This window comes from Chitinophaga polysaccharea, from assembly GCF_902150045.1.
Classification (GTDB): domain Bacteria; phylum Bacteroidota; class Bacteroidia; order Chitinophagales; family Chitinophagaceae; genus Chitinophaga; species Chitinophaga polysaccharea_A.
In genome coordinates this window covers 1-230,686 of the sequence record NZ_CABFVU010000001.1, presented here as the reverse complement: position 1 = coordinate 230,686, position 230,686 = coordinate 1, and the positions used below count along the sequence as shown (strand labels likewise).

Here is a 230,686-nt window from a genome sequence, read left to right as displayed (position 1 = left end):
GTTGATGATGCCGGCAATTGCGCCACCACCGTAGAGTGTGGAAACAGATCCCTTGATTATTTCTATTTGTTTGAGGTCCAGCGGCGGGATGGATAGAACCCCGAAATTACCGCTGAGCCCTTCGTATACTGGCACTCCGTCGCGCAGCAGCTGGGTATATTTCCCATCAAGCCCCTGCATGCGGATGGCGTTGTTGCCACTCACGGCCGAGGTGTTCTGAATATGGATCACTGAAAGGTCGCCCAGGATGCTGGCTACATTCCCTGGTTTGATGCCGCTTTCTTCTATCATGTCTTCTTTTCCCAGTACTTCTACTTTCATGGGCAGGTCTTCAATGCGGCTGTTATTCCGTGTAGAGGAAATAACTACTTCCCCCAGATCCGACACCCTGCCGATGGTATCCTTAACGGGAACGGGCACACGATTTTGTGCATTCATTGTGCCGGTTGCGCTGAGGAGAATTGCCGGTACCATGTATTTTATATGCTTGTTCATAGCACAAATAAAAACATCGAATCTGGAGCAAATCTGATCGTGAGCGCGGAGTTTGTCTGACTCAGGATTAAACTGATTTCGCTGATTTTATTTTTTAGATTTTATAAATGATGAGTCGTCCTAAAATAGGTTGACACTTTTTAGGACGACTCATCCAAAGTAATCCAATCAGCGTAATCAGCGAAATCATCAAAATCCTGAATCAGACAAACTCCGCGTAACCCGGAAAGTGTGTTCTCCATTCATATAAGCGTAGTCAACGCTGAAGCCATAGGAGTCGGCCATTTTTTTGATGATAGCCAGTCCAAGCCCATTGGAGTTAGTGTAGTTGCTGTTATGCTTTTTAAACCGCTGGAATAGCACGTTGCCGGGTATTTCAGGCAGTTGGCTGGTGTTTGAAACGGTAAATGTATCCGTTGTAATGCGGATGGTAATATTGCCCCGCGTATAATTGTATTTAATGGCGTTCCCCAACAGGTTACTGACCAGTATATCGGCGAGGGCAGGGTGCAAAGGCCAGGGAGATGTGGCAGCCATTTCCTTGCGGATCTGCAGTTCTTTTTCTTTAATCAGCTCTTCAAAAAGCTGCAGGTATTTTTCAACAACCGCGCAAAGATCCGGTTGTGCTGTTACGGGGTATTGCTGGTTTTCTATTTTAGCCAGCAGCAGGAGGTTGTGATTGAGGCGCGACAGGCGTTGCAGTTCTTCATAGCTGGCAAGGATACTGTTCTGTTGTGTTTCAGAAAGCGTATCGTCCTGTAGTAATAATTCCAGTTTGCTTTGTACGATGGCGAGGGGCGTTTGCATTTCATGGGCCGCATCTTCCGTTAATTCCTTCATACTGGTATAATCGCTGTGAATGCGGGTGGTCATGCTGCTCAAAGCAGCATTCAGCTGGTTAAATTCATGGGTGGTGGTGCGTTCAAAAACAATGGTTTCCAGTTTGTTCAGCTGCAGCTTTTGTATTTTGCCGAGCGACTGGTAAAACGGTTTCCATACACTTTTGCTGATGAGCCAGTTGGAAAGCAGCACAAATAACAGCAGGCCCCCAAATGCTGCCAGCATTACATGGATGATGTTATTTACCAGGTCATCTTTTTCAATGATCGATTTACGCAGTACCAGTTCATAATTTTTATCATTTACATGGATCACCTGTGTAAGCTGCCGGAAAGGAGCGTAGGTGTTTTCCGGTTCCTGGTAAATGTCTACACTTTTCAATTGATGTTTGCTTTGTGCAGCATTTTCCGTAGGGCGCAGGATAAATTCCGGTGTATTGATACGGAAAATGGGGTTATCCACACGGGCCGTATCGAGATAGCGCATCCACTGCAGCTTGTCGTTCACAAGTTCTTCATCTGTTTCATGTTTTATCTCTTTATTGAATTTTGAATACAGGTAAAAGGCGCCTGCTGTAAAAACAGGTAGCATGATCAGCAGAAAATACAGTGTTGTTTTAGTTAGCAGTTTCATGTACACAATCTGTTTTTAATAGTGTTACCCAAAACGGTAACCGGTTCCATACACTGTTTTGATATAATCGTCCCCACCGGCTTCCAGCATTTTTTTCCGCAGGTTTTTAATGTGGGTATAAATGAAATCGTAAGAGCCGGCCTGGTCGTATTCATCGCCCCACAGATGCCCTGCCAGCGCCGATTTGGTAACAACCCGGTGCTGGTTGGCAATGAAATACAGTAACAATTGGTATTCTTTTCCAGTGAGGGTAATGGATTGGTTGTGCACCAGCACCGTTTTGGAGGCGGGCTTGATAGTGATTTCATGAAAAGTGACCGTGGTATTGCCGTCGAAGTTTTTCCGGCGTAAAATAGCATTTACCCGGGCATTGAGCTCCGACAGGTGGAAGGGTTTGGTGAGGTAGTCGTCCGCTCCGAGCTCAAGCCCGCTGAGCTTATCTTCCAGGGAATCCCTGGCTGAAATAATGATAATGCCCGCTTTGGATTCCAGTAACTTCAACTCTTTTACTATATCCAGGCCATTGCCCTTGGGAAGACCTATATCTGCCACTATACAATCGTAATCAAATTCATTGACCTTGTCAATGGCCTGCGGGAAATCTGCCGCCAGCTCGCAAATATATCCCTGGCGTTCCAGGTAATCCTGTATGCTGGCCCTGAGCGCAGGCTCATCTTCTATAATCAGCACTTTCATGCACTAAAAGTAGGTATAATTCCTAAAGGAATTCTGTAGTGGAGACAGGTGCTCCGGATGGCAGCGGTGGCCTGCTTTCAAAGGCCCTATGAGTAGGCCTCCATATGATGGAATGCGTATCAGGAGGATTTTGGGGAGAAACATCCCCGGTCCGGTTTTTCATCATTTTTGCGTTATATGAAAACTGTACAGGCCCTGTGTATCGTAAATACATTACCGATATCATACCTTATCATATGGGCATTCTATGAGTAGTTATTTTAAAATGATGACAGATAGGCTACTGCCGAGGAAGATACCCCAACCGGCTGTTTCCGGGCGGAAAGCGACAGATGATGATACAAGGGAATTGTGCGCATTGATGGATAATATACCCAATGCAAAATCAGTAGCGGCCATGTACAGGCATCTGATGAGCAAGGGCCGGCTAACGGAACACTATACCAGCGGGGATCCAGGCAGAAGATGGCTGGAAGTGGAGCAGCTGGTGCTGGACAGGAATATGAGGCGTAAAGAGAACCGGCGCAGGTTAATATGGATGGTGTTGATCTTTATGGCTGCGGGCATTGTTTCCTATTTCAGTGGCGCTTACCTGCTGACCAAGAAAAAAGCCCCGGCCAACGCAGGCATTACAACAAGTATGTTTTATACTTTTTTGTAAGATAAAAAGTAATGAAAAAACAACGTCCCGGTAACCATTGGCTACCGGGACGTTGTTTTTATTACCTCGTAATATTATTTTCTTTCCGGCATTTTCGTGGTCAGTGGTTTTTCATTGCGCAGCATCTTTGCGGCTTCCCCGGTTAGCCACAGGTAATGATCTGATGGTTTCCCGTCTAAATTTATAAATGGGGTGGTGCTGCTCACCGGTGGCTGGTCGCTTGCTTTAAAGATGGCTGTGGCTTCGTTTACTTCATCAAACATGGCTACATACAACATGGTGGCGCCGGCTGTTAAGGCAGTGGAAATCTGCTGCCAGTAAAAGCGCCCGCCCTGGCGGGGGATAGAGCCTACGGGTTTCACATCATCCGGGAATTCATAGCGGCTTAAGTTATGCCAGCTGAAGCCGGGATATACACAAGGCACATATTCGATATGATTGGCGCGGCACCAGGCCAGGTCATCGATAAGGTTATCACGGAACCGGTCCATATCGTTATGCAGCAGCGGGGAGTAGCGTTGCACCGTCCACGGCAACACTATATCCGCCTGTTTGATGATGGTATGCAGGTAAGGATCCGGCAAACAATCCGCGTTCAGGTTGCGCCATGCAGTAGGCACGCCCAGCATAATGGCGCAACCGCCATACACCGGGTCATTTTTCAGGAAATCGATGAGCCGTTCCAGGCCGATATTGCGGAGGTTATAAGGGCGATCGGGAAAACCAATGCCCCAGATGGCTACTACCGGTTTACCATTTTGTTGCAGGTAAGTTTTAGCGCCCGGCTGATTGGTTACCTTCAGCTGATCCACCAGGTACTTCCAGTCTTCAATAATAGCGGAACAATCTTCCCCATGGGCGCTTAACCCGGAAAGATCATACATTACGGCAATAGCTCTTTTGTATTTTGAAGCAGCAGCGAAGGCATTTTTCAGGATAACGGAAGAGATACTGTCGCGGTGTTTGGCATTATTAAAAAAACGTTGCATGAATACGCCGTCTACCCCATATTGCTGCATCCATTTAAAATGGATATCCACGGTGCTTTTATCGTAAGAACTGAAGAAACGTGCAGCCTGCCCGTTGGCCAGCCTGAAAGGAGTGGCATATGTTTTTTCATACTCGCTCACATCCGGCCACATATCTATACCACTGCGGGTTTCATCGCCATAGGAAAAGCGGCGTGCGCCGGAGCCATCGCCTTCGGCCCGGAACCATCCCTGGTAACCGGCCATCACCAGGCCATGATAAGTAGGGTACTGCGATTCCCTGCTGTGTTTCAATTGTGCCAGGGCGGTTATGCTCAGCAGGGAGAGAAAAGCTGTTAAAATACGCTTCATATGTATACTGTTTGTTATTAACGTGGAAACGGTTGCTAAAAAGAGGAGAACCCGGCTTGCCCGGATTCTCCAAAGGTTTTGCATTCACCTTAGTTGTGTACCCGGCATCAGTGCCGGAACAAGGTGCAAGTAAAGCGGGAAGGACTAACAGGAGCGTTAACAAAGCATTAATTGCAGTAATTAATAGCCTGTTAACGCTATTAATTTCAGGAAAAGGCCTATTCTGTTACTTTTAAAAGAAAATCAAAGAGATTTACGGTGGTTTCCAGTTGTAATTTTTTGCGGAGCCGGTACCGGCTGATCTCTACGCCTTTTACAGAGATATTCATGAGCTGCGCAATTTCCTTGGAGCTTAAATTCAGTTTGAGGTAGGCGCACAGCTTCAGATCCGTGGATGTGAGAGCAGGATATTTCTTTTTGATGATGCTGAGAAAATTATGGTGTACTTCATCAAAATGCGCAGCAAATTGTTCCCAGTCGCTGTCGCCTTTCTCCGCGTCTTCCAGCAGCCGCATAACCGGTTTGAAATCGCCTGCGGCGCCGGGTAAGGTGTTTTTTTTCAGCAACAGCAGCAACTCCTCGCGGATGCGCGCTACCAGCTTGCCGCGGTTCACCATATGCATAGTAATGGTGGCCAGCTCTTTATTCTTCAGGTTTACCTCGGATGCCAGTTTATCATGTTGAAGAGTGATAAGCTCTTTCTCATTTTTATAAAGCTCCAGCTGGTGGAGGTAGTGGAGTTGTTTTTGTGCGGCCTCATGCTGAGCTTCCAGGTGCTGCAGGCGTTTCCTATGTTGCCGGAATAACCACAGGAGGAGCGCAGCGGCTGCCAGCAGGTAGCCTGCATATGCCCACCCTGTTTGATACCAGGCTGGTAATACTTCAAAAGTATAGCTCACCGTTCCGGAGATGTTGCCGGTATTATTGCGGGCCCTTACGGAAAAAGTATAGGTGCCGTAAGAAAGATTGGTATAGTCCTTTTCTGTGCGCGGCGACCAGTCGGACCATTCCCGGTCCAGTCCACTGAGCTTGCAGCTGAATTCAATGTTGTTTTTCTGCGGGTATACATTGGCGGCGTACTCAAAGTGAAACGAGTTCCATTTTTCCGGCAGGCGTACCAGCGGACGTTGCCCTGCAGGGGGAACAATGTATCCGCCAAATATCAGGCTGTCTTTCGGAGAAAAGGCGGTCACGCTGCTGAGCAATACGCTCAGGTGGGTGCCAGCATTCATATATTCCCTGTAGTTGATATGATAAACGCCTTTACCGGAGCAGATAAAGATATTTTCTTTATCATAGGGATAGATATAACCGGGACTGGTGCCTGCCTGGGCCGGCAGCCCGGGAAACCAGGTGATGGAAAAATAGCTGCTGTCGGCGGGATGGTTGAAATCCACTACGCCGGTGAGCTGGTTACTTACAAACCAGATGTTACCTTCTTTATCTTCTGTGAGATATCTTACTGGCATCTCTTTAAAAAAAGGTTTAAAATAGGCAGATGGCTGTATCCTGCCAGTGACGTTGTTGTATTCGTACACGCCTTTTTCGGTGGCTATAGCAATACGGTTCTTCACCCGGTACACAAAGTTGTTGGTGCCGGCAGGTAAACCGTCTTTTTGTGTAAAAATGGTTTTACGTGTTACGGTTTTTTTGTCGGCCGACAACTCCATCCGGAATACGCCCCTGTATGGGTGCGAGCCCCAGATGATGTTATGATCGGCGGCCAGGAAGCGCATGGATTCATAAAGACTATCCAGTTTTACTATATTTTCCGGTTGCGGGTTTTTGGTATAATTCAGCAACAGCAACCCTGTATAGGCGCCGGCCAGCACCTGTTGCTGAAGGCGCGCATCGGGCTGCAGCGGCAGGAACGACCAGATGCCCTGGTTGCCGGACAGCTGGATGGCGCTGCCGTTGCTTATCATAAAGGCGCCGTCCTGGTGTCCCATGAGCAGTTGTTGGTTTACTTCCTGCAGGCTCCATACCTGTCCCCTGGTGTTTCTTATTTCGGTGAAAGTGCCGCTGTTGGCGCTGAGATCTTTTTCCTGTGGATCAAGGGGAAGCGCAAAGAGGCCATTGGAGGTACCTACATACAGCTGATGGTTAAAAACAGTGATGGCGCTGCCGGATACCTGGCTGTTCCTGTCGGGATAGATATGGTGCAGGGGGCTGCTGTAATTCACCAGGTCGATCCCGTTTTCAAGCCCCAGCCAAAGGTTATGGTCCTTGTCAGAGAAGAGGCAGCGGATATTATTATGCTGCAATCCCTCACTGCGGGAGAAATGCCTGAAAAGACGGCCCTGGCCGTCGATGATAAACAGGCCGTTACCGGTAGTGCCGATGGCATATTGATTATCCGCAATTTTCACGGCGCAGTTAACACGGTCGTTGAGGAGGAGAGGATCAATACCGGTTTTATACGGGGCAAGGATCTTATTGTGCAACAGGAACAGGCCATTGGTAAGAGAGGTTACCAGCAGGGTATCGCCGCGGTAAGGCGTAGTGCTGCTGATCCGCAAACCAGTGGTGGGTATATTATGACAGGCCGGTTCCCATTTCCCGTTTTGCAGGATAAGCAGTCCCATGCTCCGGTCGGTAGTATATAACAACCCGTTGGCCCATGCCATCATCAGCCATCCGCCCGGTGCATCAAAGAAAGTGATCCTGTTTTTTTTAAGCTCAAAGATGCTTTCAACGGTTCTGAAATACACTACATCTCCCGAAATAATAATATCCCAGATATCAGCAAACTGGTGACCAACGGAGGGAACCAGGTGTTTCAGGGAATGATAGACCAGGTTGCCATCGCTGGAGGGGAAAAAGTAACCGATTTCATCATGACCGCCTGCATAGATCCTGCCGCTGCTGTCAAGCGCCAGGGATCTTACTGCGGCCTTATTGGGTAACCGGTGCAGTTTCCAGTACCGGCCGTTGAAGGTAAGCAGGCCATCGTTGCCGGCCATATACAGGATGCCGTTATTGCCCTGCCGGATACAGTTAATACCGGCGCCGGTATGAAAATCATTACTGCTGTAATTAATGATTTCGGGGAGACCGATAGTATGCTGCGCCCCGGAACGCTGAAGAAGGCCGGTAAGTAGTAAAAGGAATATCAGGACTCTGTACATAGACAAAAACAAAATAGGTTTTTTCCATGAAAAATTTTCGCTGTAGTGGTAATGTAGTGGTGCTAACCGGCCGGGATCAATTGATTTTCAATACTGGTAGAGGCAATGTTTAGGCGGAAAAGTAGGGGTTAAGTAGATTAATCCGGATATTTGTTTTCACAGGAACAACGATCCGTTATCTTATCTTCCTGTATCCATAACCCGAATTTTATGTCAGCCAAATCCAACAGATTACTATCAATTGATGCCTTCCGCGCTATTACCATGTTACTGATGATCTTTGTAAATGATGTAAGCGGCGTACATGATATCCCGGCCTGGATAGGACATGTGCGCGGTGATGAAGACGGGCTGGGATTTGCAGACATCGTGTTTCCCACCTTTCTTTTTATTGTGGGGCTTTCCATTCCGTATGCCATTGGTCACCGTATTCAGCAGCAGCAATCCTTTATTAGAATTGAAATTCATATTATATTAAGGTCGCTGGCGCTGATTGTAATGGGTTTTTTTCATGTGAACCTGGAAAGTTACAGCAGTGCTGCTTTGCTGCCTTATGCCGTTTGGGAGATCCTCATTACGCTGGCTTTTTTCCTTATCTGGCTGGATTACCCGGTTTCCCTGTCAAAAACGTTGCGGTACACGCTTACCGGCAGCGGCATTATATTACTGGTGTTAATGGCATATCTCTATAAAGGCGGGGATCCGGATCATCCGCATGGTATGCAGCAGTCGTGGGGCGGTATCCTTGGCATCATCGGGTGGGCTTACCTGGTAAGCGCCACTGTTTACCTGCTCATCCGGGGACGATTTATGTGGCTAACAGCAGCGCTGTTGCTGTTCCTGGTTATTAACCTGGGTACGCACGGAGGCTGGTTGCCTTTCTACTTACCTGTTATAGGTGATGCGTCTTCTGTAACCCTGATCATGGGCGGTGCATTTATTTCCGCGTTATACAGCCGTCTTTTACAACAGCAACGCATAAACGCTGTATGGGCTTACCTGTCTTTATCAGGGATAGGCGCTATTGTACTGGGGTTCCTCGTAAGACCATACACCGGCGGTATTTCCAAGATAGGTTCCACACCGGCCTGGGTATTGATTTGCGGCGGCATTGCCATCCTGCTGTTTGAGCTTTTAATTTTCCTGGTAGATGTGAAAGGCAAATTCCACTGGTTCAGGATCATCAAACCAGCGGGCACCAGTACGCTTACCTGCTACCTGATGCCGTATTTGCTGTATGCTGTTTTTACGCTCACTCATTTTCATTATCCCCACTGGTTTAATGCCGGTGCCGGCGGAATTATCCGTTCGTTTGCAGTAGCCTTTGTACTGATCATCCTGGTGGGCTTCCTGGAAAAGAAGAAATTACGATTAAAGATCTGAAACATTCAAATCAACAGATATGATGAAGTATTTGCACTCACCAAAGAAAGGAGGTATCAGTTTTTTAATGCTACTACTCCCGGCTTTACTTAACGCTACTACCCCTGCGCCACGGATGTCTGAACAACATACCGCAGCGCAGGTGAAGCCGGTGATCATCGGCTATGTAGGCGGGTTCAGGGGATTGGTGAATACAGACAGGATTGCGCCCCGTAAGCTCACGCATATTAATTATGCATTTGTGGATGTGCAGCATAACCGCGCGGTGCTTACCAATGAGAAAACAGATACGGTAAACCTGCGCCGTATCAATGAACTCAAAGCCATTAACCCGGAGCTGAAGATCCTTATCTCCATCGGGGGCTGGGCATGGAGCGAAAATTTTTCCGATGCCGTATTAACGGATACATCGCGCAAGGCCTTTGCAGTGAGCGTAGTGAATATCATCCGTACCTACAAACTGGATGGGGTGGATATCGATTGGGAGTATCCAGGCCGCCCCGGTGAGGAAGGCAATGTTTACCGCCCGGAAGACAAGCAGCATTTTACGCTTATGTTCATGGAACTGCGCAGGGAGCTGGATAAACTGGAGAAAGAAACCCATCAGAAAAAGCTGCTTACTACAGCGGTTGGCGGTTTTGCAGCATTCCTGGAAACAACGGAAATGGGGAAGGCGGCCAAATACCTGGATTATGTAAACCTCATGACCTACGATTTTTATTCAGATAAGAAAGCGGGGCATCACACAAATATATATACGCCGGCAGATAACCCTGGTGCATTATCAGGCGATAAGGCAGTAAAAGCCTATGTGGCCGCTGGTGTGCCAGTGGAAAAACTGGTAATGGGCATTGCTTTTTACGGACGTCGCTTCCAGCTGGCCGACAGCACCGGCACCGGGCTCGGAGGGAAGATCCTGTCTCAGTCTTTCGGTAAAGGCTATACGTTTACAAAAGACAGTCTCGTAAATAAAAACGGTTTTCATGCCTACCGCGACGAAAGCGCCAAAGCGCCTTACCTGTTCAATCCTTCCACGCGGGAGTTTATAACGTATGATGATGAATGGTCAGTACAAAACAAATGCAATTATGTAACCGCCCATAAAATGGGCGGCGTGATGTTCTGGGAGTATGCCTCCGATGAAAAAGAATACCTGCTGGATGAAATCAACGCCACCTTGTATCCCAACCGTAGCAAACCTGCTTTTGAGGCCTTGGTGCTGTATGAAAACGGTGGGCATCACCTGGCATTTTCCAAAGCGGCCAAAGCCTGGCTGGATAGCCTGGCCGCAAAAAGACATATCCGTCTTACCTATATCACAAATACCGATGCTATTAATGAAGCATACTTAAAACAGTTCCGGCTTTTCATCCAGCTTGATTATCCCCCTTATGGCTGGAAGCCGGTAGCAGCCGATGCTTTCGAACATTACATCAACGAAGGGCGTGGTGGCTGGATTGGTTTCCATCATGCCACCCTGCTGGGTGAGTTCGACGGCTTCCCTATGTGGAACTGGTTCTCCAACTTTATGGGCGGTATCCGTTTTACCGGCTATATCCCCGGTTTTGCCGATGGAACGGTGACCGTGGAAGATAAGAACCATCCTGTAATGAGGAATATTACATCTCCCTTTATAATTAATAAGGAAGAATGGTATACCTACAACAAAAGCCCGCGCCCACAGGTACATGTGCTGGCCAGTGTGGATGAAGGTTCTTATGTGCCTGCTTCTGATAAGAAAATGGGCGATCACCCGGTTGTATGGACCAATGAACATTATAAGGCCAGGAATATTTATATTTTCATGGGGCACGGCCCCGCCTTGCTTGGTAACACTGCCTACACGCAATTATTTGAGAACGCTATATTCTGGGCAGCCGGCGAATAGCCAATGCTGCCCCTGAACCCAAACACAAAAGAAATGAAAAGAAAACCATTGTTACTATTCCTGCTGTTGCTGGCGGGTGCCACAGCTGTTGCCGCTACGCCCGCAAAATTTAAGGTGCTGGCCTTTTTCAATGCCGGGGTGGAGCCCGATCATGTTGACTTTGCCAATGATGCAGTGATATATTTCAAGCAGCTGGCCGCTGAAAAACATTTTCAATTTGATACCACTACCAATTGGGACAATATGAATACGGCTGTTCTGAGCAGATACCAGGTGGTGATATGGCTGAACTTTTTCCCGACCACGCCCGCACAGCGGGCCGCTTTTACCAATTATATGGAGCATGGCGGCGGCTGGATCGGCTTTCATGTAGCAGGGTACAATGATAAATATACGCAGTGGCCCTGGTTTGTAAACTTTCTTGGAGGGGCTGTATTTATCAATAACAACTGGCCTCCACTCCCTGCCAGGCTGCATGTGGATCCTACCAGTCATCCCGTTACCAAACACCTGCCGGCCGATTACCTGAGCCCGGCAAATGAATGGTATCAATGGGAACCCAGTCCCCGGTTAAACAAGGATGTGGAAGTTTTAGTAACTTTAGATACCGCCAATTACCCGCTCGGAAAAAAGAATCTGCTGACCTATGGCGATATCCCGGTTGTATGGACCAATAAAAGATACAATATGCTGTATGTAAATATGGGGCATGGGGATAAGATTTTCACGGACTCGTTACAGAATAAAATGTATGAAGATGCCATCCTTTGGGTGGGTCGTAAGAAAAAATAAACCATTTAACATGGAGAAGAATTTTCTTATCAGCAGCATGCTCTGTTTCGTATTGCTGCCGCTATTGTTGCAAGCCCGGCAATTGCCTATAGGCGTAGCAGCGCCGGATTTTAATCTGCCCGCCACTGATGGGAAAAATTATACACTATCGTCTTTTGCAGATGCCAAAGTGCTGGCGGTGGTGTTTACCTGTAATCATTGTCCTACTGCACAGGCGTATGAAGAAAGGATAAAGCAGCTTACTTCCGACTATGCGGGGAAAGGCATGCAGCTGGTGGCCATTATGCCTAATAATGCAGAAGGGTTGCGGTATGATGAACTGGGATATACTGACCTCGGAGATTCTTTTGATGACATGAAGCAGCGGGCAAAAGACAAGCAGTTTAATTTTCCTTATTTATATGATGGCGATAGTGAAACAGTATCGCGCGCATATGGGCCTATAGCTACACCGCATATTTTTATTTTTGATAAAGACAGGAAGCTGCGTTACCAGGGGAGGATTGATGATATGGAAAATCCTGCAAAGAAGCCGGGGTCAACAGATGCGCGGAATGCAGTTGAGGCATTGTTACAGCAACGTGAAGTACCGGTGACCGTTACGAAGGTTTTTGGTTGTTCGGTGAAGTGGAAAGATAAGAGCGGCAGCGTGGAAAAGTCGATGCAGGCATGGGCAAAGGAGCCGGTAAGCCTGGATACTGTAACGGTAAGCGGCATTAAGGAGCTACTGAAAAATACATCCTCCAACCTGCGGCTTATCAACATATGGGCTACCTGGTGTGTGCCGTGTGTGGCAGAGTTCCCGGAATTTATTATCCTGGCTAAAACATTCAGTGAGCGTGATTTTGAATTTGTAAGTATCAGTGCAGATGAACCTGAAAAGAAAGATAAAGTGTTACAGTTTTTAAAGAAGAAATATTCATCCGGGAAGAATTATCTCTTCACCGGGAAAGATAAGTATGAGTTGATTGAGGCGGTAGATCCCAAATGGCAGGGTGCTTTGCCTTATACTGTATTGGTAGAGCCGGGAGGTAAAATCGTATATGCGCAACAGGGAGAAATAGATCCGGTTGCCCTCCGTAAATTAATTTTTCATAACCGTATGATCGGTCCTATGTATAAATAGATCTCTATCCGGCCATTTTGTATTGGGGTCGTTTACCGCCTTCCACAGTAACCCGTCCAGGTCGTTGAAGAAGCTGCCATCGGTACGGGTATTGCAAAGCATTACCCAATTGAATCCTTTGTGTGCGCGTATTATTTCGCTGGCAGTGCCGGGAAGGGAACCGGAGTGCCACCAGTTATGATAAGGATTTACAGCCCATCCCAGGGCATAGCCGGGGTTGGCTTCAGAACCGGTGGTCATAGCGGTAATAGATTTTATATTTAGTATATCCGCCGGCGCCGGGAATCCGTCTATATGCACCATCAGGCGGGCGAGATCTGTGGCGCTGGCTATCCATCCTCCGTGGGCATCCATGCGGGAAATGTTATAGATATAGGGTTGTTCCCCATGCTGGCCATAGTACACTACTTCCTGTGGTTTTCTTTGAGCAGGTGTGTTGCCGCCTGTTTGCATATCAGTAATGCCGCAGGGCCGCAGCACTGCTTTTTTTACATAGTCTTCATAAGGCATACCTGATACTTTTTCAATGATGCGCCCGAGAATGCAATAACCAAAATTGGAGTAAGCGTATACTGTTCCGGGAATATTGTCCAACGGCTGATGATCAATGGTCCATGAGATCAGTTCATCTGCAGTCATGCGGGGATGGCTGAACATCGGATCTGCGTTGTTGTTGGTCCACCCGCCGGAAGTATGTTCCAGTAACTGCCGTATGGTGATCTTTTTCAGGTTGTCTGCGTAGGGAGGTGTTCCATAACGTATGCCGAGCACGGCGTTGGGGCCAAATACCCGGTCGTTGAGCGACAACTTTCCTGCCTCTGCCAATTTTAATATAGCCGTGGCTGTTATACACTTCGATACGCTGGCAATGCGGAAGAGGTGTTGCGGGGTTAGAGTGATATGTTGTGCCGTATCTGCATAACCATAGCTGCGGGCATATACCAGTTTGCCGTGGTAGGTTACTGCAACTGACATACCCGGTACATGATATTGATCCATAAAAGCCTTTATGGTGCTGTCTATCTGCGGGAGGGATTGCGCACCGCCGGAATTTGCTGTCAGCAGGCATACCAGCAGTATAGGTATATATCTCATGAAATTAAGGTACAAAAATATTTCCTTCCAGGTAGGTTTTGCAGGTACCTCCAATCAGTACACGGTTGCCGGCATCCACGCAGTAGAGCTTTCCTGTTCTGGCAGATACCTGAAGGGCAATCATTTCTTTCTTATCCAGCTGGCGGCTCCAGAATGGGATGAGTGAACAGTGGGCCGAACCGGTTACCGGGTCTTCAAAGATGCTGGCTTGCGGGGTAAAGAACCGTGATACAAAGTCTACGTGTTTTCCTTTGGCAGTTACAATGATGCCGCCCGGGTCCAGGTTGATCTGGTCGAGTATGGCTTTGTCTGGTTGAAGGTTGCGTACAATATCCTCGTCGTGATATACCAGGATATAATCCCTGGCCTTTAGTACTTCCATAGGATATACGCCAATTCCTTTAAGGATTTCTGTTGGCAGGGTAGAAGGCACTGCTGGTCTTGATGGAAAATCAAGTGTGAGCAGGTCGTTGTTTTTAGAAACCACAAGGGGGCCGCTTTGTGTATGGAATGTGATCTGGTGCATGTCCCATCCCATGTGATTGAACAGCACATGCGCACTGGCCAGGGTGGCGTGCCCGCAGAGGTCCATTTCTATTTCCGGCGTGAACCACCGGAGCTCATAGTGCCCCTGCCTGCCGGAGGGAATAAAGAAGGCCGTTTCCGGCAGGAAGTTTTCCGCTGCGATCTTCTGGAGTATCCCTGTTGGCAGCCATGCTTCCAGGATACATACTGCTGCCGGGTTTCCGCCAAACAGCTCATGTGTGAAAGCATCTACCTGGTAAATGGGTATATGCGGCATGACGGTTATTTTTGGTGTTGTAAAGTAAAGGTATTGCTTTTTTGTGCGTGTATCTTCCGGGGAAGGGTAGTGGCCCAGAAAAGTAGCCCGGTGGCGCTGAGTGTGCCGCCCAGCAGGCATACGGCCGTCCACCCGGCATAGGCATACACCGTGGTAGCGGCAATGCTGCCGAAGCCGCTGCCAATGGAATAGAACAGCATGTACCCCGCTACCATGCGGTTCCTCGATTCGGGCCGGATATTATAAAGCATACTTTGGTTGGTAACATGCACTGCCTGGATGGCCAGGTCCAGCAGGATGATACCGGCAATAAGCGCGGCCATTGAATGGGTCGCAAATCCCAGCGGCAGCCAGGAAACCAGTAGTAATGCCAGCGCTGCGCCTGTGGTCCACTGGCCATGGCCCCGGTCGGCCAGCCTGCCCGCACGGGCCGCGCCCAATGCGCCTGCCACGCCAATTAATCCGAACATACCTGTTACAGAAGAGGAAAAGGAATAGGGCGGTGCGCTAAGTGGCAATACCAGCGATGACCATAACACACTGAAAGCAGCGAAAATAAAGAAGGCAATAATGGCGCGTACCCGTAATAAAGGCTCTTCCAGGAATAGGCGGAAAACTGAAGCCAGGAGTTGGGGATAAGTGGCGCTGGTTTTTTGCGGGTCGTTAACAGGTAATGCCCTGTATAAGGCGCCGGCGATAAGTAACATAAGAGTTGCAGAAAGAAAGTATACCGCCCGCCACCCGGCTATATCTGCAAGGGCGCCGGATACCGTTCGTGCCAGCAGGATACCTAGCACCACGCCGCTTGTAACGAGGCCCACCACGCGACCACGCTCTTCCGGGGCAGCTAGTGTAGCGGCATAGGCCACCAGTGTTTGCGTAACTACAGCCAGCAATCCTACTGCTGCGATGCCACCAAGGAAAAGTAGTTTAGCGGGCGCCCAGCCAACGGTGATCAATGCTGCTGCAGCCAGCAGCAGCTGAACGGCAATCAGTTTACGTCGGTTGAATAAATCGCCCAGTGGCAACAGCAGCAGCAACCCGAGGGCATAGCCTGTTTGCGTAACGGTAATTATAATGCCTAATGAGCGGGAAGGAATATCCAGGTCGTTTCCCATCCTGTTAAGCAGGGGCTGTGCATAATATACATTGGCAACAGCGAGCCCGCCCGCTACTGCAAAGAGCAGGGCGGTATAACGGTTAATTTTTTGCATAAGCCCAGTAATTATTTTGTACTATTTGGTACATAATAAATGAAAGAAAGGTGTTAATGATTCGTTGCCGGGTAAAGATTTTTAATTGTGCTCTGGTTAGAAGGTGTGTTGGTTTTAAGTATTCCTTAAAATAAAGCCGGATTTAATTGTAGCTGTGACTAGCTAAAGGTTTTAAGTACTCCTTACTAATAGAGGTGTATTTAATTGGAACCCTGGCTAGCTAAGCGTTTTAAGTATTCCTTCTTAATGAAGGCATATTAATTACAGCACCGATTAGCAAAGGGTTTAAATATTCCTGATCAACAAGATACTTTTAGCTGTATGCTGGCGAGCTAAGGATTTTAAATACATTCCTGGGGAAAAAGGTATTTCAATGGCTCCTTATTAGTCAAGTACTTTCAATTGTGTTTCTATCAGCTCGGAGAGCGCATCATTATCAGGGTAAATCCGCCGGGTAATGCCCAGCCCGTTCCAGTTGTTGAGAAGAAGACGGGCCAGCACTGCCGGTTCCAGCTTTGAATGCAATGTGCCTTGTTTTTTTCCTCTCAGCAGGGCATCAAGAAAAAGCGCTTCCAGCCCCTGCAGGTGAGTGGCGGCCCTTTTCATCATTGGGTTTTCGATATTGGAAAGCTCTGCTACTGCATTGCCAAAAATACAGCCATTCTGATGTTTCGCCCTGGTGCTATGTGCAACCCTGCGAAAAAATTCGCGGATATATTCCACCGGGTCATCTGCTGCATCCAGTTCTCTTCTGAACCGCGCCATTGCCTGGTCGCTGCGCAGGGCCAGCGCCCTTTCATACAGCTCTTTCTTACCGCCTTTAAAAGCCAGGTAAAAGCTGCCTTTGCCTATGCCCATCGCCTCCAGCAGGTCTTCCGTAGAAGTAGCTTCATATCCCTGGCGCCAGAAAACATCAGCGGCTTTGCTGAGCACTTCCTGGTCATCAAATATTTTTGGTCTGCCCGACATATCTCTCCCTTTTATCATCCAAAGATATATTCTTTACCAAATAGTACAAAATTTTTTAGAGCGGAGGAGATTGCCTCAGTTTAGGATTACACTGATTTGTTTGGTTTGATCATCGTTTGTTTTACAGGAAGAGCTGATTAAGTTTTATAAGGGAAATGAAGGGCTGTTTGGTTTGATCATCGTTTGTTTTACAGGGAGGGCTGATTAAGTTTTATAAAGGAAATGAAGGGCTGTTTGGTTTTATCATCGTTTGTTTTTTAGCAAAGAGTGTTTGTTGATTTGATTTTTTAGACAAGGAGATAGAACCAGATAGTCATCCATGCAACTCACAGGAATTGCCTGCTGAAGAAAACAGGAAGTTTAATGATGCGGGGTTTGCGGGTGAAGCAGGTTAAATAATGCTTTTTGCAGATCGTCGTTATGAAGATTATTTAACTGCTCCGTCTGAATTTCGTAAAAGGCAGTTTTCTTACCCAGCAGGCCTATTACAAACGTATGACCGGCCTGCACCGGTTCGCCGGTTTGCGGATGCTTTTTTGATAGTGTTACCACTACATCTTTGAATTTTGACATATGGTGAATATAACAAAAATTCAGGACTTCCGCCCGCTTACTTTGTGCACCGTACGGTTATAACATTGCAGCATCCGCATGAAAGGCACTCTCACAGCTCCACGGTAACTTCTGTTCGTTGGGTGAAACAAGGGATCAGCTTGCCCTTACGCCGTGCAACAGTTTTTCCATCGCATTTTGTAAAGAGCCTGCCCGTGTCACTTCTCCCGAATTCACAAAAAATATTTCATCCGCATTTTCAATGGTATTCAAACGGTGGGCAATGATCACCCGCGTGGTGCTTTCAGGTAATTTTTCCAGTATTTCTCCGAGTAACTGTTCGGTCACCGTGTCGATGTTGGCGGTGGCCTCATCCAGGATCAGCAGGTCGGGCTTACGCAGCACGGCGCGCATAAAGGCTATCAGCTGCTTTTGTCCCAGACTTACACTGTCGCCCCCCGAAAGGACCTTCGTTTCCAGCCCGTTTTCAAAAATAGCCAGCAGCTTTTCAAGATTGGATTCCCTGATCACCTCTGTGAGTTGTTCGTTGGAAAAATCTTTGTAAGCAGGATTGCCATACAGGATATTTTCTTTCACCGTTCCGGTAAACAGGAAAGGCTCCTGCAGGATGAATCCTATTTTCTGAGAACGGTCTTCTGCACTGTAACTGCGGATATCCCTGCCATCCAGCAGCACCATGCCCTGTGTGGGGTCGTACAATCGGGCAATCAGCGAAGCGGTAGTTGTTTTACCGCCACCGGTTGGGCCCACCAGTGCATATGTTTTCCCTTTTTCCAGGGAAAGATTGATGTTGTGCAGGATCTCTCTTCCTTCGGGATAACCAAAATGTACGTTCCTGAATTCCAGCAATGCGGTGGTATTGCCGGAAGCCGCAGCAGCAGGCACTGTTACCAGGTCCGTTTCCAGTCCGAGTATTTCAGAGATCCTGTCCCAGCCGGCCATCGCCACCTGGAAATTGGCCCATAATGTGGCCAGTTGCCGCAGCGGATTATAAAAATAAGTGGCATATGCCAGGTAACTAACGAGTAAGCCTATACTAAATTCACCTTGTGTGATCAGGTAGATGCCTCCGGTTAATACCAGCAATTGTGCGATACTGGCGCACATGGCGTAGAACGGCAGGAACACATTGTTGGCAAGCCCGGTGCCAATAGCGCTGCGGTAGTTTTTTTCATTGGCATCATGGAAACGTTGCCTGAAATAATCCCGGCGGTTAAATGCTACTATCACTTTAAAATTGCTCAGGCTTTCCTGTATTTCGGCACTCATGTTACCTACCGTTTTCAGGTTCTCGGCATTTTTCCTTTTTACCCAGGGCGACAGTATCCTGGTGAAGAGGAGTATCAGTAAAGCCGGCGCCAGTGCGGCAATGCCGACCTTATAATTGATGATGAGCAGGAAAACGCCTGCACCGATCATGGTGGAAATGTTACCCACAAACTGCATCAGTGATTGTGAAAAGAACTGGTTGAGTTTATCTGTATCATTATTAACCCGGGATATAAGGTCGCCAGCTTTGTTCTGGTTAAAAAAGGCTACCGGCAGTTGTTGTATCTTACTGAAAATAGCATTCCGGAGGGTAAACAGGGTCCGCTGGCCAACGCCGCCCATCAGCTTTGTTTGGAAGTAACTGGTGAATAATGCTACCAGGTACAGCCCCAGCAGTATACCTGAAAAGACCAGTACGCCGTGATATTGCTTATGCTGCACATAATGATCAATGGTATAACCTATTAAAAAGGGTCCCAGCAGGTTAAGCACGGAATTAACCAGGATAGCCATTAAAGCTACTGCCAGGTTCCTTCTTTCATGCGAAATCAGCTTCAGCAAGTTTCTGAATGCGGAGTAGTTGGAAATCTTCTGCTCTTTCTCCGTAAACTTATTAAGATTGTAATTCATAATTGCTGGTGCTTTGTTGGGAATTAAATATCTGGATGTATTCCGGGCTGGTATGCAGCAGCTCTTCATGTTTGCCGCTGGCAATAATTTCACCCTGCATGAGCAGGATGATCTGGTCGTAATGCGTCACCGAAGAAATTTTCTGCGTTACGGAAAGCAATGTGATGCCGGGGTATTCCGCCTGCACATTTGTAAGGATTTTCTTCTCGGTATTGGTGTCTACACGGGCGGTGAAATCATCCAGCAGCAGGATCTTCGGGTTGATAGCCAATGCGCGGGCCAGCATGATACGTTGTTTCTGTCCGCCGGAAAGACTGGCCCCTCTTTCTGAAACGATGGTATCCAGTTTTTCAGGAAGGGTTTCGGTAAATTCTTTCAGGGCAGCCGTGCGCAATGCTTTTTCCATGGCCGCTTCGGTAACGGTTTCATTGAACGCTATATTTTCCCGGATGCTGATATTAAAGATGATGCTGTCCTGGAATACAAAGCCCACCTGACTATGAAAGGACTCGCTGTTGTAATCGCTTACCGGGCGCCCATCTACCAGCACTGTGCCGGAAGAAGGTTTGAGTAAGCCTGTAAGCAGGTATAGCAGCTGTGTTTTGCCGGCGGCGGTGGGCCCGATAATGGCCACCTTCGACCCTGCTTTGATGGAGAAGGAAATATCCTTGAGCACCGGTTTCTGGCCGTAGCTAACGTTTACCTGCTGAAATTCAATATCTCCCTTAACAGGCGTAGTAACATCACCTGCCGGCATAATGTCCGGCATGTTGATCACATTACTGATCCTTTGATAGGAAGCGGTGGCCTGGGCAATAATATTGCTCATAAAGCCGATCACCAGTATCGGGAAGATCAGTAAAGCAAGATAACTGCTGAACGCTGCATAATCGCCGAGGCTCATGCTGCCGGTTATCACGAAATGTCCGCCCAGCGCGAGGATGATGAGGTTGGCAATACCTGCGGTAAATGTGATCACAGGGATCAGCCCCGCGAAGAGCTTTACTATAGACAACCCAAAATCCATTGCTTTGCCGTTGGCATCCAGGAATTTCTGGTACTCCAGCTGTTGGGAATTGATTACACGGATCAGGGCTGCGCCAAGTATACTTTCATTGATCACTTTATTCAGCCAGTCCATTACTTCCCGGCTTTTTATGAACAGGGACCTTACTTTGCGTAATACCAGGAAAAAGGTGATCCCTATTACCGGCAGCGTGGCAATCACTGCCAGCGCCAGTTCCCAGTTAATGGTGAGCAGCAGTACGCTGGCGCCTATAATAATAAACAGGGACGACACCAGTGAAACGATGGCCTGAGAAACAAACAGCTTGATGGAATCCACATCGGCAATAAGGTTGGTGAGCAACCTGGATGGATTGGCCTGTTCCACCCAGGCATAGCTCTGGCTGGAAATCTTGTCTGATATTTTAGTGCGCAGGTTGCGCGCTACTTTTTCCGACACATATGTTTGTATGATGTTCTGCAGATAGGTGAACAGCAGGATAATGACCACCGCTACCAAAAATTTTATCAACAGCGCATTCAGCTGGAAAGTGCCATGCTCATAGCTGTCGATCCCGTTCCCGATAATTTTGGGTAACCACAGATTGAGACCATTGCTCAGCAGTGTAAACAGGATCAGCAAACTAACCATGCCCGCATAGGGTTGCAGGAGACTGAAAATGCCGGCTTCTTTCTTTTTACTACCCTCTTTTTGTTTCATTATTAACTGGTGTGTTTAGCAGGACGCGGCTTTTAAAGGGATTTCCATATGAAGACGAATCCGCGCTGCAAATATTGCATAATATCACAACAAGATATTATTTTTTTCACGCTTCGTGGCAGGCGTTATCGGGGAGGAAAGGGAATCGGCGCAGGAAAAAAGCAACCAGCGCTGGCTCCTGCCCGTTGGAACCAGCGCCGGTACTTGATCTATACAGCTACCGCTGCTTTCTTTTTTTCGTAAACAGCGCTGGCAAGCCAGTAGAATTCATCCAGGAAACGGGCCGCGGATTTGGCGGTATGTTCGCTGGTAAGTTCCTGTGTATCTGTAAATGCCCCATATACTTCCGGTACCAGCAGTTTTACCGGTAGTGCATAAGCCCCTACGCTGAGTATCACCTGTTGGAGTTGTGTAGCGGCATTGATACCGCCGAGTTTCCCGGCGCTGACCGTAACAATCCCGATGACTTTCCTGGAGAACTCGCTGCTGAAATAATCCAGGGCATTTTTCAGTACACCCGAAAAGCTACCATGGTATTCAGGTGTAACAAATATCAGCGCATCGGCCGCATGCAGGCGAAGACTCAGGTCCTTTACCACCTGTGGCAGTTGCGGATGAACGCCCACGCGCTCTTCCAGCATTGGGAGCTGTGTTTCGGCAAGGTCTACCAGGTCGGTGTCCAGGCCTTTATCTGTTAGTTTTTTCTGCAGGTAGTGCGCAATTTTCTGTGATTGCCTTCCCTGCCGGATACTTCCGATTAATATGGCTATTTTCATTTTTTTTGTTTTTAGTAAGACATGCAACTACCTGTACCGGTAATAACATTCCGGCAGTAACTGATAGTTCGCACTGTAAAATTGCTACCGGCCGGAGGGCCCTGCCGGCCGGTAAATGCAGGAGCGCAGTATGCATACGTATCACCGGTTGTGCACACCATATACATATGCGCTGCGCGCTGGCATATGTACGGATGCACAGGGTATATTGCGGGGCAGGCAATGAATATTCATACACCTTGTTATACTTGCGCGGGAGCAAGGCAGGCAATGAGTGCACACATTATTATACCCCGCCGTGTTGCCGGCGTACGTAATACAAAGGATCATTTTCTTTATGGAACAAAGATAGTATCTTTGCTTAATAAACCAAATAAACACTTTGTTTATTATGAATAATAACCTGGCAGATAATGAGCGGGCGGTATGGATCCTGAAGGCACAGGGGCCGCAACCTTTGTGTAAACTGGCGGAGGAACTGAAGGTAACAATGGAAGGCGCCAGGTTTCAGCTGCTCAAGCTGGCAAATGAGGGATTGGTACAAGCCACCACGGAGGCGAAGGGCAGGGGCAGACCTAAACAGATCTGGTCGCTCACGGAAGCAGGCAATGCCCGTTTCCCCGACCGACACCAGGACCTTGCATTACGTTTGCTTTGCAACATGAACAAAACGCTTCCTCCTGATATGGTGCAGAGCGTGCTTGATGCAACGGCTCAAAGTGTCCTGGAAAAATACCAGGAAGAGCTGAAGGGCGCTACCACTTTGGAAAGCCGTGTGCGCATATTAGCGGATATCCGTAACCGTGAGGGTTACATGGCCTCCTGTGTGGATGAAGGGAACAGTTATCTGCTCATAGAGAACCATTGCCCCATCCAGGCGGCGGCTACCTGCTGCAGCCGGTTCTGCCAGTCGGAACAGAAGATGTTTTCCACTATCCTGGGCAAACATGCAAAAGTAGAGCGCCTGGAGCATATATTGGAAGGACAGCGCCGGTGCGTATACCGCATCACCGGGAAATAATGCGGCCTTTAAACAGCTTCACAGGCATCTGACAAGCTCATGTATTTTTCTCTTTATCTATAATTAATCAGCTTTTATCGGTATTTTTATACCGATAAATCATCGTTTATATTGCCAGGAGGGTGTTTCCAGGGATGATAGAGGAGTATTCAAACAAGGAGCATATTTTATTGCAAAAGTTCGCTGGTGGGGAACAATCCGCATTCCGCTTCATATTTAACCAGCACTACAAAGCATTATGTTATTTTGCCTTTACCATTGTTGCAAACGCACAGGAGGCGGAAGACCTTGTGCAGGAAACCTTTTCAAAGCTGTGGAACAAGCGGGGCGACTTCCAGTCGGCCGCCAGTATAAAAGCCTTTCTTTTCATTGCCACCAAAAATGCCTGTCTCAATTTTCTGAAAAGCCGTGAACGGCTCCATGTAAAGGAAAAAGAATTTTCTTATTTACAGGAAGATGAGGCCACTACAGAAATGGCCGGCTTCGACCCGGTGTTTACCGAAACAGAAATTATTCATCAGCTGTATGAAGAAATAGAACGCCTGCCAACACAATGCCGGCGGATCTTTAAACTAAGCTATCTCGAAGGAAGAAAAAATGAAGAGATTGCCACCAGTCTCCAGATTTCCTATAATACCGTAAGAGCGCAGAAACTACGGGCGCTCAAGCTGATCAGGAGCAGCCTGATCAAAAAGAACATCGTGCCGTTACTGGGCATTTATATCACCCTGATCAAATATTATTACAATTATTATTGATCCCTGTAAATTTTTTTTGAGATTTCTTTAATCGAAAACAACATCCTGTTGTTTCTATAGTAAAAGAGGTGAGTTTGGAAGCAGATCAAAACAGTGAAACAAAGCGGATTGCATACCTGGTAAGCCGTTACCAGCAGGGCGTGCTAACGGCAGCTGAAGAGGAAGAACTGTGCGCGTGGCGGGATGCCTCCGCAGAGAACCGTCTTTTTTTTGAACAGATGACTGATCCGGAGATCCTCCGCGAAAAGCTGTTACAATACGAACAATTTGATACTGCCGCCGGTTGGGCTGCTTTCAGCGCAAAGCACTTCCCGGCAGAAAATAATACACCGGTACGCCGTATGTACCGGTGGAGGAGCGCCGCCGCGGCTGTATTGCTGCTATTGGGAGCAGGCATATATTTTTTCCGCCCTTCCGCCCCGCCTGCCCCGGTAGCGGCGCTCACCACAACGCCGGTATTGCCCGGATCCAGCAAAGCCACCTTAACATTGGCAGACGGCTCGGTAATACAACTCGACAGCAGCGGTAACACCGTGATCAAACAGCAGGGAGCCCTCATTCATCTGAACAAAGGCCAGTTGCAATACAACACACAGGACTATTCCGCGCAAACCACCCTGAATACACTGGCCACTCCCAGAGGCGGGCAATTCCGCCTCACATTACCGGATGGCACCAGGGTATGGCTGAATGCAGCTTCGGCTATCACTTTCCCTACGGCTTTCCGGCAGGAAAAAAGAGAAGTGGAAATAAAAGGAGAAGCATATTTTGAAGTGGCTGCCGTGGCAAAAACGCCTTTTTATGTAAAGATCAGTCACCAAACCAACATAGAAGTATTAGGCACCAGTTTTAATATCAATGCCTATACAGATGAACCAGGCATTAAAACGACCCTTATACAAGGCGCCGTAAAAGTAAATGCAGGCAACAGTTCCAGGGTATTATTACCCGGTCAGCAGGCATTGGTAAAAAGCCCTGGTAATATTGATATCGTAGCGCAGGCAGATACTGCGGCGATACTGGCCTGGAAGAAAGAGGAATTTTATTTCCGCGACGCAGACATCCCCACCGTGATGCGTCAGCTGGCCAGATGGTATGATGTAACAATTGTTTATGCAGGTAATATCCCTGCCCGCCGTTTTCAGGGGGAAATTCAACGTAACCTGCCACTGGCGGATGTATTGGAAGGACTGGAAAGTACCGGTATCCATTTCCGCCTGAAGGGACGCAGCATTATCGTGGAACCATAGTAACAGCGGGCTTATTTTTTAGCTATTGTCAACAGAACGTTTATGCACAACCAACTTTAGTTTTTATAATGCTGCCATACAGACAAAAAACCGGGGATGATTGGACCTATCCCCGGTGAATATGTCCGGATGATAGTAGCACTCTGCTTGTACATACTTGAATACCGATTATCCATCCTAACAAATGCAAATCTATGCAATTGAATTATCATGGTAAAGTCCTTTCTATGCCTGGACTTTCCCCAACCAAAATTGCACTTACTATGAGATTGACAATTGTTCTCATGATTGTGGCAACGTTAAAAGTATCTGCGGGTGCTTTTGCGCAAACAGTGTCTGTATCGGTAAAAAATGCGCCGATGGAAGAAGTGTTCACTGCTTTGAAAAAACAAACAGGTTACCTGTTCTTTTACGACAGGGACCTGCTGCGCACCGTTAAACCGGTAACCGTCAAGGCACAAAACACCAGTCTCACCGATTTCCTCACGGAAATATTCAAAGGCCAGCCACTGGATTACACGATCAAAGACAAAACCATTTTCATTAAGAAAAAAGCGCTGCCTGCAGGCAGCAGCAACATCAGCACCTCACCGGAAGCTACCCAGCAACCGGTGACGGGCGTGGTGAAAGATGCCGGGGGCACATTGCTGATAGGCGTCACCGTTAAAGTGAAAGGCACCAACATTGGTACCATCACGGATGAAAACGGGCACTTCTCTCTTGCCGCAGGTCCAGGCGATGAACTGGTGGTGTCTTACGTAGGTTATGAATCACAAACCTTCCGGATAGGTAATTATGGCCCGCTGCAATTGTACCTGAAGCAACAGGCCAGCAGGCTGGATGAAACCGTGGTGATCGGCTACGGCACCACCAGCAAACGCTATAACACCGGTTCCGTTTCCAGCCTGAGCGCAGAAAGTATAGGGTCACAACCGGTAATGGACCCACTGTCTGCTATGCAGGGCAGGGTGGCCGGTATGCTGATCTCTTCTTCCAATGGCTTACCCGGATCCAGCTTTAAAGTACTTATAAGAGGACAAAGCTCGATTGACCAGGATCATAAAAACGACCCGCTCTATGTAATAGATGGTGTGCCTTTTTACTCTGAACCGCTGAACCAGTTCACTTCTGCCAACGGTCAGCAAAGCCCCCTCGCTGCCATCAATCCTTCAGATATTGAACGCATTGATGTGCTGAAAGATGCTGATGCTACCGCTATTTACGGCTCCAGGGGGGCCAATGGTGTAGTACTCATCACCACAAAAAAAGGTAAGTCGGGTAAAACACAGGCTAACTTTAACGTATATACGGGCGCTAACAAAGTGGTGAATACGGTGAAAATGCTGAATACACCGGAGTACATTGCCATGCGTAAGGAGGCCTTTAAAAATGACGGCAAAACCTACGATGATGAAACAGCGCCGGACCTCACACTGTGGGATCAGCAGCATACCACCGACTGGCAGAAATTCATGATCGGCGGTACCGGTCATACTACGGAAGCACAGGGCTCAGTGTCTGCCGGTAATGAGCAAACGCAGTTCCTGTTAAGCGGTACCTATCATAAGGAAACATCGGTAATGCCAGGAAGCCTGGGCTACCAGAGAGGTGCAGGTCATTTTAATTTAAATCACAGCAGTGCCGATGGTAAGTTCAACGTCACTACGTCTGTAAATTATTCTGCCAATAAGGATAATTCACTGGCCAGCGATCTTACCACTTTCTTTAACATGTCTCCCAATTACCCGTTATACGATTCAACGGGTAAATATTACTGGTTCGGTGATCTCCAGAATCCACAGGCTTACCTGCTGCGCCGGTCTGAAATAAATACCAATAACCTGGTGGCCAACAGTACGATCAGGTACACTATCCTGCCGGGGCTAAACCTGAAAACCAGCCTGGGATACAACAAAACCAACATGAAACAGGTGCAGGTATACCCGGATGTTACCTTTAATCCCCTTACTTCCACAGGAAGCATGTCGTATTTCGGTACTTCCGATATTGGCTCTTACATCATTGAGCCACAGGTAGATTATAACAGGACCATCGCCAAGGGCGACTTGAACGTAATGGTAGGTGGTACCTGGCAGCAAACCATCAGCCAGGGACAATCGGTAAAAGCAACCGGCTTCTCCAGCGACGCCTTGCTGGAAGATCAACAGGCCGCCAGTCTTATCACGCCCAATCCATCAATGTATTCCTTCTACCGTTATACTTCTGTTTTCGGAAGGATCAATTATAACTGGGATAGCAAGTATATATTGAATGCCACTTTCCGCCGCGATGGCTCCACCCGCTTTGGCCCGGGTAACCGCTTCGGTAATTTCGGCGCCGTAGGAGCTGCCTGGATCTTTACCAAAGAAGCATTTATGAAAGATGTGCGTTTTCTTAGCTTTGGTAAACTCCGCGCCAGCATAGGCTTAACCGGGAATGATAATATAGGCAATTACCAGTATCTCGATAGCTGGTCTTCAAGCTCCTTTCCATACGGGGGTGTACCGGGATTAACGCCTTCACGCCTGGCCAATCCATTGTACAGATGGGAGGAGAACCGTAAAAAGGAAATCGGGCTGGAACTGGGATTCCTGAACGACAGGATACTCTTCAATACCAACTACTATCATAATATTTCCGGTAATCAACTGGTGGAGGATCAGTTGACACCACAGGTAGGTTTCTCCACCATTACTGCCAACCTTCCTGCGGAAGTGCTTAACAGCGGATGGGAATTTGAAGTGAATACCACCAATATCCAGCGGCCCAACTTTAGCTGGAAGTCATCGTTAAATCTTACCATCAGTAAAAATGAGCTGAAATCATATCCGGGTTTTGAAGGATCTGCTTACAAAGATCTATATGTAGTAGGGCAATCGCTGACTATTGTAAGAGGATACAAATTCCAGGGTATTGATCCTGAAACAGGCCTGGCGCAGTTCTACAGCAACAGCGATGGCACTACCACGAGCCCGGTAGAGTATGACGATTATGAAACACTTGGTAAAACAATGCCGGCACTTTACGGAGGACTGCAGAACAGCTTTACGTATAAAGGATTCAGCCTTGATTTCCTGTTGCAGTTTGTAAAACAGGAAGGTCCGCAGATTGGCTATGGTTACGGAGTTCAGGGTATAGGTACTTTTTCAAACCAGGATCTCCGCGCACTGGACCGCTGGAAGAACAAAGGGGATAACGTTAATGTACCAGGTGCTTCTATTTCTGCAGGAACAGCTAACTACAGGGCCTACAGCTTGTCTACCGCCAACTGGGGCGACGCTTCTTATATCCGCCTGAAAAATATATCAGTGAGATATGACCTGTCGAAATATACCAAACGCTGGAAAGTGAATAACATGAGCGTATACGCCTTAGCGCAAAACCTGCTCACCTTTACCAACTATAAAGGTCTTGATCCTGAAACCCAGGGAATGGTAATGCCGCCATTAAAAGCATATACCATCGGTTTACAGTTTGCTTTATAAAGAATATAAAAAGATTTACCATGAAACGAATTCATATATTTTTAATCGGCGCCCTCCTCCTGGGCAGCAGCTCCTGCAGCAAGTACGTGGATACGCCGTTGCCTAAGAATGAGCTGGTATCCGGCCTGGTGTTTACGGATGATAAAACGGCTACTGCCGCGGTTACCGGTTTATACAGTAACATGTATTCATTCAATTACCAGTTTGCCAATGTGCTGATCAATTACCTCACCGCCATGCAGGCGGATGACATGGCCTACTATTCCACCTTTGCCAACTATGATGTTTTTAAAGAGAACAGGTTATTGCCCAGCAGCCAGTATGTGCAAAGCATGTTTGCTGATCTTTACAGTTATATCTACCAGATGAACGCCTGTGTGGAAGGGCTTTCCACGGCAACCGCATTAACACCGGCCGTAAAGAACCAGTTACTGGGCGAGTCGCACTTCATGCGGGCTTTCTGCTATTTCTATTTAGTAAATATGTATGGAGATGTGCCCCTGATCACCGGCACAGATTATAAAGAAAATGGGGTGAAACCCCGTGCTCCGCGCGCGGATGTCTATAATGCCATTATTGCTGATCTGAAAGCGGCAGTGGAATTAATGGGAGATGATTATCCTGTTGCAGGGCAGCATACGCGCCCTGATAAAGCAGTGGCTAATGCCTTACTGGCAAGGGCATATCTTTATAACCAGAACTGGGCCCTGGCTGAAACCACGGCATCTTTGGTGATCAATGACAACCATTATTCACTGGTAACAGACCTGAACAAGGTATTCCTGGCAAACAGCAATGAAGCTATCTGGCAGTTACAGCCTACCAATGTGCTCGGAGGCCGCAATACCTGGGAAGGATTTACTTCTACACCGGCTATTAACCCCGCTACCGGCCTGTTTGGTACAGCGGTGTTCAGGCTGGATACTACCAACCTGATCAAAAAATATGAACCGAACGACCTGCGCCTGGCCAACTGGATCGCTTCCAACAAAACCACTGCCGGCGTCACTGTTTATTTCCCTTACAAATACAAAATAAGAACAAGCACCAGCGGCGTCAGTGAATACTCTATGGTGATGCGTTTGGCGGAACAATATCTCATCCGTGCGGAAGCCCGCATACAGCAGGGTAAACTGGACGACGGCCGCAGCGACCTGGATGCTATCCGCCACCGTGCAGGCCTGCCCAACCTTTCCACATCGCTCACACAGCCCGCCCTGTTACTGGCTGTGGAGCAGGAACGCAAGGTGGAATTGTTCGCAGAATGGGGCCACCGCTGGTTTGACCTGAAGCGCACTAAACGCGCAGACGCCGTGCTGGGCCCCATTAAAGGTGCCAACTGGCAACCAACGGATACACTGTACCCGATTCCTTCAGACGCCATCAGAACCAATGCTAACCTTACCCAGAACGAAGGGTACAAATAACCGGTAATGAAAAAATTAACTATCATACTTTTAGTGGCTGTTATGGCAGCCACTAAAATATATGCCCAGCAACGGGTAGTGATCAGCCCGGAATTTCCGGAACGGGGGCAAACCGTGACTATCACATATGACCCGTCGGCGCCCGGAGCAGGTATTCCGCCCGGTGCCGGCGTGGTAACGCTCGTGTTTTCCTATTCCAATTTTTATAATCTCGCATGGCGGATGAATATGCAGCGAACCGGCAACAAATGGACTACCTCCTTTAAGCTGGCCAACTATACCACCTTCGCCACCTTCTACCTGGAAAGCGGCGAGGCCGTAGATAAACCGGCAAAAGACCGGCACTACGAAATAGGCGTATATAAAAACAAAGTGCCGGTGCAGGATATGTCGCTTTACAAGGCTTACAGTCTTAGTGCACAGATGGGTAAATCGCCTTTGCTGGCAGATAAACAGGCCGCGCTCTATAAAGAAGAACTGAAACGCTACCCTGACAACTATGAAGCTAAGCTGCGACTGCTTACCTATCAAATAAACAAAGCCGCTGCTGCGAAAGAGAAAGAGCGGCTCCGGGAACAGGCGTACCAGGTGATTGCCAATAAGTTCAACAGCGCGCCTACGGTGGCCGGTAATATGAACAAGGTAACAATGGGCTATCTGATCATTGGCGAAAACTCCCGGCTGGACTCTATTCGCCGCGTAGTAGTGGAACGTTACCCCGAATCTGCACTGGGCCGTGATATCAGGACAGGCGTAATAGCCAGGGGCAAAGACACTGCCCGGCAGATCGTTTTTTTTGAAGAAGAGCTAAAAAAAGAAACCCCGGAAAACAAGGAGTCCTTTACAGAAATACATGATGTGCTGTTCCGGTATTACGCCGCAAAAAAAGACAGCGGCAAAGCATTGTACCATGCCCGTTTTATGACCACGGAAAAGGAAAACCCCTACAGGGCGACCACCTGGCAGCAGATTGCGCAAACATTGCTGGATAACAGCCTTGCACTGGACAGCGCACGCGCTTATGCCCAACGGGCGTTGGATAGCGTGCGCAGCTACCCCGTAGGCGTGATCCGTCATTTCCCGGAAACCGGGTACATTTACCCTTTTGCAGACGACAGTACCCGGGAAGCCGTATTTAATAAGGCCAGCAGGCATCTGTTGTCCATGCTTGGCCTGATAGATATGAAACAGGGCCGCTATGCCGCAGGGGATAAGCATATGGAGCAGGCGGTAGATTACTATGCAGATAAAGAAACACTGGACAACGCGGAGGCCTATTACCGGCAAACCAACAATGTTGCGAAACTGGGCCAGCTGCAGGAGTTCCGGAAAAAAATGCTGATAGAAAAAGTAAAGAAACAACGGATCAACCGCCCGGCGCCGCCGCTGAATTCCTTCGTGGACATGAAAGGAAAACCAGTACCCGCCGCATCTCTCAAAGGTAAGATCGTGGTGATTGATTTCTGGGCCACCTGGTGCGTGCCCTGCATGCAGGAAATGCCCTATCTCCAGCATTTATATGATCAGTATAAACAAAACCCGGACATCGTATTTATGATCGCCAACAGCGGCGCCCGGAACACATTGGCAGATGCACAGGGCTGGAGCGGGAACAAAAAGTATACCTTCCCGGTGTATTATAACACTGATCCCGCTATTGGGGATAAGTTCAAATTTAATATCATCCCCGCTTCCTATCTTATCAACAAAGAAGGTAATATTATTTTCAGCAACATTGGTTTCGAAGGACCGGAAGTAGAGGAGAAGTTAAAACAACAGCTGGAGATCCTGTTACACGAATAAATACTTAAACAGCCACCATTAAATACTTAAGTAGTCACCATAACCAGCCGGGAAGAATCCCGGAAATTTGTCTTATCAAAAAAATAAAACAAAATGGCAACAAAAAACAAAATAGCCCTGGTTACTGGTGGCAGTCGCGGATTAGGCAGGAATATGTCTCTACAGCTTGCTAAAAGCGGGCATGATATCATCCTCACTTATAAAAGTAACCAGGAGGAAGCAAACAAAGTAGTTGCAGAAATTCAGGCTCTGGGACAAAAGGCGATCGCGTATAAGCTGGATACCGCCGATACCAAAGCATTCGACGGGTTTTTGGCAGAAGTGGCAGCGCATCTCCGGGAAAATACAGGCGAGGGTAAATTTGATTTCCTGGTAAACAATGCGGGCATCGACAGAAGCTCCCTGATCCCCCATACTACTGAAGAGGATTTCGATGAACTGTACCATGTGCATTTAAAAGGCGTATACTTCCTTACGCAGAAAGCATTGCCTTTTATTAATGATAATGGGCGTATCATTAACCTGTCTACCGGCCTGGCAAGGTTTACCACACCCGGCTACGCAGCTTACGCTTCCATGAAAGGCGCCATAGAAGTATTTACCAGGTACCTGGCCAAAGAAGTGGGCGCACGCGGTATCACTGCCAACGTGGTAGCCCCGGGTATCATTGAAACGGATTTTACAAAAGCCACTTTTGAACATGCACCACAGGCAATATCCTACATTACGGCGCATACTGCGCTGGGACGTACCGGCTTACCGGATGATATTGGCGGCATAGTGGCATTCCTGTGCACGGAGGAAGCGCGCTGGATCACTGCCCAGCGAATCGAAGCCTCCGGGGGCATGTTCCTGTAACGGTATGGACGGCCCCCTGCCATTGAAAAAGCCATGACCGTTATCGGACACTCCCTGTATTAAAACCGGGCAGCAGCTGGAGGGGGATTGAAACTAAAATGCTGATTATCATTAGACATTGTTTCCGGCATTCAATTAGAGCGCCTGTATTTATGTTTAAGAATTACTTCAACATTGCACTCAGGAACCTTTGGAGAAACAAAGGTTTTTCAGCCATCACTATATTCGGGCTCGCCATAGGCATTACCACGTGCCTGCTCATCACTTTATTTGTTACAGATGAACTGAGCTACGACCGGTTCAACAAAAAAGCCGGCCGCGTTTACCGTATAGACGCCGACTTTTTTGTAAATGGCAATGCTTTCAGGGAAAGATTTACCCCCAGCCAGCTGGCCCCGGTATTACAACGGGAATACCCCAACGTAGAAAGTTATGTGCGGTTTATCCACCAGGGGAATATACTGGTAAAAAAAGGCGCTGCCACGCTGATAGAGCACAATGCCAGCTTTGCAGACTCCACGCTGTTTGATGTGTTCAGCCTGGAAATGATCAGCGGGGACCCTAAAACTGCGCTCACGCAGCCACATACCATGGTCATCTCCGAGCGCATGGCCCTGAAATATTTCAACAGCACGGATGTAGTTGGCAAAACATTGCAAACAGATAATGTTAGTACCTACCAGATCAGCGGTGTGATCAAAGACATGCCGGAGCAGTCGCACCTGCATTTTGATTTTGTGCGCGCTATGTCCGAACTGCCGGAAAGCCGGGAAAGCGGCGGCTGGATGTCCGACAACTACACCACCTATGTACTGATGCGCGAAGGCGCTACCGGCGCACAACTCCAGAGCTATGTGGATGCCGTTACCAAAAAGTATATGGAAGGGCCGTTGCAGAAAATGACAGGAAGCAACTTTGCAGACCTGAAAAGATCGGGTGGCCATTTCGGGTATAATGTAATGCCGCTCACCAGGATCCATTTGTATTCCTCACTGGCCGATGAAGTGGAGCCTTCCGGTAACATCCAGTATGTATATATCTTTATTGCGGTTGCGGTGATCATCCTGCTCATCGCCTGTGTAAATTTTATGAACCTGTCTACCGCCCGCTCCGCAGGCCGTGCAAAAGAAGTAGGCGTACGGAAAGTGCTTGGCTCCCAGCGCGGATCTTTGATATTCCAGTTCCTTACAGAATCCATATTAACCAGCTTCTTTGCACTGGTCCTGGCGCTGGTCCTGGCTGTGTTGCTGCTGCCCTATCTCAACCAGTTATCGGGTAAGCATATTGTGCTGAAAACCGGTTACCTGTTGTGGCTGTTGCCTTTCCTGTTGCTTACCGCCGGGGTGATAGGTTTACTGGCAGGCAGCTATCCCGCTTTTTTCCTTTCTGCCTTTGAGCCAATCAAAGTACTGAAAGGCAAGCTGAATGGCGGTTTCAGGAACAGCTGGCTGCGGAACAGCCTGGTGGTGTTCCAGTTTGCTTCCGCTATTTTGCTTATTGTAGGCACCCTGGTGATCAACAGCCAGCTGAATTATATCCGGAATAAGAAGCTGGGGTACAACCGGGAGCAGGTGCTCATTGTGGGCAATACCTCCTCGCTTTGGATCCATGCCCCCAACTTTAAGAAAGAAGTGCTTGCCATACCGGGCGTGGAATCCGGCACCATGACCGCCTCTTTGCCTACCGATATGAGCCTTAATACCAACATCTATTCAAAAGATGCCGCCCACAGCGCGGGCCAGGTAACAGGCGTGCCTGATTGGTACGTGGATGCCGACTACATTCAAACCATGGGCATGCAAATGGTGAGCGGCCGCAATTTCTCACCGGATATGCCTTCAGATACCTTTGCGGTACTGCTTAATGAAACTGCCGCGCGCTTGTTTGGCTTCAGTAACCTGGAAGAGAAATACCTTTATAGTGGAGAAAACAAGCCATTGAAAGTAATTGGCATTGTGAAAGACTTTAACGCCGGCAGTTTGAGGAATAAGATACCTCCCATCGTGTTCCGGCTGCAATCAAACCCGCGCTCAATGGCGTTTCGCATTCATACTGCCGACATACAGGGGCTCATCGGGAAAATAAAAAGCGCCTATGAAGCACAGCCGGGTATGAGCGGGCAGCCATTTGTGTATTCATTCCTCGATGATGATTTCAACCGCCTGTATATTGCGGAGCAACGTACCGGGAAGATCTTCATTACGTTCGCCATACTGGCAGTAGTGATCGCCTCCCTGGGCTTATTTGGGTTAATTACTTATGCAGCGGAACAACGCACAAGGGAAATAGGGATCCGCAAGGTACTGGGCGCTTCTGTGCCGGGTATTGTGGCTATGCTGTCGAAAGATTTCCTGAAACTGGTGCTGGCCGCCATTTTGATTGCTAGTCCGCTGGCCTGGTATATGATGAGCCGCTGGCTGCAGAATTTTGCTTACCAGGTAAAGATCAGCTGGACCTTGTTTGTGATAGCCGCGTTTATTGCTATTGTCATCACCCTTTTAACGGTGAGTTACCGGGCTATCCGGGCCGCCACTGCAAACCCCGTAAATAGCCTTAAAGCAGAATAATTAATTGGCGAGGGGGAGTTCCAGGTAAAAGGAACTTCCCCCTCCGCTGTTATTCTCGAACCAGATCTGCCCTTGTTGCGCTATCGTATACTCCTTACAGAGATACAGCCCCAGGCCAATACCCTTTTCATTATCTGTACCAAAAGTGGAGCGTACTTTCAGGGAAAAAATATCCTGCTGACTGGAAAGGTCAATACCCAGGCCGCTGTCCCTTACTTCAATCAGGCATTTATCGCCCGTTTTACTGGTTTTTATAAAAATAGTTCCGCCGGCAGGAGTGAACTTGGCCGCATTACCCAGCAGGTTACGCACAATCAGTTGCAGCATATTGATATCAGCCATCACTTTGATGGAAGCATCTATATTGATATCAAGGCTGATCCTTTTTTTGGATACCGCCATTTTGTTGATCTTCAGGATAGGATGTATAGCGGCGGCTACATCTACGGGAGTGAGGTTCACATGAAGACCATCCATTTGCGTTTTGGACCATATTAATATATTATACAGCATTTCCTGTGTGCTGTTCACTACGTATAGCAATTCCGTTTCTATCTGGGCTTTATCTTCTGTGTTCAGTTCCACTTCCCGTACCAGCTGCAGGTAGGATTGTATAGCTGCCAGCGGGTTGCGCAGGTCGTGGGAGATGAGTGAAAACAGCTTACTCTTTTCTGTATTCATTATCTCGAGGGAGCGGGTTTTTTCTTCCCCTCTCAGTTTTTCATTGTTATAGGCATTTTTCAGGTAGATGGTACCCACAAAAATAACCCCCACACAAATGATATAGGTGGGAGTCATATCCGCAAAAATATCTTTCCTGGTTTTATACACTTCATTTACCGACTCCGGGTAATAATATTCCCAGGCAATAAGCCCCAGCACAATAACGAGGTTCAGCACCAGCCACCAGTAGTATTGTTTCCGCGGGGAAATGAGCATGATCAGGAAAAACGCCAGGGTAAAGGATAACAGCGATGCGCCCTGTATCCCTCCGCTGTAGAAATAATTAATGGCAAACATCACGTTGCTCACGATTGCAGCCAGGATAACGCTCTCGTTTACCTTCTTCCGGTGTCTCGACAAAAAATAAATAAACGAAAATGCAGGCGTTAGCAGGGCAAAAATAACAGAGGTAGCAGTAAGACCGGTAATATAATTATATGGTATATTAATAATAATGATAAAAAGGGAAATAGCGCAGATGGCATTGAAAATACGGTTTTCCAGGGAGAACTGCCGGGCGTCTCCAATAAGGAAGTGTGAGAATTGTTTCAGCCGTTGGGATAATGTGGTGGTTCCGTTTGTTGACATGTTACTAATTTAAGCAAAAACAACTGCTATTCGCAGCGAAAATGCCGGGCTCAGGATAAGGCATATGGCTGTAATGTCATGATTTTTTTCGGTTTTCTATACTATCCGCTTAATTTTTAAAAAAGAAAGAAGTAGCACGTATCTCTCCGCATGTTTGCCCTGCTTTTTGCTAAATGCATTTTACAAAAGCGGGAAAGCTAAAATAATTATCATTAATTTTCGGTGGCGGGAAAGGTTATGAGGTATTCACCCACTTCTAATATGCGCAAAAAATGATGAGTGATGGAGATTTGTTACAGCTTATAAAGAAAGATGATACAGCTGCGTTTGAATCTATCTACGATAAATATTGGCAGGCCCTTTATTTAAAGGCTTGCCAGCGTGTGGATAAAGATGAGGCGAAAGACATGGTGCAGGAGGTAATGATTTCCCTTTGGAAAAGGAGGAACGATATACGGGTAGGGCAGGAGGGCGACCTGGGGCGGTACCTTTTCACCGCTATCAGGTACCGGGTGATCAGTCATTATGCTTTCAGCGCCGCAGAAATTAAAAAAGCAGATTTCTTCGATACCTTTAACGACTATATTACCTCGGATACCCTGGAAACCAAAGAGCTGAAAGCCCGCATTGAAGCCGAGATCGGCAGGCTGCCGGCCAGGATGCAACAGATCTTCCGCCTGAGCCGGGAGGATGATTATACCATTGCCGATATTGCCAAAGCACTTAATATTTCAGAGCAAACCGTGAAGAACCAGTTGACAGATGCCTTAAAACGCCTCCGTACTTCATTGAAAGCCTCTTCTACCAGCGACTGGACGTTGGTATTGATATACCTCTTTTCCCAATTGCATCAGCAGCAGTAGCAACGTGCCGGCACACCCGGCCGGCGACGCTGTTCTTTCCCTTTTGTTACCCGGATACTATGCCTTCATAATAGCAGTATCCATATTTACGGAACGCTCATACCTGTATGATCCATTGGATGGAACCGGCCATTATTTATACCCTATACCCCTGTTGCGGAATTTCAACCGTTCCCCGGAGTAGAAATTTTTTTTACCCGGACTAGTACCGGATATTATTTTTTGAGATAACTAATAAAATCGCGCGTTGTGGAAGTCAGTAAAATCAGGCAGCTTTTTAAGAAGTATATGCTGGGGAAAGGCTCCGGCCAGGAAAACCAATTGGTAGAACAATGGTACCAGTTGTTCGATGCAACACCGTTACCCGAAATGGATGAGGCAGAGCAGGAACACATAAAACGCGAAATATGGGGAAATATCCAGCCGCAAATTGAAGTCGCTAAAACGTTTTATCTTACCCGTGGCTGGAAAAGGGCTGCAGCGGCAGTGTTGCTGCTGGCAGGCGCCGGCGCAGGCTGGTACCTGCTGGGCCACCGCGCTTCTACCTCCTGGACCACCTACGCTACCCGTAATGGTGAAAGAAAAACCATTCACCTCAATGATGGTTCCGTAGTAATGCTCAATGCCGGTTCCACTATCCGTATACCCGCTAACCTCTCCAAAGAAAGAAAACTAGAACTGGTAGACGGCGAGGCCTTCTTCGATGTTATTTCCAATCCCGATGTACCGTTTATCGTGGAAAGCGGCCCGCTCCAAACCACCGTACTTGGCACCGCTTTCAACATCGCCGCCTATAAGGAGGTACACACGCTCAGCATTGGAGTAGTGTCCGGTAAAGTAAGCGTGGCTGGAAAGGCAACGCCTCCGCACATCCTGGAGCACAACCAGGAACTGGTGTATAACAGGGATAACGGCCAGGTAAGAGTTTCCCCGGCAGATGAACAGCTGACCGGATGGAAGGAAGGCAGGCTCGTTTTCAACGACGTTAACTTCCACGATATGGTAGTGCTCATGGAAAAGAACTTCGGCATCACCATCACCACCACACAGGAACATGTAAGGAACACCAGGTATACCACGGAATTGCCAACAGATATGGAGCCCGCAAAAGCAGCACAGGTGCTGGCGGCCATCCACCATCTGAAAGTACGCACGATCAATCAGCACACTGTTATTTACGAATAATAAACAATGTATCACCAAAGCTAATCGCTAAAAAACAACTACGTAATGCCACGTAAATGGAACCTTTTGTTAATGCTAACAATTAATGCCTAACCACGTATGAAGAAAATTGTAAAAAATTTCAGAAAACGAATGCTTGCAGTCGTTTTAAGCCTCACCTGTGTCCCTGCCATACTGCCGGTATACGCCGGCCAGGGGCAAATCCTGCAGGAAACCAGCGTCACTATCGCCCTGAAAAGCGGCAGCCTGGAATCCGCCATCAGGGACCTGCACCGCCACACCAAAATTAACTTTGCCTACGACAGGCAGCTGCTCAGCGGCTACAAAGTAGAGGGCTGCTCTTTTTCCAACGAAAGGCTGGACTATGTACTGGAAAAATTACTGCAGCATAAATCCCTGGGCTATGCAGAAGTAAATAATATTGTAGTGATCAGCAAGCTCGCGTCTCCCAAAGCAGCTCCCGCCCGCCAGGAAGTAGTGGTATCCGGTGTGATCAAAGATGAAAACGGCCATCCCCTCCCCGGTGTGAGCGTTGCAGTAAGAGGCGTAAGCACCATGACCACCACGGATGCCAATGGCCGGTACAAGATCATTGTGAATGCCGCCACCGATGTATTGGCCTTCAGCTTTATTGGTTATGAAACCGCAGAAGTGGTAGCCGGCAGTCAGACGACCATCAACGTACAATTGAAAGTAGCCAGCAAATCGCTTGGCGAAGTAGCCGTAGTGGGCTTCGGTACCCAGCGTAAAGTAAGCCTGGTAGGCGCCCAGTCCACCATCCGCCCGGCGGAGTTCAAACAACCGGCATCGGATATCTCTTCCATGCTGGCCGGCCGCATTGCAGGGGTAATAGGCGTACAGCGCACCGGCGAACCCGGTAAAGGCAGCGCCGATATCTGGATCCGTGGTATCTCTACCTTTGGTGGCGGTAACAAAGCTACCCCGCTCATCCTCGTGGATGGCGTGGAAAGATCTATCAACAACATCTCCCCGGAAGATATAGAATCCTTCACTATCCTGAAAGATGCCGCCGGTACGGCAGTATATGGAGTGCGTGGCGCCAATGGCGTTATTATCCTGAAAACAAAAACAGGAAAGGTAGGTAAGCCGCAAATTTATTTCGACTATAACGAAGGCGTTAACTCCTTTACAAAAAGGCCGGAAATGCTGGATGGCGTTACCTATATGAACCTGGCTAACGAAGCTTCCACCACCCGTAACCATAACCCGGTGTTCTCCGAAGAAACCATTGAGAAAACAAAAAACAATACAGACCCGCTCCTGTATCCAAATGTAAACTGGATGGACGCCGTGTTCAATAAATATGGCCATACCCGCAGCGCCAACCTGAACGCCAGCGGCGGTGTGGAAAATGCCCAATATTATGTATCCCTTGGTTATTACAATGAAAGCGGCTTCCTGAAAACAGATGACCTGGAGAAGTACAATTCTTCCTTAAAATACAATCGCTATAATTTTACATCCAACTTAAACCTGAAAGTAACTAAATCCACAAAACTTGATGTGGGTTTACAAGGCTACTTCTCCAATGGTAATTACCCGGGTATCAATACCCACGATATTTTCCAGAGCGCAATGGATGCTTCTCCGGTGGTATACCCAGTGATGTACCCGGGTGGATTTGTTCCGGGACGCTCTGCCAACGGCGGTTTCAGGAATCCCTATGCGGATCTTACCCGCCGCGGGTACCGCAACGAATTCAGGAACCAGCTCTATTCCAACATCCGCGCTACACAGGACCTGAAATCCATTACGGAAGGACTATCCGCTACCGCGATGTTCGCATTCGACGTGTTTAACCAGAACTATATCACCCGTTCCAAGCGTGAGGATACCTGGTTCCCGGATATGAACAATCCCTACAAACCTGATGGTACGCTCAACCTGCTGAAAACATTTACCGGTAACCAGTACCTCGGGTTTGATAAAAATGACGGCGACCGACAGACCACCCGGCAGTTTTATACGGAAGCAGCTATCAATTACGACCGCGCTTTCGGCAAACACCGCGTAACCGGTTTGGGCCTGTTCTATACCAGCGATAAAACCAATACGCTGGCGGGCGATTTCATCAACTCCATCCCGGAAAGATACCTGGGCCTGGCAGGTAAAGCAGCCTATTCATACGATGACCGCTACTTCATGGAGTTCAACTTCGGGTATAACGGCTCCGAATTGTTTGCACCTGAAAACCGCTACGGTTTTTTCCCGGCTATAGGCCTTGCCTGGGTGCCTTCCAATGAACGCTTTTTTGAACCATTCAAAAATGCCATCTCTTTCCTGAAATTCCGTTACTCCAACGGTAATACCGGTCTTGGTAGCGCAGAAGAACGCTTCCTGTACATCACCAAACTAAACGATAACGATCGCGGCTATACGTTTGGCAAAGGATTTAATGAAGGGAAAGGCATCAGCATCAGCCGTTATGCATCAGACGTAAGATGGTCTGTTTCCAACAAACAGGACCTGGGTATAGAATTACGCACGCTGAACGATCGCCTCCTTGTTAATGTGGATGTGTTTAAGGAGCATCGTACCGGCATCTTTCTGCAACGCGCTTCCAACGTGGATTTTATGGGCCTTGATAACCAGCAGTACGGTAACCTCGGCGCTGTGGAGAACAAAGGGCTGGATGCCAACCTGGAGTACAATACCCGCATAGGAAATGTGGAACTGTCTGTACGCGGTAATATCACCTGGAACCAGGATAAGGTATTGGAAGATGACCGGCCGCCGCAGCTGTATCCATGGATGGAGCACCGCGGCAATAACATCCTGGCGCGTTATGGCTACATCGCAGAAGGATTGTTTACCGACCAGGCTGAAATTGATAAAAGTGCAGTACCGGGCTCCCGCTCACAGTTGAAGCCGGGCGATATCAAATACAAGGATCTGAACGGCGATGGTAAGATCAACTCTTCCGATGTAACAAAGATCGGTCGCGGCGATGTGCCGGCAATGGTATATGGCTTCGGCTTAAATCTCGCTTACAAGGGATTTAACATAGGCTTCCTCTTCCAGGGTATCTCTGATGCCGACCGTATGCTGCAGGGCAGCGCCATCATTCCGTTCAATGGCGGCGGAGGCGAAAGCAATGCCTATAGCATCGCTACCGACAGGTGGACGCCTGAAAATCCAAGACAGGACGCGTTTTATCCACGCCTGGCATACGGCGAAGCAGAAAACGTGAACAATACACAGGCAAGCAGCTGGTGGGTGAAAGACGTGAGCTTTATCCGCCTTAAATCCGCGCAGATAGCCTACAACCTGCCCTCCAGCCTGTTGCAGCGCATTGGGGTAAGGAATTCATCTGTTTACCTGCAGGGCATCAACCTCCTTACTTTCAGCAAGTTTAAACTGTGGGATCCAGAACTGAATACCGACAATGGCTCCAGCTATCCAAACGTAAGAACTATTTCGCTGGGCGTAAACCTGAAATTTTAATCCTGTAAGCACTGATCATGAAACCGCGCATATATAATTTCCCCACACAGGGACATGTTATTACGAGGTTCCGTCAGGTCATTAAAAAATCAAATAATAACTGATGAAAAAGCTCATATATCTTTTAGCAGGTATCGTGTTGTTGTCGTCCTGCAAAAAATACCTGGACCAGGTGCCGGACGACCGGCTAACTATTGAAGAAACCTTCCGTACCTGGGCTACTGCGCAGAAGTTCCTGAACAACGTGTACCTGCGTGTGCCAGATGAGTTCGGGCAACGTAATCCAGGTGATTATAACAACCGCGGGTTATGGACCGGCGGCTGCGATGAGGCGGATTATGTATGGGGATTTGTGCAATCCAATAGTGTAAACATCGGTAGCTGGGATGCAAAATCCGGTTTCGTGGGCGACTACTGGACCAATTTTTATCGCGGCATCCGCGCAGCCAGCGTATTTATAGAGAACGCTGATAAAATAACAGATCTCTCCCCGGATCTTATTACCCAATACAAGGCAGAAGCCCGTGCATTACGCGCCATGTATTATTTTTACCTGATGCGTATATACGGTCCCGTTGTACTGATGGGTGAAAAACCGGTAGAAGTGGATGCCAGTTTGCAGATGCCCCGCAGCTCGTTCGATGAATGCGTGGCCTATGTGATCTCCGAGCTGGAAACAGCAGCAGCCAAACTGCCGGTGGTGCCCAACAACGACCAGGACTATGGCCGCATCAGCAAAGGTATTGCACTGGCTTTCCGTGCCAATACGCTGATGTACAGCGCCAGCCCGTTGTTTAACGGCAACACCGATATGGCCGCCCTGAAAAATACGGATGGCAAACAGCTTATCAGTCAATCGTACGACGCCAATAAATGGAGACTGGCTGCCGACGCCTACAAGTCTTTCCTCGACCAGTTTGTTCCATCTACCTACAGCCTGTTTAAAAAGAATAATGCAAAGGGAGAATTTGATCCTTATCTTTCGTGCAGGGATGTATTCCTGACCGATTGGAACCCGGAAGTGATCTTTGCACGCCCTGCCAATTCACTGAACTCGCGTCAGTATGAAATGACGCCTTTCCATAGCGGCGCGCCATCCAGCGACCTGAGGGGAAGCGGTGGCCTGGGCGCCACCCAGAATATGGTAGACGCCTTTTTTATGAAAAATGGCCGGAGCATCGACGATCCTTTATCACAGTATGTAAAAACAGGATACTCCGATTTTACGGGCCCTAATGAAACTACGCCCAGCAGCATCTATAACCAGTGGGTAAACCGCGAGCCCCGCTTTTATGTGAACATCACTTATGACGGGAGCACCTGGCTGAATAAATCCTACGGGAATATTGTTACCCGGATCTACAATACCGGCAACTCCGGTAAAGCTACCGGTAACAATGATTACAGTCCTACCGGTTATATTGTGCGTAAAGCGCAGGGCCTCGGTAAATGGGATGTAGGCGGTCGTACCCTGATGCTGATCCGCCTGGCGGAGATCTATCTGAGCTATGCGGAATGCATTAACGAAGCTGATCCTGCCAGTCCTGAAGCATTAAAATATGTGAACCTGATCAGGGAAAGGGCAGGTATCCCGCAATACGGCTCAGCGGAGCTGCCAGCCCCGGTGGGGCAAGCGGCCATCCGCGAAGCGATCCGCAAGGAACGCCGCGTGGAACTGGCTTTTGAAAATAACCGTTTCTTTGATGTGCGCCGCTGGAAAATAGCAGAACAAACAGAGAACGGTCCCATTTATGGCCTGAACATCGGCGCTGATATGCCCGGTTTCCTGCAGGTGGTGCCTTTTGAAACCCGTGTATTTGAAAGAAAGCATTACCTGTTCCCGTTGCCGGCAGATGATGTGGATAATGATAAACAGCTGGTACAGAATCCTGGCTGGTAAGTATAAACCTGAACCACCGGAAGTTGCCATGGCGGCTTCCGGTGCCAACCCGATCATATGAACAAGATAACCTGTTTACTTTTTGCCGCGCTACTGCTGCACAGCAACTGTTCCAAAAGCAGTACAAAGGGAGATCCGCCCGGACCAGTTACCAAACCCGCCGTATCCTTTACCACGCAGGATGCAGCCACGGCCTACGCCAGCTTCAACCAGTACTTCTACAGTACGGCCGATAAGCTTTATTACAGTAATACGGAGAAGAAAGGCATAGGCGCCATATGGACCCAGGCTATTTACTGGGACATGGCCATGAATGTATACAAACGCACAAAAGATCCGGCTGATCTGCAACGCATCAATGATATCTACCAGGGCGCTTATAACCGCTACGATAAATATAACTGGAACAATACAAAGGAATGGTTCATCTACGATGATATCATGTGGTGGGTAATTTCACTCGCACGTGCCCATCAACTCACCGGCAACAAAACCTGGCTGGATCTTTCTATCTCCGGCTTTAAAAGGGTATGGGATGGTTCCTTCGATCCGGAAAAAGGCGGCATGTTCTGGGACTTTAACCACAGCGGTAAAAACGCATGTATCAACTTCCCCACGGTAATTGCCGCCATGACGCTTTATAAGATCACCGGCGAAGCCGCTTATCTCCAGAAAGCAAAAGATGTATACAACTGGGGCGTGAATAACCTTTATGATCCCAATACCGGCAGGGTGGCCGATAATAATGTGAATGGCCACAAAGGCTGGTCTGATTACACTTATAACCAGGGCACGTTTATCGGTGCTGCTGTGATGTTGTACAGGGAAACAGGCACCACTGCTTATCTTGATCAGGCAAATCTGGCGGCTGTTTATACACAGAAAACCATGAGCGATGTAAATGGTATCCTGCCTGCGGAGGGCGACTGGAATGAGCAGGGCGTACTGAAAGCCATTTTTGGTCAGTATATAATGACGCTCATTAACGATGCCGGGCAAACACAGTTCCTGCCCTGGATCCAGAAAAATATCAATGCCGCCTGGGGCAACCGCGATGTTACCCGCGGGTTAACCTACCGTAATTATAAAGTGCCTTGTGTAACCGGCACACTGCAATCCTATGAGGCCAGCAGCGCGGTATACATGATGCAGATCTGCCCGCCGGCAAATTAGTTACACCACATCGTTTTCATGAGGTAAAACGCTATTTTTGCGGTTTAATCAATATACCTCATGAGAACGATGTTGTTTTTCACGCTCACCTGTTTGTTAACTTGTTTTGCAGCCCCTCTTCCTGCACAGGACCAGGACCAGGAATTTATCTTTAATACCTGGTCGCTAGCGAAAGATGACAGCCGTTATATTTTTGCAGATACTGCCCTGGTGCGCGTTAGCCCGGATACCAAACAAGCACCCGCTGATACCCTGCTGGCAGGAGATGATATTACCGCTGTGAATATCCTGCCTGGTAAAATGCTTACCCTTAAAGGTCTTACCCTTCCCTGGGTACAGATAAAGTATAGTAAAAACGGGGTGGAAAAAGAAGGATATATATGGGAAGGACTGATCTCTTTTACACCTATGCGCCGGGGCGATATGAAGTTTATATTCGCCTATGATCGCCGTATGGATACTTTGATCGATCAGCAGAAACAATCGCAGTATATCGTGAAGCTGAAAGCTGTTCAGGCAGGTAAGATACTCGCTGTTACCTCGTTCCGCATTTTCGATGATGAATCTGCCGGTTTTGCCTATGCTAAGGTAATGGGTGGTATTGGCTTGTCGAATGTGCAGCATATCGTATCTCTTGGCTTTGGCGGGGCCGCCTGCGGTGTTCCCACCAACTATTATTATTTCGCCTGGATGAAAGACGGGCGTCTTGCAGCATTGCCTGGCAGAATGGACGTAGGCGACGCAGGGGTATATTACCATGAAGAGTCTTTTATTTTTCCCGGGGAGAAAGATGGACAGCCGGATATCATTGTGCTGAAAATACATGAGGAAGAAGAAACAGATAAGGTAGATAAGAATGGCGAACCGGTGATGGCGGTAAAAGAAACATCTGCAAAATACAGCTGGGATGGGGTGAATGCAACCTTCAGAAAAATAGGAAAATAAAGACGCGTGGATCTATCCTTTCTAATGGCCGTTCATCTATAATTTTTTTACAGCACTATTTATTTGAAATAGTTTTGCTGTTCTAAAAGATGCCCGTCATTACTTCCATGTCCGTTTATAATCAGCCACATTCGCCGTACCTATCGCTAATCTTATCATGGAAAAATATCTTTACGATACCCTGCCGGTATCAAAATTACCGGTAATGAAACGGATGCTGGAAACAATCACCATCCCGCTGGCCAAACTGGAAGTGTCAAAAATAGACTCGCTGAATAATACCACCGGTGCGCTCACCACTGACCAGATACTGAAGCAGTATTTTCATTAAACAGCTATCTTCTTTGTATCTTACATAGATGTTAGCTGTTATCTTAAAATGGGTGTTGAAAACAATAGGGGTGCTGCTGCTGCTTTATGCAGCTGTTTGTATCCTTGTTTACTTTATCCAGGAGCGTTTGCTTTTTTTTCCTGAAAGATTACCGGCAGATTATGTGTTTCATTTCCCGGAGCCCTTTGAAGAGCGTACTATCCCCGTGGGAGATGGCGAGGAGTTGAATGCATTGCTGTTTAAATCCGGCGGTAACAAAGGCCTTGTCTTTTACCTGCATGGCAATGCAGGATCCCTCCGGTCCTGGGGAGAAGTAGCCGGCGCGTATACGCAGCTGGGTTACGATGTGTTGATTTTTGATTATCGCGGATATGGAAAAAGTACCGGGAAGATCCATAGCGAGCAACAGTTTTATGCCGATGCACAAACTGTTTATGACAGCGCCAGAACATCTTACCCTGAAAATAAAATTATTATCCTGGGATATTCTGTTGGTACCGGTACGGCAGCAAGGCTTGCCGCCGACAACCATCCCCGGCAGCTTATCCTGCAGGCGCCCTATTTCAGCATGAAGGATATGGCCAGGTATTATTACCCTGTATTGCCTTCCTTCCTGCTGAAATATACTTTTCCTACCTACCGGAACATACAGCGTACTACCGTACCCGTTACTATATTTCATGGTAACATTGACGAGGTGATTTACTACGGCTCTTCCGAAAAGCTGAAAGCGTATTTTAAGCCGGGAGATACGTTAATTACACTGAAAAGGCAGGGGCATAATGGTATGACGGATAACCCGGAATACCGGGAGCAGCTGAAACGGATGCTGGAATAATTATGCCCCGATCACCTTCACTCCCTTCTTCCTGCAAAACTTCAGCTCCGCCGGGTCTGCATCTGTAATAATAGCATTCACCAGGTCCAGGTCCGCAAAATTAAAGTAAGAAGTTCTTCCTATTTTCCCCGCATCACACAAGAGATAGGTATAACCGCTTTGCGTAGCCAGGGCGGTGGCAATAGCCGCTTCTTTTTCACTGTGCGCAAACAGGCCCTGTGCTGAAATACCATCTACACCGATAAACGCCTTGCCTGCCTTGTACCGCCGGATATGTTCCAAGGCCATGGTACCGTGTATTGCCTGCCTCGCTTCATCGTATTCACCACCAATAATGTTGAGGGATACGGCGGAATGCTGCAACTCAAATATCACCGGCAGGGAATTGGTGATCACTTTGATTTTTTTGTTCCTGATAAACTGGCACAAACGGAAAACAGTGCTGCCACAATCCATAAAAATGATATCGCCGTCGTTGATCTGGGCCGCCGCTTTCCGGCAGATCTTATCTTTCGCTGCCTGGTTGGCCGCCGCCTTGTTCACAAATTCGTAGGGCTGTTCGGGACTGCTGGCGGGGATAGCACCGCCGTGGGTGCGGTACAACAGCCCGTCGTCCGACAACTGGTTCAGATCCCGCCGGATAGTGATTTCCGAAATGCCTAATACCTGGGCCAGTTCACCGGTGGCTACTTCACCTTTTGACGCCAGCAGGGCCAGTATTTTTTGCTTCCTGAGTTGGAAATTCATTTTAAATAATTAACTTGATCAAAAATAATCAAAAACGATCAAAAACGATCATTTAATATGAAGACGATAAATATTCTTGAAACAGCCATCCTGTCTGATAACTGGTACACGCTGAAGAAAATCACCTATGAAATGGCAGACAGCAACGGCATCGCGGTGAGGCAGGTGCGTGAGGCATACGACCGTGGCAACGGGGCTACTATCCTGCTGTATAATAGGGAACAGGGCACCGTGGTGTTAACGCGGCAGTTTCGCCTGCCTACTTATATTAATGGCAATGAAACGGGTATGCTGATAGAATGTTGTGCAGGTTTGCTGGATGAAGATAATGCAGAAGAATGTATCAGGCGGGAAACCATGGAGGAAACCGGTTACCAGGTAACTGCCGTGGAAAAAGTGTTTGAAGCGTATATGTCGCCCGGCTCTGTTACAGAGATCCTGTATTTCTTTGTGGCGGCATATTCCAGGGAGCAGAAAATACATGATGGCGGCGGACTGGAAGCCGAACAGGAAAATATCGAAGTGCTGGAACTGCCATTCACACGGGCATTGGAAATGATCCGTACCGGGGAGATAAAAGACGGAAAAACAATTATGTTACTCCAGTATGCGGCGCTTCATCATTTGTGCGGTTAAACCGGATTTATTTCAGTTATCCGCCAGTGCTGTTTTGTGCATGCTTTTTCCAATCAGGGCCTGTTTCTCTTTACCCCATTGATCCATTGCTTTGATCAGCGGAAGGGTGCTGCTGGAATTAACCACCGGTACGCCGCAGGATGCAAGAACTGCGGAAACCTGGGTACAGGCACTGGGTGCGCATTACCTGGATGGCGCGTTGCTGGCCACACCACGGCAGATAGGAAAACCGGATACCCCTATCTTTTTATCCGGCGATATAGCTGCCTATGAAAAGGGAGAAGCTATACTGAAAGTATTGGGTGGCCATCTTATGTATATGGGTGCTGCTGCAGGCGCCGCGGCAGCATGGGACCTCGCCATTCTTTCCAGCCTGTTTGGCCTGATCACCGGTTTCCTGCAGGGGGCCAGGATCTTCGAATCCGAAAAGCTGGATGTAAATGCGCTCGGTGATATGATCAATAACATTGCACCGGTACTCGGGGAAATGGTGCGGCATGAGGGCGCGGTGATCAGCACTGGTAATTTCGGGCTTCCTGAAAGCAGCCTGAAAACCTGCGCGGTATCTCTTGCCTTAATGGTGAAACAGGCTGCCGAGTCGGGTATCACCGGAGAGGTGCCGGGCTTTATCCTTCAGCTGATGAACAGGGGTATTAAAGCCGGCTACGGGGAAGAGCAGCTGGGTGCATTGATAAAAGTAATGCGTTGAATGAAAAGGTTAGTGTTTAGTCCGCCGGGGGCTAAACACTAATTATCCGTATCTTTATAAACACATAATTTGTTACTGCATGAATATGGAAAGCTATCTTCCCTCGGTAATTCTTTCTCCTTATATCAGTGCTTTCCTGGTCATTGAAAGCAAAGATGGTATGGAGAACCGCGTGATGCCGGATACCGCTGTGATGATGTCTTTCAGGTTTGGCGGTAAAGTGGCGGCAGGGGAGCCCGGTGAAGAAACCGGTTTGCCCGCAACCGCACTCACCGGGTTGAGAAGAACTTCCCGCTTATTGCATTATGCGCCCGGCACGGGGAACGTGCTGGTGAAATTTAGGGAAGGAGGCGCCCCCGCTTTTTTTAAAACACCCCTCCACGAATTCTTTGGTACCCATGAATCACTGGATCAACTGGTGCAACGCCATAAAATTGCAGAAGTGGAGGAAAAGCTGCATGAAGCGAAAAACAACCTGCAACGTGTCGCCATAGTGGAGCAATTTCTTATTACAGCAATTAGCAGCCGGCAACCGGATCTGCTGATCAGCAACGCTGTACAGCAGATTAAAACTGCCGCTGGCAGTGTAAAGATCAAATCGCTGGCTGCCAGCCTGTATATCAGCCAGGATGCCTTTGAAAAACGTTTCAGGCGCAGTGTTGGCGCTACCCCTAAACAGTTCTCCGCTATTGTAAGGCTACGTCACCTGCTCGATCATTTCCCGGAAACGGAAAGTCTTACAGAGGCCGCCTATGAGGCAGGCTATTACGACCAGGCCCATTTTATCAAAGACTTCCGCGCTTTCACTGGTCAAACGCCACAGGCCTTTCTCCGGCAGGCTGCATGGTGGTGATGACTCCCCCGGTATCTATCCCAGTTATTCATCTCCCCAAAAAATCACCTGTCTCAAAAAATATTTTAAAATAAGCAATTGCTCACTTATCTTTGTGCCGCATGAGGTACAGAGACGAAAATAAAATACAGGCCATCCGTGAATCGGCTATCGAAATGGTGGCTAACGATGGACTGGAGAATTTTGGAATCAACCGGCTGGCAAAAGCAGCAGGGGTGTCTCCGGCAACTATTTATATTTATTATAAGGATAAGGAAGATCTGCTGACCAGTATCAGCATAGAAGAAGCTTTAAAGATGACAAGGGCCACCCTCAAAGGTTTTGACCCTGAAATGGGTTTTAAGGAAGGGTTGTGGGTACAATGGAAGAACAGGGCGGCATTTGCGCTGGATAACCACCAATCGGCCAATTTCTTTGAACAGCTGCGCAATTCTGCCTATAAAGATAAAATGCTGGAAACGATCACTCTGGAGTTTCGCCAGGCAATGGGCAGCTACGTGCATAATGCAGTGAAACGCGGGGAGATCAACGAAATGCCGCTGGAAGTATACTGGTCCGTTGCTTTTGCGCCTTTGTATTCACTGATCAAATTTCATAACGAAGGACAAAGCCTTGATGGCCGCAAGTTTAAATTCTCAGAGAAAGTCATGAAACAAACATTCGACTGTGTAATAAAAGGATTAATGAAATAGTTTTTTTTTTGATTCATTTAGTAAATGAACGCTCGCTCACAAAATATCTGGTTATGCAACACGTTCTTATTTTCAAAACAAATATTGCCACCCCGGAAGCCCGTTCCAAAATAGCGCCGGTACTGGACCAGCAACCCTTTATTGACCAATGGACGGTAGACATGGAAGATGTGGACTGCGTGCTCCGGGTAGTAGCCGCTGAGCCGGTGCCGGACCGCATCATCGCATTAATCAACGCCAGCGCGTACGAATGTGCAGAGCTGGAAGACTAACAAACACATAAGCTCAAATCTCCCTGAAATGAAACAAACATCACCCGCATTTTCCGGTCACCAGAAAATGATAGTTGCCCTGTTGGCGCTCACACAATTTACCGTGATCCTCGATTTCATGGTGATGTCGCCGCTGGGCGATATGCTAATGAAATCAATGAGCATAAAGCCCAACCAGTTTGGACTGATCGTATCCGCATATGCCTTCAGCGCCGGTATTTCCGGGCTGCTTACCGCCGGCTTCGCGGATCGGTTCGACCGGAAGAAATTACTGGTATTTTTTTACACCGGCTTTATTGCGGGCACGCTTTGCTGCGGATTTGCCAATACTTATTACACCATGATCGCGGCCCGTATCATTACCGGCTTGTTCGGCGGTGTAATGGGATCTATTTCACTTGCTATCATCACCGATCTTTTTGATATCTCGCAACGCGGGCGTGTAATGGGTTTTGTGCAGATGGCATTCGGCGCCAGCCAGGTGCTGGGTATCCCTATCGGGTTATACCTCGCCAACGCCTGGGGATGGGAAGCCCCCTTTTTCCTGGTAGCAGGCATTGCCGGGGTGGTGATGCTGCTGATCATTCTGCGGATGCAACCGGTTATTGCACACCTGGCGGTGCAGCACGACAGGAGCGCTTTCACACACCTGTGGCATACCGTAAAGAACGGCGATTACCGGGTAGGTTTTACTACCACCGCGCTGATGTCGATAGGCGGATTTATGATGATGCCCTTTGGCAGCGCATTTGCGGTGAACAACCTGCACGTTACGCAGGAGCAACTGCCTTTGCTGTTCATGGTTACCGGTGTGGGCTCCCTGTTCATTATGCCGGTACTCGGAAAATTAAGTGATAAGAAAGACAGGTTCACCCTCTTCACCATTGCCTCTATATATGCCCTGGTGATCATTATTATTTATACCCATTTATCGCCTCATCCACTCTGGGTCATCATGTGCCTGAACGTGCTGATGATGGCCGGTATCATGGGGCGTATGATCCCGTTCACCGCGTTAACCACCGGTATCCCCGATCTGGCAGACCGTGGCGCCTTTATGAGCGTGAACTCTTCTCTGCAGCAGATCGCCGGCGGAATAGCCGCTGTTATCGGTGGCATGATCGTAACACAGAAGGATAAATTCAGCCCGCTGGAGCACTACGATACACTTGGATGGGTGATTGTGGGGTTAACGCTGCCCTGTATTTACCTGGTGTACCGTGTAAGTATGATTGTAAAAAGAAAACTGGCCAAAGGCGCTGTAACAAATACTACAGGGATGATGGCAGAAGCATAGTAATAAAAAAGAAGCCGGTGCTGCCGGCTTCTTTTTTTATCCGGAAAAAAGTGTCCTTCATCACCACTACAAGGGTTGATTCCGACAAACTTTTATCTTAGATTTGAACTATGAAGCAAATATCCATTCTCGTTCCCAAAGGCGCTGTGGCGCTCAGCAGTATTGAAGGACCTTTTGTATGTTTCACCAAGGCCAACGACTTCCTGGAAAGCGTTGGAAAAGATCCACTGTTTAATGTACAACTGGTGGGGCTTTCCAAAGAAGCACAGGAATACGACCGCTTTTTTAAAGTAACGCCGGATGTGCTGATCTCGGAAAAGCATAAAGCCGACCTGATCATCATTCCTGCCGTGAACGGGGAAAGAGAAACGGTAATTGAACAGAATAAAGATTTCTTCCCCTGGATTGTAAAGCAGCACCGGGAGGGATCGGAAGTGGCCAGTCTTTGCGTAGGCGCCTTTTTACTGGCGTCCACAGGTTTGCTCAAAGGAAAGCGTTGTTCCACCCACTGGCTGGCCGCCAATGAGTTCAGGAATATGTTTCCCGATATAGAACTGGTATCTGAAAAGATCATTACAGATGAAAATGGTATTTATTCCAGCGGTGGCGCTAATTCCTTCTGGAACCTGCTTATCTACCTGATAGAAAAATATACCGACCGAGATATGGCGATCCTGGCGTCCAAATATTTTGAAATTGAGATAGACCGTACCAACCAGGCCACCTTTACCATCTTTAAAGGTCAGCGTGAGCACCAGGACGAATCGGTAAAACAGGCGCAGGAATTTATTGAACAGAACTGGCAGGAAAAGATCACAGTGGAACAGCTGTCATCAATGTTTGCGGTAGGCCGCAGAAGCCTGGAAAGAAGATTTAAAAAAGCAACCAGCAACACGGTATCGGAATATATTCAAAGAGTAAAAGTAGAAGTGGCAAAGAAAAGCTTTGAAAGCAGCCGTAAAAACATCAATGAAATTATGTGGGAAGTAGGATATTCGGATACAAAAGCATTTAGAACAATCTTCAAGAAAACTACCGGGTTATCGCCGCTCGAATACAGGAACAAATACAATAAAGGAGCAGTCGCTAAATAGTTCCTTATTTTTCTGTGCCTGTGGAGCTGGAAAACAGCCTATGCCATCGCCCCTCCAGCACCCCTTTCAACATTGTGCACAGTTCCTGGAAAGTACTGGGCTTTGTCAGGAATAATTTGGCGCCAAGTCGCATAGCATCTTCCATATCCTCCTTCATATCAGAAGTGCTCAGTATTATAATATTGGTAAGCTGATGCTGCAGGATCTTTTTCAATTCTATCAGGCATTCCCTTCCATTCATCAATGGCATATTGAAATCAAGGAAGATGTAATCAGGTGCTGTGATCTTTTTTTCCTGGAACATAGCTAACGCCTGTATTCCACTATCACATAAATGAGTTTCAATGACCGGAGAAATATTATTGATGGCTTCCTGGAAAAAACTTCGGTCATCCGCATCGTCATCAATAATCATTACTTGTTGTGGTCTTGTCATGGCTAAAATTTTAAGCATTTAGGTCTTCACACTCGTTTGATTCTTTGGCGGGAAATATGAAGGTAAAGAAAAATGTGGCGGTATTCAAATTAAAAATTTCATAATACATATTCTTGTGCCCGCTATCCCATGGCGCAAATATTGATAACAGTAGAGGTATTACCCTGAAAACATCACCTCATGAAAAAGTACTTGTTGTCACTTGCATTATTGTCCTACGCTTATTGGCTGCCCGCGCAGGACAGTAGCCATTTGCCACCGCCGCATGCCACGAAATCATATGCGAACTACAGCCAGGTGCGCGGATGGCAACCGGGTGAAACTCCCGCTGCACCTGCAGGCTTTCATGTTTCACTGTATGCAGACGGTTTTCAGAACCCCCGGTGGATGTATGTCCTTCCAAACGGCGATGTGCTGGTAGCGGAGTCTAACAGCAACTATCCGTTTTTTATAAAGATAGGCGCTGCTATTATTGGCGCCAGCAAATCCAAAAGCATGAAAAACAGCGCAGACCGTATCACCCTACTCCGCGATGCCGATCATGATGGTATACCAGAGCTGCGTACTGTTTTCCTCAGTGGTCTTGACCAGCCTTTCGGGATGCTGCTGACAGGCAACTATTTTTATGTGGCCAATACCAACGCATTACTTCGTTATCCCTACAAAACAGGCGATACTGTTATTACGGCATCACCGGAGAAAATTGCCGACCTGCCTGCCGGCAAAATAAACCAGCACTGGACCCGCAACATCATTGCCAATAAAGACCAGTCCAAAATTTACATCGCTATAGGTTCAGGCACCGATCATGCGGAAAAAGGCATCGGGAATGAGCAATCAAGGGCCGCCATCGTGGAAATAAATCCTGATGGCTCGGGCCGCCGCATTTATGCTTCCGGGCTGAGAAACCCCGTGGGCATGGCTTGGGCGCCCGGTACTTCCACATTGTGGGTAGCAGTGAACGAAAGGGATAAGCTGGGCAACGACCTGGTGCCAGATTATCTGACCCATGTAAAGGAGGGCGGCTTTTACGGCTGGCCCTGGACTTACTACGGCCAGCATAAGGATACACGGGTGGAAGATCCCGCCCCGCCGGAAGTAAACAATACCATTGTGCCTGATGTGCAGCTGGGCGCTCATACGGCTTCCCTGGGCCTGGCATTTTATACGGGAGATAAATTCCCGGAAAAATACCGCAATGGCGCATTCATTGCCCAGCATGGTTCCTGGAACCGCAAGCCGATATCAGGTTACAAAGTATTGTTTGTACCCCTTACCAATGGAAAACCCTCCGGTAAACCGGAAGATTTTCTCACCGGCTTTATAAAAGATTCTACCACTGCAGATGTAAAGGGACGCCCGGTAGGATTACTGGTACTGAAGAACGGTACCTTGCTGGTAACCGACGATAAAACCAACCGCATCTGGAAAGTGGCATATGGTCAATAATGAAATGTTTAACTTGCATGGCATGAAAATATTCCAGCAGGCATTACAACTGCAACAAAGAAGAAGAGGGTTTCATATAATCACCACAGAGATCATCCAGGCTTTTCCGCAACTCTCGGAAATAAAAACCGGTATGCTGCAGGTATTTATTCAGCATACCTCTGCATCGCTTGCGCTGAATGAAAATGCAGATCCCACTGTGCGGAAGGATTTTGAAATGTATTTCAATAAAACAGTCCCGGAAAATGACCCGGAATACCTCCATGATGACGAAGGCCCCGATGATATGCCGGCGCACCTGAAAGCCGCCCTGCTGGGAAGCTCCGTGATGATCCCCATCCGTAACGGCCGGCTTGCAGTGGGTACCTGGCAGGGAGTTTACCTTTGTGAGCACCGCAATCACGGCGGCCCGCGGAACCTGCTGCTTACGGCCTGGGGAGAGTAATACTCAACTCAGGGCATCATGGAAAATAATACCCAGCGTATGCCGGTTCCCGTTGTGCACCGGGCTTACGCCATGCTTCATGTTTACCCGGTAATATCCCCTGCTGCCTTTTACCGGCCGGAAGTTGGTAGTGAATATCAGCATATCGCCCCGTTGGGGTTGCAGTACATTGGCCTTTGACTGCGCCCGCGGAATTTGTTCGGTTAATACAAACTCACCGCCGTTGTAATCTTCGCCCGGCTGGTTCAGGAACACCACCAGTTGCATGGGGAAATAAATATCGCCGTAAAGGTCCTGGTGCAATGTATTAAAACCGTCTTCCCCGTATTTAAGAATAAGGATAGTAGGTTTCGTTTGCCCGCTGGCGTGGCAATATTCCTTTAACGCGGTATGTGTATCCGGGTACCGCTGTGTTATATTCAGTACTTCCATCCATTTGTTGGCTACCGGTGCAATGAAAGGGTATACCGTTTCACGGATGACTGTAATCAGCTCTGGCAGCGGATACCGGAAGTATTTATATTCCCCTTTCCCGAAGCGGTAACGTTCCATTACTATTGTTTTCCGATAGGTGTCATCTGCCTGGTAAGCGCTGATCAGCGTATCACATTCCTCTTTAGTGAGCATCCCTTTCAGCAACGTATAGCCATGGTCGTTGAGGCTTGCTGCTGCCTGCTGCCAGTTGTGCTGTAGCAGCCGTTTCTTAATATCATTCATCTGGTAATATTTTATGGAGATATAAAAGTAACTGCAGGAGCCTGCACAGAAAACCCGGTTCTTGCGGTGTTTATGGCAGGGAAATAATGGTACTATTCCATAGAATCGTGGTATTTTTAAAAGATAATGGCAATGCCTGTGAAGCAGCGCCTGAATTAAATAGTAACGTTGCAGGTATCAAAATGACTAATGAAATGTTGAAGCTGGCCATCATCTACGGGTAATAATATTACACCGGTTATCCGCAAAATAGCTTACCCGGTGGAGGAAACAATTGAAGGTATCCGCAACAGCCCGGTACCGGATTTTTATGCCCGTTTTTTAGCAGGTAACCAAAGCGCTTAGTACATATCTTTATCTGTAAATTAACGGATATGGAAACCGCTCACCGGGATTGCCACACCTGGTGGAAAGCAGTACAGCAGAGCAGCTGCAAAAATGCGGCAGGTGGATCGGATCAGGGCTACCTGGCGGTTGAAACCTGTGGATTAACATCTGTCATTATCACCAGCTCTTTTAATATGGTGTACAGTTGTTCAATATTTACCGGTTTGCTTAAGAAACCATTTGCCCCCGAAGCGGTCACTTCTTCTTTCACTTCGCTGTAACTGTTACCGGATACCAGGATGAACGGGATATGCCGCAGGTTCCGGTCGGCCCGGAACTGTAACAGCATTTCCACGCCGCTGGTATATGGCATGATCATATCCATCAGTATTGCATCCGGCTGGTGCAGCCGGGCTTTGGCAAGTCCCTGGGGGCCAGAGTCGGCCAGTATTGCTTCTATGCCCATGCGTTTGAGCGCCAGCGAAAATGCAAGATGGTTGAGCGGATCATCGTCTACCACCAATACTTTTAGTCCTTTTAATAAAGAGAAGTCCAGGATATGATGGGCAGAAGGTGGGGCCGCGGTAATTTCCACCGGCATCCGGAGAGTGAAGATGCTGCCCCCATCCGGGTTATCGGTGGCTGCAAGGTCGCCTCCCATTATACGGGCCATATGCCGGGCAATGGGCAGCCCAAGCCCGCTTGATTCGGTATGTTGCCCCGGTTCTGTAACATAAGGATCAAAAATATGTTCCTTCCGGTCCGCAGGAATACCCATACCCTGGTCCATAACAGAAACCACCAGCAGGCCGTTTTTCATACCGGCCTTTACTGTAATGATGGAGCGGAAGGCCGTAAATTTGATGGCGTTGCTGAGGAGGTTAACGATGATGGTGCGCAGCTTGGATTTGTCGGCCAGGATATACTCAGGCAGGTTATCATGCAAGACGATATTTATATGTACGGATCTTCTTTTGGCGAGATATTCGTAGGTGTCACATAAATGCAGCACCCAATCGCTGAAATGGAACGGAGACTTTACGATCTCGTCTTTGCCGGCTTCAATTTTTGACCAACCCAGTGCATTGCTCACCACCAGCTGCATATCCTGGCAGGCAAAATGAATTGCTTCCATGTGCGCAATACCTACCTGGACGGTTTTCTCCCCATGGTCCGCCGTTTCAATATAATTTTGGAGGATACTGTTCACCACATTGAGGGGCGACCTGATCTCATGTGTGGTTTCACGTACATAAATACGCATTGCCTGGTTGGTTTTGTCGAGCTGGTATACCAGCTTTTTCAACTGCCTGTTCTGATACCTGCTTTCTTTTGCATAATAGTACAGTGCTGCCCCGTTCAGGAAAGTAGCTGAAGCGATCACCAGCCAGTGTAAATATAGTTCGGTTTCCTTATTAATTGGAAGTGATGCCAATACGGGGTAGCGGTAGTTGATGACAATAAGTATCATGGCAACCAGGCTGGCGGCAAGTATCAATACCTGCGACCAGGTTTTTTCAAATACCAGGAATACGCAGAAAGCGAGGAAAGGCGCAAAGAGGTAGACCTGGGAAGCTGGTCCCAGCAGTATCCCAAAGAACCAGATGGATATGCTGTGTAAAAAGAACATGAACCGTTTCCCATATACCGGTTTGCTATATTTTGTGATCAGCAGGATAGAAAGGAAGAGGGCACTTTCCAGCAGGGCAGGGAATAAAATGATCTTGTGGCCGGTCATATAATATAACAGGCAGCCCAGCCCAAATGCCAGCAGGCTGGCACTTTTGGCCATTGAATTAACAATCTTTTTCATCCGTTCCTTTGTATCATCTGCTTCCGCATTACTGTCGTTCATCCTGGTTGGGGTAAAATTGTTTTTCATAAAGTCCAGGTTTTTCGTGTTAAAAGGATTGCAGGTTTTGTTGCCTGACGCATTCAAGGTAGAAGAATGCAGATTATCAAGTGTAAATTCTTTGTAAACAACATACTTATTTCAGGAGAAGTTTAAAGTTACCGTGTGAAGATGTGAACAATTAACGCACATTTTTTTACCAGTTATAAACACTACTTTCATATTTAAATTATAGCGTACATGAATTTCCGTTCACTGCGGCTGCTGATCTGGTTGTTTATTATGCCCCTGGCGGGGAAAGGCGCTATTGTTATCGATGGTCAGCTGAAGGAAAATCCGCACAGTTTTGTTACCCTGTATGGTTTCGCCGATTATATCAGTAATGCGCCGGTAGAAATTATGCAGGTACATACAAATGGCGCAGGCAGTTTCCGGGCAACAATAGCGGATTCCTGTGGCTCCCTGCTGAAGCTCATGGTTGCGAACAGGTCGTTCTCCTTTTTTGTACTGCCCGGCGGCGCCTATACCATTTGTGACAGCGCCGGTATATTTACCATAACGGACAATGCCGGTGCGCCGGTTAACCGGCTGCTGCATAACATGGAACAGGACCTCGCGCAAAACTGGTATCCGCTGTTTGCCGATACCAGCGGCCTTTTCCGGTTAACGCTGCCGGCGGATGCTGTTTTTAGCCGCTTCCGCAATATTGTATCAAAATATACCGCAGATACCTCGGGTGCCGCCTACCCGCTATTGCGCTATGACGCAGCTATATACTATCTCCTGTTCATACATCAACTGCCGGATACTACCGGTTTGATGGATCAATTTGAGAATGTTTATTTCAATTCGCCATCTGTAGCAGTAAAAAATCCATTTTACATGCAGCTGCTTGGCAATTATATGCAGATAAGAATGATCTTGCTTGCACATCAGCGGTATAAAGGAAACGGGGCTGATCTACTGGACAAGGTAACGCACGAAGCAGCTTACTTTACGTCCCCGCAGCTGAAAGAGCTGGCATGGGTGGCCGGTTGTGAACAGGCTTACCGAATAAACCGTGAACCGGAAAAGAAAGATGAGTTATCTTGCCGCATCCGTGCCACTATGCCAGATCATCTTGCCAGTGGGCCTGCCAGAGAAATGTTGTTTCATGTTATTGCAGAAAATACCCGGGCCCGTATCGGGAATAAATTTCCCATGCTGCCATTAAAAAATGAAAAGAATGAAACTATAACACTTGCAGATATAACATCAGAATTGATACTGGTTGATTTTTGGGCCACCTGGTGCTGGGGCTGCATAGAAGGAATGAAACAATTTCCTGACTGGATCAGTAAATGTAAAGGACAGCTAACCATTGTAGCTATCTCCGTTGACGATAACCTGCAAAAAATGAAAGCATTCCCCGGTAAACCCGCAGAGGTGCCGGGAGTACTCATGCTATACAACGGCCGTACCGGCGGCTATCTTGATAAATTACAGATCACCGGTTATCCCACCTATATCCTTCTCAATAAAAACCGGGAGATAGTCGCCATGCCCGGTTATACCTCTTCTGTTGCAGATCAGCTGCAGACCGCACTGAGCGCATCACCCAACAAATAACATCTACCAAATAACATCTCCCAAAAAACAAAGAACAAAAACAAAGAACAAATCAAAATCAAAAAAACAAAACCAAAATAAAAGTAAATGAAATCAAAAAAATCAAAAGTGATCAAATCAAACAAATCATCATAATCATCATAATCCTGAGTCAGACAAACTCCACGCAATGCGGAAAATTTAACCGACTGAAAAATTCCCGATATCGAAAACCCTTTGAATAATATAGACTTACTTTTGCAACAGATCAGATACCTATAGTATTCTGTATGCTGAATACCCGGTAACTATGCTACGGGATTCGCTTTTTCACGCGCATACAAATGGAAAGAAAATAAGGACACAAGGCCTATTCCGCGGGGACGCCCTGCGGGATACGGGATGCCTTTGCCTGTACATAGTTTCAATAAAGCTGTTTTAAAAATGTATATCAGAAAACTTTTGCTGACCAGCATCCTATTATCCCTTGCTGTTTTTGCCTTCGCTCAGCCGGCGAATAATGCGGTGATCAGCGGTTATTTAAAAGATGCATCCGGTTCCCCTATACCCGGCGCCTCTGTGAAACTGCATCATACAAGTGCCAATGCTATTTCCACCACGGATGGATTCTTCAGCATCCGGAATGTACGTCCCGGGAAACATGTTGTTACTGTTTCTGCGGTAGGCTTTAAAACAAAAGAGCAATCCTTTGAAGTAAAGGCCGGGGAGGAAAAACTGCTGCACATCACCATTGAACAATCTATCAGTGAAATCAACACCGTATCGGTAATCGGGCGCTCTGCCAGCCAGGAAGTAAACAGGCAGGCTTACAATGTAACCGCCATCGATGCTAAGAAACTCTATAACGCTACGCTCGATTTGTCGCATGCACTGGACCGCGTTTCCGGTATCCGTGTGCGGGAAGACGGCGGCCTTGGCTCCCGTATGAACTTTTCACTCAACGGCTTCACCGGTCGCCAGGTGAAATTTTTCCTTGATGGTGTGCCCATGGATAACTTCGGCTCTTCTTTCCAGCTGAATAATGTTCCCATTAACCTCGCGGAAAGAGTGGAAGTATATAAAGGCGTAGTGCCTATCTGGCTCGGCTCCGATGCTTTGGGCGGCGCTATCAATATTGTAACCAGCAACAACCAGCATAGCTACCTCGATGCATCCTATTCATTTGGTTCCTTTAATACGCACCGGTCTACACTGAATGCAGGATATACCGCCAAATCAGGTTTTACAGTACAGGTGAACGCATTCCAGAACTATTCTGATAACAACTACCGGGTACGGGTAAACGTAGCAGATCTTAAAACCGGTGAGTACTATCCACATCAATGGGTAAGAAGATTTCATGATACCTATCATAATGAAACCATCATAGCAAATGTAGTTGTGGTGGGGAAAAAATATGCTGATAAACTGCTCTTCGGAATTACCCTGGGGCAGAACTACGCGGAAATACAAACCGGCGCCAGGATGGTGAGCGTATTCGGAAACTGGCACCGCCGGGGTGATATCGTTATGCCAAGTGTGAAGTACCAGGTGAAAGACCTGTTCGTAAAAGGATTGAACTTCAGCTTAACGGGTAACTACAACTTTGGCCATGAGCAGAATATTGATACTGTGAACCGGCGTTACAACTGGTTTCAGCAATATGAACCAAACAATGGCGCAGAAAGGGAGCGCTCCATGTATAAATTCAGTAACAACAACGGAATCAGTACCGCTAACCTCAGCTATAAAATAAATGATCATCATTCCTTTGTATTGAATGATGTATATAACACCTTCAACCGTAAGGGAAAAGATGAGCTGTTCCCTGTAGATGAAAAATACGACCAGCCAAAGAAAGTAAGCAAAAATATCCTTGGCCTCGGGTATAAATTCGACTACAGCGATAAATGGAATACTTCCGTTTTTGTAAAGAACTACGCACAGCGGAACCGCTTCTCCCAAAGCTACAATCCCAGTGGTAACTGGGGTGATGTAGCTTACAGGGCCCTGGAAACAACGTTCAATAAACTGGGCTATGGGATAGCGACCACCTACTTTATTATACCGGCACTCCAACTGAAAACCTCTTACGAGAAAAGCTACCGCCTGCCGGAAACAGAAGAGCTTTTCGGAGATATGATCAACCTGGAAGGTAACACGGACCTGAAACCGGAAACCAGCAACAACTTCAACTTCGGGGTAAACTACCAGGCGCATATCCGGGAAGATCACCGCTTCAGCTTTGACGCCAACTTCCTGTACCGTGATGCTAAAGACTTTATCCGCCCCATGCTGAATCCTAACCAGACCAAGCAAACAAATGGTAACCTCGCCGCTGTAACCAATATGGGTGTGGACGGAGAAGTGAGATACTCTTTCAGGCAACTGTTTACCGCCGGTGTAAACCTTACCTACCAGAACCTGCGCAATAATACAGCATTTGAAGACGGACAAAAGAACAGGAGCCCGCTGTACCGCGACCGTATTCCTAACATGCCATACCTTTTTGGTAACGCAGATGCTTCCCTCTTCTTTAAAAATGTATTCAGGAAAGGAAATAATCTTACCCTGGGCTACAACTTCCTGTACGTGCATGCGTACTATCTCTCCTGGCCCGGACAGGCAGAAGAGAAGCTGGAAATTCCAAGACAGTTCTGCCAGGATGTAAACCTAGTGTACAGCCTGTCTAACGGCAGGTACAATGTATCGGTGGAATGTAAGAACCTGGTTGATAACCGGCTGTACGACAACTTTACTTTACAGAAACCAGGCCGCGCGTTTTATGCCAAGCTGAGATATTTTATCAGCAAATAATCATCAATCATTCAACTTTTCAATACATCGTGATGAGAAAAATCAGTAAGCTTTTATTCCTCGTATGCAGCATGGCACTGCTGGGAATATCGTGCGATAAGGAGGATATGCCGGATGAAACTTTTACAGAAGGGGAATTCCAGGGACTTTCGAAATATGTAATAACGGTAACGCCTATAGGAACAACCGGTATTGCGGATATTCTTCTTACGGCAGACAGGCTGGACCAGGGCACTATCAGCACCGCGGGTAATGGTAAAGAGCAGGATGGTTCTTACCGTTATTATATAACGCATAAAGGAAGATTTCTCAGTCTCCTTTACGGCCAGGGAAATCCCGGTGCAGTGACCACTTACCGGTTCAGTCCCGCTGGCAAACTGGTGAAATCTTCCGAATTCCAGACAGAAACCGTACAGGTATTCACCAGGGTAAATGATGAGCTGCTGCTGATCAAAGTGCCCAGGAGCGGCGCCAATGAAACGGCCGGTATGTATCGTATTGATGCGTTGAAATCAAGGATAGCCGGCCGCGATAGCATCAACATTGTGAAGCTGGCGGCCAACGGGGAAAGGGCTCACTTCACCTGGGCTACGCAGGTAGGCAACAAAGTGTTTGCCCCTTACATGAGTATCAAAGGCTGCTGCAATGATGCGTTTGGCACCGCGTACCCGGACAGTACCTGGGTCGCTGTATTTTCTTATCCTGAACTGGACCTGGAAAAAGTGATCCGCGATAACCGCACCAGTTACCTGGGCAACTATTTCAGCAACGGTTTATCAGTATCGGAAAACGGCGATGCCTATGGCTTCTCTTCTGCCGCTGCCACCAACTCGGGAGTAGTAACTACCACCAGGCCGTCTGCCATTGTGAAAATTCCAAACGGCACAACGGAGTTCGATAAAAGCTATTTCTTTAATGTACAGGAAGCTTCCGGTGGTCACCATATTTCCACACATACTTACCTGGGAGATAATGTGTTCCTGTTAATGATGTACGAAACCCCCGGTGCAGTGAAAGGGAACCTGAAAATGGCACTGGCTAATGTAAACACAAAAACCTTTACCTGGATAACAGGCGGTCCGGCGGAGATTACATCCACCTCCGCTGCATATAATAATAACACGCTTTCTGAAGATGGTAAAACAGGTTTTATAGGCCTGAATACCACTACGGGAAGCTGGATATATAAAATTGACATAGCAACAGCTAAGGCTTCATTGGGACTTACAGTGGAAGGCGGAAAGATTACGGCTATCACCAAAGTAGAATATTGATATCATTTTTATACAGGGAATATGAATATAAATTCAAAGAAAGCGACGGGGAAGAAACCCGGTTCCCGGTCGCTGTTCTATCGCATCTCTGCCTGGCTGCACCTGTGGCTGGGTATTGCTTCCGGTATTGTTGTGGTGATCGTTTGCGTGACGGGGTGCATCTACGTGTTTAACGAAGAGATTACCGGCTGGACGGAACCGGAGTCAAATATTGCGGTAAAGGCGCAACCGCTCATTGCTCCCTCAAAGATCATGGAGGTAGCCACCAGGGAATACCCGGGCAAATCCGTGGGATATGTGCTGTACAAAGAAGGAAGGGCGGTAGAAGCCAATATCGGCGGCAGGAGGGGAGGGTCTACACTGAAGCTGGATCCTTACACCGGTGCGGTGATCAGGAAAGTGAACCGTAAAGAAGGAGAAGTCGGTTTTTTCAGATGGATACTCAACGGGCATCGCTTCCTGTGGCTGCCGTTTAAGATTGGCCGGCCTATCGTTAACTACAGCACCCTGATCTTTGTGATTACGCTTATCAGCGGGATGGTATTGTGGTGGCCAAAGAAGTGGACCAAAAGCACCCGTAACCAAAGCTTTAAAATAAAATGGGGGGCCAGCTTCAAGCGTGTTAACTACGACCTGCACAACGTGCTGGGCTTTTATGCGTTGCTGGTACTTTTTGCTATAGCCGTTACCGGTATGGTATATGGGCTGGAATGGTGGAGTAAAGGTTTGTACTGGGCTACCTCCGGCGGAAAAACACTGCCGGAATTCGCGGAGCTGAAGTCCGATTCCCTGCAGGCGGGTAAAAAACATTACGATAACCTGGGCCAGAGAATGGATATCGCCTGGAAAACAGCTATTGGCAAGCATCCTGAATCGGCAGGCTTTTATATGGCCTTCCCGGATACTGCGAAAGCCACCTCATCTATCCTGGTGATCGTTTATCCTGCAAAGGGACAGTATTATAACCTTCGGCGGTATACATTTGATCAGCACACATTGCAGCCGCTCACAGGTAACAAACTGTACGACCAGGACTTTGCGGAAGCTGATTTCGGATCAAAGCTCCGGCGCATGAACTACGATATCCATGTGGGCAGTGTTCTTGGTTTGCCTGGCAAGTTCATGGCATTTTTCGCCAGCCTGATCGGAGCTACATTACCCATTACGGGGTTTATCATCTGGTGGGGCAAAGGCAGGAAAAAGAAGACAGCGCCAGCTGCGAAAAAGAAAGTACAAACCGCTGCTGTGTGAAGATCCTAGCGGAGTTTGTCTGACTCAGACAAACTCCGCGGCGAAATCCGCTAAATGTACAGAATTATAGAAATAATGTACAGTTAAATAAAGATACTACCACATAAATTTGTGTCTATAAATAACGGAACATGAAAGCAGTTGTTTTAAAGGGCGCAGGAAGCGTGGATAACCTGGTGTTAACAGAACTGCCGGTGCCGGAACCGGCGGAAACAGAGGTGCTGGTAAAGATCAAAGCCATCAGCATCAATCCGGTGGATGTTAAAACCCGTGCCGGTAAAGGCAGGTACAATATACTAAAGGAAGAAAACCCGCTGATCCTGGGATGGGATATTTCAGGCGTGGTAGTAGCTTCCAACTCGCCGTTGTTCAAAGAAAACGATGAAGTGTTCGGGATGGTCAATTTTCCTGGTCACGGCCGCGCTTATGCGGAATATGTGGCAGCGCCTGCGGCGCACCTGGCGCTGAAGCCGGCCAACATTTCCCATGAGGAGGCAGCGGCAGCCACCCTGGCGGCCCTTACTGCCTGGCAGGCGCTGGTAGATCATGCCAGCATCAAACCTGGTCACAGGGTGCTGATCCATGCCGCGGCAGGTGGTGTGGGGCATTATGCGGTGCAGCTGGCTAAAAATCTTGGCGCATATGTAATAGGCACTTCTTCTGCTGCCAACCGGGATGTCATTCTTGGCCTTGGCGCCGATGAACATATCGATTATCATACCCAGCCGCTGGTGCAGCATGTGTCAGATGTGGATTTTGTGCTGGACACTATCGGGGGAGATGTGATTGACCAGTCGCTCGAAGTAATGAAACCCGGAGCTACCATTATCAGTATTCCTTCCGGTTTGCGGGAAGCCGTTACCGTAAAGGCGGAGGCCAAAGGCATCAATGGCTTCTTCATCCTGGTGGCTTCCAATGGCGCGGAAATGGGCAGCATCGCTGTTTTACTGGAACAGGGCCGTCTCAGGTCCATCGTTTCCAAAACTTTCCCCTTAGAGGAAATACAGCAGGCGCATCTCCAGGTAGAAACCGGCAGAACGGTAGGTAAAGTTATCGTACGGGTATAACCGTTAGGAAAGATTCTTTATTACAGCAGCGCAGTTGAAACCGGCGGTGGCCCGGCCGCCGGCGCTGCTTATTTTTTTAGGGAGATATAAAAAAAAATTCTACCTTGCCAGCCACAATCAGGTACAAATGCACCATATTTATTTAAGCACACCTCCGCCCGCTGTTGTTGTTTTGCACGCAAAATAACCGGCGTTACTTCGGCTTTTAGCTATTCCTGTTACAGGGATCGTTTTTGTTATATACATACACTGAGTCTATTTTACCGGCCTGGTTATTTTCGTGTACCCCATATTCTCCCTTATTTTTTTACACAAACGAAAATAATGACCAGGTATATATTAATGGTTTTTGCCGGCGCGTGCAGCTTCGGTATCCTCTCTACTTTTGTAAAATTAGCCTACCGCGAAGGCTATACTGCCGCGGAAATATCCGTTACGCAAGCTTTTACAGGCATGGTGGTTTTATGGCTGCTGTATATTATCACCAGGCGCCAACGCCATCCTGTGAAGCCCGCAGATTGGGCCTGGCTGCTGATTACAGGCGGGTGTATTGGTCTTACCAGCTTTGTTTATTATGTATCGGTGGCTTATATACCGGCATCGGTGGCTATCGTGATCCTGATGCAGTTCACATGGATAGGCTTGCTGATGGAAGCTTTATTTTTTAAGAAGATACCCTCTTTACTACAGCTTGTCACTACTGCCATGATCCTGGCAGGTACCTGGATGGGCAGCGGGCTGGCGGGCAATGGCCTCACAGGGTTACCTGTAAAGGGTTTGATATATGCAGGCGCCTCCGCCTTCTTATATGCGGTGTATATTATTGCCAACAGCCGTGTAGGTAAATCGCTGGATGCAGGAAAGAAAAGCGCGGTGACCATCATGGGTTCCACGTTATGTATTTTTCTTGTGAATGCACCGCAACTGGTGACCAGCACTCACTTTAACACGGGCCTGCTGAAATGGGCGCTGTTCCTTTCGCTTTTTGGTACTATAATTCCGCCTCTGCTGTTTGCAAAAGGGATTCCCAGGATAGGTGCAGGTATCAGTGCGGTGATTATGACCGCTGAATTACCGGTGGCGGTGGTATGCTCGCATTTTATTTTACAGGAACCGGTGAATGGTTTGCAGTGGGCAGGCGTAGTGCTGATGTTGCTGGCGATGCTGCTGCTGAATGCACATTATTTCCGCAAATAACACCAGGGGCCGGGTATTTGCCCGGCCCTTCCCATTACCACCTGGCTTATCATTATTGCCGGTTCAGGCTCCATTTCTCCTTATCAATCGCATACACGAAATTCAGTTTCGGCTTTTCTCCAAAATAAGCCACTTCCTGTTCTCCCACCTTCTCTGCACCTATACGGCCAATGGCGATCTGCGAACGGATATTGCTGGCGCCTATATGAAAATATACCTTTGAAACAAACTGGAAAAGATAATCCAGCATCATCGTTTTTACTGCTTTGTTGATGCCTTTTCCCCAATATTGTGTGGCATAAAACGTATAGCCGATGAGGATACTGTTTTCCGTTTCGTTGTAGTCATACATACGGGTGCTGCCCACAATTTCCCCCGTTTGTTTATCTACGATCTTAAATGCGCCTTTGCTTTGTATAGCCCCGTCAAAAAAAGTACGGAAAACATCTTTTTTCCAGCGGTCCCGGTTAGGATGCTGCTCCCATATTCTGGGGTCCGATGCTACGGCATACAGCGTCTCAAAATCTTCTTCCTGCAGCGGATAAAGAATTACCTGTTCGTTTTCTAGTATAGACTGGATACTGAATTTCATCTGCTGTTTTTTGATGAGAATACAAATTTATCCTTTAATCAGATGCTGCCTGTAGTCCACCTTCAACAAAACCGGTAGTCCAGTTTTTTACTTAAACGGGTCCGCATATTTCGGATCTGTTACCAGCGATTGGTCCGTAAGTGTTTTAAGGAACGCGATGATATCGCTCTTGTCTTTTGCAGAAAACAGTAATCCCTCGTTTTGCATTCCGGAAAATTGTATCCCGATATTGGGATTTTGTTTGATACCGGTGGAGTAATGTTCTATGGCATCTTCAAGGGTGGCAAAGCGGCCGTCATGCATATACGGGGCAGTGAGCGCTACATTCCGCAGGCTGGGGATTTTAAATGTCCCCTGATCGGCAGGTTTATTGGTAATTTCACCAATGCCCTTATCGGTATAATTGCTTTCCAGCCCGTTGTTGGAGCCAATCCCCGTATTCAGACCGGTGTTGTCCACAATAAGGAAGGAAGAAGTTTGTCCTGGCCGGCAGGTGGACAAATCGCTGTGGCATTCGGTACAGAAATCCACCTGCAGCAACCGCAGCCCGTTTTTCTCAGCAGGGGTGAAATTGCTGAACTGGGTAGCTACTCCCTGGTCGTACCTGGAGTTGAAGGAAACAATGCTTCGCAGGAACTGGGATAGTGCCCTGGCTATTTTATCGGAGGTAACAGCCTCGCTGCCAAAAGCGGCTTTAAACAGGGGAGGATAATAACTGATGCCGGCTAGCTTTGTTTCCAGGGCTGCCAGTGAAGGCATTCCCATTTCTATGTGGTCCTGGATGGGCATCAGGGTTTGCGTTTCAAGATCTTTGGCCCGCATATCCCAGAACATGGTGGCCAGCCGGAAAAAGCGGAGATTCACTACCGGCATGCTGTTCCTGCGGGTAACTTTTCCTTCAAACCCTTCGGACCGGGCTACGCCATCAGTGAAGGCTTTGTCCTGGTGGTGACAGGAACTGCAGGATTTCGTATTGTTCAGTGATAATGACTTATCGTAGAACAGCACCCTGCCCAGCGTGGCCCCTGCATTGGTAATGGGATTACCTGCGGGAGTATTGTCCAGTGTTGGGTTGGCGTTCATAAATGCCTGCATATAGGGAGGCATGTTATTACGGGTGCCCACGTAGTCGTAGAGCGTTCCGGGCAGGTTAGGAGCAGAGGGGTTATTGGGAACCGGGTGCTCACCCGGGCCCGGACCGGGCTCGTTGCTATTGTTTTCTTTTTTACATGAAATAGTATTAAGAAGAATGATGGCTACACCGGCTACCAGGTATGCAAGATTTCTTTTGCTGATGGTTTTCGTCATGGTACAGATATTTGGATTAATACACATCAATGTCTTTTTACCCTTATGGAGAATCATTAAAAAATTATTTTTGGAAGAAGTAAGGGTATTTGAATGATGAAGTGTATTATTCCTGAACTATCACTACAATCACGGTAACCGGTTTGGTATTGGACGAAAATATTGGTAAGGAAAATGACCTGTACGGGCAGATAGCAGCCTACTTTCATACGTATTTTGAAGGTTTGCACCGCTATGCCTTCACCATACTGAAAGATAATGATGATGCGAAGGATGCAGTGCAGGCGGTTTTCCTGAAGCTCTGGGAGAAAAGGACCGCCATAGATGAGCAGCAGTCGGTGAAATCCTATTTATATACCGCTATCTACCACTATTGCCTGAATGTAAAGAGACATGAGAAAATAAAAGAGCAGTATATAACAACCAATAATCATACTGCTGGTGAATTCCGGGATGCGCTTATTGACAAGGAAGCTTACCGCCGGATCATGGAAGGCATTGAAAGCCTGCCGCCGCAATGTAAGCTGATCTTCACCAAAAGCAGGTTTGAAGGAAAGAAGTATGCAGAAATTGCCGGGGAAATGGGATTGTCTGTAAAAACCGTAGAAGCCCAGGTGGGAAAGGCTTTAAAGATCCTCCGGGAAAACCTGTCCGATACAATGACCGCAGTATTTATTTTACTTTTATTACAACCATAATGAGCAACGGGGAGCTGTCATACGGGTTACTAGGCAAATACTTTTCGGGGGAAGCTTCCCCGGAAGAAGCCATGGCGGTGGATGACTGGGTCAGGCAGCACCCGGACCACCGCAGGTTATACGATGAAGCAGCCGCGGTGTGGGACAATGCAGCCGGTACTCCGCGTTACCAGCTGCCTGATAAAGCGGCGCTGCTCTGGGAGATCAAAGAACAGGCAACAAGGCAACGGCCCCGGGTAACTGCCTGGCGCATTGCGGCTGCATTGCTGCTGCTGTTGGGTGCCGCTGTGCTCTATTTTGTGCTACAGCCATCGCAGTCCGGGCATAAGGGTTCCCCTGTGGTTATCCGGCAAACCACTACCGGCATTTACCGCGATACCCTGCCCGATCACTCGCTGGTGGTATTGAACAGTCATTCTTCCATAAAATACCCGCCGGAAGAGACCCGGCAAATACAATTAACGGGCGAAGCCTGGTTTAATGTAACTTCTGATCCGCTAAAACCGTTTATAGTATCCGTGGGAGATCTCCGTATTGAAGTACTGGGCACTGCCTTTAATGTACGCCAGCTGGCCGGTGTTATTAATGTAGCGGTTAGCAGCGGCGCAGTAAAGGTGGGTAAGGGAGATACCGCTATTACGGTAAAGACAGGGCAACAGCTCATCTATGATACCAGTACGCAGCGGTTCAGTATGGGTAACAGCGTTAACCCTAATGAAACGGGATACGCCACGAGGATCTTTAATTTTGAAGATGCTTCCTTGAAAGAGATCATGGCACAACTGGAAAAGGCATACGGCATTAAAGTGATACTTGAAAATGAACGCCTCGCGAACTGCACTATGAGCAGCGCTTTTGAGAATAAACCAATACAATACGTTTTTGAGGTGATTTCAATTACGTTGAATGTACAATGCAGATTTGAGAATGACCGGGTATATATCAGCGGGGCAGGATGTAACTAGGCTGCTATCGAAATTTTCTTTAATGGTGTGGTTCACCTTTATCACTACCATGGTTTCCGCGCAAACGGCGAAGGTAAATCTCCGGAAAGAAGTGAGCATTCCAGCTGCGGATATGCAGCTGGATGAATTATTGCATTTGGTGAGCAAACAGGCCGGTATCCGGTTTTCGGTGAACACCCGGAAATTCCCCGGCACTACCGTGGTGCATATAAAGAAAGGCCGGCAGCCCTTATCACGGCTGCTCGGAGATCTTCGTGAATCTACTGGTATGGGTTACCGCGCGTTGGAAAGCCATATTATTTTTGTAGATAACCCGGCGCTTCTTGTTTCTAAAAGAACGTCTGCTGCAGTTAAACCATCTAAGGTAATACAGCCCCTCCGTTTTGTTAACAGGCAGCTTTCCATGCTGCCGGCCAGGCAGGCCGCCTCCTTACCCGTAACTTTTTTATCAATGTCAGTTGCCACGAAACAGGATACGATGTATTCAGGATTGTTTGAAGCAACAGTAGATTCCTCTAATGTAAAACCGGCCGGGTTTCGTATTCCATTCCCCGCTACCGCGAATGTTAAAGACACTATTGCAAACATCTACCGGTCGCCCCGCAGATCTTTCGCAGCAACTTTAGTGGAGCGCCTGCGGTCAGCAGGTGGGCATACACCTGTTGCCGGTGGCACAGAAAACAAAGAACCCATATTTTCGTTTAAGCCATATGCCGCCGCAGGTATGGTGGCCGACGAATCTTTTTATGTAAATCCCAATATCCAGGCAGGACTGCCATTCCTTTATGTAATTGGTTGCTGGAGTACTAACTTCTCTTTTTCCATGTTACGGTATGGTGTAGGTACATCCATCCGTTTACCAGGCAGCTGGCGTTTGCATGCACAAGCCACCACGGGCCGCATAGAAGCTGCCGGTTACGATTCCCTGGGCTACATCCCCATAAGGGTGAAGGCGCAGCTGCATAAATTATCGCTGGTAGCAGAGAAGCAAATCGGCAATCAGTGGCGGTTACAGGTTGGCGCTGCATTGAACAGCCTGCAAACAACCTATTATAGGAACAACAAACCAGCTCCGTTGAACAAGGAAGAAAACGAGGCACTGGCCAATATAAAGTATTTTAAACCGCCTTATACCATCAGCAATAATTTCTCTCCCGATGCGAGCCGTAGTAACAAACTATGGATCGGTTTCCAGGCAGGTATTTTCTATCGTTTGAATTTTTATAAAGAATAATGGTTTTTTTCAGGGCTGTGTGTATTGATAATACAATGGTACTACAGGTACTAAGATGATTGCATTATTAAAAACAGCAAAGCTCACCAACAATATTTCCTGTATTAATAACTATGTTTACCAGCATCATGTATTTGCCTGTAAAGCTGTTCACCAACAGTGCCCAACCAGTGGTGTTCCGGCTTGAGAGCGCCCTTTTTTAATAAAGCGATCCATACTTTCTGCAACATATTTGAATACTTTTATAACATTTGTAACCGGTGTGCAAAACAGAATAATTAAAATCGCAGTAAAAAAGCTAATAATTATCTGATGAAAACATACTTGCTTTATTTACTTACTCTTCTTTCGGGTAGTGCCTATGCACAACTTCCCACACAGCAGGAGCTTGCACTGGTAGGGGCTACCATCTATACTGCTCCTCAAACTTTACCTATTATATCAGGAGTGGTGATTATCAGGAACGGTAAAATTACAGCAGTAGGCAATGATAAACAGGTAAAAGTGCCTGCACAAATGAAAGTAATAGACTGTAAAGGACTGGTGATGATGGCGGGTTTCTGGAATTGCCATGTGCATTTTATTGAGCCCAAATGGGATCATGCGGATAAACAGCCGGCGGCTGTGCTCAGCAGGCAAATGGACAGCATGATCAACAGCCGTGGGTTTACACATGTATTTGACCTGGCTGCGCTGAACTATCCTAACCTGCTGGCGCTTCGTGCCAGGGTAATGTCTGGCGAAGTAAACGGTCCCGCGATGCTTACAGTAGGCGCTCCCTTTGTGCCTCCTCATGGCAACCCTTTCTATATCCGGCCGCTTTCCCTGCCGGAAATGAACACGCCGGATGAGGCGGTAGCGCATGTTACCAGGCAGATCAGGGCCGGTGCAGATGGAATTAAGATCATGTCTGCATCACCGGATGGACACGGCATTGTGCCAATGCCTATGAACATCATAAGGGCTGCCACCAGTACTGCGCATAAATTTCATAAGCCGGTGTTTGCGCACCCTACTGCCGATACAGGAATGCATATTGCGCTTGCCGGGGGAGTGGATATCCTTGCGCATGTGGCGCCGGATGGTTATCATAGCTGGACAAAAAACGAAACGGACCAGCTGTTGTTGCACAAAGTGGCGCTTATTCCCACACTGAAACTTTACAAATGGGAACTGGAAAGAAAGCAACTGCCCCTAACGAACCCGTTAATGACAACCGCCGTGCAGCAACTGGGTGCATATGCGGGTGCAGGTGGTGAAATTTTATTCGGCACAGATGTAGGGTATGTAACCGATTATGATACGTCCGACGAATTCAGGCTCATGGCGGAAGCAGGAATGAGCTTTGATCAGATCCTTGCTTCCCTGACAACAGCTCCCGCCAAAAGGTTTGGAGTGGCACAGCACAGCGGTATTATAGCCAGGGGAATGGATGCGGATATTGTGCTGCTGAAAGCCGACCCGCATGCAGACAGTCGCCACTTTTCCGACGTGGCGTATACCATCCGGAATGGCACAGTTATTTATAGCAGTGTGGTAAGGAAATAAACAGGGCTGAAGAAAAAGAACCCCTGAAACCGCGCATTACGCGCAGTTCCAGGGGTTGCTGCTTTTCTAATCTTCCGCCTCATGAATCGCCATCACCGTTTTTATGATTGCATCTGGTGTAACTGAAATACTGTCTATGCCCTGCTCCACAAGGAATTTTGTAAAATCAGGAAAATCGGACGGGCCCTGCCCGCAAATTCCCACTTTTACTTTTTGTTGTTTCGCCACTTTAATCAGGTGTGCAATCAGCCGCAGCACCGCAGGATTACGCTCGTTATAAAGATTGGCCACCAGGGAAGAATCCCTGTCGAGACCAAGTGTGAGCTGTGTCAGATCATTGGATCCTATCGAGAATCCGTCTATGTATGCAGAAAACTCTTCGGCCATCATAATATTGGAAGGCAGTTCGGCCATCAGGTATACTTCCAGCCCCTGCTGCCCGCGGCACAACCCGAATTCTTCCATGGTTGCCAGTACCAGTTGCAGCTCTTCCACGGTGCGGCAGAAAGGGATCATCACCACTACATTTTTCAGTCCCATCGTTTCCCTTACTTTCACAAGCGCTTTACATTCCAGTTCAAAGGCTGGTTTGTATTGAGGGGAATAATAACGGGAAGCGCCTCTCCAGCCTATCATCGGGTTTTCTTCCGTAGGCTCAAAGTATTTACCGCCAAGTAAATTGAAGTACTCGTTACTCTTGAAATCGGAGAAGCGTACAATTACTTTTTCCGGGTAAAAAGCCGCAGCAATTTTTCCTACGCCATAAGCAAGCTTGTCTACGAAATAATCCGTTTCACTGGCATGCCCCTGAATAAGCTGCGCAATTTTCGCTGACAATTCCGGGTCGTTCAGTTCCTTGTGATGCAATAATGCCAGCGGGTGCGCTTTGATATAATTGTTGATGATAAACTCTTCGCGGGCAAGTCCCACGCCTTTATTGGGCAGGTGCGTAAACTGGAAGGCCATTGCGGGAGAGCCCACATTCAGCATCAGCGGCGTACGAATGGAAGGCAGCGTGCTCAGGTCCAGCTGGTCTTCCCGGAACGGGAGTATCCCTTCATATACAATACCATCGCTGCCTTCGGCGCAGCTAACAGTGATACTTTGCCCGTCGTTTAATTTTTCTGTAGCATCTCCGCAGCCAACAATAGCAGGGATGCCCATTTCGCGGGCTACTATTGCAGCATGACAGGTACGCCCGCCTTTATTGGTCACAATAGCGGAGGCCATTTTCATGATCGGCTCCCAGTCCGGGTCCGTCATGTCGGTTACCAGTACATCGCCCGGTTTGAATTCGCTGCCGGTAATGAGCCGGTTATCAAGGGAAAAAAGGATGTTCACTTTGCCTGCCGCTATTTTATCGCCTACAGCAATTCCTTTGAGTAGCTGCCGTGGCGGGGCGCCGTTATGTTCAATAGCATAGGTAGTTACCTTGTTATGATCTTTACGGGAATGAATGGTTTCCGGCCTTGCCTGTACAATGAACAGGTCGTTGGTAAGCCCGTCTACCGCCCACTCCACATCCATGGGGCACCAGCGGCCTTTCTTTTCTGAATAATAACTTTCTATGCATCGCACCCAGGTGGCCAGTTGCATGATCTGCGCATCGTTCAAACAAAAATGCTGCTGTTGCTTTTTTTCTACCGGGATGATCTTTGTTCTTTCATCACTGCTTTCGCCGTACACCATTTTTTTATCTTTTACTCCCAGTTTTTTTTCGATAATAGGAGTATAACCCTGCTGCATACACGGTTTAAATACCATGAATTCATCAGGCGATACTGCGCCCTGCACTACCATTTCTCCCAAGCCAAAAGAGCCATTGATCACCACCACTTCTTTAAAGCCCGATTCGGTATCGAGCGAAAAGGCCACCCCGGAAGCGCCAAGATCGGCGCGCACCATTTTCTGTACACATACTGATAAGCCTATACTAAAATGGTCGTATCCGAAGTTCTGACGGTAACTGATAGCGCGGTCGGTAAACAGGGAAGCGAAACAGTTTCTTACGGCATCAATCAGGGCGGCAGGTCCTCTTACGTTGAGGAAGGTTTCCTGCTGACCTGCAAAAGAGGCGTCGGGAAGGTCTTCCGCGGTGGCAGATGACCGTACTGCCACATCGGTTTGTTCCTGCCCGTATTGTTGCGATAAAGCATGATACGCGGCAATGATCTCTTCGCTCAGTTCATGCGGGAACCGGGTGCTGCTGATAGCCTGTCTTATTTTCTGACCCGCCCTGCGCAGGGTGATGATGTCGTTAAAGTTTACCGTAGCTACCTGTTCTGCAATAAATTGTTCCAGGCCGCTTTGCTTCATAAAATCATAGTATGCCCTGGTTGTAATGGCAAACCCTGAAGGAACAGCTACGCCTGCTTCCGACAAATTAGCGATCATCTCGCCCAATGAAGCGGACTTACCGCCCACTAAGGCAATGGCATCCATGCCTACCGCATGAAGCGGCAGTACAATACTCTCTCTCATGTAAAAATGAGTTTAATGAATAATAATGTGGAGGACCGTTGGTCGTCTTCCAAACGTGGTTAGATTTCTATAGCAGCAAGTTAGATGATGCCGCAATGGAATAATGGCAACACAGATAAAAGCGAAAACAAAACTAAAAAAATGGAGCATTGCCGACTTTTTTTCATTAAATCAGTAGCAGTATCGCTATTTTTGAAAAAAAATCACCCATGAATTTCATACCTGACCAGATTGATATGTGTATAATGGACATATTGCAGGAAGACGCCAGGACCACCAATAAAGAGATTGCTGCCAGGTTAGGTAAGTCAGTTACTTCTATATTTGAACGAGTGAAACGTTTGGAGGCAGAGGGGTATATTTTACGCTATATCGCTGTGCTCAATAAGAACAAGCTGGGCAAAAACCTTGTGGCATGGACCAGCGTAACCCTTAAAGAACATGGGCAGGACCGGCTTCCGGCGTTTGAACAAAAGATCAATACATTCCCGGAAGTAATGGAATGTTATAAAATGAACGGGCAGTTCGATTACCTGCTCAAAATACTGGTGGCAGACATGGAAGCGTATGAACTGTTTAATCTCACCAAACTATCCAAACTGGATAATATCTATAAGATCCGCAGCCTGTTTGTTTTAGCAGAAACTAAACAGGAAGTGGAGCTGAACCTTAAAACAGGATTGCCCGTAAAGCTGCAGCAGAAAAATAAATAATTTTAAAAAGTAGCTGCAGCGCCTCACCATGCAGTTAAAGCGGTTCACAGCAACAGGTATTACAACAGTTTGTGACGCCTGCGGTTACCAGGGAAGCCCAAAATAACCACAGACGACATCCACATCAAGTCCACCTTTTATATATGTGCCAGGCATGCCCTAAGCCAGTGCCATATTAGTTCTCCGCCATTCCGGGCACTGTTACTGCCCATTCACTACAGGGAACTGGGAAATGCGCAATCTGGTACACCCAAAAGGCACCAATGTGATCTCTTCCTCTTCGCCGGTTTCCATGCCATAGGTTATACTATAGGGAATAGGACCAGTCATTTCATTATATAATTTCCAGGAAGGGATCCTTTTTGCTGTTGTTTTCAGGGAGATGGGGATATATTCCGGGTTCCACGGCCAGGCGCTCTTATGACCGTTTTTTTCCACGCGGAAGCGTGCTGACAGTTTATCATCCGGAGTGGCTATCAATGCATAGTTCCACGGGGTAGTAGGGCGTACCTCCTGGTAGCTGTCGCCATAATCCAGAGGGTCTTTATCATTCTTTACAGTAGTCACTTCTTCACCTATTTTCAGTGCATAGGTTACCGGACCGCGTTCTACTGATAAAGAATTTTCATACCAATGTTCCTGGTAGATGTGCATCGGCAACGCCAGCTCCACCACATCACCCTGCTGCCAGGTTCTTTCCACTTTCACTACCTGGTTGCCAGCCGCCTGCTGCCATACCTTTCCATTGATCTTTATGGTGGCCTGCTTACACCAGGCCGGGATACGCAGGTGGAAAGGGAAACTCACTTTTTGGGGAGCGCTGATACTAAAGGTAACGGCTTCTTCAAAAGGATAATTGGTGACTTCTTTTACAGTAACGGGGATTTGCCCTGCTACATATATTTTCACTTCACTGGGGGCATATAGCAGCGCCGCTACGCCACTATCTGCTGTAGCATACCAGAGGTTCTGCGCAAACTTAGGCCACCCCTGGTGCATATTGGCGGTGCAGCATGGATAGCCGGACAGCAACCCGTAGCAAAGATCAGTACCGCTGTGGTTCACATCAAAATTGCGGATATGCCGTGTAGCCATTACCTGGTTGGACTGCTGAAAATACTGGCGGGCCATAAAGTTTTCCGTAATCTGCGAAGGCAGCACATTAAAGGCGATCTTCTCCAGCTGATCAGCGTACCGCACATCGCCGCTTATTTCCAGGATGCTTTCCAGCGAAAACATCATTTCTACTGCCGAACACAGTTCCGAACCCTGTGTGGGATTATTGCCGTGCAGGGCTTCATCTCCACCGTAAAGGCCATTTGCCATCCCGTTAAATGTGCGGAGGTTATCGAATCCCCTGGCGGTAGCCATGCGGTATATGGAATCCGGATGCTGCTGGAAATAGATCATGGGTTCCTTTATTCCCTGCGCCAGGTTTACACCATGTATGCTGCCTGTTGTTGATAACAGGTTGGTGTTCATAAATGCATTGGTATAGTCGAAGGTCTGTTTGTGGATCAGCTCTGCAAGATCCAGCAGGAATGCATCTCCTGTAATATTATACAACCAGTACACTACCGCCAGGTTATCGCCTGCACGGTACTTTGCCCAGAAGCTCCAGTGGTCCAGCGGTTTTTGTGGCAGCTCTTTCAGCTGGTAGCGGAAGTAATTCGTCATCAGTTTAATGATCCGGGGATCAGCCGTGGCATCGTAGTATTGCTTCAGTACTTTCAGCATTACCATCTTGGGCCACCAGTCGTGGCTGTTATCACGCTGTACGCCCGCTTCGTAGGGGTAGTCTTTTGCCGGACCGAAATAACCATCAGGTTGCTGGCTTTTAATAGACCATTCCACCCATGGCTTTACTTTCTCGATCAATGCCTCATCTTTCAGCAGGTAAGCCAGTGGAAGCAATCCGTCAATCCAGTAAGGACCGCGTTCCCACTGGTCTCCGTCGCCGCCCAGCCATCCGTTGCGATGGTTCATCACCAGCGGGTATAGTTTATCCAGCCGGCCGGTGGCGCCGTTCTTTTGCTGTACCAGCACAGTACGCAGCCATCCCTGGGGAGTAATGGCGCCCAAAGGCAGCATGGTATATGGTTTGACATGAAGCGGCGCCCGGTTGTTATAGCAATGCGGCAACGCAGCCGTATTTTTCTTTTTCTGAGCGGTAGCATATAAGGTGAGCCCCAGCAATATGGTGGAAGCAATTGCAAAATGTTTCATAAATGATCTGTAAAGAGGCAAAGTGAGCAGACAATATATTACTATTTTCCTACCGGTAGTTATCTTCATTGACTCATTCTTTCTTTAAAATGTATCATATATTTCCTTATGTTTGGAAGAAAAAGATGCGGCTTCTATTGGCGATCCTGTTAATCGTAACGATAGGGATCAACACATCCACGGCACAAACCACTCCTTTTGTTTTAGGCGAAACACAACAGTTTTTCTCCTCTATACTGAATGAAACCCGTACTTTGAATATATACCTGCCCGATGGGTATACAGCCGCCGCGAACACCCGTTACCCGGTGATATACCTGCTGGATGGATCGGCAAACGAAGACTTTATCCATATTGCCGGTATTATACAGTTCCTTACCATGATCAAACAGCAGCCGCCTGCTATCCTGGTGGGTATTGCCAACTCAGACCGGAAGCATGATTTTACCTTTCCTACTACCGTGAAAAAAGATAAAGATGATTTTCCTACTACGGGTGGTTCGGAAAAGTTCATCCGCTTCCTGGATAAGGAGCTGAAACCATATGTACAACAGCATTTCCATACCAACGATACCAGTACGCTTATAGGGCAATCGCTCGGTGGATTGCTGGCTTCTGAAATAGTGCTTAAGCAGCCAGCCATGTTTAACAACTATGTGATTGTTAGTCCCAGCCTTTGGTGGGACCAGGAATCCTTGCTGAAACAGGCGGGGAAATTATTGGCAGCTTCACCGGCTGTGCATGTCAGTGTATTCGTTACCGTAGGAAAGGAAGGAGAGAAAATGGAAGCGCCTGCACGGCAGCTGGGCGGGCTGCTGAAAGATAAGCCCGGCATGTATGTTAACTTTGAGCCGTTACCGGAGGAAACACATCTTACCATTTTGCATAACGCAGTGTATAAGGCATTACAATGGCTGAATGGCGTGAAGTAGCCTATGCATAAATTATCTGGCAGTTATTACAGAAAAAGCTTCTCCGGTTCGTTTTCCCGAGGTAGGCTTTAATAAGCGGGATGTTACAACGCGGGCATATCTTTTTCGTATGTGCGAGCCAGTGTTTTTTCAGTACAAATGCTTTTTTCCATTCGAGGAAGTCGTAGCTGTACTGTACGGCTTCATGTACCAGTTCTTTCCGCTTTTTCAGCGGCAGCTTTCCCACCAGGCTTTGCGGGTGTACGCGTATGCGGAACAGTACTTCGTTCTTAATAATATTTCCTACACCGGCAAAAATATCCTGGTTCAACAGGGCATCGCAAACCAATGTGCCCGGGATTTTTTTAAGTTTAGCCATTGCTTTTGAAGCATCCCAGTTTTCATTCAGTACATCGGCGCTCCAGTCGTACACCTCATCCAGGGGCTCTTCTATGACCCTTATGGAAGAAGTGTAGAAGTTCAGTTCCCCGTTGGCGAACTGCAGATGCAAACGGGCAGGCATATCTTTGGCCTCATTGACCCGGTAGGTGCCAAACATCAGGAAGTGAATGCGTACCGAAAAACCAGGGAAGCAGATAAGGAAATGTTTGCCCCAGCTTTTGAAGCCGGTAACCTTTTTCCCGGTTATCCGGCTGAAATCAATTGTTTTTGAGTTGCCCGAGGCGCTGATCACCTTTTTCCCGGCAAAGCGGGCCACTTCTTCTTTCAGTATTACTATCGAAGGTCCTTCTGGCATAAAATTGATGTAAATTTATCTATAGGTAACCTCACTAAATTATGTGCCGTATATATGTCGCAGTTAAGTTTTTTTGATGACAACGAAAGCCTGCGTTTCCCGGAGAAGCTCCTGGAATACTATCCTCATTTCCTGGAGGCGGGCCCTGCGCTGGCATTAATGAATGAACTGATTGCCACGGCGCCCTGGAAGCAAACCACGCTTACCATCAAGGACAAGGTACTGCTTACGCCACGGCTCACGGCCTGGTTCGGGGATGCAAAAAGAAGTTACCACCTGTCGGAGAAACAGATCAATCCACATCCCTGGACGCCTGTGCTGAGTGCGTTAAGGGAAAAGGTGGAAGCCTTTACCCACATGAACTTCAACAGTGTGTTGCTGAACTACTACCGCGATGGGAACGATTCGGTGGCCTGGCACAGTGATAATGAAAAGGAGCTGGGACAACATCCCAGTATCGCTTCCCTGAGCCTGGGGCAGGCGAGGAGCTTTGACTTCAGGAATAAAAAAGATCATCAGCAGAAGTATTCCCTCAGGTTGGGTAATGGCTCCTTACTGATTATGAAAGGGGATCTGCAGCATCACTGGGAGCACCGTATCCCTAAATCTGCCAGGCCCCTGCAACCCCGGCTCAATCTTACCTTCCGGATCATTTATTAGGCGCTGTTATTACACAGTTGAGGAATAATGTCGCACCCGCTCACGTCATCTTGTTACAAATCCCTACTTTCGCAGTATGTTAAACACCTGTTTTATGAAACTATATACGGCAGTAGCATTACCGTTATTCTTCCTGACCCTGCATCCCGGAGATGTACACAGCACCGGTAAAGCCGGTACGGAAATGACAGCTCCAAAGCCCAAACCACGGATCTCTTTTGGCAATGGCATTGATCTTATTGTAAAAGGACTTGGTTTGAACATCGACAATGTCCGTTTTATTAAAGCCCCCAAAGCCACTGACTATTTTAAAAAGGCGAACGATAAAGCCCCTTATGCGCCTTCCCTGATTATTGCGGCACTTAATGGGGTGGAGTCGCTGCGCGATGTAGATCCCGCATCACCGGCTACACGGGAACAATTTGCTATCGCCTTGTACGAAGCCATCCAATCCACAGGCGAGTATCCTGTGAATATGATGTTCATCAATATCAAAGATGAAAGCTCATTCGTAAGCGGAGGAATGAATGCGGTGCAAACGCTGATCAAGTTTAAAGTGGTGGCCCTGGAAAACGGCAACTATCGTCCAAAAGCCTATATTACCAAAGCGGAAGCTGCAAAAATGGTAGAGAATGCAACCGCGTTTATACAGGCGCATAAAAGCGCTGCGGCAGAACACAGCGGCAAAGGGCCGGTGAGCTTTGCTTCCACACCGGTGAATGATAAGGTGAACAGTATTGTGATCACGGCAGAAAATCAGCCTACCTCCGGTTACACGCTTAAAGTAACCCGTATTGTTTTCACGGAAGCAAATGAAGCAGAGATCCATTATAAGCTTACTCCGCCGTCTTCCGGCAGTATGAACCTGCAGGTGATCACATCGCCAACGGCAGAAACGTATGTGCCTGCCGGTTATACGGTAGTGTTGAAGGAGGACTGATAAACATATCATAAAAAGAAGAGGCTGTATCATAAATAACTTTTACCCGATTTTACTCGGGTACCGGGTGGAGAAAATTTTCGTATATGCGATTCTCACGCCCATTAAGTTAGTTATGATACAGCCTCTTCTTTTTATCATTAATTTTTATTCAGATGCTGTCCTTACCTATCACGGTCCAGTCTTCATTCCCGTGTCCCTTTTGGATCCACCGGTCCATTTCAGCTGCGATAGCTGGCAATACGGCGAGTGGTACATTGCTTTTATTCGCTGCATCTATAAACAGCTGGGTGTCTTTCCTTGCCATGCTCAGCTCCCAGGAAGGGTTGCTGTAGTTGCCGGAAGTCATACGTTGTAAACGGGCAGGTAATGCACCACCCGGGTTCCATGAGCTGAACAGGGAGCTTACATCGCTCAGCGGGATCTCCAGCGCCTTGGCAAGCGACAGGGTATCTGCCAGTCCGGCGGTGAGCCCTACCAGGAAGCTGTTCCCAATGAGTTTCATGCCTGCTGCCTTACCGGTGATATCGCCAAAATTGATCACCTTTCCGGTCATTTTTGAGAGGGCGGGCTCCCAGGTATTGATCACTGCCTGATCGCCGGAAACCAGCATATAGCCACTGCCGTCAAGCGCATTTGCAGGCCCCATGAACACGGGAGCGTGCAGGTAGGTAAAACCACGTTCTTTCCACTCTTTCGTTCTGGCCACTGCGCCATCGGCGGAAGTAGTGGTGTGATCAATGATCACAGCACCGGGTGTAAGCCCGGCTGCTGCTACCGCCAGTACTTCATTTACCGTATGATCATCTTTTAGGGTAAGATGAATACGGCTGGCGCCTTTTACAGCGGCGGCTGCATCAGGGAATACCTTAGCGCCGTATGCCTCCAGGGCTGCGGCTTTTGAAGCGGTACGGTTCCATACCTGTACTTGTTCACCTTTACTGATCAACGCCCTTACGAAATTTGACCCCAGGAGGCCCATGCCTAAGAATGCTATCATAACCTTTTTTTTCCGAAGATAGGAAAAAGTTAACGGCATATAATGAATGGGTTGAAGGTATCAGAAGCTGTTAATTTCCCCGCAGGATCGCTTCTTTCAACACTTCTTCATGCTCATCCGCCCATTCTCCCAATACCTTTATTACGGGTATAAGAGAGGCGCCCAGTGTTGTAAGACTATATTCTACTTTCGGCGGCGCCTGTGCGAACACCACCTTTGATACCAGTCCATGTTTTTCCATTTCATTGAGCTGGATATTTAACACACGGCGGGTGGCATCAGGTATTTGCCGCTGTAGTTCGCTGGGGCGTTTATGCCCTTTATGGATGAAATACAACAGGCGTATTTTCCACTTGCCGTAGAGCACTTCCCCTACAAGATCAAGACCGCAATTCAGCGTAACAGGGAGCTTTTTTACATACATGGATCAAAAGTACTTTATTGTTCTTAAACAAGCCATAGGGATAAATTTAACCCTATGTGAATCGTTTTTCCGTTATTGCCCGCCATGGATAATTGAGAGAATTTTGCTGAAAACAATAACAGATGGAAGAAAGATTAAGTTTTGACAACGAACTATCAGGTAAAACAGCGTTGGTAACAGGCGGAACAAAAGGAGCAGGAAAAGCCATTGCAGTACGGCTGGCCAGGGCCGGGGCCAGGGTGATCATCACTGCCAGAACAAAACCGGCAGATACAGATCCTGCATTTCATTTTATAGGAGCGGATCTCAGTACGGCGGAAGGTATTGCTTCGGTAGCCAACGAAGTTGGGGAACAATACGGGGGAGCAGATATACTGGTGAATAACCTGGGTGGTTCTGAAACCCCCGGTGGTGGCTTTTCGGTGTTGACAGATCATCACTGGGAAACCACTTTACAAACCAATCTGCTGGCGCCGGTGCGGCTGGACCGGCTTCTTTTGCCTTACATGCTGGCCAAAGGCGCCGGTGTTATTATTCATATCGCTTCCATTCAGGGTACCATGCCGCTCTACGATTCCACGCTGCCCTATGCTGCAGCAAAGGCCGCACTGATCAATTACAGCAAGGGCCTGTCCAACGAAGTGGCGCCAAAAGGAGTGAGGGTGCTTACCGTTTCTCCAGGCTTTATTCAAACCTCCGCTGCCGATAAAATGATCCGGGAAATGGCCGATCGTGCAGGCAACAGCTTTAACGATGCCTTGCAGCAGCTTATGCAATTCCTTGGTGGTATTCCTATGGGCCGCCCGGCAAAACCGGAAGAAGTAGCTGAACTTGTGGGCTTCCTCGTATCGCCGCGTGCAGGGTATTTAAGTGGTACGGAGTATATTATTGATGGAGGGACTATCCCCACGATATAACATCATATATACTATACCCTTCAAAAAATCAGGAGGCTGTATCATAAATAACTTTTACCCGATTTTACTCGGGTACCGGGTGGAGAAAATTTTCGTATTTGCGATTCTCACACCCATTAAGTTAGTTATGATACAGCCCCCAAAATCCATTTCTTAAAATTCTCAAAAAATCCCCAAAAAACAAATCAGCCAAATCATCATAATCCCGGGTCAGGCAAAACCCGCTCAGGTCCGCGCTTTCTCAAATCCCCCGCTTTCTGTACCTGTACGGGTTTGCAGCAGGATGACGAACGGCGCTGTGCGCGGTGCATTCCCTACTTGTATAAAATATTCATTCTTTCCAATCAGTTCAGGCGTAAGCTCCGCGGAAGGTTGCGCAAGGGGAGAAACTTTCAGGAGCGCCGTGCGTAGCGGCAGTTTCACCCGCAGGTTGCCGGATACCGGTACATTGCATACCACCATGAAAACGCTGTCTGTATCGGCTTTACGGATATAATATCCCCAGTCCTGTTTATCAAAACCTGCGTAGCCGCCTTCATAGATGGCAGTGCCGTTTACTTTCATCCAGTTGCCTGTTTCCTGCATGCGTTGGGTTTCTTCGCTGCGGAAAGTGCCATCGGGTTTGGGGCCAAAATTGATCACGAAGTTGCCGCCGAGAGAGGTGGACCTGGCCAGCATTTCTATCAGCTCGTTCGATGATTTGATGTGGCCTGTCCATTTTGCAGAGTATCCCCACTGGTTTTCGGGGATGGTCATTACACCTTCCCAGTCGTTGCCGTGTATGTCTGCATATTTCTCCGGCAGTTTACGTTCCCAGCCCTGTTCATAGTCGCCCATCAGGTGATTGTTGGAATCAAAATGCCGGGCGCCTTTTTCATCGGCGCGCAGGCGGCTGCCGATGATGAGCCCAGGGTGGAGCTGTTGCAGGTATTGTTCAAGCTCATCAGAGAAGGCGCCGTCGTTTTTCCAGGAGTCGTCCCAGGTGCCGTCGAACCAGAAGCCTTTTACGGTAGGGTATTGGGTCAGTAATTCCCGCAGCTGGTTCTTCACAAATATTTTAAACCGTCCGTAAGCGAGGCTGTCGGCCGGCGTTTTAAGTGAGGTGCGCCAGTCGGGGTGATTCCAGTCGATGATAGAAAAGTACAGGTATACATCAATGCCTTTCCTATTATATGCCTCCACCATTGGGCCGATGATATCCTTTTTGTAAGGTGACGCAGCAATGGTGTAACGGGTGTATTTACTGGGCCAGAGACAAAATCCATCATGGTGTTTGGTAGTGATGATCATATACTTTGCGCCCATATCTTTTGCATATTGTGCCCATTGTTCCGGGTGATAGTTCACCGGGTTAAACTGTTTGTACAGGTTATCGTAATCGGCGTGGGGCATTTCTTTCCACGAGCGGATCCATTCTGCAGCGCCGTTGTATGTTTTCCCATTCCATTCTCCGCCGGGGATGGCATATAATCCCCAGTGGATGAACTGGCCAAGCCGGAGGGAACGCCACCGGGCCATAGCGGCATCGGTCCTGTTGCCGCTGCGGTGCGCGCCGTGCTGCAGTGCAATAGTGTCTTTCTCCTGGGCGCTGCTATATAATTGGGCGATCAGCAGAGCGGCAGCTATACAGTATCTTTTCATTGTTTCGTTTTTAATGGGTCCAGGTAATGGTGTCAGTATATACTTTGCCGTTAGATGTACCTGAAGCGGTCAGGATATTTATGCCTGGCTTCAGTTGAAGATCATCAAAAATAAAGTCTTTGTTATTGACGCCTTTATGTCCGGAAATGGGAGCGCTGTTGTTCAATGTAAGCGTCACTTTTTCCAGGTTGCTGAACACTTCTGCGTGTACCCGTTGGGGTTGGCGTGTTTTATTCCGCCGGTCAGCAATATAGATCATGGGCTCGGGGTTCCAGTTAGCCTTGTACCAGTAGAAGGCGTCTTTTTTTTGTTTACGGTCGTAGGTGATGAGCCCTTTCAGGTTACGTGCATTCACACCGCCGCGGTTCCACATGGGTACTGCAAATTCAAACATATTCCAGAGATAGGATGCTGCAATGTATGGATGCTTTTCTATCACAGCCCATTGTTGTACATGTGTGGCAGTTTGATAGGTTTCCGGGAAAAACTGGCCGTTCACGGGGTCAAAGCTGGTACTGATGCTATCGGTATGCTGATTGATGTTGCCATCTGCGCCATATTCTGTGAGCATCAGTTTATAATCGGGGTAGTTTTTCTCCAGGCCGGATACCCACTTTTCAATATCGCCGATGCTGCCTTCATACCAGCCAAAGTATCGGTTCATACCTTGTATATCGGTGGCAAGGTTGGCAGGGCGGTTCATTTCGCCGTAGCCACTTACAGCAACCGTATACCTGCGGGGATCTTCAGTTTTGGCCAGATCGTTCAACTGCCGCGTGAGCACTGCTACATGTTCGTCCGGTGTTTGGGAATATACTTCATTGTGCATGCCCCATACATAAATGGAAGGGTGGTTGAAGTTTTGACGGATCAGTTCAGTGAGTTGCTGCCGCGCATTTTCGCTTTCCTTACCGGAGAAGTTATTCACAAAGGGAATCTCCGCCCAGACAACGAAACCGATACTGTCGCACAGCGAATACAGATACCCGGATTGCTGGTAGTGCGCAAACCTGATAGTAGTGGCGCCTATTTCGCGGATCAGGTCCAGATCGGCCTTATGCTGCGCGTTGGTAAGCGCGTTACCGCAGTCCTGCCATTCCTGGTGACGGGTAACGCCGTGCATTGCATATGGTTGCCCGTTAAGGAAAAAGCCTTTACCAGCCACTATTTCAAAACGCCGTAATCCCAGCGGCTGTGTTACCGCATCGATAATGCGCCCATTGCTGATCAGGGAAGTGGTAAGGGAATAGAGATACGGATCCTTCAAGCCGTTCCACAGGTGCGGGCCGGTTACCGGTAATTCCTGGTGGATGATATTGATACCCTGTGGGCTCAGATTCACTTCTTTAACGGTAATGGATACACGTTTTCCCTGCCTGTTGCGGATCACCGTTTGTACCTGTACGTTAGTATGGTGTGCCTGTTTATTTTCAATTTTTGTAGTAATGCCCACCATTGCTTTCTCATTGCTCACATGATCCTGTGTAATGTAGATACCGGGAGAGGCATAATCGGTGGTGGTAATGTTAATATCGTTGGTGATCAGCAAATTTACCGGCCGGTAAATTCCCCCGAAAATACCAAACAGGAAATTGTTGATGGGTAATACATCTTCCCGCGCCTTGTTATTGGCTTTCACCACAATAGTATTTTCTTCACCGTACTTTACGGAATGTGTTATTTCAAAACAGAAGGCGGCATATGAGCCTTTGTGCTCGCCAATGAAGCGGTTGTTCACATATAGCTGTGCTATGGAGCCTACGCCATCGAAGCGGAGGAACAGTCTTTTTCCATTCAGGTTAGCGGTTATGTGAAAGGTTTTTTGATAGCAGGCTTCTCCTGCATAGAAGTTTTTTCCTTCCTGCATGTCTTTGTTGTTCCAGGTATGTGGAATAGTAACATTTGTCCATGCAGTGTCTGCCTGGTGGACATCCGCTACCAGTGGTCCTTTCCTGAAGATCCATCCATCATTGAATGGAATTATCTGTCGTCCTTCCTGTGCGTACCCCTGTAGAAACAGGAGTACGTTCAGGAAAGCTATGATATAAAATTTATTCATCTGCCGGATTATTTCGTGTAGCCTGTATTCTGTGTCAGCACTGCATCCTTATTCACATCAATTTCAGATTGAGGGATGGGCAGGTGAATATTAAAATCGCTGATGGTCGGCGCTACTTTTGGATTATATTTCCTTACGCGGGCCACCAGTGTTTTGGTTCTTACCAGCGTGAGCCTGCGAAGTTCTTCCGCGGTGAGCTCACGGGCCCTTTCATCGAGAAGATAGTCAAGGGTTACATCGCCTGCCAGTACTTCTTTGGCATGGGCGCGGCGGCGGATCACGTTAATGCTGGCGGCGGCATCGCCGGTGCGGCCCTGTTGGAGCTGCGCTTCGGCAAGCAGGAGATAAGTTTCACCGAGGCGCATCTGGATACGGTCTTTGTACGACTGTGCACCTTGCAGGTCCTGCGGCTGGAACTCATACCATTTGGTGGTATGTGCATAAATATTCTGTATGGTATCAAACCCGGTAACAATTACCGGCTGGCCGTATTTAGGGGAAGCCGGATCGTTGTAGTAGTAGTTGCGGCGGATATTGTACGGGGAATTGCGCATATCATCTTTGTCGTACAGCTCATAGGTCCACCAGTTGGTGGGCCTGATCCGGCCTATACCGCGGCCGCCTAATGAATCGCATATTTTCATGCCGGCCACATTTACATAGAAAGGGCCCCATTCCCGCCTGCGCTGATCAAAATCCGATCCGCCGCCGGTTACATTATAGTTCTGTTCAATCACCCAGATGGCTTCCGTGTTGCCCTGGCTGCGGCGCATGTTGCCATAGGTGAACATATCTGCAAATGGATCGCCGGGTTGGGTGGCCTTTGCGCCATAGCGGGCGGTGATCAGGGAAAAGAATTTACTGTCGATGATCCTTTTGGCTGCGGCTTCAGCTTCGGCAGGCCTGTTGGCGCGCAGTAATGCTTCTGCCAGCAGCTGCGATGCTGCAAATTTGTTGATCCTTCCCTGTTTGATCACTTTGGAAGGATCGGGCAGGTTCGCTTCTGCAAAGGTAAGGTCGGCGATTATCTGGCTCACCACATCGGCTTCTTTCGCACGTGTGTAATCGGTGCGTGGTACGCTCACCGGGGCAATGATCAGTGGTACATCTCCAAAAAGTATAGATAGATGATTGTAAGCATAAGCGCGGAAAAAACAGGCCTCTGCTTTGTATAACTTCCTTTGCTCATCAGTGAGCTGTACCTTCGGATTATCTGTTGCTGCGATGATCGTATTGGCGCTGTTGATCAGCTTATACCCCCAGTTCCAGATGGTGCTTAAGGAACCGGTTTGGGAATTGAGGTTCTGGTAATTTTCATAGGGCGCCTGCACAGTGTTGGGCTGACCGGTAATGGCCATGTCGGTGCCTACGTAAAAGGTGGCCAGCAGTCCCTGCGTGTTGCCGTAATCGTTGCGCATGATGCTGAGCATACCGGTACTGGCGGCTTCAAAGCCCAGCTGGTCTACCAGTGTGTTATCCGGTGCATAGCTGGATTTCAGTTCCTCATCCAGGAAGCTTTTACTACAGGATGATGCCGCCATGAGCGACATACCTGCCAGCACAAATCTGTATATATATTTTGCGTGTTTCATTGTTATCTCTTTTAAATTATAAACTGATATTTACGCCCATGATCACGGTGGTATTCAGCGGATAGAAGTCGGAGCTCTGTTGCCCTGCGCCCTGCCCGTTGTTCAGGCGTGTGGTACTGGAGGTAATGGACGAAGGGGATGTTTCGGGGTCATATCCCTGCCATTTGGTAAACGTGGCCAGGTTCCTTCCGCTCAGGTATACAGTAAGATTGGAGATCTTGTACCGTTGTAAAGCAGTTTTATCGAAGTTATAGCTGAGCGTTATATCTTTTATACGGATAAAAGAAGCATCCTGCGCATATTTATAACCTTTAGGATTTGTATAGAACAGTGCCGGATTGGTGTTGATCTTATTTTCGGAGGTCCAGTAGGGGATTTCCGCGGGTAAGTTGATGATGCCTGCCTGGTCGCGGTTATCCAGGATATTATTAGGACGGAGCGAACCGTGAACATCCTGTATAAAAATATTCAGGACAAAATTTTTATAGGTAAAAGTGTTGGTCAGGCCTGCAATATATTTCGGTAATTGTGTGCCGAGATAGGAGCGGTCTGCTGCATCTATCTTACCACTGTTATCGATGTCCGCAAATTTAATATACCCGGGTTTGGCGCCTGGGTCTATTTTGGCATCTTCACCTTCCTGCCAGATGCCGGTCATGGTATAATCGTAAATGCCCAGCATGGGTTTTCCTATGAACAGGTTGTTCCCGATATCGTCTTTGTTGTCGCCATAGAGCGCTACTACTTTATTTTTATTAAAGGAGATGTTGAAACCGGTATTCCATGCGAAGTTACCTGATTGGATATTGCGGCTGTTCAACATTAGTTCCAGGCCTTTATTGGCGGTTTCGCCGATGTTGTCGTAAACGGAGGTATACCCGTTGATGGAAGGGATTTTCCTGCTTAACAGGAGGTCTGATGTGCGGGTGGTATATCCTTCTATGCTGCCACTGAGGCGGCTGTTCCAGAGGGCGAAGTCGATGCCTATGTTTAAGCCCGCGGTGGTTTCCCATTTCAGGCGGCTGTTGCCAAGTGTGTCGGGGATCACACCGATGGAGGTAACGCCGTCGTAAATATAGTTAACGGTGCTGAGCCTGGAGAGGGTACGGTAAGCGCCCACGGCCTGGTTGCCCGATTTGCCATAGGAGGCGCGCAGCTTCAGCTGGTTGATCACAGGAATACCCGACATGAACTTCTCATTGTGGATATTCCATCCGGCGGCAACAGAGGGGAATACCGCGTATTTATTATTTGCTCCAAACCCTGAGTAGCCGTCGCGGCGTACGGTGGCGGTGAGCAGGTAGCGGCTGTCGTAGTTGTAATTAATACGGAACATCTGCGACAACAATGTGGTGGCGCCGTAGCTGGTAGTGGTTTTCTGCACCTGCGCGGCTTTCATGTTATTGAAGTCCAGGTTGTCGTTGATAAAAGTATTGGCTTCCAGTTCGGAAAAGAATTGTTCTTCCTTTTGCGCGCTGTAAAGACCGGTAAAGTCCAGCGAGTGCTTGTTCCGGGTAAGGGAATAAGTAAGCAGGTTTTCCACGATCCACTGTTTGTTTTCCGAATTGGTAACGTCGGCGCTTCCTTTAAGATCGCCCATTTTGCGGCCGGAGTAGTCGCCTGTACGGGATGGACGGAATGCGTAGGAAGCGTTCATCCTGTATTTAAGCCCTTTTACGAAACCGGGAGCTATTTCCGCATAGCCGGCGGCCGTAATATTTTTGCTGCGGTTGAGTCCCGGGTTGTACAGGTTGATCAGCGGGCTCATGTACAAGGTTTGGGGAGCGATGGGATAAACTTCATAATCGCCGGCTGCATTGTATAGAGAGCCATAAGGGCTGAGGGCATTGGCATCGAACAGCGTTACTTTACCGCCGTCCTGGTTGTTGTTTACGAGGAACAGGTTAACGCCTGTTTTCAGCCAGGAGGTTACGTTTGCATCCAGGTTGGCCCTGATGCTGGAACGGTTGTACTGGAAGCCTTTCAGGTTTCCCTGTTCTTTAAGGTATGTTCCGGAGATATAGTATTTCACATGATCCGTTCCCCCGGAAATGCTCAGTTCATGACTATGTATATAACCCTGCTGGGCGATCTCTTTGAGCCAGTCGGTTTCCGGCATCCCGTTGGCAAAGTTCGTTTGTTCCGTAAGGTATGGAAGATCCGGTGCATCGGGGCGTCCTGCCTGTATATTATACCAGTGGTTTTTTGTACGGTATTGTTCCCCGTTCATTTGTTTTACGGTATTGCTCTGGTATTCCGGGCCGGCATAGCCGTTGTAGGAAATCAGGGGTTTACCTGTTTTACCTTTCCGGGTAGTGATCATGATCACGCCATTAGCGCCCCTGGCGCCATAGATAGCTGATGCCGATACGTCTTTCAGGATATCGACAGACTCGATGTCGTTTGGATTAATATCATTGTAGCTGCCGCTGAAAGGGATTCCGTCCAGTACAATGAGCGGGGCATTGCTGGCGTTGATGGATTTCAGGCCGCGGAGATAGAAGGCCGGGGAGCTGCCCGGCTTGCTGCTGTTGCTTACAATATTAACACCGGCCGTGGTTCCCTGAATCGATTGCAAAACATTGGTTACGGGCAGATTTTTCAGCCGTTCTTTGGGCACGGAAGCAACCGAGCCGGTAACGTCGCTTCGCTTCTGGGTGCCATAGCCTACTACCACTACTTCGGTTTGCTGTTCTATGGAAGCTTTCAGTATTATATTGAAGGTGCCGCTGCCGGTTATGCTGATTTCCTGCGGGGTCATGCCCAGGTAGGAGAACTGCAACACTACAGGGCCTTCTTTGGTAATATGAAGTGAGTAGCTCCCATCGGAGGCGGTGCTTACACCCTGGGCGCTTCCTTTTACCCTTACGGAAACACCGGGTAAAGGATTGCCTGCTTCGTCGGTTACTTTGCCCTTTACATCGGTATCCGGGGCGGAAAGGCTGTTGTTTTCCTTAACGGTTGCCGGTTTTGGTGAGATGAAGATGGATTTATTTTCTATGACATATTTCAGCGGCTGGTCTTTCAGCATAAGGTCCAGGAATTCCCGGACAGAAACGTTTTCTACTTTCATGGTTACCGGATTTGCTTTCTCCAGCACATCTTTGCTGGCTACTACATTGTAGCCGGATTGTATACGGATAACGGAGAATATTTTTTCCACGCGCACATTTTTCCCCGACCAGGTGATCAGTTGTGCATACCCGGTGGCAGTCACATTTAGAAAAGCGGTGGTAAGCAATAAAAACGTCAGTTTCATAACTAACAGCATTTTGGTTGGGAACCAGTTCCTGGTATGCGCTTTCGCGGATTTCTGCGCATAGGGGAACCAGTTACAAAGAGCATTTTTTTGCATAGCTTTGTAGTGATTTGGCTTGTAAAATGATAGATGTACGGAATTACTCAACTGTTTTGCATAGCTGTAATCGTTTACCGGGGGCGGGTCCAATCACCTCCGGTTTTTTATTGCCAGCTAACTTCATTGGCTGATTGCTGGTATTCTGGTTCACTGTTTTTCTATAACTTTTTTCTATATTGATAATTAATTAGCGGTTTATTTTTCTATAATTAAGGTCTTGTTTTCCAGGCGGAAGTGTATGCCGGATTCCCGGAGGAAGTTCAGCACGCTTGAAAGATTTACATCGCTGCCTGTTTCTCCTACGAATGTGATATCAGGCGGAGTAGTTTCATATACTACTTCTATGTCGTACCAGCGCGCAATCATGTTGATAACAGCGGTCAGATTTTTATCCTGGAAACTCAGGATATCATTTTTCCATGCAATGATGGACAGCGTATCCACCTGGTTGTTGAGTGTGATAACGCCGGATTTTTTATTGATATCCAGTTGTTGCCCGGGTTTCAGCAAACTGCTTTGCCGGTTTATATTTACTTTCACTGCACCACCCAGCAGGGTAGTACTGATATTGTTTTCGTCGGGGTATGCATGGATATTGAACTGAGTGCCCAGTACCTGAACGCTGGCTCCTTTACTGAGTTGTACGATGAATGGCTGGTTCTTGTTGGGAGCTACTTCAAAGTAGGCTTCACCTGTTAAAGTTACAGTGCGGTTGTTACCGGTAAAGGCAGTAGGGTAGCTGATAGCACTGGCTGCATTGAGCCAAACGCCTGTGCCGTCGGGGAGGCGCAGCCTGAATTTCCGGCCGCGTGGTGTGGTCATGGTATTCTGGCTTACTGTACCGGAGCTAGCTGCGTCGTAGCTAAGCTGGCCGTTGTTGAGCGTTACGCGTGTGCCCTGCTGGGTGGTTACAATGCCATTGCCCAGGCTGTCCAGCACTACTTGGCTGCCATCGGCCAGGGTAAGTACCGCACCGTTCCTGCCTGGCTTCACATCGTTTGCAGAAACGATGGTAACAGGCATTTTACGGGATTGCCCCTTCCACGCAAAATACCCTGCGGTGCCTATAAATAACGTGATGGCTGCTGCGGCAGCATACCGGATTACCATGCGGCGCATACTTTTTACCGGGATATGCTCCTGTTGCAGGATACTATTCACCTGCTTTTCATATACTGTGGGATCATAGGCCGGGTCGGCCGTAGCGGCTGCATGCAGCTCGCTGATCATGGCTGTCCACTCTGCCTCATCGGTGCCGGTACGCAGGGCTGCAAACAACTCTTCGGCTTCCGCCGCGGTGGCAGACCCGTTGTAGTAGCGCTCTAATAAAAACCTGTAGTATTCTTTTGCTTCCACTGTGCACCCTTCTTTTGCTGATAGACGCAGAAATTTATCTGTCGTACTATGTCTCTTAAAAAAAAATTAAAAAAACTTCGACAGAAGTATGATCAAGAGGATAGGAAGTCGTGTACCGGTACGTTTTTCCAGGTACTCCCGGATAAATCTTCGGGCGGTTACCAGCTGGTTCTTTACCGTATTTTCGGAGATATCCAGTGCATCGGCTATTTCTTTGCGTGATTTGCCTTCCTGGGTATTCAAAATAAACACTTCCCTGCGGGAGGCAGGTAGTTGTTCGATGGCATGTTTGATCAACGCCTGCAATTCTTTTGCATAAATGCCTTCCGGCACATCGGCATCACCCGGCATATCGTCGGCAATGTTGTCCTGCCGGTGTTTTTCCCTGGCTTGTTTCCTGAGTGCGGACAAGGAGTAGTTGGCGGCCAGGGTATACATCCATCCCCCGGGATTTTCAATACTTTCCAGGGTATGACGCATCATCCATACTTTCAGGAATACCTCCTGTAATACTTCTTCCGCAACCGTCCCTGATTTCAGCAGCTTCTTTACAGATCCCGCCAGTACTGCATTGTAACGGTGGTATAATAAACGGAAAGCTGCTTCATCTCCACTGGCAATTCTGGAAAAAAGTATCCTGTCCTCAGATAAATTCACAGCGTGATCCGGATTTTGTGGCAAAAAATGATAGCTATTGCCAATATTATACTATTTAAGGATTTCCTGCAAGGGCTTTCTTGTTTGTGCCTGTTTTTTGTTCCGGGGAAACTATAAATTTACAGCATGAGCAATCACCCCGTTTTTACAGAAATGGCTTCGGCAGCTATACATGCAGCCCAGTCTAATATGGCCGAAAATGCCCACCTGGTGCCGGTTTTCGCTACCTCCACCTTTACATTCGAGAATGCGCAGCAGGGCATGGACCGCTTTAAAGGTACGGCTTCCGGCTATATTTATTCCCGCTTTGGTAATCCAACCGTATCGGTGGCTGAAGAGCTGATCGCTTCTCTCGAAGCCTTCGGCATCACCGCTGCCAACGGCCAGCCTTTACAGCTGAAGGCAATACTGCATGCCAGCGGGCAGGCGGCTATGACCAGCATGTTCCTTTCCAACGTAGCAGCAGGGGATACCATTGTAACGCATTATTCGCTTTACGGCGGTACCCACGAATTTCTGTTCGACTTCCTGCCGCAATTCGGTGTAAAGGCGTTGATAGCTGATCTTCACGATACAATTGCCGTCGCATTCCTGCTTCAGCAGGACCCTTCCATAAAAATGATCCATATAGAATCGCCTGCCAACCCATCCATGCGCTGTGTGGATATCGCTGCTATCTGTGAAATAGCCGGAAGGCATGGCGTGAAAGTAAGTGTGGACAATACCTTTGCCACACCCTATCTGCAGCAACCGTTCCGGTACGGCGCTGATTTTGTTTTTCATTCCACTACAAAGTTCCTGAATGGTCATGGTACCGCTATCGGCGGTGTGCTCATCGGAAAAGATATTGCCTTTATGCAAACAAAGGTGAACAGGACTGCGAAGTTGCTGGGTGGTTGCGCCAACCCATTTGATACTTTCCTGCTGATCCAGGGCGTTAAAACGCTGGAGCTGCGCATGAAGCAGCATTGCAGCAACGCGCAAACGGTAGCTGAATTCCTGCATGCACATCCCGCAGTGGCAAAAGTGAATTATAACGGGCTGCCTTCTCACCCCGACTATACCCTGTCTGCCAATCAAATGCGTTATCCCGGCGCGGTAATGAGTTTTGAACTGAAAGAAGGCTTTGATGCGGCTGTACATTTCATTGACCGGTTGCAGATGTGCCTGCGTGCCGTATCACTTGGTACGTTGGATACGCTGGTATCTCATCCTGCTTCCATGACGCATTCCGGCATGAAAAAAGAAGACCGGGAGAAAGCGGGGATCTCTGATGGATTGATCAGGATGAGCGTGGGATTGGAGAGCGTGGTGGATATTGTAGCAGACCTGAAGCAGGCGCTGGAAGGAGGGAGATGAAAAAAAACTGCGGTGTAGCCATGGCTACACCTCCAGCACCATCGACAATAAATACACCAACCCTACGGATACCAGTCCCATTACCACTGTACCTGTACTGTATACCCGCAGCATATCTTTTATTTCCAGCCCCGAAAATTTAGAGATCACCCAGAAATAAGCATCGTTGGTATGTGAAATCATCATAGATCCTGCGCCCATAGCCAATACGCAGAGGATCCGGCCATTGGCGGAGTCAAAGCCCATAACAGGCAGCAGTGGTTGTAAAATGGCGGCAGCGGCAATCACTGCTACAGTAGATGAACCCTGCGCAGTTTTCAGCAGTGCCGTAACCAGGAAGGGCAGCAGTAATCCCAACGCGGCAACAGAATGGTTCTGCGCAATGTGGCTGCCAATATCCGCTTTAGCCAGGATGGCGCCAAAAGCGCCGCCACCGCCAATGATCACCAGTATGCCCGCCGCTTTTTCAGCGCCTTCCTGCAATATGGTGCTCATATTGCTTTTCAGCTGGGTTAATGCCAGCAGGATGCCCGTACCTATCGCCACTTCGGGGATGCCCAGGATAGAAATAGTCCTGAATACAGGATTGGGATGTGGTATTTCCAGTCCGCTCAGGGAACGGATAGCAATCAGTATAACGGGTACGGCTATAGGTAATACCGACATAAGCACAGAAGGGCCTTGCTGTATTTCGGCTGCCGCTTCCTCAGTGCCGCTAACGTTAACGGCTACCCGTCGCCCTGCAAACACAGACCAGCAATACCCTGCGGCTGATGCAGGAATGGCAATGAGCAAGCCGTACAGCATCACCCTGCCAGTTTCTGCATGCAGCGTACCTGTGGCGGCGGTAATGCCGGGGTGCGGCGGCATCAGGCAATGCACGGCATACAGCCCTGTAGCCAGTGATGATGCCATCACGATCATGGAGATGCCGGAACGTTTGGCCAGCGCTTTGTTTAACCCGCTTAACACAATAAATCCCGAGTCGCAGAATATGGGCATGCCTACCAGGTAACCGATGATATTCATCGCCAGCGCAGAGCGGCCGGTACCGGTACGGCGCAGTACATAATTAGCCAGCACAGTGGTACTGCCGGTATGTTCCAGGATGAGCCCCAGCGTGGTGCCAAGGATGATGAGCAGTCCGAGTGAGCCTATAATATTACCCATACCGCTTTTAATACTGCCAAGGATATCTGTTACGGGCAACTGTAAAATAATGCCGGTAAGTATACTGGCCAGCAGCAATGCAAAAAAAGCATGTACCCTGAAACGCGCCGTGAGCAATATGATGAGGGCAATGCCGGCCAGCAGCCCGGATATGCTTTGTATCAAAGGAATCGTATTCATATCTCTCCAAGATAAAATTATAAACGCAATGCTGCTATCGCTTTTTAGTCAACCGGGCAGGAGCGTTATAACATTAACGCATATATGTTTTTGTAAATATCAGAGATTATTTATGCAACAGCTTGATAATAGCTATTTTACATACCTTTGCATCTTAATACAGCGGATATGAAAAAAATGTTATTGACCTCCCGTTATTGCCTGGTGGCAATAGTGACCATTGTTTTAATGGCTTCCTGCGCATCTTCCCGGAAAACCAGCAGCCAGCATGCTTATATGACAAAGCAGTATGAAGAGCTAAAGAACACCCTGAACGATGCGGAAGTAAGCATTATTAAAGACAGCCTGAAAGTTATCTTCCCCAACAACGTATTGTTTTCCTCTTCCTCCGACCAGGTGAACGAGAGTGCAAAGCCTACCTTCAGGCATTTTGCAGATGTACTCAACAGGTATAATAAGACAAAGATCCTCATTACCGGTCATACCGATAACACAGGGGCAGCTGAGTACAATCGTGATTTATCCGAGCGCCGTGCAACAGGCGCAAAACAATTGCTGAATAGTTTTGAAGTGAGTAACGACCGTATGTTTACCTGGGGCCTTTCAGACCGTGATCCTATTGCCTCCAATAGTACGGAAGAGGGAAGGGCAAAGAACAGGAGAGTGGAGTTTGTGATCCTGTATGATGTGAAGAATTGATTTTTTTGTAAGATATATTGGCCGCTTCCGGGGTTACCGGGAGCGGCTTTTTTGTTTGTTGCCCCATCTTAAAGCTGGCTGTTTGAATCCTTGAACTTTTTACGGAATGTAAGCGCCGTCATCCCCGTTTCCTTACAAAACAACCGGGAAAAATAAGAATAGTTCTCAAAGCCCAGATCATCAGCTATCTGCTTTACGTTCAGGTTGCTGAAGTATAACAGCCGTTTGGCCTCGATAATGACTTTGTATTTTATCCAGAATGAAACGGGAGAACCGGTTATTTTCTTTAAGGATTCATTAAGATATGATTCTGAAATATGAAGCATACGGGCATAATCGGAAGGACCTTTGTATTTTCTTATATTTTCGTTTAATAGTTTTTTGAATTTAAGAGATATTTCCGCGTGTCTTGAACCTTTTGTATCAGTGTCTTCTGCGCCCCGGATGGTATCTGCCGCCATTTCAAGGAATGAGCGAATCAACGAATACAGCACTGTTAAATTTACATTGCCGGAAGTCATTTTACGATAAATGATGTTAAGGAGCTGGTCATAATCATGCGTATCGCTACGCGATAAAGTAACAGGCTTCTGGAAACCCAGCCAGTTTTCGAAAGCATTGCGACAGGCAGGGTCTATTAATGAAGGATCTGTAGCGATGAACCATCCTTTTGCTTTACCTGTTTTAATCCGGTAGTGGATCTGTTCAGGCAGAATATAATATAACTGGTTCGCACGAACGATTTTTTCCTCAAAGTCCACTACCGTTGAGCCAGCGCCTTCCAGCAATATATAGAATATGTAATGATCATCCCGGTGCGCTCCAAGGTATTCAGATTGTTTATGATCTGATTCTTTCCCTGTGAAAGGTTTGAGTAAAAAGGCCCGGTGGGTTCTGTCCTGTAATTTATGTACCGGAATACTGTTCATGCTTTAAGTTTATGATACCTGCAGCCCAAGTAATTTATCCGCATTCCCATGTGCAATCTTCTCCGCCTGTTCCGGGGGAAGCTGGATCTCATTCAAAAAATCAATACCCATCTGGTTATTGCTGAAAGGATAATCGACGGAAAATATAATATTGTCTATTCCAATAGTGTCCAGCGCAATCCGGAGTGGGGGCTGTGTAAAAAAGCCACTGGTAGTAATATATAGTTGCTGCCGGAAAGTATCGATTAATGTCCGTTGATTATATCCGCCATTGCCGGGTTGAAAGGCCCTGTCTGATCGTGCCCACATCATGGGTAACATTTCGCCCATATGACCGATGATTATTTTTAACCCAGGGTACCTGTCAAAGACACCTGCCGCCAGCAGCCGTAACACATGGATCGCGGTTTCTGAATGCCAGCCCCATCCCCAGCAGGCAATGGCATCAAAAGGGCCTGTATGGCCGCCAACGTTGCTGTAATAAGCATCCATCACTGTTTTAGGAGGAACGCCGGGATGAATATAAATGGGAACCCTCAATTTTTCGGCTCTTTCAAAAACCGGTGTAAATTTAGGAGCATCCAGGAATTCGCCGTTGGTAAGTCCCCTGATCATTGCCCCGCGAAAACCGTAAGACATCACCGTGCGCTCAAGCTCATCAGCCGCAGCCAACGGTGCTGTCATGGGAAGATGTGCAAATGCAGTGAACCTGTTGGGATAATCTTTGATTTTTTCCGCCAGCAGATCATTATACCTTGCAGCAAATGCGGGGGCATTGGTGCTGTTTAACAGGTTTACATCCGTATTTTCAACCGATAATACCTGCATGGATATTCCGGACCCGTCCATCGCGTTTAAACGTTCGCCTGAAATATCAGCCAGTTTAGGCATCATTTGAGTGGCGGCAGCGGACGGCGTTTGTTTATCTGATATATCTGCAGGAAGATGACGGGTCATCTCCGGGAATGATACATGTTCTTCTATAGCTACTATTCTCATTTTGACAGATTTGAATAATGCAAAGGAATAACAGTATGTGTGCATCATCAATGATCAACCTGCGGTGATGATAGCACAATTCGCGGTAAATTAATGAATAGGTATTTATGATATGCATTTACTTTTCTCCGCATCCTACTAATAATTTTTGTATTATTAAGGTATCAAATGAAACCCAAATCTCCCGTCATGAACACTCGTCGCAACTTCATACAAAAAATTGCCGCCTCCGCTATGGTGCTGCCCCTGATGCCACTTGCCGGCTGGGCCAAGGACTTTGGAAACTATGATGGCCCGGTACTACGGGTAGCTATCATGGGATTAGGCAGTTACGGTACCCGCGTGGCAGAGGCTATGCAGGCCTGCGTAAAAGCAAAACTGGTAGGCGTGATCAGTGGTACGCCATCTAAAATAAAGGACTGGCAGAGCCGGTTCTCTATCCCCGAAAAAAACTGCTACAACTACGAAAACTTCGACCGAATAAAAGATAATAAAGATATTGATGCGGTATACATTACCACACCAAATGCCCTGCATCACGACGAGGCGATCCGTATAGCAGCCGCAGGCAAACACGTGATCTGCGAAAAGCCCATGGCATTGAATGCCAGGCAGGGCCAGGAAATGATAGCCGCCTGCAAAAAAGCCAATGTAAAATTACTGGTGGGCTATCGCATGCATTTTGAGCCCAAAACACTGGAAGTGATCCGTATGCGTAAGAACGGCGATTTCGGAAAAATCATGTTCTTCCAGGGGCAATGCGGTTTCCGTATTGGCGATCCCACCCAATGGCGGCTCAACAAAGAACTGGCCGGCGGCGGCTCTTTAATGGATATCGGCATTTATGCTATTAACGGCTCCCGGTATATGATTGGAGAAGAGCCCATATGGGTAACGGCCCAGGAAACAAGAACCGACCCCGTGAAGTTTAAAGAAGGGGTGGATGAAACCATCCAGTTTCAGTTGGGCTTCCCTGGCGGGGCAGTTGCCTCTTGCCTGTCCACCTATAACATGAACTACCTGGACCGCTTTTATCTCAACGGTGAAAAAGGATTTGCAGAAATGCAACCATCCACAGGCTATGGCCCTATCCGCGGGCGTACCAATAAAGGAGAGCTTACCCAGCCCCATGTTACCCATCAGACTGTGCAGATGGAAGAAATGGCCGGGATCATCCTGGAAGGAAAACAACCGGTAGTTGCGGTAGATGGAGAAGAAGCGGTAAAAGACCTTAAAATTATTGATGCCATCTACCAGGCAGTTAAAACCGGGAAGAAAGTAGACCTTAACCTGTCATGACCCGGGGGGATCTGCCGAGAAAATATCCGGCGTGATAGTGAAAAACAGCAGGATCATCTATTAGTGGTCTGCCTGCAGCAATTCGCATCTGATCAATTCGTTTCTTTATAGTCAAAATCATCAGCTATGAAAAAACGACTATTGACAGTATTGTTGCTGGTTTGCCTTGCGGGTACTGCCGGCGCGCAGGAACTGCATTATGGCATCAAGGCGGATCTGAACATGTTTAAACTGGATGGGGCGGGCATTAAATCAAATTATACGCTGGGCGGAAGATTAGGTGTATATGCCGAATATGATTTTTCAAAGAAATGGGGCCTGCAGCCGGAGCTCCTGTTTTCACAGGTAGCCCCAAAACGCGGCGACGATTTCAGTGCAAAATATATCCATACCAGTAACGACAACGCGAATAAAACCATAAAGCTCAGCTATATTACCTTACCACTGCTGTTACGTTATAATGTAAATAAATTGATTACTGTTAACGCAGGCCCGCAATACAGCTTCCTGTTCTACGATAATGAAAATCTCCTGACCTACGACCGTAACGCTTTCAAGCGCAGCGACTTTGGCGTGGCTGCCGGCGCTACACTCACCTTCGATATACTGCACGTTTATGCCCGTTATGTACTGGGCCTTACGAATGTGAACGATATCGATGACCGCTACCAATGGAAAACCCGGCAGGCACAAATCGGCATTGGCGTGAATATTAAATAAGCTGCTTTAAGCCTTTACAACGGTATTGTATATACGTTGCAACTGGTGTATATGCCTTTGCGTATGGATGTTAATAAACTGGATCCATTCCAGACGTGTAAACGGCCCGAAACCAGGCACTTCAAAGCTGGTACATTCTTCAGTAAGATTTACCGTATTGGCGGCAGTGGTCAGTTTTTCCCAGATGGCAGCAGTATCCTTCAGTACCGATTCTTTGGGAAGATGCCCCTCGTCAGGCCGTATAAATTCTGGTGAGCTCATTTTAGTATCGAAGTTCAGGAAGACGGATTTCACAGCGGGTATCTTTTCATCCGGTTGACGGTTGGAAGGCGCAGTACTGCCATACAATACTTCGCAATCGCCGGCTTTGCAGATATGTGATGCCACCTGCGCTGCTGTCCAGCTGCCTTCAAAGGGCGCGGTATTCAGTTGTTCCTCGCTAAAAGAATTGAGTAGCTGTTGAAGGGTATCACCGGTGGTAGTTACCTCGCGGAGCAGTTCTTGTCTCATAGATTTCCTTTTCCACAAACTTAAGTGGATATATCCGTACAAAGCGGGGGAGAATACGACAATCAGGCGGGCAAAAGGGGACAAAAACGGCTGGGGGTATTAGTTGCCCGCAGCCGTTTTTATATCAGGACAACATTTTTTTTTCGGCAGATTCCACTGTTTGTGCAATCAGCGTTGCAATGGTCATTGGGCCAACGCCACCCGGTACGGGGGTGTAAGCGGCTACCCGGTTCACCAGCGGGGTAAGTTCTATATCACCGATGCCCCCTTTGTGATAGCCGGCATCTACTACAATAGCGTTGTCTTTTATCCATTCCGCTTTTATAAATTCAGGCTTCCCTACAGCGCCCACTATAATGTCGGCCTGCCTGATCAGCTCCGGTAAATTATTAGTGCGGGAGTGGCAAATGGTAACGGTAGCATTTTCATTCAGCAGCATCATGGCTACCGGCTTACCCAGGATGGGGCTCCGGCCCACTACCACTGCATGTTTGCCGGCAAGGGGCAGCTGGTAATGCTTCAGCAGCTTCATAATGCCTGCAGGAGTGGCGCTGCCATAGGCTGGCTCGCTCATCGACATCCGGCCAAATCCCAGGCAGGTGACTCCATCTACATCTTTATCAATATCTATTTTATCAAAACAAGCCCTTTCATCAATCTGGTGGGGAACGGGGTGTTGTAAAAGAATGCCGCAGATCCGGGGATCGGTATTCAGTTGCCGGATGGTGTCCACTAGCTCTGCTGTAGTGGTTTCTTTGGGCAGATGTGCTTTTACGGAAGTCATCCCCACCCGCTCACACGCATTGCCTTTCATTTTCACATATACTTCAGAGGAGGGATCATCGCCTACAAGGATGGTGGCCAGTACCGGCACTACCCCCGTTTTTTCAATGATGCGCTGCACCCTGGTCTTTAATTCCGCTTCCATTTGTTTGGATAATGCTTTTCCGTCGAGCAGTATTGTCGTAGCTGTCATATGCAGGTGTTTATCTTGTAGAAGATCACAAAGATACTAAGCGGCTGTCATAATTTTTTTTCATGCAGACGCATTCCTGTTACATTTTTTTCCGTCTTTATACATATAGCGGTCTTCCAAAGGGCGGTTATTTATTCACGTATGAAAATCAAACTCTTTTCTATCCTCGTTTTATGTACAGCTTATCTCCTTCCGCTTGGCAGTTACGGATTTATGGCTCCTCCCAGGGAGGTGGATATCTGCGTATACGGCGGCACCTCTGCGGGGGTAATAGCAGCTTATACGGCAAAACAGTTACACAAAACAGTATTGCTGGTATCACCGGAAAAACACCTGGGAGGCCTTACATCCGGTGGATTGGGCTATACCGATATTGGTAACAAATATGCCATCACCGGGTTATCGCGCGATTTTTACCGCCGGATCGGCGCCCATTACGGGAAACTGGAACAGTGGATCTTTGAGCCTCACGTTGCGGAGGCTATCTTCCAGCAGTATATCAAAGCTGCCGGCGTAGAGGTACTTTATGGGTATACTATCAGCAAGGCAGTAAAACAAAACGGGTATGTTACGGAAATAACAGTAGACGGCCCCGCTGCCCAGGTGGTGAAAGCCAAAATGTTTATAGATTGCTCCTATGAAGGCGACCTGATGGCAAAAGCCGGTATCTCCTATACAATAGGCCGGGAAGCCAACGCGCAGTACCAGGAAACCTATAACGGCGTGCAGCTCCTCGATAAACACCAGTTCCCCGATGGGGTGGACCCGTACAAAATACCAGGCAAGCCTGAAAGCGGACTGTTATGGGGTATCAGCAGCGAAACGCTGGCAGCGCAAGGCTCCGGCGATAAAAAGGTACAGGCGTATAATTTCAGGATATGCCTGAGCAACCGCCCGGAAAACCGTATTCCTATTACCAAACCGGAAGACTATGATCCGTCGCGCTATGAGCTCCTGATCCGTCTCCTGAACGCCACCAAACCGGAAGCGCTGAAACCCAATCTCAAGATAGACCTCATGCCCAACGGGAAAACGGACATCAACAATTACGGGGCTTTTTCCACTGATATGATCGGGACGAACTACAACTACCCGGAAGCAGATCCCGCTACCCGGAAAGAGATCGTACGTGAGCACGAGCTTTATACTAAAGGGCTGCTATATTTTATAGGGCATGATGAACGGATACCCGCCCATCTCCGTAAGGAAATGTTGCAATGGGGATACCCGAAAGATGAGTACACCGACAATGGGCACTGGTCGCCGCAGCTGTATATACGTGAAGCAAGACGTATGATAGGCGCTTACGTGATGACCCAGGCCAATTGCGAAGGCCGGGAAAAAGTAAATGATGCCGTGGGGATGGCCGCTTATACAATGGACTCCCATAACTGCCAGCGCATAGTGGTAAATGGGATGGTGAAAAATGAGGGAGATGTGCAGAAAGGGGGCTTCGGGCCATACCCGGTATCTTACAGGTCTATTATCCCAAAGCCGGAAGACGCAAAAAATGTGCTGGTACCGGTTTGTTTATCGGCCTCGCATATTGCCTATGGCTCTATCCGTATGGAGCCGGTGTTTATGGTGCTGGCGCAGTCCGCTGCCACAGCAGCAGTGGTATCCATCGATCAGCGTGTTCCCGTACAGGAAGCAGATGTACAGAAAGTGCAGACTATGCTGCGCACTAATCCGCTGGCAGATAACAGTCCTGCCGAAATACTGGTGGACGACAACGATGCCCAGCATGTAACGGTGAAAGGGGACTGGAAAAAAATGGTGCATGGCTGTTATGGCCCTACTATGCTCACGGACGACAGCAAAGGGGCGGTACCCAAATCAGCGCGCTTTTCACCGGCCATTGAGCGGGCCGGTAAGTATGAAGTATTTACCTATGTGCCCCGCCTGCCCGGTTTGGATGGCAATGCGCATGTAAAGGTGTTTGATGGCAGCACAGTGAAAGAAGTAGAAATTACAGCAGCCAGTATAAAAGTAGAGGGGCAAACATCGGGAGAATGGGTAAGCCTGGGCACCTACCAGCTGAAGGCCGGTACCGGCGCCTATGTGGAAATAGGTAATCACAAAACAGAGGGGATTGTGGCGGCAGATGCGGTATTATTTGTGCCCAGGTGAATATTTAAGTAAAAAAGAGAAGCAGGAAGGATTCGGGCTATTTTTTTTACCGTCTTTATAAATACTGGTAATTCCGCGAAATGATTATTTTGTAATAAATTCCATGACCTTCCTTGCCGAAAGATAGTCCACATAATGAAAAAGAGCTGTTACTGCGTGTGGCAGCAGGGGATCAGCCTGCCTTCCAGCGGTTATTTAACCATTACTGGAGCCGGATGTACGCCAATGCCCTGCAGTTTGTTAGGTCGCCTGTGCTTGCAGAAGACCTGACACAGGAGATCTTTATCAAAATATGGATGAACCGGGAGCGGTTGCAGGGAGTACAGCGTTTCGATGCTTTCCTGTATACCACCGCAAAGAATCTCATCCTGGATGAGTTCAGGAAAAGGGTATTACCTACTGTACAGGAAGAAGGGCAGCATGTATCCATGGCATCCGACCTTCCATCCGCACAGGATAAACTGGAGCTGAAAGATGTAGAAGGCCAGCTGCATGCAGCTATTAACCAGTTGCCCACCCAGCTGCAGCTGGCTTTCCGCCTGAGCCGTTTCCAGGGCATGTCGCACGATGAAATTGCCCGGCAGATGAATATCTCCCGGGTAACTTCCAAAAATTACATTGCAAGGTCTATTGCAGCCATCCGGAAATATATGGGCAGAAGAGCGGAGCATGTTACATGAGTATAACGTTACCGGGTAAACGAAGTATAACAATTTTCCGGTAATAAAGGATTCCCGTTCATTCTTTTTTCGTCTTTATTATTACAACCCTTCATGAGAGTGTTGTTTTTGCACCCGGTTTTATGTTACATGATGAGTTAAAAGATTTATTGGAGAAATATCTCGGCAACCGGCTCACCCCTGGGGAAAGCAGGCGCCTGCAGGTATTGATGCAAACGGAACATACCGGGCCGGCACTGGAAGAAATGATTGCAGGCATACTTGCGGAAAACAGGTACACCACTCCTCCGGACCCTGATTTACAGCAGCAGTTCGATAAAGTGATGGCAACTGCTGCATTACGGCAGGCATTGGTACGGAGAGATGATCCTGGAGAAACGGATATTACTGCGCAGCAAGCGATGCCGGAAGAAGATAACCTCCGCCATCTCTCCAGGAAAAATCTGCGCACCTTTTATAGAACAATGGCCGCGGCCGCAGTGCTGGCTTGTATCCTGGCGGGCGTTTATACCTGGCGCTATTATTACGTACAGCCAAAAACGTTAGTGCTGAAGAAAAGTACGGAGATAAAACCGGGTGGTCATAAAGCAGAGCTGATCCTTGCAGATGGCAGTACTATTGTGCTGGATGAAGCTGGCGCAGGCACTGTAGGCCAGCAGGGCAGTACAAAGATCATAAAACTCGACAGTGGCCGGCTGGCTTATCACGCTGTCAACGGTAACAGCAACGCCGCTCCTGAGTATAATACCATCCGCACACCCAAAGGCGGGCAATACCAGGTGGTATTACCCGATGGCAGCCAGGTTTGGATGAATGCTGCTTCTTCACTGAAATTTCCCGTTGCATTTACCGGCAACAGCAGAACGGTAATGCTCACCGGCGAAGCATATTTTGAAATTGCACAGCATGCGGAAAAGCCATTTATTGTGCAAACATCCGGCATTGAAGTGAAAGTGCTGGGCACTCAGTTTAATGTAATGGCTTATGCCGATGAAGCCAGCATAAAAACCACCTTGCTGGAAGGCGCTGTCCGTGTAACACAGGGTGCTGCTTCGGTTATGATGAAACCCGGCCAGCAGGCGAGTATAGCAGGGAAAGAAGACCGTTTTTTAATTACCCATCCGGAAATGGAAGAAGTGATGGCCTGGAAAGAAGGACAGTTCAGGTTCCGCAAAGCCGAGATCCCGGTGATCATGCGGCAGATTGCACGCTGGTATGATGTGGAGATCGAATACAAAGGCGATGTTTCAGGTATCAGGATGTATGGCAGTATGACCCGCAAAGAAAACATTGAGCAACTGCTGGAATTAATGGAACAAACAGGAAGGGTGCATTTCACCATCAATGGAAACCGTATCACCGTAATGCCCGTCACTATAAACTAAACCAGGACATTACTCCACTTATCATTTATTAAATCTCAACCAAAAGGTAGTATGGAATTGTTCACTATTGCCCACTCCCACGGGAGGAGGAGCCGTATGCCGGCTACACAACGAACATGGATGGTGATGGGGCTCATCACCTGGCTGCTGCTGGCTGCATCCCTTAACGCCGGCGCACAAACCGTGAAGCTCTCTGTTAACAAAATGCCGCTCGACAAAGTATTTGATCTCATCAGCAAACAAACCGGTTACCAGTTTATATGCGATGAAAAGCTGCTGGCAGATACACCGCCACTGAGCGTGAATATCACCAACAAATCACTGGAAGAAGCATTGAAGATCTGCCTGAAAGATCTGCCCCTGACTTACCTGATCAAGTATGGCACCGTGGTTATCAAAAAGAGCCCGGCGCCCGGCACAAAGCTGCCACCACCCGCCAACGGATCACCGGCCAAAACCATTAGCGGTATTGTTACCGATAGTGCCGGCACAGGTTTACCCGGTGTAACGGTGGGTATAAAAGGCACGGCAAAAGGAGTGCTCACGGATGAGAACGGGAAATTTTCCCTGCCTGGCGTTACAGACGATGATGTGCTCTCCTTTTCCAGTATCGGCTATCTTACTAAACAGCAACCGGTAAAAGGCGAAATTTTTTTTCGTATACCTTTGTCCGTTACCCCCAAATCATTGGTGGAAGTGGTGGTAGTAGGATACAGTACACAGAAGAAAGTAAACCTGACCGGCGCTGTAGCTACGGTGTCAGGTGAAGTGCTGGCCGCCAGGCCGGTGGGCCAAACCACTGCAGGGCTCCAGGGCACCATGCCCGGCGTTACCATTACGCAGGGCAACGGTAAGCCGGGGGGAGATGGTGGAACAGTGCGTATCCGCGGCTGGGGCACCCTGAAGAATCCCGACCCGCTGGTGCTTATAGATGGAGTGGAAGGTTCTATTAATAATATTGATCCCAATGTGATCGCCTCGGTTACCGTGCTTAAAGATGCGGCATCAGCCTCTATCTATGGTTCACGCGCTGCAAATGGCGTAATACTCGTGACCACCAAAAGAGGTAAAAGCAATAAGCTATCAGTTAACTATAACAATTATGTGGGCTGGCAAAAACCTACCAACCTGCCGGCGCTTACCAATGCGCTGGATTATATGCTGCTCGCCAACGAAGCCTATAAAAATTCCGGCCGCTCGCCTTTATATTCGGATGAATTACTGGAGAAGTACCGTCGCCAGGGCAACGGCAGCTCCGATTCGCTGCCCAATACCGACTGGCAGAAAGCGGTGCTCACAGGCTCCGGTTTTCAGCAAAGCCATTTCTTAACAGTAAACGGTGGTACAGACAAAGTAAAGATGCTGGTATCGCTGGGGTATTTCGATCAGAAAGGAGTGATTGACCATACAGAGTTTAAACGCCTTACCATACGCAGTAATACCGATGTTGTTTTTTCGAAGAAGTTAAACATGCAGTTCGATCTGCAGTATATCAGTCCTGTTACCACGGAGCCTGCACTGGGCGCCGATGTGGTGTTTGCCTACATGAACAATATTTCCCCTAACCAGCTCGCGGTAAATTCCAATGGCACCACCGGCGAAGGATGGGTAGGAGCCAATCCTGCTGCAGCCGCAAAGATCGGCGGTTTGAACCGGGTAAGCGCGCCCTGGGGCAGCATTAATACCTCCCTGAATTATCAACCGGTAGAATGGCTTACCGCTTCCATTAACATTGCACCTAAATATGTGCAAACCTACAGGAACAAGTTTAACAAAGTGCTGCAAACCTATCACCCGGATGGCACCCCCAGCTATAAACAGCCACAGGTAAGTACCCTGGATGTTTCCAGCCAGCGGGAGTTTTATAATAACCTGCGTGGTACGCTCACCTTTCAGAAGAAAATTGGCGTGCATGATCTGAAGATACTGGCAGGCGCTGAGCAGAACAGCTATCGCCGCGACTCATTTTCTGCATACAGGGATAACTATATTCTGCCCGATTATCCTGTGCTGAATGCCGGATCTGCTATTAATATGAACAACAGCGGCACCGGCGAGGAATGGTCGCTGCGCTCTTTTTTCGGCAGGATCAATTATAACTATAAGGAAAAATATTTGCTGGAGATAAATACCCGTTACGACGGATCCTCCCGTTTTGCAGAGGGCCGCAAATGGGGCGTGTTCCCATCCGCTTCCGCGGGATGGCGTATTTCGGAAGAACCGTTTATGGCGTCGCTGAAACCGGCGGTGAATGAACTGAAGCTGCGTGCATCATGGGGCCGGCTGGGGAACCAGAACATTGGCACCTATCCTTCGGCTACGGTAGTGAACCTGAGTCCTTATGTGATAGGCGGGCAAATTGTAAATACGGCCATGCTGGATGCACTGGCGAATAAGAATATCACCTGGGAAAGTACCGAGATGAGTGATGTAGGATTTGATGTAACCCTGTTTTCCCATCTCTCCATAACAGCAGATTATTATGTAAGCAAAACAAAAGATATCCTGCTGCTGCTCAATATTCCGTTGATAACAGGATTAAAGGCACCTTACCAGAACGCGGGTAAGGTAAGTAACAAAGGCTGGGAGCTGGGCCTTAATTACGACGGGAAAATACGCGATTTTAAATATAACATCGGCGTTAACGTTTCTGATGTGATAAATAAAGTAGTGGACATGCACGGTATTAACCAGTCGGCCGTAACGGTGAGCAGGGAAGGATACCCGGTGAACTCAATTTTCGGCCTGCAGGCAGAAGGATTTTTTCAGAGCGATGATGAAGTGGCCAAACATGCTACACAGTTTGGTACTATTGCACCAGGTGATATCAAATACAAAGACCAGAACGGCGACGGCATTATCAATGAAAGCGATAAAGTGATCCTCGGTAACACAGTGCCCCGCTATACCTATGGCGTTAACCTGAACGCATCGTGGAAAGGCTTCGATATAGGCGCTTTCCTGCAGGGAGTAGGGAAGGTAGACGGCCTGATCTATGGCGCCGGTATCATGCCGTTCTATGTAAGCTCCGTTGGCGGTACGGCACAGGAACGCTTCAAGGATTACTGGACACCGGAACACAAGGATGCCGCATTTCCCAGGCTGGTATTTGGCGGTACCAACAACCAGCAGATCTCCAGCTTCTGGATGAAGAGCGCGGCCTACCTGCGCCTGAAGAACCTGCAGATGGGGTATACCCTGCCAGCCCACCTGGTAAAGGCAGTACGGCTCAACAGCCTGCGGGTGTTTGTAAACGGCTCCAACCTGTTTACCGCCAGTAAATTCTGGAAAGGATACGATGTGGAAACTGCTGTGGGCGTGGCCGATAGCTATGCCATTGTAAAGGTGTACAGTTTTGGCGTTAATGTAAATTTCTAAAAACAGCAATCATGAGAAAGTATTTCACTTGTTGGGTGATCGTGGCTGTAGCCCTTACAGGTACATTTGCCTGTAACAAATCATATCTCGATAAAGATCCTTTAAATGGTCCTTCCGATGACGCTTTTTTTAATAACCAGGACGAATTGCTGGTAGCAGTAAACGGCCTGTATAAAGGGTTGAATAAACCAAATGACAAAGACGCTGATCCGTCACAACTGGATGGTTTTCCACCGGTGCTGCTGTTTGATGCTGCCAGCGATATCGGCTACGAACGGAATAACAGCGACCTGCAGAAAATAGGCATGGGAAACCACGATGCCAACAATACATTTACACAAGGCATATGGACTGCATACTATAAAGTGATAGGACGATGCAACTATATACTGGACAATGCAGAGAAGGTACGGCCGGTAACCGACCCGGTGCTGTACAGGCGCAGCATGGGGGAAACCCGTTTTGTACGTGCATTTATGTACCAGCAGTTGTTGGCGATGTTTGGTGGCGTGCCATTGGTAACGCATACGCTTACACTGGAAAATTCACAGGTACCCCGAAGCGAAAAAGCAGCCGTGCTTAAATTTGTATTCGATGAGCTGGATAGTGCAGCCGCCTCGTTGCCGGTTAGCTATACCGCTACTGATTACGGTCGTGCCACCAAAGGCGCCGCACTCACCATAAAAGCAAGGGCTGCGCTGTATAATGAACAGTGGAAAGTTGCCGCGGATGCAGCCAAAGCAGTGATGGATCTGAACGTGTACAGGCTGGACGACAGCTATCCCCGGTTATTCAGCTACGACGGAAAAAATTCACCTGAAGTGATCATGGCCCTGCAATACCAGCTGCCGGTTATCAACTGGGCCGGGCCATACCCGCTGCTGTGCAGGAATGCCGGCGGCGCTTCGAATAAGATCCCGACACAGTCGCTGGTCGACAGCTACGAATGTACCGATGGCCTCACCATCGATCAGTCGCCGTTGTTCAACCCGCAGCAACCTTTTGCCAACCGTGATCCGCGGCTGGGCTACACCATTGCGCTGCCGGGATCTGTATTTTTTAATTACCAGTTTGAAACGCATAAGGACAGTCTCATGTGCTGGAATTACAATACTACGCCGGCTACCCGGATTGCCAACCAGGATGCCACCAATGCCTATGCATCTTTCAGCGGTTATTGCTGGCGTAAGTATGTGGATCTGAAAGATAAAGACAACACGCGGCAGTCGACCCTGAGCATCATCCTGGCGCGGTATGCAGAGATCCTGCTTATTTATGCAGAAGCGAAGATAGAGGCCAATGAGCTGGATGGCACGGTATACCAGGCCATCAATGCGGTGAGGGGCAGGCCTGGCGTAAATATGCCGGTGATCCCGCCTGGAAGCACCCAGGCGGCCTTACGCTCTGCAGTAAGGAAGGAGCGGCTGTATGAACTGGCCATGGAAGGGTTCCGGATGTTTGATATCCGCCGGTGGAAAATTGCTGATAAAGTAATGAAAGGCCCGTTATACGGGCGTGTGCCCAGGGGGCTGCTGGCTGCCGCCCCGAAGATAGATGCCAACGGTATTGCTGATTACAGTGCAGTACCCAACAGGGCAGATATGCGGGTAATAGAAGTGCGCACGTTTAATGCCACAAGGGATTACCTGTGGCCAATCCCTTATATAGAAACACAAACAGATCCGTTGATAGTACAAAATCCGGGGTATTGAGTGTCCTGAATGAATGCTGTTATCAAATTAGTTCTTTGATCATAGATATTCAATGCTGGGTAAATGATGATGGCAGGCCCATCGGGGGCGGTTTTCAGGAGCAGCCCTCAAACCACCTTCAGCTGCTGCAATTAAGAGTTGTGGTAGTGAGCATGAAAGGAAAAGGCATATTAAATATGTCAGGTGTGTGTTAAGAAGACGAACACTGTGAACTGTCGATAGAGGCGTCGAAAGGGTAAGAAGATGTCAAAACCAATGTCCAGTACCGTCATTGGGACAAGCAGCAAAGTTACCTGATTACTGTTGCTGTGGCATCCGGCGTATAGACAGCGTGATCTTAACACAGGCGTTTACCGGGAACAGGAGAACCTGTCGCGGGCATGTTAAGAGAAAATATCAAGCTGCAATTCATTGTGGAAGTATGGTAGAAGCGGTAAACCTGAAAGCATCGTTAAGTGATCGACTGAAAACATGTGGGTTAGAACTGCATCCAGAGAAAACCCAGGAGGTCTACTGCAAGGATAGCAACAGGAGGCAACAAGGAGTAACGAAAATGTCTTTCGACTTCCCTGGCTACACCTTCAAACCATGATTGGCGCGAAATAGTCAACGTGGAGTTTGGTTTACCAACTGGCTACCGGCAGTAAGCATTGGGTCGATGCGCTCGATGAATGAGAAGATGGGTAAATGGGAAGTGCTGAAACGAACGACGAATACATTGCAGGAAGTAGCGGCAGAGATCAATCCGGTATTAACCGGCTGGATTAATTACTACAGTAAATTTTACAAAGCAACACTTGTGAATTATATGCACATAGTCAATGTAAAACTTGCGCGCCGGGCAAGACGAAAATACAAGCACCTGAGAGCCAGTGAAATGAAAGCGATACGGTGGTTGCACGGAATATCCGTCCGACAGCCCACGCTCTTTGCCCACTGGGCACTCTTAGGATCGAAACCAACGATTTGATAACCGGAGCCGTGTAACGGGAGACTGTTACGCACGGTTCTAACAGAATCTCGGGCTGAGATGCCCGGGTTTACTTACTGATTTCCGGAGATGATTTCGTGATATTTTTTCCGGCTGCCCGTTGTATTTACAGCGGGCAGCTTAGTTTCTGAGGTCTTTCGGAAGCAGGCCGAATTTTTTCCGGAAGGCTGCGGTAAAGTGGTGCGGATATTTATAGCCCATCCTGTCGGCCACCTCGTTTACATACATTTTTTCTTCCAGCAGTAACCGTTTGGCTTCCTGCATCCTCAGCCCGGAAATATAGCCGAACACCGTGTTGTTGAACAGGGCTTTAAAGCCGTTTTTCAGCTTCATCTGGTTAATGCCGGCTGTACGGGCCAGCTCTATTATGGAAAGCGGCTGTTCATAGTGCGCATCGATGTAATGTTTGATACTGTGAAGCCTTTCTATATCGGCAGCCGACAGGCCTGTTGCGGCAGGCAATGGCTGATCCAGTTGCAGTACCTGCATAAGGAACAGCTCCGTGGCTTTGGTTTCCAGGTAAGTGGCCTTCAGCGCACCGCTGTATGGGGCATGTTGCATATCGTTGATGATATGGTGCATGGCCGGTAACATTTGCGCGGTAAATTCCTGTGAAGGGATGTTAAAGGTGTGATATTGCCGGAAACGTTCCAAAAACCGGCTTTCCTCAGTGAAAATATGATCAAAGAAATCGTCGGTAACAATCAGTTCAAAAAAAGAGCGTGTTTTATGGTTCGTAGGGGGAATGTAAAGCTCATGTGATTCCGGCGATTCACGGTATACCACGAATTGTTTTTCCCTGATGGTATGTGTGCTGGCCGCACCAGCATCCTGTATCCTGAAATGCGATACGATGGCCTTTTTATCCGGCCTGAAAGAAAGCACCCGTGGCTCGTGGTTCACATAACTGCCCCAGCGGAGATCCAACCCGTTAAAAGAGATCTCTTCCAGCTGTATGCGAAAGCCGGAAGGGTCTTGTATATGCAGTTGTTTTTCCTGTACAGGAGGCTGATCTGCGTTACGGGTTACCTGGCATCTGCGGATCATAATACTTCTTTTTGCGTTGATGAGAGTTCCTCAAGCGTTATCTGCCGGAATTGCGGGGCGGTAACTTTGGGTGAGTAAAATTAAATGATTAAAATGGAAAACACACAGTACCGCACTGTATTCGGTGCAACAGGGAAAATAGGCAAAGCATTGCTCGGGTATTTATCGCGTGCAGAAGTACCCACTATCGCAGTAACCAGGGATCTCAGCAGGGCGGAAAGCCTGCCTTTTGTAAAATGGATGGCTGCCGACATGAGCCGGCCGGAAACGCTTGCCGCCACTATGGAAAACAGTACGGCAGTTTTCCTGGTATCCGGTATGGGAACCGGTTTTGTAGAGGAGCAGCATAATGTGATCAAGGCAGCTAAGGCGGCCGGGGTAAATCATTTTGTAAAGTTATCCTCCGCCGCCGCCGGGAAAAGCTCGCCGCAACATATTGCAGCATCGGCCATCGGGAAGTCGCACAAAGAAGTGGAAACGCTGCTTACGTCTTCCGGTCTGAACTGGACCATCCTGCAACCTACCGGATTTATGCAGAACTGGCTGGGAGAGTTTTCAAAACGGGTAAAAGAGGAGCGCGGTATTTACGAAGCCATCGGTGATGGACGCCGGGCGTATATCGACCTCCGGGATATTGCCGAAACAGCCTTTACGGTGCTCATGAACCCGGCGGAACATGCGGGAAAAACATATATCCTCACCGGCGATGAGGCCCTCAATTACCGGCAGCTGGCTGATATCATAGGAGAGGTGATAGGCGATAAAGTAACCTATGTGCCGCTTACGCTGGAGGAGGCCAGGGAAAGAATGGAAAAGAAGGGAATGCCGCAGTGGGCCATACAAACCCTTATGGTTTATACTGAAATACAGCGGAACGGCGATGCCGCATATATCAGCCCTGATGTATCGCGGCTGCTGCAAAAACCGGCACGCACGGCAACCGGTTTTATAAAAGACTATATGGAGTGGTTTAAATAAACCTGGTGCCGGGGGAATGCTTACAAGGGGGCTACGTTGGCACTCCCTGTGATATACCGGTTTTAAAGCCATAAGAAGTTTACCTGGCAACAATTCCCCAATTCCGGCATTTCCGCTGACATTTGTTTTACCCCAGGGGGTGTATCAAAAGTACGATACACCCTCTTTTTATTTGGATACCTGGTGCAGGCTGCAGCTGTTTAACCGGATCCCAAACCTTCATTTATTTTTAATACATTTTCTTTTTTAGTGTAAAAACGACATTTATATCAAAAAAATGACAATTCTCCTGTAAGCGCCTATGCAGTGCAGGCTTCACATTCTATCTTCCATAAATTTTTAAAAATTCCTGAAAAAAAATAATGTGCCAATAAGTATTAATTGTATATTAGACAATTAATAATTGCTTGGTTCCAGGAAGAAAGGACAAGCCGTAAGTAAAGACAGGTTTCACGTTTATGTTAATTTTCCACTTATGAATGGTGTGCATCTTCAACAATATGCAGACGATATCCTTTTAGATTTGCTGAAAGAAGATAACGGGGAAGCTTTCGATGTGATATACATGCGTTACTGGGAGCGGCTGTACTTTTATCTGGTAAAGGCGATCAGGGATACCGCAGAGGCGGAAGATATACTGCAGGAAATATTTGTGTCGCTCTGGAAACGCCGCCGCAACCTGGAGAATGTAGACTCCCTGTACTCCTATCTCCATTCCTGCGTAAGGTATGGGGGCTTCCGGTATATCCGCCAGGAAATAAAGAGGAACCATTTCCGCAAGTCATGGAGCCTGCTTTTTACAGACGCCGATGATCTTTTTGAACAGCAGCTGGCAGCCAACGAATTATCCCTGTTGGTAAACCGTGAAATAGATAAACTGCCCCTGAAAATGAAGCAGGTATTTCTCCTGAGCAGAACAGAAGATCTCTCCCATAAAGAAATTGCACATAAACTGAATATCTCCGATAAAACAGTAAAGAAACAGATCAGCAATGCCCTCAAATATCTTCACCTGAAGCTGAATGTATAAAATTCAAAAAAATACTGCCAGCATCTACTACCATCCCTTCTTTTTATACACTTCTATATAACCACGTGTTCCAATACAAAGAAAAACAGCCGTTATGAATGAAACAGAATTTAACACGCTGCTGGAACGTTACCTGAAGGGGGAATGTACACCGGAACAAAAGGAGTGGATGGAACAGTGGTTCGACCGTCTTTCGGAAGAAGGCAGCGGAAAGGATCTGGGGGTAGACAGGGAGATGGTGATGCGCCGGTTGAAAGATCGTATTGACCGGCGGATCAAAAGACAAAATTTTTTTAATCTCCCGTTAATATTGCGTGTAGCCGCTTCCGTTATATTTATTATATCGTTGGGTACATGGGCATACCTGCATTTTCATAGTACAAACACCGTAGGGTATATCACCATGTCCGCAGCCAGGGGGAAACAGCTGAAACTGTTGCTCCCGGATGGATCCGGGGTAATACTTAACGCAGGATCAGTGATCCGATACCCGGAGAATTTTAAGGAGAACAGGACCATAACACTCCAGGAAGGAGAGGCCTGTTTTGATGTAACAAATGATCCTGCTCATCCCTTTACTGTAACAAGCGCCGGTATACAAACAGAAGTACTGGGTACTGCTTTTAATGTACAGGCATATAAAGCATTGGATGAAGTAACGATAACGGTTATACGTGGAAAAGTAGCTGTAGGAACATCCGGGCAGGAGCTACCAATGCTGCTTACACCGGATGAACAGGCAGTGATTCAACGCAGCAACGGAGCCCGGCAGAAGAAAATGGTGAATGCAGCAGCTATCGCCGGGTGGACAACCGGTAAGCTCGTGTTCAGGAACGAAACACTGCAGCACGTGGCCATTATGCTGGAGAATATTTATGATGTTAAAATTATTTTTAAAGATGAAGCTACGAAGGGGATACGTTTTACAGCAAATTTCAGTTCCACCGATTCATTGGAAAAAATCCTTTTCGCCATCGCTAAAGCCAACAAACTTAACTGGACTGTACGTAATAAAGTAGTACAATTCTAAATCCAACTTTTACTTAACCAAAACTCTAACTTGTATGAAGCGATTCACTTGGTGTCATCTCTATGCCATCCGGAAAACGATGCGCGCCGGCTGCAGCATATTCCTCCTTATCTCCCTGTGTTCACAACTATTGTTTGCAGGCGCGTTAACAGGGCAAACAGCCAGTAGCATCAGAATAAGTGTGCAGCTGGAAAACCGTTCCCTGCAGAATATCCTGGCGGAGATGGAAAAGAAAAGCGGTCTTTCATTTGTTTATAATGACAAGCTCGTAGCGGAATACAGCCGGCTATCAGTATCGGCAAACGGGCAGCCGTTGTCTGTTGTTTTGGACAAGGTACTGAAACATACAAAGCTCGGTTACCTGCAGAAGGATAACCTGATCATTATCGTGGAGAAAGAGGCCCCGGCGCAGGATATCATCGAGGTGACCGCTGCACCTGTACAGGAAGTAACTGTTCAGGGAAAAGTAACTGATGGAGAGAATGCACCATTGCCCGGGGTGAGCGTGAAAATTAAGAACGGGCAAACAGGAACAACCACCAATGTGGATGGTAAATACCATATCACTGTTGCCCCGGATGCTGTACTTGTATTCTCCTACCTGGGTTTCCAGGAGGTAGAAATGCCGGTAAACGGCAGAAAATCGGTAGATGTAGTGATGAAGGCTTCCATCGCGAGTTTGAGCGAAGCCGTGGTAATTGGTTATGGCACCCAGCGCAGGGGCGATGTAACCAGTGCGGTAGCTACCGTAAAATCGGAGAACTTTGTAAAAGGACCGGTACTGGACGCCGGTCAGTTACTACAGGGAAAAGTGGCCGGTTTAACTATTGCCACACCCAGCGGCAACCCCACCGATGGCTCCCAGATATTGCTGCGTGGCAACACCACTTTATTCGGCGCCAATGCCAACCCGCTCGTTATTATTGATGGTATTCCCGGCGACCTGAAAACAGTAGCCCCGGAAGATATTGAATCCATGGATGTGCTGAAAGATGGCTCCTCCGCTGCCATTTATGGTGTGAGAGGTTCCAATGGCGTTATCATCATCACTACAAAAAGAGCCAAAGGCACCTATTCCAACTCCGTTGATTACAGTGGTTATGCTACTACGCAGGTCATCTCTAAAAAACTGGATATGCTTACTGCGCAGGATTACCGCGACCAGATCAAGGCCGGCACCAGACTGGCCTCCTGGGATGCAGGCGGCGCCACCGACTGGCTGAAGGAAGCTACCCGCACACCGTTCACACAGGTACATAACCTTACCATCCGTGGCGGCAATGCAACTACCAACTATCTGGCATCTGCCAACTACCGCGCGTTACAGGGTATCTTCAGGAAAAGTGATAACAATACCTTCTCCGGCAGGATCGATGTGAATCATAGCATGTTCAACGATAAACTGAAACTGAATGTAGGTATCCTGAACCAGACCAATAACTATACCCGTAACAACAATGGCGATAATAGTTTTAACGGATGGATCTACCGTCAAACTGTGATCAGGAATCCTACTGAACCGGTGCGTAACGAAAATGGCGATTTCTATGAGCAAACCGGCAACTTCGATTATGAGAACCCAATGGCATTGCTGTATGAAAGCGATGGTGAGGCGAAGAATGTAAATTCCCGTATGAATGCTACCCTTACTTACAGACCTATTAATAATCTGAAATTGTCGGCCTTATTCTCTTATGCACGTTTTAACTCCAATAAAGGATACGCGGAATCCAAGAAGCATATCTCCAATATTAAAAGCGGTGTGAATGGTTTTGCCTCTGTAGCCTCTGATCTGTCTATAGACCGCCTGACCGAGTGGACAGCAGAGTATACCAGGTCGTTCAACGAGCACCATTTTACTTTACTGGGCGGATACGGCTACCAGGAGAATGAATCTTCCGGATCTTATTCCGATAACCAGGATTTTCCAACAGATGTTTTCGGGTATAACAATATTGGTTTGGGAGAAGGGATCAAGAACAAGCTGGCCAATATCAGCAGTTATAAAACAGAAACAAACCTCGTCAGTTTTTTCACAAGGCTGAATTATAACTACAAGGATCGTTACCTGTTGCTGGCCAGTTTGAGAAGAGAGGGAGCCAGCCAGTTGTATGGGGCCAAAAACCCATGGGGTAATTTCTGGGCAGTATCCGGCGGATGGAGGATCTCCAACGAAAATTTCATGAAACAGCAAGGCCTGTTTGATGACCTGAAGTTGCGTGTTGGATACGGTATCACCGGTAATCCGCCGCAGGATGGGTTCCTGAGCCAGCCATTGATCGGCTATGGCGATTATGTATATACCAATGGTAAATGGTCCCGCATCCTGATACCGGCTACCAATGCCAACCCGTTTATCCGCTGGGAAGAGAAAGCAGAGGCAAACATCGGGCTGGATTTCAGCTTGCTGAGAGGCCGCATTAGCGGTAATGTGGATGTATACAACCGGCAGATCAGGGGATTGCTGTATGAATACGAAGTGCCAAGTCCGCCGAACCTTTACCGCCGAACCAAGGCCAACGTAGGTAAAATGGAAAACAAAGGCGTGGAAGTGATGCTGAATTTTGTGCCGGTAAAAGCCAGGGATTTTACCTGGAGCTCCAGCGTCAATTTCTCTACTAACAGTAATAAATTAGTCAGCCTTTCAAACGAATTGTACCAAACCACTACGCCTTACTTCACTACCGGTGCCGCGGGCATTCCTATACAAACATTTACCAGCATCGTTACCATCGGTAAAGGTATTGGTGATTTCTACGGATATAAGGTGATTGATATTGATGATAACGGGAAATGGATATACGAAGGAAGAGATGGTAAACCTGTGAACTATGATAATTTTGCCCATGCTTTTGAAGATAAAAAAGTAATTGGTAATGGTTTGCCGAAATATTATGCCGGATGGAACAATAACTTTTCCTACAAACGTTTCGACCTGAGTGTTACTATGCGCGGGGCTTTTGGATACCAGATCCTCAATTCACAACGGATGTATATGGAGAACCCTGCCATCCAGAATTATAATATCCTGAAATCGGCTTATGATCCTGTTTTCGGAAAAAAAGTATTGAACGTAAATGCACTTGAGCTGAACAGTTATTATGTGGAGAACGGAGATTTCTGGAAGATTGATAATATCACTTTAGGTTATTCTCTTCCCCAAACAAAAAATAAATATCTCAAAGGGGCGCGTTTCTATGTTTCCTCGCTGAATACTTTCATTATCACGAAGTATAAAGGCCTGGATCCTGAAGTGAACAGGCTGGGGCTGAATCCGGGTATAGATGACCGCGATAAGTATCCGTCGACCCGTTCGTTTACCGTTGGTGTGAACCTGAATTTCTAATCTCCCAAAAAAAACACGTATGAAAAAGCTTCGCAGAATAAACGTACTGATGGCCATCATTTTACTATCGGCCTGTACCAAGTTAAAAGATACGCCATACACTACTATCATCTCCACTAAATTCAATCCTACAAAGGATGATATAGCGGCGCTCGTAGGCGCAGGATATTCGCAATGGCGGTTCATATTGCTGGACTGGAATGGTCTCTGGCGCGCACAGGAAGTAACCAGTGATCAGCTGGTGATTCCAAAACGCCCATGGGGATGGTTTGATGACGGCGTATACCAGCGTTTGCACAGGCATACCTGGACTACCGATGATGACGTGGTGAACCAAACCTGGTCGAGAACCTATGCAGGAATCACTAACTGCAACAGGATCATTTACCAGATTGAATCCGGCCTGATCCCTATCACTGATGAGAAGGACGCTACCCTGGCAGAGCTGAAAGTGCTCCGTGCATCGTATTATGCCATCCTGTGCGACTTCTACGGAAATGTACCTATTGTAACAAAGTTTGATCTGCCAACCGGATTTTTGCCTGAACAGAATACGCGCAAAGAGGTGTATGATTTTATTGTGAAAGATCTTACCGACAATATTCCTTTGCTCAGCAAAGAGAATACTGAGGCTACCTACGGTAAGTTCAACAAGTGGGCGGCTTTTACCCTGCTGGCAAAGATGTATCTCAATGCAGGCGTATACACCGGCACGCCGCAATGGGAAAAATGCATCAGTGCCTGCGACAGTGTAATGAATTCCGGGGCGGGGTATATCCTGGAACCTGCACAGAAGAATGTGTTTTTAACAGAGAACCAGGGCTCAAAGGAAATAGTACTGGCTATACCAATGGATGAAGACTATACCAATAACTGGAATGCGTTTGACCTGCACATGCAAACATTGCAGCAGGAGAACCAGGCCACCTACAATTTAAAGAATACTCCCTGGGGAGGTATCTGCGCTATTCCCCAGTTCATCAGCACCTATGATCCTGCTGATGCACGGTATCAGAACAACTGGATCAAAGGGCAGCAGTATACAGCTGCAGGCCAGATGTTATACGTGGCGCAGGGTGATTTTGCCGGTAAGCCGCTGAGTTTTGTAAATGAATTGCCAGGGTTGGAGAAAGGAGAATCGGTACATGGTTTCCGCCTTGGAAAATTTGAAATAAAGATGGGCTCCACAAACCGGCTGAGCAACGATTATCCTTTGTTCCGTTATGCCGAAGTGCTGATGATGAAAGCAGAGAGCCTGCTCCGGTTAGGTAAAGCCGATGAGGCCGCCGCCATAGTAACACAGGTCCGTCAACGTGATTTTGTTACTAACCCCTCCAGGGCAGTTGTAACCGGTGCACAGCTGAGAGGTGGCAGTACCTATCAATATGGTATGAAGGATGCCGTAAATAACAAGTTCAGTAATGAAGGCGGTGAAGATCTGCTTTACGGCCGGTTCCTGGATGAGCTGGGCTGGGAGTTTGACCAGGAAGGGCACCGCCGCACTGATATGATCAGGTTTGGCGCATTCACAAAAAAATCGTGGCTGTCGCATGCCGCTACCAATAATATTAACCGTACCCTTTTCCCAATACCCAGAACGGAGATACAAAAGAATAATAATTTAACGCAGAATCCCGGGTATTGAGTGTCCTGAATGAATGCTGTTATCAAATTAGTTCTTTGATCATAGATATTCAATGCTGGGTAAATGATGATGGCAGGCCCATCGGGGGCGGTTTTCAGGAGCAGCCCTCAAACCACCTTCAGCTGCTGCAATTAAGAGTTGTGGTAGTGAGCATGAAAGGAAAAGGCATATTAAATATGTCAGGTGTGTGTTAAGAAGACGAACACTGTGAACTGTCGATAGAGGCGTCGAAAGGGTAAGAAGATGTCAAAACCAATGTCCAGTACCGTCATTGGGACAAGCAGCAAAGTTACCTGATTACTGTTGCTGTGGCATCCGGCGTATAGACAGCGTGATCTTAACACAGGCGTTTACCGGGAACAGGAGAACCTGTCGCGGGCATGTTAAGAGAAAATATCAAGCTGCAAGGACAGCAAGATAGAAAGTATCGATGGCCTGCACAGGGGCAGAAGCCTTCGTAGTAGTAAAGAAGTTCCTGTAATGGGAATGGAGCGAAGGGAGGCTGTTATCAAGTTTTTTTTTCATGGAAGAAAACTGAGCTGGAGCTCAGGAGGTACTGAAATGAGCAAAACAAAATCGTTTAGTATAAGTCGCCGATTGGTGAGTTTAGCCTATTATCAGGTAAGATCGAACAAGGGAGCAGGTGGAGTAGACGGAATCAATCTGGAATCGTTCCATATAGGATACAGAGATCATCTGTACAAATTATGGAACCGAATGAGTTCAGGAAGCTACATGCCCCCACCGGTGAAACTGAAAGAGATACCGAAGAAAGGAGGTGGACTAAGACCTCTGGGTATACCCACGATATCGGACCGAATTGCCCAGACAGTAGTAAGAGGCTTATTAGAACCGGGGTTAGAGCAGATCTTTCATGATGATTCTTATGGTTACCGGCCTGGAAGGTCGGCACTACAAGCGTTGTCGCGTGCAAGAGAGCGGTGCTGGAATCAGAGTTGGGTAGTAGATGTTGATATCAAAGGTTACTTTGACAACATTCCGCACGACTTGTTGATGAAGGCTGTCAGACTACATTGTAAGATTCGCTGGATGCTGCTGTACATTGAAAGATGGTTGAAAGCACCGTTGCAGCAATCAGACGGAAGGATAGAGGAAAGAACTAAAGGAGTTCCCCAGGGTTCAGTTATTGGTCCTGTACTGGCAAATTTATAACTGCATTATAGTATGGACAAGTGGCTGGAAAAGTGCTACCCGCACTGTCCTTTTGAAAGATACGCAGACGATGCTATCATTCATTGTGGAAGTATGGTAGAAGCGGTAAACCTGAAAGCATCGTTAAGTGATCGACTGAAAACATGTGGGTTAGAACTGCATCCAGAGAAAACCCAGGTGGTCTACTGCAAGGATAGCAACAGGAGGCAACAAGGAGTAACGAAAATGTCTTTCGACTTCCCTGGCTACACCTTCAAACCACGATTGGCACGAAATAGTCAACGTGGAGTTTGGTTTACCAACTGGCTACCGGCAGTAAGCATTGGGTCGATGCGCTCGATGAATGAGAAGATGGGTAAATGGGAAGTGCTGAAACGAACGACGAATACATTGCAGGAAGTAGCGGCAGAGATCAATCCGGTATTAACCGGCTGGATTAATTACTACAGTAAATTTTACAAAGCAACACTTGTGAATTATATGCACATAGTCAATGTAAAACTTGCGCGCCGGGCAAGACGAAAATACAAGCACCTGAGAGCCAGTGAAATGAAAGCGATACGGTGGTTGCACGGAATATCCGTCCGACAGCCCACGCTCTTTGCCCACTGGGCACTCTTAGGATCGAAACCAACGATTTGATAACCGGAGCCGTGTAACGGGAGACTGTTACGCACGGTTCTAACAGAATCTCGGGCTGAGATGCCCGGGTTTACTTACTGAGACTGTTTTGGTTGTAGATGAATCACGGGGATGAGTATTCATCCCCGTTTTTTTTATTATTAAGTATATAATCCCAATCATTCTTCTTCCAAAAAATAAAATTTCCTCAAACACTAGGATGCTATCATAAAATATTTTAGTTTCATTCTTACAAATTTGCTTAAACGTGTAAGCAGATGGAACTGATCCACGGAAGAACAACGAAAAACGAAATGCTTAACCGACAGACCTATAGTTGATTTTATCATGAAATGCGGCACCATACAGTGTTGCCGGCTGTTTTAAATTTGAAAACCACATGAAAAAAAGTAATAACAGGCGTTTTTTCCTGAAAAACATGGCTGTTGCCTGCCTGGGAGCTACCACAGTGCCTGCTATAGCGCTCGCTGCAAAAGAAGAAGAGAAAGCTGCACCTGCACCGGAAGAAAAAAAGGCTGCCGGTGATCGTCGGTTTAATGAATCCTATACCGGTAAATATAATAACCGTATAGCCTTCCCCGTTGGGGGGATAGGCGCAGGTATGTTTTGCCTGGAGGGAACAGGCGCCATCTCGCATATGTCGGTACACCATAACCCCGAAATGTTCTATGAGCCCGCAATGTTTGCTGCCATCAGTATTAAAGGTGTTCCGAACGGAGCCAGGGTGCTGGAAGGAAGCGTGCCCAACTGGAAAAAATTCGGGCAACGGGATGCAGGGCTGGGCGGCACCGGTGGCGCTACCTGGGGCCTGCCGCGGTTCAACGAATCCACCTTTCATGCACGTTTCCCGTTTGCGGATATCCGTCTCCGTGATAATACACTGCCGCTGCAGGTGGCTATAAAAGGCTGGAGCCCTTTCACACCGGGCGATGAAGACCACGCCAGTATGCCCTTTGGCGGCCTGGAATACCAGTTTGTCAATACCGGGAATAAGCCGGAAGAATATATCTTCTCTTATCATGCCCGCAACTTTATGAAGCAGGGAGACAAGGGGAATGCCGTAACTGCTATGCCCCAGGGATTTGTTTTGTCGCAGGAAGCCTTACCGGATGCGCCGGAGAAAAAAGGGCAATTTGCCATCTTTACAGCCGAGCCTTCTACTATAGTGGATCATTGCTGGTTCCGCGGCGCCTGGTTCGATCCATTAACCATGGTATGGAATACAGTAAAAGCAGGGGAAACCCGCAGCACAGCACCGGTGGAAAAAGATGCGCCGGGTGGATCGTTGTACGTGCCTTTCCGTTTACAGCCAGGGGAAAAGAAAGTGATCCGTTTGATGATGACCTGGTATGTGCCCGACTCAAAGTTGCATATCGGCGACAGCCCTGGCGGCGCCGTTCCGGCTACAGGTAAATATTACAAGCCCTGGTACAGCAGCCGGTTTAAAGACGTTTCGGAAGCAGCGGCCTACTGGTTGGCGCACTATGATGAACTGCAACGGAAAACATCTCTCTTTACCAATACCTTTTATAAAAGCACCCTGCCACCGGAAGTGCTGGAAGCAGTGGCTGCGAATCTTACTATACTGAAATCAGCTACCGTGATGCGGCAATATGATGGCCGCTTCTGGTGCTGGGAAGGCTCGGGCGACAACTGGGGCAGCTGTCATGGTACCTGTACCCACGTATGGAACTATGCACAGGCGGTACCTCACCTGTTCCCTGCACTGGAAAGGAGCTTACGGTATACAGAGTTTCATGAGAACCAGAATACAGAAGGGCACCAGGGCTTCAGGGCTAATATTCCCATATCGCCGCTGGTGCATAATTTTCATTCAGCTGCCGACGGGCAATTGGGTGGTATCATGAAAATGTACCGCGACTGGCGCATCAGTGGAGATAACGATTGGTTAAAGGAAATGTTCCCGCTGGTGAAAGTGAGCATGGATTACTGTATCCGAACCTGGGACCCGAAAAGAAAAGGCATTGTGGAAGAACCGCATCATAATACCTATGATATTGAGTTCTGGGGCCCTACAGGCATGTGTACCAGTTTTTACCTGGGTGCGCTAACTGCATTTATGGAAATGGGCACTTCGCTCGGTGAAGATGTAAGCGCATACAAAACGCTGTATAGAAAGGGAAAGCAATACATCGAAACGGAATTGTACAACGGTGAATACTTTATCCAGCAAATAAAATGGACCGGCTTGCAGGCGCCCGACCCCGTGAAGGCACAGTCGTTCAGCACTCAATACTCACCGGAAGCGCTGGCGTTGCTGAAAAAGGAGGGGCCTAAATACCAGTATGGCGCGGGCTGCCTTTCTGATGGCGTACTGGGCTCCTGGATTGCACGGGTGTGCGGCTTGCCTGAACCCGTAGACACTGCGAAAACAAAAAGCCACTTGCTGGCTGTGCATAAATACAACCTGAAAAAGGACCTGCAGCAACATGAAAACCCGCAACGCTCCACCTACGCATTAGGACATGAAGGGGGACTGCTGCTTTGTTCCTGGCCCAAAGGAGGCATGCTGTCGCTTCCCTTTGTATACAGCAACGAAGTATGGACCGGTATTGAGTACCAGGTAGCTTCCCATTTGATGTTCCAGGGGGAAGTGGAAAAAGGGCTGGATATTGTGCGTACCTGCCGTCGGCGATATGATGGCACAGTGCGGAACCCGTTTAACGAATATGAATGCGGGCACTGGTACGCCCGTGCCATGTCGAGCTATGGATTGCTGCAAGGGCTTACCGGCGTGCGGTATGATGCAGTAGATAAGGTAATTCATATCGATTCAAAGATCGGTGATTTCAGCAGCTTCCTGGCTACAGATAAAGGCTTTGGTATTGTGAGCTGGAAGAATGGGACTCCTTCCCTTGCAGTAGTGTATGGTACTATTCCTGCGGAACACGCGATGGTGGCAGGGAAAAAGATATCGTTGCAACGGGCTGCTGTTTAAATAAAAAAAGATGAACTTTTACTGCCGCGTTATTTTTAGTATAATCGTTACCGTTAGCACTGCTGCCGCGCAGCAGCCCCAGGCAGATCCTCAATGGGTCAGGCCCAACCATGCTGCTGATCCGCCGGTGTGGGGTATCCGCAATGGTATTGTTGTTGGCCTGTGGCCGGCTGCCATTGAAGGCGCGCGGCCCGGCAATGACGGCGGCCCCAGGGGATTGCTCCGCATAGGCTATGAATGGAAAGGCATCATTTATCATCTCAACTATATTGCGATAGAACCGGTAGTGAATGGTAAAATGGAGTTCAGTGAAATATCACCTTCGCGGGTCGACGGCAAATGGGGCAAGCTGATGTGGACCGGTGAAACCAGTGAGCCCGGGCGCTTTTCCGCCACCGCCGGCACGCGAGGAGTGCTTTCCCATCCTGATCCGCAACACCCTGAATACACTACGCTGAGCCTGTATGTTTTCATGGAGGCATTTGAAAATGGCGCCCGGCCTTATCTCCGTTTAAGCATCAGTAGCAACCGGCCGGATGAATTATGCATAGAAACGTTTCATCTGCCGGGAGGCAGGCCAATGGAGCGTTGCGGCATTACAGCCACTATGGGAAACTATGCGCGGCTGAGAAAGCTGTACCTCAAAGATAAAACCGTATATGCGAAAACGTTATATGCCGGCTATGAAGGCACCGGCTTTACAGAAAAAGCGCCATACCCGTTGCAGCAGATGCTGCGCAATAAGAGCGGCGATTACCTGGTGATGGCCCAACCCGATGAATCGTTAAGGGAACTGGCTGCATGGCCGGAAGATGAACAACATGCTGCACGCTGGGGATGGAGGTACCGTCCTTTTTATACGCTTACCCAGTATTGGAGGAAAGAAGCCCGCGATGCCGACAGCTCGCTGCAGGTAAGGGTAAACGGACGGGCAAAGTACTGGAGTGGTGGAAGTGCTGATCCTAATGCGTATATTAATATACCCGGCGGTCCATCTTTCGAAAATTTTGAATTACGGGAAAGATATAACGCCGGGCAGAAAATATATTTTGGTCTTACCCGCAAACCTGTTACTGAACTGCTCGTGGAGTAACAGGTGCAGCACGTTTCAACGCATAGTAACCTACTACGGCAAAACAAACAAGGGGTACGACATATGCGAGCTGTACATTGCTGTAAAAGCTCACTGCTCCCAGTGCGAGCGGTATCAATGCTCCGCCTACTATAGACATTACAAGAAAAGCTGATCCTGATTTTGTTTCATTACCCAGGTCATGGATCGCCAGGGAAAATATGGTCGGGAACATGATGGACATAAAGAACTCCACTCCCAGCAAACAATAAACACCCGTTCTACCGCCAACGGCTACACTATAACATAATAGTAATACACAAGCCACGCTATAGAGGAACAACAGTTGCTTTGGCGCTATTTTCCGCATGAACCATGTACCCGCATAGCGCCCGGTCATAAAGCAAAGCAGCAGCAGGCCCAGGTAAGTGGTAGCTTCCTTCTCCTTCATATGACCGCTGTAACCGGCATAACGGATAAAGAAACTGGAGATGCATACCTGTGCGCCTACATATGCAAATTGCGCTATCACTCCCCAGCGGAAATGAACATGCCTGAATACACGAAGGTTGATCATCTGCCCGTTGTTGTGCTCTTCCTGTATTTTTGGGAATGAAACTATCCTGAAAAGCAACGCGGTAAGCAGTAATACACCTGCAATTACAAGATAAGGTACCTGCACGGAACGGGCTTCTGTGAGCAGGTATTGATTCAGCGCTTCGGGCAACATACTATTGCTTTCTGCTGCCGTTAACTCTTTGCCGGAAAGGATTACCTTGCTTAGGAAAAACGCTGCCACAAAGGCGCCCAGGCCGTTGAATGCCTGTGCAAAGTTGAGCCGTTGTACCGCTGTTTCCGGCGCTCCCATAATGGTGATATACGGATTGGCAGCAGTTTCCAGGAAGGTCATCCCGGCAGCTACAAGAAACAATGCAAAAAGAAAAAGCCCGAAGGAACGTAACTCTGCCGCAGGGAAGAATAGCATAGCGCCGGCTGCCGCAACAAGCAACCCCGTAATGATACCGGTTTTATAACTCCATTTGCGCATTACCCAGGCAGCCGGTAATGCAAAGAAGAAATAACTGATCCAGTAGGCAGCGTCAATGAAGGCCGACTGGAAATCGTTCAGCTGGCAGGCCTTGCGCAGATGCGGTATGAGCACAGGTATCAGGTTGCCGGTGAGCGCCCATAAAAAGAACAGGCTGATAATTAGTATGGAAGCGGTTTTCAGCTGCCGGGCAGCTGATGATGCAGGTACTTCCGGTTTAACGGCTACAGTGGAATTCATAAAGACTTTTTTTTATTACAGACGATAGGTCTGTATGTTATTGGTTAGCTGGCCTATATGATCTATGCTGATCTCTACCCGGTCGTTGTCCTTTAATGTGAAGCTGTTGTCGGGTACCAGGCAGGTACCGGTCATCAGGAAACAACCCTCAGGAAAAGCACAGCCGCGATACAGGAAATCCACCAGTTCCTGGTGACTCCGTTTCATCTGGCTGATGGGCACACTGTCGGAATACTGTTCTTCATTGTTCCTGTAAATAGCCATGCGTATAATGGTATCTGCCGGAATCGGCACATCAAGTACCATCAGGCAGGGGCCAAGCCCGGCGCATTTCTCGTATACTTTTGCCTGCGGCAGATACAATGGATTTTCTCCTTCTATACTGCGGGAGCTCATGTCGTTGCCTACAGTATAACCTTCAATGGTGCCTTTGCTGCTGATGAACAATGTAAGCTCCGGCTCCGGTACATCCCAGGACGAATCTGCCCGGATATACACTGTTTGCCCATGACCGGATACACGATGCGGCGTAGCTTTGAAGAACAGCTCCGGGCGTTCGGCTACATATACTTTGTCATAAAAAGTAGCGCCGCCGGAAACTTCAGACTCTTCCATGCGTGCGGTGCGGCTCCGGTAATAAGTAACTCCGGCGGCCCATACTTCCTGCGAACCGATGGGAGGCAACAGAGAGGTGGCGAGAATTTTTTCTGCTGCCGGTGTTTCAATAGGCTCCAGTCCTTTGAGATCTTCCAGCACGTGTTGATATAATCCTTCCCTGTTCACAAAATCGTTCCACCCGGCAATAACAGTGTAATATTTTCCCTGGGAGGCAATAAGCAAAGTAGTAGTGGTTTTATAAATACGGATGATATTCATAAGAGTTTATTTGTTGGTGAGAAAATGTTGTACGTCTTCCAGCGGCAGCTGCCAAAGCTGCATAGCCAGGGCTTGCAAGGCTTTACGGTCGCCTTCAAAATGCAGGGTGGTTTGCCGGTAACGGAGCGATTCTCCTGCTTTCAATGCCCGTGCATCAGAAGAGGATTCTACTTCGTAGAATGGTCCCATTTGTGTGCCATCGGCCAGCGGGCCGTCGTTGTAGCAATTCACCGCATCACCTTTGAAGGGTTCTTTCTGCAGCTCCCATTTGGAATTTACATAGCGTCCCTGTGGCACCACCTCATAAAGTAAAACGGTGAGCGTATTGTTTTCAAGATCAATACTACCGGCGCCTATTTTGGCTACAAGCGGGGAGAGGCCCAGCTTACCACGCGATTTACCGTCGGCGCGGAACAATAGAAGGCTGTCTTTCAACTGTAAGTTTTGCGGAGGGATCTTTCCGAAGTAATCATCCGTGATATGTTTGGTAGCGTCCGGGCCTGATCTGAAAGGTGCTACAATAGCGGTTTGATCGGAAGGTTTAAACATGCCGAGCAGCCATATGCTGAGCAACCCGTTTTCTTCCTGCCAGGCGCTATCGCCTTTATTAGTGATGGTATTATCTGTTTCATAGGCTACGCTGCGGATCCCTTCGGGTAATGGGAAACCAATACCTGAAACGATATCAGTATTGTTCAGCAGCCGGATGGTCCTGTTGATCTGTAATTGAAAAGTACTGCCTTTATAATTTTGAATGCTGCCCTGCTGCTGGTAGCTAATGCTGTTTTCTGACTGGGCGGTAACCGTATAATGCGCAGTATCAATGAGGCCGGGTGTTTGCCAGTTGGCAAAATCAAAAGGTTTTCCCGGTGGAAAGAAGAGGGCGTATTGTCCGCCTTCAGGCCCCAGCCAGAAACGTTCTTCACCGCCGAAAGCATTAATATGCGGCGCATATTGCTGTGATGCCACGAGATTATAGTTGATCCAGCCAAAGCTTTTCCCTTTATCACCACCGGTGGTGCTGGTCATAACGCGGGCCTGGTAATCGCCGGTCACTACTACCCGGCCACTGTCGCTGCTATTTTTTAATACTACTACATTCTTAAGGTGCTGTTGTAAGAAGGCTACATCTTCACCAAAATTTTCAGGCTTCATATCTTTTTGTTCTTTCGTTGGTCTGGCACCGTTACAGGCAAAAAGTCCTGCAGCAATACAACCGGAGAGAAGGATATTTTTCATAACGATGGCATTTTTTAGCGTGATAAAAACAAACTATAGTGATACTCCTCTTTTCCAGGGAATGAAGTCGTCCTGCCCCAGTACCTGTGCTTTGGTCTGATAGTGGCCGCTGGCGGTAGCTATCACCAGCTCCATGATGCGGTTGGTCACTTCCTGTATGGTTTCCTCCCCGCTTATAATGGTACCGGTATCCAGGTCAATGATATCATGCATTTTTCGGGCAAGGGTAGTGTTGGTAGATAGTTTAAGGACTGGTGTGACGGGGTTGCCGGTAGGCGTACCAAGACCGGTAGTAAACAATACCAGGTTAGCGCCGGCACCTACTTCTGCGGTAGTGGACTCCACATCGCTGCCTGGTGTGCACAGCAGGGCAAGGCCCGGGCGCTGTACCCATCCGGGATAGTCTATTACATCTGTTACAGGAGAGGAGCCGCCTTTTTTGGCTGCCCCGGCCGATTTGATAGCGTCGGTGATCAGGCCGTCGCGGATATTACCGGCGGAAGGATTGGAGTCGAAACCCGATCCCACTGCTTCCGCCCTGCTGGCATAATCGCGCATCAGCTGTACATATCGTGCAGCCATATCCGTAGTCACGCAGCGGTCGCTCAGTTCCTGTTCCACACCGCACAGTTCGGGGAATTCTGATAGTATTACGGAGCCGCCCAGCGCCACCAGTATATCGGCCACTTTGCCAACAGCAGGATTAGCGGATATACCGGAGAAGCCATCGGAACCGCCGCATTCCATACCAATACATAGTTTGCTGAGGGGAGCCGGTTGCCGTTGCCATTGGTTAGCAAAGGTTAGTCCTTCAAATGTTTGCTGAAGCGCTTTGGTCATCAGTGTTTTTTCTGAACCTTCCTGTTGCTGTTCCAGGTAAATCACTGTTCTGTCGAACCCAGGTGATCTCTTTTCAATTTCTTCTCTGAGGATACTGATCTGTGCATTCTGGCATCCCAGGCTTAGCACCGTTGCGCCGGCCACGTTGGGGTGTGTAATATAACCTGCCAGCAGGCCGCAGAGAGTGCGGGCATCATCTTTTGTGCCGCCGCAGCCCATGGTATGTGTGAGCAGTTTGATGCCGTCAATATTTGGAAAGGTGCGGGTAGGGAGTGTAAGTGCAGCGGTGGGATTGTGAGATGTATTGCCCTGCCGGAAATCCTGCAGCAGTTGTTGCAGCATGGCTTCATACGGTGAAGGTGCCCGGTAGCCCAGTTCCTTTACCAGCATTTCATGCAGCAGTTGTACGTTACGGTTTTCGCAGAACACCAGGGGAATAATGACCCAGTAGTTACCGGTGCCTACCCGCCCGTCTTTGCGATGATAGCCCATGAAGGTGCGGTTTTTCCAGGGAGATATATCCGGTGGCGTCCATTCAGCATGCCGTTCCCCGCTCACGCTGAACTGCCCGGAAGCATGGCGTATATTGCCGGTGGTGATAAGTTCCCCGGCGGGAATATCTTCATTGGCCAGTCCTACCAGTACGCCGTACATAATCACGGGTTTATCTTTCGGAATAAGGCGTACCGCTATTTTATGTTTGGCGGCAATATCACGTATAGCCGTTACCGTTTGTTGCCCATTGGTCACCGCGGTACCGGCGGCAATATTTTGCAGCGCTACCCAAACGTTATCTCCCGGATGGATCTGTAAGATGCTTTGTTTCATTATTGTTTAAATAAAATGAGTTTACACCAGGGCTCTGTCCAGATGTACATAGCCGCCATCCACGTGAATAAGTTGCCCGGTGGTATGGCTTGATTTCGCCGACAGGAGGAAGGCGGTCATCTGGGCAATTTCTTCCGGGGTGGTCATGCGTTTCTCAAGTGGAATGCGTTCCAGGATGCTGGCCAGTTTCGCTTCCTTATCGGGGAAGGTGTTGATCCAGCTTTCGTATAAAGGCGTCCATGATTCCGCTACCACAATAGCATTTACACGGATGCTGAAAGGGAGCAGTTCCACCGCCCATTCCCTGGTAAGCGCATTGCGGCCGCCATTGGCTGCCGCATAGGCGGAAGTATTACCCTGCCCCGTTTCCGCGGTTTTGGAGGTAATATTTACAATAGGTCCTTTGGATGTTTTAAGATAGGGAAGCGCATGATGCGCTACCAGGTAATAATGTACCAGGTTACGATGCAGCGATTGTATAAATGCCTCGTAGCTACCTTTCTCCAGTCCAACGCCATCATTGATACCGGCATTGTTCACAAGTCCGTCTATACGCCCGAATTCCGCTGCTATGGTGGCCACGGCTTTTCCACATGCCTGCGGATCGGTAAGTTCGGCTGTCACCTGTGCGCCTTTGCCACCGGCCTGCTGTATGTGTTCCAGGTGCCGGAGGTTATCTGCTTCGCTTCTGCCAACAATAACGGGAATGGCGCCTTCCTGTGCCAGTACGGCGCTGATGGCGGCGCCAATGCCTTTAGCGCCGCCGGTTACGATGATGATCTTATCTTTTAAACCCAGGTCCATATGTAATATTTAGAGGGGATTTTTTGAAATATCGCCATTCACCTGCCGCCATATCTTCATGGGATTTTCATCCTGTAATTCCGGTGGAAGCAGATAGGAGGGGAAGTCCTGGTAACATACGGGGCGGCAGAAGCGGTAAATGGCGGCAGTACCTACTGAGGTGCCGGCCGCCGGGGTTGTAGCTGGCCAGGGGCCTCCATGTACCATCGCATGACTAACGGCTACGCCTGTAGGAAAACCATTGATGATGATCCTGCCGGCTTTTTCCCGGAGTATATCAATCAAGGCAGCGTGTTCTTTCAGTTCCTCTTCTGTGCCATGGATAGTGGCGGTGAGCTGCCCTTCAAGGCGCTGTGCCACGGTATATATTTCTTCTATGCTGCCCGCATGAATGTGCAGGGAAGAAGGGCCAAATACCTCATGGCAGAGAGCTGGGTTTTCCAGGGCCTGTGCAGCTGTTACCTGTAATAAACTTGGGGTGGCTTGTTGTGGCGCAGTGCCTGCTTCTCCGAGTATTTGCACGCCCTGCGCACGTAATGCGGCAATGCCATTATGATAGGCTTCCAGTATACCGGGGGTGAGCATGTAGCCGTTGGGCAATGTGCTGATACCCTGCCGGAGTGCATCTATAAAAGCATCGGTGGGGTTGCCTGCCGTGGTAATGAATAACCCGGGGTTGGTACAGAACTGCCCGGTGCCCAGGGTAACCGACTGAAGGAACTGGGTAGCCAGCGCCGGTCCCTTCTCCCGTAAAATACCCGGAAGAAAGAATACGGGGTTTACACTGCCCATTTCTGCATAAACGGGAATAGGAACTGGTCTTCGTGTAGCCGTTTCATATAGTGCCTTACCACCTTTAAAGGAGCCGGTAAAGGCAATGGCTGATACCAGCGGATGCGCGGCCAGGTACTGCCCCGTTTCATGGGAGATGCCGTGTACCAGCGAGAACACTCCATCGGGCATACCGGTGTGTAAAACAGCTTTACGTATAGCCGTGGCAGTTAAGTGGGAAGTATGCGGATGCGCCGGATGGGCTTTAAATACAACAGTGCAGCCGGCGGCCAGTGCAGCGGCAGTATCTCCGCCGGCTACGGAAAATGCCAGCGGAAAATTACTTGCACCAAAAATACCGGTAACGCCTATGGGAATCTGCATTTGCCGCAGGTCTGGCGTGGGCGTGGTGATCCGCGCATTTACCCAGGAGCCTTCCGTGATAGTGGCCGCGAATAGCCGGAGCTGCCCGGTGGTGCGGTCTCTTTCTCCCTGTAACCTCGGCAATGGGAGCCCGCTTTCCGCGGAGGCGGTGTTGATCAATTCATCTCCCAGGGAAATTATTTCTTCTGCAATAGCATGCAGGAAAGCGGCTCTTTGTTGTGGAGTTGTTTTTTTATAAACGTTAAAAGCCTGTGCGGCCAGGTGTAAAGCCGAATCAATTTCGCCGGTAGTAGCTTCCCTGAATTCCTGCGGCAGCCATTGCTGCTGCAGGGGCGCGAATGCCCGGAAGGTATGGTCGCCTTCACCGGAGAAATTATTGCCTATCATCTGCAATCCTGTCAATGATGTTCTGTTCATATTATTATGATTAGTTTACTTCCAGGTCGTTCATAGCCGGCAGTTTGGGGAATGGGGCATGTGGTTCGCGCTGGTACCAGTATACTACGCTGCTGATATCAGACTGTTGCGGAAGATAACGCCCGCCGCTTCGCCAGCCCAGGTCCTGTATAGTGATCTTCAGTTCTTTTTCAAAACGTATGGGGTCCATGATATGCCAGCGGTATAAGCCAAACCGTTGCTGTGATTTGTACAGGCCATCGGGGCGTATTACCTGCGCCAGCCCTGAGTACGGCGTGCAGAATTCCTGGTACCGCCCTTTGTTATCGAAGTTATAGGAGCCGCAGAAATAATCTTCTGTACCGGTGCCGCAAATGGTAGGATATTGTTTATCGCCATCCATAAAGAATTTTATTTCTCCTTCGCCCCACCAGCCGTTGTTGTTAACGCCCCAGGCAATGTAGGTGCCCACGTACTGGCCTTTTCCTTTTACGCCGTCGATCATGGTAAAGCTGGCGTCTTTCACAGGATTGTTGCGGCGGAACTGTGCATGGAAGTAGCCCGCATCTTCCGGTACGTTGGTAAGTGTATAATCTACCTGGTAGTACAGCGTCATTCTTTCTGTATTGATATTTTCCATGGTGATGCGGCATTTCTTCCGGAAAGGCATAGCCCAGTAGCAGTTAAAGGCGCTGCCCGGGTTTACGCATACCGCCAGTGAGTTGAGCGGTGCATATTCGCCCCAGCCCATGCCAAAGAAATCGCCTACCGGCACTTCTACGGATGGAGTGGTTTCATCGTCCCAGTAAAAACGGATAATGGAATAGCGCCAGTTGCCGGTGGGAGTCATCCATATATGCTGGATGGCGCCAGGCCCGGTTATTTCAGCGAGGGTAACGGTTTTTCCCGGTTCAATATGAATATAGGGATTTACTTTCCATCCCTGTCCCAGTTCCCTGGCGGCGCCGCGGGCATTGCCCTGTTCCAGGGTGGCCATGCCGCCTTTACCAGGTTCGCCGGTAAAGTTTTCCGGGCTGATAGAACGGGTTTTTGCATCAGATAAACGGTACAGATTTCCCATGTTCATTTCCAGGCCGTTAAAGGGTTGCTGGGCGCTGGCAGTGGTCCATGTGAAGAGCGCAAACAAAGAAAGGCGCAATAGTTTTTTCATCATACGTGAATATTAAATGATTAGGTTTACGGGTTTTGCTGAATATTGCTTTATCGTTTAAGCAAAATGATATATTTTAAAGGATCATTTTCATACGTGTTTTAAAGATCACCGGCTTCCGCAGGATTTCCTTACTACCAGCGTGGTATCAATACTAATGGCCGTAGTGGCGGAAGTATCATCTGCAATCTGCTCCAGCAACACACGTACTGCTGCTTTTCCTATTTCAAGGATCGGCTGCCTTACAAATGTTACAGGCGCATAAAACAGGTCCAGCGCTTCTCCTTCGTCAAATGTGATCACTGCCAGTTCATCCGGTATGCGTATGCCAAGTGTGTTAATATATTTCAGTCCCTCTATGGCCAGGCTGTTGGTGGCAAAAAAAATGGCATCTGCCGGCTGTTTTCCTTTCAGCAGCTGGTCAATAGCCAGCTGTATATCTTCTTTCAGATGCGAGTATCTTGCTTTCTTCAGCCAACTGTTGCCGGCCTTTATTTTATGTTGTTGTAATGCATCCTGGTAACCGCCAATCCGCTCGCTGATATGATGCAGGGTGGTTTTATACGCCACCATGCCAATCCGTTTCCTGCCGGCCTTAATAAGATGCGATACGGCGCCAGCTGCGGATTCCCGGTTGTTGACCGCAATATAGCTGGCTGCAATGCCGGGAAAGAACCGGTCGATCAGCACAAACGGGATCTTCTGTTCCTTCAGTTGCTGCAGCTGCTGCTCAGATCCTTCAGTAGGTGTGATGATCAGGCCATCGACCTGGCGGTTTACCAGCACATTGATCAGGTCCTGCGACTTATCCACGTTTTCATCCGAACTGCCAAAGATCACGTTGTAATTATTTTTTTTGGCTTCGTCTTCAATGGTACGTGCAATATTGGCAAAGAAAGGATTGGAAATATCCGCCACGATCAGGCCAATAGTGAACGACCTGCCGCTTTTCAGGCTGCGGGCAATGTGATTGGGCTGGTAATTCAGCTTCCGCGCAATTTCGCGGATCTTTTTTGCCATGCCTTCCCCCACACGGGCTTTCTTATCCTTGTTGGTCAGCACATAAGATACCAGCGCAGTGGATACACCTGCTTCGGTAGCGATATCTTTCAGCGAGACTTTCTTCATCTTTTAAAAATATGCTTAAACGTTTAAGTTTGCAAGTTTTTGAGGGAATTTTTTTTTGAGGGAAGTACTTCTTCCTTATTTTTTATAAAAGGAAAGTGGGGGATGGAAGACGGATGCTACCCCGCCTGGCATTTGTAATTTTAGTGGCAATGGTCTACTTTTAAGGGTATGATACAGCTGGAAAGATTTACTGCCGCGGATTTTGATCGTTTTATCTCGTGGGTCGACAATGAAGAAGCACTGGTCCAGTTTGCAGGTCCGTTGTTTACTTACCCGCTAACCCATGAGCAGCTGACCGCATACCTGCAGCAAACAAAGAAGCAGCCTTTTAAGATCCGCCTGCTGGAAACAGGACAGGTGATCGGGCACTGTGAACTGAATTTCGAAAAAGAGATGCCCCGCCTGTCGCGTATCCTGATCGGGGAAAAAAGCATGCGCAACAAGGGCTTGGGCAAGCAGGTGGTAAAGGAAATGGTGAACCGTTTATTCAGCACAACGGAGCATACGGCGGTTGATCTGAACGTATTCGAATGGAACCACAATGCCGTGGCCTGTTACACGCAACTGGGATTTAGGATCAACCCGGATATGGCAGGCACAACCAAAGTAGGCGAAGCGGTATGGAATACCTATAATATGGTGTTGCAGAAAGCCGACTGGCTGCTGCAACAGGAAGGCCCAAAGGAAAGATACAGCCTGGAATGGCCGGGGAAACGCGCAGCTATGGCCATTGCCGGCTTGCCGGCCACACAGGTGTTGCATGCGGTGAAAACAGATGGGGTGAATTTTGATGGAACGGAGAATATCTATATTGAAGGAGATAATCTTGAAGTGCTGAAACTGCTGCATCAGCAATATACCGGCAGCATCAAAATGATTTATATCGACCCTCCTTATAATACCGGGCGGAAATTTGTATACCACGATAATTTCAGGCAAAGCAGCGCCAGCTATCATATGCTCAGTGAGCAGGATGAAGCAATGCCGGATCCCGAAGCCAGTGGCAGGTATCATGCCAGCTGGCTGTCTATGATGTACCCCCGCCTGAAGCTGGCCGGTACATTATTGCGGGAAGACGGTATCATCTTTATTTCTATTGACGACCGCGAACTACCCAATTTAAGGAGGATCTGTGATGAAATTTTCGGGGAGATGAACTTTGTAAGTTGCCTGCCACGCATCACAAAAAAAGCCGGTAAATCAACCAGCATGATCGCCAGGAATAATGATTATGTGTTGTGCTACCGCAGGTCGCCCTCCACCCGTTTTAACACTTCCCGTTTTGATGCTGCAGGGTATGTTCATTCGGATGAGTATGAAGCAGAAAGAGGCCGGTATAAATTAAGCCAGACCCTGGATTACAGCTCCATTCAGTATTCTCCTTCCATGGATTATGAAATTGAAATAGAAGGGCAGGTATTGCGCCCCGGAAATGTCACCCGTGAGGAAATGCTCAAAAGACAGCAACGAAATCCTAAAAGTGATTTCTGCTGGAGATGGAGTAAAGAGCTATATGAATTTGGAAGAAAGAACGGTTTTGTAGTGCTGAAGCGATCAAGGAACGGTTACCGGATCTATACCAAAACATACGAGAAAGCTACCATTTCCCGTGCGGGCGACCGGTATTCCGTGGAAATGAAAGAAAGGACAAAATCCTTCTCCAGCCTTGATCTTATTGATAACCGTTTCTCAAACGATAACGCAAAAAAAGATATGAGCAAATTGTTCGGGGAGAAAATATTTGAGTATTCAAAACCGGTATCCCTGATCGCTGAATTAATTGCCCTTGCTACAGATGAAGATGATATAATACTGGATTTCTTTTCAGGGTCCGCCACTACAGCACATGCAGTGTATTCAGTAGCAGCGCTCACCGGGAAACAGCGGAAATTTATCCTGGTTCAGGAGCCCCAACCTACGGATGAAGACAGTGAAGCTTATCATGCAGGCTATAAAAATATTTGTGAAATAGGGAAGGAGCGGATCCACAGGGCCGCCAAAGCCATTAGAACAGAGACTGGAGCTGTGTTCGATGATGGTTTCCGCGTTTATCGCTTAGGAAGCCCAGCCAATAACGGGCTATAGTATTCCTCACGAAAGCAGCATGAGCCATATTCCACTTCTGTTAATTATATTTGGGCAGGCATGTCCAATTGCTGCCATTCCATTTGTTATAAGGTATATTATCACACTTAAAACTTAAAAAGATGGAAGAATTCATGTTGATTTTCAGACACGAGGATGGCAATAAAGTAGCCTCCCCGGAACAAATCCAGGTTTGGATGAAACAAACAATGGATTGGATCGGCGGGATTGCCGCGCAAAACAAATTTGTGGAAGGGAACGGTCTGCCTTTTGCCGACAGCAGGGTGGTGCATCACAACAACGTAGTGACCAACGGGCCTTTCGGTGAAATTAAAGAAACTATCGGCGGGTACATTATTGTGAAAGCTGCATCCATAGAAGAAGCGGTGGAGTTTGCAAAAGGAAGCCCCGTATTACAGGGCGACGGCAATACCGTGGAAGTAAGGAAGGTGGAGCGTCATTAAAAATTATACGGAGGGGATATCAAAAGTAATTTCTCCCTGGTATTTCAGGTAGCAGGAAAATAACCCTCAGTACCATCAGATTACTTTTGATACCCCTCATGTTTTTTTTATGGAACAACCTGGCTTAATACCGCACCTGTTCCGGACAGAGTTCCGGAAAATCATAGCTGTGCTTTGCAAGGCTTTTGGTATAGCGCACATGGAAGTAGCGGAAGATATTGCCGCGGAAACCTTCCTGTCGGCCATGGAAATATGGCCCTATAAAGGCGTTCCTGAAAATCCAACAGCCTGGTTGTATCTCGTGGCCAAAAACAAAGCGAAGAATTATTTTCAGCGTAATAAGTTGTTTGCAGAAAAAATTGCTGTCCAGCTAAGAAACAGGACATCCGGAATAGAAGTGCCGGAGATTGATTTATCGGAAGAGAATATCACCGACAGCCAGTTGCAGATGATCTTTGCCATTTGCCATCCCTGTATTTCTGAAGAAGCGCAGATAGGGCTTGCACTTCGCATACTCTGCGGTTTTGGGATCACAGAAATTGCCAATGCTTTTTTAACTAATAAGGAAATTATCAATAAGCGCCTGTTCCGGGCGAAGGAGAAGTTGCGGGAGGAAAAAGTGGAGATCACATTTCCACCGGAAACAGAGATCCCCAAACGGCTGGACAGCGTGCTTACCACCCTGTACCTGCTTTTTAATGAAGGATATTATTCGGAAAGCCAGGATGCTGTGCTACGGGAAGACTTATGCCTGGAGGCTATGCGGCTTACTTACCTGCTGATCGGAAATGCGGCCACCAATACGCCGGAGGTAAAGGCATTGCTTGCACTGATGTGTTTTCATGCTTCCCGCTTTGAAGCCCGCAGGAATGAGAACGGTGAAATTATCCTTTACCAGGACCAGGATGAATCGTTGTGGAATGAAACGCTGATCGCCAGGGGGGCGTGGTTCCTGCATGAAGCTTCGGGCGGCGAAAAGAAACTATCCCGTTACCACCTGGAAGCTACCATTGCCTATTGGAATACACAAAAGCAGGACACACCGGAAAAGTGGGAAAGTATCCTGCAACTGTATAACCGTTTGCTGCAGATCAGCTATTCGCCGGTGGCCGCGCTGAACAGAACGTATGCATTGTCAAAAGCCAATGGAAAGGAAGCCGCCATAGCAGAAGCGGAGAAGCTGCAGCTAACGGATAACCATTATTATTTTGTGCTCCTCGGTGAATTGTATACCGGCATCAACAGTACCCTTGCCGTTGCCCATCTTCAGAAAGCATTATTACTCGCTAAAACGGAAACGGATAAACGAACTATCCGGCAAAAGCTGGATTTGCTGACTTATTGAAATTGCTGCGACATTTGTTCCTGGTATGCTTCTATAGGAGCTGAATTTCCCAGCACCATCAGCTGGTTGCCCGTATTGCTGATAACCGTGCGGAATTGCTTGTTGTTGCGGGTAGCGAGGTCGTACCGCCCTGTTCGATGAGCCGCAATTCAACATTGAGTGGTTTCAATTCATAGTATAATCCCGCTGTAAAACCTTCCAGCGCAAACTTCGGCATGTTATACAGCGATCCCAGCGGCGTTGCGGCAGTGATGCCATTAAAAAGATAACCTCAGCTATGGCTGCGCAGCGCTTTTGAAAAGGCGTCTGTAATAGCGGCATTATCCTTTCTCAGGATAGTGGGGTTGACGGTCATACGCGAAGCGCCGTACGACTGTGGCTGGCCCACAATGATCCCTTTCTCTTCCCGCAGCCATTTTGCGGTTTTTATGGTGTCGATCTGTTGATCAAAGTACAGGTCAAAAATATTGGTGCCTCTTTCCTTCGGGCTTATTTTTATCCCGATGATCTTGTTCAGTTCTTTAAAGAGTGCATTGGATTTCCGGATAGATTCCTCTAACACTTTGTCAATATCCTGTAAGTGGTGTAGTGCCATAGCAGCATTCCCCCAGTTTGTAAAAATACCGCCTCCATGCACTTTCAGCAGGTGTGGCATTTTAGTGTCAAATGTTTTCGTATAGTCGATTACTTTAGTACCGGTAAATGCAGCGGAAATATGCAACCGCGCTCCATCCAGGTGGGTCTTAATGCCCAGTTCCCGGCAATAGGCGGTAATAGTGTTGATATCTTCCAAAGGAAAAAAACTATTGGAGCATCTTCTTACCGGCGTTTCTATAGATAACGCGCCGATGGGTGCTTCAAATGCTTCTTCTGCTTTATGCCAGCTGATGGCCTGCTTCAGCTCTTCCAATGTGAATGCAGCTTTGTCTTTTCCCAATGGGATCAGCCGCTTGTTAAAGATGGTTTGCGCTGCATCGGCTTCATCGCGGTAAACGTGGCTGCTTTCCTGTACTATCACTTTGGGATGATCACCGGAAAGCACCTGTAATGCCAGCTGGTTGGCCAGAGTGCCGGAAGGCATATATATAGCGGCTTCTTTGCCGGTTATTTCGCAGCATTTGTCCAGCAGCTCTTTCATGGTACCATCGCTGCCGTAAAAATCTCTTGTGATAGCGTGTTGTTGCTGGATAAGTTGAAGTTGTTCAATATAATCCACCGGTTTGTAGAAGATACCGTCGTTGATAAAATAAACCCTTTCGCTGTCTTTTTCGGGATTCACATTGTTGCGCCGTGGTGCAGCTTTTGATGCCCATGGAAGGGCGCCTGCCAACGCACTGAGGGAGGCTGCTCTCAGAAAATGCCTGCGTTGAATATAGGTCATAGTAGTATTTTTTTTGAAAGATATTTATGGGTCTGCCCGGTAAATATAATAAACGGAGAGCATCCCTTTTCATTGTGATCAGGTATCTTTTTTGCGGCATCACATAGTTATGTAACTTTAAAAAAAGATGTATGCAGGAAGAAAAAGCAACGGGGTGGGATTTTAGTATCTCACCAATACCGGTAGGATGATGGAAAGTCCTTTACCCTGGAACTATTTTATAATGATTTGCCGTTACCTGAAACCGGGCTGCACCCTTCTTGACCTGGATACCGGTGGTGGCGAGTTTTTAAGCCTATTGCCGGATAAGGAGCAACTTCGTATATTCGCTACCGAAGGATACCTTCCCAACGTAGAGCTGGCGCAAAAAAAGCTGCGCTCATTCGGCTGGTTGTTAAAAGAGAACAGAATATCGTATGATCATGAAAAATATACTGCTCTTTTTACTCTGCTTACCGCTTTTTACTTTCGCGCAGCGCGAGAAATTGTTATATGGATATGCTTATGGAATGATCCACGATGGCAGTGGCGGAGGCGGGGCAACCGCCAATGTGGATTTACTGCATCACAACATCAGTGTGGGTCCCGGTGTAGAGCTCACTTCCTATAACGGTCATACATTGATCCCTGTATTTGCGGATGTGAAGATCAAACATCGCTTCGGACATATAGATCCGTATGTTGCAGGGCAATTCGGACGGAACGGTTATAATGTAAGCCGCACGGCAGAGGTGCCATCGGGAAGCGGGCAGGAATCAGTTACTTTCAATGAATCAGGCAAATACTTTTATGGCGTGGGAGCCGGTGTCGCCTGGCACTTTAGCAGGATAGGCGTGTTTGCTTCTTATATTTACCGCGGATACAAGTACCGCTATCCCGACAGGGTATCGGAAGAAGACCAGGGTGTTGTATTCGGCGATAAGTCGGTGAACGCAAGTTTGTTTATAGTAGGAATTGTATTTTAAGATAAATGGGCGCGTGTAATCAATTCCCCGGGTAAATGCGGATGATCCGCCGGCAGGGGATGAAATCACCGGTTTAATGCATCCGCGAGCTGCTGTAGTTTAATTCTTTCAATTTGCCTCCTGTGCCGGAGTATATGCACAATGGCGTGTTCCGCCATTTGTTCTATGTCGTATACCTGGCCCCAGCCTGCTTTTATTTTAAGCGCATCATCCGTTTGTTCCAGCTCATTATCTTTAAATGCGCTGAATACTTTTTCTGTGAAGATGAATACCTGGTCCAGGTCTTCCATGTATTCGCCAATGCTCAGGTGAAATACTTTGGCAGGTCTTGCCAACTGATGGCCGTGGAGGTTGTGAATACTGGTAGCGTAACCAAATCCTGAGCTGACCACATGCGACAGAATAGTTTGAACAGAACGGCAGTTGTCATCGGCCGTATCAGGATCGATGATAACAGTGAGTGCGTGATCGGGTATTGTTTTAATCACTTCTTTCAGTGCTGAGAGCGCTTTTTCGTATTCATCGAGCAGTGCGCCGATAGCGCCCTTTCTGAATGATCGGGTCATTTTTTTTAAAGATGATTCCGGCAAATGTAGGAGATTCGGCGTTAATGGCGAAAAAGCTATATTTATGATATGGCTCCGGGGATCCCCTTGTCCCCCAAAAAAAATCTCAGCACCTGTGATTTTTTAACCATTGATGCGAATAATTAAGAAATAGCATTCAAAGAATGAATCCAACTGATCTATTTCTTGCTGTTCTACAGGCAAATAAAGGCATTATCTATAAGATAGCCCATTCCTACTGCCAGGAGGCGGAGGACAGGAAAGATCTTGTCCAGGAAATCATTGTTCAGTTGTGGCGGTCATTTAACAGCTATACCGGCGAGGCAAAGTATTCTACCTGGATTTATCGTATTGCACTAAATGTTGCTATTTCATTTCACCGTAAAAGAACCCGTCGCAAGCAGGTTTCTAATCCCTTATCGGAAGAAATCCTGCAATTGGTAGACACTAATGTAAAAGATGACACTTCGGAGGACATTAGCTTGTTACAACGCTTTATTGCAGAGCTCAGGGAGCTGGACAAGGCAGTGATGTTGCTGTACCTCGAAGAGAAAAGTTACCGGGAGATCGGGAACATTATGGGGTTGTCTGAAACAAATGTAGCTACTAAAATTGCAAGGATCAAAGGGGGCTTAAAACAGAAATTTTCGTCCGTCAAAAAGTAGCAAAATGGAAGACAAAGAATTGATTCATCTCTGGAAGTCTTATGATCAGAAATTGGAGGAAACCCTCCTGCTTAACCGGGAATTAGCAACGGATATTACCCGGATCAAAGTGCAGCGATTTATGGTGTCTATGAAGCCTGTAAAAATTTTTGCCATCTTTATCGGATTATGCTGGGTGGCCTTTGTAGACATGCTGATTGTTCGTTTATTACATAGTGCCAGCCCATTTTTCCTGGTGTCGGCTGGTATCCAGGTATTACTGACGAAACTGGCGATAGGCATTTACATCTACCAGCTGATCCTGGTGCAGCAGGTAGATATAGATGGGCCGGTGCTGGCTGTGCAGGAGAAGCTGTCGCGGTTGAAATCATCCACACTTTGGGTAGCGAGGTTGCTTTTCCTGCAACTACCTGTGTGGACAACCTTTTACCTGAGTGAGGCCGGGCTCCTACAGGCCGGTACACTACTGGTACTGATCCAGCTATTGGTAACAGTGGCATTTACCAGCCTTGCTGTCTGGTTGTTTTTTAATATCCGCTATGAAAACAGGGATAAGAAATGGTTCCGGCTGATTTTCGGCGGCCGGGAATGGGATCCTATTATCAGATCAATGGAGTTGCTGGGCCAGGTGAGGGGCTATAAGGTGGAAGAATAATGATCTCCGGCCGGAAAATCGCCTGCCTGTTGCGTGGGCTTCATCTTATTATAAATATCATTGTACGTATCAAAGTTCCGGAACACCTGGCTGGTCGGTAAGTTTAATTGTTGTGCTATTGTAGAAATGCTGTCCGCTCTTGTCAGCAGTTTAATGGCTTCCTTTGTCTGGTTGGTGGCAATAAGCTGGCTAACAGCCTGGATCAGCCGCTCCTGGTAGGAATTCCCTTTTACATTAGCGATGTAGGGATGTGTAATAAAGTTTCTTGTGAGCTCGTCTAACCGGTTCATAAACCCTGTGAGATTGCTGTAGGGAGCATCTATCTGTGAAAAATTATTCCAGTAAAGATCATACTTAACGTAATCAATGACCATATCTACCAGCAGTTCCTGTTCAAAGTTAATCCCCCCGTTATTTTCGTTAACGGCAAACTTTGTCATCACAGCGGAAAGTATAGGAAGGAGGTTATTGAGTTCAATAAGCTGTTTGTTGCCTGCCAATAGCTCCAGGTCCGGTAAAGGAAGGAATTCATCTTCCGTAAAGTCCGTATAATTCTGCAGTGGTGTTTGATCTCTTTAAAAAATTATCGTCAGAAAAAGGGCAAACGATATTAATGGTTACCCATGATGAAGATATTGCCAGGAGGTCAGATCATACTATTCATCTTACAGATGGTAAAATAGATGAAGAAACCGGTGTGTAGATACCGGCTGGTTCAGGGCAGCTTCGCCACCAGTTTTTCCGGCAGATACTTCAGTATAAAATAAATGATCTTCCATTTGCTCCCGGGCACTATTGCAAAACTGCTGCCGGCATTCACTATTTTACGGGCAATAAAGGCCGGCTCCATTAACAGGTATTCCGGGAGATCCAGTCCTGCAGTCATTTTGCTCCGGATATATCCTGCTATAATTACATTTACAATAATTTTCCGGGAGAAGAGATACTGGCGTAACCCTGCCAGGTATTGGGTAAATGCCGATTTGGTGCTCCCGTACACAAAATTGCTTTTGCGGCCGCGTACACCGGAAAGCGACGACAGGCCAATGATGCGTTCCAGGTGCGTGTTGGCTGTATCAGTGGCAATGATATTAAGGATGGATACAGCGCCGGCATAAAGCACATTTATCATCCGGTAACTGCCATCCCAGTTTGCCAGTGCCTGTTCATTGGTTACCTGGAAGCCTGCTGCGTATACCACGATATGCGGTTTGGAGGGTAGTGCTGCATAAAATGCCGGATGATCGCTGAATGCAGTGGCATCAAAGTAACAGATGGATAGCTGATGTGCAGCGGCATTCCGGGCTTTCATAAACGCCGCAATTTCTTCCGTGCTGCGGGATGCAGCAATAACATGGTAGCCCTTCTCCAGGTATAGTAATATTGCTTCTTTGGCTACATCAGAATTAGCGCCGAGTACAAGCACTGTTTTAATGGCATAATTACTCATAGGCCGTAAAAATAGTCATTGTCCGGCGATTAGGCGCATGGCGGGAGAAATAACTCCCCCGCGTATTCCTCCTTCAGGATTTTCTTTTACTGATATCGCACAGCATATCGGAGTGAATATTCAAACCGATGTTGGTGATATTGTAAAGATGTTCGCTGGCCACCAACCAAACGATTTCACAGATCTGCCGGTTGGAGTAATATTCCGCCATACGGTTAAAAGTGGCGGGGCTTACGTTTTTATCTTTTGTAAGCGCGGTAACGTAATCCAGCAGCGGCCCGTAACCCCGACTTTTATGCCTGCATGACGGATTCACGTACCATTACTGTATCCGGTTACATGCGAAAATAACAACACTTTAAGATGGCCTGGAGGAGGGTTTGCTTAATCCGGTTATTTACTGTAATCTTATACAGTAATACATTAACCCGATGATGGTACCTATAATAAACAGGTGGATCTCCAGCCTGTGTTGTTTAACTATGGCGGCAGCGGCTACTGCCCAAACTCCCGTTAAAAATAACAGACTCGAAAAGATAGATGCGGCGTTAGCCGGTATTTTGCAGGAAGCAAATGGGGCTGGCTTTGCGGTGGCAGTGGTGGAAAAAGACCAGGTGATATTTTCAAAGGGCTTCGGCTACCGGGATGTAGCCCGTAAATTACCCATTACAGCACATACCCGGTTTGCTATCGGCTCCTGTACCAAGGCTTTTACCAGTGCCTTGCTGGGCGGGTTACGCAAGGAAGGAAAGGTAGATTTTGATAAGCCGGCTACCATTTACCTGCCGGCGCTGGATTTTTCAGATCCTTATCTTAACACCCAGGTAACCCTGCGTGATATGATGTGCCACCGGACAGGCTTCTCCCGTTACGACCTGTCCTGGTATCTTTTTGAAACCGATTCAAGGGACTCGCTGCTGAAACGGATACATTTTATGAAGCCCAATGCGCCGCTACGGGCCCGCTGGCAATACAATAACTTTATGTTTATGGTACAGGGCATGGTGGCGGAAAAGTTAACCGGGCAGTCGTGGGAACAGAACATCACCAACCGCTTCTTTCAACCGCTGGGTATGAGCGAATCGTCCATTGGCGCTGTTTCCCTGGCGGCTGCGGAAGAAGCGTCGCGGGGGTACGAGCTAACCGATAAAAACGAGATCAAAGAAAAGAAGTATCACGCCATTGTTGCCATGGGGCCTGCCGGCGCTATCAACAGCACGGTAACAGATATGTCTAAATGGCTCATCACCTGGATCAATGGAGGAAAATATAACGGGAAAGAAATCATTCCTGCAGACTACCTGAAAGAAGCAATTTCTCCCCAGATGGTCATCCCCGGAGGGCTGCCAGACAAGAAAAACCCGTATGTACAGTTTGCCGATTATGGTCTTGGCTGGATGTTGTTTTCCTACCGGGGGCACTACCGGGTAGAGCATGGCGGGAATATAGACGGATTTACTGCGCTAACTACCTTTTATCCAACAGACAGTTTCGGTATCGTGGTGCTGAGCAACCAGAATAATTCCGCTATACCGACGAAGGTCACCAACCTGATCACCGACCGGTTGCTGGGTGTTGCCGAAGAGGCGAAGCCAAAGGAAAAGCAACATAAAGGGGAGGAGGGACCAAAGCCCTTTACAGATTCCACTTTCAGTCCGCACCCGGCTACACATCCGTTAACAGCATTTGCGGGAGTGTTTAAGAATAATGCCTACGGGGATTTTAATATTTCTGTTAAGAAAGATTCCCTGTTTGCCACATTCCCTGAAATAACCTGGTACCTGAACCATGAGGACTATAACATCTTCTCTCCCTTCGACGCTGCGGATACCGTGATCGATGTAAAGTATAAGTCGAATATGCGGATACAGTTCCTGATGAATAACAGCGGGGAGATTGACCGGTTAAGTTTTAATTATGACGGCGACCCGGTTATATTTGAGCGTGTTTCCCGGCCGGTAGTGTTGCCTCCTGCCTCGCTGGAGCAGTTTAAGGGTATTTATAAGATAGGGTCTGTGCCGGTAACGATCAGACTTTCGGATGTCAAAGCGCTGATAATGGAAGTACCGGGCCAGCCGGTGTATACGCTGGAAGCTACAGACAACACCACTTTCCGGATCTTGGAACTGAAAGACTTCAGGGTGAAGTTTATAAAGGATGATAAAGACAAGGTGGTGGCATTAATTTCCATGCAGCCGAATGGCTCTTTCCGTGCGGAAAAGGAAGCCGGTAAATAAAAGAAAAACCGGTGCAGTTCTGTATTACTGCACCGGTTTTGGGGAACATTGTATTTATTGAATGGGGCCGGGTTATGAAACAACGGCGTTAAGACACACTTTTAAATTTAACATTGGGGTGTTACTGGGATCCCACCTGTCATACAGATCGTTGCCAGATCTGCATTTGACGGGATCTCCGGATAAAAGGCCATTAGCTGTTATTCCTGTTAATCCATAAAGGATTGTATTACAGGCACAAAAGTATAACGCAGAAGAAGGGGAATCAACTGCGAAAATTCGCAGGTTAAGCTATTCTTTATTATTTTTACCATCAAAAAGATGCATCCTGATAAGTTGGCGTTTGGAAGCTATTCGAAAGCATTTATTACAGATGTACCGGCTGATCTTACCAGCCCGGAAGCATTACATTATAAAAATACGATCCGCCGGTTTGCGGATGAAGCCATCTATATATATTCTTTTAAGGAGAACAGGATGCTGTATGCCGACGGCTGGGAAGACCTGCTGGGTTATGCAGACAATGAGATCAGCATGCTCACCATTGTAAATATTACCGCGCCTGAATATGCTCCTTTCTCCAATGAACTGAACGACAAGGCCCTGATGTTCCTTCATAACAAATATATAGGGGACGAACCATACAGCTTTACCATAGAACTGAAAAAGATCCATAAGAATGGTACCCCTGTGCCCCTCATTTCCAAAGTAGGCGTATTTACAACCGAGCAGGGAAAGGTGACCAGTATTATAGGCCACTCCCAGAAAAATGAGAGTATCAAATTCGGCAATGTAATGCGTTATGCGGCATACGGACCGGAGAAATCCGAGTTCGAAGAAGAGCTGAATAAGCAGCTGTTCCGCTATTATGCCATTTCTGAGAAAGAGAAAGACGCTCTTTCCCTGGTGGCTGAAGGCTATTCTTTTAAGGAAATTGCGGCAAGGTTTGGCGTATCACAGTCTGCCATTGAAAAAAGGATCTTACCGATGTATAAGCGTTTCAATGTAAAAAGCCTGACCCATCTGATCAGCTTTGCATTTGCAAACCATATTCTGCCTTAGCCGGTTTTTTCTTCGGCGCATATTTTTCCAGGTTAAGGAAAAGCATTTTTTCCCTTTCTACTCCTATACTGTGCAGCATATTCTGCCAGGTGGCAGATAGTTTCCGGTCCTCATCATCATTGCCCAGCACCCATATTACGTTGGTGTCTTTCAGTGCGGTCCTGTTAATATCGTTGGTGGATGAGCCATCCACGAAACTGAGGAACCTCTCTGAAGTAATCAGGTCTTCCTTAACAGGATCGCCGGGGTTAATATCATCTATTACCAGGATCGATGCCTTTCTCCAGGTCCACAGCACATCCGCCGTGGTGTCGTCGTCCTGTTCATAAAACATGCAGTACAGCTTCATGGCGGAAGTATAAACGGCGGAGTAGTGGCGGATAGACAGCTCCGTGGCAATAGCCACACTCAGGCTGGTTTTGCCGCTGTTCTTGGGGCCAAACAGGAACAGGTGCATGCCCTGTGTATTACTGTCGAGGAACCGCCTGATCAGGTTTATATCTTCCGGGGCAATTTGTTCGGTGCTCCACTGGCTAAGCCGGAACTGGAATGGATAGCCCGGCGTTTGCAGGTACATTTTAGTAAGATACCAGTAATAGGTAGGATACAGCAGCAGCACACCGGTTACCACTACCACCACCCTGGCAATTGTGGTATCTTTGCAAAGCAGGGAGCAGAAAAATGCACCGAGCCAGAAGAACAGCAGATCTGTAACGGTATCAAAAGCCACATTGCCCCATGCCGGCTGGAATACATATGATTTTACACCCCCTTTTTTCCCGATGGTCAGTGGCCACAGGAAGTTAATGGCCTCAAAAACCAGCCACAGTGCGCTGATGCTCCAGGCTGCAGTAAGTGCGGCGCGGGCTTCATCCATATGATTCTTCAGTACCAGGTATACAATGAAAGCGGGAATAAATCCGAGTGAAAAGTGACCAAACTGGTTTGCCAGCCATGTATAGGTAAGCGTAACTCCGCGGTAAGAATCCTTACCTCCGAGGTCCGCCTTTAGCTGACGGAACATGTTTCCGCGGGTAATAGTTTTTTTCATGAGCAGTTGGGATAGCAGCGGTTGGATAAATTGAGGGTAAATATAGGAAGTTGACAGAAATAATATATGCTCTCCTTAAAAAAATGCTCCCTGGCCGTATATTTAAGGATATTCGTCCTTTATGAAGAAAATACTCGTTTTTGTTTTTTTATCAGCACTCCTGTCCAGTGCAACCGCGCAGGATGCGGTTTATTTATTTGCTTATTTTAAAGATAACGGGCAGGATGGCCTGCACCTGGCGTATAGCCGGGACGGTTATAAATGGCAGGCGCTGAACAACGACCATTCCCTGCTCACCCCTACCGCCGGGGGAGACAAGCTGATGAGGGACCCTTGCATCATCCGCGGGGCAGATGGCCTTTTTCATATGGTATGGACGGTTAGCTGGAAGGAGAAAGGAATAGGCTATGCCTCATCGCCCGATCTACTGCACTGGTCCGCCCAAAAGGAAATTCCCGTAATGGCGCATGAACCCGGGGCACTGAACTGCTGGGCGCCGGAAATCACTTATGATGCCCGTCGCAGGGAATATATGATCTATTGGGCCACCACTATTCCAGGCCGGTTTACCGCCGGCGACACTACCGGCGATGGTAATTATAATCACCGGCTGTATTACGTCACCACGAAAGATTTTCAGCACTTCAGCCCCGCAAAATTGTTATACGACCAGGGCTTCAATGTTATCGACGCCAGTATAGTTCCGGATAAAGGCCGGTTTATAATGTTCCTGAAAGACGAAACAAAAATGCCCCCGCAGAAAAATATCCGTATTGCCGTAAGTAATACTCTGACCGGTGGCTATGGTAAACCTTCCCCGCCCATCACGGGCCAATACTGGGCGGAAGGACCCACCGCACTGCATACCGCCGGTAAATGGATCGTGTATTTTGATAAGTATACCCAACACCGTTATGGCGCCGTAGAATCCACCGATATGAAAACATGGACGGATGTGTCGGATCAGTTATCCATGCCGGAAGGAATACGGCATGGTACCGTGCTGGCTATTACCGGCAAAGAACTTGAGCGGTTGATGAATGCTAATAACAGGTAATGGTTGCTGCGTCAGCAGTGAGGGTTATTATCAGTGCCCATATTTATTTGCTGCCGGCACGGGGAAAAAATACCCGGTGTCGGTTTTGTTCTATTTTCCCGGAGCCCGGCATAGTAGTTTTGAGAAAAAAAGATCATGACAACAGCAAATACCACAAAACAGACAGTACTCGTATTAGGCGGCACCGGTAAAACCGGCAGCAGGGTAGCCGCGCAACTTACAGAAATGGGCTGGCCTGTTCGTATAGGGTCACGTTCTGCTGATCCTTCTTTTGCCTGGGAAGACCAGTCTACCTGGAAACCGGCCCTGCAAGGTGTACACGCCGTGTATCTCAGCTATCACCCCGATCTGGCCATACCCGGGGCAACGGAAACTATCCGTGCCTTTATTGATGCGGCTGTGGGCAGTGGTGTACAGAAAATAGTATTGCTGTCTGGCCGGGGAGAAAAAGAAGCGCAGGCATGCGAGCAGATCATTATGAACAGCGGTATCAGCTGGACGGTAGTGCGGTGCGCCTGGTTCAGCCAGAACTTCAGTGAAGGATACCTGCTGGAGCCGCTGCAGGCCGGCCATGTGGCCCTTTCTGCCGGAAACGTGGCAGAGCCTTTTATTGACGTGGATGATATTGCGGATGTAGCGGTGGCAGCACTTACAGACGACCGCCATAACGGTGAGCTGTACGAGCTCACCGGCCCCCGGTTGATGACCTTTGAAGCAGCTGTAAAGGAAATAGCCAAAGCGGCAGGCAAGCCTATCCGGTATGAAGCCATTTCAACAGACGCTTATAAGGCCATGCTCGTTGAATATAATATCCCCGACGATTTCATCTGGCTGGTTACCTACCTGTTTACTGAAGTGCTGGATGGCCGTAATGCCCATCTCAGCGATGGAGTGCAACGTGCATTAGGCCGCGCTCCACGGGATTTTTCCGAATATGCCCGGAAAACAGCCGCTACCGGCGTCTGGAACTAATAAAAAAAACAGCGCTGTAGTATTCCATACAGCGCTGTTTTTTTATAAACGATAAATAATCATCACTCCCAGGCTGAATAAAACATGGCTCAGGCCCACAGCTGTTACGTACGACACCACCGGAACTGCCGGAGGATTTGGATGAAGCCGGATAAATGCCAGCCACCACCCCATGGCAAAAATGCCGGTTAATAAACCAAGTATAATAGTATAACGAATGGTCAGATCTCCTACACCTGCTTTCCACAGGTAAAAATAGATAAACGCGAAAAATACCCCGATGAGATAATGCAGCACAATACCGGTAACAAGATCAGCCGGTTTATGTGTGAGCCCGCCACCAGCCCTGGTATGATTGGTAACCATGGTCGCAAGTACGCCAACCACCTTGTAATTTTTTCCTGTAATTGCTGTAAGAAGATATAAGGCCCCTGTCATCAGCAGAGTTCCGGATATGCCTGCCGCGATCGCTTTCAGATAAAACATAAGATACGGGTTAGTATATCAATGCCTATCAAATAATAATCCGTTTAGCAATACCACCCTTTGGCTTGCCTTTCTGCCCGACAGCGATGTACAGGCGCTACATTTTGAGGCGCTGTTTCTCCAATACTGTACATGGCCCCGCTGCAATTACAGCATCACGACTATCATCCGGCAGGGCATGTAATTTGTGACACTGGGAGATAGAACAATTTCATCTTTCACTTAAATTTCATTGTTATGGCAGATGATAAAAAAAATGTTGGAAAACAGGATGATATCCGTGTAGACAGTCAGGATCCGTCTGAGGTAGAATACCTGCATCAGCAGTTTTCGGCTAAAACCCACCAGGAAATTAAAGACGCCATTAAAAACGCTGGTCCTATGCGACAGGATATTATCAACTACCTGCAAGGTCATTAATGAAATCGGTTCATGGCAGAGAAGGTTTCACATAAAAGCCTACTGGAGCAGGCCAGGCAACTGGAGTCGGAGGATGATTTTACAGGCGCCATTGCAAAGTATAACGAGGCACTTTCCAACGATCCGCTTACCATTGCTGCTTACAACCGGTTAATGATCATTTACCGTAAACAAAAGGCGTATAAAAAAGAACTGGAGATTATCAACAAAGGGATAAAGTCGCTGGAAGATCATGCGCATCAAACCCGGGCCTCCTGGATGAAAGCGCACCGGAAGGCCGCGAAGTTAAGCCAGGCGCTGGCAAAAAGCCTGGGGCAGATAGACGCCAAAGGTAAAATGACCAGCGAGGACCCGGTGATCACCGGTTGGAAGCGCAGGAAAGCGATTGTTTTAAAACGAATGAAGACCCCATGAGTGGATGCCGTATAAAAAGCGTCTTACAGTAAAGATGCTGTAAGACGCTTTACATTTTATATCCTTTTTACTGAAGAATTTCTTCCTGGTGCTGTTAGCTGCAGCAGCGGCTAGATGGCATTGGCTGCTTCAATGGAGCGGTCGGCTTCAATAACCGTTAAAACGCTTACAGAACATGGGTAAAGGTGATCATTGCTGAATAACCGGCATAAAGAAAATGGAAGATGACCGGTTCTCGCTTTTTTTTATAACTTTACCGCGTGAGAAAAGCAGTAGCTATATTTCTAATGGCCCTCTACCTGCTGGGCACTACCGAAGCAGGGCAGGTGTTAAAACTGCCGCTGCTGGTGGAGCATTATATCAAGCACAAAGGGGAAAGCCCCGGCACTACCATTTTCTCATTCTTTAAAATGCATTATATAGATCCACAGCCCTACGATGCAGATTATCAGCAGGACATGGAGCTGCCGTTTAAGACCTGCCTGTATTTTTTTACGCTTACACCTCCCAGCATATTACCTGTTTTACCGCAACTATCGTTTAAAGTGCCCGCCGAGGCGCCTGTAATGCGGGAAATAATGAATGACGAAATACCTCCCTATCTTCCTTTACACAGCATTTTCCAGCCTCCCCGCGTATAAGAGTGAATGTTGTCTTTTCAGCTGAAAAAGACAAAATCCGCGTACATATTTTTATTTCTGAATCACAGTAATGCTGCGCATGGTTGCTGCTGCCGTTCACCGTACGGCGCAGGCTATCCCTGTGGGCAGTTGCGCTGTTGTATTCATGTAGCCCAACAGATAATCATGTTAAATAAGATCATTCATTTTTCCGTCAGGAACAAACTGATCATTCTCCTCTTTGTACTGGCGTTGATCGGTTGGGGCAGTTACTCCCTAACACAGCTGCCTGTTGATGCGGTTCCTGACATCACCAACAACCAGGTGCTGGTGATCACTTCAGCGCCTGGTCTTGGTGCGCCCGATGTGGAGCGGTTCATTACCGTACCCATAGAACAGGCCACCCGTAATGTGCCCGGAATTATTGAGCAGCGGAGCTTTTCACGCTTCGGGCTTAGCCTTGTTACCATTGTGTTCAACGATCATACAGATGTATACTGGGCCCGGCAGCAGATCAGTGAACGACTGGGCCAGGTGCGGCCACAGATCCCGCCGGGAATGGGAGATCCGCAGCTGGGGCCTGTTACCACCGGCCTGGGTGAAATATTCCAGTACGTAGTGAAGCCCAGGCCGGGTTACGAAGGTAAATACGATCTCACTGCCCTGCGCGATATACAGGACTGGATTGTAAGGCGACAGCTGCTGAGCGTGGAAGGCGTAGCCGATGTGAGCAGCTTTGGCGGTATGGTAAAACAATATGAAGTAGCCATTGACCCTGATAAACTGAGAAGCTTCGGTCTAACGGTAACGGATGTATTTAAATGCCTGCAGGACAATAACCAGAACACCGGCGGCGCCTATATTGAGAAAGGCCCTAACGTGGTTTTTATCCGTAGTGAAGGGCTGGCCAAAAATATGACAGACATCAGCAACATCGTGGTGAAACAGGTAAGCGGCGGCGTGCCGCTGCTGGTAAGGGATGTAGCCACCGTAAAGCAGGGGCATGCCGTGAGGTACGGGGCCACGGTATATAATGATGAGGGCGAAGTAGCCGGAGCAGTGGTGATGATGCTGAAAGGAGAGAACAGCGCCGCCGTAATAAAAGGGATTAAAAACAGGGTGAAGGAAATAGAAAAAACATTGCCGGAAGGTGTGATGATCGATCCTTTCCTGGACCGTACCAAAATGGTAGATAATGCTATTTCCACTGTAGAGCGCAACCTGCTGGAAGGTGCGCTGATAGTGGTATTTGTGCTGGTGATATTTATGGGTAATATCAGGGCAGGCCTGATAGTAGCTTCCGTGATCCCGCTGGCCATGTTATTTGCCATTATCATGATGAACCTGTTTGGCGTGAGCGGCAACCTGATGAGCCTCGGCGCCCTGGATTTTGGCCTGCTGGTAGATGGGGCGGTGATCATTATTGAAGCGGTGATGCATAAGCTTACCAAAGGCGCTGCCTTGAGGGGAACAGCCGTGATGACACAGGAACAAATGGACAGCGAAGTAGAGGCCTCTGCGAAAACGATGATGAACAGCGCGGCTTTCGGCCAGATCATCATCCTGATCGTTTATCTCCCTATCCTTTCCCTGCAGGGCATCGAAGGAAAGATGTTCCGGCCCATGGCACAAACGGTATCTTTCGCTATCATCGGTGCGTTTATCTTATCACTTACTTATGTGCCGATGATGGGCGCCTTGGTGCTGAATAAAAAGTTAAGTCATAAAGACAGCTTCGCTGATAAGATGATGCGCTCCGTACAGCGGTTTTATGATCCTTTGCTGAAGAAAGCTTTGCGCACGCCCCGCATGGTGGTAGCAATGGCTTTTGTACTATTTGCCGCTGCCATCCCCGCGCTGATGTCGCTGGGCGGTGAATTTATCCCCCAGCTGGAGGAAGGGGATTTTGCAGTAGACACCCGGTTGCTTACAGGTTCTTCTTTAACAACTACCATCAGCACTACGCAGCAATCTGCCAGGGTTCTGCTGGATAAATTCCCGGAGGTAGAGAAAGTGGTGACCAAAATAGGCTCCGGTGAAATTCCCACGGATCCTATGCCCATGGAAGCTGCCGATATGATGGTGATACTGAAGCCTAAAAAAGAATGGACCAGCGCATCGTCCTTCCCGGAGCTGGCCGGCAAAATGAGCGCCGCACTGGAGGAGGTACCGGGTATTGCCACCGGCTTCCAGTTTCCCGTGCAGATGCGGTTCAATGAGCTGATGACAGGCGCAAGACAGGATGTGGTGTGCAAGATCTTTGGCGACGACCTGGATACCTTGTCGGCCTACGCCGATAAGCTGGGTAAAGTAATCCAATCCATTAACGGCGCTACGGACCTTTACACCGAGACGGTAACCGGTATACCGCAACTGGTGGTTACCTATAACCGCGAAGCGATTGCCCGTTCCGGGGCTTCCATCAATGATATCAACAACACGCTGCAGGCTGCCTATGCAGGCGCCGTAGCCGGACTGGTGTTTGAAGCGGATAAGCGGTATGATCTCGTGATCCGTATGGATGAACGGCAACGCCGCGACATCAATGAAATTTCCAACCTGCAGATAGGGCTTCCGGGCGGGCAACAGGTGCCCCTTCATATGCTGGCCACCATTGAGCTGCAGGATGGACCTTACCAGATCCAGCGGGAAGATGCCCGGAGACGTATCACGGTAGGGTTTAACGTAAGGGGAAGGGATGTTCAGAGCATTGTGCAGGAGCTGCAGCATAAAGTAGGCAGCCGTGTGAAGTTCCCTTCCGGTTATTACATCACTTACGGAGGGCAGTACGAGAACCTGCAACATGCTACCCGGCGCCTGGGCATCGCTTTGCCGGTGGCCCTGCTCCTGATTTTCCTGTTGTTGTTTTTTGCTTTCCACAACCTGAAGTACTGTGTGCTTATCTTCTCCGCTATTCCCTTATCCGCTATAGGAGGAGTATTGGCGATCTGGCTGAGAGGAATGCCTTTCAGTATTTCTGCCGGTGTAGGTTTTATTGCGCTCTTCGGCGTAGCCGTATTAAACGGGATTGTGTTAATAGGAGAAATGAATCAATTGAAAAAAGACGGTATGACAGATACAATGCAGATCATTTTAAGGGCCACGCATGACCGCCTCCGGCCCGTGCTGATGACCGCCACTGTAGCCTCGCTGGGCTTCCTGCCCATGGCGCTGAGCCAGGGCGCCGGAGCAGAAGTGCAGCGGCCGCTGGCCACCGTAGTGATAGGCGGGCTTATTACTGCTACCATGCTTACCCTGTTGGTGCTGCCCTGCCTGTATTACCTGGCGGAAAAGGGCTGGAAACGGCCAACAATAAAACCGTTAACGGTATTATTATTGCTGCTGGCCTGTCCCGGTCTGCTCAGGGCGCAGGAAGCCAAACCGCTTTCCCTGCAGCAGGCGCTTCATATAGCAACGGAACAGAACCGGCAGATTGCGCTGGGCCGTTTGCAGGAATCTTACTATGAAGCATTGCGGCATTCATCTGTAGATCCTGCCAGGACTACAGTTACAGGTGAGCTGGGGAATATCAACAGCACTTCCTTTGATAATAAGTTTACCATCTCCCAGGGATTTTCCCTTCCCGCCCTGTACAAAAAACAAAAGAACGTTTTTGAACAGGAATGGCTGGCGGCAAAATGGCAAACTACTTTACAGAAAGCGGAGATCATCCGCCTGGTGAAACAGGCCTACCTGCAGTTACAGTATCTCAACAGCAGGCGCTTACTACTGGAAAAAATGGACAGCACCTATTCGCGGTACACGAAGGTAGCCGCCCTGCGTTTTGAAAAGGGAGAAACCAACCTGCTGGAAAAAACAGCACTGGAAAACCAGGCCAACCAGCTGAAAATGCTGCTCCGGATGACCAATGCCGATGAGAAGGTAGCCGGTGTTCAACTGGCTGCATTATTGAATGAGCGCGGTGTTATAACGGCTACGGATACACTGGGCGCTAATGTGATGCTCTATGATACCACCTTGCTGGCACAGCATCCTGTATTGCAGCTTTACCAGCAGCAGGAGCGCATTGCGGCGGGGAATACCCGTCTTGAAAAAGCAAAGCTGCTGCCCGACTGGAACCTGGGTTATTCCAATCAGTCGCTTATCGGCTGGCAGATGGACAAGCAGCAGGTGGATCATTATTATGGACCCGGCTCCCGCTTTTCTACGGTGCAGGTAGGCGTAGGTATACCTATTTTTGCCAGGGCGCAGCATGCCAAAGTAAAGGCGGCTGCCCGTATGGAAGATATTGCGGCGCTGTCGCTGGAAGTAGCGGCCACAAAGCTATGGGCGCAGCTGCAGCAAAACCACAGCGAATACCTGAAGTACCAGCAGGCGGTCGACTACTACACCAGCAGCGCGTTGCCGCAGGCAGATGTTATGATAAGGACTGCTAACCTTACCTATAAGAACGGAGAAATTGGTTATATAGAGTGGGGTACGCTGATAAATAATGCTGTTGCCCTGCAGAGTGAATACCTTGACGCAGTAAAGGAACTGAACCTGCGCAAAATTGAACTTGAATATTTATTGTCATCCAATCAAAATTAGTGACATGAAAAGGTTATTGATATATAGTTTAGTAATGGTGGCAGGAATGTCCTGCAAACCGAAAGCAGAAACGCCGGGAGAGCAGAAGACGGGGACGGAGGCAACCGGGCAGAATATAGTGAGGCTCGACAGCCTGCAAAAGAAAAATGCCGGTATTGCAACAGCTACTGCCCGGGAAGGTACCACCCATGCTACTGTGCGTGCCAGCGGCTCGGTGGATGTGCCTCCTCAAAGCCTGATCTCCGTGAGCTTCCCCCTGGGAGGCTACCTGAAAAGCACATCGCTGCTGCCGGGCTCACCGGTGTCAAAAGGCCAGGTGATTGCAGTGATGGAAGACCCGGCTTATGTACAGCTGCAGCAGGATTACCTTACGGCAAAGGCCAGGATGCAATACCTGGCAACGGATATGCAGCGGCAAAAAGAGCTGAGCGAGGCAGATGCCACCAGTAAAAAGAGTTACCAGTTATCGCTCAGTGAATACAACACGCAGGAGGTACTGATACAATCCCTGGCTGCAAAACTGCGTATCATTCATATTAACCCTGATAAGCTCAGCCCCGGTACTATCTCTGGTGTTGTGCCCATTTATGCGCCTATCAATGGTTATGTGAGCAAGGTGAATGTGAACATCGGTAAGTATGTGAATCCGGCCGATGTATTGTTTGAACTGGTGAACCCCGACGATATCCATGCTGCGATCACCGTATTTGAAAAGAATATCAATTCCTTTCATAAAGGGATGCATGGTAAGGTAAGCCTGGTAGATAAACCCGACGAATGGTACGATGTGGAAACCATACTGGTAACCCGTAATGTGGACGAGAACCGCAGTGGCGTGCTACATTGTCATTTTGAGAAACAGATGCTGCACCTGTTGCCGGGCATGTTCCTGAATGCTGTGTTTGAGCTGGATAATAAGCCTGCGGCCATTGTACCGGAAGACGCGCTGGTGCGTTATAACGGGAAGGAATATGTATTTACCACCACCGATGAAAACAGCTTTCACCTGGTGCAGGTAACAGCCGGCGACCGGGAGAATGGTAATGTAGCGCTGATGCCGGACAATGTCAACTGGCTGAAAACAAAGATCGTTGTAAAGGGCGCATATGCCCTGCTGGGAAAATTGAAGAACAAAATGGAAGATTAGTGATAACTTAGACCAGACCATCTCTGTAAAAATGGAAACAAATAAAGCAGCTGTTTTACTGGAGCAATTCAATAAAACCATTGACATATGGATCAATCACCTCAATGACTATACGTTGGATATGCTGCGCCGTAAACCCGGTGAAAATTCCTGGTCGCTGGGACAGGTATACCTGCACATTATAGAAGACACCGCCTGGTTTGTGGAACAAATGCATACTTGCCTGCTGCTCAGCAATGCCAACAGCGAAAAGGAAATGCATGAGGATGCCAAAGCGATATTCGCCAATAATGCGTTTCCTGATGCCTTGATGGAGAATCCTTCCAATGACCCGGATTCAAGACAGCCAAAGGATAAGGAAGAGCTATTACAAGGCCTCACAGATATAAAGGAGGAGGTGAATGCACTGTATTCGGTGGACCATCCACAGGCCGATGGGAAGACCGAGCATCCGGGATTGCATTTTTTTAATTTGCTGGAATGGCTTCAGTTTGCAGAGATGCATATGAGGCATCATTTGCGCCAGAAGCAGCGGATTGATGAGAAACTGTTCAGGTAGAACGGGCGAAGTATTTATGCTTCACCCGCCAGGATCTCCACTTCTTCCGGGATAACAAAAAATAGCACACATCCCGTTTGGCTGGTAACAGAATGCCGGAACCCGGGCGGCGTGTAGAGGTAGTCGCCCTCCCGCAGGGTGGCATGTTCCAGTACGGCGTCGCCGCTCAGCACAAAGATTTCTTCGCCCCCGGGATGGTTATGATAAGGATAATGGGCGCCGGGCTCAAATTTGAGCAGGATGGTTTTGGAGCGCCCGGAGGCTTCATCATACCGGAGCGATTTTACAAATATGCCTTTATAGTGGATGTTTTTTTCCACGAGGGGCTGCCATTCAGCCTGGTTGCTCCTGGTGATGTAGTGATTGATATCTGTATTCATAACTTTGTATTTATTTATACAAAGATGGGTTTTATAACAGGCCCGGAGAATAGACAATCCTGCAAAAAACATGTAATATTTACAGAGAGCCTTGTTCTTTATATAGTTTTGGGGAGATCCCTGTTTGTTTTTTGAAGAAGTTGGAAAAATAGAAGGGGTCGTTGAAGCCGAGCTTATAAGCCACCTCTTTTACTGTAAGATCGCCATAGGTAAGCAGCCGCTTTGCCTCAGCGGTAACAAGGCCGTAGATCACGTTCTGGGCGGTTTTCCCCGCATGGAGCTTTGCCTGCTCATTGAGCTTTGCTTCCGTAGTGCCCAGCAATGCGGCGAATTGTGCAAGGCTGTAATTATGCTCAAAATTATTTCTCACGGCCTCCAGGAATTTCAGGAACAATGCTTCCGGTTTCCAGATCTCATCACCGCGTTTCACCTTTGACCGGTTGATGGATACCAGTATTAATGCCACACGGCTATGCACGGATATAAGGTATTGGTAAGGCTGCTCCGTTAATTCATTCCTGATCAGCGCCAATTGCTCCTCTATGATATCCTTATCCACAGGAATTACCTCGTTCATGGCGAAGTGACAAAAAAGCCCGTTGTGAAAGATCAGCTCTATATCGTTATCATCTTTACAGAAAAAATCCAGTGTAAATTCAAGTATGTATCCCCTGGCTTCAGATCCCGGTACTATATGATGGATCTGGCCGGAGGTAATGGTGATCACATCGCCGGGATGGAGCACAAAAGGAGTATGATCTACCTGTACATCCAGTTTCCCGGCAGCACAATATACCAGCACATATTTCATGATGCGTTGGGGGCTGGCGGGAAGCTTGGCTGGGTCAAGGTTTTTTATTTCAATCATTTGCCTGGTTGTATAGCTGAAGGTAAGATTTTAAAGGAGAATATTTTTGCACTAAAAAATTATCACTAATTTCCCATAAAAAACCGCCCATGCGTTCTCTGCTCAAACTATGCCTGTTCCTGTTTATCGCTCTGCCGGCCATGGCCCAGAAACCCGCTAATGAACTACACTTTACCAGCAGCCAGCAACAGCTGATCACCGTGTACAAAGGAACCATTTTCGTAAATGGTAATAAAGCTTTTGTGCTTCATGAAGACATTATCAATTATAAAAGTAAACGTAACCGCCTGGTGGAAAACGGCAGATCCGTTTTTCTTTTCCTGGAAGTGAACGGGGCTCCGAAAAAGAATAAACTGTATGTATTCAATATAGACCATTCCCTGGCCGATTCCCTGCTTACTGCAATAAGCTCAGATGTGAAGGACTGGGACCATGACGGCAATCTCGAATTTGGCGGCGCTGATCTTACTGAAACATATCCTTCTCCGGACTCCATGTATTACATCTCTTCAAAATTCTATGAAATCAAAAAAGGGAAAATTACCTATGATGCCGAACTGACCGAAACGACCGATAAAAAAGCAAATGGTGTTTTTGTGGCAAACCCGGCGAATGGCCTGGTGATACCTAAAGGGAAGAAACGTTGATTTAAGCGAAGGGCGATTGCCCTGAAGCAGGATTACGTTGATTAAGATGATTAGTTTGATTTTATTTGTGTGATTTTAAATTTGTGTATAGGAAGAAACTATGGCCGCCGGCAATCATAACCGTCCCTTTTCATCAGAATGATGCTCTGCTGTTTTTTTTAGTGCGCCGCCAAAATGATACTTTAACAGGAGGAATACCCGCCTGCTGTCCCTTGTGTTTTTTAAGTGGTAGTAAATAAGATCCGTTACAGCCACTGATTTCACCCGGTCGCTGAAAAAGAGATCGGTAAAAGTAAGGGTGGCGGTAAAACGTTTGGCGAGGAATTTTTTGCTGATGCCGCCGTCGAAGGAAAAGCTTTCAAACGATCTCATATATCCTTCCGGCTCTCCTGTGTTGTATCGGGCCGACAACTCCATCGTTACTTCCCGTGGAAGCGTGAGTTGCTGGTTCAGGATGATATTACCCGAGAAGCGCTTATGGATCCTTGAGCCACCGGAAACCGGTATGGGAAGCTCCTTATAAGCGCCGTTAAACATGCCTGTTATCTCCCATGACCGGTATATACTTACCGGTAATACCAGGCCGAGATCCCAGCGTTTACTGTACGGGAAATTGTTGTCGCGGCTAATGATAAGCCCATCGTTCTGCTGTACCAGCTCTTTCAGGATCACCTCCTTTGTGTGCGAATAACCCAGCTGCAAAACATATTTGCCTAACAGGGTATAGGCCAGCATGGTATTCCAGCTGAACGCGGGTTTTAAACCCGGTGTTCCGCTGGTGTAATAACCGGCATCATAGAACCATTTGGTAGGGTTCAGATCTGTATACGATGGGCGGTTGATCCGCCGGGCAACGGAAAGCTCCAGCTGGTGTTTGGAGCCCAGCTGCCGGGTAAGTGAAAGCGTGGGAAACAGGCTGGCATAATTCCAGGCAGTATCCAGCTCCCTGCTGTTTTGCCCCGCCACGGTATGTTCCAGCCGTAATCCCAGGTCGAGGCTGGTATGCTGCCATTTTTTTTGCCCGCTAACATACGCGGAAAGCAGTTGCTCGTTGTACCGGAAGGAACCGGTTTGTGTATCGTCCGGCTCAAAAACAGCACCGGTATAATTCCAGTAACGGATGGGATTATTTACCCGGGCTGTGGTAAATTTAAAACCGGTCTTTAATGTGACAGGCTTCAACGGAAGCGCGGCATCTATCCTGGTGGAAAAGATATCAATATATATCGGCTGACTGAATTTAAAACGATTGCTGTTTAGAAGATCTTCGTGAATGATATCCGTAAAACGGGTACTTACTTCTCCGTCGGAGTTATTGCTGTAGCGGATATAATCTGCGTCAACCGAAATACTTTTCCCGGTGCTGTCTGCCTGGTAGCTGTACCTGCTGTGTAAAGTATTGTAGTAGTAAGGCTCTTTGGCTTGAATAAAAGACTGCGACCTGTACCGGGGCCTGCCATTCATATCGCTGAGCACTGCATTACTTTCACTGTTCAGTTTCCAGTTGTCGAGGTAGCCATCAAAAGAAAATTCAAGCGTACTTTTTTTACTGATGTTCCAGTCGGTTCCCAGTTTATAAGTATAGAAAACTGTTTTAACAGGTCGGTCTGAAGCCCTGTCGTACCGCAGCTTTTCGTTGTTATAGGTGGTGTAGCTGCTGGCTTCGTTGAGTGAATACCGGTGTTTGGAGCTGATATCCAGTGAGCCGTATATATTCATCCTGCCGGTATTATAGTTGCCGCTGATATTATTGGTAAAGAAAGTATTCTTATTGCTTTTACCAATGCCGCTGGCTACATCAAACGCATAACCGGCCGACTTTTGTTTTTTAGTAGTGATGCTTATCGTACCTGCGTTGCCGTTAGCATCCATGTCTGATGTAGAGGTGGACATGATCTCCACCCGGGCGATGTCATCTGCCGGCATTCCTGATAACATATTTGCCAGCTGGTCTTTGGAGAGATAGGTAGGTTTACCGTCGATGATCACATTGATGCCGGAAGAGCCACGCATCAGGAGCTGCCCGTTCTGATCAGCACTGATACCGGGCAGCCTTTTCAGCATGTCAAGAACCGATACGCCGGGAGTGGCGGCGCTTTGTGACAGGTTTACAATAAGCTTGCCTCCACTTTGCTGCAGCACCGGCTTCCTGCCGGCCACCCTTATTTCTCCCAGCTTTGTACTGCTGGCTGTTAATACCAGCTGCCCGATACTTACCGTAGATGGTGTTAAAGAAAGTTCTTTCAGCAACTCACGGTAACCAATACACGTTATTTTGAGCAGGTATTTACCTGGCGTCGCAGAAAGGGAAAACATGCCGGTGCTGTCGCTTTGCGCCTGTGCTACCACATGCCTGCCGGTTAAATGTATCAGCCCAATGGAAGCAAATGGAACAGGCGCATTTTGCTCATCTGTAACTTTACCGCTCACCATAATGCTTTGCGCCGGCAGGTTTGTGACGCTGCAAACGAAAAACAGGAGACAGGTAAACAGGCTTTTCATGAATAGATCTTCTTTCTGAAATTATATAAAGACAAAAAGGAAAGTAACCCCGTAAAGCCAACCAGTGAAATAATGCATGGCCATATTTTGCCGTTGTTATCCCCGTAATAGCGCTTTAGTTTAAACTGGCTCCAGTCGATACTTTCAACAGGCTGCTCCCGGAAAATGGACGGGTAGAAATATAAACGCAGCTGCTCATGATAATGCCTGAGCGCCTGCTGGAATTGCAGGTGCTGCTGCAGATCGGATCCTGCTATGCCATTAAGCGCCAGCTGTGTTTGAATACCAGGCAGGATAAACGCAGCCATGTCTGTAAACCGGCTTCTTTGCTGCAACTTCCGGTTCATAGCCTGTGCGCCTGTAGCAGCTTGGTCATCGCCGTTTTGCTGCATGGCAAAATACCAGTACCAGCTGAATGCCTGTTCCTGGGGAAAGGGATATTTTTTAAACTGTGGATAATGTTTGTAAAACGAGTTGAGGGCAACACTTTTATCCATATCCCATTTTTCATGATAGCCTTCTCTTTGCATAACCACTGTTTCCAGGGCTTCCGGAACGGGGTATTGCCGGGTAAGCCAAACATTTACCATAGCAGGAGCAAGGATATTGAGTGCTACCCAAAAGGAAATAAGGCTCACTGCATTAAAGCTGGAAGATTTTCCCATTGAGATGATCCAGAAGGAGAGCGCGAACCAGAACAACAGGTACAGGCCCAATACTACGATCACAGCCAGCAATCGCCCGTCGGCAGCGAGTTGCAGGTATACGGCTGCTATGGCCATCAGTACCAGTACTGCCAGGTATACGGCCGTCATTCTTACCAGGAACTTCCGCCATATTACTTTTAACGGAACGGTGGATTGTGAACGGAGCAATCCCCATACGCCGGATTCCTGCTCTCCTGAAAGCAGGTTATAACTGAATGCAATAATGACCAGCGGGAATATGAAAATAAACACAAAGGCCAGGTCCATATTACCCAGCAGCAGTGTAGAAGGGTTATTAAGGTCGGTGTCGTATAATTGTCCTTCCAGCCCCAGTGTGGTTACCCCGATAAGATATGGATTGATGTCGCGCTGCCCGTTGGAGAATGCCGCCCAGTTGCGTGGCATATTGGCCATCTGGAATTTGTTGTGATACAATGTTAATCCCAGTTCTTTACCAAAGTATTTAATATTCCTGCCGGTGTTTTCGGTTTGCAGTTTTTCCGCTTTGGCAACCACTTCTTTTTGTCTCTCTATAAAATCCTTTCCAAAATATAACCCGGTAAGCCCGCTCACCAGCAGGATCAATAACCCTGTGATCACTGTTTTATTCCTGAAAAAGATCTTACTTTCCAGTTGATATATCCGTTGATTCATATATACTGTTATAAAGTTTTAACCCATTTTGATGATAGCAGCATCCCGCCCAGCAGTACCAGTAACCAGCAAAGCAGAGAGAGGATGGTACTGGTATGATGGGAAATCACCTGTTCCACCGGTTTAAATACATATTTGAAGTCGGCCTGCTCCGCCCAATGGTTGCGACTGATCGTTAAAGGTTTATCTTTTTCTCCCGGGGGAATGTTGCTGATCTTTTCTTTCTGCAGTTTGTTCATGCGCTGTGCAAGTCCGTAGCGATAGGCTTCCGCCTGGTCCTGGAAGTCGGCATAGGTATTAAAATCCGAGGCGGTGAGCGCCATGGATAGATGTTTAATGGCCAGGAAGGGGTTCAGGTAGCCGGCGGCCACCCCAAAGCTGTTTTGCTGTTCAAAGGTGTGCATCAACGCTTTCTGATGCCGGTTGTAAATGGCGGCAGAGATCCTTTCTCCTTCTGCCATTACATAGCCCCCATAATTAAATGGCAGTTGCTTTACATCGGTTACATTGTATTGCTTTAACACATTCTCCCTGAACTTTGCATAGTGAGGATCATCGGGATTGTGGCTGTCGCCCTGCTGGTGAAGGTCCGACTCAATAGCGGCGGCGAATTCGATTTTTGACGGCGATGGATATGCTTTAACGCCGATTGCCTGTGTAATCCTGGGCATCACGATAGTAAAGAACACCCAGCATGCCAGCAGGGTGGTAAGCGCGGCCCTTGAAGTTTTGTGCAGGGCAGAAACCACTACGGCAATGCCGGCGCAAATGATGAAGTATACTGCATAAGCAAGTATAAGTAAAGCAAGACGGATAGCGGCATCGTTGGTTACCTGCCAGTGGCTGAGCATGGCCCAGAGGAAAATGGTGAGCAGGATCACCGGGATGAACAGCGTGAAGCTAACGGCCACAATGCCTGTTGTCTTTCCCAGTAACAATGTTCTCCAGCTCACACCCTGGCAAAGCAGTATTTTTAATGTGCCGCTTTCCCGCTCTGCGGAAATGCTGTTATAGCCAAGGAAAAAGATCAGCAATGGCACCAGCAGTTGCAGCACCATGGCCACGCTCATTTCTCCGAAACGAAGCATGCCATTGGAGAAACCGGCTTCACTGAAATTAACGGTGTTTTGCTTGTGCGCCTCCAGGAAAATGGATACGCCGGCAAAGCTTTCAATGCCAAAATCAAAGAAGCTCAGTTCATGCTTGTCACGGAAAGCAAGATAGCCGTAATGCGCCATGCGGTGCGGATGCTTATCCGGCTTGGCCAGCCATTGCTGGCGCACGATCTGTTTGTACTTCAGCCGTTGTCCGTTCTGGATGTTGAAGTTCTGCCACCCCGTATAAGTGGCCATGCACAGTGCCAGTCCGAGGATCAGCGTCAGCGCGGTAGTAGCTTTGTTCCTGAAGGCTGCTTTCCAGGTGCTGGCGGCAATCAGCAATATTGTTCTCATGCAATTGGTTTTTCCTGTTAAAATTTATACGTGGCGTTGAACATTACGCTTCTCGGGGAACCGGGAAACAAGCGCAGGTAATTCTGCGCGCCTATCCAGTAAGTTTTGTTCAGGATATTATTCATGTTTACAGCCAGCTGTATCCTTGTTTTAGCCGGGCTATAGTATACAGCGGCATCCAGTAGGGTGTATGCCGGCAGTGTAAAGTCACGGATATACCAGGGCAGTTTGTTGCCGCTGTACTGGACGCCTGCGCCGAAGCCAATGCCTTTCAGCAGCCGGTGCTGGTTCAGGTCGTAACGGGTCCACAGGCTGCCGCTGTGTTTGGGCGTGTTTTGTACGCGTGTACCTTTTAGTTTTGGGTCGGCGTCATCTATGATCACGGCATCAACAAAACTGTATCCTGCGTTAAACTGCCAGTTGGACATAATGAAGCCGGATGCTTCCAGTTCTGCGCCGCGGCTACGCTGGGCGCCGCGTTCCACGAGGCGGTTTACATCTTCAGGATCGTTGGCGTTCATGAGCAGGTTCTTCTGGTTGATTTCAAAGAGGGCGATGTTCACCATCAGAAGATTGTTCAGCCAGGTCGATTTTGCCCCGATCTCTTTCAGATCGCTTTCCAGTGGTTTATAGTTGGTGCCTGCCGGTGGCGGCACTATTACCAGTGTTGAGGTATTGCCCTGGGGCTGATAGCCACGGAGATAAGTACCGTACAGGTTTATGGCAGGGGAGATGGCATAGGTAAGCCCTATCCTGGGCAGCAATTTTTGCTGCGAGATCTTTTTTTCTGCGGGAAGTTTATAGTTGCCGATATCCTCGTACCATTCCTGGCGCAGGCCCAGCGTGAGGGTAAGCCGCTGGTAGTTCACCTGGTCCTGCACGTACACGCCGTTTACCAGGTAGTAAGCCGGTGGGATTTCTGTCTTGTTAAAAATATAATCACTCAGATTACGGATGGTATAGCTGGGATTGGCCAGGTTAAAGTGATCTACATTCGGCATTGGTGCATTAATGCCGTTAATGGTTTTAAAGAGATAGAGATCTTTCTTTGCAGGATCATACCGGCTGGCAATGGTGCCGTCTTTCAACCGGTATCCCTGTGCAGCGTTTTCTCCGCCGCCCCTGTACTTTTGCGTGGTAATGCGATCGTATCCCGCTACAATTTTGTGATGCAGCGCGCCGGTATTTGTATTGATGCTGAAGTAGGCGCTGAGGTTATCGGTATTCCATTTCTGCTGCCGTTGTACTGCGCGCATGCCAGCCAGCGTTGGAATGGGGGCATTGTTTTCATCCACTGCAAAAGCATTGGTAGTGCGGTGCTCCATCAGGTCCTCATTCCATGTTTGCTTCATATAGGCAACATTCAGCGCCACTTTGGAGCTGAAAGCGTGGGAGCCGTTGATCATGAGCATGAGGTCCTGTGTATTGAAATGATCATTGCTGCCGCCCATATTAAAAGTAATGGGTGTGCTGTTCAGGTCTGTTTGTCCGGCTACGGCGCCGAATATAGCTTGTCCGCGGTCCAGCCTGGAGTTGCTGTTGTTCATCACTAACTCCACGTTAAGACTGGTACTTTGATTGGGCACATAGGAGAACGACGGTGATATGAGATAGGCTCTTTTATATTGCAGGTCGCGGAAGCTTTTACTGTTTTCATACCCCACATTGAGCCGGTACAGCAATGTTTTTTCCTGGTTCAGCGGTCCCGTGAAATCCAGCGCTGCGCGGATGGTGCTGAAACTGCCGGTGGAAATGCTTATTTCCTTCCTGCTTTCCCGGAGCGGTTTTTTGGTCACCATATTGATGCTGCCCCCGGGGTCTACACTGGAGAATGTAGCGCTGGCAGGTCCTTTGATCACCTCAATACGTTCCAGGTTATTAGTGAGCGGCTGGTTGAAAAAATATTGCCGGGTACGCATGCCGTTAATGATAGCGCCTTCTTCATTCTGGCTGATGCCACGTATAGAGAACTGGTTATAGTAACTGCTTTGCGAAACGGCGGTTACATTTTTTACCGCATCGGCCAGTGTGAATGCCTGCCGGTCGGCAATCAGCTCTTTTGATACAGAGGAAATGGCCTGTGGAATATCTTTGTTGGGAGCCGCGATCTTTGTGGCGGAAAAGGAATAATCGCCGTAATATTTCTGTGCGTTGGTACCAATGATCTCCACGGTCTGCAACGCTGTACTGGCCATGGAAAGCACTACAGGCGGCAGTTCCGAGGAAGCCTGCAACTGATAGTTTTTAGTAAAGGTATTTAAGCCCGCAGCGCTTACATGCATGGTATAATCGCCGGGATACGGCAGGATGAGCTGGAACCTGCCGGAAGAATCGGTGACTGTATTCAACCGGTTGGCGCCACTTTTCATGGTAATAACGGCATTACTTACGGGTTGCTGTTGCGTGTTTGTTACAGCCCCACTCACCTTTGTCTGCGCCCCTGCATGTAATGAAAAGAGCATAAGGGCTGCGGCCAGGAAAATATTTCCGGCAATTGGAAAAGAATAAAAAAGCTTCATGAGTTAGTTGGCTAAATGGTTTCCAGGTATAATTCCTGCAGATCGCGGGCATTGATATCGCCTGCGTTTAAAGTGTGCACCAGCTGGCCTTTGCGCATGATACCGATATGTGTGCCCACATTCACGGCATTGAATATATCATGCGTGGCCATCAGTACGGATTTGCCCTGTTGCCCCAGTTCCCGGACCAGGCCGGTGAATTCGTCGGTGGCTTTGGGATCCAGTCCGCTGGTGGGCTCATCCATGAGGATCACATCTGCATTTTTAGCCAGCGCTATGGCGATGCCTACTTTTTGCCGCATCCCTTTACTGAAACCGGAGAGGCGCTTATCATGGGCTTCGGCTTGTAAGCCGCAGCCGGAGAGGAATTGCGCCAGCCGGGATTTGTCGTATTTAAAACCTGCCAGCCGGCTGAAGTAGTCGAGGTTTTCAACGGCAGTAAGACTACCATACAGCATCACCACTTCCGGGATATAGGCCAGGTACCTGCGGGTGTCGCCTTCGCCGGGGCGCACTTCCTGTTGATGGATCATTACCTTTCCCGATGTAGGGGCCGTAAAGCCCAGGAACAGGTTGATGGTAGTGGTTTTGCCCGCGCCGTTCTGGCCCAGCAGGCAGTAAATTTCCCCTGGTTTAACTTCCAGGTTGAGATTGTCCAGCGCCACATGCGACTGGTAATGTTTTGATAAGGATATTGCCTGAAGCATAGAAAAAGAATATAAGCAGTGGTACGCCTTCCGGACGGAGAGCGCATAAAATCGGCATGAGGATGCAGCTACAGCAGGTACATCCAACAAAAAAAATCAGCAGGAAACAGGAGGCCCTTTATTAGCGCAGGCCAGCAGGTAGCTGGAATAGGCCTGTACGCGGAAAAGCGGAGCAGCGGCTTTTTTTACCGGTGAAATGAAAACCGGCTGAGGCCATTGCGTGGGTAGGAAGTCGTGCGACTGATGCTTCACCAGGTCGCATAACTTACATGCTATGTGAAACGTATTAAATTGATAATTCCCGTTGTCCGCATATTGCTGTTCCGTTCTTCCATTATTACAATGATGATGATGGAAAGCCTCTATCAGCGGGGTGCTCAGGAAAATAAGCAATAGGAATACCGCTCCGATCCTGGAGAATATCTGAAAGCGGTATTTTTGTTTCGTGTTCAAAATTGCAACGAAGTTACAATTTTTGATAAAAAGGTTGCGTTTTATTTTAAAAAAAACATGTGATGGTTCTTGGATCAGGAGGCTGATAAAGCCTGCCGGTATGCTGTTAGGCTAATTCCCTTTTGTTTTTTAAAAAACTTGTTCAGGTGGCTTCCATCGGCAAATCCGAATTCATCAGCCAGTTCATTGATCCGCAGATCACTGAATTTTAACCGCCATTCAATCAGCCTGATTTTGTAACCGCTTATGAATTGCTGTATGGTTTCGCCGCATTGTTTTTTAAAGTAAACGCCCAGGTAGGTTTCGGAAATTAATTGTAAACCTCGTTTTCGTTGTATTGGTGAAGGATCTTGTTCAGTTTACCATCTTTAAAATACAATCTCACAATAGAATTACCTTTTATACCTGGTTTAACATCAGTTGTAATAGAAAATCCCCATTCCGCATATTTTTCCATATCCGGATCAAAAGGTTTATTCAATGGCTTATCCGGTAAAATGATTTTCAGTTGACTGTAGGCAGGGATCTTGTAAATGGCGAGCAGTTTTGTGTAGATGTTGTTTACCAGGTCGTTTTTAAGAATGGCTGTTTCTGAAGGAAGGGCTGCAGGCCATTGATCCATCTCTTCCGGGAGTGCTCCGCCGGCACTGATATGCGCCACTTTATCGCCGGAGAACTGGATCAACGCACGGTCTATCACAACAGTGGTGTCCATCAGTGTAACAGCATCGTAATAAGGGAGCAGGTATTGCACCTGCTGCGGAGAGGAAAAAGGCTGGCGGTATACTATTGCTAATGATGAAAGATCTTTTTCATTATTCAGCTGCTGGAGCCGGTTATAAACATCCGCATAAGAGCTCCCGATCCTGATGCCCCATTTATCTCCTTTGGTAATGGTTTCTATTAATGGAAGCTGGTCTTTTTTACTACAGGAAAATAATAATATTACAGGGAATAATAAGAGGAACAGTCGTTTCATATTGTGATTCATTAATGTGACTGTTGGAAAATAAAATATTCTGAAGGAAAATTCATGCAGGGAAGGATCATTTTGGATGAAATGCCGGCTGGTGGAGAAGAAGAGGGAAAGGGAGGCGTGGGTGGAACTTATCGTGTAAGAAAATGTGGGGCAAAAAAATGCCCGGCGATTTTATATCACCGGGCATATAATTATAACGTATTTAGTTTTGCAGATCAAAACTGATAGCAATTGCAGACAGCGTAGCCAGTAAAGAATTGGCGCTGGTAGGCGGCGTGGTGCCCGGCGTACCGGTATTACCGGATGCGTTGAAAGAAAAGCTGTTGATGATATTAAGCGCTGCAAGCTCGCCCGTAGCGGGGAAGTTGGTTAAGCCGGCTGCGCCCTGTATTAATACATCGTTTACCCATAAGTGATAGGTTTGTTGTGGCAAAGCATAAGTGCTGCCGTTTTTCAGGTAGTTCCTGCCTGAACTGTTGTTGTTGCAATACAGTTCAATTTTATAGCTCCCGGTTTTATTGAATACGGTGTTGTTGATGGTGGTATAACCGTATGTGGCATTGCGGTACGACAATGTAGCAAAGTTGCCTCCGTAAAAATCCAGGCGGATAGCGCCGAAAACGCCGGGTGTATTTACAGAAGTAAGCTGGTTGGTGTTGTTAAAGGTGCTGCTGCCGGTGGTGCTGTAACCAAAGGGAATAATGAGCTGTCCGTTGGTTAATGCGGCATTCAGCTGAAGATTGAAGGTGAGTGCTGCCACTGTTTTGGCTTCATCGATATTGTACCAGGAAAATTTGGCTGGCGTGTTGGTAGAGCTGGCGGCTGTTTTCAGGCCGGGAGGATTAGTGCCCGGCTGAAGCTGATAATAGCCGCCGCAGTTAGCAGGCAGGAATACCCGTCCGTAGCCATAGGGAGGTGCAGGTAAAAATCCCGGGGCGCCTTTTATGGAGATGGATGATTTCATAGCAGTGGAATCGCTATACGTAGCTGCAGCGGCCGCGCTCAGGTCGAATCGCCAGGTGATGTATGGATTTTCCCAGCCGGTATTGCTGTTTATTTTATTGTGGATAGCATTTAACAGCGACAATGACCCGCTGGCATCCTGCAATACCTGCCAGAACATAATACCGCCGGCTTCCTGTTGTGCGTAGGCCGTTTTATTCTGGATGGTGGGAATACCATTGTAGTTGATCACGATACCATCTGCGCGGCGTACTGTATCCTTATTTTCCGCGCCGGGATATTGCGTTACCAGTTCGCTGTATCTGATGGATTGCAGGTTGCCCGAAAGCGTGTACAGGCCATAGAATGGAACGCCCACCACTATTTTATCTGCCGCCATGCCTCTTTGTCCTTTCCAGTAATCAACATGTTGTTTTGCATAGCTGTAAGGCGAATGTTCATCGCCGGCTTTATCATAAGCCATTACGTTGATGAAGTCGAACGCTGCGAGGCAGGAATCTGTTACCCGGTCGCGCGTCCACCAGGCCACCGCAGCGGTCAGTAGTTTCCCGTTGGGTTTAAGCTGTGCCGACAGTCCGGTGATGAATGCTTCATAGTTTTCATCGATGTTGTCTCCTTCCAGGTCCACATCAATACCATCCACGTTGTATAGTGAAACGAGGTTCACTACTTTGGTGATAAAGGCTGCCCTGTTAGGCGCTGTAAGCAGGTTGGCGTACTGGCTTTGATTGGATCCGCCGCCGAGCGATAAAAGCACTTTAACGTTGTTGAGATGCGCCTTGGATACAATGGTATCCAACCCGGTGCCCTGAGATGCGGGGAAGTTACCGTTTACATCCGGGTTGAAGAAAGCAATATTCAGATGGGTCACCTTTGAGAAATCAAATGCATTGATATGATCTGCGAGGGTGGAAGTATATTTTGGAAGATAGGCTACTATCTTAAAACCGGCCGGCTGCAATTGCAGGGTATGCGTTTGCCCGGGTTTGTTGATATAAAACATATCCCGGATCTTGGTACAGCCGGAAACAAGTAATACAAAGAGGACTGATAATACTAGTTTTTGTTTCATGTTTTTTTGGTTTAAATGAGCAGTGAATAATAGGGAGTGTATGAATAGCTGATCGTGCAACATTGCCGGCGTAAGATTTCCCTTTGGTTTTACTTTGCAGGGCATCAGGGAGCAGCACAGTAGCGCTCCTGCGCCTGCCCGGTAAATTGATGGATTTATACTTGCTTTAGCAGTACTTATACATGGCTGCAGTGATACTTAGGACATACTGTAAACGTGCTGGCAACGGGGTGTTAATGTGAAGTAGAGGTGGACTTGATCGGCAATTGATTGATACCCATTGAATTATGTACACTTTTTTCCGGGCCTGTTATGCCCCTTCCGGATTCTTAAATATATGGATATCAAATAGTTATTTAAAATAAAACAAATTTGCCTAAGGTAGGTCCTTTAACCCAAAAACACGCCAATATAACCGTTGCCGTTATGCCGCCGGGAAGTGGGCGGTGTGTGGCTATGTATCAGTATGATCCAGCAATGATTACAGAAGTGATTTGGGATGGATCTGTTTTTTACCTTAAATTCGTGTACGTACACAAAAATAACGTTTATTTCCGTATATCCAAGTAGTGGCGTAAAAAATATCCGGCCATTTACTGTATAGGAACAACGCCGGGTATATGCTGGCAACAGCATAACGTCGCACCAGGGGATGAATGAAAACAGGATTAAATTAGTACTTTTGGTAGCGCGGCAGGTTTAACGCCGGGATACATAGTTTGATGTATAACAGGCTTTACATGAAAGTATATGAAATGTTGTTGCCGTAACAGGCTTTACACGGAAACCGATGTTGCCGGCTTTTATGTGGAATCCGCTGTACCGGAATAACAGGCTTTACGTGGAAAACAAATAATCCGCTGTTGTAAACGGGAATAATTGAATGCTCAATCAACCAGTTAATGAAAGATATAAAAGAAGCCGCATTGGTGGGCGTGAAAGAAATTGCCAGAAGGGCGAATGTTTCTATTGGCACCGTAGACAGGGTATTGAATAACCGTACCGGTGTGGCAGATAAAACAAGGGAGAAGATACTGGAAATTATTAAGGACCTGGATTACCAGCCTAATATTATGGCAAGACGGCTGGCATCCAAAAGGCTCCTGCACCTGGCCGTGCTGATCCCGGCAGCATCCGGCGAAACGGGATACTGGAATGCGCCGCTGAATGGTGTAAGGCAGGCCGCAGCAGCGATAAGGGATTTTGGAGTAACCGTAGACATCTATTTTTTTGATCAGAATGATAAAACAACTTTTACCGCCCGTGCTGCTGAAATTTTAAAGAAAGATTACCAGGGTATCCTGCTGGCGCCAATGTTTGAAGAAGAATCCCTGAACTTCACCAAAAAATGTAAGGCGAAGAAAATTCCCTTTGTATTCATTAATTCAGATCTTGAAACCGAAACCGGCCTGAGTTATATTGGCCCCGATCTATACCAGAGCGGCTACCTGGCGGCGCATCTTATCAGTTATCTCGTAAGGGAAGGGCAGCAGGTACTGATTGTGAATATCTCCAGGGAAATGGATCTGCATCACCACCTGTTGAGAAAAGAAGAAGGCTTCAGGGCTTATTACAAAGCACATCCTGCAGATATACAGATCAGGAAAACCGATATACGCCAAACCGATTATAAGTCCGTGAAAAGCAAGCTGCACAAGGCATTGGCCAAAACGCCCGCCGATGTGATTTTTGTTACCAATTCAAGGGTGGCCACCGTAGGCCGCTACCTGGAAGAAGCCGGGCTTACACATATCAGGCTGATAGGCTACGATTTCCTGGCGGAAAACATCGACTACCTGAAAAGATCCGTGATCGATTTTCTCATCTGCCAGAAACCGCAGGAGCAGGGGCACAAAGGCATCATGGCATTATATGATCATCTTACACATGCCGCTGTTATTGAGCGGCAGCAGTATATGCCTATCGATATCATCACAAAAGAGAATTATCTTAACTACCGTAACTGACCCGTTTTTACATCTTCCAAAAAAAAATATTTTACGACAGATAGCATTTTCTGGATTTTATTTCTATATTCGTGTACGTTAACGAAGATGATGGTTTTGTAATTCCCCGTCACTTTCGTTAACTGAATGGAATTGTGCTTTTGGGGGCGATTCCTCTTTTTTACCTTTTTTTCGTGTACGTTAACGGTGTTTTTCATCTGTCGTTTTAACAGCCTGTATTTTTTCATCGTTTGGTATTTAGTCAACCAAAATGCGCTGCGCTTTATTCCGGATAAAGAGCAGCCAACGGGTATTTATTGATCACTGCTGTGTACTTATCGAATTAGGAACCAAAATCACTACCACCATGAATGCAATTGTCAAGTTTAAACATCTGTACCTATGTATAACGATGTTGGCAGCCTCCCGGCATTACGCTGCAGCACAGGCTCCGGGAGTTGTAAGGGGTGTCATCACAGATGAAAAAGGCGCTATCGTCCCCGGCGCAAGCATCTATAATAAAAACAGTAAGGAAACAGCCATCTCCGGCAATGATGGCGCTTATATGATTAAGGCCGCCGGCGGCGACAGTATCATTATCCAGATGATAGGTTATGAGCGCTTTGGTTTCCTTACAAGAGCGCAGCGGCAGGTAAATGTAAAGCTATTATCGCGCTCCGAAACACTGAAAGATGTAGTGGTAACGGCATTGGGTATACGAAGAGAAGAGCGTGAGCTGGGATACGCATTTTCTGAAGTAAAAGGAGAGGATATCAATAAAGCAAAAGAAACCAATGTGATCAACTCCCTCGCGGGAAAAGTGCCGGGCCTTATCATCAACAGCACCGCCGGCGGGCCGTCGGGCTCTTCCAGGGTGATCATCCGCGGCAATACCAGCATTACAGGCAATAACCAGCCCCTGTATGTGATAGACGGTATCCCTATGGATAACTCCAACTACGGCCAGGTAGGCGATACAAAATTTGCTGAAGGCGTGGATATGGGAGATGCCATTTCTGCCATCAACCCGGATGATATTGATAAGATCAGCGTACTGAAAGGACCCTCTGCTGCCGCGTTATATGGCAGCAGCGCGGCTAATGGCGTTATACTGATCACCACAAAGAAAGGTGCCCGCTCAAAAGAGCTGGGCGTAGAGCTTAACAGCACCGCTACTATTGAGAACCAGCTCACCAAAGTAGATGGCAACCAGTACCTCTACGGGCAAGGCCGCTCGGGGCAACTGCCACTGGATCAATCGCAGGCGCAGAGCACCATGTTCACCAACTTCGGCCCACGGCTGGATCCCGGTCTCAGTGTGATCGGGTTCGATGGCGTAACCAGGCCCTATGCCCTCGCCAAAAATAATTTCGGTAGCTTCTTCAGAACCGGATCTTCACTGAATAATACGCTGTCGCTAACCAATGCCACAGACAGATCCAACTTCCGCTTCTCGGTATCAGACCTGCGGTATAAAGACATCCTGCCGAACAGTGATATCCGCCGCAATAACTTTACCTTCAGCGGGCGCTCCAAATTCGGCAACAAACTGGATGTGGATGTAAGGGCCACCTACCTGAATGAAAAAGTGAACAACAGGGCGGGACTGGGAGATGCGCCAACCAATGTGGGACAAAATTTTAACGGCCTCGCCAACAACATCGATCAGTCCGTTTTTTCCGATACCTATAAAAGCAAACAAGGCGAGTACGTGGAATGGGGCGGTGGCCCATACCGCCTCAATCCTTACTGGGTACTGTATGAAATGTCGAACGTTACGCTGAAAGACAGGCTCACTGGCGCTTTTAACGCTACCTATACAGTTAATAAGTGGCTGAGTTTACTGGCAAGGGCTTCTACAGATATCACCTTCCTGGATTACCGGAAGTACAGCCCACGCACCACGCCGCTGGCGCTTTCAGGCATGATGAATGTTACGAACCAAAAATATTCCACTACCCAGGCTGATTTCATGGCTACCATTACAAAAAAGATCACGCCTGATCTCAACTTCTCTGCCAGGCTGGGCGCCAGTTTGAACAAGCGGGTAAGAAAGGGAACCAATGCCACCTATTCCAATATGACGGTGACCGATGTTATCAGCATCAACAGCTACCAGGATAAAAGCCTGGAAGAGAATAACCAGCGCAGGGAAATAAGGTCAGCATATGGATTGTTTACATTTGCCTATAAAAACTATCTGTACCTGGATGCTACGGTTAGAAGGGATGCATCTTCCACGTTACCTGAGAATAATAACGTATATACGTACCCGTCAGTATCTTCCAGTTTCATTTTTACAGATGCGTTTAAGATGAAGAGCGATGTATTGTCGTTCGGAAAAATAAGGGCTTCATGGGCAGAAGTAGGAAACGATACCGATCCTTATATGCTGGATGTATATTACAGTTTATACCCGCTGGCATTCAACGGCGTGCAACCGGCTAACCTGGCCACTAAAATACTGCCTAATATAAACCTGCGGCCTACCAGGACCCGTTCATTTGAAGCAGGTACCAACCTGAAATTTTTCAACGGCAGGTTGAATTTTGACGCTACTTATTATACTTCCCATTCGAGAGACCAGATCAATATTGTTCCCGCTCCGCTCTCTTCCGGTTATCCGAAACAGATCATCAATGCAGGTATGATCACCAACAAAGGGATAGAGTTGTTGTTATCCGGCACTCCTGTATCCGGAAAGAACTTTTCCTGGGATCTTACCCTGAACTTTGCACGGAATATCAATAAGGTGGAATCGCTGGCAGATGATGTGCCTTTTATTACTTTATCTGAAGCAAGATGGCTTGGTCTGCTGGTAGCAGCTATGCCGGGTCAGAAGTATGGCGCTATCCTGGGGTATGATTACCAGCGGGATCCTGATGGAAATGTGATCCTGAACCCCACTTCCCTGAACCCCATGCCCACAACCGATAGAAGAGTATTGGGAAAAGGCGTGTTCGACTGGACCGGCGGAGTGGTGAGCCGGCTGAACTATAAGAACTTCAGTCTCAACGCTGCTTTTGATGTAAAGTATGGCGCGGATATTTTTTCCATGACCGACCTGTTTTCCGTAGTGCGGGGCAGTAGTGTGAAAACCCTTCCCGGACGGGAAGAGTGGATACAATCCGAGCAGGAGCGCCTGGCCGCAAAGAAATCGCTCGGCGAATGGCAGGCTATGGGAAAAGTAAGGGGATATGTGCCTGAAGGCGTGGTACAAACCGGTACCGGTACAGATGGAAAACCCGTGTATACCAAAAATACGAGAGCAGTGGATCCTTCTGTTTACTGGAGTAATTTTTATTCCGATGGCAATGGTATTGCCGTACCCTTCATTTATAAAGCTACTTATGTGAAGGTGAGGGAAATCACTTTGTCGTACCGCCTGCCGGGCACCTTCAACAAGAGAACAGGGCTTAAAGATGCTTCTGTAAGCTTTGTGGCAAGGAACCCGTTTATCATCTATAAAGACATTCCCAATGTAGATCCCGATTCCAATTATAATAACGGCAACGGGCAGGGGCTGGAATATGGATCGCTGCCATCGAGGCGGGGCTGGGGAATTAATCTGAATGTTAAGTTCTAAATGATCAAAACATGACAGACATGAAAATCAACAACAATCATCCAATGAGATATATTATACCAGCGCTGCTGCTGCTGTTATCGGCCTGCAGCAAGTTCGGCGACCTGAACACCGATCCTACAAAGTCCAGTAAAATAAATCCCGAGAACCAGCTGATATTTACGCAGCTCTGGTTTTCAGGTGACCTGTCCACACAGGAACGGACCAATAGTATAGTACTGATGCCGATGATGCAGCAGTTGGGCGCCGCTTATTATGCGCGTGTGGGTGGTATGTATATCAAAGACATTACGCGCCTGTGGGTGATGTGGGAAAACAGTTATCAGAATGATGTGGTGAACATAGTGGACGCCGTGGAACGTACCAATGGCGTGGCCGGGCAAACCAATCTCAATGCCATCTGCAGGATCGTGAAAGTATACACCTTTGCCAGGCTCACGGATCTTTATGGGGATATTCCCTACTCGCAGGCCGGCAGCGCGTTTTATACACAGGTAAAGCGCCCGGTGTATGATCTGCAGCAGGACATCTATAATAATTTTCTCGAAGAGCTGAAAACGGCTTCTGCACAGCTGGATCCCGCGAAAGATAAAGTACCTAACGAAATTTTTTATAAGGGAGACATCAACGCCTGGAAGAAGTTCGCCAACTCGCTTCGTATACGGCTGGCGCTTCGCCTGGTAAAACGCGACGCGGAAAAAGCAAAGAAGGAAATACAGGATGCCTTCAATGCTGCAGGCGGTGTAATGAACAGCAGTTCAGATAACTGTATCACCAAACATATGGACATACAGAATAATTATTCCGATCTGCGTGGTAACTCCGTATCAGTAGCTATTAACCAGCAAAGCGCCATGCCGAAAATAGTAAGCACTTTCCTGGATCAGTTGAAGAGTACCAACGACCCGCGACTGAATTATATTCCCCGTTGTTATAAACAGAACATACCGCTGAAGCCTTTTGAAAGGGAAGATATTACAGCGCAGGTGAAGGCCAGTGTGATAGGGCTGGTAGGCTCCAAACCGGGGAAGTATGTGTATGAAGACTGGGTAGGCCCTGTTACCATTAAACTTGCCAATGGCACCAATTATAGCGCAGTGAACGGTGATCTTAAATGTGAGATCAACAATTGTTTTATCCGTAACAACGCTCCCTTCCTGCACCTGACCTATGCAGAAGTGGAGCTGTTACTGGCAGATGCTTCCGTGCGCCTGGGGCTCACACTGGGCGCGGATGCTGCCACTCATTACAATAAAGGGGTAGAAGCAGCCATGAAACAGCTGAGCCTTTACCCTGGCGGACCGGTGATCCCCGATGCAGAAATAGCGGATTTCTTAACCAATAATCCCCTGCAGGCGGGTACTGAATTAAAGCAGATCAATAACCAGTTATGGATTGCATTAATGCTGAACGGGCCGGAGTTGTTTGCCAACTGGCGCAGAACAGGATATCCCCAGTTGCTGCCTACACCCAACAATGAATCTACTTCCACTACCATACCAAGAAGGTTCCAGTATCCGCTATCTGAAAAAGAGCAGAACAAAGTAAACGTGCAGGCGGCTATTGACCGCATAGGAGAAGACGACTGGTTGAAAAGAGTATGGTGGGATAAAGAATAAATATCCAAAAACAGGTATAAAAATATTCACTGATGAAAGGATCAACTTATTTATTGCTGGCGTTTTTAACAGGATGCTGCTTCTTTGCCGCATGTAAAAAAGACGAGGCAGATACACAGGCAGAAGGCAGGCCGTTTACACCCCGCGTATTCAATGATGCGTCGGTTTTCCCGGAAAACCCGGATAGCGTACGGGTGATGTCAATCGGGGAAACATTGCCATTCACCGGTTTGCAATATTCCCCGGGAGGCAAAACAAAAATCTCCTGGAAAGTAAATGATGCAGAAGTATCCACTGCCGACAGTTTCCTGTTCAAAGCCGCTGAAGGCGGCGCATTCCGTATCCGGCTGGAAGTATCTTACGGGGGATTCACTACCGCCAGGTATCGCGATGTGTTTGTAATACCTGATACCTATAAGAAGAAAGACGCTGCCAGCGTAGTACTGGCCTACCTGAATGATACTGCTGGTTATAAGTATATCGACTGGAGCACTATCACACACCTGGCCTATAAGGTGGCCACCATTAATGCTGCCGGCGTGGTGGATGTATCAAAGGGAGAACCGTACCGCAAGGCAGAAGAGCTTACCGGCAGGGCCCACCTGAATGGCATACCGGTATTGCTGAGTATCAGCGGCGCCCTGTCCGGCGACGGATGGAGCGTGAGCCAGAGCAACAACTTCGGCGCAGTGATCACCGATGCCACCAAAAGAGCGGCGTTGGTGAAGTTCATTGCCAGTTATATTGCTGCAAAGAAAATGGATGGCGTAGACATCATGATGACAGACATCAACGCTTCATCTGCCATCATCAATGATAATATTGCTGCTACCGGCCTGTTGCTGAACGAACTACGCGCAGCGCTTGGCGCAAACGCTATCATTTCCGTAACAGTGCCTGTTAACCAGTATTACAGCCGTTATCCCGATCTCTCCGCCGCCACCTGGCTGAATGTGCATGCATTTGAAGACGGGCAGCATGTAGGCCCGGGAAAAGTACCGGGGCAGCCTTCAGGATATAATTACTTTGTAACTGGTGCAGAGCTCTGGAAAACAAAGTATCCTGCCTCAAAGCTGGTGATCGGTATACCTGCCTTCGGACTGAGATATAACCAGCTGGATGCCAACGGGAACAACCTGGGCTGGACATCCTATAACTATATCCCTTACAAGGACATCCTGGCGGCAGTACCCACCGCAGCCGATAAAGAATACGCGGATATTTCAAAAGGCGTATATTTCAACGGGTTGCCGCTGGTTACACAGAAGGCAGGCTACTTAAAGCAGAACGGTTTCCTCGGCGCATATGTCTGGACGGGCGATTATGATGTAAAAGGCGCTAATTCTTTAACCGCTACCATCTTCAATTTATTAAAATGAGTATACTGCAGCGCATCTCTATCTTTCTTATTACCCTCATCTTTACTACCCATGTAAAGGCACAGTTCAAAGTAGTGGGCTATATACGCGCCAGTGGCGATATTGTATCAGACCTGCGGAAATTGGACCTGGGAAAGGTGACTCATTTAAACATAGCATTTATCAACCCGGATACTTCCGGATACTTCCGGGCATTTCCGGCACTGGATACCGTAGTAAGCATAGCGCATGCCAGGAAAGTGAAAGTACTGATGTCCTGTGGTGGTGGCAGCCGGCATGTTTACTATGCCCGGCTGTTGTCGGACGGGTGGAGGCCGGCAGTGGTGGACCGCTTCATTGCATTTGTAGACCGTTACCAGCTGGATGGTATAGATGTGGATATTGAGGGAGATGATATAGACAGTAACTATGAGAACTTTGTGGTGGCGTTGAAAACGCCGCTACAGAGCCGGCGTAAGCTGCTTACCGCCGCCCTGGCCTATTACACCCGTAACAGGATCTCTGATAAAGCCCTGCAGCAATTTGATTTCATCAACATGATGGCGTATGATAAAACAGGGCCCTGGCGGTTAACCGATCCTGCCCAACATGCGCCGATGTCGTATGCTGTGGATCACCTGGATTACTGGAGCCATGAAAGGAAAGTACCGAAGGAAGAACTGGTGCTTGGCCTGCCGTTTTACGGTTATGGCTTCGGGCCGCTGCCGGATACCAATAGAATTTTCAGGTCTATGTCCTACAAGGATATTATCGCCCGTTTCCCGGGGGCGGAAAAGCAGGATGAGATACAGTTTCCCGGCAACGGCGGCACGCTTTATTATAACGGCATGCCCACTATACGTGATAAAACGGCGCTGGCGCTGCAAAGAGGCGGTGGCGTAATGATCTGGCATTTGCTGGGCGATAGCAGCGGCACTCATTCTTTGCTGAATGTAATTCATGAAACAGTTGAGAAAAATAAATAGCACTATGAAAGCAAAACGGTTATTAACAGCGGTGTTATTATTGGCCATGTATTTTTCAGCAGCAGGGCAGGCCGATACTTTTCGTGTGAAAGGCTTTCATCTCGACCTGCGCATACAGGTCATGAAGATGCCGGCACTGAAAGCATTTGCACGGCAGTTAAGCGAACATGGCATAAACACCCTGGTGATGGAATGGGAAGCTTCCTATCCTTATCAGCAACATGCTGTTATTTCTAACCGTTATGCCTATACGCGTGAAGAAGTTGTGGATTTTGTAAAGTACTGCAATGGATTAGGGATAGATGTAATTCCCCTTCAGCAAAGCTTTGGCCATGTGGAGTATATCCTCCGCCACTGGCGTTACCGGGAGCTGAGGGAAGACCAGAAAGATTATTCACAGGTAAATCCTGTTAAAGAAGAAGAATGCAAAGCACTTTTCAGGGATCTGTATAAAGATCTTATCTCCACACATACCTCCCGCTACATCCATATTGGCGGTGACGAAACTTACTTGCTTGGTCATTCGGAAGCCTCTAAACAAAAGGTGGAAAAGGTGGGTAAAGGGCGTTTGTATGGCGACTATATAAAAATGCTTTGCGAGCTGGTGGTAAGCCTGGGTAAAGTACCGGTAGTATGGGCGGATATTGCGCTGAAATACCCGGATGCATTGCAGGGATTACCTAAGCAAACCGTTTTCATCGATTGGAATTACGGCTGGGACCTTCACCGTTTTGGTGATCATGAAAAACTGATGCACAGCGGGTTTGAAATATGGGGCTCGCCGGCTCTCAGGAGCGGACCGGATAATTATTTCCTGGCCGACTGGGAGAAGCATTTCAAAAATATCCATGACTTCATTCCACAGGCGCGGGCCCTGGGTTATCGCGGAATGATCATGACTTCCTGGTCTACCTCCGGCCTGTATTCCCCTGTATTTGAAACGGCTACTGATATTACCGATCTGTATGCTATCCGCAGGGTGTATCCTATCACTGGTTTTGATATGCTCATAGCCGCTTATTTTGAAAGTTTGCGTACCACCGCACCGTTGGATGCATCGCAGTTCATTACCGGTTATTGCCGCCGGATGTATGGCTTTAACGACGCGCAGGCTATGACATTCTGGAATGCACTGAAGAAAGCGCCTTATGAAGTATCGCAGGGGATGGTAGTGAAGCAGGGAGTATCCCTCACTGCTTTGCTGGACAGTGCCAGGGAAACCGCTGCAGTGCTACGTTCCCTTAAACCGGTTAAAAACCGGTCCGGCTTTGCGCATTTCGGGTTAATGAATGATATCAGGATCTTTTACCTGTCCTGTTTGATTGTAGAAGCTAAGATGAATGACGTGAATTATACGCGCGACAAAGCGCCTGCTTTACTGCAACAGTTGAACAACCTGCAACCGGAACAGTTGAATGAGCGTTTCGCGCAGATGAACAAAGATGTGTTATATCCCTCGGAGATCAACACGGAGAATACCTTGCGTAATGAAAGATGGAACCTGTTAAAAAATAAGCTGGAAGCTAACAAATGACACAAATGAATATGCCCGCAGTGCTGGTGAAGAAGAGAAACGATACCGTCCCGATTGTGATCATCGGGTTGATGTTTTTTATTTTCGGGATGGTGACCTGGATCAATGCTATCCTGATCCCTTACTTTAAGATTGGTTGTGAGCTGAATAATTTTCAATCGTACCTGGTAGCTTTTGCATTTTACATTGCTTACCTGGTAATGTCGCTACCCGCCGCTTACCTGCTGAAGAGAACCGGGTTCCGGAAAGGGATGATGACCGGTTTCTGGATAATGGCCTCCGGTACCTTGTTATTTGTGCCTGCCGGTATGATGAGGGCATACCCGCTTTTCCTGGCCGGCCTTTTCACAACAGGACTTGGTCTGGCTATCCTGCAAACCGCCGCCAATCCCTACATTACCATACTTGGCGATAGAGAGCGGGCAGCGCAACGGTTCAGCATTATGGGCATATGTAATAAAGCCGCCGGTATACTGGCGCCGCTTTTATTTGCAGTAGCTGTTATCCGTCCTGGTGATCAAACGCTTTTTAAGGAGCTGGACGGGATGCCCTACCCGGAAAAAGCTGTGGTGCTGGATCAGCTGATCCAGCGGGTGGTAACGCCTTATGCAGTGGTAACAGCTGTTTTGTTTTTGCTGGGGTTGATGATCAGGTTTTCTCCTTTACCGGAAATAGATACCGATAAACAAGATACCGTATCCGGTGCATTGCATACGAACAGGAAGAGTGTATTGGATTTCCCTCACCTGGTATTGGGGGCGGTAGCTATTTTTTTTCACGTGGGATCGCAGGTGATAGCGGTAGATAGTATAATCAATTATGCATCCGGTATGGGCATGCCTTTCCTGGAAGCGAAAACATTTCCGTCGTATACGCTATCGGCCACCATTACGGGGTATATACTGGGCATATTATTGATCCCAAGGTTTTTGTCGCAGCTCACCGCGCTCCGTATCTGTACCTTACTGGGACTTTTATTCAGCTGTATGATCCCGCTTATCCATGGTGAAGTGAACTTGTTAGGACACCGTACAGATGTATCTGTTTGGTGTATTGTATTGCTCGGGTTCGCCAATTCCATGATATGGGCGGGTATATGGCCGCTGGCGCTTGATGGCCTTGGGCGGTTTATAAAAACAGGCGCATCACTGCTGGTGATGGGGCTGTGCGGCAATGCCATCCTGCCGTTGCTGTATGGCTATTGGGCCGATAAATATGGCCTGCGGGCTGCTTACCTGGTATTGCTGCCTTGTTATGCTTACCTGATCTTTTATGCTTTTTATGCCTATGGTATGAGGAGCTGGAAACATAAAACCGGGATTGAAAAATGAAATACCTGAAGATATATAACGGTACAGTGCTTACACCACAGCGCACCATTAAAGATGGCTGCGTGATTATTGCGGATGGTATAATTGAAGAAGTAAGCGACAGGAACATTGATGTACCCGGCGCGATAGAAATGGATGCCCGTGGAAAATATATTGCACCCGGGTTTATTGATATGCATGTGCATGGAGGGGGCGGTCATGATTTTATGGACAACACGCTGGAGGCATTTTTGCAGATTGCCGCCACTCATGCCCGGTATGGCACCACCGCCATGATGCCTACCACCCTGAGTTGCGACAAGCAGGATCTGCTGGATACGCTCCGTATCTATGAGCAGGCCGATAAGCAAAACCATCGTGGCGCCGCCTTTGCAGGGCTCCATATTGAAGGCCCCTACTTTTCCATGCAACAGAAAGGCGCCCAGGATCCACGTTATATCCGTGATCCTGACCCGGAAGAATATACGGAAATACTTTCCCGTTCCAACGCCATTAAAAGATGGAGCGCTGCGCCGGAATTACCTGGCGCGCTGGCATTCGGGAGGTATTTGACCGGCAGGAATATCCTGGCTGCGCTGGCGCATACAGATGCCGTTTATGATGAAGTAGTAAAAGGATATGAAGCAGGGTTTACACATGCCACGCATTTTTATTCCTGTATGTCGGGTGTTTCCCGGCGCAATGCATTCCGGTATGCCGGCGTCATTGAAAGCGCCTATCTCCTGGAAGGCATGACGGTAGAGATCATTGCCGACGGTATTCATTTGCCCCCGCCTTTGCTGAAGCTGGTGTATAAGATCAAAGGGCCTGAACGTACGGCACTGATTACAGATGCCATGCGCGCCGCCGCTATGCCCGAAGGACCCTCCGTATTGGGCAGCTATAGAAACGGGCTGGAGGTAATGGTGGAAGATGGTGTGGCCAAACTGCCGGACCGCAGCGCTTTTGCGGGTAGTGTGGCTACCGCGGACCGCCTGGTTCGCAACATGATAGAACTGGCGGAGGTACCCCTCCGGGATGCTGTAAGGATGATGAGTGAAACACCAGCCACTATCCTGGGCATACAAAACAGGAAAGGAACACTGGTAAAAGGGAAAGACGCCGATGTGGTCATCCTCGGCAACAACATACACATCGATGTTACTATTGTAAACGGTAACATCGTGCACATGACGGAAGAAAATCTTTCCGGTCATCTCATTAAATAAAACAAACATGATAAAGGAATTTAAAGCAGGGCAGTTAACAGTGAAAATTTATCCTGAACGGAGGGCAATGGGTAATGCCGCCGCAGCAATGATATCGGCCACACTCCGGCGTTTGCTGGAGCAGAAAGAAGCAGTCAGTATCATTTTTGCGGCAGCGCCTTCCCAGGACGAGATGTTGGAAGCACTGGTGAAGGAAACCGGCATTGAGTGGAGCCGCGTGCATGCTTTTCATATGGATGAATATATTGGCCTGCCGGCTGATGCGCCACAGGGATTTGGTAATTTTCTGAAGCAACGGATCTTCGATCTCCTGCCTTTCCGTACTGTAAATTATATAGATGGAAGCGGTACCGAAGCGGCCTGTGTAAAGTACGGCTGCCTGTTACAAGCCCATCCTGCAGATATAGTGTGCATGGGGATAGGGGAGAACGGTCACCTGGCTTTCAACGATCCACCCGTGGCGGATTTTAATGATCCGCTGCCGGTGAAAATAGTTGAGCTGGATGAAGTATGCCGGCAGCAGCAGGTGAATGATGGTTGTTTTGCCACGCTGGCAGCAGTGCCCACACATGCAGTTACATTAACGATCCCTTCTTTGCTGCAGGCGCCGCATATTTTTTGTGTAGTGCCCGGCGTAAGGAAAGCAATGGCAGTATATGATACTATTCACCAAAACATACAGCCACAGCATCCTTCTACTATTCTGCGGAATCACAGTGGGGCAACGCTTTTCCTGGATGCGCAGAGCAGTGATCAGTTAAGCATTCAAAAAAAAGGATGATGCGAAAACTGGAGGTGCCCTTTATTCCATTGGATGGCAAGCCCGCGCCAGCCGCTGTCAGCGTGCTGCTCGACGGGTTGCCGCCGGTGCCCATCAGCTGTAACCCCTGGCCGCAGTACGAACACACGGTGAGGGCTGCATTTTCCATGGCGCATAGTGAAGATGCTATTTTGCTGAAATATTATGTGAAGGAAAGCCACCTGCTGGCAGCCGCTTCTACCAACGGGGATATTCATAAAGACAGCTGTGTGGAATTTTTTGTTGCCTGTGATGATAACGGGAACTATTATAACCTGGAGTTTAATTGTATCGGCTGGTGTAAGGCAGGTTTTGGATCAAGCCGTGATAACAGGGCGCCACTGCCTGTTACCGCTACAGATCTTATTGCAACGGCCACCCACATTACTTCAGCGGTAGCGAATGGCAGGAGGTCGTTTATGTGGGAATTAACTGTAGTGATACCTGTAGCCGTGTTCAGTTATCATCACATTGCCAGGCTCAAAGCGATGAAAGTGAAAGGTAATTTTTACAAATGCGGAGATGAGATGCCTGCTCCTCATTTTCTGACCTGGAACGATGTAAAGGCCGCTATGCCTGATTTTCATCGCCAGGAAGATTTTGCGGAGATCTGTTTTCTCTAACTAATAATGTACTGCAATGCGGTGGAAATTATTATACATGAGTTTAAATTTACCCCTTTATCTTAGTTAAATATGAAGGCTGTACCGGAAAGATACCTGGCATTGGATGTACTCAGGGGAATGACCATTGCTTTTATGATAATAGTGAATACACCGGGTAACTGGAGCGCCATTTATGCGCCTTTGAAACATTCCGACTGGAACGGTTGTACCGTTACAGACCTGGTGTTCCCCTCTTTTCTTTTCGTGGCAGGGAATGCCCTCAGCTTCAGTGTTGGAAAGTTGAACAGCCTTTCCTATACTGCATTTGCAGGCAAGGTACTCAGGCGCACATTCATCATTTTTATTATCGGCATATTGCTGGGCGTTTTCCCTTTTGTACAGTTTGAGGAAGGACATTATGTATGGAGAAGCCTGGCTGATGCCAGGCTATGGGGCGTATTGCAACGTATTGCCGTTTGTTACTGTATCGCAGCGTTTATGATCCGATACATGAATAAACGCGCACTCATTACAAGCAGTGTATTCATACTGCTGTTGTACTGGCTGGTGTTATATTATTTTGGTACGCCGCCCGACCGTTATAGTATGGAAGGCAATGCGGTAGGCCGGTTAGACAGGCTTTATTTATCTCCCCGAAACATCTATAGGCATTACGGGTTCCCGTTTGATCCGCTGGGATTGCTGAGCACTTTCCCTGCAGTAGTGAATGTGATCGCCGGATACCTCACAGGTGGTTTTGTGCAGCGGCATGGAAAACATCGTAGCGGTATCATGAAGCTGTTACTGGCTGGAGCATTGATGGCAGGAGCAGGGTTGTTATGGGGCCTGTTTTTCCCTATTAATAAACCATTGTGGACCAGTTCCTATGTGTTGTATGCCACGGGGATTGTATTGTTGGTGCTGGCAGTACTGATCACTATTGTAGAGATAGAATGGCTTCGCAAGTGGGCGTATTTTTTTGAAGTATTCGGCAAAAATCCCCTGTTCATATACATCATTGCGGCCATGCTGATTGTATTGGCGGGCATTATACGCGTTGATGGATCATCCGTGAAAGGAGTGATTTACAGGGAAGGTTTTACCAGTTGGTTATCTCCCAAAAATGCCTCTCTGCTCTTCGCTGTTATTTATATGTTGATAATATGGCTGATAGGATATATAATGGACAGGAGGAAGATATATATTAAAGTTTAGTCAGCCTGAAGATGACTTATTGTTGTCATATTAACATTTAATTATTATCTTGGTTGAAGGCATCTTATAAAAGATGCTCTTCAAAGCACGAAGAAGTGATCTATACTTATCCACGTACTAGCATTATATACCTATTCCTGTTGTTGCTGGCTGTATGCATTGATGCAAGGGCACAACAGCAGCCTATCAGTCATCTTGGCATTGAGCGGGGGCTGTCTAATAATTCCGTTACCTGTATCCATAAAGACCGTTACGGTTTTATGTGGTTCGGCACGTACGACGGGTTAAGCCGTTTCGATGGCTACAGCTTTAAAGTTTCCCGGCAGCAACTGAAAGCGCCCAATTCCCGTGAACGTATTTTCATTGGATCATATTCATTTTGCAGATCCTGAAACATTAAGCGGATATCCTGCTATGCGCTCTGTGGACGCTGGTATACGTGTGCAATTATGATCATCATCTCAACAAAAAATTTCAATTTTATGAAATATAAGTTTTGGTTATTTTTTACAGGAGTAGTTACCATCATCTCAGCTTCCTGTAAGAAAGACTTCCTGGACAGGCAGATCAGTACAGAGCTTACCAAAGATGAAGTATTTTCATCGTATGCCCGTACCCGTGATTTCCTTATAGGCACCTACGCTTACCTGCCTGATGGCTTTAACCGGCTTGACAATGCCATGCTGGACGCGGCCACAGACGATGCGGAGTTCACCTGGGAAGGCAGCGCCATTCAACGTTATAATAACGGCAGCTGGAATCCCTACATCAACCCGGACGACAACTGGAATGCCACGTATGCGGCTATACGCCGTACCAATCTTTACCTGGAACAATCCGGTAACGTGGACCTCAATATGTATAAGCTCAACCCGGATGCTACCGCGCAGCAAACCTACCGCAATATGACGGCCGACCTGGAGCGCTGGCGTTATGAGAACCGCTTCCTGCGCGCCTACTTTTATTTTGACCTGGTTACCCGCTATGGAGGCGTGCCGCTTATTACCAAAACACTGGGCTTATCCGACAGCCTTAACCTTTCGCGGAGCTCCTACGATGAATGTGTACAGTTCATTGTTTCAGAATGCGATTCTGCAGCAGCGCACCTCGGCGCAACAGTAGCCGATAACGATTTGGGCAGAGCCACCAAAGGAGCTGCGCTGGCACTGAAAAGCCGGATGCTGCTTTATTATGCAAGTGATCTGAATAATAAGGGACATGTGAAAGAACGGTGGGTAGCAGCGGCAAAAGCGGCCAAAGAAGTGATCGACCTGAATGTATACCAGCTGGAAAGTAACTACCGTGGATTGTTCCGCAGCACTACCAGCAAGGAGATCATTTTTGCCCACCGCTATGCAGCCAATAATGGTTTTGAACGCGCCAATTATCCTATTGGCTATGATGGCGGAAGCAGTGGTACCACACCCACGCAAAACCTCGTAGATGCCTATGAGATGACGGATGGCAGTGCCTTTAACTGGAATAACCCTGATCATGCGCAGCATCCGTATGATAACCGCGATCCACGTTTAGCCATGACCGTGATCCTCAATAACTCACAATGGAAAGGCCGCGCGGTGAAAGCCTTCACCGGTGGCCGCGATGGAGCGGGGGTAGACCGCGCCACCAAAACAGGCTATTACCTCAAGAAATATGTAGATGAAAACCTGGATCTATTGCTGAATAAAACCAGTGTGCATACCTGGATATTATTCCGCCTGGGTGAAATATATCTCAACTATGCAGAAGCTATGAACGAAGCCTATGGTCCCGACCAGGATCCGCAGGGCTTTGGCTTAACTGCTATACAGGCGGTGAATAAAGTGCGGGACCGCGCTTCAGTGAAAATGCCTTTATTGCAGGCAGGTCAGTGGAATACCGCCACATTGCGTACTAAAATACGCAATGAAAGGAGAGTAGAGCTGGCATTTGAAGAGCACCGCTATTGGGATGTGCGCCGCTGGGAACTGGGTGTGGCATTATTTAATTCGCCCGTATATGGCGTAAAAATAACCCGTACCAACGCCACTACGTTTAAGTATGAGAAGACGCCAATAACGGGTTGTCGGAACAACAGCCCTGGCGCAGTTTACAACGGGTGAACGCACAGGTTTTTGAACCGGGTGATCAGATCCGTTTTCGCTCAGGCCGTATTTATGAGGGGCAACTGAAGCCCCGGGGAAGTGGTCATGCACAGCAGCTGATCACCATTGATCAATATGGAGAAGGATACAAGCCCCGCATACAAGGCAACGGTGTTATGCCTGCGGCGCTGTATTTACAGAACGCAGAAGGCTGGGAGATCCGCAACCTGGATATCTCCAATTATGGCTCGGATGCCAGAGCTCATCGCTCAGGCGTGCTGGTGCAGTTAACCAACTATGGTACTGCCTCTGCTATTTACCTGAAGCAGCTCGATGTGCATGATGTGAATGGAAGCCTTGTAAAAAAAGACGGTGGCGGCGCAGGTATTATTTTCAGCAATAGCGGCCGGCAAACCCGTTCCCGGTTCGACAGTATCCTGGTAGAAGATTGTACCATCAGGCGTTGCCAGCGGAATGGCATCCTGGTGAACGGCAACTGGTCCAGGGCCGACTGGTTCCCCAATGAACATGTAGTGATCCGTGGCAACCTGATAGAAGGAGTGCCCGGCGATGGCATTGTGCCTACCGGCTGCAACGGTGTGCTGGTAGAGCATAACACCATGCGCGATTGCCCGCGCCTGTTGCCCGACAGCGAATCTGCCGCGGGGATATGGCCCTGGAGCTGTGATAATGCGCTTATTCAATACAACGAGGTAAGCGATCATAAAGCCCCCTGGGATGGTCAGGGTTTCGATTCCGACTGGAACTGCAACAATACCGTGATCCAGTATAATTACAGTCATGATAACGATGGCGGCTTTTTGCTGGTATGCGACGATGGCAGCGCCCACGCCCCGCAGAGCTGCAGCAACAAAGGCACCATTGTGCGGTATAACGTAAGCGTGAATGATGGTTTACGTACCACCGGCAAGCATGCCGGTTTTGCACCGGTTTTTCATATAACCGGTCCCGTAGTGAATACCCGCATTTATAATAATGTTATTTACCTGCCGGAAAGAGATATTAAAATGGATAGCACACTGGTGGAAATGGGTAACTGGTTTGGCTACGCCGACAGTACTTATTTTGCCAACAATATCTTCTACACAAAAAGCACTGCAGATTATGTGATGAATCAAAGCAAACGTAATTTTTACAGCAATAACCTTTATTTCGGTACGCATCTTAATCGCCCGGCAGATAAGGCCGCAGTTACAAAAGATCCGCAGTTCCATGCCACGCCGTTGCCCGGTATGCAAGGAATGGAAGCGCTGAAAGCATTCCGGTTGCAACAGGGCTCGCCGGCTTTGCAGAAAGGCATTGCGTTACCGGATAGCATTGCCACAGACCTGTATGGGAACCCTTTACCGGCATATCAGAATATAGGAGTAGATGGGAAATAGGAGGGTGAGATAAACGCATTTTATTTTTCACTATAAAAATTCCATTTATGAACACAAGTATGAAAATCCTATTGGCGCTCACCTGCGCAGCGGCCCTTTCCTGCAGTAAACAATCTGCTACCGCAGATCTTCAGCCCATCACACAGGAAAAGAAATCTGCGGTTGCAGCAACCGTTACCTGGGAAACGGTGATTGATAACAGTTCGTTTGCCAGCTATTCCGCGTTTGAAGCAGCCTGGAACTACCTGTATCCGTGGGGTTCCGATCATAACGGTACCGCACGTATGTACGGGAGCACCTCAGATCACAACCATATTTATCTGAATGCAGGTGTTCTTACGCTTAAGGCGGCACGTATCAACTGGAATGAAGGGAACAGCAGCAGTGATCCTTATTTGCCTATTCATTACCACAGTGGGGCAGTACATGCCAAGGCGCAGGTACTGGTAAACGACCAGTTCCCCGACTGGGAGGTAGAGGGCGATTTCCAGGCGCCTTCTGTAGCCGGTTCCTGGCCTGCATTCTGGCTTACCGGTGTGAACAGCTGGCCGCCGGAAAGTGATATACTGGAATTTAAGGGAAACAGTACCAACTGGCAGAATACTTTCAGGACCTGGCAGGATGTATCCAGTATTTTAACCAATGTTTCATCTCCCGGCAGCTGGCACACTTACCGCGCGTGGATCACCAAAGTGAGCGCTACCGATGTGAATATTCATTATTATATAGATGGTGTATGGAAAGGCATGCACACGGCTAATTTTGTGGGCAAGCCCATGTATATTATCATTAACCTGCAAATGGAAGGAGCCAGTGGCAGCAATGGCCCCTCAGGAGATACCTATTATAATGCAAAGAATATTTATGTAGGACGTAACAGGGTATCCTGACATTAAAAAGATGAATCCCATATGCCCGCGCGGCATATGGGATTTTCCATTACTGTATCTGTAGGCGGCGCCTTTTTGTTACCCCGGCAGCTGATATACTCATTTAGGTTAAGTAATTCCCCGATCAGGTTACACCCGCTTTCTGCCCTTTGCTCACCTTTGCAATAACAAAAGCAGGAATAAAATGAATATCGTTATTACAGGTTCTTTAGGGAACATAGGAAAGCCTTTAACACAGGAGCTGGTACAGAAAGGACACACCGTAACCGTTATCAGCAGGAAAGAAGAAAGGAAAAAAGAAATTGAAGCCATCGGTGCCAAAGCCGCCATAGGCACTATGCAGGACGCAGATTTTTTAGCGGCCACCTTTAAGGGAGCAGATATTGTTTACCTGATGGAGTCGTGGGAAGGCATGGCCAGTATATTCGATAAGGATGCAGATTTTATAGGGGCGTTCAATAGCATCGGGAATAATTACAAACAGGCTGTGGAGCAATCAGGGGTAAAACGCATTGTACATCTGAGCAGTATTGGCGCCCACACCAACAAGGGGACCGGCAGTCTTTTTCTTCACAATACCGTGGAAAATATCCTTAAACAATTACCTGGTGATGTTGCCATAAAGTTCATGAGGCCGGTTAGCTTTTACACCAATATATTCAGGTATATGGAAACCATCAGAAATCAGGGAGCCATTATACAAAGTTATGGCGGTGATCAGAAAGAGCCCTGGGTTTCGCCCCTGGATATTGCAGCTGCTGTTGCAGCAGAAATGGAAAAGCCCTTTAGCGGAAGAACCATCCACTATCTGGCAAGCGAAGAAGTATCCCCCAACGAAGTGGCTAAAATTATAGGAGAGGCTATTGGAAAGCCGGATCTGAAATGGCTGGTTATCCCAGGGGAACAGATGCTGGATCATATGCTGGCGGCAGGGATGAATGAATGGATTGCGAAAGGGTTGGTGGAAATGCAGGCCGCACAGGGAAGCGGCAGCCTATACGATGATTACTACCAAAACAGGCCTGTTATGGGTAAAGTGAAACTGGTGGATTTTGCAAAAGAATTTGCGCTCATCTATCATCAGTAAAAACCAACACAAATGAAAAGAGCATTAGTTACAGGAGCTAATAAAGGTATTGGTTTTGAAACTGCCGCCGGTTACTGCAAGAGGGATATTACGTTTACATAGTTAACCGTAGTATGGAGAATGGCCGGGTGGCTGTGATGCTCGCTCACCCTGCACTGTGATCCTACCTGGAAATATTATAGTCACAAGGCAGTGCTCTACAACTCCTCCAAAGCGGCGCTTAATATGTATACCATCAACCTGGCCTACGAATTGCGCGATACGCCATTTAAAGTGAATGCCGTGTGTCCCGGTTTTTTTGCCACTGACTTTAATAATTACCGGGGAACGGGTACTGTACAGGAAGGTGGGGCCGCATTGCCAAATACGCAATGATCGATAGCGACGGCCCTACCGGAAAATTCATCAGTGAGAAGCATAACCCCGAAACCGGTGAAACACCCTGGTAAAACATGACAGATCTATTTTGTAAATTTACATTATGAAAAGGGAAGAGAATACACTTTATAAATTTGAATCATTATCCGACTTTCACCGGGTGTTTGGGCTGCAAATGCCCTTACACCCTTTGATAAGTTTTATTGACATCAGAAATATGAAGTTTGACGCCAGTGAATTTCCTCCTTCAATTGTGCTCAATTTTTATAAGATTGCCTATAAGATGCAGGTTTGCGGGAAAGCCAGATATGGGCAAAACTACTACGACTTTGGCGAAGGAGGATTAGTATTCACCGCACCGAACCAACTATTTGAATCTCCTGACAGCTCGGCGCATTCAGGTTATATACTGCTTATACACCCTGATTTCTTTTTATCTTATCCTCTGGCAAAGAAAATAAAGGAATATGGTTTCTTTTCATACGCCGCCAATGAAGCATTGTATTTGTCGGAAAAGGAAAAGGCAACTATTATGGCAATTTTCTCCATTATGGATGAGGAATTAAACAGCCGGATAGATGATTTCAGCCAGGATGTGATTATTTCGCAGATCGAATTGCTGTTGAATTACAGCAACCGTTTTTATAAGCGCCAGTTTATCACAAGAAAAGCTGCAAACAGCAGTGTGTTGCAAAAAATGGAAGAAGTGCTGGAAGATTATTTCAATACCGGGAAACCGTCATTGCAGGGAATTCCAACTGTACAGTACCTTTCGGAGCAATTGAATATATCCGCAAGTTACTTAAGCGATATGCTGCGTTCCTATACGGGGCAAAGTACGCAGCAGCACATTCATAACAAACTTATCGAAAAAGCGAAAGAGAAATTATCTACTTCCGGATTATCGGTTGCTGAAATCGCTTACGAGCTGGGTTTTGAACATCCGCAGTCGCTCAGCCGGTTGTTTAAAACGAAAACCAACCAGTCGCCATTGGAATTCAGGCAATCTTTTAACTAACCTGCAAGGGCATAGCTGTATTCAATAGAATACAGCTATACTGTCTGGTTTCCACTTGGTGTCGTTAAGGTCCACTTCAATTCCGCTGGAAGCAGGTGGGAAAAGATTGCCTTTCAATACAGTGCGTTTATTGGTTTCAAACTTTACATCATTGATCACTTTGCTGGCCAGCAGGTTGCCATTAGCACCCCAGCACATGACAGTAATAGACGGAACCGTGTAGCTGCCTTGTAAAGGAAAATAAGCCTGTGTTTTAAAGCCCGGTTTGCCCTGGTTGTATGTTGGTATCTGGAACTTGTATCCGGTGTAGTTCGAATAGGCGTCTCCGTTAGCAGGGTTGCTCACTTGCCCTGTGGGGAAATTGAATACTCTCGGGATACCTCCAAACCGTATATCCATCCATGCGGCATCCGCGGGCAGGGGATCCTGGATAATGAATTGCAATCGCGCTACAATCCTGTCCAGCGATACTTTGGCGTTGGCCGGTCCGTTAACGACCATCTCAAAGTGGGTACTGAAAGCATCGCTGCCGGGATATTTGAAACCCGCATTGGTAATGTTGGGGCGGTATTCATCCCCGGTGGCCAGCAATGTGAATTTATAGTTGCCTGGTGGTAATGTATCCCTGATAATACCAAAAGAAGGAGTTCCCACCTGTTGTACGATCACGTGCCGCAGGTCTGCCTGCGCACCTGTGCCGTATACTTTGTAATAGAGGTATTTTACATGACCATCCAACGAGTCTTTTGCAAACAACGTTGCATCCGCTTTTCTTCCAAAGCTATCCAGTTGCTGTGTAAAACCACCCGCATCAAATGTAACGGGGAATGCGGTTTCTGCGCCGCTTTTGGGTTCAGTGCCACCGGGCGATGTATGATCTTTATTACAGGAAAAAAGCAGCATAGCGCCGGCAAGCCAGGCGAGGGGAGTAGAGGTAGACATGGTTGAAGAATTTAGGTTATTTAAGTTAGTCTTATTTACTCCCTTTTTTGCTACTTGTAATAGTAGACTTTGAGGTGCGGAAACGTATATTGGTAGCTGATTTCAGGTATGTTTGCAGCCCGGGCCGCAGGCGCGGCCCGGATCCTTATTACATATATTTTTCCAGGTAGCCGCTTTTGGCGAGGAATGTCTTATAATCCTTTATATCAAGAATTTCTTTTACCGCCTGTTTTTTATCTGCGGCCTTCATGAAATATTGCTGTGTAATTTTATAGCCCATCCAATAACCGAGATCGCGGGGCCGGTCATCTTTCCTGGAAACATCATATAACCAGTCTTTGAGCTCGGTACTGTCCATTCTTACTATGAATTCCCTGCATAGCCTGTCTTCATTTTTATTCCCGTAATCAACTACAAGCTGGTTGATATTTGCGCCGGATATCAGCTCTCCCAGGAAGTCGGCGCTGCCTTCCACAATACTTTGTTCCAATAAGGTAGGGTGTTCCAGCCAGTTCTTCTGTTGGAAATGGATCAGCTCATGGGCTACGATGAATGGAACGTTGTTGATGTCGGCTTGTTTTTCGGCGCCGATAAATAGTCCATCTTCATTAAATGTACCCCCGGAATTCCAGGCGCCGATTACGAAATAGACAGGCGGGTATTTAGCCTCCGGATACCAGTATTTTAACGCATAGAATGCGCTCCTGCATTGCTTTTCCTTTTCCTTCATCAGCAGGGTGGTGGCCCGTACTTTTTCATATTCGGCCTGGCGCTTTTTGACCACTCCGAACAGATGGCTGGCGCTCGTGATCCTGCCGGGGATGAATCCTTTCACACCCGCGCTGCCGATATCTATATAGCCACTGCCAAAGGGATTGACAGTAGTATCCTTTTTAAAAAGGTCAAAAGCCTTCCAGAAATTATCAATGTCTTTCGTAAGAAAAACGGAGCTGTCGGGATCACTGGAAAAAACGGTTTGGGCTTGGATACGGGCACTAACAATTACAAATGCCAGAAGTGGCAGACAAAATTTTAACATAACAGATTTTTTAAAATGGCGGATGTAAATTAGAATATTCGGGGAAGAAAAAAAATTGCAGGGGGAGATGATTTACTGTTTAAAACTTATCATGTGCGGATGCTGATGTAAACTGTATCTAAAACGGATAGAGCCGTCACCAATTGATCCCCGTTAAGTTTCACAACAATGTCGTGTTTTTTTTCGTTCTGACTAAGTGATGTTAGCAGCAAAATGATTTTGAGAGAAAGGGAGTAACGCAATCACACATTGATTTTAGGATATTTTATGAGGGTGCTGGTGGTTTATGAAACGGCAGTTATCAAACAACCGGAATTAATTATCGGGGAAATAATAAATATAAAACGATGGAAGAGCAACGCACAAACACAGCGCTCCTGGTGATGGATATGCAGGAGCAGATGCTGAAGGGATTGCCACAGGGTGGCCCTTTAATAGAAAGAACCGCAAAAGCGATCAGTGGTGCGCGGAACAATGGGGTGCCGGTTATTTACGTGGTAGTAGGTTTTCGTAAAGGTGTGCCGGAAATCAGTTCGCGTAATAAAACCTTTAGTGCCAGGGCGGCATTCCTGCGGGAACAGGATATGGAACAGTGGATGAAAATTGAGCCGCAGCTGGCCCCTGCAGAAAATGAGGCAGTGGTTGTAAAGCGCCGGTACAGTGCGTTCACAGGCAGCGACCTGGAGGTATTGCTGCGGGGCATGAACATTCATCACCTGGTATTGTCGGGCGTGGTTACCAGCGGTGTGGTCCTTTCAACCCTGCGGGAGGCGGCTGATAAGGATTTCCAGCTTACTGTGCTTTCTGATGCCTGCCTGGACCGTGATCCGGAAGTACATACTTTCCTGATGGAGAAGATTTTCCCCCAACAGGCAGAGGTAACAACCGTAGAGGCGTGGATTAACAGTAAGCAGGCAAACCAACCTGCATAGTACCGGTGGCCCTTTTGCGGTTATATTGCCTGGATGTTAAAAAAAAGGGATTATTTTGCAGGTTGATTCAGGATAAATAGTATTAATATGTCTACAGGTGAAAATGTAAGTGCCGGCTTAAACGGAGATCCATATGAAAATTTTCGTTCATTGTTACAGCAATCCGTGGTATTTCCCACTGAATATACTTTTAAGTTTATTATCAAGGCGGATAAGGACAAGATAGCAGATCTGAAGGCGATGTTTGCCAATGCCAACGCCAGTATCAGTGAAACCAGTTCTTCCGGCGGTAAGTATAAATCATTTACGGTGCAGGTGTTTGTGCAGGACGGGGAAGAGGTGATTGCCTATTACAAGGAGGTGTCGAAGATCGACTCGGTGATTATGCTGTAAAAACAGCCATCGGGTAAATGCATACATGAACGAATTGTTATAATATTGACATTTTTCGATGTATTGCACGATGATTAAACCTTATTAAGTAATTTCGGCCAGTTACACATAAACTATATTTAAATTTATGAAGCAATCAGTTCCTGCTTTTGCCCTGCTGCTCACGCTTGCAGCATGTGGTGGCGCTTCGACCGACCAGGCGAAGACCGAAGAAAAGAAAGAAGCGGCTGTAGCCACCGGCGCAGCTTATGTAATTGACACCGCAACTACAACTGTTCAATGGCGCGCTACCCACAAAGGTGGATTTGCACCACGCTTTGGTAGCATCAAAGTAACTGATGGCAGCCTGAACGTTGAAAACGGAGCAGTTACCGGCGGTAGCTTTAATGTAAACCTGGGCAGCCTGGCGGTGGATCCGGCTTCTGTTACTGAGCCTGATAAAAAACCGGCCGACCTGGAAGGGCACCTGAAAAGCCCTGATTTCTTTGATGTGGCCAAACACCCACAAGCCAAATTTGTAATTACATCTGTAGCGCCTTTCGACAGCACCAAGCAGAAAAGCCTGCTGGCTGGTGCCACCAATCTGATCAGTGGTAACCTTACACTGAAAGACAGCACCCTGAACATCACTTTCCCTGCACAGATCACTGTTGGCGAAAACGATGTTACTGCAAATGCAAAATTCGTGATCGACAGATCTTCCTGGGGTATCAACTACAAAACTGAAGGTAGCCCTGAGAACTGGATGATCAGTAAGGATGTTGAAATTGGCTTCAGCCTGAAAGCAACAAAGAAATAAGTTGCTGACTGTATTTTAGAAAAGGGCCTGGTATATTGTACCTGGCCCTTTTTTATTTCTTCCACACGAATACCGGTTAACGGGAGTGAAGAAAGGCAAGTGTTTCTTCTGCCTTATAAAGTTCCCGTGCCGTGTAATGAAGACTGAGATGATGCGCTGCGTTCATTTTTTCCAGTTGCAGCAGCTCTTTTACCGGTATTACCATACTAAGATCAGAGCCGGTGGCATTGGCAAACGACCATTTTTTCAAGGCATTCCCGTTCTCATCTTTCAGGGTGATGCTCCGGTTAGTGCCCGCTCCCTGTAAAGCGCAGTGCTTATAAATGATATGCAGCTGATCGCCGGAGCTTGCCTGGCTTAGTTGCAGTACTCTTAAATTCAAAGGCTGGTTGACCGATTGTTTTAGGATAAGTTTGTTGTTAAGATAGATCTCATAGCTATCCAATCCTACTTTTGGAGTGAAGCTAAATGCTGTGAAGCATAACGCTGTAAGCATACATATGGTGATGAATGCCCGGTTAAATGTTGTACGTTTCATAGTAAAAAGTTTAAGTGAAAAATACTTGTCGGATCCCTGGTAACAATATTAGCAGAAAAGAAAACGAAGGAGAAAATTAGTAGAGCAGCAAACAAAATAATCGATGAATGAACATCCTCCTTTTTTATTGTTATCTTCCTCTACTATTTCTGCTGTTGGTCGATATAATTTTGCGGGATAAGCACTTTTATTTTCTTTTATGATGAATGATATGAAAATGGAGTTCCTGGATAAACCGCTGCAGCTGCCGTTTTCAAAACGCAGTGTTTCCTTAAGGCATGCCCTGCTGCATGGCGCTTACTGGGTGCTGATCACGGGGTTCTTTATATATGAGAAAAGGTATCTGATATATAAAGCCAATATGCCTTATTTTGTAGCCTGTGTTACTGTGAGAATTGCCTTGCTCATAGTGATCGCTTACCTTAACCTGCATTACTTTTTACCCCGGTACCTCCTGAAGAAACGCTACCTGGCGTATTTTACCGCGGTTGTTATTTCTGTGCTGGGATACCTGGCAGCACAAAGCCTGTTCGATTATTACCTGTATGGTTATGTGGTGGGGCCTATGCGCAACAGTAACCTGGTGGAATCATTATCATACAACTTCTTCAGTACTTTATGGTATATCGGTTTGATGCTGGCCCTCAAATTAAGTATGGACTGGTATGGGCAGCAGCTTATGATCCAGAAGATCACGGTAGAAAAACTGAATGCCGAAGTTAATTTTCTACGCGCACAGGTAAATCCCCATTTCCTGTTCAATGCATTGAACAACCTGTATGCACTAACGCTTAAACAGTCGGCGCTGGCGCCGGATATAGTGCTGAAACTGTCTGATATGATGGAATACATGTTGTACGATAGCACAGATGCAAAGGTTTTGCTGGAGAAAGAAATCACTTACCTGAATAATTATATTGAACTGGAGCGGCTCAGGTTTAATGCCGGATCTGCTATTGTTTTGAATATACATGCTGAATTAAACGGAGAGGAAATTGCCCCCTTGTTATTATTGCCTTTGCTGGAGAATGCATTTAAGCACGGACTTAGCAGGCAAATTGAAAACAGCTGGCTGAAAGTGGATATCCAATTGCATAAAACGACACTTACGGTAATTATAGAAAACTCCAAACCAGCTGTTACAACCCGTAAGAGCAAAGGAGGAATAGGGCTCGATAATTTACGGAAAAGACTGGAACTGCTTTATCCATCCAGGTATCAGCTTGAATTTGAAGACCGGGAAAAGTCCTTCCTGGCTAAACTGGTAATTGAACTGTAAACTGCCTGCCATGTTGAAATTTGTTATTGTAGATGATGAGCCGCTTGCCCTTGAAGTATTGGATGGCCACCTGAAAAGAATGGATGGAGTAGATTCTGTTGTTATGTTCGGGAATGCGGGAGCGGCTTTACGTTACCTGGAAAAGCATCCCGCTGATGTATTGTTGCTGGACATTGAAATGCCGGAAATGACAGGCATTGAATTCCTGAAGGCACTGACTAATCCTCCGCTGACTGTGTTTACCACAGCCTACCGCAACTATGCTTTTGAAGGCTATGAGCTGGGGGTGATAGATTTCCTGCTGAAGCCTGTTTCTTTTAATCGTTTCAGCCAGGCTATAGCGAAGATCAGGGAGTTCCTCGCATTGAAAGCACAGCATTCCAATATTGAGGATATTCCCGTGGAAGGCAACCCTGATTTTATTTTTGTAAAAAGCGGTGTACAACGGGTTAAACTGGAGTTTAACGAGGTAACACATATACAGGGCCTGAAAGATTATGCGATCATTTATACGCAGGGAGGAAAGATTTTGCTGAAGGGCTCTATTAAAGCGATGCTGAACATCTTCCCTCAAAACCGTTTTGTGCGGGTACACAAATCATTCATTGTATCTGTTCAGAAAATAGTGCGTCTTGAAAGGAACCGCATTGTACTGAATGGCCAGCAGATCCCTATCGGGAGAAATTTTAAGGAGCAGCTGGAAAAGATACTGAATGCGAGGTAAGGCACATCCGGTGATCACCCCGTCAGACGGTACGCGCCACTAAAAATTCCTCCCCGCTTGCAGGACTAAGCCCGTCTGTTCTCCCCGCAAAGTAGCGCCTGGCGATATTGCCGGAAGATACAATTTCCACTTCTTCAAACCCGGCTTCCTGGGCCAGCGCCTGCATTTCTTCCGGGGAAAAAAAGCTGATAAAAGGAGTACCGGCTGCACGGGCGCCTTTTTCAGCTATCAGTTGCAGCGGCCTGTCTTCTTCTTCCATAAGATCTAACGGTAAATAGAATGTCATAGCAAGTTTTGAACCGGGAGCAAGTGCAGCCATTTGCCGCAGGGTGGCAAAGATCGCCTCCCTGGTAAGATACAGCGTAACGCCTGTACAGGCCACCACGGCAGGCTTCCCGGTATCAAACCCTGCTTTGATCAATTGCTCCCACCAGGAAGAAATCTCAAAATCCACTGAAACAAAATGGAGCCACTCCGGAATGCCGAAGCCCAGTTCTATTAACCGTTGCTGCTTCCACGTTTGTGTACCGGGTTGATCAATTTCAAATACCTGCAGCTGCGAGGCGATCTGTGGCTGCCGCTGGGCAAAGGTATCAAGCCCTGCGCCCAGGATCACATATTGCCGGGTACCCAGTTTATATTCTTCCTGGACCATATCCTCAATAAACCGGGCACGGGCCACCATAGAAGCACGGAGGCGTTTTGTAAAATCCGGGTGCATATCCGGGCGTTGTTGCCAGTCTGCATCCGGGACTACCAGCTTCAAACCTATTTCGTCTTCAATAATATGCGGCATTGCATCTGTCTGAACATGCAAGGCTCTCCAAAGCGCCGTGCGTACTGCGGTATTGTCGGGTACTGCTTTTTTATCTTGGGTCATATTGTTTTACCGCCGGCGGCTTCCACCCGGCTTAGCTCCGCGTTAATTTCTTCTGAGGCGAAGTATACAAGCGTGCCTCCGTTGCCGGGCTTTACCTGGCTCATGTGCACCAGGGCGCCGTTGGCGCCGGCCCCGTTTTCAGCTGCGGGAAAAACAGCATACTGCATTTCCGGATGCCTGTCGCTGTTTACCTCCAGATCCGTCAGTTCACATTGAAATACGGTGGTGTAAAATTTCTTTGCCCTGTTAAAGTCCGATGTATAAATCTCAAACCAGTTAATCGCGTTTTTCATCTCTCTACAATTTTAAATTCAGTAATACCACAAAATTAGCCATCACCGTCTGGGAGAAATTGTAAAAAACCGACACTCATTTTTTCAGATCCCATTCCGGGAAGCCCGGCATTCTTTCAATGGCTTTACGCTGGTAGATGCGCGGGCTTACGCCTGAAAATAATTTAAAATCCCGGATAAAATGCGATTGGTCGAAGTAGCCCAGCGAATAGGCTATGTCTGTGAGCGGGCGGAAGCTGTTTTGCCGTAAAAGCGATAACGATGCCTGGAAACGGCAGATGCGGGCATATAAAATGGGAGTAATGCCAATATGAACGAGGAACAGGCGTTCCAGGGAACGCTCCGATAAATTCAGCTGGCGTAAAACATCGGACAGTCTTTTACCTTGTTGCAGGGCTGCTGTAGCATACACCAGTTTGGGGTTGTAGTGGTTGTAACGTTGCGTTTGTGTGAGCAGGAATTCAGAAAGACAGGCAACCTGTTGCTGTACGGAGCTACAATGGAGCAGCTGTTCGCACAGGGATGTTTTTGTAAGATGACTGATGCAGGCGCTCTGATCAGTAAGCTCATTTGCATTTATTCCAAATACCGGCTTAAGCGCCGTTGGCTCAAAGGTGACGCCAACGGTGCGAAAGTTGCCGCCACCCTGCAGTTGTCCATACTTTCTCGCTTGTCCGAATACAAATAACTGTGGCAGCCGTTCTCCCTCAAAACCTGTGAACAGTGCAGGGTTTTTCTGGAAAATAAGCCCGGGTAGCCCATTGCTCATTACTGTAAAGGACTTTTGCGATACGCTGGTAGTTGGGTTTTCCAATACCCAGAAGTAACGCACATAATTTCTGAGTGATGCCGGAGGCGGAATTACCTGGTAACTCATTTCGTAGTGTATTACTGTAAAGATAACAGTAAATGCCATGCCGGCGGCTATAATCTGATGCCTGCCGTGATCCTGAAATTAACAGGCTCCCCTTCTATAAAGAAGTAATTGTCGGTGTCCGGAATCGGGTAGCCGTTCCCGATATCACCGGAAGCCACATAACGTTTATTGGTCAGGTTATCTGCAATAAGTCTTACGTAATATTTTGGCGTTGTAAAGCTGATACCGGCATCCAGTTTTGTGTAGTTGGGCAGGTATACATCTTTTGCGTAGGTAGACCGTTTGATCTGCGAGGTTTGCCCGGCACTGAAAGCGATGACCCTGCTGGCCTTTAACTGGATGCTGTATTGTACCCAGGTATTGATGATCTGCTGCGGGGTACCAGGCAGTTTATTACCAATCAGGGCTGATCCCAGCGTGTCTTTAGTGATCCTTGCGTTTACAAAAGTATAATTCGCAGAGATAGATAAGCGTGGGGTGATGTAACCCAGTATATCCAGTTCTACCCCGTCGCTGGTATATTCCCCGATCTGTTTTTTAAATCCGAGAGCGGCATTCTGGACATCCGGCATCAGTACATTTTTCTTAACGGTATGGAAACCGTTTACAGTAGTAAGCAGCCGCCCGCTGAACCATTGTTTTTTTATACCCAGTTCCAGGTCATTATTTCTTTGCGGATCCACTGGTATGCCCACAGGCTTGTTCGTTTCGGGATCCAGTGCTGTACTGGCTTTCAGTCCGCTTTGCGGCACGAAAGACTGGTCGTACAAGAAGTAAACTGACGTAGCCGGGTTGATAAGATAGGTAAGTGCCGCCCGCGGGGAAAATGCGTTCTGGGAAAACTTAGTGATCTTGGGCGGCCTGGTGGCCGACACTTTTTGAGTAACCGTATTGTTATACCAGGTATGCCGTACACCTGCTGTTAATATCCAGTGTGGACTGAACTTAATAATATCGTATACATAGGCAGATTCATAGGAGAGATTGTTGTGCAGAATAGTTCTGGATGCTCCCATTTGGCGCACGGAATCAGGGTTCACCGTATAGTTGATATTTTTCTGGTAAAAAGGAAAGGTATACCTGCCGAATTCGTTGGAAAGGCTATCCCTGCTGCTGGTGAAATCACCGCCTATGATGAGCTGGTGCGTAATGCTGCCGGTATGGAATTTCCCGTTTATAAAAAGTTGTGTGGCGAACGTTTTGCCGCCGATGGCGGAGCGGGAAGATAACCGGGCGGTTTGTCCCTGTTCGTTAAAACTAACACCGGTATAGGTTTCTGACGAAAGCATACTCCAGGTATTGTATGGCGCGAGTGTATATTGTGATTGAGAGGTTAGTTTCCACCGGTCGTTGAACTGGTGGGCAAACAACATCCGTATGGTTTGTGTTTGATAATAGGTAAGCGGAAGCCCTTTGGCCGCGCTATAGTTAAGGCTTATGGGATCATGCAGGGCGTCTGCACCAGAACGGAGCTTGGTAATGCCCGACCCGTTACGCGATTCTCCCCGTATGAAGTCATATTCAGCCAGCAGGTATGTTTTAGGGCTGAAGTTGTATTGTACAACGGGAGCTACCACATATTTACTGGTATTGAGCATGGAGAGATAAGAATCCTGGTGCTGGTATACGGCATTGAAGCGGTAGGAAAATCCTTTTTCCTTCACTGCGCTTCCGGCGTCTACCGCGACACGGGCCAGCCCGAAGCTGCCGCCTGTCAGTTCTGCGTTCAGAAGCTTGCTTCCGGGCGTTTTGGTGTTGATATTGATAGTGCCGCTGGCTTCTCCTACAGCGTTGATAAATCCTGCCGCTCCCTTTACCACATCAATGCTTTCAAACAGGGCCTGGTCGTCGAGCACTGCACCGTAATTAAAATGCCGGGGCATGCCGTTAATGATAGAATAGGCATTGAAGCCCCGGATCTGGATAGATGCCGAGCGGTCAAACGGGGTACTGTTATATCCAAAGTAAATACCGCTGGCATTTCTGGCTACGTCTTTCAGCTCAAGGGCGCCCTGCTGCTGCAACAGGGTGGAGGTAATACCAATGATGTTTTGAGGGATCTCCATAAGCGGCTGATCCAGTTTTAAGGCATTGGCAATACTGTCTTTTTTAATATTCCCGTTGCGTTGTGATAATACTTCTATTCTTTGCAGCTCCCGGTATCGCATGCTGCTGTCTTTTTGCTGGGCCAGCAGGGCGGAAGAATACCATAGCATAAGCAGGATAAAACAGATAGATCTCTTCATGTTAAATATGTTACAGTTAATTGTTGTCTGGCAGGATGATGGTAATCCCGAGTATCAGCAGAATAGCCAGCCAAATGGAGAGGCTGCGCAGCAATAGTTGTTGCGTCTTGCCGGGTGTTTCCTGATAATGGAAAACAGGCAAACGGTCAAGGTCTTTTTCCTGCAGTTTTTTATCATATAACAGGTAGCTGTTCATAAACGCTACCCAGGTATGTTGAAAGCGATTTACCTGAAGCTGGTAACTGGCATAGCTATCGAGCCCTGAGGCAGCATCGGTGTATAACAGGTGCTGTGCCTGGGTTACAGGATTTAACCACAACAGCTTTTCCTGCAGTTGGCGGTGCTGTGATTGCTGTTGCTGATAGCTGAGCAGTATCCTGTCTGTTCTTCTTCCCAGCAGGTCGGCATAGGCTATGAAGCGCCGGTTGCCATACTCCGCTGTATCCGTAACTGTTCGTGTATATTCAGGATGATGCAGATAGAAGCTGTCCAGCAGTACCTGCACCGGTAGTTCCCAGGTTTCTTCTTTGCATTCCCGCTGACTGGATGCCAGTGAAGAAAGCAGTGGAACAGGCGCCCGCAACGTGGTGTAGCTGTTGGTAAGGGCGGGCAACACCATCATAAACAACAGCCATGCACCCAGCGCGCACAGCATATTCCAGCGCGACGACCGGTTAAACCGGATGATCAGTCCGCAGAGGGTAAACCAGAACAGCAGGTAGATAAAAACCAGGTATAGCCATAACCAGGCATCACCGGCCGTGATCCTGCTGCCGGAATGGTACATCATAAACCCGGGAATGCTCAGGCCGGATGCTATCAGCATCAGCACCAGGAAGCGGAAAAGGAGTTTGTAACAGATGATGCGTGTAAGAGAGGCACCTTGTATGGCCAACAGTTTATCGACCTGGTTTTCTTTTTCCTGTGAGAGGCAGTTGTGGCTCCATACGATGATCAATAACGGGAACAGGTAAACGATCACGTAGGCCAGGTCAAAATTACCGGCCGCCAGTTTCTCGGCATTCACAAATTCTGCGTTGGGTGGTGTAAGTACATCGCGTTTGGAATTTACAAGGTCAAAGTACGGCAGCAGGTCCCGTTGCCCCACTGCCAGTACTGCCAGCCGGTGAGGCGGGTTCATGGCATACGGCGGATGGCGGAATTCCACAACCTGCGGAACGCCCGCCTGTGCCACCAGCTGTTTCCCGCGCGGTGTAGAGGTATCGCCATGAAACCGTTGATGCGCCTCTGCTAAATGTGTGGCCTGTGTTTGCGTGAGACTGTCTAACCCGCTTAACTGCCGCCCTATGATGGCATGCCCGGTATACAGGCTGTATATGCCCATCATCACATAAAAGAGCAGTAAAAGCAGCAGGGGAGGTTGCCGTCGTAGTTGCAGGTATTCAAACCTGAAAAGGGTACGTAGTAAAAACATGTTAATGAAACAACCCGCGTTTTGAAATAAGATGAAGACAAAAGAAAGCCAGCAGTATCCATGTACAGAGTGAAACAAAGCCCAGGCGTTGCTGCAGCACCGCCGCTTGAACAGGAGGAAGCGTATGGCTGAACTTTTTTATCTGCCTGAAAAACTCCGGGCCGGCTTTATAACTGCCATAGCTCTTGCCGGGATGAGCCGCCAGCTCCATATTCAGCGTACGGATAAAATAATCCCGGTAGAGCTGTGCCTGCTGGTAAAATGCCTGATGGGCATAATAATCCGTGCCGGACATCGACATGGATATCCGTTTCAATCCTATAAATGGATCCAGCATACCGGCCCGGCTGAGAAAAGACTGCTGCCGGGAAAAACTCTGCGCTACTTTGCTGTAATAGTGATGGAATACCTGTTGCCTGTAATCTTCGTGGTATTGCATGATGATGCCGTCGGCATCCACGGGTAACTGGCTGAGACTGTTTGCATGATATTGCTGTAAGATCTGTTTAAGATAACGCTCACTTCTTTCATAATAAGGATCGTGCCCGTTCAAACCTTTCAGGTAGCCTTGTTTTACCTGGTCTTCAAATACTGCCCTGGGCATTACAGGGAAAGCTTTATTCGCCTGGCTGGCGGCTACTTTGGGAAGGATGATGCTGAAGCATAGCCAGCAAAGAAGCACATTCATAGTGGCTGAACGGGAACTGCTGCTCAACGCGGATATGGATACTGCTATTACCACAATGAGCAGGTAGTATAACAGGTACGCTCCTACGATAACAGCGCTGCGGCTCCACAGGTCGTTTCTGCCGGCAGCAATAGCTGCGCCGGTAAAATACAATCCGAAAAAGGGCAGGAGCATGCCCGCGAAAAGCAGGTAGTGCGCCCACACCTTACTCCAGATAATGGCGGTGCTGTACCGGCCCTGTACGAGGAGCATCTTTAACGTTCCGGCTTCTTTTTCCGCGGTAACCGAAACGGCGGCTGTAACCATTACCAGGAGAGGAACCATGAGCTGCAGCACCAGCGATATACTGAAAGGTCCAAACCGTGCGGAGGCATCGCTGCCCTGCGCCTGGCTGTGATCCACTTCATGCTGTACATGGGCTTCAATACGATAGGTAGTGCCACTATACTCATCAAGCCCCGGATCAAATGCGCCGGCCAGGTTTAGCGGTTTAAATATATAGGTGCCAAAATGCGCCGCAGCGTGCGGATTCCGTTCCTGCTGTTCCCATTGCCTTACAAACATGGTATTGGCGTCCTGCCGGCGTTGCTGTTCCTGCCGGTATTGCAGCAATGTAAATAACCCCGCCGTTAAAAGGGCCCCCCATATAATAACAAAGGAGAACAGTACAGTTTTTTCCCGGTACATTGTGCGCAGTTCCTTTTCAATAAGGGTGCTGTAATGTGAGCGGTATGCTTTCATAATGCAACGAAGTTGCAAATAAATATTTATATTAGCAACATTGTTGCAAAAATTAAAAACCGGCCAGTAAAATAACAGGCAACAATATGCCGTTCCGGCAAGGGTATGACGCCGGTAAAAATTGCTCCTGCCCTGGTATGTAAAAACTGGAATGTACCGATGGTGAGAAGAAGTTGGGCTAACAGTAACTGGGGCAGTATTTCAAAAGCCTGCTGATAAGGAAAGGTTCCCGGACAACCATTCCCTGGTTCACTGAAGTGAAATGCAACAGGTGTATTAATCATCCAATCCCTTTCCATCCAGGATCTGCTGCAGGTATTTCTCAACTCTCGACTCCCGTGTTTTGGATTGCTTGGGACTGGAAAAATGGAGGAGATAGGCCCTTTGCCTGCCTGGCGTAAGCGCTTCAAAAGCTTTTCTCAGGGCCGGCATCTTATCCAGTCTTGTTTGAAACTCTTCCGCAACAGCAAATTGGGATGGCTTTTTGAATTTCACTTTCAGACCGGCTTTTTCCACTTCGATAGCTTCATAGATGTAAGCCTTTAATGTGGGCGCCAGCTTTGTGATTTCCTTTACATTGGTGAACCGGATCTGGCGGGCCGACTGCACATTTTCGGTTTGCTGTATAAGAAGGTTATCGGCATCATGTAACAATGCGCCTTTGAAAAACAGGAATGCACAGTATTCTTTAAAGGCATGTATCAGCACGATGTTATTTCCATCGAAAGTATAGCAGGGGCAACCCCATTTCAATTCTTCGGTGAGGCCACAGCCGAGCGCTATCTTCCTTAGCTGCTGCTGTTCTTTCTGCCATTTTTCTTTCTCAAAGTAAAAATCAACCTTGGGATTCATGGTATTAATTTTTATTGATTAACCGGAATGAGTTTCCTTTCGGCCGGCCGGAAGTACCAGGATGTTATTGTCAGTGCCAGCAATAACAGGCAGGGAAAAATTTCCTTTGTGGTACCCGACAGGATATGTGAAAATGCTGCACCGGACATGGCAAAGAAAAAGCCTGCATACGCCCACTCTTTAAGTAACGGAGATCTTGGGATAAGTATAGCTATTACACCCAGGAGTTTCCATGTACCTAATATAGTTAAAAAATAATCAGGATAGCCCAGGTTGGCGGTAAAATCCTGCTCTTGTTTTATTTTGAGCAGCTGTACTATGCCGGTAGAGGCCATTCCCAGTGCCAGCCAGAGCGTAGCTATCCAATAGATAATTTTATTTCTCTTTGTCATAAGGTGTTATTTTAGTTTGCTTACGATGTCCTGTAATTTGTTATGCGCCATGTTTATACCAAAGGCAAAAGGCAGTTTCAGCTGCTGATCCCTGAGCTCAATTGATCTGTATATGATCTGCATTTTCAGCCTGCTGGTATCGTCTGTAACTTTTTCAAACTCCAGGAACTCAAGCTGAACATCAAAAGGGGCATTGACCATTTCAAATGTCCGCGTGATTTTCCGGTTAGGAACAAACTCATGTATAACTCCATGCGCCTCAAACAGCACCTGGCCCTGCTCATTTGATGTTTGATACTGCCAGCCGCCATGCTTTTTGTTTTCCAGCTTCAGTACTTTGGTCCCCATCCATTGTTCCACAATTTCGGGCTCCTCATAGGCTTTGAAAAGTAGTTCCAATGGCAGGTCAAATTCTCTTGTTATCACTAATTCCTGCTTGCCATCCTCTGCATGAATTTTTGTTTTTTGTTCCATGTTATTTGTTTTTATATTTTCTCATGATGGATTCCAGTTTATTGAACCGGTCGTCCCACATTTTGCGGAATGGTTCAATGAAGTCTGCTATTTCTTTCATTTTTTTAGGATTTAGGTGGTAATGAATTTCCCTTCCGTTCTGTTTCTGTTTAAGCAGCTCGCATTCAGTAAGTATTTGCAGGTGTTTTGATACGGTTGGCCTTGCCGTATCAAAGTTCGCAGCTATGGCGCCTGCCGTCATTGACTGGGAGGCTACCAACAGGAGTATGGCCCTTCTTGTAGGGTCAGCTATGGCTTGAAACACGTCTCGTCTTAAGTTCATCGTGTAGCTATTTGACTACAAATATATGTGTAGTTATTTAACTACACAAAATTTTTTTTGGGAGATAATATGAAATGATCAATTGGCTGATGTATATATAAACTTCAATCCATATATTTGTAAAAAGGTAGGATGACTTACAATAAAATTAAACGGGTAAAAAGGAGTGAAGAGATCACCAGCCAGTACTTTGTGTTTTTAGATAAGCACATTGAAGACCTGGTAGCAGGAAGGGTGAATGAAATGATGGAGCTGAATGAAATTGCGGCGAAGTTATACATTTCACACAACCACTTGACAGATACCATCAGGCAAACAATGGGCGCTCATCCCTGTCACTTTTACGATCAGAAGATTATTGAAAAGGCAAAACAACTTTTGCAGGAAACAGACTTCTCTGTGGCTCATATAGCGATCACGCTCACCTATGATCCATCCAATTTTTCAAAATTCTTCCGTAAGTATGTAAAATCAACGCCTGATCAATGGCGGAAAAATAATCGCCCCGTTAAAAAACTTCCGAAAAGTTCACCATGATAAAACTACCAGGTATGTTGACCTTCATATAAATTAAAAACAATAAATATCTTCATTATGGCAAGAAATGATTTAAAAGGGAAAGTAGTTTTGATCGCAGGCGGAGCGAAGAACCTGGGTGGTTTATTAAGCCGTAAGTTTGCAGAACAGGGCGCAAAGCTGGCTATTCACTACAACAGTGAAAGCACCAGGACCGATGCGGAGAAAACCCTGTCCGATGTACAGGCCCTCGGCGCTGAAGCCTTCCTGTTCCAGGCCGATCTGACAAATGTGAAGAATATCACTAAATTCTTTGATGAAGCCATTTCCAGGTTTGGCGGAATAGACATCGCTGTCAATACCGTTGGTAAAGTGCTGAAGAAGGAATACATATCTACCAGTGAAGCTGAATACGACAGCATGGCCGTCATCAACTCCAAAGTAGCTTATTTCTTCATCCAGGAAGCAGGTAAAAAACTGAACGATAATGGTAAGATCTGTACCATTGTTACTTCCCTGCTGGCGGCATTTACAGGTTATTACTCCACTTATGCAGGAATGAAAGCACCGGTGGAAGATTTTACCCGGGCGGCATCCAAAGAGTTTGGCAGTCGTGGTATATCGGTATCAGCCGTGGCCCCGGGCCCGATGGATACCCCATTCTTCTACGGACAGGAAAGTGAAGATGCAGTGGCTTATCATAAATCCGCTTCTGCATTGGGAGGGCTTACAGATATCAAAGACATTGCTCCCCTGGTACTGTTCCTGGTAACAGACGGCTGGTGGATTACCGGGCAAACTATTTTCGCCAATGGTGGTTATACCACACGGTAAGTAGATACAACAGGTAGTGGAACAGGAAGTCGTCCTGTTTCACTACCTGTATTTATAAGATTTATTATGATCGGGAGGGGATGGCTTTATAATTCATATTTACTTCATATTATTTTACAGGTACCGCAGATAAGCCGCCGGATTGCTGAGAAACGAATGGGTAATACGGTAATGCTCCGTGTCTTCATAAGCAGTTTGCCGTATCTCATCTTCGCTTATTTCATAGAGCATGGCTCCCGGCACACCCATGATGATCGGGGAATGTGTAGCCACGATAAACTGGGAGTTTTTGCTTTTCATGGCTTCCAGGATAAAGGATATCAGGGATAGCTGTTTCAGGGGCGATAATGCAGCTTCCGGTTCATCCAGCAGGTAGATGCCGTTGTCATTTATTTTTGTTTGTATTATTTTCAGATAGGCTTCCCCGTGAGAAAGGGCCAGCAGGTTTTCCCCGTAATCGTTCCGCATCATGTGCAGCAGGGTGTGCATGCTTTCAGACATTTTATCAAGTACGGCAGCTGCTACTTCTTCCCGCATATCGTCCAGGAAGGCGTTGTTGCGGTTCTTTTCCTGTTTCAGTTTGTAGATATAGTCGCCGAAATCTTCCGCCCGGAAGAAGAATCCATTGAGAGGTTTCCTTACCTGTTCCAGCTGCAGGTAGGGCTGCAGTAGCCTGGCGGCGTTGAAATCCTCCCTTTTCCCGATATGATCGCCTATCAGCGGTGTATTCATGCGCATAGCAATACTTTCCAGCAGTGTGGATTTCCCGGTGCCGTTGTCGCCGGTAAAGATCGTAATTCTGTTGTCTATGGTTATGTTCTTCCCATGCCTCACCGCCGGCACGTTAAACGGGAATGGATGCGAGTGAGACGTATTTATGGATAAGGAGCGGAGAAAGGGCATAACAATGATATTAAGTTGAAAGATTAAGGTACTATTTTCTTAGGTAAAAACTCATCTGCCAGGGCATAAAAAAAGGAGTGAAGTTTTTTGGGTATTACCCTGGCGTCAAAGGCAGGGGATCCTGAGATATAGTTTTCTTTTAAAAAAATTTCTATTTTACCTTTTTTCAAATACTCAAGTATTTCCTGATGAACACAAATCAACAAATATGCCTCATCACCGGCGCCAGCAGCGGTATAGGGCATGCTATAGCCACTGCGCTGAAAAAGGAGAAGAATAACCAGCTGATTGTAACTGCCCGCAGAAACGATCGTCTTGAAGAATTAATATCCCCCAATGTAGATGTGCTCCCGGGAGATCTTAATTCGCCGGAATTCCAGGACTCAGTGATATCACATATCTGGAACAAATATGGCAGGTGCGATTACCTGTTCAATTGCGCCGGCAGCATCGAAGTGGGTACCGTAGAAGATATGGATATAGACAGGATGACGGCTATGCTTCGTTTGAATATAGAATCAACGTTCCGTCTTACTTATGCAATGCTGAAGAAATTCAGGCAACAGAACTCCGGGCATATCGTTAACCTGTCCGGCGTACTGGGCACCAAAGTAAGGGCCACTGCCGGTGCATATGCCGCAACAAAGTTCGCCATGGAGGCATTGTCGGAAGCGCTCAGGATGGAGCTGTCAGATTCCGGTATAAAGATCAGCTGTATAGAACCGGGGCTGGTAATGACGGAACTGCATAAGAACTGGAAAGTGCATCCAAAGGAAAGCATGAATATCAGTCATCCCTTGTCCACCGCAGATATTGTGGAGGTGGTAAAGTTTATCATGTCGCAGCCGGCACATGTAAACATCCCCAAGCTCATGATTCTTCCCAAAGGGCATAATATTTAGCAGTTATGAATAATACCGGTTATAATAACCGCTAAACGAACCCCTGCATTTTACTGACAATTCCGGTCAGGTCTGCTGCCTGAACCAATACCATGATCTGCCGTTAGTTCCATCCTGTTAGCCCCCTTCCTGATTTATAAATAAGTGAAGTCAATTACATATATTCAACCTTGCATATCCTGGTCTGATAGTATATACAAGCATAAATAATCTTTAAATAAAATACAATGCCCTTTAATAAGATAATTTCATTGTTAATAATAGCGGTTTTGCTTTGCATGCCCTTAACCTCCCTTTGTGCCCAGGACAGGAGCTATCAGGAACAAAACATAAATTTCAGCAGCAACGGAAATGAAATCTTTGGAAAGCTAATTACTCCTGTTGTCTATAAAGGTAAATTGCCGGTTGTTGTTTTTGTGCATGGCTCTGGTCCTGAAGATTATAGTTCATCAGATAACTACAGGTATATATGGGAAGAATTTACTAAAGCCGGCTTTGCCTGTTACTCCTGGAATAGGCCGGGAGTGGGCGAATCCAAGGGGAAATGGTATGAATTATCTGTAGAAAACAGAGCCGGTGAGGTAATGAGTGCAGTAAACAAACTAAAAACACTTGATATAACAGACAGTTCCGAAATAGGTTTTTGGGGAATCAGCCAGGCAGGTTGGGTTATTCCCCTGGTAAGTGAAAAGATGAAGCCCGCTTTTGTAATAACCGTTTCTTCGCCGGTAACTACAGCCTTCCGGCAGGAATTATACAGGGTGCGATCGGAAATGCAGGCGGAAGGATTTCCCCGGTCTGATATAAAAAAAGCCCTTTCCTATAACAGGAAACTCAGGATGATGATAAGCAAAGATGAGCCCTATGAACATTTTTCAGCTTTGCAAAAGGAGAACGAAGGCGCTAAATGGGCGGATAATGTTATTGGTGGTGGTGAAATGGTGTATGCCTATTTAAGTATCGTTTTTAAAAAAGACAGTCCCCCTGAACTGGATAGTCTTAACTGCCCTGTATTAGCCATCTGGGGGAAAAATGACCTGGTAGTGCCTCCTCAAAAGGGCGCCGCAACATACCGGAAAGCAATGAAACGTATTGGCAACTCCGATGCTTTGATAAAGATCATTCCTGATGCCGATCATACACTCACATTTAATAAGACCGGGAAACGGGCTGAAACGATAGAGAGAAGGGAACGGTATAAAGATAATCCCAAAGAGATCTTTGCTCCAGGCTATGTAACGCTGATGACGGATTGGTTAAAGCATTTGCATTTCCATCATAATTAAGTTTTGTCGGCACATTTTCCCTGCATGTCTATTTCCCGTAAATGACGACGGGACAGGAGGTAGTTTTGTGTAACAAACGTTTTTTATGAAAGCAGCTACAGAGCGTAAAATAATCCGCTGGTTACACATTATACTCAGCATTCCCATACTGGGATATATTTATGGGCCGGTAGCGTCCAATCCTCCCGCCGCAAATGCCGTGCGCTGGGTATTCCTGCCGGTAGTGATATTAAGCGGACTTTGGATGTGGAAAGGACATCTGCTAAAAAAGAAATTCAGGAAACGGGTAAGCGCATAGGTTTTTTGTTGTGCAGAAGAATATATGTTATTTTAGATAACTAATCTTTTGATCACATGAAACGTGCGCTCTTATCATGTGTGCTAACCATCTTTACAACGGCCGTATCCGGCCAGGGGGCAACGGACTTTCCAAAACTAAACTGGCTGGAAGGCTCATGGAAAAAGATGAACACGAAACCAGGCCGTTCGGGGCATGAGAAATGGGAGAGCATTACCCCCTCTCCCATGAAAGGCATAGGCATAACACTACAGGGGAAGGATACGGTTTTTTGGGAGAAACTCGAGCTGGTAGTGAAAGAGGATGCTATCTACTATGTAGCGGATGTTCAGGGGAATAAGGAACCTACCTGGTTTAAGATTACTTCCATAGGCAATAATGGGTTTACCTGTGAAAATGATGATCATGATTTCCCAAAAAAAATTGTGTATGAAAAGGAAGATAGAAAGATGAAGGTAACTATTTCGGGCAATGGAAAGTCCGTCGGTTTTTTATTTGAGAAAGGATGATGGTTGCCAGAGGTGGATGTCTGATTTTACTTACATAACATACTATTTGAAAATACCGTTTAAATGGATGTATTGAACTGGCTGCTCGATGCTGATCCCGCCATCCGCTGGCAGGTATTGCGCGACCTAATGGATGCGCCGGCTGAAGTTTACACCGCTGAACGTGAGCGGATAGCTATGGAAGGCTGGGGCGCGAGATTGCTGGCCTTGCAGGATGAAGATGGGCAGTGGGCAGGAGGCGCCTGTTTCCCTGCCAGTAGCCTTCAAACGGTTCCCGGAGAGCGGGGGCAGCCCTGGATCTCAACATTACCTACACTTCAGCTGCTATGGGGTTTCGGGATCGATCCAGATACAGAGCGCATGCGCCGGGGCATCGGGTTGATCAGGGACCACTGTTGCTGGGAGCATGCCGGGCAACCGTTCTTCAGCGGGGAGGTAGAGCCGTGTATTAACGGGAGAACTGTTGCGTTAGGCGTTTACTTTGGTCAGCAGGTAGATGATATTGTTGCCCGGTTAATGGAAGAACAGCTGGAAGACGGAGGATGGAATTGCGATGTGGAAATAGGTTCCTGCCGTTCTTCGTTTGCAACAACTATTAACGTCCTCGAAGGATTGCTGGCGCATGAGCGTGCAACCGGAGGCTCTACAGCGTCTATTGCAGCCCGGCGCAGAGGAGAAGAATATCTGCTTGAACGGAAACTATTCCGCCGCAAAAGCACCGGTGAAATCGTAGATCCTGCCTGGCTGCAATTCTCGTTTCCTGTACGCTGGCACTACGATGTGCTGCGCGCCCTCGAATACTTCCGGTTGGCAGGAGACGCGCCGGATCCGCGCATGGCCGAAGCGGTTGGTCTGCTCCGGTCCAAACGGCAGCCTGATGGTACATGGCTGCTGGAAAACACACATCCGGGCAGGGTACATTTTACCCTCGAAGAGGGCGACGGCCGGCCCAGCCGGTGGAATACCCTAAGAGCTATGCGGGTGCTTAACTGGTGTGGAAAGTTTGGGGAGTAAGCCAGTGCTTCATCCACCGTCTATATATTGGGAATGCTGTTCTGCGCTACTTGCTCGGATGTTAACCCGTACATCGGTGGTGTTTTCACGCCCAGCAGGTTCAGGTAAATATAAAGCTCCCCCCGGTGGTGGATCTCATGTTCCACCATGAATCGCATCCATTTCCATATCCGCATCTCAATATTGCCTGGAGTAGTGCATTTCCGCTGCAGGTCTTCATCGCTTAACCGGCGGAATATATCAAGTGATTGCTGGTGCAATTCGTTGAAAAAGGAGAGCACATTATCATAACCATCTGCCAGTTCTTTGCCACAGCCCTGGTAGGCGCTTTTCCTGCCGGCAATGGTTTCGGCGAACATATACCTTTCAATAGTGGCAATATGCCTGATCTGATCGCCGATACTGAATTTCCCCGGCAAATAGGACCGGTCCAGCTGGCTGGGAGGAACCACTTTAATGAGCCGGAGAGTACGTTCCCGTACTTTATCAAAGTAGTCGAGGAAAGGTTGTATGGTAAGTATTTCCATGGCTTATCTGCTTGCTTTCATGGGGGTGATCAATGATGTGGCTACCTGTGTTTCTTTACTGTCATTAACGGTGAAAAGATCGGTTTGTGCAACAGTAAGAGTAGCTCCTCCCTTTATAACCGTAGCTTTGGCGATAAGTTTTTCCCCTTTCGCCTATGTGTCGGTCTAACATAAACAGTTCTTTAAGGGAAGGTAGACATTTTTGACTATTTGTAAGAGCCAGCATACCGCGGCTATGTAATTACCACGGAGGTGTAGGGAGCATATAATGTCCAGCCAAGTGATTCATATAAGGCTTTGCCGGCTTCGGTTGCTACCAGCACGCCATTTGTTTTTTTCCGGGAAACCGCAATGTTTTCAAGTGTTTTCATGATAATTGTCGCCAACCCTTTACGGCGATGCAGTGCATCCGTTTCTATACGGTCATAGATAACAAAATCATCTACAAAGACCAAACGCCCAATAGCAGCTATATCCCCATTAATAGTAAGCACCTTTGCTATGGAAACAGGAACTTCGTTCTTTACTTCTAATTTATACTCATCAGCTAATCCTCTTTTACACGGTGACATAGGTGTAAAGCAGGTCATCATAAAGCCGGGAGGTTGAAGAACCCATGCAGAGGGGAGTATATTTTTAATCGCATCGGGAGGGGCGCATACTTTAAGAAACACCCAGGGCTCTATAATGGTATTGGCCAGGTCGGTAAATTCATTAGTGAAGTTGGGGAAAACATAACGGGCCTTTTGCCCGGGCCATCCTACCTCTACCCTGAACCCGCTGCCACTTTTGACCGGCAGTGGTAAGCCGCGTGATAAAGCCCATCCTTTAAGCCACTTTTCAACAATATTTGGATCAATCATATAAAAGGGAAGATTCTTTTTTATTTATCAGTGATCGGTAACAGGCGTTTTTATCCTTTGCAAAATCGAGCTGGTAAAAAAATGTTTCAGGGTCCGCTTTTTTTATCGGATAGGAATTATAGCATACGCCCAAGCCGGCGATAATGTAATAACCGTTTCCTTCCGGGAGGTCTTTTGCTGATAATAGTGTTGCTGGTTTTATCCACATAGCTAGTTTTCACGTTTAATAAGATCCTCAATGATCCGGGTAAAGTAATTTTCTTTATCATTTACATCAAGGGGGACTGAGCTACCGTTCAAAGGATAGTTGCCTTGTATGAATCTTAGTATACCATTTTTATCAAGGAACAGGTTTGTTGGCAGCGCTCTTATTTTTATCTCCTTCTTATACATCTCTCCATTTTCCAAAATCTGGAAGTTGAATTTTTTGTCTTTTAGGAAATCTGTCAGGTTATCGTCTGCTGCGCTGTTTTCTGTAATAGCTACAAAATTCATTTTGTCTTTATACTTTTCTTTAAGCATACTTAACTGGGGCATTTCCGCAATACACGGCCCGCAATAGATTGCCCAGAAGTTAATGAGCGTAGGCTTTCCCAGCAACCGGGCGGAAGAGATTTTATTCCCGTCAAGTTCCTCCAGGTTGAAATCGGGAAGTTTTTTATTCAGCAGCAAAAAGAGGGAATCCTGTTTGTATAGCATTTTAAATCCAGGTGATTGTTCACCGGATACTTTTTTATCTGCGGCAAACGTAATATAATTGACCACAGTGTCTTTTTCAAACGTTTTGTGATAGATGACCGCTGTTAATGAAAGGGATGGAGGGATCGTTTTTTTTACAGCATCAAAAGATGCTTTTACTTCAGCTTCGGTAAATAATACGCCATTGTTAAAGGTGTATACATTCTGCTGTGCAGAGATTTTCTGTTGTGTTAGTATCAGGAGGAAAACAATCAATGATCTCATTGCTGTAATTGATTTCCTGTTAAGATAACATTTTTATCTGCTATTCCGGTGGTTAGTGATATCAGTAACGTGGAAGGGAAATTGTCTTGTAGGGTATTTTATGATCCTCAGGGTATCTGCACGCTTCTCTAAAGCCTGGCAGCGGTCCGCCAGATAGTATAGCATATTTGATATACGGTTTGAGCCTGTTGCCATGCCTCTTCTCCAATTGCTCAATGAATCCCGTCAATGGCTAAACGGAGCTTTTCCATGTTTCCCCAAAAACAATTCTTTGCAGTAACACGTTTTTCAAACCTTCAAACATATCATCATGAAAACAAAAATGCTGTTAACGGCAGGTTTGCTCATATTATGTCTTGCCTGCTCAAAAACCGGCCCCGAAGGCCCACAGGGAGCACAGGGCCCCAAAGGCGATAAAGGAGATACCGGGAAGCAGGGTCCTGCAGGTACGGCCAATGTAATTTATTCCACCTGGAGGTCCTTTACGGGAAAGGTGGCACAATGGCCAGTGCCGGCTATTACAAGGGAGGTCCTGGATAAGGGGATTATATTGGTATACGTTGATTTCGGCTCTGCGGTATTGCTTGTACCCTATGCCTCCAACAGTGGCGATATAAAGATGTACCCCCAGTATTACGTAGGTGGTTTTAATGTGGTCAGTAATTTTGACCTGAATTCTTTCAGGTTCCGTTATGTCATCGTTCCCGGTGGCGTTATAGCCAGGAGCGCATCAGGGGTAAGCTATAGCGATTATCGCCAGGTGTGCAAATACTATGATATTGAACCATGACAGTGCGGAGCAGGGTCTGCGTATTACTCACGAAAGTAATTCGTGATGATCTTACTAATTGTATCAGCCTTATTAAAAACCATAAGATGTCCCCCGCCTTTAATACGGTAGTCAGGATGCACCAGCCGGCTGGTTATTACCCTGTCGGCTGTTCCGTGTATCTGGATAGTTCTTTCAGGTATTTCTTTGTTTTTCCAGTAACAAATACTTTTCAGCGCCCAGCGGAAAAAAGAAACATCCGTATCCTTCAATAATTTCCTCAGTGCTTTCTTATCATTCAGGGAATGGGCGCCAAAATAGCTGTAGGTAAGAAAATTAGCGCGATTTATTAATGCCCGGGGAATGATGCGGTATAAGCCTAGTTTCATGAAGAAAAACTGTCTTTTATTTAATTCATCCCTTGTTCTAACAGAGGAGATCAGCACCATTTTTTTGAATCTTACCATTTTAGATACTTCCACAGCCATTATGCCTCCAAAAGAAAGCCCGATTAAATATGGATCTTCCGCTGTAATCTGGCTTTTTATCCTGCCGGCATATGCTGTTAATGATTCATCCGGCAACGCCGGGATCCAGTTGATGTAAACTTTGTGGTAACCCGGTAATTTCAGGTTCATGAATATGGTAGAATCTGCCCCTATACCACTAAAAAGATAGACAACCTTTTGATCTTTTTTAACCGTGTCCAGGAGGGATTGGGCTTCCCCCCGGAAGCTGCTGATCATTAATAAAACAGAAAAAATCACTTTCACAATTGACGACATAGTATCCTTGCTTCTTTGACCTGAAAAGGCAATTTTAAATGAAACAGGCTACGATATTACTAAAAAAAAAATCAATCATTAAAATATGGGATATTAAGCTCACATTGGCAGAGTTTGCATCTATTATGGAATTATATTTATAAATAGCCGTTCTTTAATGAGCAGGACCCTTTGAGCAAGCGTAAGAATTGTATCCTGTTGCGCAAATGAGCTGTGAGGGAACAGACATGTGATCGTGATAAAATAAATATACTTTATAGTTCAGGTATCCGGGATCTTTTGATTAAAAAGATAATGTAAATATATGTTCTCCCAGGAATAAGAATACCGTGGAAATCCCCGGTAAATGTTGCTGGTGGGGAAATGAAGGATTATGCGGCGGGCATTCAAAAAGTATTATTTGGTCCGTCTGCATTTTCCGGCTTTGAGTTTAAGAGCGTAAAGATCTCCGTATCATAGCCACCACCGCTTTTATCCATTGCCTCCGGGTATTTTGTGCCGTCACGGCTAATATCCCTGCCATTGCGGCTCACATCATCCTGCCTGGTTGTGGATACAGAGGATGAAGCAAAGTTGAAAAAATGCAAATAGTTTGTTTTCCATTTTTGGGAGGTTGTACTTCGTTCAGAAAGTTTCAGCCAAGAAAGGGTATAATGGCATGCAGGGCAATTAGTGAAAACCCTTATTTTTTTACCAGTGAAAACCCTTAGAAACCGGTGAGGCTTCCGGCCAACAGGGCAGTTGTGGCAGCGGAGATCAGTTTGCCGTAAAGCTGAAAGACCAGTAAAATAAAAGATAGCCGGTAAGTTGTTTGCAGATCCCCCGACAGTGGAAACGCATTGCAAAAGGAAATTTTTTGCAGGAAAATTTGCAGGAAACAAAAAGATTTATAATTTAGCCGCTCCGACGGGATGTAGCGCAGCCCGGTAGCGCGCTTCGTTCGGGACGAAGAGGCCGCTGGTTCGAATCCAGTCATCCCGACCAAACAGTATCAAAGCATGAAGTTCAAAGCATTGAATTTCATGCTTTTTTGTTTAAAAACAAGTGCTGTTTTTCAGCAGGAACTGAGTGGCAATTTTGGCGCTTTTTCGCCGCAAAGCCGCTACAGTCGGTGACTTTCATCGGGATTTGAAATACTGATAATCGTTTCAAAGTATTTCAAGTCATAACAGCGTGAAAATTGTATCTCTCCAAATCATGTTAGTCAATTCATTTAAGGTCAGTTTTAATTAGTACGGTTCCCCGCAAACACTTAACCAGTAAGCATTCTGATATCATGAATGTTTTAGGCATTATTATTTTTTTTCTCTGCAGATCTTGCAAATCGACGCAGACGAAAAAAATGCGTAGTACATTTTATATCAACTCATGTCAACTCGTTTAGGAACTAAGTGGTGAACTAGGTTGGGAACTGAAGATACCTTATTTTCGGTTCCTGAAATGGATTTAAACATTTGTATATCAATTATTTATGATTGTTTTCGATTGATATCAAATGATACCATTTCATACCAGTGGATTCATTTTTTAAGTGTCCCTGTGTGCCAGAAAAGTGCTGTATGATTTTAAAACGCTAAAAAATGAAATGCCATGGAAAGTCCAAACACGCTCGCCATTTCTTTCATTTGAGACTATTGCCTATAAGAAATAGAATTAGAACCTGTTCCTATTCTCGACATATGTACAGTTGTGCTGTATTAGGTTGCAAGAAGGAAAATACTTTCTATCGCATCAGCAAAGCCCTGAAGGTTATTTATACAAACAATTAGTTAATTCCTCTTTGCCGTTCTTGCCACTGAAACATACGTCCTCAACCCGATTTTTAAGTATCGGCTTGGATCTACTAATCTCCTGCAAAGCTGTTTCTCCTCCAGTATCGTATAATTCCTTAATCCTGTAAAAGCTATCCCTGCTGTAACCCATTACTTTGCAAGCCTGGGACACATTACCCAAATTTTCTGCTAACTTGAGCAATCCTAATTTGGTTTTGATTAACTTGTCATTACTTTTCATTTCTGACAGTTTTAGGGGGATTAATTAATAAGTGTGGTTACTTAAAGTTAATCCCTTACTGTCAGATTAAGTCGTGACTATTTCAAATAAAAACAGTTTTTTACTTTCGTTGCGAATAATTACTTAGTGTATAACCGGACCATGCTTCAGTACAACAGGCTGCAAAATCATACATTTTATCGGATTTTGCATATTCCCGTTGTAGTTGAAAGCATCTTCAAGTGTGTATTCATAAAAAATAGTATTCTGTTCTGAACTACTATAAATGGATATTGGAATAATTAAAATATCTCCTTCTTTCGGTTTTTCTTTTAGGATAGCCTCCCAATTAACAGTCTTATAATTTTCTGGATTTGTTCCATCTTTTATTACTTCTTTAGGTGCATATTTGGAGGCTGTGATGTCTTTAATTTTTTTATCTCCACCAAACTTAATTTTGAGCGTGAAAAATGAAGATTGGTTTTTTTCAACAAGTACTCTAGGATAGCGGATGTTATTGCTTAGGACTTTATAAAGTTCCTTGTTAGCGTTTTTATCTTCAGGGGCTTGTTGTAAGTATACAGAGCCGCTGATGAAAAGTGTAATTATTAATGTTATTATTGATCTTACCATTATTATATTTTTTGTAGTTTTTGCCAATAAAATTTATAAAGGTGTATTTCACCATCTGATAAAGTATTTAGGGGCATCTGGTCCCTTTCTTATTTCCCTTTTCATATTGGTCTCCTTTTAATGCAATATCATTTGCTTTTGTAGGATCAGATTGCACTAAAGCCTTCCACGTAAATGTTTTCTGGACACCCTCCCAAGATAAGGCGTCTGCATCCTCTTTTGGTAAAGAGGGGAAAATTTCAGTCAATGCAGCACTCATAACATTTATATATCCAGCGGCCATCATCTGGTGTTGAAATGCTTCATCCCATTTGAGCCGTGTTGGAGAGGCATCCCCAAGACTTCGTGCATCAAATATTCCGTGTATCATTTCATGAAGTATAGTTGCAACTATTAACTCCTTTGCTGCTCCTTTAAGTAAATCAATATTTAAAGTAATTTCAAAATTAGTTTGATTTAATGCTGTTGTTTTAGCAAAAATTGTGTTACCAAATGTGTCCTCATTAAATGTTACATTATACTCATTCGATCCGCTAAAAAAAGTATTAAATATAGTTGTTATATTGTTAGTTAGCTTAGAATTAAGTGCAGTTTCAATTGACTGAGAAATACAAGGGTCTTTAGTATCATTGGTAATTAGGTTGAGGCTATTACCAGCACCAGTTCCCCTGCCCCCTCCGCCAATAGGAATTGGATTATTAGGAGTTACCGGCCCTCCAGGCTTAGGCAGTACCGGCTCTGAAGGAAAAGGAATATTAGTACCAGGGGTGCTCGGAGTGCCAGGTCGGGGTGCGGTTATTTCCACTGCAGGAAGGCCAATTTCAAAGGCTGGACCATCGTCATCAAGGCCTGTTGGTTTTTTCTTTGGTTTCGGCGGATCTATGGGATCATCCACCATCAAAGCCCGTGATTTGTATTTCAGGTCACCAGTCACAAGGCCATCTTTAAAACGTCTGCCCCTAAGAGGAACGTTGTCAAATGGATCAAAAATAATTATGTCACCGGTAAAATCCTCATTGGTCACAAATTGCCTCATGTCTTCATCTCCATTCCTACTTTTTGCAGCCAGATATGCTTTACCCGGCCGTATTTCTTGAATAGCTCCCAAGATAATCCCATTTGAATCTTTCTGAAACAAAATGTCCCGGTAGCCGACCGGAAGATAATAATCGATTAATGGAACTCTTAGAATGCTCGATTTGTCTTGAA

At 47.5% G+C, this 230,686-nt stretch carries 198 protein-coding genes, 1 tRNA gene and 2 pseudogenes (1 of these 201 cut by a window edge); 115 read left to right on the top strand and 86 right to left on the bottom strand.

Annotated elements, in window-relative coordinates:
* From FN124_RS00980 to FN124_RS00970, 3 genes are all read right to left on the bottom strand, one after another.
* Window positions 1-495: the beginning of a TonB-dependent receptor plug domain-containing protein gene (locus FN124_RS00980; RefSeq protein WP_142682932.1), read on the bottom strand. The gene continues 1,482 nt to the left of window position 1, outside the view; the window shows 495 of its 1,977 coding nt (coding positions 1-495); the start codon lies at window positions 493-495; its stop codon lies beyond the left edge, outside the window.
* A 189-nt stretch (window positions 496-684) separates the two neighbouring features.
* Window positions 685-1,968: a PorY family sensor histidine kinase gene (porY, locus tag FN124_RS00975; RefSeq protein ID WP_142682931.1), complete on the bottom strand. Its 1,284-nt coding sequence runs from the start codon at window positions 1,966-1,968 to the stop codon at window positions 685-687.
* 24 nt (window positions 1,969-1,992) lie between these two features.
* A complete protein-coding gene (locus FN124_RS00970; protein WP_142682930.1) occupies window positions 1,993-2,664 on the bottom strand; it encodes a response regulator transcription factor in 672 nt (223 codons plus the stop codon).
* A 268-nt stretch (window positions 2,665-2,932) separates the two neighbouring features.
* Between FN124_RS00970 and FN124_RS00965 the strand changes: the two genes are divergently transcribed.
* A complete protein-coding gene (locus tag FN124_RS00965; RefSeq protein ID WP_142682929.1) occupies window positions 2,933-3,325 on the top strand; it encodes a hypothetical protein in 393 nt (130 codons plus the stop codon).
* A gap of 74 nt (window positions 3,326-3,399) precedes the next feature.
* Here the strand turns inward: FN124_RS00965 and FN124_RS00960 are convergent, their stop codons facing one another.
* On the bottom strand, window positions 3,400-4,665 hold the full coding sequence (locus tag FN124_RS00960) for a glycoside hydrolase family 99 protein (protein ID WP_142682928.1): 1,266 nt from the start codon (window positions 4,663-4,665) through the stop codon (window positions 3,400-3,402).
* Between the two features lie 218 nt (window positions 4,666-4,883).
* The gene (locus FN124_RS00955) at window positions 4,884-7,793 is read right to left on the bottom strand and encodes a two-component regulator propeller domain-containing protein (protein ID WP_142682927.1); all 2,910 of its coding nucleotides are present in this window, start codon (window positions 7,791-7,793) and stop codon (window positions 4,884-4,886) included.
* A gap of 210 nt (window positions 7,794-8,003) precedes the next feature.
* Here FN124_RS00955 and FN124_RS00950 point away from each other — a divergent pair, with 210 nt between their 5' ends.
* From FN124_RS00950 to FN124_RS00935, 4 genes are read left to right on the top strand one after another with little or no spacing between them, the layout of a single operon-like run.
* Window positions 8,004-9,176 carry a DUF5009 domain-containing protein gene (locus tag FN124_RS00950; protein ID WP_142682926.1) on the top strand — a complete coding sequence of 391 codons (1,173 nt, stop codon included), beginning with the start codon at window positions 8,004-8,006 and terminating at the stop codon, window positions 9,174-9,176.
* A 19-nt stretch (window positions 9,177-9,195) separates the two neighbouring features.
* Complete coding sequence (locus tag FN124_RS31110) at window positions 9,196-11,064, top strand: glycosyl hydrolase family 18 protein (RefSeq protein ID WP_221887705.1); 1,869 nt, start codon at window positions 9,196-9,198, stop codon at window positions 11,062-11,064.
* A 33-nt stretch (window positions 11,065-11,097) separates the two neighbouring features.
* Window positions 11,098-11,856, top strand: coding sequence for a ThuA domain-containing protein (locus FN124_RS00940; protein WP_142682925.1), 759 nt, complete (start codon window positions 11,098-11,100; stop codon window positions 11,854-11,856).
* Window positions 11,857-11,866: 10 nt separating this feature from the next.
* The gene (locus tag FN124_RS00935; protein ID WP_142682924.1) at window positions 11,867-12,982 is read left to right on the top strand and encodes a redoxin family protein; all 1,116 of its coding nucleotides are present in this window, start codon (window positions 11,867-11,869) and stop codon (window positions 12,980-12,982) included.
* On the opposite strand, the gene FN124_RS00930 is transcribed toward FN124_RS00935, so the two are convergent.
* The 8 genes from FN124_RS00930 to FN124_RS00895 all read right to left on the bottom strand — a co-directional run bounded on the left by FN124_RS00930 (window position 12,941) and on the right by FN124_RS00895 (window position 22,036).
* Entirely contained in the window at window positions 12,941-14,077 is a 1,137-nt protein-coding gene (locus FN124_RS00930) for a serine hydrolase domain-containing protein (protein WP_142682923.1), read from the bottom strand. The genes FN124_RS00935 and FN124_RS00930 overlap by 42 nt on opposite strands.
* A gap of 4 nt (window positions 14,078-14,081) precedes the next feature.
* Complete coding sequence (locus FN124_RS00925) at window positions 14,082-14,879, bottom strand: PhzF family protein (protein WP_142682922.1); 798 nt, start codon at window positions 14,877-14,879, stop codon at window positions 14,082-14,084.
* Window positions 14,880-14,884: 5 nt separating this feature from the next.
* Window positions 14,885-16,093 (bottom strand): MFS transporter, encoded by a 1,209-nt coding sequence (locus tag FN124_RS00920; RefSeq protein WP_142682921.1) that lies wholly within the window; start codon window positions 16,091-16,093, stop codon window positions 14,885-14,887.
* A gap of 384 nt (window positions 16,094-16,477) precedes the next feature.
* On the bottom strand, window positions 16,478-17,062 hold the full coding sequence (locus FN124_RS00915) for a TetR/AcrR family transcriptional regulator (protein ID WP_185937046.1): 585 nt from the start codon (window positions 17,060-17,062) through the stop codon (window positions 16,478-16,480).
* Window positions 17,063-17,422: 360 nt separating this feature from the next.
* Window positions 17,423-17,635 (bottom strand): hypothetical protein, encoded by a 213-nt coding sequence (locus FN124_RS00910; protein WP_142682919.1) that lies wholly within the window; start codon window positions 17,633-17,635, stop codon window positions 17,423-17,425.
* 135 nt (window positions 17,636-17,770) lie between these two features.
* Window positions 17,771-19,534 (bottom strand): ABC transporter ATP-binding protein, encoded by a 1,764-nt coding sequence (locus FN124_RS00905; RefSeq protein ID WP_142682918.1) that lies wholly within the window; start codon window positions 19,532-19,534, stop codon window positions 17,771-17,773.
* Window positions 19,518-21,260, bottom strand: a complete 1,743-nt coding sequence (locus tag FN124_RS00900; protein ID WP_142682917.1) for an ABC transporter ATP-binding protein — start codon at window positions 21,258-21,260, stop codon at window positions 19,518-19,520. The genes FN124_RS00905 and FN124_RS00900 overlap by 17 nt, the downstream gene beginning before the upstream one ends.
* A 209-nt stretch (window positions 21,261-21,469) precedes the next feature.
* Window positions 21,470-22,036, bottom strand: a complete 567-nt coding sequence (locus FN124_RS00895) for an NADPH-dependent FMN reductase (RefSeq protein WP_142682916.1) — start codon at window positions 22,034-22,036, stop codon at window positions 21,470-21,472.
* A gap of 391 nt (window positions 22,037-22,427) precedes the next feature.
* Here FN124_RS00895 and FN124_RS00890 point away from each other — a divergent pair, with 391 nt between their 5' ends.
* From FN124_RS00890 to FN124_RS00855, 8 genes are all read left to right on the top strand, one after another.
* The gene (locus FN124_RS00890; RefSeq protein WP_142682915.1) at window positions 22,428-23,057 is read left to right on the top strand and encodes a helix-turn-helix transcriptional regulator; all 630 of its coding nucleotides are present in this window, start codon (window positions 22,428-22,430) and stop codon (window positions 23,055-23,057) included.
* Window positions 23,058-23,227: 170 nt separating this feature from the next.
* Window positions 23,228-23,815, top strand: a complete 588-nt coding sequence (locus FN124_RS00885) for an RNA polymerase sigma-70 factor (protein WP_185937045.1) — start codon at window positions 23,228-23,230, stop codon at window positions 23,813-23,815.
* A gap of 74 nt (window positions 23,816-23,889) precedes the next feature.
* On the top strand, window positions 23,890-25,065 hold the full coding sequence (locus FN124_RS00880; RefSeq protein WP_142682913.1) for a FecR family protein: 1,176 nt from the start codon (window positions 23,890-23,892) through the stop codon (window positions 25,063-25,065).
* A gap of 263 nt (window positions 25,066-25,328) precedes the next feature.
* On the top strand, window positions 25,329-28,550 hold the full coding sequence (locus FN124_RS00875) for a TonB-dependent receptor (RefSeq protein ID WP_185937044.1): 3,222 nt from the start codon (window positions 25,329-25,331) through the stop codon (window positions 28,548-28,550).
* Window positions 28,551-28,570: 20 nt separating this feature from the next.
* Window positions 28,571-29,977 carry a RagB/SusD family nutrient uptake outer membrane protein gene (locus FN124_RS00870; RefSeq protein ID WP_142682911.1) on the top strand — a complete coding sequence of 469 codons (1,407 nt, stop codon included), beginning with the start codon at window positions 28,571-28,573 and terminating at the stop codon, window positions 29,975-29,977.
* A 6-nt stretch (window positions 29,978-29,983) separates the two neighbouring features.
* Window positions 29,984-31,780: a TlpA disulfide reductase family protein gene (locus FN124_RS00865; protein ID WP_142682910.1), complete on the top strand. Its 1,797-nt coding sequence runs from the start codon at window positions 29,984-29,986 to the stop codon at window positions 31,778-31,780.
* 93 nt (window positions 31,781-31,873) lie between these two features.
* Window positions 31,874-32,638, top strand: coding sequence for an SDR family oxidoreductase (locus tag FN124_RS00860; RefSeq protein ID WP_142682909.1), 765 nt, complete (start codon window positions 31,874-31,876; stop codon window positions 32,636-32,638).
* Between the two features lie 152 nt (window positions 32,639-32,790).
* Window positions 32,791-35,205, top strand: a complete 2,415-nt coding sequence (locus FN124_RS00855) for an ABC transporter permease (RefSeq protein ID WP_142682908.1) — start codon at window positions 32,791-32,793, stop codon at window positions 35,203-35,205.
* Here the strand turns inward: FN124_RS00855 and FN124_RS00850 are convergent, their stop codons facing one another.
* Window positions 35,206-36,516: a sensor histidine kinase gene (locus FN124_RS00850; RefSeq protein WP_142682907.1), complete on the bottom strand. Its 1,311-nt coding sequence runs from the start codon at window positions 36,514-36,516 to the stop codon at window positions 35,206-35,208. It lies immediately after the preceding gene.
* 275 nt (window positions 36,517-36,791) lie between these two features.
* Here FN124_RS00850 and FN124_RS00845 point away from each other — a divergent pair, with 275 nt between their 5' ends.
* From FN124_RS00845 to FN124_RS00815, 8 genes are all read left to right on the top strand, one after another.
* Window positions 36,792-37,379, top strand: a complete 588-nt coding sequence (locus FN124_RS00845; protein ID WP_260607291.1) for an RNA polymerase sigma factor — start codon at window positions 36,792-36,794, stop codon at window positions 37,377-37,379.
* A 249-nt stretch (window positions 37,380-37,628) separates the two neighbouring features.
* Complete coding sequence (locus FN124_RS00840) at window positions 37,629-38,564, top strand: FecR family protein (protein WP_142682905.1); 936 nt, start codon at window positions 37,629-37,631, stop codon at window positions 38,562-38,564.
* 132 nt (window positions 38,565-38,696) lie between these two features.
* Window positions 38,697-42,029: a SusC/RagA family TonB-linked outer membrane protein gene (locus FN124_RS00835; protein ID WP_260607290.1), complete on the top strand. Its 3,333-nt coding sequence runs from the start codon at window positions 38,697-38,699 to the stop codon at window positions 42,027-42,029.
* Window positions 42,030-42,132: 103 nt separating this feature from the next.
* Window positions 42,133-43,929, top strand: coding sequence for a RagB/SusD family nutrient uptake outer membrane protein (locus tag FN124_RS00830; RefSeq protein WP_142682903.1), 1,797 nt, complete (start codon window positions 42,133-42,135; stop codon window positions 43,927-43,929).
* A 57-nt stretch (window positions 43,930-43,986) separates the two neighbouring features.
* Window positions 43,987-45,102 (top strand): glycoside hydrolase family 76 protein, encoded by a 1,116-nt coding sequence (locus FN124_RS00825; RefSeq protein WP_142682902.1) that lies wholly within the window; start codon window positions 43,987-43,989, stop codon window positions 45,100-45,102.
* A 60-nt stretch (window positions 45,103-45,162) separates the two neighbouring features.
* The gene (locus FN124_RS00820; protein ID WP_142682901.1) at window positions 45,163-46,047 is read left to right on the top strand and encodes a hypothetical protein; all 885 of its coding nucleotides are present in this window, start codon (window positions 45,163-45,165) and stop codon (window positions 46,045-46,047) included.
* 157 nt (window positions 46,048-46,204) lie between these two features.
* Window positions 46,205-46,378 (top strand): hypothetical protein, encoded by a 174-nt coding sequence (locus tag FN124_RS30800; protein WP_185937043.1) that lies wholly within the window; start codon window positions 46,205-46,207, stop codon window positions 46,376-46,378.
* 28 nt (window positions 46,379-46,406) lie between these two features.
* Window positions 46,407-47,216: an alpha/beta hydrolase gene (locus FN124_RS00815; protein WP_142682900.1), complete on the top strand. Its 810-nt coding sequence runs from the start codon at window positions 46,407-46,409 to the stop codon at window positions 47,214-47,216.
* Here the strand turns inward: FN124_RS00815 and FN124_RS00810 are convergent, their stop codons facing one another.
* Complete coding sequence (locus FN124_RS00810; RefSeq protein ID WP_142682899.1) at window positions 47,217-47,963, bottom strand: DeoR/GlpR family DNA-binding transcription regulator; 747 nt, start codon at window positions 47,961-47,963, stop codon at window positions 47,217-47,219.
* A gap of 57 nt (window positions 47,964-48,020) precedes the next feature.
* Between FN124_RS00810 and nudK the strand changes: the two genes are divergently transcribed.
* The 7 genes from nudK (at window position 48,021) to FN124_RS00775 (ending at window position 53,516) form a co-directional block, all read left to right on the top strand.
* Entirely contained in the window at window positions 48,021-48,599 is a 579-nt protein-coding gene (gene nudK, locus FN124_RS00805; RefSeq protein WP_142682898.1) for a GDP-mannose pyrophosphatase NudK, read from the top strand.
* A gap of 91 nt (window positions 48,600-48,690) precedes the next feature.
* Entirely contained in the window at window positions 48,691-49,308 is a 618-nt protein-coding gene (locus tag FN124_RS00800; protein WP_142682897.1) for an imine reductase family protein, read from the top strand.
* A 79-nt stretch (window positions 49,309-49,387) separates the two neighbouring features.
* Window positions 49,388-50,161, top strand: coding sequence for a helix-turn-helix domain-containing protein (locus FN124_RS00795; RefSeq protein ID WP_260607289.1), 774 nt, complete (start codon window positions 49,388-49,390; stop codon window positions 50,159-50,161).
* 101 nt (window positions 50,162-50,262) lie between these two features.
* The gene (locus FN124_RS00790) at window positions 50,263-50,853 is read left to right on the top strand and encodes a TetR/AcrR family transcriptional regulator (RefSeq protein WP_142682896.1); all 591 of its coding nucleotides are present in this window, start codon (window positions 50,263-50,265) and stop codon (window positions 50,851-50,853) included.
* A gap of 53 nt (window positions 50,854-50,906) precedes the next feature.
* Window positions 50,907-51,125 carry a hypothetical protein gene (locus FN124_RS00785; RefSeq protein WP_142682895.1) on the top strand — a complete coding sequence of 73 codons (219 nt, stop codon included), beginning with the start codon at window positions 50,907-50,909 and terminating at the stop codon, window positions 51,123-51,125.
* A 28-nt stretch (window positions 51,126-51,153) separates the two neighbouring features.
* A complete protein-coding gene (locus FN124_RS00780) occupies window positions 51,154-52,422 on the top strand; it encodes an MFS transporter (RefSeq protein WP_142682894.1) in 1,269 nt (422 codons plus the stop codon).
* A 110-nt stretch (window positions 52,423-52,532) separates the two neighbouring features.
* The gene (locus tag FN124_RS00775; RefSeq protein ID WP_142682893.1) at window positions 52,533-53,516 is read left to right on the top strand and encodes a GlxA family transcriptional regulator; all 984 of its coding nucleotides are present in this window, start codon (window positions 52,533-52,535) and stop codon (window positions 53,514-53,516) included.
* A 4-nt stretch (window positions 53,517-53,520) separates the two neighbouring features.
* Here the strand turns inward: FN124_RS00775 and FN124_RS00770 are convergent, their stop codons facing one another.
* A complete protein-coding gene (locus FN124_RS00770; protein ID WP_185937042.1) occupies window positions 53,521-53,952 on the bottom strand; it encodes a response regulator in 432 nt (143 codons plus the stop codon).
* A 180-nt stretch (window positions 53,953-54,132) separates the two neighbouring features.
* Here FN124_RS00770 and FN124_RS00765 point away from each other — a divergent pair, with 180 nt between their 5' ends.
* Window positions 54,133-55,401, top strand: a complete 1,269-nt coding sequence (locus tag FN124_RS00765) for a PQQ-dependent sugar dehydrogenase (protein WP_142682891.1) — start codon at window positions 54,133-54,135, stop codon at window positions 55,399-55,401.
* Window positions 55,402-55,423: 22 nt separating this feature from the next.
* Entirely contained in the window at window positions 55,424-55,846 is a 423-nt protein-coding gene (locus FN124_RS00760) for a secondary thiamine-phosphate synthase enzyme YjbQ (protein WP_142682890.1), read from the top strand.
* Window positions 55,847-55,849: 3 nt separating this feature from the next.
* Here FN124_RS00760 and FN124_RS00755 read toward each other — a convergent pair whose 3' ends face one another.
* Complete coding sequence (locus FN124_RS00755; protein WP_142682889.1) at window positions 55,850-56,563, bottom strand: 2OG-Fe(II) oxygenase; 714 nt, start codon at window positions 56,561-56,563, stop codon at window positions 55,850-55,852.
* A gap of 86 nt (window positions 56,564-56,649) precedes the next feature.
* On the opposite strand from FN124_RS00755, the gene FN124_RS31105 reads away from it, so the two are divergent.
* Complete coding sequence (locus FN124_RS31105; RefSeq protein WP_221887704.1) at window positions 56,650-56,787, top strand: hypothetical protein; 138 nt, start codon at window positions 56,650-56,652, stop codon at window positions 56,785-56,787.
* A gap of 239 nt (window positions 56,788-57,026) precedes the next feature.
* Here the strand turns inward: FN124_RS31105 and FN124_RS00750 are convergent, their stop codons facing one another.
* Window positions 57,027-58,772: an ATP-binding response regulator gene (locus FN124_RS00750; RefSeq protein WP_142682888.1), complete on the bottom strand. Its 1,746-nt coding sequence runs from the start codon at window positions 58,770-58,772 to the stop codon at window positions 57,027-57,029.
* A gap of 210 nt (window positions 58,773-58,982) precedes the next feature.
* Between FN124_RS00750 and FN124_RS00745 the strand changes: the two genes are divergently transcribed.
* From FN124_RS00745 to FN124_RS00720, 6 genes are all read left to right on the top strand, one after another.
* Window positions 58,983-60,350, top strand: a complete 1,368-nt coding sequence (locus FN124_RS00745) for a TlpA family protein disulfide reductase (protein WP_142682887.1) — start codon at window positions 58,983-58,985, stop codon at window positions 60,348-60,350.
* Between the two features lie 423 nt (window positions 60,351-60,773).
* A complete protein-coding gene (locus FN124_RS00740; protein WP_142682886.1) occupies window positions 60,774-63,146 on the top strand; it encodes a TonB-dependent receptor in 2,373 nt (790 codons plus the stop codon).
* A 32-nt stretch (window positions 63,147-63,178) separates the two neighbouring features.
* Window positions 63,179-64,420 (top strand): DUF4374 domain-containing protein, encoded by a 1,242-nt coding sequence (locus tag FN124_RS00735; protein WP_142682885.1) that lies wholly within the window; start codon window positions 63,179-63,181, stop codon window positions 64,418-64,420.
* Between the two features lie 21 nt (window positions 64,421-64,441).
* Window positions 64,442-65,671 carry a PepSY-associated TM helix domain-containing protein gene (locus FN124_RS00730; RefSeq protein WP_142682884.1) on the top strand — a complete coding sequence of 410 codons (1,230 nt, stop codon included), beginning with the start codon at window positions 64,442-64,444 and terminating at the stop codon, window positions 65,669-65,671.
* Window positions 65,672-65,802: 131 nt separating this feature from the next.
* Window positions 65,803-66,738 (top strand): NADP-dependent oxidoreductase, encoded by a 936-nt coding sequence (locus FN124_RS00725; protein ID WP_142682883.1) that lies wholly within the window; start codon window positions 65,803-65,805, stop codon window positions 66,736-66,738.
* Between the two features lie 324 nt (window positions 66,739-67,062).
* Window positions 67,063-67,935 (top strand): EamA family transporter, encoded by an 873-nt coding sequence (locus FN124_RS00720; RefSeq protein ID WP_142682882.1) that lies wholly within the window; start codon window positions 67,063-67,065, stop codon window positions 67,933-67,935.
* Window positions 67,936-67,987: 52 nt separating this feature from the next.
* Here FN124_RS00720 and FN124_RS00715 read toward each other — a convergent pair whose 3' ends face one another.
* Both FN124_RS00715 and FN124_RS00710 read right to left on the bottom strand, forming a co-directional pair.
* Window positions 67,988-68,527, bottom strand: coding sequence for a GNAT family N-acetyltransferase (locus tag FN124_RS00715; RefSeq protein ID WP_142682881.1), 540 nt, complete (start codon window positions 68,525-68,527; stop codon window positions 67,988-67,990).
* Between the two features lie 87 nt (window positions 68,528-68,614).
* Window positions 68,615-69,835 (bottom strand): cytochrome-c peroxidase, encoded by a 1,221-nt coding sequence (locus FN124_RS00710; protein WP_185937041.1) that lies wholly within the window; start codon window positions 69,833-69,835, stop codon window positions 68,615-68,617.
* A gap of 149 nt (window positions 69,836-69,984) precedes the next feature.
* Here FN124_RS00710 and FN124_RS00705 point away from each other — a divergent pair, with 149 nt between their 5' ends.
* The 4 genes from FN124_RS00705 (at window position 69,985) to FN124_RS00690 (ending at window position 74,280) form a co-directional block, all read left to right on the top strand.
* Window positions 69,985-70,533, top strand: coding sequence for an RNA polymerase sigma-70 factor (locus FN124_RS00705; RefSeq protein ID WP_185937040.1), 549 nt, complete (start codon window positions 69,985-69,987; stop codon window positions 70,531-70,533).
* The gene (locus FN124_RS00700) at window positions 70,533-71,498 is read left to right on the top strand and encodes a FecR domain-containing protein (protein ID WP_142682878.1); all 966 of its coding nucleotides are present in this window, start codon (window positions 70,533-70,535) and stop codon (window positions 71,496-71,498) included. The genes FN124_RS00705 and FN124_RS00700 overlap by 1 nt, the downstream gene beginning before the upstream one ends.
* A gap of 22 nt (window positions 71,499-71,520) precedes the next feature.
* Window positions 71,521-72,732 carry a hypothetical protein gene (locus FN124_RS00695; RefSeq protein WP_142682877.1) on the top strand — a complete coding sequence of 404 codons (1,212 nt, stop codon included), beginning with the start codon at window positions 71,521-71,523 and terminating at the stop codon, window positions 72,730-72,732.
* Between the two features lie 312 nt (window positions 72,733-73,044).
* Window positions 73,045-74,280 (top strand): amidohydrolase family protein, encoded by a 1,236-nt coding sequence (locus FN124_RS00690; RefSeq protein ID WP_142682876.1) that lies wholly within the window; start codon window positions 73,045-73,047, stop codon window positions 74,278-74,280.
* A gap of 66 nt (window positions 74,281-74,346) precedes the next feature.
* Here the strand turns inward: FN124_RS00690 and ppsA are convergent, their stop codons facing one another.
* Complete coding sequence (ppsA, locus tag FN124_RS00685) at window positions 74,347-76,761, bottom strand: phosphoenolpyruvate synthase (RefSeq protein ID WP_142682875.1); 2,415 nt, start codon at window positions 76,759-76,761, stop codon at window positions 74,347-74,349.
* Window positions 76,762-76,970: 209 nt separating this feature from the next.
* On the opposite strand from ppsA, the gene FN124_RS00680 reads away from it, so the two are divergent.
* Complete coding sequence (locus FN124_RS00680) at window positions 76,971-77,474, top strand: Lrp/AsnC family transcriptional regulator (protein ID WP_142682874.1); 504 nt, start codon at window positions 76,971-76,973, stop codon at window positions 77,472-77,474.
* 201 nt (window positions 77,475-77,675) lie between these two features.
* Here FN124_RS00680 and FN124_RS00675 read toward each other — a convergent pair whose 3' ends face one another.
* Window positions 77,676-79,700: a beta-L-arabinofuranosidase domain-containing protein gene (locus tag FN124_RS00675; RefSeq protein ID WP_142682873.1), complete on the bottom strand. Its 2,025-nt coding sequence runs from the start codon at window positions 79,698-79,700 to the stop codon at window positions 77,676-77,678.
* A gap of 125 nt (window positions 79,701-79,825) precedes the next feature.
* Between FN124_RS00675 and FN124_RS00670 the strand changes: the two genes are divergently transcribed.
* Entirely contained in the window at window positions 79,826-80,632 is an 807-nt protein-coding gene (locus FN124_RS00670; RefSeq protein ID WP_142682872.1) for an alpha/beta hydrolase, read from the top strand.
* A 1-nt stretch (window position 80,633) separates the two neighbouring features.
* On the opposite strand, the gene FN124_RS00665 is transcribed toward FN124_RS00670, so the two are convergent.
* The gene (locus tag FN124_RS00665; RefSeq protein ID WP_142682871.1) at window positions 80,634-81,368 is read right to left on the bottom strand and encodes a DNA-formamidopyrimidine glycosylase family protein; all 735 of its coding nucleotides are present in this window, start codon (window positions 81,366-81,368) and stop codon (window positions 80,634-80,636) included.
* A 54-nt stretch (window positions 81,369-81,422) separates the two neighbouring features.
* On the opposite strand from FN124_RS00665, the gene FN124_RS00660 reads away from it, so the two are divergent.
* Window positions 81,423-82,028 (top strand): alpha-ketoglutarate-dependent dioxygenase AlkB family protein, encoded by a 606-nt coding sequence (locus FN124_RS00660; RefSeq protein ID WP_142682870.1) that lies wholly within the window; start codon window positions 81,423-81,425, stop codon window positions 82,026-82,028.
* 94 nt (window positions 82,029-82,122) lie between these two features.
* Window positions 82,123-82,968: a protease complex subunit PrcB family protein gene (locus tag FN124_RS00655; protein WP_185937039.1), complete on the top strand. Its 846-nt coding sequence runs from the start codon at window positions 82,123-82,125 to the stop codon at window positions 82,966-82,968.
* A 151-nt stretch (window positions 82,969-83,119) separates the two neighbouring features.
* Here the strand turns inward: FN124_RS00655 and FN124_RS00650 are convergent, their stop codons facing one another.
* Together FN124_RS00650 and FN124_RS00645 are read right to left on the bottom strand one after the other, a co-directional pair.
* Entirely contained in the window at window positions 83,120-83,968 is an 849-nt protein-coding gene (locus tag FN124_RS00650; RefSeq protein WP_142682868.1) for an NAD(P)-dependent oxidoreductase, read from the bottom strand.
* A 70-nt stretch (window positions 83,969-84,038) separates the two neighbouring features.
* On the bottom strand, window positions 84,039-84,392 hold the full coding sequence (locus FN124_RS00645) for a winged helix-turn-helix transcriptional regulator (RefSeq protein ID WP_142682867.1): 354 nt from the start codon (window positions 84,390-84,392) through the stop codon (window positions 84,039-84,041).
* A 122-nt stretch (window positions 84,393-84,514) separates the two neighbouring features.
* Between FN124_RS00645 and FN124_RS00640 the strand changes: the two genes are divergently transcribed.
* Window positions 84,515-85,309 carry an SDR family oxidoreductase gene (locus FN124_RS00640; RefSeq protein ID WP_142682866.1) on the top strand — a complete coding sequence of 265 codons (795 nt, stop codon included), beginning with the start codon at window positions 84,515-84,517 and terminating at the stop codon, window positions 85,307-85,309.
* A gap of 225 nt (window positions 85,310-85,534) precedes the next feature.
* Here FN124_RS00640 and FN124_RS00635 read toward each other — a convergent pair whose 3' ends face one another.
* From FN124_RS00635 to FN124_RS00610, 6 genes are all read right to left on the bottom strand, one after another.
* Window positions 85,535-86,950: an alpha-L-fucosidase gene (locus FN124_RS00635; RefSeq protein WP_142682865.1), complete on the bottom strand. Its 1,416-nt coding sequence runs from the start codon at window positions 86,948-86,950 to the stop codon at window positions 85,535-85,537.
* Window positions 86,951-86,960: 10 nt separating this feature from the next.
* Window positions 86,961-89,009, bottom strand: a complete 2,049-nt coding sequence (locus FN124_RS00630; RefSeq protein ID WP_142682864.1) for a glycoside hydrolase family 2 protein — start codon at window positions 89,007-89,009, stop codon at window positions 86,961-86,963.
* 8 nt (window positions 89,010-89,017) lie between these two features.
* Window positions 89,018-90,601: a RagB/SusD family nutrient uptake outer membrane protein gene (locus tag FN124_RS00625; RefSeq protein WP_142682863.1), complete on the bottom strand. Its 1,584-nt coding sequence runs from the start codon at window positions 90,599-90,601 to the stop codon at window positions 89,018-89,020.
* A gap of 16 nt (window positions 90,602-90,617) precedes the next feature.
* Window positions 90,618-93,860, bottom strand: coding sequence for a TonB-dependent receptor (locus tag FN124_RS00620; RefSeq protein WP_185937038.1), 3,243 nt, complete (start codon window positions 93,858-93,860; stop codon window positions 90,618-90,620).
* Window positions 93,861-94,154: 294 nt separating this feature from the next.
* Window positions 94,155-95,315, bottom strand: a complete 1,161-nt coding sequence (locus FN124_RS00615; RefSeq protein ID WP_142682861.1) for a FecR family protein — start codon at window positions 95,313-95,315, stop codon at window positions 94,155-94,157.
* A 66-nt stretch (window positions 95,316-95,381) separates the two neighbouring features.
* The gene (locus FN124_RS00610) at window positions 95,382-95,972 is read right to left on the bottom strand and encodes an RNA polymerase sigma factor (protein WP_185937037.1); all 591 of its coding nucleotides are present in this window, start codon (window positions 95,970-95,972) and stop codon (window positions 95,382-95,384) included.
* Between the two features lie 126 nt (window positions 95,973-96,098).
* Here FN124_RS00610 and FN124_RS00605 point away from each other — a divergent pair, with 126 nt between their 5' ends.
* Window positions 96,099-97,331 carry a trans-sulfuration enzyme family protein gene (locus FN124_RS00605; protein ID WP_142682859.1) on the top strand — a complete coding sequence of 411 codons (1,233 nt, stop codon included), beginning with the start codon at window positions 96,099-96,101 and terminating at the stop codon, window positions 97,329-97,331.
* 24 nt (window positions 97,332-97,355) lie between these two features.
* On the opposite strand, the gene FN124_RS00600 is transcribed toward FN124_RS00605, so the two are convergent.
* Complete coding sequence (locus FN124_RS00600; RefSeq protein WP_142682858.1) at window positions 97,356-98,681, bottom strand: GntP family permease; 1,326 nt, start codon at window positions 98,679-98,681, stop codon at window positions 97,356-97,358.
* 168 nt (window positions 98,682-98,849) lie between these two features.
* Here FN124_RS00600 and FN124_RS00595 point away from each other — a divergent pair, with 168 nt between their 5' ends.
* The gene (locus FN124_RS00595; protein ID WP_142682857.1) at window positions 98,850-99,380 is read left to right on the top strand and encodes an OmpA family protein; all 531 of its coding nucleotides are present in this window, start codon (window positions 98,850-98,852) and stop codon (window positions 99,378-99,380) included.
* A gap of 68 nt (window positions 99,381-99,448) precedes the next feature.
* Here FN124_RS00595 and FN124_RS00590 read toward each other — a convergent pair whose 3' ends face one another.
* Both FN124_RS00590 and FN124_RS00585 read right to left on the bottom strand, forming a co-directional pair.
* Window positions 99,449-100,309: a helix-turn-helix domain-containing protein gene (locus tag FN124_RS00590; protein WP_142682856.1), complete on the bottom strand. Its 861-nt coding sequence runs from the start codon at window positions 100,307-100,309 to the stop codon at window positions 99,449-99,451.
* Window positions 100,310-100,318: 9 nt separating this feature from the next.
* On the bottom strand, window positions 100,319-101,308 hold the full coding sequence (locus FN124_RS00585) for an amidohydrolase family protein (RefSeq protein ID WP_142682855.1): 990 nt from the start codon (window positions 101,306-101,308) through the stop codon (window positions 100,319-100,321).
* Window positions 101,309-101,497: 189 nt separating this feature from the next.
* On the opposite strand from FN124_RS00585, the gene FN124_RS00580 reads away from it, so the two are divergent.
* Both FN124_RS00580 and FN124_RS00575 read left to right on the top strand, forming a co-directional pair.
* Window positions 101,498-102,607: a Gfo/Idh/MocA family protein gene (locus FN124_RS00580; RefSeq protein ID WP_142682854.1), complete on the top strand. Its 1,110-nt coding sequence runs from the start codon at window positions 101,498-101,500 to the stop codon at window positions 102,605-102,607.
* A gap of 126 nt (window positions 102,608-102,733) precedes the next feature.
* A complete protein-coding gene (locus tag FN124_RS00575) occupies window positions 102,734-103,327 on the top strand; it encodes a porin family protein (RefSeq protein WP_142682853.1) in 594 nt (197 codons plus the stop codon).
* A 6-nt stretch (window positions 103,328-103,333) separates the two neighbouring features.
* Here the strand turns inward: FN124_RS00575 and FN124_RS00570 are convergent, their stop codons facing one another.
* Complete coding sequence (locus FN124_RS00570; protein ID WP_142682852.1) at window positions 103,334-103,837, bottom strand: DinB family protein; 504 nt, start codon at window positions 103,835-103,837, stop codon at window positions 103,334-103,336.
* A gap of 124 nt (window positions 103,838-103,961) precedes the next feature.
* Window positions 103,962-104,813 carry a bifunctional methylenetetrahydrofolate dehydrogenase/methenyltetrahydrofolate cyclohydrolase FolD gene (folD, locus tag FN124_RS00565; protein ID WP_142682851.1) on the bottom strand — a complete coding sequence of 284 codons (852 nt, stop codon included), beginning with the start codon at window positions 104,811-104,813 and terminating at the stop codon, window positions 103,962-103,964.
* A gap of 141 nt (window positions 104,814-104,954) precedes the next feature.
* On the opposite strand from folD, the gene FN124_RS00560 reads away from it, so the two are divergent.
* From FN124_RS00560 to FN124_RS00535, 6 genes are all read left to right on the top strand, one after another.
* Entirely contained in the window at window positions 104,955-106,943 is a 1,989-nt protein-coding gene (locus FN124_RS00560) for an FAD-dependent oxidoreductase (protein ID WP_142682850.1), read from the top strand.
* A 113-nt stretch (window positions 106,944-107,056) separates the two neighbouring features.
* Window positions 107,057-107,623 (top strand): RNA polymerase sigma factor, encoded by a 567-nt coding sequence (locus FN124_RS00555; RefSeq protein ID WP_142682849.1) that lies wholly within the window; start codon window positions 107,057-107,059, stop codon window positions 107,621-107,623.
* 149 nt (window positions 107,624-107,772) lie between these two features.
* A complete protein-coding gene (locus FN124_RS00550; protein WP_185937036.1) occupies window positions 107,773-109,008 on the top strand; it encodes a FecR family protein in 1,236 nt (411 codons plus the stop codon).
* 51 nt (window positions 109,009-109,059) lie between these two features.
* Complete coding sequence (locus FN124_RS00545; RefSeq protein ID WP_142682847.1) at window positions 109,060-112,386, top strand: TonB-dependent receptor; 3,327 nt, start codon at window positions 109,060-109,062, stop codon at window positions 112,384-112,386.
* A gap of 11 nt (window positions 112,387-112,397) precedes the next feature.
* Complete coding sequence (locus tag FN124_RS00540) at window positions 112,398-114,098, top strand: RagB/SusD family nutrient uptake outer membrane protein (protein WP_142682846.1); 1,701 nt, start codon at window positions 112,398-112,400, stop codon at window positions 114,096-114,098.
* A 658-nt stretch (window positions 114,099-114,756) separates the two neighbouring features.
* A complete protein-coding gene (locus FN124_RS00535; protein ID WP_142682845.1) occupies window positions 114,757-115,068 on the top strand; it encodes a group II intron maturase-specific domain-containing protein in 312 nt (103 codons plus the stop codon).
* A gap of 141 nt (window positions 115,069-115,209) precedes the next feature.
* Here the strand turns inward: FN124_RS00535 and FN124_RS00530 are convergent, their stop codons facing one another.
* A complete protein-coding gene (locus FN124_RS00530) occupies window positions 115,210-116,136 on the bottom strand; it encodes a helix-turn-helix transcriptional regulator (protein ID WP_142682844.1) in 927 nt (308 codons plus the stop codon).
* Between the two features lie 93 nt (window positions 116,137-116,229).
* On the opposite strand from FN124_RS00530, the gene FN124_RS00525 reads away from it, so the two are divergent.
* The 5 genes from FN124_RS00525 to FN124_RS00505 all read left to right on the top strand — a co-directional run bounded on the left by FN124_RS00525 (window position 116,230) and on the right by FN124_RS00505 (window position 124,165).
* Entirely contained in the window at window positions 116,230-117,114 is an 885-nt protein-coding gene (locus FN124_RS00525) for an SDR family oxidoreductase (protein WP_185937035.1), read from the top strand.
* 475 nt (window positions 117,115-117,589) lie between these two features.
* Complete coding sequence (locus FN124_RS00520; RefSeq protein WP_142682842.1) at window positions 117,590-118,144, top strand: RNA polymerase sigma-70 factor; 555 nt, start codon at window positions 117,590-117,592, stop codon at window positions 118,142-118,144.
* 94 nt (window positions 118,145-118,238) lie between these two features.
* Window positions 118,239-119,174 (top strand): FecR family protein, encoded by a 936-nt coding sequence (locus FN124_RS00515; protein WP_142682841.1) that lies wholly within the window; start codon window positions 118,239-118,241, stop codon window positions 119,172-119,174.
* A 34-nt stretch (window positions 119,175-119,208) separates the two neighbouring features.
* Window positions 119,209-122,520, top strand: coding sequence for a TonB-dependent receptor (locus FN124_RS00510; protein ID WP_221887703.1), 3,312 nt, complete (start codon window positions 119,209-119,211; stop codon window positions 122,518-122,520).
* Between the two features lie 19 nt (window positions 122,521-122,539).
* A complete protein-coding gene (locus FN124_RS00505; protein WP_142682840.1) occupies window positions 122,540-124,165 on the top strand; it encodes a RagB/SusD family nutrient uptake outer membrane protein in 1,626 nt (541 codons plus the stop codon).
* Window positions 124,166-124,561: 396 nt separating this feature from the next.
* On the opposite strand, the gene FN124_RS31305 is transcribed toward FN124_RS00505, so the two are convergent.
* Window positions 124,562-124,690: a hypothetical protein gene (locus tag FN124_RS31305; RefSeq protein ID WP_260607288.1), complete on the bottom strand. Its 129-nt coding sequence runs from the start codon at window positions 124,688-124,690 to the stop codon at window positions 124,562-124,564.
* Here FN124_RS31305 and ltrA point away from each other — a divergent pair.
* The 4 genes and pseudogenes from ltrA to FN124_RS00490 form a co-directional block, all read left to right on the top strand.
* A pseudogene (gene ltrA / locus FN124_RS31300) lies at window positions 124,646-125,581 on the top strand (group II intron reverse transcriptase/maturase); the annotation flags it as partial. The gene FN124_RS31305 and the pseudogene ltrA sit on opposite strands and share 45 nt — an antisense overlap.
* Complete coding sequence (locus tag FN124_RS31295; protein WP_312847225.1) at window positions 125,564-125,980, top strand: group II intron maturase-specific domain-containing protein; 417 nt, start codon at window positions 125,564-125,566, stop codon at window positions 125,978-125,980. The pseudogene ltrA and the gene FN124_RS31295, both read left to right, overlap by 18 nt.
* A 379-nt stretch (window positions 125,981-126,359) precedes the next feature.
* Window positions 126,360-128,939 carry a GH116 family glycosyl hydrolase gene (locus tag FN124_RS00495; RefSeq protein ID WP_142682839.1) on the top strand — a complete coding sequence of 860 codons (2,580 nt, stop codon included), beginning with the start codon at window positions 126,360-126,362 and terminating at the stop codon, window positions 128,937-128,939.
* 10 nt (window positions 128,940-128,949) lie between these two features.
* A complete protein-coding gene (locus FN124_RS00490; protein ID WP_142682838.1) occupies window positions 128,950-130,032 on the top strand; it encodes a hypothetical protein in 1,083 nt (360 codons plus the stop codon).
* Here the strand turns inward: FN124_RS00490 and fucP are convergent.
* The 8 genes from fucP to FN124_RS00450 form a co-directional block, all read right to left on the bottom strand.
* Window positions 130,010-131,299 carry an L-fucose:H+ symporter permease gene (gene fucP / locus FN124_RS00485; RefSeq protein ID WP_142682837.1) on the bottom strand — a complete coding sequence of 430 codons (1,290 nt, stop codon included), beginning with the start codon at window positions 131,297-131,299 and terminating at the stop codon, window positions 130,010-130,012. The genes FN124_RS00490 and fucP overlap by 23 nt on opposite strands.
* 15 nt (window positions 131,300-131,314) lie before the next feature.
* Window positions 131,315-132,175 carry a fumarylacetoacetate hydrolase family protein gene (locus FN124_RS00480; RefSeq protein WP_260607286.1) on the bottom strand — a complete coding sequence of 287 codons (861 nt, stop codon included), beginning with the start codon at window positions 132,173-132,175 and terminating at the stop codon, window positions 131,315-131,317.
* Window positions 132,176-132,181: 6 nt separating this feature from the next.
* Entirely contained in the window at window positions 132,182-133,414 is a 1,233-nt protein-coding gene (locus FN124_RS00475) for a DUF6786 family protein (protein ID WP_142682836.1), read from the bottom strand.
* Window positions 133,415-133,447: 33 nt separating this feature from the next.
* Window positions 133,448-135,082 (bottom strand): UxaA family hydrolase, encoded by a 1,635-nt coding sequence (locus FN124_RS00470; protein WP_142682835.1) that lies wholly within the window; start codon window positions 135,080-135,082, stop codon window positions 133,448-133,450.
* A 21-nt stretch (window positions 135,083-135,103) separates the two neighbouring features.
* Window positions 135,104-135,886 (bottom strand): L-fucose dehydrogenase, encoded by a 783-nt coding sequence (locus FN124_RS00465; protein ID WP_142682834.1) that lies wholly within the window; start codon window positions 135,884-135,886, stop codon window positions 135,104-135,106.
* 9 nt (window positions 135,887-135,895) lie between these two features.
* Window positions 135,896-137,458, bottom strand: coding sequence for an aldehyde dehydrogenase (NADP(+)) (locus tag FN124_RS00460; protein WP_142682833.1), 1,563 nt, complete (start codon window positions 137,456-137,458; stop codon window positions 135,896-135,898).
* Window positions 137,459-137,468: 10 nt separating this feature from the next.
* On the bottom strand, window positions 137,469-138,608 hold the full coding sequence (locus FN124_RS00455; protein WP_142682832.1) for a glycoside hydrolase family 172 protein: 1,140 nt from the start codon (window positions 138,606-138,608) through the stop codon (window positions 137,469-137,471).
* A gap of 108 nt (window positions 138,609-138,716) precedes the next feature.
* The gene (locus FN124_RS00450) at window positions 138,717-139,736 is read right to left on the bottom strand and encodes a LacI family DNA-binding transcriptional regulator (RefSeq protein ID WP_142682831.1); all 1,020 of its coding nucleotides are present in this window, start codon (window positions 139,734-139,736) and stop codon (window positions 138,717-138,719) included.
* Window positions 139,737-139,904: 168 nt separating this feature from the next.
* Here FN124_RS00450 and FN124_RS00445 point away from each other — a divergent pair, with 168 nt between their 5' ends.
* From FN124_RS00445 to FN124_RS00435, 3 genes are all read left to right on the top strand, one after another.
* Window positions 139,905-141,821, top strand: a complete 1,917-nt coding sequence (locus FN124_RS00445; RefSeq protein WP_142682830.1) for a GNAT family N-acetyltransferase — start codon at window positions 139,905-139,907, stop codon at window positions 141,819-141,821.
* 122 nt (window positions 141,822-141,943) lie between these two features.
* Complete coding sequence (locus FN124_RS00440) at window positions 141,944-142,285, top strand: YciI family protein (RefSeq protein WP_142682829.1); 342 nt, start codon at window positions 141,944-141,946, stop codon at window positions 142,283-142,285.
* A gap of 109 nt (window positions 142,286-142,394) precedes the next feature.
* Entirely contained in the window at window positions 142,395-143,630 is a 1,236-nt protein-coding gene (locus FN124_RS00435; RefSeq protein ID WP_142682828.1) for an RNA polymerase sigma factor, read from the top strand.
* A 271-nt stretch (window positions 143,631-143,901) separates the two neighbouring features.
* Here the strand turns inward: FN124_RS00435 and FN124_RS00430 are convergent, their stop codons facing one another.
* Window positions 143,902-145,011, bottom strand: a complete 1,110-nt coding sequence (locus tag FN124_RS00430; RefSeq protein WP_142682827.1) for a threonine aldolase family protein — start codon at window positions 145,009-145,011, stop codon at window positions 143,902-143,904.
* Between the two features lie 422 nt (window positions 145,012-145,433).
* Here FN124_RS00430 and FN124_RS00425 point away from each other — a divergent pair, with 422 nt between their 5' ends.
* Window positions 145,434-145,976: a hypothetical protein gene (locus FN124_RS00425; RefSeq protein ID WP_142682826.1), complete on the top strand. Its 543-nt coding sequence runs from the start codon at window positions 145,434-145,436 to the stop codon at window positions 145,974-145,976.
* A 65-nt stretch (window positions 145,977-146,041) separates the two neighbouring features.
* On the opposite strand, the gene FN124_RS00420 is transcribed toward FN124_RS00425, so the two are convergent.
* Window positions 146,042-146,542: a DinB family protein gene (locus FN124_RS00420; RefSeq protein WP_142682825.1), complete on the bottom strand. Its 501-nt coding sequence runs from the start codon at window positions 146,540-146,542 to the stop codon at window positions 146,042-146,044.
* Between the two features lie 164 nt (window positions 146,543-146,706).
* Here FN124_RS00420 and FN124_RS00415 point away from each other — a divergent pair, with 164 nt between their 5' ends.
* Together FN124_RS00415 and FN124_RS00410 are read left to right on the top strand one after the other, a co-directional pair.
* On the top strand, window positions 146,707-147,207 hold the full coding sequence (locus FN124_RS00415) for an RNA polymerase sigma factor (protein ID WP_142682824.1): 501 nt from the start codon (window positions 146,707-146,709) through the stop codon (window positions 147,205-147,207).
* A 4-nt stretch (window positions 147,208-147,211) separates the two neighbouring features.
* Entirely contained in the window at window positions 147,212-147,862 is a 651-nt protein-coding gene (locus tag FN124_RS00410; protein ID WP_142682823.1) for a hypothetical protein, read from the top strand.
* Here the strand turns inward: FN124_RS00410 and FN124_RS00405 are convergent.
* A complete protein-coding gene (locus FN124_RS00405; protein ID WP_142682822.1) occupies window positions 147,844-148,305 on the bottom strand; it encodes a hypothetical protein in 462 nt (153 codons plus the stop codon). The two genes, FN124_RS00410 and FN124_RS00405, sit on opposite strands and share 19 nt — an antisense overlap.
* A 119-nt stretch (window positions 148,306-148,424) precedes the next feature.
* Between FN124_RS00405 and FN124_RS30795 the strand changes: the two genes are divergently transcribed.
* Window positions 148,425-148,565 carry a hypothetical protein gene (locus FN124_RS30795; RefSeq protein WP_185937034.1) on the top strand — a complete coding sequence of 47 codons (141 nt, stop codon included), beginning with the start codon at window positions 148,425-148,427 and terminating at the stop codon, window positions 148,563-148,565.
* A gap of 12 nt (window positions 148,566-148,577) precedes the next feature.
* Here the strand turns inward: FN124_RS30795 and FN124_RS00400 are convergent, their stop codons facing one another.
* Both FN124_RS00400 and FN124_RS00395 read right to left on the bottom strand, forming a co-directional pair.
* On the bottom strand, window positions 148,578-149,312 hold the full coding sequence (locus tag FN124_RS00400; protein ID WP_185937033.1) for an SDR family NAD(P)-dependent oxidoreductase: 735 nt from the start codon (window positions 149,310-149,312) through the stop codon (window positions 148,578-148,580).
* Window positions 149,313-149,385: 73 nt separating this feature from the next.
* Window positions 149,386-149,628 (bottom strand): carboxymuconolactone decarboxylase family protein, encoded by a 243-nt coding sequence (locus FN124_RS00395; RefSeq protein ID WP_142682821.1) that lies wholly within the window; start codon window positions 149,626-149,628, stop codon window positions 149,386-149,388.
* 115 nt (window positions 149,629-149,743) lie between these two features.
* Here FN124_RS00395 and FN124_RS00390 point away from each other — a divergent pair, with 115 nt between their 5' ends.
* Complete coding sequence (locus FN124_RS00390; protein ID WP_142682820.1) at window positions 149,744-151,549, top strand: serine hydrolase; 1,806 nt, start codon at window positions 149,744-149,746, stop codon at window positions 151,547-151,549.
* Window positions 151,550-151,870: 321 nt separating this feature from the next.
* Window positions 151,871-152,611 carry a LuxR C-terminal-related transcriptional regulator gene (locus tag FN124_RS00385; RefSeq protein WP_142682819.1) on the top strand — a complete coding sequence of 247 codons (741 nt, stop codon included), beginning with the start codon at window positions 151,871-151,873 and terminating at the stop codon, window positions 152,609-152,611.
* On the opposite strand, the gene FN124_RS00380 is transcribed toward FN124_RS00385, so the two are convergent.
* Window positions 152,577-153,662, bottom strand: a complete 1,086-nt coding sequence (locus FN124_RS00380; RefSeq protein ID WP_142682818.1) for an ATP-binding protein — start codon at window positions 153,660-153,662, stop codon at window positions 152,577-152,579. The genes FN124_RS00385 and FN124_RS00380 overlap by 35 nt on opposite strands.
* 121 nt (window positions 153,663-153,783) lie before the next feature.
* Here FN124_RS00380 and FN124_RS00375 point away from each other — a divergent pair, with 121 nt between their 5' ends.
* Together FN124_RS00375 and FN124_RS00370 are read left to right on the top strand one after the other, a co-directional pair.
* Window positions 153,784-154,719: a glycoside hydrolase family 43 protein gene (locus tag FN124_RS00375; RefSeq protein WP_142682817.1), complete on the top strand. Its 936-nt coding sequence runs from the start codon at window positions 153,784-153,786 to the stop codon at window positions 154,717-154,719.
* Window positions 154,720-154,854: 135 nt separating this feature from the next.
* The gene (locus tag FN124_RS00370) at window positions 154,855-155,691 is read left to right on the top strand and encodes an NmrA family NAD(P)-binding protein (RefSeq protein WP_142682816.1); all 837 of its coding nucleotides are present in this window, start codon (window positions 154,855-154,857) and stop codon (window positions 155,689-155,691) included.
* Between the two features lie 42 nt (window positions 155,692-155,733).
* Here FN124_RS00370 and FN124_RS00365 read toward each other — a convergent pair whose 3' ends face one another.
* Entirely contained in the window at window positions 155,734-156,177 is a 444-nt protein-coding gene (locus FN124_RS00365) for a hypothetical protein (protein WP_142682815.1), read from the bottom strand.
* Between the two features lie 237 nt (window positions 156,178-156,414).
* Between FN124_RS00365 and FN124_RS00360 the strand changes: the two genes are divergently transcribed.
* The 6 genes from FN124_RS00360 (at window position 156,415) to FN124_RS00335 (ending at window position 163,888) form a co-directional block, all read left to right on the top strand.
* Entirely contained in the window at window positions 156,415-156,597 is a 183-nt protein-coding gene (locus tag FN124_RS00360) for a DUF3606 domain-containing protein (RefSeq protein WP_142682814.1), read from the top strand.
* A gap of 12 nt (window positions 156,598-156,609) precedes the next feature.
* Window positions 156,610-157,011, top strand: coding sequence for a hypothetical protein (locus FN124_RS00355; RefSeq protein WP_142682813.1), 402 nt, complete (start codon window positions 156,610-156,612; stop codon window positions 157,009-157,011).
* A 260-nt stretch (window positions 157,012-157,271) separates the two neighbouring features.
* Entirely contained in the window at window positions 157,272-157,652 is a 381-nt protein-coding gene (locus FN124_RS00350) for a hypothetical protein (RefSeq protein WP_142682812.1), read from the top strand.
* A 165-nt stretch (window positions 157,653-157,817) separates the two neighbouring features.
* Window positions 157,818-162,182 carry a CusA/CzcA family heavy metal efflux RND transporter gene (locus FN124_RS00345; protein ID WP_142682811.1) on the top strand — a complete coding sequence of 1,455 codons (4,365 nt, stop codon included), beginning with the start codon at window positions 157,818-157,820 and terminating at the stop codon, window positions 162,180-162,182.
* 4 nt (window positions 162,183-162,186) lie between these two features.
* Complete coding sequence (locus FN124_RS00340; RefSeq protein WP_142682810.1) at window positions 162,187-163,329, top strand: efflux RND transporter periplasmic adaptor subunit; 1,143 nt, start codon at window positions 162,187-162,189, stop codon at window positions 163,327-163,329.
* A 31-nt stretch (window positions 163,330-163,360) separates the two neighbouring features.
* The gene (locus FN124_RS00335; RefSeq protein ID WP_142682809.1) at window positions 163,361-163,888 is read left to right on the top strand and encodes a DinB family protein; all 528 of its coding nucleotides are present in this window, start codon (window positions 163,361-163,363) and stop codon (window positions 163,886-163,888) included.
* Between the two features lie 14 nt (window positions 163,889-163,902).
* Here the strand turns inward: FN124_RS00335 and FN124_RS00330 are convergent, their stop codons facing one another.
* On the bottom strand, window positions 163,903-164,268 hold the full coding sequence (locus FN124_RS00330) for a cupin domain-containing protein (protein ID WP_142682808.1): 366 nt from the start codon (window positions 164,266-164,268) through the stop codon (window positions 163,903-163,905).
* Window positions 164,269-164,347: 79 nt separating this feature from the next.
* Complete coding sequence (locus FN124_RS00325) at window positions 164,348-165,136, bottom strand: helix-turn-helix domain-containing protein (protein ID WP_142682807.1); 789 nt, start codon at window positions 165,134-165,136, stop codon at window positions 164,348-164,350.
* Between the two features lie 89 nt (window positions 165,137-165,225).
* Between FN124_RS00325 and FN124_RS00320 the strand changes: the two genes are divergently transcribed.
* Window positions 165,226-165,783, top strand: a complete 558-nt coding sequence (locus FN124_RS00320) for a hypothetical protein (RefSeq protein ID WP_142682806.1) — start codon at window positions 165,226-165,228, stop codon at window positions 165,781-165,783.
* A gap of 114 nt (window positions 165,784-165,897) precedes the next feature.
* Here the strand turns inward: FN124_RS00320 and FN124_RS00315 are convergent, their stop codons facing one another.
* From FN124_RS00315 to FN124_RS00275, 9 genes are all read right to left on the bottom strand, one after another.
* The gene (locus FN124_RS00315) at window positions 165,898-168,285 is read right to left on the bottom strand and encodes an outer membrane beta-barrel protein (RefSeq protein WP_142682805.1); all 2,388 of its coding nucleotides are present in this window, start codon (window positions 168,283-168,285) and stop codon (window positions 165,898-165,900) included.
* Complete coding sequence (locus tag FN124_RS00310; RefSeq protein WP_142682804.1) at window positions 168,282-169,646, bottom strand: ABC transporter permease; 1,365 nt, start codon at window positions 169,644-169,646, stop codon at window positions 168,282-168,284. The genes FN124_RS00315 and FN124_RS00310 overlap by 4 nt, the downstream gene beginning before the upstream one ends.
* Before the next feature lie 8 nt (window positions 169,647-169,654).
* Entirely contained in the window at window positions 169,655-171,097 is a 1,443-nt protein-coding gene (locus tag FN124_RS00305; RefSeq protein WP_142682803.1) for an ABC transporter permease, read from the bottom strand.
* Between the two features lie 17 nt (window positions 171,098-171,114).
* Window positions 171,115-173,616, bottom strand: coding sequence for a TonB-dependent receptor (locus FN124_RS00300; protein WP_142682802.1), 2,502 nt, complete (start codon window positions 173,614-173,616; stop codon window positions 171,115-171,117).
* A gap of 11 nt (window positions 173,617-173,627) precedes the next feature.
* Window positions 173,628-174,323 carry an ABC transporter ATP-binding protein gene (locus FN124_RS00295; RefSeq protein ID WP_142682801.1) on the bottom strand — a complete coding sequence of 232 codons (696 nt, stop codon included), beginning with the start codon at window positions 174,321-174,323 and terminating at the stop codon, window positions 173,628-173,630.
* A 96-nt stretch (window positions 174,324-174,419) separates the two neighbouring features.
* Window positions 174,420-174,776, bottom strand: coding sequence for a hypothetical protein (locus FN124_RS00290; protein ID WP_142682800.1), 357 nt, complete (start codon window positions 174,774-174,776; stop codon window positions 174,420-174,422).
* Window positions 174,777-174,850: 74 nt separating this feature from the next.
* Window positions 174,851-175,087, bottom strand: a complete 237-nt coding sequence (locus tag FN124_RS00285) for a helix-turn-helix domain-containing protein (RefSeq protein ID WP_260607432.1) — start codon at window positions 175,085-175,087, stop codon at window positions 174,851-174,853.
* Window positions 175,087-175,755, bottom strand: a complete 669-nt coding sequence (locus tag FN124_RS00280) for a hypothetical protein (RefSeq protein ID WP_142682799.1) — start codon at window positions 175,753-175,755, stop codon at window positions 175,087-175,089. The genes FN124_RS00285 and FN124_RS00280 overlap by 1 nt, the downstream gene beginning before the upstream one ends.
* A 202-nt stretch (window positions 175,756-175,957) precedes the next feature.
* Window positions 175,958-177,790 (bottom strand): glycosyl hydrolase family 18 protein, encoded by a 1,833-nt coding sequence (locus tag FN124_RS00275; RefSeq protein ID WP_185937032.1) that lies wholly within the window; start codon window positions 177,788-177,790, stop codon window positions 175,958-175,960.
* Window positions 177,791-178,692: 902 nt separating this feature from the next.
* Between FN124_RS00275 and FN124_RS00270 the strand changes: the two genes are divergently transcribed.
* From FN124_RS00270 to FN124_RS00185, 18 genes are all read left to right on the top strand, one after another.
* Complete coding sequence (locus FN124_RS00270; RefSeq protein ID WP_142682797.1) at window positions 178,693-179,757, top strand: LacI family DNA-binding transcriptional regulator; 1,065 nt, start codon at window positions 178,693-178,695, stop codon at window positions 179,755-179,757.
* A 346-nt stretch (window positions 179,758-180,103) separates the two neighbouring features.
* A complete protein-coding gene (locus FN124_RS00265) occupies window positions 180,104-183,322 on the top strand; it encodes a SusC/RagA family TonB-linked outer membrane protein (RefSeq protein WP_185937031.1) in 3,219 nt (1,072 codons plus the stop codon).
* A gap of 11 nt (window positions 183,323-183,333) precedes the next feature.
* Window positions 183,334-184,941, top strand: a complete 1,608-nt coding sequence (locus tag FN124_RS00260; RefSeq protein ID WP_142682795.1) for a SusD/RagB family nutrient-binding outer membrane lipoprotein — start codon at window positions 183,334-183,336, stop codon at window positions 184,939-184,941.
* A 32-nt stretch (window positions 184,942-184,973) separates the two neighbouring features.
* Complete coding sequence (locus FN124_RS00255) at window positions 184,974-186,320, top strand: glycoside hydrolase family 18 protein (protein WP_142682794.1); 1,347 nt, start codon at window positions 184,974-184,976, stop codon at window positions 186,318-186,320.
* The gene (locus FN124_RS00250) at window positions 186,317-187,285 is read left to right on the top strand and encodes a glycosyl hydrolase family 18 protein (RefSeq protein ID WP_142682793.1); all 969 of its coding nucleotides are present in this window, start codon (window positions 186,317-186,319) and stop codon (window positions 187,283-187,285) included. The genes FN124_RS00255 and FN124_RS00250 overlap by 4 nt, the downstream gene beginning before the upstream one ends.
* Before the next feature lie 4 nt (window positions 187,286-187,289).
* Entirely contained in the window at window positions 187,290-188,819 is a 1,530-nt protein-coding gene (locus tag FN124_RS00245; protein ID WP_142682792.1) for a beta-N-acetylhexosaminidase, read from the top strand.
* Window positions 188,820-188,824: 5 nt separating this feature from the next.
* On the top strand, window positions 188,825-190,150 hold the full coding sequence (locus FN124_RS00240; protein WP_260607280.1) for a sugar MFS transporter: 1,326 nt from the start codon (window positions 188,825-188,827) through the stop codon (window positions 190,148-190,150).
* Complete coding sequence (gene nagA / locus FN124_RS00235) at window positions 190,147-191,358, top strand: N-acetylglucosamine-6-phosphate deacetylase (protein ID WP_142682790.1); 1,212 nt, start codon at window positions 190,147-190,149, stop codon at window positions 191,356-191,358. The genes FN124_RS00240 and nagA overlap by 4 nt, the downstream gene beginning before the upstream one ends.
* 7 nt (window positions 191,359-191,365) lie before the next feature.
* Window positions 191,366-192,139, top strand: coding sequence for a glucosamine-6-phosphate deaminase (locus FN124_RS00230; RefSeq protein WP_142682789.1), 774 nt, complete (start codon window positions 191,366-191,368; stop codon window positions 192,137-192,139).
* Window positions 192,139-192,780, top strand: coding sequence for a carbohydrate-binding family 9-like protein (locus tag FN124_RS00225; protein ID WP_185937030.1), 642 nt, complete (start codon window positions 192,139-192,141; stop codon window positions 192,778-192,780). The genes FN124_RS00230 and FN124_RS00225 overlap by 1 nt, the downstream gene beginning before the upstream one ends.
* A gap of 72 nt (window positions 192,781-192,852) precedes the next feature.
* Entirely contained in the window at window positions 192,853-193,977 is a 1,125-nt protein-coding gene (locus tag FN124_RS00220; RefSeq protein WP_142682787.1) for an acyltransferase family protein, read from the top strand.
* 53 nt (window positions 193,978-194,030) lie between these two features.
* Complete coding sequence (locus tag FN124_RS00215; protein ID WP_260607279.1) at window positions 194,031-194,369, top strand: two-component regulator propeller domain-containing protein; 339 nt, start codon at window positions 194,031-194,033, stop codon at window positions 194,367-194,369.
* Between the two features lie 90 nt (window positions 194,370-194,459).
* The gene (locus tag FN124_RS00210) at window positions 194,460-196,079 is read left to right on the top strand and encodes a RagB/SusD family nutrient uptake outer membrane protein (protein ID WP_185937029.1); all 1,620 of its coding nucleotides are present in this window, start codon (window positions 194,460-194,462) and stop codon (window positions 196,077-196,079) included.
* Entirely contained in the window at window positions 196,040-197,464 is a 1,425-nt protein-coding gene (locus tag FN124_RS00205) for a right-handed parallel beta-helix repeat-containing protein (protein ID WP_142682785.1), read from the top strand. The genes FN124_RS00210 and FN124_RS00205 overlap by 40 nt, the downstream gene beginning before the upstream one ends.
* Before the next feature lie 47 nt (window positions 197,465-197,511).
* Window positions 197,512-198,354, top strand: a complete 843-nt coding sequence (locus tag FN124_RS00200; protein WP_142682784.1) for a LamG domain-containing protein — start codon at window positions 197,512-197,514, stop codon at window positions 198,352-198,354.
* A gap of 184 nt (window positions 198,355-198,538) precedes the next feature.
* The gene (locus tag FN124_RS00195) at window positions 198,539-199,441 is read left to right on the top strand and encodes an NmrA family NAD(P)-binding protein (RefSeq protein ID WP_142682783.1); all 903 of its coding nucleotides are present in this window, start codon (window positions 198,539-198,541) and stop codon (window positions 199,439-199,441) included.
* A gap of 192 nt (window positions 199,442-199,633) precedes the next feature.
* Window positions 199,634-199,816, top strand: coding sequence for an SDR family NAD(P)-dependent oxidoreductase (locus tag FN124_RS31290; protein ID WP_260607277.1), 183 nt, complete (start codon window positions 199,634-199,636; stop codon window positions 199,814-199,816).
* Between the two features lie 106 nt (window positions 199,817-199,922).
* Window positions 199,923-200,837: a helix-turn-helix domain-containing protein gene (locus tag FN124_RS00185; RefSeq protein WP_142682782.1), complete on the top strand. Its 915-nt coding sequence runs from the start codon at window positions 199,923-199,925 to the stop codon at window positions 200,835-200,837.
* A 21-nt stretch (window positions 200,838-200,858) separates the two neighbouring features.
* Here FN124_RS00185 and FN124_RS00180 read toward each other — a convergent pair whose 3' ends face one another.
* The gene (locus FN124_RS00180; RefSeq protein ID WP_142682781.1) at window positions 200,859-201,779 is read right to left on the bottom strand and encodes a hypothetical protein; all 921 of its coding nucleotides are present in this window, start codon (window positions 201,777-201,779) and stop codon (window positions 200,859-200,861) included.
* 148 nt (window positions 201,780-201,927) lie between these two features.
* Window positions 201,928-202,818: a DUF2268 domain-containing putative Zn-dependent protease gene (locus FN124_RS00175; protein WP_142682780.1), complete on the bottom strand. Its 891-nt coding sequence runs from the start codon at window positions 202,816-202,818 to the stop codon at window positions 201,928-201,930.
* A gap of 347 nt (window positions 202,819-203,165) precedes the next feature.
* Between FN124_RS00175 and FN124_RS00170 the strand changes: the two genes are divergently transcribed.
* The 3 genes from FN124_RS00170 to FN124_RS00160 all read left to right on the top strand — a co-directional run bounded on the left by FN124_RS00170 (window position 203,166) and on the right by FN124_RS00160 (window position 204,942).
* Window positions 203,166-203,750 (top strand): cysteine hydrolase family protein, encoded by a 585-nt coding sequence (locus tag FN124_RS00170; protein WP_142682779.1) that lies wholly within the window; start codon window positions 203,166-203,168, stop codon window positions 203,748-203,750.
* A gap of 87 nt (window positions 203,751-203,837) precedes the next feature.
* Window positions 203,838-204,143, top strand: coding sequence for a DUF493 domain-containing protein (locus FN124_RS00165; protein ID WP_142682778.1), 306 nt, complete (start codon window positions 203,838-203,840; stop codon window positions 204,141-204,143).
* Between the two features lie 127 nt (window positions 204,144-204,270).
* Entirely contained in the window at window positions 204,271-204,942 is a 672-nt protein-coding gene (locus FN124_RS00160) for a YceI family protein (RefSeq protein ID WP_142682777.1), read from the top strand.
* Between the two features lie 76 nt (window positions 204,943-205,018).
* Here the strand turns inward: FN124_RS00160 and FN124_RS00155 are convergent, their stop codons facing one another.
* Window positions 205,019-205,480, bottom strand: a complete 462-nt coding sequence (locus FN124_RS00155) for a hypothetical protein (protein ID WP_142682776.1) — start codon at window positions 205,478-205,480, stop codon at window positions 205,019-205,021.
* Between the two features lie 199 nt (window positions 205,481-205,679).
* Between FN124_RS00155 and FN124_RS00150 the strand changes: the two genes are divergently transcribed.
* Together FN124_RS00150 and FN124_RS00145 are read left to right on the top strand one after the other, a co-directional pair.
* Window positions 205,680-206,759, top strand: a complete 1,080-nt coding sequence (locus FN124_RS00150; protein WP_260607276.1) for a sensor histidine kinase — start codon at window positions 205,680-205,682, stop codon at window positions 206,757-206,759.
* 10 nt (window positions 206,760-206,769) lie between these two features.
* Window positions 206,770-207,483: a LytR/AlgR family response regulator transcription factor gene (locus FN124_RS00145; protein ID WP_142682775.1), complete on the top strand. Its 714-nt coding sequence runs from the start codon at window positions 206,770-206,772 to the stop codon at window positions 207,481-207,483.
* A gap of 22 nt (window positions 207,484-207,505) precedes the next feature.
* Here the strand turns inward: FN124_RS00145 and FN124_RS00140 are convergent, their stop codons facing one another.
* The 10 genes from FN124_RS00140 to FN124_RS00095 all read right to left on the bottom strand — a co-directional run bounded on the left by FN124_RS00140 (window position 207,506) and on the right by FN124_RS00095 (window position 216,683).
* Window positions 207,506-208,363 (bottom strand): class I SAM-dependent methyltransferase, encoded by an 858-nt coding sequence (locus tag FN124_RS00140; protein ID WP_142682774.1) that lies wholly within the window; start codon window positions 208,361-208,363, stop codon window positions 207,506-207,508.
* Entirely contained in the window at window positions 208,360-208,656 is a 297-nt protein-coding gene (locus tag FN124_RS00135; RefSeq protein ID WP_142682773.1) for a VOC family protein, read from the bottom strand. The genes FN124_RS00140 and FN124_RS00135 overlap by 4 nt, the downstream gene beginning before the upstream one ends.
* A gap of 76 nt (window positions 208,657-208,732) precedes the next feature.
* On the bottom strand, window positions 208,733-209,572 hold the full coding sequence (locus tag FN124_RS00130; protein WP_142682772.1) for an AraC family transcriptional regulator: 840 nt from the start codon (window positions 209,570-209,572) through the stop codon (window positions 208,733-208,735).
* Window positions 209,573-209,580: 8 nt separating this feature from the next.
* Window positions 209,581-211,779, bottom strand: a complete 2,199-nt coding sequence (locus FN124_RS00125) for a TonB-dependent siderophore receptor (RefSeq protein WP_142682771.1) — start codon at window positions 211,777-211,779, stop codon at window positions 209,581-209,583.
* A 16-nt stretch (window positions 211,780-211,795) separates the two neighbouring features.
* Complete coding sequence (locus FN124_RS00120; protein WP_142682770.1) at window positions 211,796-213,214, bottom strand: ABC transporter permease; 1,419 nt, start codon at window positions 213,212-213,214, stop codon at window positions 211,796-211,798.
* A 1-nt stretch (window position 213,215) separates the two neighbouring features.
* Complete coding sequence (locus FN124_RS00115) at window positions 213,216-214,643, bottom strand: DUF2705 family protein (RefSeq protein ID WP_142682769.1); 1,428 nt, start codon at window positions 214,641-214,643, stop codon at window positions 213,216-213,218.
* 276 nt (window positions 214,644-214,919) lie between these two features.
* On the bottom strand, window positions 214,920-215,495 hold the full coding sequence (locus FN124_RS00110; protein ID WP_142682768.1) for a YdeI/OmpD-associated family protein: 576 nt from the start codon (window positions 215,493-215,495) through the stop codon (window positions 214,920-214,922).
* Window positions 215,496-215,506: 11 nt separating this feature from the next.
* Complete coding sequence (locus tag FN124_RS00105) at window positions 215,507-215,887, bottom strand: DoxX family protein (protein WP_142682767.1); 381 nt, start codon at window positions 215,885-215,887, stop codon at window positions 215,507-215,509.
* Window positions 215,888-215,893: 6 nt separating this feature from the next.
* Window positions 215,894-216,361 (bottom strand): SRPBCC family protein, encoded by a 468-nt coding sequence (locus FN124_RS00100; protein WP_142682766.1) that lies wholly within the window; start codon window positions 216,359-216,361, stop codon window positions 215,894-215,896.
* A 1-nt stretch (window position 216,362) separates the two neighbouring features.
* Window positions 216,363-216,683, bottom strand: a complete 321-nt coding sequence (locus FN124_RS00095; RefSeq protein WP_142682765.1) for an ArsR/SmtB family transcription factor — start codon at window positions 216,681-216,683, stop codon at window positions 216,363-216,365.
* A gap of 132 nt (window positions 216,684-216,815) precedes the next feature.
* On the opposite strand from FN124_RS00095, the gene FN124_RS00090 reads away from it, so the two are divergent.
* On the top strand, window positions 216,816-217,220 hold the full coding sequence (locus tag FN124_RS00090) for a helix-turn-helix domain-containing protein (protein WP_142682764.1): 405 nt from the start codon (window positions 216,816-216,818) through the stop codon (window positions 217,218-217,220).
* Between the two features lie 57 nt (window positions 217,221-217,277).
* The gene (locus tag FN124_RS00085; RefSeq protein WP_142682763.1) at window positions 217,278-218,033 is read left to right on the top strand and encodes an SDR family oxidoreductase; all 756 of its coding nucleotides are present in this window, start codon (window positions 217,278-217,280) and stop codon (window positions 218,031-218,033) included.
* 114 nt (window positions 218,034-218,147) lie between these two features.
* Here FN124_RS00085 and FN124_RS00080 read toward each other — a convergent pair whose 3' ends face one another.
* Window positions 218,148-218,936, bottom strand: a complete 789-nt coding sequence (locus FN124_RS00080) for an AAA family ATPase (RefSeq protein WP_142682762.1) — start codon at window positions 218,934-218,936, stop codon at window positions 218,148-218,150.
* Between the two features lie 188 nt (window positions 218,937-219,124).
* On the opposite strand from FN124_RS00080, the gene FN124_RS00075 reads away from it, so the two are divergent.
* From FN124_RS00075 to FN124_RS00055, 5 genes are all read left to right on the top strand, one after another.
* Entirely contained in the window at window positions 219,125-219,838 is a 714-nt protein-coding gene (locus FN124_RS00075; RefSeq protein ID WP_142682761.1) for an SDR family oxidoreductase, read from the top strand.
* Between the two features lie 278 nt (window positions 219,839-220,116).
* Entirely contained in the window at window positions 220,117-221,124 is a 1,008-nt protein-coding gene (locus FN124_RS00070) for an alpha/beta hydrolase family protein (protein ID WP_185937028.1), read from the top strand.
* 85 nt (window positions 221,125-221,209) lie between these two features.
* On the top strand, window positions 221,210-221,422 hold the full coding sequence (locus tag FN124_RS00065) for a hypothetical protein (RefSeq protein WP_142682759.1): 213 nt from the start codon (window positions 221,210-221,212) through the stop codon (window positions 221,420-221,422).
* A gap of 56 nt (window positions 221,423-221,478) precedes the next feature.
* Window positions 221,479-221,931, top strand: a complete 453-nt coding sequence (locus tag FN124_RS00060; protein WP_142682758.1) for a DUF6265 family protein — start codon at window positions 221,479-221,481, stop codon at window positions 221,929-221,931.
* A gap of 63 nt (window positions 221,932-221,994) precedes the next feature.
* Window positions 221,995-222,945 (top strand): hypothetical protein, encoded by a 951-nt coding sequence (locus FN124_RS00055; protein ID WP_142682757.1) that lies wholly within the window; start codon window positions 221,995-221,997, stop codon window positions 222,943-222,945.
* 20 nt (window positions 222,946-222,965) lie between these two features.
* On the opposite strand, the gene FN124_RS00050 is transcribed toward FN124_RS00055, so the two are convergent.
* The 3 genes from FN124_RS00050 to FN124_RS00040 all read right to left on the bottom strand — a co-directional run bounded on the left by FN124_RS00050 (window position 222,966) and on the right by FN124_RS00040 (window position 225,298).
* Entirely contained in the window at window positions 222,966-223,472 is a 507-nt protein-coding gene (locus FN124_RS00050) for a DinB family protein (protein WP_142682756.1), read from the bottom strand.
* A gap of 233 nt (window positions 223,473-223,705) precedes the next feature.
* The gene (locus tag FN124_RS00045; protein WP_142682755.1) at window positions 223,706-224,335 is read right to left on the bottom strand and encodes a GNAT family N-acetyltransferase; all 630 of its coding nucleotides are present in this window, start codon (window positions 224,333-224,335) and stop codon (window positions 223,706-223,708) included.
* A gap of 210 nt (window positions 224,336-224,545) precedes the next feature.
* On the bottom strand, window positions 224,546-225,298 hold the full coding sequence (locus FN124_RS00040) for a TlpA disulfide reductase family protein (protein WP_142682754.1): 753 nt from the start codon (window positions 225,296-225,298) through the stop codon (window positions 224,546-224,548).
* 310 nt (window positions 225,299-225,608) lie between these two features.
* Here FN124_RS00040 and FN124_RS31090 point away from each other — a divergent pair, with 310 nt between their 5' ends.
* Window positions 225,609-226,088 carry a collagen-like protein gene (locus FN124_RS31090; RefSeq protein WP_221887816.1) on the top strand — a complete coding sequence of 160 codons (480 nt, stop codon included), beginning with the start codon at window positions 225,609-225,611 and terminating at the stop codon, window positions 226,086-226,088.
* A gap of 23 nt (window positions 226,089-226,111) precedes the next feature.
* On the opposite strand, the gene FN124_RS00030 is transcribed toward FN124_RS31090, so the two are convergent.
* Both FN124_RS00030 and FN124_RS00025 read right to left on the bottom strand, forming a co-directional pair.
* Window positions 226,112-226,852, bottom strand: coding sequence for an alpha/beta hydrolase (locus FN124_RS00030; RefSeq protein ID WP_142682753.1), 741 nt, complete (start codon window positions 226,850-226,852; stop codon window positions 226,112-226,114).
* 386 nt (window positions 226,853-227,238) lie between these two features.
* Window positions 227,239-227,439 (bottom strand): hypothetical protein, encoded by a 201-nt coding sequence (locus tag FN124_RS00025; RefSeq protein WP_142682752.1) that lies wholly within the window; start codon window positions 227,437-227,439, stop codon window positions 227,239-227,241.
* 320 nt (window positions 227,440-227,759) lie between these two features.
* Between FN124_RS00025 and FN124_RS00020 the strand changes: the two genes are divergently transcribed.
* A tRNA-Pro gene (locus FN124_RS00020) sits at window positions 227,760-227,836 on the top strand.
* 825 nt (window positions 227,837-228,661) lie between these two features.
* On the opposite strand, the pseudogene FN124_RS00015 reads toward FN124_RS00020, so the two are convergent.
* From FN124_RS00015 to FN124_RS00005, 3 genes and pseudogenes are all read right to left on the bottom strand, one after another.
* A pseudogene (locus FN124_RS00015) lies at window positions 228,662-228,865 on the bottom strand (helix-turn-helix domain-containing protein); the annotation flags it as partial.
* Between the two features lie 123 nt (window positions 228,866-228,988).
* A complete protein-coding gene (locus FN124_RS00010; protein ID WP_142682751.1) occupies window positions 228,989-229,477 on the bottom strand; it encodes a hypothetical protein in 489 nt (162 codons plus the stop codon).
* 67 nt (window positions 229,478-229,544) lie between these two features.
* Window positions 229,545-230,686: SprT family zinc-dependent metalloprotease (locus FN124_RS00005; RefSeq protein ID WP_221887699.1), on the bottom strand; the 1,142-nt coding region annotated here is incomplete at its 5' end.

Excerpts from the sequence above, each read along its gene's own strand:
- FN124_RS00090 (WP_142682764.1), top strand. The coding sequence starts at position 216,816 with ATGACTTACAATAAAATTAAACGGGTAAAAAGGAGTGAAGAGATCACC.
- nudK (WP_142682898.1), top strand. The coding sequence starts at position 48,021 with ATGAAGACGATAAATATTCTTGAAACAGCCATCCTGTCTGATAACTGG.
- FN124_RS00830 (WP_142682903.1), top strand. The coding sequence starts at position 42,133 with ATGAAAAAGCTCATATATCTTTTAGCAGGTATCGTGTTGTTGTCGTCC.
- FN124_RS00110 (WP_142682768.1), bottom strand. The coding sequence starts at position 215,495 with ATGAATCCCAAGGTTGATTTTTACTTTGAGAAAGAAAAATGGCAGAAA.
- folD (WP_142682851.1), bottom strand. The coding sequence starts at position 104,813 with ATGACAGCTACGACAATACTGCTCGACGGAAAAGCATTATCCAAACAA.
- FN124_RS00030 (WP_142682753.1), bottom strand. The coding sequence starts at position 226,852 with ATGTCGTCAATTGTGAAAGTGATTTTTTCTGTTTTATTAATGATCAGC.
- FN124_RS00340 (WP_142682810.1), top strand. The coding sequence starts at position 162,187 with ATGAAAAGGTTATTGATATATAGTTTAGTAATGGTGGCAGGAATGTCC.
- ppsA (WP_142682875.1), bottom strand. The coding sequence starts at position 76,761 with ATGAGAGAGAGTATTGTACTGCCGCTTCATGCGGTAGGCATGGATGCC.
- FN124_RS00105 (WP_142682767.1), bottom strand. The coding sequence starts at position 215,887 with ATGACAAAGAGAAATAAAATTATCTATTGGATAGCTACGCTCTGGCTG.
- FN124_RS00865 (WP_142682910.1), top strand. The coding sequence starts at position 29,984 with ATGAAAAAATTAACTATCATACTTTTAGTGGCTGTTATGGCAGCCACT.
- FN124_RS00535 (WP_142682845.1), top strand. The coding sequence starts at position 114,757 with ATGCGCTCGATGAATGAGAAGATGGGTAAATGGGAAGTGCTGAAACGA.
- FN124_RS00595 (WP_142682857.1), top strand. The coding sequence starts at position 98,850 with ATGAAAAAAATGTTATTGACCTCCCGTTATTGCCTGGTGGCAATAGTG.
- FN124_RS00125 (WP_142682771.1), bottom strand. The coding sequence starts at position 211,779 with ATGAAGAGATCTATCTGTTTTATCCTGCTTATGCTATGGTATTCTTCC.
- FN124_RS00045 (WP_142682755.1), bottom strand. The coding sequence starts at position 224,335 with ATGATTGATCCAAATATTGTTGAAAAGTGGCTTAAAGGATGGGCTTTA.
- FN124_RS00145 (WP_142682775.1), top strand. The coding sequence starts at position 206,770 with ATGTTGAAATTTGTTATTGTAGATGATGAGCCGCTTGCCCTTGAAGTA.
- FN124_RS00625 (WP_142682863.1), bottom strand. The coding sequence starts at position 90,601 with ATGAAACACGCAAAATATATATACAGATTTGTGCTGGCAGGTATGTCG.
- FN124_RS00775 (WP_142682893.1), top strand. The coding sequence starts at position 52,533 with ATGAAGCAAATATCCATTCTCGTTCCCAAAGGCGCTGTGGCGCTCAGC.
- FN124_RS00055 (WP_142682757.1), top strand. The coding sequence starts at position 221,995 with ATGGATGTATTGAACTGGCTGCTCGATGCTGATCCCGCCATCCGCTGG.
- FN124_RS00715 (WP_142682881.1), bottom strand. The coding sequence starts at position 68,527 with ATGAAATTCAGTATCCAGTCTATACTAGAAAACGAACAGGTAATTCTT.
- FN124_RS00640 (WP_142682866.1), top strand. The coding sequence starts at position 84,515 with ATGGAAGAAAGATTAAGTTTTGACAACGAACTATCAGGTAAAACAGCG.
- FN124_RS00305 (WP_142682803.1), bottom strand. The coding sequence starts at position 171,097 with ATGAGAACAATATTGCTGATTGCCGCCAGCACCTGGAAAGCAGCCTTC.
- FN124_RS00745 (WP_142682887.1), top strand. The coding sequence starts at position 58,983 with ATGAATTTCCGTTCACTGCGGCTGCTGATCTGGTTGTTTATTATGCCC.
- FN124_RS00460 (WP_142682833.1), bottom strand. The coding sequence starts at position 137,458 with ATGAACAGAACATCATTGACAGGATTGCAGATGATAGGCAATAATTTC.
- FN124_RS00910 (WP_142682919.1), bottom strand. The coding sequence starts at position 17,635 with ATGTCAAAATTCAAAGATGTAGTGGTAACACTATCAAAAAAGCATCCG.
- FN124_RS00600 (WP_142682858.1), bottom strand. The coding sequence starts at position 98,681 with ATGAATACGATTCCTTTGATACAAAGCATATCCGGGCTGCTGGCCGGC.
- FN124_RS00315 (WP_142682805.1), bottom strand. The coding sequence starts at position 168,285 with ATGAAAAGCCTGTTTACCTGTCTCCTGTTTTTCGTTTGCAGCGTCACA.
- FN124_RS00275 (WP_185937032.1), bottom strand. The coding sequence starts at position 177,790 with ATGAAACAAAAACTAGTATTATCAGTCCTCTTTGTATTACTTGTTTCC.
- FN124_RS00475 (WP_142682836.1), bottom strand. The coding sequence starts at position 133,414 with ATGAAAAATATCCTTCTCTCCGGTTGTATTGCTGCAGGACTTTTTGCC.
- FN124_RS00335 (WP_142682809.1), top strand. The coding sequence starts at position 163,361 with ATGGAAACAAATAAAGCAGCTGTTTTACTGGAGCAATTCAATAAAACC.
- FN124_RS00635 (WP_142682865.1), bottom strand. The coding sequence starts at position 86,950 with ATGAAAAGATACTGTATAGCTGCCGCTCTGCTGATCGCCCAATTATAT.
- FN124_RS00415 (WP_142682824.1), top strand. The coding sequence starts at position 146,707 with ATGAATCCAACTGATCTATTTCTTGCTGTTCTACAGGCAAATAAAGGC.
- FN124_RS00860 (WP_142682909.1), top strand. The coding sequence starts at position 31,874 with ATGGCAACAAAAAACAAAATAGCCCTGGTTACTGGTGGCAGTCGCGGA.
- FN124_RS00160 (WP_142682777.1), top strand. The coding sequence starts at position 204,271 with ATGAAGCAATCAGTTCCTGCTTTTGCCCTGCTGCTCACGCTTGCAGCA.
- FN124_RS00320 (WP_142682806.1), top strand. The coding sequence starts at position 165,226 with ATGCGTTCTCTGCTCAAACTATGCCTGTTCCTGTTTATCGCTCTGCCG.
- FN124_RS00115 (WP_142682769.1), bottom strand. The coding sequence starts at position 214,643 with ATGAAAGCATACCGCTCACATTACAGCACCCTTATTGAAAAGGAACTG.
- FN124_RS00400 (WP_185937033.1), bottom strand. The coding sequence starts at position 149,312 with ATGAGTAATTATGCCATTAAAACAGTGCTTGTACTCGGCGCTAATTCT.
- FN124_RS00380 (WP_142682818.1), bottom strand. The coding sequence starts at position 153,662 with ATGAAAAAAACTATTACCCGCGGAAACATGTTCCGTCAGCTAAAGGCG.
- FN124_RS00330 (WP_142682808.1), bottom strand. The coding sequence starts at position 164,268 with ATGAATACAGATATCAATCACTACATCACCAGGAGCAACCAGGCTGAA.
- FN124_RS00490 (WP_142682838.1), top strand. The coding sequence starts at position 128,950 with ATGAACTTTTACTGCCGCGTTATTTTTAGTATAATCGTTACCGTTAGC.
- nagA (WP_142682790.1), top strand. The coding sequence starts at position 190,147 with ATGAAATACCTGAAGATATATAACGGTACAGTGCTTACACCACAGCGC.
- FN124_RS00605 (WP_142682859.1), top strand. The coding sequence starts at position 96,099 with ATGAGCAATCACCCCGTTTTTACAGAAATGGCTTCGGCAGCTATACAT.
- FN124_RS00780 (WP_142682894.1), top strand. The coding sequence starts at position 51,154 with ATGAAACAAACATCACCCGCATTTTCCGGTCACCAGAAAATGATAGTT.
- FN124_RS00905 (WP_142682918.1), bottom strand. The coding sequence starts at position 19,534 with ATGAATTACAATCTTAATAAGTTTACGGAGAAAGAGCAGAAGATTTCC.
- FN124_RS31110 (WP_221887705.1), top strand. The coding sequence starts at position 9,196 with ATGATGAAGTATTTGCACTCACCAAAGAAAGGAGGTATCAGTTTTTTA.
- FN124_RS00965 (WP_142682929.1), top strand. The coding sequence starts at position 2,933 with ATGACAGATAGGCTACTGCCGAGGAAGATACCCCAACCGGCTGTTTCC.
- FN124_RS00630 (WP_142682864.1), bottom strand. The coding sequence starts at position 89,009 with ATGAATAAATTTTATATCATAGCTTTCCTGAACGTACTCCTGTTTCTA.
- FN124_RS00245 (WP_142682792.1), top strand. The coding sequence starts at position 187,290 with ATGAAAGCAAAACGGTTATTAACAGCGGTGTTATTATTGGCCATGTAT.
- FN124_RS00810 (WP_142682899.1), bottom strand. The coding sequence starts at position 47,963 with ATGAATTTCCAACTCAGGAAGCAAAAAATACTGGCCCTGCTGGCGTCA.
- FN124_RS00195 (WP_142682783.1), top strand. The coding sequence starts at position 198,539 with ATGAATATCGTTATTACAGGTTCTTTAGGGAACATAGGAAAGCCTTTA.
- FN124_RS00280 (WP_142682799.1), bottom strand. The coding sequence starts at position 175,755 with ATGAAACGACTGTTCCTCTTATTATTCCCTGTAATATTATTATTTTCC.
- FN124_RS00935 (WP_142682924.1), top strand. The coding sequence starts at position 11,867 with ATGGAGAAGAATTTTCTTATCAGCAGCATGCTCTGTTTCGTATTGCTG.
- FN124_RS00470 (WP_142682835.1), bottom strand. The coding sequence starts at position 135,082 with ATGAAACAAAGCATCTTACAGATCCATCCGGGAGATAACGTTTGGGTA.
- FN124_RS00955 (WP_142682927.1), bottom strand. The coding sequence starts at position 7,793 with ATGTACAGAGTCCTGATATTCCTTTTACTACTTACCGGCCTTCTTCAG.
- FN124_RS00230 (WP_142682789.1), top strand. The coding sequence starts at position 191,366 with ATGATAAAGGAATTTAAAGCAGGGCAGTTAACAGTGAAAATTTATCCT.
- FN124_RS00735 (WP_142682885.1), top strand. The coding sequence starts at position 63,179 with ATGAGAAAAATCAGTAAGCTTTTATTCCTCGTATGCAGCATGGCACTG.
- FN124_RS00065 (WP_142682759.1), top strand. The coding sequence starts at position 221,210 with ATGAAAGCAGCTACAGAGCGTAAAATAATCCGCTGGTTACACATTATA.
- FN124_RS00430 (WP_142682827.1), bottom strand. The coding sequence starts at position 145,011 with ATGACCTATATTCAACGCAGGCATTTTCTGAGAGCAGCCTCCCTCAGT.
- FN124_RS00520 (WP_142682842.1), top strand. The coding sequence starts at position 117,590 with ATGAATGGTGTGCATCTTCAACAATATGCAGACGATATCCTTTTAGAT.
- FN124_RS00050 (WP_142682756.1), bottom strand. The coding sequence starts at position 223,472 with ATGGAAATACTTACCATACAACCTTTCCTCGACTACTTTGATAAAGTA.
- FN124_RS00580 (WP_142682854.1), top strand. The coding sequence starts at position 101,498 with ATGAACACTCGTCGCAACTTCATACAAAAAATTGCCGCCTCCGCTATG.
- FN124_RS00370 (WP_142682816.1), top strand. The coding sequence starts at position 154,855 with ATGACAACAGCAAATACCACAAAACAGACAGTACTCGTATTAGGCGGC.
- FN124_RS00435 (WP_142682828.1), top strand. The coding sequence starts at position 142,395 with ATGGAACAACCTGGCTTAATACCGCACCTGTTCCGGACAGAGTTCCGG.
- FN124_RS00660 (WP_142682870.1), top strand. The coding sequence starts at position 81,423 with ATGTCGCAGTTAAGTTTTTTTGATGACAACGAAAGCCTGCGTTTCCCG.
- FN124_RS00410 (WP_142682823.1), top strand. The coding sequence starts at position 147,212 with ATGGAAGACAAAGAATTGATTCATCTCTGGAAGTCTTATGATCAGAAA.
- FN124_RS00300 (WP_142682802.1), bottom strand. The coding sequence starts at position 173,616 with ATGAAGCTTTTTTATTCTTTTCCAATTGCCGGAAATATTTTCCTGGCC.
- FN124_RS00825 (WP_142682902.1), top strand. The coding sequence starts at position 43,987 with ATGAACAAGATAACCTGTTTACTTTTTGCCGCGCTACTGCTGCACAGC.
- FN124_RS00240 (WP_260607280.1), top strand. The coding sequence starts at position 188,825 with ATGAATATGCCCGCAGTGCTGGTGAAGAAGAGAAACGATACCGTCCCG.
- FN124_RS00930 (WP_142682923.1), bottom strand. The coding sequence starts at position 14,077 with ATGAGATATATACCTATACTGCTGGTATGCCTGCTGACAGCAAATTCC.
- fucP (WP_142682837.1), bottom strand. The coding sequence starts at position 131,299 with ATGAATTCCACTGTAGCCGTTAAACCGGAAGTACCTGCATCATCAGCT.
- FN124_RS00900 (WP_142682917.1), bottom strand. The coding sequence starts at position 21,260 with ATGAAACAAAAAGAGGGTAGTAAAAAGAAAGAAGCCGGCATTTTCAGT.
- FN124_RS00080 (WP_142682762.1), bottom strand. The coding sequence starts at position 218,936 with ATGCCCTTTCTCCGCTCCTTATCCATAAATACGTCTCACTCGCATCCA.
- FN124_RS00440 (WP_142682829.1), top strand. The coding sequence starts at position 141,944 with ATGGAAGAATTCATGTTGATTTTCAGACACGAGGATGGCAATAAAGTA.
- FN124_RS00085 (WP_142682763.1), top strand. The coding sequence starts at position 217,278 with ATGGCAAGAAATGATTTAAAAGGGAAAGTAGTTTTGATCGCAGGCGGA.
- FN124_RS00790 (WP_142682896.1), top strand. The coding sequence starts at position 50,263 with ATGAGGTACAGAGACGAAAATAAAATACAGGCCATCCGTGAATCGGCT.
- FN124_RS00895 (WP_142682916.1), bottom strand. The coding sequence starts at position 22,036 with ATGAAAATAGCCATATTAATCGGAAGTATCCGGCAGGGAAGGCAATCA.
- FN124_RS00455 (WP_142682832.1), bottom strand. The coding sequence starts at position 138,608 with ATGAAAAAACTATTGCGCCTTTCTTTGTTTGCGCTCTTCACATGGACC.
- FN124_RS00645 (WP_142682867.1), bottom strand. The coding sequence starts at position 84,392 with ATGTATGTAAAAAAGCTCCCTGTTACGCTGAATTGCGGTCTTGATCTT.
- FN124_RS31295 (WP_312847225.1), top strand. The coding sequence starts at position 125,564 with ATGTCTTTCGACTTCCCTGGCTACACCTTCAAACCACGATTGGCACGA.
- FN124_RS00570 (WP_142682852.1), bottom strand. The coding sequence starts at position 103,837 with ATGAGACAAGAACTGCTCCGCGAGGTAACTACCACCGGTGATACCCTT.
- FN124_RS00180 (WP_142682781.1), bottom strand. The coding sequence starts at position 201,779 with ATGTCTACCTCTACTCCCCTCGCCTGGCTTGCCGGCGCTATGCTGCTT.
- FN124_RS00385 (WP_142682819.1), top strand. The coding sequence starts at position 151,871 with ATGCATCCTGATAAGTTGGCGTTTGGAAGCTATTCGAAAGCATTTATT.
- FN124_RS00835 (WP_260607290.1), top strand. The coding sequence starts at position 38,697 with ATGCTTGCAGTCGTTTTAAGCCTCACCTGTGTCCCTGCCATACTGCCG.
- FN124_RS00920 (WP_142682921.1), bottom strand. The coding sequence starts at position 16,093 with ATGCAAAAAATTAACCGTTATACCGCCCTGCTCTTTGCAGTAGCGGGC.
- FN124_RS00365 (WP_142682815.1), bottom strand. The coding sequence starts at position 156,177 with ATGTTTTATCTGAAAGCGATCGCGGCAGGCATATCCGGAACTCTGCTG.
- FN124_RS00665 (WP_142682871.1), bottom strand. The coding sequence starts at position 81,368 with ATGCCAGAAGGACCTTCGATAGTAATACTGAAAGAAGAAGTGGCCCGC.
- FN124_RS00750 (WP_142682888.1), bottom strand. The coding sequence starts at position 58,772 with ATGAAAAACAATTTTACCCCAACCAGGATGAACGACAGTAATGCGGAA.
- FN124_RS00770 (WP_185937042.1), bottom strand. The coding sequence starts at position 53,952 with ATGACAAGACCACAACAAGTAATGATTATTGATGACGATGCGGATGAC.
- FN124_RS00360 (WP_142682814.1), top strand. The coding sequence starts at position 156,415 with ATGGCAGATGATAAAAAAAATGTTGGAAAACAGGATGATATCCGTGTA.
- FN124_RS00525 (WP_185937035.1), top strand. The coding sequence starts at position 116,230 with ATGGAAAACACACAGTACCGCACTGTATTCGGTGCAACAGGGAAAATA.
- FN124_RS00915 (WP_185937046.1), bottom strand. The coding sequence starts at position 17,062 with ATGTCGGGCAGACCAAAAATATTTGATGACCAGGAAGTGCTCAGCAAA.
- FN124_RS00655 (WP_185937039.1), top strand. The coding sequence starts at position 82,123 with ATGAAACTATATACGGCAGTAGCATTACCGTTATTCTTCCTGACCCTG.
- FN124_RS00870 (WP_142682911.1), top strand. The coding sequence starts at position 28,571 with ATGAAACGAATTCATATATTTTTAATCGGCGCCCTCCTCCTGGGCAGC.
- FN124_RS00210 (WP_185937029.1), top strand. The coding sequence starts at position 194,460 with ATGAAATATAAGTTTTGGTTATTTTTTACAGGAGTAGTTACCATCATC.
- FN124_RS00850 (WP_142682907.1), bottom strand. The coding sequence starts at position 36,516 with ATGTCAACAAACGGAACCACCACATTATCCCAACGGCTGAAACAATTC.
- porY (WP_142682931.1), bottom strand. The coding sequence starts at position 1,968 with ATGAAACTGCTAACTAAAACAACACTGTATTTTCTGCTGATCATGCTA.
- FN124_RS00070 (WP_185937028.1), top strand. The coding sequence starts at position 220,117 with ATGCCCTTAACCTCCCTTTGTGCCCAGGACAGGAGCTATCAGGAACAA.
- FN124_RS00540 (WP_142682846.1), top strand. The coding sequence starts at position 112,398 with ATGAGAAAGTATTTCACTTGTTGGGTGATCGTGGCTGTAGCCCTTACA.
- FN124_RS00590 (WP_142682856.1), bottom strand. The coding sequence starts at position 100,309 with ATGAACAGTATTCCGGTACATAAATTACAGGACAGAACCCACCGGGCC.
- FN124_RS00795 (WP_260607289.1), top strand. The coding sequence starts at position 49,388 with ATGAATATGGAAAGCTATCTTCCCTCGGTAATTCTTTCTCCTTATATC.
- FN124_RS00450 (WP_142682831.1), bottom strand. The coding sequence starts at position 139,736 with ATGAAGAAAGTCTCGCTGAAAGATATCGCTACCGAAGCAGGTGTATCC.
- FN124_RS00575 (WP_142682853.1), top strand. The coding sequence starts at position 102,734 with ATGAAAAAACGACTATTGACAGTATTGTTGCTGGTTTGCCTTGCGGGT.
- FN124_RS00960 (WP_142682928.1), bottom strand. The coding sequence starts at position 4,665 with ATGAAGCGTATTTTAACAGCTTTTCTCTCCCTGCTGAGCATAACCGCC.
- FN124_RS00875 (WP_185937044.1), top strand. The coding sequence starts at position 25,329 with ATGAGATTGACAATTGTTCTCATGATTGTGGCAACGTTAAAAGTATCT.
- FN124_RS00680 (WP_142682874.1), top strand. The coding sequence starts at position 76,971 with ATGAATTTCATACCTGACCAGATTGATATGTGTATAATGGACATATTG.
- FN124_RS00480 (WP_260607286.1), bottom strand. The coding sequence starts at position 132,175 with ATGAATATCATCCGTATTTATAAAACCACTACTACTTTGCTTATTGCC.
- FN124_RS00690 (WP_142682876.1), top strand. The coding sequence starts at position 73,045 with ATGAAAACATACTTGCTTTATTTACTTACTCTTCTTTCGGGTAGTGCC.
- FN124_RS00140 (WP_142682774.1), bottom strand. The coding sequence starts at position 208,363 with ATGACCCAAGATAAAAAAGCAGTACCCGACAATACCGCAGTACGCACG.
- FN124_RS00950 (WP_142682926.1), top strand. The coding sequence starts at position 8,004 with ATGTCAGCCAAATCCAACAGATTACTATCAATTGATGCCTTCCGCGCT.
- FN124_RS00495 (WP_142682839.1), top strand. The coding sequence starts at position 126,360 with ATGAAAAAAAGTAATAACAGGCGTTTTTTCCTGAAAAACATGGCTGTT.
- FN124_RS00670 (WP_142682872.1), top strand. The coding sequence starts at position 79,826 with ATGCGGCTTCTATTGGCGATCCTGTTAATCGTAACGATAGGGATCAAC.
- FN124_RS00755 (WP_142682889.1), bottom strand. The coding sequence starts at position 56,563 with ATGAATGATATTAAGAAACGGCTGCTACAGCACAACTGGCAGCAGGCA.
- FN124_RS00510 (WP_221887703.1), top strand. The coding sequence starts at position 119,209 with ATGAAGCGATTCACTTGGTGTCATCTCTATGCCATCCGGAAAACGATG.
- FN124_RS00545 (WP_142682847.1), top strand. The coding sequence starts at position 109,060 with ATGGAATTGTTCACTATTGCCCACTCCCACGGGAGGAGGAGCCGTATG.
- FN124_RS00355 (WP_142682813.1), top strand. The coding sequence starts at position 156,610 with ATGGCAGAGAAGGTTTCACATAAAAGCCTACTGGAGCAGGCCAGGCAA.
- FN124_RS31105 (WP_221887704.1), top strand. The coding sequence starts at position 56,650 with ATGGTACTATTCCATAGAATCGTGGTATTTTTAAAAGATAATGGCAAT.
- FN124_RS00310 (WP_142682804.1), bottom strand. The coding sequence starts at position 169,646 with ATGAATCAACGGATATATCAACTGGAAAGTAAGATCTTTTTCAGGAAT.
- FN124_RS00925 (WP_142682922.1), bottom strand. The coding sequence starts at position 14,879 with ATGCCGCATATACCCATTTACCAGGTAGATGCTTTCACACATGAGCTG.
- FN124_RS00970 (WP_142682930.1), bottom strand. The coding sequence starts at position 2,664 with ATGAAAGTGCTGATTATAGAAGATGAGCCTGCGCTCAGGGCCAGCATA.
- FN124_RS31305 (WP_260607288.1), bottom strand. The coding sequence starts at position 124,690 with ATGAAAAAAAAACTTGATAACAGCCTCCCTTCGCTCCATTCCCATTAC.
- FN124_RS00585 (WP_142682855.1), bottom strand. The coding sequence starts at position 101,308 with ATGAGAATAGTAGCTATAGAAGAACATGTATCATTCCCGGAGATGACC.
- FN124_RS00100 (WP_142682766.1), bottom strand. The coding sequence starts at position 216,361 with ATGGAACAAAAAACAAAAATTCATGCAGAGGATGGCAAGCAGGAATTA.
- FN124_RS00530 (WP_142682844.1), bottom strand. The coding sequence starts at position 116,136 with ATGATCCGCAGATGCCAGGTAACCCGTAACGCAGATCAGCCTCCTGTA.
- FN124_RS00390 (WP_142682820.1), top strand. The coding sequence starts at position 149,744 with ATGATGGTACCTATAATAAACAGGTGGATCTCCAGCCTGTGTTGTTTA.
- FN124_RS00040 (WP_142682754.1), bottom strand. The coding sequence starts at position 225,298 with ATGAGATCATTGATTGTTTTCCTCCTGATACTAACACAACAGAAAATC.
- FN124_RS00120 (WP_142682770.1), bottom strand. The coding sequence starts at position 213,214 with ATGTTTTTACTACGTACCCTTTTCAGGTTTGAATACCTGCAACTACGA.
- FN124_RS00265 (WP_185937031.1), top strand. The coding sequence starts at position 180,104 with ATGAATGCAATTGTCAAGTTTAAACATCTGTACCTATGTATAACGATG.
- FN124_RS00165 (WP_142682778.1), top strand. The coding sequence starts at position 203,838 with ATGTCTACAGGTGAAAATGTAAGTGCCGGCTTAAACGGAGATCCATAT.
- FN124_RS00150 (WP_260607276.1), top strand. The coding sequence starts at position 205,680 with ATGATGAATGATATGAAAATGGAGTTCCTGGATAAACCGCTGCAGCTG.
- FN124_RS00325 (WP_142682807.1), bottom strand. The coding sequence starts at position 165,136 with ATGATTGAAATAAAAAACCTTGACCCAGCCAAGCTTCCCGCCAGCCCC.
- FN124_RS00695 (WP_142682877.1), top strand. The coding sequence starts at position 71,521 with ATGGTGTGGTTCACCTTTATCACTACCATGGTTTCCGCGCAAACGGCG.
- FN124_RS00095 (WP_142682765.1), bottom strand. The coding sequence starts at position 216,683 with ATGAACTTAAGACGAGACGTGTTTCAAGCCATAGCTGACCCTACAAGA.
- FN124_RS00425 (WP_142682826.1), top strand. The coding sequence starts at position 145,434 with ATGAAAAATATACTGCTCTTTTTACTCTGCTTACCGCTTTTTACTTTC.
- FN124_RS00720 (WP_142682882.1), top strand. The coding sequence starts at position 67,063 with ATGACCAGGTATATATTAATGGTTTTTGCCGGCGCGTGCAGCTTCGGT.
- FN124_RS00345 (WP_142682811.1), top strand. The coding sequence starts at position 157,818 with ATGTTAAATAAGATCATTCATTTTTCCGTCAGGAACAAACTGATCATT.
- FN124_RS00220 (WP_142682787.1), top strand. The coding sequence starts at position 192,853 with ATGAAGGCTGTACCGGAAAGATACCTGGCATTGGATGTACTCAGGGGA.
- FN124_RS00740 (WP_142682886.1), top strand. The coding sequence starts at position 60,774 with ATGTATATCAGAAAACTTTTGCTGACCAGCATCCTATTATCCCTTGCT.
- FN124_RS00710 (WP_185937041.1), bottom strand. The coding sequence starts at position 69,835 with ATGACGAAAACCATCAGCAAAAGAAATCTTGCATACCTGGTAGCCGGT.
- FN124_RS00785 (WP_142682895.1), top strand. The coding sequence starts at position 50,907 with ATGCAACACGTTCTTATTTTCAAAACAAATATTGCCACCCCGGAAGCC.
- FN124_RS00815 (WP_142682900.1), top strand. The coding sequence starts at position 46,407 with ATGTTAGCTGTTATCTTAAAATGGGTGTTGAAAACAATAGGGGTGCTG.
- FN124_RS00185 (WP_142682782.1), top strand. The coding sequence starts at position 199,923 with ATGAAAAGGGAAGAGAATACACTTTATAAATTTGAATCATTATCCGAC.
- FN124_RS00560 (WP_142682850.1), top strand. The coding sequence starts at position 104,955 with ATGAAAATCAAACTCTTTTCTATCCTCGTTTTATGTACAGCTTATCTC.
- FN124_RS00175 (WP_142682780.1), bottom strand. The coding sequence starts at position 202,818 with ATGTTAAAATTTTGTCTGCCACTTCTGGCATTTGTAATTGTTAGTGCC.
- FN124_RS00730 (WP_142682884.1), top strand. The coding sequence starts at position 64,442 with ATGAATATAAATTCAAAGAAAGCGACGGGGAAGAAACCCGGTTCCCGG.
- FN124_RS00255 (WP_142682794.1), top strand. The coding sequence starts at position 184,974 with ATGAAAGGATCAACTTATTTATTGCTGGCGTTTTTAACAGGATGCTGC.
- FN124_RS00515 (WP_142682841.1), top strand. The coding sequence starts at position 118,239 with ATGAATGAAACAGAATTTAACACGCTGCTGGAACGTTACCTGAAGGGG.
- FN124_RS00200 (WP_142682784.1), top strand. The coding sequence starts at position 197,512 with ATGAACACAAGTATGAAAATCCTATTGGCGCTCACCTGCGCAGCGGCC.
- FN124_RS00060 (WP_142682758.1), top strand. The coding sequence starts at position 221,479 with ATGAAACGTGCGCTCTTATCATGTGTGCTAACCATCTTTACAACGGCC.
- FN124_RS00155 (WP_142682776.1), bottom strand. The coding sequence starts at position 205,480 with ATGAAACGTACAACATTTAACCGGGCATTCATCACCATATGTATGCTT.
- FN124_RS00465 (WP_142682834.1), bottom strand. The coding sequence starts at position 135,886 with ATGGACCTGGGTTTAAAAGATAAGATCATCATCGTAACCGGCGGCGCT.
- FN124_RS00725 (WP_142682883.1), top strand. The coding sequence starts at position 65,803 with ATGAAAGCAGTTGTTTTAAAGGGCGCAGGAAGCGTGGATAACCTGGTG.
- FN124_RS00940 (WP_142682925.1), top strand. The coding sequence starts at position 11,098 with ATGAAAAGAAAACCATTGTTACTATTCCTGCTGTTGCTGGCGGGTGCC.
- FN124_RS00675 (WP_142682873.1), bottom strand. The coding sequence starts at position 79,700 with ATGAAACATTTTGCAATTGCTTCCACCATATTGCTGGGGCTCACCTTA.
- FN124_RS00295 (WP_142682801.1), bottom strand. The coding sequence starts at position 174,323 with ATGCTTCAGGCAATATCCTTATCAAAACATTACCAGTCGCATGTGGCG.
- FN124_RS00700 (WP_142682878.1), top strand. The coding sequence starts at position 70,533 with ATGAGCAACGGGGAGCTGTCATACGGGTTACTAGGCAAATACTTTTCG.
- FN124_RS00845 (WP_260607291.1), top strand. The coding sequence starts at position 36,792 with ATGAGTGATGGAGATTTGTTACAGCTTATAAAGAAAGATGATACAGCT.
- FN124_RS00225 (WP_185937030.1), top strand. The coding sequence starts at position 192,139 with ATGCGAAAACTGGAGGTGCCCTTTATTCCATTGGATGGCAAGCCCGCG.
- FN124_RS00260 (WP_142682795.1), top strand. The coding sequence starts at position 183,334 with ATGACAGACATGAAAATCAACAACAATCATCCAATGAGATATATTATA.
- FN124_RS00620 (WP_185937038.1), bottom strand. The coding sequence starts at position 93,860 with ATGAAACTGACGTTTTTATTGCTTACCACCGCTTTTCTAAATGTGACT.
- FN124_RS00170 (WP_142682779.1), top strand. The coding sequence starts at position 203,166 with ATGGAAGAGCAACGCACAAACACAGCGCTCCTGGTGATGGATATGCAG.
- FN124_RS00855 (WP_142682908.1), top strand. The coding sequence starts at position 32,791 with ATGTTTAAGAATTACTTCAACATTGCACTCAGGAACCTTTGGAGAAAC.
- FN124_RS00075 (WP_142682761.1), top strand. The coding sequence starts at position 219,125 with ATGAACACAAATCAACAAATATGCCTCATCACCGGCGCCAGCAGCGGT.
- FN124_RS00250 (WP_142682793.1), top strand. The coding sequence starts at position 186,317 with ATGAGTATACTGCAGCGCATCTCTATCTTTCTTATTACCCTCATCTTT.
- FN124_RS00890 (WP_142682915.1), top strand. The coding sequence starts at position 22,428 with ATGAATAATAACCTGGCAGATAATGAGCGGGCGGTATGGATCCTGAAG.
- FN124_RS30800 (WP_185937043.1), top strand. The coding sequence starts at position 46,205 with ATGGAAAAATATCTTTACGATACCCTGCCGGTATCAAAATTACCGGTA.
- FN124_RS00820 (WP_142682901.1), top strand. The coding sequence starts at position 45,163 with ATGAGAACGATGTTGTTTTTCACGCTCACCTGTTTGTTAACTTGTTTT.
- FN124_RS00765 (WP_142682891.1), top strand. The coding sequence starts at position 54,133 with ATGAAAAAGTACTTGTTGTCACTTGCATTATTGTCCTACGCTTATTGG.
- FN124_RS00270 (WP_142682797.1), top strand. The coding sequence starts at position 178,693 with ATGAAAGATATAAAAGAAGCCGCATTGGTGGGCGTGAAAGAAATTGCC.
- FN124_RS00650 (WP_142682868.1), bottom strand. The coding sequence starts at position 83,968 with ATGATAGCATTCTTAGGCATGGGCCTCCTGGGGTCAAATTTCGTAAGG.
- FN124_RS00445 (WP_142682830.1), top strand. The coding sequence starts at position 139,905 with ATGATACAGCTGGAAAGATTTACTGCCGCGGATTTTGATCGTTTTATC.
- FN124_RS00420 (WP_142682825.1), bottom strand. The coding sequence starts at position 146,542 with ATGACCCGATCATTCAGAAAGGGCGCTATCGGCGCACTGCTCGATGAA.
- FN124_RS00375 (WP_142682817.1), top strand. The coding sequence starts at position 153,784 with ATGAAGAAAATACTCGTTTTTGTTTTTTTATCAGCACTCCTGTCCAGT.
- FN124_RS00505 (WP_142682840.1), top strand. The coding sequence starts at position 122,540 with ATGAAAAAGCTTCGCAGAATAAACGTACTGATGGCCATCATTTTACTA.
- FN124_RS31090 (WP_221887816.1), top strand. The coding sequence starts at position 225,609 with ATGAAAACAAAAATGCTGTTAACGGCAGGTTTGCTCATATTATGTCTT.
- FN124_RS00135 (WP_142682773.1), bottom strand. The coding sequence starts at position 208,656 with ATGAAAAACGCGATTAACTGGTTTGAGATTTATACATCGGACTTTAAC.
- FN124_RS00760 (WP_142682890.1), top strand. The coding sequence starts at position 55,424 with ATGAAAATATTCCAGCAGGCATTACAACTGCAACAAAGAAGAAGAGGG.
- FN124_RS00010 (WP_142682751.1), bottom strand. The coding sequence starts at position 229,477 with ATGGTAAGATCAATAATAACATTAATAATTACACTTTTCATCAGCGGC.
- FN124_RS00130 (WP_142682772.1), bottom strand. The coding sequence starts at position 209,572 with ATGGCATTTACTGTTATCTTTACAGTAATACACTACGAAATGAGTTAC.